Consider the following 219,466-nt stretch of genomic DNA (forward strand, 5'->3'; position numbering starts at 1 on the left):
CCGCCTTCCCGCCTTCCCCCCTTTCCGCCTTTCCGCCTTCCGCCTTCCGCCTTTCCGCCTTCCGCCTTCCGCCCCCGCTTCCACCCCGCCCACGCCCCGCCGCAGCGCACCATCGAAATGCCGCGTCCGCGCCTTGACTTTCGCCCGCCCGAATACGATCATTCGCTCACACAACGAGCAAATGATCGTATTCGACAGGAAAGACTGGCACGAACAGGAGACACCGGATGAGCGAATCGCCCTCCGCCCACGCGCCCGTGCTGCTGCACATCGGCGCAGGCTCGTTCCACCGCGCGCACCAGGCGTGGTATCTGCACCGCGTGAACGCGGCCGTGCCGGCCGACGAACGCTGGTCGCTGACCGTCGGCAACATCCGCGACGACATGCGCGCGACGATGGACGCGCTCGCCGCGCAGCACGGCGCCTACACGCTCGAGACCGTCACGCCGCAGGGCGAGCGCGCGTACGAGACGGTCCGCGCGATCTCGCGCGTGCTGCCGTGGTCGATCGATCTCGCCGCGCTGATCGACGCCGGCGCCGACCCGGCATGCCGGATCGTGTCGTTCACCGTCACCGAAGGCGGCTACTACCTCGACGAACACAACCGGCTCGACCTCGCGAACGCCGATCTCGCGGCCGACCTGCAAGGCGCGCGCACGACGCTGTACGGCGCGCTCGCGGCGCTGCTCGCCGAACGCGCGAAACGCGGCGCGGGCCCGCTCACGCTGCAGAGCTGCGACAACCTGCGCAACAACGGCGCGCGCTTTCGCGCGGGCATGCGCGAATTCCTCGAGCGGCGCGGCGAGACCGATCTGCTCGCGTGGTTCGATGCGCACGTCGCGACGCCGAGCGCGATGGTCGACCGCATCACGCCGCGCCCGACCGCCGACGTGCGCGAACGGGTGCGCGCGGCAACCGGCGTCGACGACGCGTGTCCGGTGATGGGCGAGTCGTTCATCCAGTGGGTGATCGAGGACCGCTTCGCGGCGGGCCGGCCGCGCTGGGAGCTGGCCGGCGCGGAACTCGTCGACGACGTGCATCCGTACGAGGAAGCGAAGATCCGCATCCTCAACGCGACGCACAGCTGCATCGCGTGGGCCGGCACGCTCGCGGGCCACACGTACATCCATGAAGGCACGCACGACGCGGCGATCCGCCGCTTCGCGCACGACTACGTGACGCAGGACGTGATCCCGTGTCTCAGCCCGAGCCCGCTCGATCTCGGGCGCTACCGCGACGTCGTGCTCGAACGGTTCGGCAATCCGTACGTGCTGGACACGAACCAGCGCGTCGCGGCCGACGGCTTCTCGAAGATCCCCGGCTTCATCGCGCCGACGCTCGCCGAATCGCTCGCACGCGGCGCGGCGCCGGTCGCCACCGCCGTGCTGCCGGCGCTGTTCCTGCGCTTTCTCGAACGCTGGGCGCGCGGCTTGCTGCCGTATGCGTACCAGGACGGCGTGATGGACGACGGCGCCGCGCGGGCGATCGTCGAGGCCGACGACCCGGTCGTCGCGTTGTGCGCGAGCCGCGCGCTGTGGGGCTCGCTCGCCGGCAACGCGGCGTTGTTCGACGCGCTGCGCGCCGGGCTCGCACGCGTCGACGCGTGGCTCGCGCAGCGCTGACGCGCGGCGGCCCGCGGCCTCGCAGCCGGCCGCCCGCGAGCGGCCGCGCATCCGGGCGAACCTGCGTTGGCAGGCGCGCGTGCGTGCGGCTAAAGTAGCGGCTCCTCACTGACGGAACGGATCGCTCATGTATCTCGGCATCGACCTCGGCACCTCGGAAGTGAAGGTGCTGCTGCTTGCTCCGGACGGCACCGTGGTCGGCACCGCCGGCACGCCGTTCAGCGTGTCGCGGCCGCACCCGCGCTGGGCGGAACAGCATCCGGACGACTGGTGGCAAGGCACGCTCGCCGCGCTCGCGGCGCTGCGCGAACGGCATCCGCAGGCCTTCGCGCAGGTGCGCGGAATCGGCCTGTCGGGCCAGATGCACGGCGCGGTGCTGCTCGGCCGCGACGACCGCGTGCTGCGCCCCGCGATCCTGTGGAACGACATGCGCAGCGCCGACGAATGTGCGCTGCTCACCGAACGCGCGCCCGATCTCCACGCGCTGGCCGGCAACCTCGCGATGCCCGGCTTCACCGCGCCGAAACTGCTGTGGGTCGCGAAGCACGAGCCCGACGTGTTCGCCGCAACGGCCTGCGTGCTGATGCCGAAGGACTACCTGCGCTTCCGGCTCACCGGCGCGAAGGTGTCCGATCCGTCCGACGCGGCCGGCACGTTGTGGCTCGACGTCGCGCGCCGCGACTGGTCCGATGCGCTGCTCGCCGCGTGCGACATGACGCGCGCCCAGATGCCGCGCATCGTCGAAGGCAATGCGCCGTCCGGCACGCTGCGCGCCGACGTCGCGCGCGAACTCGGGCTGTCGGAGGCCGTCGTGGTGGCGGGCGGCGGCGGCGACAACGCGACGAGCGCGCTCGGCATCGGCGCGATCCACGCGGGCGACGGCTTCGTGTCGCTCGGCACGTCGGGCGTGCTGAGCGTGGTCGGCGACCGCTTCATGCCGAATCCGGCGTCGGCCGTGCACGCGTTCTGCCATGCGATTCCCGATCGCTGGCAACTGATGAGCGTCGTGCTGTCGGCCGCGAGCTGCCTGCGCTGGGTCTGCAAGCTGACCGGCACCGACGAGCCGGCGCTGCTCGCCGAAATCGCGGCGCTCGACGCGGACGCGCTCGCGACGGCGCCGCTGTTCCTACCCTACCTGTCCGGCGAACGCACGCCGCACAACGATCCGTATGCGCAGGGCGTGTTCTTCGGGATGACGCATGCGACCGAGCGCGCGCATCTCGGCTACGCGGTGCTCGAAGGCGTGACGCTCGGCCTCGCGGACGGCCTCGACGCGCTGCACGCGGCCGGCGTCGAAACCGACCGGCTGTCGCTGATCGGCGGCGGCGCGCGCAGCGCGTTCTGGGCGCAGCTGATCGCCGACGCGCTGGACGTGCGCACCTGCCAGCACGGCGGCGGCGAAACGGGTGCGGCACTCGGCGCCGCGCGGCTGGGCTGGCTCGCCGTCGGCGGCGATCCGCAAGTCGTGCTGACGAAGCCGCCGGTGCGCGCCGAATACGTACCCGACGCCGCGCGTCATGCGCTGCTGCGCGAGCGCCTCGACGCGTTCCGCGCGCTGTATCGCCACGTGCGCCCGCTTTACGAACCGTCGCGCGCGCGGCTCGCGTAAGCGGCGACGCAGGGGGCCGTCGGCCGCGCGCCCCGCATGCGTTACAGTGGATGCCGTTGCGCCGCCCGACGGCCGGTCCGCGGGCGGCCCCCCAGATCCGAACCGAACCGCTATCGTGTCCAAGTCCTCAGAAAAACTCGATCTCGCCACGCGTGCCGCGTGGCTCTACTACGTCGCGGGCGACACGCAGAACGAAATCGCCGAGAAGCTGCAGGTGTCGCGCCCGGTCGCGCAGCGCCTCGTCGCGTTCGCGGTCGAGAAGAACCTGATCCGCGTGCGCGTCGATCACCAGCTCGCCGACTGCCTCGAGCTCGGCGCGCAGCTGTCGAAACGCTACGGGCTCACGATGTGCGAAGTCGTGCCCGTCGATGCCGATGCGCCCGAAGCGATCGACCGCAAGCTCGCGGTCGCCGGCGCGCAGGTGATGGAGCGCTACCTGAACGAGACGCGCCCGATGGTGATCGCCGTCAGCAGCGGCCGGACGCTGAAGGCGGCGGTCGCGCAGATCGCGCAGATCGAGCGGCCGCAGCACCGGCTCGTGTCGATGGTCGGCGCGATCGCGGCCGACGGCTCGTCGAACCGCTACGACGTCGCGCAGTACATCTCCGAGAAGACCGGCGGCAAGCACTTCCTGCTGCCCGCGCCGCTGTTCGCCGACAGCGACGCCGAGCGCGCGCAATGGTGCAATCACCGGCTGTACCGGATCGTCGACGCGCTGTCGGCGCAGGCCGACGTCGCGTTCGTCGGGATCGGCAACATCGGCCCGCACTGCCCGCTCTACGAGGACGGCTTCATCACCGAACAGGAACGCGACGAGATGACCGCGCTCGGCGCGGTGGCCGAACTGCTCGGTGTGCCGATCGATGCGCAGGGCCGGCTCGTCGACGTGTCGACGAGCGCGCGCGTGACGAGCGTCGCGCTCGACGCGCCGCCGAAGCGCCCGACGATCGCGTTCGCGGGCGGCCCGAAGAAGCGCGACGCGGTGATCGCCGCGCTGCGCGGCGGCTGGCTGTCGGGGCTCGTCACCGACGAGACCTGCGCGCGCGCGGCGCTCGACGCGAAGGCGGCCTGACGCCGCCGTACGCTCACGCGGCCGCGCGCGGCGCCGGAAACGCATGCCGGCGCGCGCGCCATGCGCCGAGCCACGCCGCCGCCAGCAGCGCGACCAGCACCCACGGAATCGCGCCCGCGCCCGTCGCGCCGAGCAGCATCCCGCCCGCGATGCCGCCGCCCGCGATCGCGAGGTTCCACACCGTCACGAGCATCGACTGCGCGACGTCGGCCGCATCGCCCGCCGCGTTCGCGGTGGCCGTCTGGAACAGCGTCGGCGCGCCGCCGAACGCGAGCCCCCACAGCGCGACACCCGCATAAACGATCGTCATCCCGGACCCGGCACCGAGCATCGCCGCCGCAAGCGCGAACAGCGCGATGCTCGCGAGCGTCAGCCGCCGCTGCGCGGCGCCGATCCATGCGCCCGTCAGCGCGATGCCGACCAGCGACGCGATACCGAACACGAACAGCACCGCATCGACCTGCGCGCCCATTCGCACGCCGGCAAGGAACGGCGCGACGTACGTGTACAGCATGTTGTGCGCGAGCACATAGGCGAACATCACGACCAGCACCGGCCGCACGCCGGGCAGTGCGATCACGCCGAGCACCGGCTCGCGGACGCCGGCGGGCTGCCCCGGATAGTCGGGCACGCGCATCCGGATCCAGCCGATCAGCGCGAGCGCCGCGACCGTGATGCCCGCGAACGCGATGCGCCAGCCGAACATCGCGCCGAGCGCGGTGCCGGCCGGGATGCCGATCGACATTGCGACCGGCGCGCCGAGCATCGCGACCGCGATCGCCCGGCCGCGCAGCGATGCGTCGACCATCCGGCTCGCATAGCCGGCCAAGAGCGCCCACAACAGCCCGGCCGACATGCCCGCGACGAAGCGCGCGGCGAGCGTGAGCGCGTAATACGGCGACGCGGCCGTCAACGCATTCGACACGACGAACCCGGCAAGCGCCGCGAGCAGCAGCCGGCGCCTGCGCATCGCGCGCGTCGCGGCGACGAGCGGGATCGCCGCGACGATCGAGCCGAGCGCGTAGACGGTCACGAGCTGGCCGATCAGCGCCTCGGTCACGCGCAGGTCGATGCTCATCAACGGGAGCAAGCCGGCCGGCAACGCTTCGGTGAGGATCGTGATGAACCCGGCGGTGGCGAGCGCCAGCAGGTTCGCGACCGGCAGGCGTTCGCGCACCGGTGCGGACAGACCGGACGCAGGGTCGGCGACGCGGTCGGAAGCACGGTCGGAAGCGCGGTCGGGTACGGATACGCACTCGCTCATGCCGCGCTCCGGTCGTCGACGCCATACACCGCGTCGCGCACGTCGGTGACGACACGCCCGTGCATCCCTTCGTACAACGTATTGGTCAGCGCGACGACCGTCAGCCCGGCCGCGCGGTCGACGAACCACGCATGCCCGTACGCACCGCCCCAGCGCCACGTGCCGACCGACTCCGGCGACTGCGCGGCCGCCGGATCGCGCAGCACCGAAAAACCGAGCCCGAAACCGAATCCCGGCGCGTCCGGCAGGTCGTGCGCGCCCGGCTGCACGCGCGCCATCTCGTCGATCCAGCGGCGCGCGAGCCAGCCGTCGCGGCCGGTGCGCAACGCATCGAGCAGCGTCATGCAGTCGCGCGCGGTGCCCACCATACCCGCGCCGCCCGACGGCCACGCGGCCGCGTCGAACGCGCGCACCGGCGCGAAGCGGATGCCGACCGTGCCGTCGTACACCGGCGCGAGATCGTCGTCGGCCATCCGGCGCGGCGCGCCCGGCGTGCTGACGTACGGCGTCGCGAAGCGCGCGGCGTCGTGAGAGAAGAACGCGGTGTCGGTCATCCCGAGCGGCGTCGTGACGAGCGCGGCCACGGCTTCGGCGAGCGGCCGGCCGTCGACCGCCTCGATCAGCGCGCCGACCACGTCGGTCGCGAGCGAGTAGTCCCACGACGTGCCGGGCGCGAACCGCAGCGGCACGCCGGCGATGCGCCGCACGTTCTCCGCGAGCGACAGGTCCGCGCGGTCCATCCCGTCGGACACGCCGGCACGCGCATACGGGCCGTCGGCGTCGGCTTCGAGGAAGCGGTAGCCGAGCCCGGCCGTATGCGAAAGCAGATGACGCAACGTGATGTCGGCCGGCGTGCCGTCGGGCAGCGTCGGCCGGAACGCGGGCAACCAGCGCGCGACCGGCTCGTCGAGCCCGATGCGCCCCGCCGCGACCAGCCGCATCGCGGCGGCCGTCACGATCGGCTTCGATACCGACGCGAGCCGGAACAGCGCGTCCTCGCGCATCGGCGTGCCGGCCTCGCGATCGGCCAGACCGGCCGCGCGCGCATAGCGAAGCTGGCCGTGGCGGGCGACCAGCACGACCGCGCCGACCACGCGCGCATCGGCCAGCGCGCGATCGAGCGCGGCGTCGAGGCGCTCGGGCAGCGCGGCGTCGGCGTCCGGTTCGGCGCGGTGGGCGGTGACAGGCAGGGATGACATGGCGTGACCTCGAACAGTGAAGGAACGCCCATCGTAGGGAGCCGGCGCGCGAAGAAAAACCGGGTTAGAGTTCCGGACACTCCGGACATCGATGTCCGCAATCGGGAACCAGCATGGAAAATCTTGGCGGCTTCGTCGTGTTCGTCCAGGTCGCGGAAACGCGCAGTTTCGTCGCGGCCGGCCGCGCGCTCGGGCTGTCGGCGTCGGCGATCGGCAAGCGCATCGCGCGGCTCGAGGCACGGCTGAACGTAAGGCTCTTTCACCGCAGCACGCGCAGCATCACGCTGACTGCGGAAGGCACGCGCTTCCTGGAACGGTGCCGGCGCGTGATCGCCGAGATCGACGCGGCCGAGCAGGAACTGACGCACAGCGCCGAGGCGCCGCGCGGGCGCCTGCGCGTGAGCCTGCCGACGATCGGCACGCTGCTGCTGCCGCTGCTCGCCGATTTCATGGCCGCGTATCCGGAGATCGAACTCGACATCGATTTCAGCGACCGCCTCGTCGACGTCGTCGAGGAAGGCTTCGACGCGGTGCTGCGCACCGGCCAGCCGACGGATTCGCGGCTGTCGTCGCGGCTGCTGCGCCATTTCCGCCAGCACCTCGTCGCGGCGCCCGACTATCTCGCGCGGCACGGCACGCCGCGCACGCCGGCCGATCTCGCGCAGCATCGCTGCCTGCACTACCGCTTCCCGAGCAGCGGCAAGCTCGAGACCTGGCCGCTGCGCGTGCCGCACGCGAGTACGCCGCCCGAGGTGCCGGTCGCGATGGTCAGCAACAGCGCGGAAGCGCGCCTGTGCTTCACGCTGCGCGGGCTCGGCATCGCGTGCCTGCCCGAGTTTTTCGTGCGCGACGCACTCGACGACGGCACGCTGCGCGCGGTGCTCGACGAACACGTCGCGAGCTGCACGCCGATCTACGTCCTGTGGCCGTCAGGCCGCCATCCGACGCCGAAACTGCGCGCCTTCGTCGATTACATGGCCGAGCATCTGCGGCTCTGACCGGCGCGCGCCCTCACGCCGCCTTCGCGTGCGCGCTCAAGCGCCGGAACGCCTGGCCGTGCTCGTCGAACAGGTGGCAGTGCTCGGCCTGCGCATGCACGTGCAGCGCCTCGCCGGTGCGGTACGTATCGAGCGGCGGAATCCGCGCGATCAGCCCGTCCGGCGCGACGGCCGACTCCGCATACAGGTACGCGGCATCGCCGAGCGATTCGACGGCCATCGTCCGCGCGGCCACGCCGGTCTCCGCCTGCCCCACCATCAGATGCTCGGGCCGCACGCCGACGGTCACCGCCGCGCCGCGCAGCAGCCCGGCCGCCTCGACCGCGACGCGCTGCGTCTCGCCGCTGCCGAAACGCACCAGCACGCCGGCCGCGTCGACCGACTCGACGGTGCCTTTCAGGAAGTTCATCTTCGGCGAGCCGATGAAGCCCGCGACGAACTGGTTGGCCGGCGCGTGGTACAGCGCGTTCGGCGTGCCAACCTGCTGCACCGCGCCGCCCGACAGCACGACGATCTTGTCGGCGAGCGTCATCGCCTCGACCTGGTCGTGCGTCACGTAGATCATCGTGGTCTTCAGCTCGTCGTGCAGCCGCGCGAATTCCAGCCGCATCTTCACGCGCAGCGCCGCATCGAGGTTCGACAACGGCTCGTCGAACAGGAACACCTTCGGCTTGCGCGTGATCGCGCGGCCGATCGCGACGCGCTGCCGCTGGCCGCCCGACAGCTGCTTCGGCTTGCGGTCGAGCAGGTGGTCGATGTGCAGGATCTTCGCGGCCTGCTTCACCGCCTGGTCGATCTCGGGCTTCTTCGCGCCGGCGAGCTTCAGGCCGAACGCCATGTTGTCGTACAGCGTCATGTGCGGGTACAGCGCATACGACTGGAACACCATCGCGATGCCGCGCTTCGCGCTCGGCACGTCGTTGACCTTCGCGCCGTCGATCAGCAGTTCGCCGCTCGAGATGTCCTCGAGCCCGGCGATCATCCGCATCAGCGTGGATTTGCCGCAGCCGCTCGGCCCGACGAACACGACGAATTCGCCGTCGGCGATGTCGAGGTTCACGTTGCGCAGCACTTCGGTGTCGTCGTAGCGCTTCGCGATGTTGCGCAGGAGCACGCTTGCCATGGTCTGTCTCCGTTCGTTCGTGATGCGCCGCGTTGAAAGCGGCGCGCATTCGTTCCTGGTTGCTAGCCCGGCAGCACCGCGCCGGTCGCCTGCCAGCGCGCGACGTAGCCGGGCAGCTCGTGCATGTCGTCGAATACGTGACGCGCGCCGATCCCGCGCAGCGCGTCGATCTGCGCGGCCGACGCATGCCCGCCGCCGACGAAGCCGAGCACGGTCATGCCGGCCGCGGCGGCCGCGGTGATGCCGGTCACGCTGTCCTCGACGACGAGGCATTGCGCGGGCACCGCGCCGAGCGCACGCGCGGCCGCGAGATACACGTCGGGCGCCGGCTTCGGCCTCGCCACGGCGTCCGCGCAGAACAGCCGGTCGCCGAAGAAGCGCGCGAGGCCGGTGCGCGCGAGCGCCGCCTCGACGTACGCGCGGTAGCTGTTGCTCGCGCACGCGGTCGTCAGGTTGAGCGCCGCGAGGGCCTTGTCGATGCCGTCGACCATCGGCGCGTTGACGGCCGCCGCCTCGACCGCGCGGCGGATCGCGTCGACGTCGCCGGCCGACAGCGTGCGGCCGACGGCCTCGCCCGCGCCGGCCAGCACGCGCTCGATGCGCAGCCCGAGCAGCGGCATCACCGCCGGCCGCGCGTCGACACCCGGCCAGCGCGCATCGAGCTCGCGCACGATCACGTCGGCGGCGACGGCCTCGCTGTCGATCAGCACGCCGTCGCAGTCGCAGATCAGCACGTTCATCCCGTGACCGAACGCGCCTTCGCCGGTAGCACCTTCGCCGGTAGCCCTCATTTGACCGCCCCGAACGTGAGCCCGCGCACGAGCTGCTTCTGCGACAGCCAGCCGACGATCAGGATCGGCGCGACCGCGAGCAGGGAAGCCGCGGACAGCTTCGCCCAGAACAGCCCCTCGGGGCTCGAGTACGACGCGATGAACACGGTCAGCGGCGCGGCGTTCGAGCTCGACAGGTTGATGCTCCAGAACGCCTCGTTCCACGACAGGATCACGAGCAGCAGCGCGGTGGACGCGAGCCCCGGCAGCGCCATCGGCATCAGCAGGTAGACGATCTCCTGCCACGTCGACGCGCCGTCGATGCGCCCCGCTTCGAGGATGTCCTTCGGGATCTCGTTGAAGTACGTGAAGGTCATCCACACCGCGATCGGCAGGTTGATCAGCGTGTACACGATCACGAGGCCCGACACGGTATCGAGCAGCCCCGCGTTCTTCCACAGCAGGTAGATCGGCACGAGCACGCCGACCGACGGCATCATCTTGGTCGACAGCATCCACAGCAGCACCTTCTGCGTGCGGTGGTTCGGGAAGAACGCCATCGCGTAGGCCGCCGGCACCGCGAGCAGCAGCGAGATCGCCGTGACGCCCGCCGAGATCAGCACCGAGTTCCACGCGAACGCGAAGTAGTTGCTGCGCGCGAACACCTCGCGGAAGCTGTCGAGCGTCGGCATGAAGAACAGCGTCGACGCGTACGCCTGCTGCTCGGTCTTGAACGCGGTGATCGCCATCCAGAAGATCGGGAAGAACAGCAGCAGCGCGAGCAGCCATGCGAATGCGCCGGGCAGCGCGCGCCGCACGAGGTCGAATGCAGCCGGCGCGCGCCGGCCTTCCAAAGTCAGGTCGCTCATTTCTCGTACTCTCCCTTCAGGTTGCGCGCGAGCATCCGCACCAGGAAGAACGACACGACGTTCGCGACCACGACGGCGATGATCCCGCCCGCGGATGCGAGGCCGACGTCGAACTGCTGCAGGCCGAGCGCATAGATCAGGTACGACAGGTTGGTCGTCGCATCGCCGGGGCCGCCGCCCGTCGTCGTGTAGATCTCCGCGAAGATCGACAGCAGGAAGATCGTCTCCATCATCACGACCACGGCGATCGCGCGCTTCAGGTGCGGTAGCGTGATGTAGAAGAACATCGCGATCGGGCCCGCGCCGTCGATGCGCGCGGCTTCCTTCTGCTCCTGGTCGAGCGACTGGATCGCGGTGAACAGGATCAGGAATGCGAACGGCAGCCACTGCCACGCGACGATGATGATCACGGCGGTGAGCGGGTAATCGGCGAACCAGTCGACCGGCGTCATCCCGAGCGCGCGCATCGCGTTCGCGACGAGCCCGTACACCGGATGCAGGATCATGTTCTTCCAGATCAGCGCGGCGACCGTCGGCATCACGAAGAACGGCGCGATCGCGAGCAGGCGGGCCACGCCCTGCCCGTAGAACTTGCGGTCGAACAGCACGGCCATCAGCACGCCGCCGACCACGGTGATCGCGAGCACCGCGCCGATCAGCACGAGCGTGTGCCAGATCGCGGGCAGGAACGACGGATCGGTCGCGAGGAAGCGGTAGTTGTCGAGCCCGGCGAAGCCCTTCACGTCCGGGTTCAGCAGGTTGTAGCGCGAGAACGAATACCAGATCGTCATCGCGAGCGGGATCGACATCCACAGCAGCAGCACCGCGACGGACGGCGACACGAGCCAGCTGGCGCCGCCGCGCGCCCGGCGCGGCGCGCCCGGCGGCGACGACGCGTCGCCGACCGGCGACGCATGGCTCAGGGGAAGACGCAAATGACGCATGATCGGAGTCCCTCCGGTTGAGACGCGGGCACGAACGGCCGGCCCGCCTTTCTGCATCGGCGACGCGCACCGTGCGCGGCAGCGCGCACGGTGCCAGCCGCGTTACTTCTTGTAGCCGGCCTGCCGGACCGCACGGTCGGCCGCCGCCTGCCCGGCGGCGAGCGCCTGGTCGACCGTCATCTGCCCGGCCACCGCACCCGCGATCGCCTGCCCGACCACCGTGCCGAACGACTGGAATTCAGGAATCCCGACGTACTGCACGCCCGTGTACGGCACCTTCTTCAGCGACGGATCGTTCGGGTCGGCCGTCTCGATCGCCTTCAGCACGAAATCCGAGAACGGCGCGGCGGCCTTGTACTCGGCGCGCTGGTAGGTCGACGTGCGGGTGCCCGGCGGCACCGACGCCCAGCCTTCGTCCTTGCCGACCATCTCGATGTACTGCTTCGACGTCGCCCACGCGATGAACTTGCGCGCGGCGTCCTGTTGCTTCGACGTCTTCGGCACGGCCAGCGCCCACGCCCACAGCCAGTGCGAGCCCTTCGGCGTGGCGGCGACCGGCGCGGCGGCGAAGCCGATCTTGTCGGCGACCTGCGACTGCTGTTTGTTATAGAGCATCCCGGCCGCGACCGTCGCGTCGATCCACATCGCGCACTTGCCCGACGCGGTCAGGGTCAGGTTTTCGTTGAAGCCGTTCGAGCTCGCCCCCGGCGGGCCGTCTTTCTTCAGCAGGTTCACGTAGAAGCCGATCGCCTTCTTCCATTCCGGCGACGTGAGCTGCGCGTTCCAGTTCTCGTCGAACCAGCGCCCGCCGAACGTGTTCACGACCGTCGACACGAACGCCATGTTCTCGCCCCAGCCGGCCTTGCCGCGCAGGCAGATCCCGTAGGTTCCCTTCGCCTTGTCGGTGAGCTTGTCCGCGAACTCGGCGATCTGGTCGTAGGTCGGCTGGTCGGGCATCTTGAGCCCCTTCGCCGCGAACAGGTCCTTGCGGTAGAACGTCATCGAGCTCTCGACGTAGAACGGCAGCGCATACAGCTGGCCGTTGTACGACAGGCTGTCGCGCGCGGTCTTCACGATGTCGTTCAGGTCGTAGTCGGCGGGCAGCCCCGTGATCGGCGCGAGCCAGCCGCGCTTGCCCCACTGCGGCGTCTCGTAGGTGCCGATCGCCATCACGTCGAACTGGCCGCTGCCGGTCGTGATGTCGGTGGTCGCGCGCTGGCGCAGCACGTTCTCCTCGAGGATCACCCAGTTCAGCTTGATGTCAGGGTTCGCCTTCTCGAACGCCGGCGACAGCTTCTTCAACTCGATCATGTCCGGGTTGTTCAGCGTCGCGATCGTCAGCGTGCCGGCGGACGCCGCGCACGCGGCCGTCGCGAGCGCGGCTCCGGCGAAGCAGCGTGCGGCGGCATCGAGCATCTTTCGTTGCATGGCATGTCTCCTGTGATTGTTCGAACTGTCGTCGGTGTTGCGTATTGCGTATTGCGTGTGTCGCGTTGCTGCACTTCCTTCGCGGCCCGTCACGCCGGCCGCTGCATCCCGCACGCGCGCGCATAGTGCGCGATCACGTCGCGTATCCGGTGGCGCACCCATGCGCGCGGCTCCTTCGCGAGGCCGCCCGCGCGGCACGCCGCGTACACGTCCGGCAGCCACTGCGCGACGAGCGTTTCGGGCACCGGCTGCCGCGCGAGGTTGTCGAACAACTGCTCGACCGCCGCCGCGACGGCCGGCTGCAGCCAGTAGTAGCGGATCCGGTCGCTGTAGCTGAACTGGCGCGCGAGCCGCTGCTCGGTTTCGTCGCCGCGGTAGTACGGCGCCCAGTGCTCGGGCTGCGCGCGCATCGCGGCGTCGACCACGTCGCGCAGCTGCGAGCGCTGCGCGCGGTCGCCGATCAGCGCGTCCTCGATGAAGGTGAGCGCGAACAGCGCCTCGCGCAGCGCGAAGGTCAGCGCGGGGCCGACCTTCAGCACCGCGAAGTGGTCGCGCACGAGCGCGGCGAGCGCGCCTTCGGTCTGGTAGTCGGTCGAATGCGCTTCGAACACGAGGCGCGGCGTGCGCAGGATGCTTGCACCGAGCGATGCGGCCTTCGCGCTGTCGTAGTCGAGCACGTGGCGATCGTCGAAATCGACGCCCGGCTGCGCGACGATCGCGACCACGCGCGTCCATGCGTCGTCGAGCCCGGCCGCCGCGAATGCGCTGCGATGCGCGTCGAGCGTCGCGGCGATGCTGTCGCTGCGCGTGACCGCGATCCGCGCGATCGCATCGCCGGCTGCGTCGCCGGCCACCTCGCCGCCCGGCGTCGGCACCTCGGTGCCGATCACGTAGACGGGCGCGACGCCGGCGCGCGCCGCCGCGTCTTCGGCCGCGCGGCACAGCCCGGCCGCGCGCGCGGCGATCGTCCGGTCGTCGAGCCGCGCCGGATCGTCCGCGCACGCCATGCTCGCATCGAGGTGGATCTTCTCGAACCCGGCTTCGACATACGCGGCGACCATCGCCGCCGCTTCGCGCATCGCGTCGGCCGCGCGGCGGTGCCGCCATGGGTTCGGTCCCAGATGGTCGCCGCCGAGCACCAGCGCCGACGGCGCGAGCCCGCAGCGCTGCGCGATCGCATCGACGTCGCGCCGGAAATCGGCGGGCGTCATGCCCGTATAGCCGCCGAGATGGTTCACCTGGTTGCAGGTCGCCTCGATCAGGAGCGGCGAGCCGTCCGCGCGCGCGGCCTCGCACGCGGCCTCCAGCACGAGCCGGTGCGCGCTGCAGACCGAATAGATGCCGCGCTGCGCCTGCGCGCGGTTCGCGTCGAAGATCATCCGCAGCACGGCGCCGGCGTGCGCGCTGCGCGGGCGTTCGGCAGTGGACGTCAGGCCGGGCATGCGACACCTCGTTCGGTCAGGAAGCGGTCGATCTCGGCCGCGCTGCTGTTGCCCTCCATCGGGCCGCGCCGCGTGACCGCGATCGCGCCGGCCGCGTTCGCGCGGCGCAATGCGAGCTCGATCGGCAGGCCGGCGACGAGACTCGCGACCAGCGTGCCGCCGAAGCAGTCGCCGGCGCCGGTCGGATCGCGTTCGTCGACGGGATAAGCCGGCGCGTCGACGCGGCTCGCACGGTCGAACGCGACGCTGCCGGCCGCGCCGCGCTTGAGCACGACGCGTTCGAGCAGCGGATGCGTCGCGAGCAGCCCGGCGATCGCGCGCTCGGCCGGCTGCGGCCCGCAGAAGAACGGCAGGTCGGCCTCGCTCGGCAGGAACAGGTGACACGCGGCGAGCAGCGTGTCGAGCGCCGCGCGCATCGGGCGGAAGCTCAGCATCTCGGGCCGCACGTTCGGGTCGAACGACACCTTCGCGCCGGCGCGCGCCGCCTCGATCACGCCGCGCTGGACCGCCGCGATCGCCGATTCGCTCGTCAGCGACGAGCCCATCACGTGGAAGTAGCGGCAGCCGTCGAACATCGATGTATCGACATCGGATGCGTCGACGCACGCGGCTGCGCTGGTCGACAGGCTGAACACGAAGCTGCGCGAACCGTCGTCGCGATACGCGACGAACGCGGTGCCGGTCGGACGTGCGACGCGGCGGATGCGCGCGACGTCGACGCCATCGCGCTCGAGCCGCGCGACGATCGCGTCGCCGAACGCGTCGCGGCCGACGCAGCCCGCATACGCGACGCGCACGCCGAGCCGCGCGGCCTGGTCGGCGAAGATCGCCGGCGCGCCGCTCGGGTACGGGCCCGCGAACAGGCCCGGCATGTCGAAGCCCTGGCCGCGCTCGGCGGCGACGAATTCGGCCAGCAGTTCGCCGGCGACCACGATCTCCGCCATCATGCGTGTCCTCGTGCGGCGGCGGCCGCGCGCGGCACGAACGCCAGGGGTAAGCGTGCGAGCGGCGCCACTTCAGCTCATCCAGTTGCCGCCGTCGACGTTCAGCGTCTGGGCGGTGATGTAGTCGGCGTCGGCCGACGCGAGGAACAGCGCGGCGCCCGTCAGGTCGCCCGGCACGCCCATCCGCCCGAGCGGCACGGCAACGCCGACGAGCCGCTTCTTCTCGCCGAGCGGCCGGTTCTCGTAGCGCGCGAACAGCGCATCGACCTGCTCCCACATCGGCGTGTCGACCACGCCCGGCGCGATGCCGTTAACGTTGATCCGGTGCGGCGCGAGCGCGAGCGCGGCCGACTGCGTATAGCTGATCACCGCGGCCTTGGTCGCGCAGTAGTGCGAAACGAGTGCCTCGCCGCGACGCCCCGCCTGCGACGACATGTTGACGATCTTGCCGCCGCGGCCCTGCTCGACCATCCGCTGCGCGACCGCCTGCATCAGGAAGAACAGCCCTTTCACGTTGACCGCGAACAGCCGGTCGAACACGTCCCAGGATTCGTCGAGGAGCGGGCGCATGTCGAACAGCGCCGCGTTGTTGAACAGGATGTCGACGCCGCCGAAGCGCTCGACCGCGGTCGCGAGGATGCGCGCGATGTCGTCACGGCGCGTGACGTCCGCGGTGACGGCCACCGCCCGGCCGGGATTGTCCTCGATCAGCCGCGCGAGCGAGCCGCTCGGCGGCTTCACGTCGACCAGCACGCAGCGCGCGCCCTCGTCCAGATAGCGTTGCGCGACCGCTTCGCCGATGCCGCTTGCCGCGCCCGTCAGGATCGCGACCTTGTCTGCCAGTCTCACTGGTTGTCTCCGGTTCGTTCTGCTGCACGAAGGCCGCGAGGTGAGCGAACGCTCGCGAGCCGATCAATTGCTCTGTTGTTGATCGAATGATCGGATACGCGATTCATGCTGTCAAGGCGACGCGGCGGCTTTCGATGATGCGCTGCGGCACGGCCGCGCCGTGCGCCGGCCGGCGACCCGCGCCCGGCAAGGCGCGGCGGGCTGGGTGCGGCGCGGCTGAAATGGCGATGAAGGGGACGGAGCGCGTGCATCGGCAGGAATTCGGGCTGCACGGCATGGAGATACGTTATATCATCGCGATACTTCGTTTCATTGCCTGCTTCACGCCATGGCCACCTCATCGCCCATCGACGCCCGGCTGTCCCGGGCCGACGCATTCGCCGCCGAGCACGGGCTCGCGTGGACGCCGCTGCGCCGCCAGGTCTACGAACGCGTGCTGGCCGCGCAGCGCCCGATCGGCGCGTACGACCTGCTCGCCGAGCTCGAGCCGCAACGCGGCCGCGTGCCGCCCACGACCGTCTATCGCGCGCTGGATTTCCTCGTCGAGCACGGCTTCATCCATCGGATCGAATCGAAGAACGCATTCTTCGCGTGCTGCGAGATCGGCGTGCCGCACGAAGGCCAGTTCCTGATCTGCGATTCGTGCGGCGAGACCGTCGAGATCCCGGGCAGCGACCTCGCGAAACAGTTGTCCGCGAGCGAGCCCGCGCACGGGTTCGAAGTCCACCACCAGGTCGTCGAGCTGAACGGCCTGTGCGGGCACTGCAAGGGCAAGCCCGCGCAACGCTGACACCGCACCGCGCGGCGCACCCGCCGCCCCTTCCAACGAGGAGTTTCATGTCCATTGCCCTGAAGCGCGCGCCGCGGCGCGCCTTGCCGCTTGCCCGCCTGCTGGCCGCTGCTGCTGCCGCGCTGTCGATCGCGGCGCCCGCGTTCGCGCAGGCCGCGACCGTCAACGTGGTCGCCGCCGAGAATTTCTATGGCGACGTCGCGTCGCAAATCGGCGGCCGCCATGTCGCGGTAACCAGCATCCTCAGCAGTCCCGACCAGGATCCGCACCTGTTCGAAGCGAGCCCGAAGACCGCGCGCGCGCTGCAGCACGCGCAGGTCGTGATCTACAACGGGGCGAACTACGATCCGTGGATGGCCAAGCTGCTGTCCGCATCAAAGCAGGCGAAGCGCGCGACGATCGTCGTCGCGGATCTCGTCGGCAAGAAGGCCGGCGACAACCCGCACCTGTGGTACGACCCGGCGACCATGCCGGCCGCGGCGCGCGCGATCGCGGCCGAGCTCGGCCGGGCCGACCCGGCGAACAAGGCCGACTACGACGCGAACCTGCAGAAGTTCGTCGCGTCGCTGAAGCCGATCGACGACAAGGTCGCCGCGCTGCGCGCGCAGTACAAGGGCGTGCCGGTGACGGCCACCGAGCCGGTGTTCGGCTACATGTCGGATGCGATCGGCCTCGACATGCGCAACCAGCGCTTCCAGCTCGCGACGATGAACGACACCGAAGCCAGCGCGCAGGACGTCGCCGCGTTCGAGAACGACCTGCGCAAGAAGCAGGTGCGCGTGCTGATCTACAACAGCCAGGCCGAAGCGCCGATGACCAAGCGCCTGCTGAAGGTCGCGCGCGACGGCGGCGTGCCGAGCGTCAGCGTCACCGAGACGCAGCCGGCCGGCAAGACCTTCCAGCAATGGATGGCCGGCCAGCTCGACGCGCTCGCGGCCGCGCTTTCCGCCGGCAAGAAATGAATCACGCTACGACATGACCGCCACTCCCCACGCACTCGCACTCGATCGCGTCACGCTCGAACTGGGCGGACGCACGATCCTGCGCGACGTCAGCTTCTCGATCGAACCCGGCGAATTCGTCGGCGTGCTCGGGCCGAACGGCGCGGGCAAGACGACGCTGATGCGCGCGGTGCTCGGCCTCGTGCCCGTCACGGGCGGCACGCTGTCGGTCGGCGGCGTGCCGGTCGTGCGCGGCAACGCGTCGATCGGCTACATGCCGCAGATCCGGAGCGGCCTCGCGAATCGCCGGATGCGCGGCTACGACTTCGTCGCGATGGCCGCCGACGGCCACCGCTGGGGGCTGCCGCATACGAACGCCGCGACGCGGCGCGACGTCGACCGCGTGCTCGACCTCGTCGGCGGCCCGACGCTCGCGCGCCGGCCGCTGTCGGAACTGTCGGGCGGCGAGCGGCAGCGCCTGCTGCTCGCGCAGTGCCTGCTCGGCAGCCCGAAGCTGCTGCTGCTCGACGAGCCGCTGATCAGCCTCGATCCGAACCACCAGCGCGGCGTCGTCGAACTCGTGCGCAACGTCCAGCGCGAGCTCGGCATCACCGTGCTGTTTTCCGCGCACGAACTGAATCCGCTGCTGAACGCGCTCGACCGCGTGCTGTATCTCGGCAACGGCGTCGCGGCGCTCGGCACCGTCGACGAGGTGATCACGAAACCCGTGCTGTCGCGCCTGTACGGCTCGCCGATCGACGTGATGCGCGTGAACGGCAGGATCTTCGTGATGTCGGGCGACGTCGAAATCGAGAAGCACGATCACGAACACGAGGACGACGACGGCCACTCGCACGGCGGCGGCGGTCACGATCACGGTCACCACCACCACGGACACGCTCATCCCGGGCATTCGCACGATGTTTGAATACGACTTCATGATCAACGCGTTCGCCGCGTCGGGGATCGTCGCGGTGCTCGCGGGCATCGTCGGCTACTTCCTGGTGCTGCGCGGACAAACCTTCGCCGGCCACGCGCTGTCGCACGTCGGCTTCACCGGCGCGACCGGCGCGGTGCTGCTCGGCATCTCGCCGATCTGGGGGATGGTCGGCTTCACGCTCGCGGCCGGGATCGGGATGGGCGCGCTCGGCGAACGGCTCGCGGGCCGCGACGTCGCGATCGGCGTAATCCTGTCGGGCGCGCTCGGCTTCGGGCTGCTGTTCCTGCATTTCTACACGTCGTTCGCGACGCAGGTCACCGCGCTGCTGTTCGGCAACGTGCTCGCGGTCAGCCACGATACGCTCGCGGTGCTGGCCGGCATCGGCGCGGTGAGCCTCGTCGCGCTCGCGCTGATCGCGCGGCCGCTGCTGTTCGCGTCGCTGCAGCCCGAGCTGGCCGAAGCCAAGGGCGTGTCGCTGCGCACGGTGTCGATGCTGTTCCTCGCGGTGTGCGCGCTCGCGGTGGCCGCGGCGACGCAGATCGTCGGCGTGCTGCTCGTGTTCACGCTGCTGGTCGGGCCGGCCGCGGCCGCGCAGAACGTGTCGACGCGGCTGTCGACCGGCGTGCTGCTCGCCGCGCTGTTCGCGCTGTTCGAAGCGTGGGCCGGGATCGCGCTTGCGTATCACACGGACTGGCCGACGAGTTTCTGGATCACCGCGCTGTCCGCGCTCGTGTATGGGGCGAGCCTGTTGCGGCGACGCACATGACGTTCAGCGGGCGCTCGACAAGCCGCGCAACGGCGTGTGTCGGCGCGCCCGCTATTTTCGTACCGGTCAGATAGTGCATACCGCATTGAGCATGTCAGTATTTTCAGCCTCCACTCAGGCTGAGCCATACCTGCCATGCTCAAATGCACATTCGAACTGAACGATCAGGACATGAGTCGTCTGCCGCGCGAAAGCCGGTTCCGATCCCCGGCTCCTCCGTGCGTGCGTACGGCACGATTACAGTCAAATGAAGCGAGTCGCGTACCGAGCCGCGGTGACCGCTTGGGTACTCGTGGCATCCGTGTCGCTTGCACGGCTGTGCCTCACTCACGAGTCGTTCGCACTGCCGATATCCGAGCGCGCGTGGGCTTGGCTCGTCACGCATGTTCCCGGGTTCTGGGACGGCGAGTCGGGCGATGATCTCGTCGTCGTCGTGCATTTGCTGATAGCGCTTGCGGTCGTGATACCGGTGACCTGGCTCGCCTTGTGCATGCTGCGAAGGTGGAAGCGCCGCGCCACTCGCTGATGCCGGATGGCGCGGCCGGTTTATCGCACTAACGTGCCAGCACCCGCGCATGATGCGCGACGTGATCGGCGATGAACGTCGAGATGAAGTAATAACCGTGGTCGTAGCCCGCATGTCGGCGCAGCGTCAGCGGCTGGCCGGCCTTCGCGCACGCCGCTTCGAACACGTCGGGGTTCAGCTGGTTCGCGAGGAACTGGTCGGCGAGGCCCTGGTCGACGAGGATGCCGTCCGCGAACTTCGGCGCATCCGCGCGCGCGACGAGCTCGCTTGCGTCGTGCTGTTTCCACGCTTCGCGGTCAGCACCCAGATAACCCGAGAACGCCTTCTCGCCCCACGGGCAGCGCGTCGGCGCGGCGATCGGCGCGAACGCCGACACCGACCGGTACAGGTCGGGGTGACGCAGCGCGAGCGTCAGCGCGCCGTGCCCGCCCATCGAGTGGCCGAAGATCCCGAGCCGCGCGCCGTCGATCGGCAGCTCGGCCGCGACGAGTTCGCGCAGCTCGCCCGTCACGTACGACTCCATCCGGTAATGCGTCGACCACGGCGCTTGCGTCGCGTCGACATAGAAGCCCGCACCAACGCCGAAATCCCACGCCTCGGACTCGCCCGCCACACCCGCGCCGCGCGGGCTCGTGTCGGGCATCACGAGCGCGAGGCCGTGTTGCGCCGCGTACTGCTGCGCGCCGCCCTTGATCGCGAACGTCTCCTCGGTGCACGTGAGCCCCGCGAGATAGAACAGCGCCGGCACGCGGCCGTGCGCCGCCTGCGGCGGCAGGTACACCGAGAACTTCATCGGCAGGCCGATCGCCTTCGAATCGTGGCGATAGAAGCGTTGCTCGCCACCGTGGCAAGCATGCGAAGAAACGAGTTCGAGCATGGGGTTCCCTTCCGTTCAATACAGCACGATCGGGCGAATCGATTCGCCCTTCTTCATCGGGTCGACGCCGTCGTCGAGCATCTCGCGCGGCAGCGCGTGCGTGATCAGGTCGAGCCGTGCCGCGCGACACGGGTAAACCGTATCGCGCCCGGCATGATCCCCGATCCCGCCGCCCATCGCGCGCGGGAAACGGTCGCCGGCTTGCCGCGAGGCGTCACCGCTGTCGCAACAGGACAATCCGGGACAAGTGCCCGAGTTTAAACGCCGCTCGTGAACCACGCATCCGTTCGCGCATACAGATCGATGAAACGCGCATGGCGGGCGGCCAGCGCGCGATCGTCGCGCGGCGCGGCGACGGGCGACGCAGCCGGCGCCAGTGTGCGCAGCGCGTCGTCGCGCCAGTGTCCGATCGCGACGCCGGCGAGCAGCGCGGCACCGCGCGTCGCGGCGTTCGGGCAATCGACCGCGTCCAGCGACGCGCCGAGCGCATCCGCGAGCAACTGGCGCCAGCGCGGATCGACCGAGCCGCCGCCGGCGAGGCGCAGCGTCGTCACCGGATCGGCCGAGTTCGCAGCGCGGATCGCATCGAGCCCCGCGCGCAGCGCGAACGCGACACCTTCGAAGGCGGCGCGCATCATCGCGCCGCGCGTGTCGCCGAGCCCGAGCCCGAGCCAGCCGCCGCGCGCATCGGGATTCATCCACGGCGAGCGCTCGCCCGTCAGGTACGGCAGGAAGCAGAGCCGCTCGGACGCCGGCTGCGCGAACGCGTCGTCGTACGCATCCGCCCAGCCCGGATAGCCGAGCCAGCCGCGCACGGCTTCGAGCGCGAGCCCGACGTTCTGCATCGCGGCCATCGTGTAATAACCGTCGCCGGCTGCCGCGCGATAGCGGTGCAGCCCGCGCCGCGCGCGCGGCAGCGCATCCGCGAGCACGACGATCTGGCCGCCGCTGCCGGTGGTCAGCAGCGCGTCGCCGGCCGCGACGAGCCCGCTGCCGAGCGCCGCGCACGCGGTATCGGCCGCCCCCGTCGCCAGCGGCACGCCGGCCGGCAGCCCGAGTGCCGCCGCGGCCTTCGCACCGAGCACGCCGCAGCGCGCGCCCGACGCCCGCACCGGCGCGAACCGGTCGAGCGGCAGGCCCAGCGACTCGATCAGCGTCGTATCCCATGCGCCGTCCGGTGTCGCGAGCGCGGTCGCGCACGCATCGCTCGGATCGGCCGCGACCTCGCCGCCCAGCGCGACGCGCAGCCAGTCCTTCGGCTGCACGGCCCAGCGTGCGGCCCGCAGCGCCTGCGGTTCGTGTGCGGCCAGCCAGCGCAACAGCGGGCCCGCCATGCCGGGCGCGACGGGATTCGGTTGGACGGGCAAGCCGGCGCCCGGCCAATCCGCCGCGTCCGCTTCGCGCACCGCGCGCGTATCGGGCCACAACAGCGCGGGCCGCACCGGCTGTCCGGCCGCGTCGATCAGCACGACGCCATGCATCTGGCCGGAGAAGCCGATCGCGGCGACCTGCGCGCGCTCGCCGACCGGCAGCCGCGCGGCAGCGCGCACGAGCGCCTGCCACCACACGTCGGGCGCGATTTCGGCCCAGCCGGGCTGCGGCGCCGACAACGCATAGGGTTCGCTCGCCACCGCGCGCTCGACGCCATCGGCATCGAGCGTGACGAGTTTGACGGAGCCGGTGCCGAGGTCGATTCCGAGCAGGCGCATGACGGAGTGGCGTAGTCGAGTGAACGGATCTCGATGATAGCGGGATCGCGGCATACGCCCCGATTCTTGCGGCGCTTTCGGCCGCGCGGCGACGCGAAAACACGGCCGCGCACGACCGGCCTCGCCGGGCTGCACCTTGCCCGCCAAAACAGCCGCTCGCGGGTTAACCCGGCGCGATTTCTCGCCGGTCGTTTTTGCCACTATGCCGCGTTCGCGATACACACCATAAAGCAGCCGATATTTGACATGGGGGTCCGCACTATTTTGAAGGGCTATAAAACCGGGGAACCTCACTCCAGCGGCAGTTTCCCGATGATCGACACCCTGTTTCATGCCGACCAGGCATATCGAACCAGCAAAGAACGGAATAGAACCCAGCGCTCTTGTTGCGATGTGGCATTCCGCATAACTTCGTACCACCCCGAAAACAAGATCATGGAGTGAGACAGATGCAATCGAACACGGTCCATCCGTGCGATGAGGTGCTGCCGACCGGCAAGCTTGTAACGCTTGGTCTCCAGCACGTCCTCGTCATGTACGCCGGCGCCGTCGCCGTGCCGCTTATCGTCGGCGGCGCGCTGAAGCTGCCGAAAGACCAGATCGCGTTCCTGATCAGCGCCGATCTGTTTTCGTGCGGCATCGCCACGCTGATCCAGACGCTCGGCCTGTGGATCTTCGGAATCCGCCTGCCCGTCATCATGGGCTGCACGTTCGCGGCCGTCGGCCCGATGATCGCGATCGGCACCAACCCCGGCCTCGGCATTCTCGACATCTTCGGCTCGACCATCGCGGCCGGCATCATCGGCATCGTGCTCGCGCCGATGATCGGCAAGCTGTTGCGGTTCTTCCCGCCGGTCGTGGTCGGCACGGTGATCGCGGTGATCGGGCTGTCGCTGATGGAAGTCGGGATCAACTGGGCAGCCGGCGGCGTCGGCAACCCCGAATACGGCAGCCCCGTCTACCTCGGCCTGTCGCTGCTCGTGCTCACGCTGATCCTGCTGATCAACAAGTACGGCCGCGGCTTCCTCGCGAACATCTCGGTGCTGCTCGGCATCGTCGCCGGCTTCGTGATCGCGTTCGCGATCGGCCGCGTGAATACCGACGGCGTCGCGCACGCACCGTGGGTCGGCTTCGTGATGCCGTTCCACTTCGGCCTGCCGCACTTCGACCCGCTGTCGATCGCGACGATGGTCACGGTGATGTTCGTCACGTTCATCGAATCGACCGGCATGTTCCTCGCGGTCGGCGACATGGTCGATCGTCCGGTCAACCAGGAGCGCCTCGTACGCGGCCTGCGCGTCGACGGCCTCGGCACGCTGATCGGCGGCATCTTCAACTCGTTCCCGCATACGTCGTTCTCGCAGAACGTCGGCCTGATCGGCGTGACGGGCGTGAAGAGCCGGTTCGTCTGCGCGACGGGCGGCGTGATCCTGGTGCTGCTCGGCCTGTTCCCGAAAATGGCGCAGGTCGTCGCGTCGGTGCCGCCGTTCGTGCTCGGCGGCGCGGGCATCGTGATGTTCGGGATGGTGGCCGCGAACGGCATCAAGGTGCTGTCGAAGGTCGACTTCGTGAACAACTCGCACAACCTGTTCATCGTCGCCGTGAGCGTCGGCATGGGCCTCGTGCCGGTCGTGTCGCCGCACTTCTTCTCGAAGCTGCCGCCCGCGCTCGCCCCGATCCTGCACAGCGGCATCCTGCTCGCGTCGGCCACCGCCGTGATCCTGAACGTCGTGTTCAACGGCGTGAAGGGCGAGAAGGACGCGCGTTGCGAGATCCGCCGCGCAGGACACGACTTCGACGGACGCCCGGCCGACGTGCATCACTGATCGGTCCGACCCGGACGCGCCGAAGGACGGCGCGATACGGTAAAGGAAAAACGCCACGGCTTGCCGTGGCGTTTTGCTTCGCGGCGGCCGGCCGGGCGATGGTCGTGGTGACGCCGGCGATCGCCGCGATGACGATCCGCCGTCGCGGCAAACCGACCGCATAAAAAAAACGCCACGGACCTTCGTCCGTGGCGTTGTCGCATCCCGGGGACCGCGACTTCGGCGAACCGGCGCGGTCGCCCGCCCCTGCCCGCCGTCGTGCTTACCCGTTCGTCGCTGCCGCCGACGCGGCGGCCGGAGCAGCCGCCTTGTCGTAGTCGACCGTCTCGTCCGGTGCGCGCGGCGTCTCGCCCGCGCGCTGGATCCAGCCGCCGCCCAGTGCGCGGTACAGCGTGACGAGGTTCGTCCAGCGTGCCAGGCGCGCGCTGATCAGCGACTGCTGCGCCGAGTACAGGTCGGTCTGCGCGGTCAGCACCGACAGGTAGCTGTCGACACCGTTCTTGTAGCGCAGGTCCGACAGCTCGAAGCGACGCTGCTGCGCGTGCTCGTTGCGCTCGAGCGCGGCGATCTGCTGGTCGTACGTGCCGCGTGCTGCCAGCCCGTCCGACACTTCGCGGAACGCCGACTGGATCGCCTTCTCGTAGTTGGCGATCTCGATGCGCTTCTGCACGTTCGCGAGGTTCAGGTTCGCGATGTTCTGCCCGCCTTCGAAGATCGGCATCGTGATCTGCGGCGCGAACGACCATGCCGCGGTGCCGGCCTTGAACAGGCCGCCCAGCGTCGGGCTGCCGGTGCCGAACGCGCCCGTCAGCGAGATGCGCGGGAAGAACGCCGCACGCGCCGCGCCGATGTTCGCGTTCGCGGCCAGCAGCGTCTGCTCGGCCTGCATCACGTCCGGACGACGCGTCAGCAGGTCGGACGGCAGACCGGCCGGCACGTCCGTCAGCAGGTTCTGCGCGTCGAGCGGCATGCCCGCCGGCAGATCGTCCGGCAGCGGCTCGCCGATCAGCACCACCAGCGCGTTCAGTGCCTGCGCACGCGCGCGCGCCTGCGCCTGCTGGTTCGCGAGCGCCGTCTCGACGACCGTCTGCGCCTGACGCAGCTCGAGCTCGGAGCCCGTGCCGTTGTCGAACTGCAGCTTGGTCAGGTCGTAGGATGCCTGGGCCGACTTCAGCGTGTTTTCCGTGACCTGCAGCAGGTCGTCGGTCGACAGCAGCGTCAGGTACTGATCCGCCACCTGCGACACCAGCGAGATCTCGGCGGCCTGCCGTGCGTACGACGTCGACAGGTACTGCGCGAGCGCCTGGTCCTTCAGGCTCTGCACGCGACCGAACAGGTCGAGTTCCCACGACGCGGAAACGCCGACGTTGTAGGCCCGCGAGATATACGGCGCACCCGTCTGCGACAGGCCCTGCGGTACGCGCTGGATGCTGCCCGTGCCCGTACCGTCGAGCGTCGGGAACAGGCCCGCGCGCGTGATCTGGTACTGCGCGCGCGCCGCCTCGATGTTCAGCACCGACACGCGCAGGTCGCGGTTGTTCTTCAGCGCGATCTCGATCAGCCGCTGCAGGCGCGGATCGACGAAGAATTCGCGCCAGCCGATGGCGGTCGCCGCCTGGCCGTTCGCGCTGCGCGCGCCGGCAGCGCCCGGCTGCGTCGCATAGACGCCGCCGGCCGGGTACGCCTGCGCGACGGGCGCGTCGGGCCGCGTGTAGTGCGGCGCCATCGTGCAGCCCGTGGCCAGCAGCGCGACCGCGATTGCAGTCAAAGCGTGTTTTTGCATCATCACTGTCCCTTGTTGCCTTCGTCGCCGTTGCCCGGCTTCTCTTCGTGGTGCGAGTGCTCCTGAGCCAGACGCAGCGCCTGGTCGACGTCTTCCTTCTCGCCGCTGAAGATCGCGCGGATCTTCACGAAGAACATCGGGATCATGAAGATCGCGAGGAACGTCGCCGTGATCATCCCGCCGATCACGCCGGTGCCGATCGCGTGCTGGCTCGCCGAACCCGCGCCGTTGCTGATCGCGAGCGGCATCACGCCGAGAATGAACGCGAGCGACGTCATCAGGATCGGACGCAGCCGCAGGCGCGCCGCTTCCAGCGCGGCCTCGATCGGCCCCATCTTCTCCGTCATCTGCAGTTCGCGCGCGAACTCGACGATCAGGATCGCGTTCTTCGCGGACAAGCCCACCGTGGTCAGCAGGCCGACCTGGAAGAACACGTCGTTCTCGAGGCCGCGCATCGTCGCCGCGAGCAGTGCGCCGACCACGCCGAGCGGCACCACCATGATCACCGAGAACGGGATCGACCAGCTTTCATACAGTGCCGCGAGACACAGGAACACGACGAGGATCGAGATCGCGTACAGGATCGGCGCCTGCGAGCCGGACTGGATTTCCTGGAACGACAGGCCGGTCCACGAATAGCCGATACCGACCGGCAGCTTCTTCGCGAGCCCTTCCATCGCGGTCATCGCCTGACCGGTCGACTTGCCCGGTGCGGCCTGACCCTGGATTTCCATCGCCGACACGCCGTTGTAACGCTCGAGCTTCGGCGAACCGTACGTCCAGTGACCGGTCGCGAACGCGCTGAACGGCACCATCCCGCCCGACCCGTTGCGCACGTACCAGATGTTCATGTCCTCCGGCGTCATCCGGAACGGCGCATCCGACTGCACGTACACCTTCTTGATCCGGCCGTCGGTGTCGAGGAAGTTGTTCACGTACTTCGACGCCCACGCGATCGAGAACGTCTGGTCGATCGCATCCGCCGTCACGCCGAGCGCATTCGCCTTCTCGCGATCGATGTCGACCTTGTACTGCGGCGTGTCGTTCAGCCCGTTCGGACGCACGCCCTGCAGCGTCGGATCCTTCGAGGCCATCCCGAGCAGCTGGTTGCGCGCGGCCATCAGCGCGTCGTGGCCGAGACCGGCGTTGTCCGTCAGCTCGAAGTCGAAGCCGGCGGCGGTGCCGAGTTCCGGAATCGACGGCGGGTTGAACGGGATCACGATCGCGTCCTTGTAGCCCGAATAGCGCCCGAACATCCGGCCGATCAGCGCCTGGACCTTCTGGTTCGCGTGCTGGCGCTGCGAGTAGTCCTTCAGGCGCACGAACACGAGGCCCGAGTTCTGGCCGCGGCCGGCGAAGCTGAAGCCGTTGACCGTGAACGCCGATTCGACGATTTCCTTCTCGTCCTTCAGCAGGTAGTCGGAAATGTTCGCGAGCGTCTTCGCGGTCGTTTCCTGCGTCGAACCCGACGGCGTCTGCACGATCACGAACATCAGGCCCTGGTCTTCATCGGGCAGGAACGACTTCGGCAGGCGCACGAACAGCAGGCCGACCGCGACGATCACGACCAGGTAGATGATGAGCCAGCGGCCCGAGCGCTTGATCACGTGGTGCACGCCGACGTGGTACTTGTCGCGGCTGTTGTTGAACGTGCGGTTGAACCAGCCGAAGAAGCCCTTCTTCTCTTCGTGATGGCCCTGCGGGATCGGCTTGAGGATCGTCGCGCACAGGGCCGGCGTCAGAATCAACGCGACCAGCACCGACAGCACCATCGCCGACACGATCGTCAGCGAGAACTGACGATAGATCGCGCCGACCGACCCGCCGGAGAACGCGACCGGCACGAACACCGCCGACAGCACGAGCGCCACGCCGACGAGTGCGCCGGTGATCTGGCCCATCGCCTTGCGGGTCGCCTCCTTCGGCGACAGCCCCTCTTCCGCCATCACGCGCTCGACGTTCTCGACCACCACGATCGCATCGTCCACCAGCAGGCCGATCGCGAGCACGAGGCCGAACATCGACAGCGTGTTGATCGAGAAGCCCACCAGCGACATGATCGCGAACGTGCCGAGCAGCACGACCGGCACCGCGATCGTCGGGATGATCGTCGCCCGCAGGTTCTGCAGGAACAGATACATCACGAGGAACACGAGCACGATACCTTCGAGCAGCGTCTTGACCACTTCCTCGATCGACAGCTTCACGAACGGCGTCGTGTCGTACGGATACTTCACGACGAGGCCGTGCGGGAAGAATGGTGCGAGCTCGTCGATCTTCGCGCGCACGGCCTTCGCGGTCGCGAGCGCGTTCGCGTTGGTCGCGAGCTGGATACCGAGTGCCGCGGTCGGCTGACCGTTGTACTTCGTGTCGAAGTTGTAGTTTTCGCCGCCGAGGCCGATCTGCGCGACGTCCTTCAGGCGCACCTGCGAGCCGTCCTGGTTGACCTTCAGCAGGATGTTGCCGAACTGCTCGGGCGTCTGCAGCAGCGTCGATTCGGTGATCGTCGCCTGCAGCACGGTGCCCGGCTTGGCCGGCGTGCCGCCGATCTGGCCGCCCGCGATCTGCACGTTCTGCGCGGTGATCGCGCTCGTCACGTCGACCGGCGTGAGGCCGTAGTTCGTCAGGCGGGTCGGGTCGAGCCAGATCCGCATCGCGTACTGCGAGCCGAACAGCGTGACGGTACCGACGCCGTTCAACCGGCTGATCGGATCCTTCACGTGCGACGCCACGAAGTTCGCGAGGTCGTACTTGTTCATGCTGCCGTCTTCGGAGTTGAAGGCGAGCACCAGCAGGAAGCTGCTGCTCGACTTCGTGACCGACAGACCGAGCTGCTGCACGACCTGCGGCAGAACCGGCGTCGCGAGCGACAGCTTGTTCTGCACCTGAACCTGCGCGATGTCGGCGTTGGTGCCCGGCGCGAACGTCAGCGTGATCGTGGCGTTGCCCGAGTCGTCACTCGTCGACGACATGTACAGGAAGTTGTCGAGACCGCTCATCTGCTGCTCGATCACCTGCGTCACCGTGTCTTCCACCGTCTTCGCGGAAGCGCCCGGGTAGTTCGCGGTGATCTGGATCGATGGCGGCGCGATCGTCGGATACTGCGCGATCGGCAGCGTGAAGATCGCCGCAACCCCGGCCAGCATCAGGATGATGGCGATCACCCACGCGAAGATCGGGCGATCGATAAAAAACTTTGCCATGAAACAGGCTCCCTGTTATTGCGCGCTCGAAGCAGCGGCGGCGCTCGCCGGCGCTGCGCCCGATGCGGCGGCGCCGGACGCGGCGGCGGCGCCGGAACCGGCGGCAGCCGGCGCGGCGGTGGCAGCGGCGACACCCGATGCGGCACCGGCCGCCGGTGCGAGTTGTGCCTCCACCGACTTCACGGTCGCGCCCGGACGCACCTTCTCGCCCCCCTGCACGATCACGTGGTCGCCCGCCTGCAGACCGCCTTCGACGATCCAGTCCTGGCCGCGCATGCCCGCCGTCTTCAGCGGACGCGGCTCGACCTTGTTGCTCGCGTTCACCACCATCGCGATCGCCTGGCCCTTCTGGTCATGCGTGACGCCGATCTGCGGCACCAGGAACGCGTTCTCGTTCACGCCTTCCTCGATCCGTGCGCGAACGAACATCCCCGGCAGCAGCACGCGGCCCGGGTTCGGGAAGACCGCGCGAATCGTCACCGAGCCGGTGGCCTGGTCGACCGTCACGTCGGAGAACTGCAGCTTGCCGGCTTCGGAGTACGTCTTGCCGTCTTCCAGGATCAGCGACACCTTCGCCGCGCCCGGGCCGCTCGTCTTCAGGCGGCCGCTCTGCACGTCCTGGCGCAGCTTCAGCCCGTCGAGGCTCGACTGCGTCAGGTCGACATAGACCGGATCGAGCTGCTGCACCGTCGACATCAGCGTCGCCTGGCTCGCCTGCACGTACGCGCCCGGCGTCACCTGCGAAATGCCGACGCGGCCGGTGATCGGCGAGACCACGTCCGTGTAGCCGAGATTGATCTGCGCGGTGTCGACCGCCGCCTTGCCGGCCGCGACGTCCGCCGCGGCCTGGCCTTGGGTGGCCACCGCGTTGTCGTATTCCTGCTTGCTGACCGCGTTCGCGGCCACCAGCACCTTGTAGCGCGCGACCAGCGCGTTCTGCGTGACGAGGTTCGCCTGCGCCTTCGCGAGCGTCGCCTTCGCGCTGTTCAATGCAGCGAGGTACGGCGCCGGATCGATCTTGTACAGACGCTGGCCGGCCTTGACGTCGGTGCCCTCGGTGAATTCACGGCGCAGCACGATGCCGTCGACCCGCGCGCGGACCTGCGCAACGAGGAATGCGCTGGTACGGCCCGGCAGTTCGCTATAGACCGGCACGGCTTGCGGCTGGACGGTGACGACGCCGACTTCCGGCGTTTGCGGCGGCGGTGCCGATTCTTTTTTTCCGCATGCAGCCAGGAAAACCGCGGCTGCCGCGACAGTGATCAAGCGGTATGGAACCCGTTCGACGCGCATGGAGCGACCTCTGTGTGTAACCAATGGAATGAGTGCGGCGCACGGACGGAGCGCCACACGGATGCGCCTCGCGGCGCAGATCGAACACCTGAATTACTGGACTACTGGATACAGCAGGTCGGCACGAGACCTCCATGCCGACGAGATGCCGCGAACTGCGGACTGGTACTTTGGCGGGAATCAGCAGAGTGGGATATTAACTGATTGCCACTTTGGTCATTCGATCGTAGGGTGGTATTGTATATACATTCACGAATGTATGTAAAAAGCCCGCTCGTCCGTCTCCCACCGCCAAGTCTTACGAATTATTACGAGTCGCAAGCATAGCCCGTCCGCACAGCCGCGACGAGGGTTACGGACCCTATATTCACCTACGATCGATCCATTCAGGCCTGCACATGGTCAGACGCACCAAGGAGGAGGCGCTCGAGACGCGCAACCGCATTCTCGACGCCGCCGAACACGTGTTCTTCGAGAAGGGCGTGTCGCACACGTCGCTCGCGGACATCGCCAAGCACGCCGGCGTGACGCGCGGCGCGATCTACTGGCATTTCGCGAACAAGAGCGAGCTGTTCGACGCGATGTTCGACCGCGTGTTCCTGCCGATCGACGAACTCAAGCGGATGCCGCTCGACGCGCCCGGCGGCAATCCGCTGGAGAAGATCCGCAAGATCCTGATCTGGTGCCTGCTCGGCGTGCAGCGCGACTCGCAGTTGCGGCGCGTGTTCAGCATCCTGTTCATGAAGTGCGAGTACGTCGCGGACATGGAACCGCTGCTGCAGCGCAACCGCGCGGGGATGAGCGAGGCGCTGCACGCGATCGATGCCGATCTCGCGGGCGCCGTGCGGCTCAAGCTGCTGCCCGAGCGGCTCGACACGTGGCGCGCGACGCTGATGCTGCACACGCTCGTCAGCGGTTTCGTGCGCGACATGCTGATGCTGCCCGACGAGATCGACGCCGAGCAGCATGCTGAACAGCTCGTCGACGGCTGCTTCGACATGATGCGTTACAGCCCGGCGATGCTGAAGACGGGCGACTGACCGGCTCAGGCCGCCTTCGCGCGTTGCGTGCGGGCCCGCCGGTTCGACGCGGCCACCGAATCGCGCGTCGGCATCGCCGCGCCGCCGAGTCCCGCGATCCACGCGTCGGTCGACATCACGGCCGCGAAATTCGACTGGAACACCACCGTGTACGCGCGGTGAATCTCTTCGGCGCTCGCCGCGCCCGCTTCGTTCTCGTACGGCAACGCGCCGGTCGCGTCCGCCAGGTATTCGACGGCGAGCCCCGCGTGGGCCGCGTGATAGACCGTCGACGCATTGCAGTTGTGCGTCATGTAGCCGGCGACCGCGAGCGTATCGATGCCGTGCGCGTCGAGCCACGCGGCGAGATCGGTGCCGGCGAACGAACTGGCCTGCGCCTTCACGATCAGGTGTGCATACGGCCGGTCGGCGACGACCGGATGCAGCGCGACACCGTCGGTGCCCGGTGCGAAGATCGGCGCGCCCGCCGGCGCGACGTGCTGGACGACGATCACCGGCACGCCGGCCGCGTGCGCGGCGTCGATCGCGCGGCCGATGTTCGCCAGCGACACGTCGACGGGCGGATATTCGATAGGCAGGTTGCCCGTCACGTATTCGTTCTGGACATCGATCACGATCAGGGCACGGCGGGAAGCGGAAGACGATACGGCGTTCGACATGGCAGGCTCCGGGTTCGGCCGCGCCGCCCCGCTCCGGAACGGGGCGGACAGCAGCGCGATGCGATGCATTGTCGGATTGCGTCGCGTCGGCGGCCAGTGGCCCGATAGCCATTCTTCGATAGAATCGGGCCATCGCCACTCCGGAGCCCGTCATGCGCGCCGCTGCGTCGTCCGTTGCCCCCGCCCCGACCGTCGTCGCCGTGATCGCATACGACGGCATCAGCCCGTTCCACCTGTCGGTGCCGTCCGTCGTGTTCGGCAAGGAGCGCGATGCGGCCGCGATGCCCGCGTTCGAGTTCCGCGTGTGCTCGGCCGAGCGCGGCCCGCTGTCGACGACGGGCGGCTTCACGATCACCGCGCCGTACGGGCTCGACGCGCTCGACGACGCGGACATCGTCATCGTGCCGGCATGGCGCGATCCCGACGAAGCGCCGCCGGACGCGCTGGTCGACGCGGTACGCGCGGCCGCCGCGCGCGGCGCGCAGGTGGTCGGCCTGTGCCTCGGCGCGTACGTGCTCGCCGCGGCCGGGCTGCTCGACGGGCGCCCGGCCACGACGCACTGGGCGTGGGCCGACGACTTCGCGCAGCGCTTTCCGCGCGTGAAGCTCGACCCCGACGTGCTGTACGTCGACGACGGCAACCTGATGACGTCGGCCGGCACGGCCGCGGGGCTCGACTGCTGCCTGCACGTCGTGCGGCGGCGCTTCGGCTCGGACGCCGCGAACCGGATCGCGCGGCGTCTCGTGATCCCGCCGCACCGCCAGGGCGGCCAGGCGCAATACGTGCCGCAGCCGGTCGCCGCGCATCCGCGCGACGCGCGCCTCGCGGGCCTGCTCGACTGGGTGCGCGCGCATCTCGACGTCGCGCACAGTGTGGATTCGCTCGCCGAACGCGTGCTGATGAGCCGGCGCACCTTCACGCGCCACTTCCGCCAGGCAACGGGTACGACCGTCACCGCGTGGCTGCAGGCCGAGCGGCTCACGCGCGCGCAGCATCTGCTGGAAACCACCGGACAATCGATCGACGCGATCGCGCAAGCGGCCGGCTACGGCTCGAGCGTGTCGCTGCGCCAGCATTTCGCGGGCGCGCTCGGCACGTCGCCGTCGGCATATCGGCGGGAATTTCGCGGCGCCGGGCCCGACGCCCGACGCTAGCGGCGGCCGCGCCGCCGGCGACCGGCCGGCGAACGGCCGGACAATGAGGCAACGCGGCGGTGCGCGCAGGCGCTCAGGCGCCGTTGATCCAGCGCGCCGCGTACAGCAGCAGCGCCACGAACACGACGATCGCTGCCCACGCCCAGACGGGCAGCGGGCCCGATTCGCGATGATGCACGGCGCTCGCGGCGCGGCCGCCGAGCGCGCCGCCAAGGTGCGGCGGCAGCGGACGCTTCGCCGCGGCCATCAGCGACGCCGGCCGCAGGAACACATGCTGGCGACGCTGCGGGCTCGAGCGCGCGCGGTTCGGCACGAGACCGTGCTTCGCCTGCACGACCGCGCAGAATTCGCGGAAGAAATCGTCCGTCCACTCGTGCAGCGCGTTCTCGATCTGCCGCGCCGGCAGCTCGGCGAGCGGCCCGCTCGCCGTCGCCCACACCACGTATTCGATGCACGTCGCGGCCGCGTCGTCATCGTCCGGCCGCAGCACGAGCTCGACCTGCCCGCGCAGCGCGCCGAGGCCGTCGGCCCGCGCCTTGAAGTTGAGCACGCGGCGCGGCTGCCCTTCCGCGTCGCCCTGCTCGCTCGCCGAATGCGCACGCACGTCGTAGCGCGCGCGCAGCGGGCCGAGCGGCACCGTGATGGTCAGCGCGAACTCGCCGCGCGCGAGCTTCACGAACGATTCGCAATGATCGAAGCTCGCCCGCAGCAGCGCGAGATCCTCGAGCGCCGCCCGCACGACGGCCGGCGCGAGCGGTACGCGTAACGTGTCGTTCAGTTCCATGATGCCTCCCCGATGAACACGCGCCGCATCAGGACGTCTCGACGAGACTGTCGACCCGTGCGACGTCGAAGGCGACGTAGTGCGCAAGCGCAGACACGGTCGACCCCGGTTCCTCGTAACTCCATGCGGCGCTCTCGATCACGCCGTCTTCGGTCTGCAGGTCGAAATACACGGCCCGGCCCCTCAGCGGACAGTCCGTCGTGACGCTCGACTTCACGAGCCGGTGCATGTTCACGTCGCCACGCGGCAGGTAATGGATATCCGGCAGGCCCGTTTCGCGCACGGTCAGCGCGCCGTGCGAATCGGCATACGTGATGCCGCGATGGATCACGCGCACGCGATGGCGGTTCGGCACGATTTCGAGGCGAGGGTCGGCAGCATCGGACATCGTTTCTCCTCCGGGCGGCGGTCCCGGCGCGCAAGCCGGGGGCAGGAAACGAAAAAGCCACGGCACAAGTGCCGTGGCTTTCATTATGGGCGAAACTGGGCCCGATTGCGCGGCCCGGCCGGGCCTGTGCGCGACGCGCTACTGCGCACTCCACTGGAACGCGACCTTCGCGCCGCCCTTCGCGCCGACCGTGACCGCGCGCGATTCGTCGCTGCCCTGGTACGACGCGTGCACGGTGTAGCGCCCCGGCGGCAGCTTCACGAGCATGTAGGGCCCGCGCGCGTCCGTCGCCAGCAGCTCGGTGCCCTTGCCGTCGACGATCCGCACATGGACGTCGGCCAGGTATTCGCCGCCCTTGCCGGTGAACCGCAGCGCCAGCGGCCACGCCGCCTCGTTGCTCTCGAATGCCGTCGATTGATCCTTGCCGATGCCGCCCGACACGTAGCTGACATCGCCCTGCTGGCTCGCCGCGGGCAAGCCGTCCGATTGCGCGTACGCGCCGGGCGCGGCGGCGGCGAAGCCGGCGGCCAGCGCCGCCGCGACGGCAAATCGGGACACGTTGCGTAGATATTGCATGGCTCCCTCCTTTCGGGTCGGAACACAGCACCACGGGCCGAACGCCGGCGACGCCCGTCGGGGCCGGCCAGGCCGGCCCGCAACGGCCGCCGGTCAGCTCAGGTCGACCGGCACGAAGATCTGTGCATTATCCCGCTGGATCAGGAGAGCAAGACTGTTGCCTGCTCCCTTGACCGCGTCGCGCAACTGCTCGGGACTGGTAACCGGGCGGCCGTTGACCGCGAGGATCACGTCGCCGGGCTGGATGCCCGCGCTGGCTGCCGGGCCGCCGGCCTGCTGCACGATCAGGCCGTGCGACAGGTTGGCGGCGCTGCGCTCCTGCGGCGTGAGCGGCCGCACCGCGACGCCGAGGCGCCCCTGCTCGACGGGGCCGCCGTCGTTCGATGCCAGCTTTGCGTCGGTCATCGCGCCGAGCGTCACGCTGATCGACTTCGTCGACTTGTCGCGCCACACCTGCAGGTCGGCCTTCGAGCCCGGCTTCAGGTTCGCGATCTGCGCGGGCAGCGACGTGGAGTCGGCCACCGGCGAACCGTTGACCGCGAGGATCACGTCGCCCGGCTGCAGGCCGGCCTTCGCGGCCGGGCCATTCGGGTCGACCGAGCTGACGAGCGCGCCGTCCGGCTTCTGCAGCCCGAACGAGCTCGCGAGCGTCTGGTTCAGCCCCTGCACGGCGACGCCGAGGCGGCCGCGGCTCACGTGGCCGGTCTTCACGAGCTCGTCCTTGACCTTGATCGCCTCGTTGATCGGGATCGCGAACGACAGGCCCTGGAAGCCGCCCGTCTGCGAGTAGATCATCGAGTTGATGCCGATCACCTCGCCCTGCAGGTTGAACAGCGGGCCGCCCGAGTTGCCGGGGTTCACCGGCACGTCGGTCTGGATGAACGGCGTGTAGTTCTCGTCGGGCAGCGCACGCGATTTCGCGCTGATGATGCCGGACGTGACCGTGTTGTCGAAGCCGTACGGCGAACCGATCGCGACGACCCACTGGCCGACCTTGCTCTGTGCCGGGTCGCCGATCTTCACGGTCGGCAGGCCGCTCGCGTCGATCTTCAGCACCGCCACGTCGGACTGCTTGTCGGCGCCGACGACCTTCGCCTTGTACTCGCGCTTGTCGGTCAGCTTGACCGTGACGACGTTCGCGCCGTCGATCACGTGCGCATTGGTGAGGATGTACCCGTCCGAGCTGACGATGAATCCCGACCCGAGGCTCGCGCTCGGCTGGTCGTCCGGCTGCGTGTCGCCGCCCATGCCCGGCACCTGGCCGTAGAAGTGCTTGAAGAACTGGTAGAACGGATCGCTCGGATCCATCGGCAGCTGCGGCTGCGGCACGCGCCGCGACACCTGCTTCACGACGTGCTTCGCGCTGATGTTCACGACCGCCGGGCCGTAGGTTTCGACCAGCCCGGAGAAATCGGGAATGCCGGTCTTCGCCGCGGCCTCGGCCGGCATCAGCGCGGCGGCCTGCGCGGGCGTGATGATCTGCGGATCGGCGCGGCGGGTGCCCGCGACATAGCCGGCGGACAGGGCGGCCGCCACGGCGACCGCGACGGCGCCGCGCGCAAGGAATCGGGTGTTCATCGTAGGACCTCCTCGTTGTTAGGACGCAGCGTAACGACGCTGACTTAAAGGAGGCTTAATCGACCTTGAGCGGGGCTTAGGCCGCCGCTACCGCGCGGCGCCCGCGCGGTGTGCCGTTCGTCATACGGATTCGGACGCCTGCGGCGCCGGCTGCGGCAGCTCGGCATCGCGGAACACGACACTCACGAGCAGGCCGCCCGCGGCCGCGTCGCCGAGCGTCACGGTCGCGCCCTGCTGCGCCGCCACGCGCTTGACGATCGCGAGCCCCAGCCCGCTGCCCGACACGTCGGCCCGCGCCCGCGCGGAGCTGTCGCGGTAGAAGCGGTCGAACACGCGCTCGCGCTCTTCGGCCGGGATGCCGGGGCCGCTGTCGCCGATCTGCACGCACGCGCGGCCTGCCGCGTCGCGCGTCAGCGACACGTCGATGCGGCCGCCGTCCGGCGTGTACTTCACCGCGTTGTCGAGCAGGTTGCCGAACATCACGCGCAGCGCGCCGACGTCCGCGACGACGGTCGCCGCGCGCGTCTCCTCGAAGCCGAGATCGATGCTGTGCCGTTGCGCGAGCGGTGCATGCGCGGCCACGCATTCGACCAGCAGCGCCTGCAGGTCGACCGGCTCGCGCATCGTCGCGCCGTCCGGTTCGGCGCGCGCGAGCGCGAGCAATTGCTCGGCGAGGCGCGTCGCGCGCGTGACGCCGTCCTGCAGATCGGCGAGCGCCTCGCGGCGCGACGTGTCGTCCTTCGCGCGCGCGACGAGCTGCGCCTGGATCTGCACGGCCGCGAGCGGCGTGCGCAGTTCGTGCGCGGCGTCGGCGACGAAGGCCTTCTGCGTGTCGAGCGCGGCCGCGAGCCGCGCGAGCAGCCCGTTCAGCGCGCGCACGAGCGGCTGCACCTCGAGCGGCAGGCGCGCATCGGGCAACGGATCGAGCGCTTCCGGCCGGCGCGCCTCGACCGCGCGCGTGAGGCGCTCGAGCGGCGCGAGTCCTTGCCCGACGATCATCCAGACCGCCGCGCCAAGAAACGGCAGCAGCACGATCAGCGGCCACAGCGTGCGCAGCGCGACGTTCGCCGCGAGCCGGTTGCGCACCGACAGCGGCTGCGCCAGCTGCACGACGTTGTCGCCGACGATCGCGCCGTACACGCGCCATTCGCCGCGATCGGTGCGCTCGGTCGAGAAGCCGAGTTCCGCGCGCGGCGCGATCGGCGCGCGCGGATGCGAGAAGTACATCAGCACGCCGTTGCGGTTCCAGATCTGGATCACGATGCCTTCGTCGCCGTTGGTGCGCGAACCGAACACCTGCGAAAACGGCTCGGACGGCAGCGCCGCGGCGATTTCCTGCAGCTGGTAGTCGAACAGCTCGTTCGCTTCGGCGAGCGCCTGCCGGTAGATCAGCCAGCCCGCGGCGCCCACGCCCGCGACGACGATCGCGAGCAGCCAGATCAATAGTTGATGACGAATCGACCGCACGCGTCAGCTTTCCTTGACGACCATGTAGCCGAGCCCGCGCACGTTGCGGATCAGGTCCGAGCCGAGCTTCTTGCGCAGCGCGTGGATGTAGACCTCGACCGTGTTGCTGCCGATCTCCTCGCCCCAGCCGTACATCTTTTCCTCGAGCTGGCTTTTCGACAGCACCGCGCCGGGCCGCGCGAGCAGCGCCTCGAGCAGCGCGAACTCGCGCGCGGACAGCGCGACGGGCGCGCCGTCGAGCGTCACCTGGTGCGACGCGGGATCGAGCGTCAGCGCGCCGTGGCGGATCAGCGACTCGCTGCGCCCCGCCTGGCGGCGGATCAGCGCGCGCATCCGCGCGCCCAGTTCGTCGAGGTCGAACGGCTTGACGAGGTAGTCGTCGGCGCCCGCGTCGAGCCCCTTCACGCGATCGGCCACCGCATCGCGCGCGGTGACGATCAGCACCGGCAGCGACTGCCCGCGCGCACGCAGCGTGCGCAGCACGTCGATGCCGTCGCGCTTCGGCAGGCCGAGGTCGAGCAGCAGCAGGTCGTACGTCTCGCCGCCGAGCGCCGTGAGCGCGGCGTCGCCGTCCTGCACCCAGTCGACCGCGAAGCCGTCGGCGCGCAACGCCTTGCGTACGCCCTCGGCGATCATTCGATCGTCTTCAACAAGCAGAATCCGCATCGGAACCGGAACCCATCTGACGAGTAAGACATGGCGACCATTGTAGCGCCGCGAATCGCGTGCGCCCCCTGCAATGCAACAGAAAGGCGGATTGCAAGGGGCACGTGCGCACTTGTCTCTACAATGTGCGCTCCGGCGCCGCGCGCGCCCTGCCCGAGCCCGATGCTTTTCCCGTATTCGCCCATGCCGATTTCCGATTTTTCCGCCCGGTTCGCCCCCCGCGCCCGCCCCTTCCTGCGGGCGGCCGCCGTCGTCGCCACCTGCACGGCCCTTGCGTTCGCCCCGTCCGCGCAGGCCCGCAAGAAGTCCCACAAGGATGCGCGCAAGACCGCCGTGGTGTCGCCCGCCGCGCGGGCGGCCGGCCTGCCGGCGTCCGTGCTCGTGGCACTGCAGCGCGCGAAGGTGCCGGCCTCGGCGATGAGCGTCGTCGTCGAGCGCGTCGGCGATCCCGAGCCGCTGATCGCGTGGAACGCAAGCCGGCCGATGCTGCCGGCGTCGACGATGAAGCTCGTCACGACCTTCTCGGGCCTGTCGATCCTCGGCCCCGACTTCCGCTGGCGCACCACCGCGTACGCGGACGGCCCGGTCGATCCGGACGGCACGCTGCAGGGCAACCTCTACATCAAGGGCACCGGCGATCCGAAGCTCGTACCGGAGGAACTGATCGACCTCGTCGACAAGATCCGCAAGGCGGGCATCAAGCGCGTGGCCGGCGGCCTCGTGCTCGACAAGAGCTATTTCGCCGCGTCGACGCGCGACCTGCCGTCGTTCGACGATGACGTGAGTGCGCCGTACAACGTCGGCCCCGATCCGCTGCTGTATGCGTTCAAGGCCGTGTCGTTCACGGTGACGCCGGGCGACGACGGCAAGATCGCCGTCGACGTGCTGCCGCCGCTCGCGAACCTGTCGATCGACAACCAGCTGGTCGAAGGCACCGGGTCGTGCGGCGCGGCGGCCGCGGCCGCGCGTCCGACGTTGTCGGCCGGCGGCGACATCATGACCGCCTCGTTCGCCGGCGACTATCCGCTGCGCTGCGGCGCGCACACCACGAACCTCGCGATCCTCGATCACACGACGTTCTTCGCACGCGGCTTCCTCGCGCTGTGGCAGCAGGACGGCGGCACGATCGCGGGCCCCGTCAGCGAAGGCAAGGTGCCGACCACCGCACGGCCGCTCGCGGTCCATCACAGCCCCGTGCTCGGGGGCATCGTCTACGACATCAACAAGTTCAGCAACAACGTGATGGCGCGCAACCTGTTCCTGACGATCGGCGCGGTCGCCGGCAAGCCGCCCGCGACGCCCGAGCAGTCGAGCCGCGCGATTCGCGCGTTCCTGCAGAAGAGCGGGATCGCGATGCCCGATCTCGACCTCGAGAACGGCTCGGGCCTGTCGCGCGAAGAACACGTGAGCGCGCAGTCGCTCGCCGCGCTGCTGCAGGCCGCGAACGCGAGCCCCGTCGCGCAGGCGTTCATCGATTCGCTGCCGATCGCCGGCATCGACGGCACGATGAAGAACCGTCTCACCAACGCGGGCGTGCTCGGCAACGCGCACATCAAGACCGGCACGCTGCGCGACGTGCGCGCGATCGCGGGCTACGTCGCGGGCGCCGACGGGCAGAGCTACGTCGTCGTCAGCTTCATCAACGACGATCGCGCCGAAGGCGCACGTGCGGCGCACGACACGCTGCTCGAATGGATCTACGCGGGCGCGCACTGACGACGCACGCGCCGCGACGCGGCGCACGCATGCCGCGCTGCCGGCTCGAGTCGGTCGCGGGCGGCGCCACCTGTCGGGGCGTCCCGCCTCCGGGCGTTCTCCCCGTGCAGTTTGAAACGGTCCCGGCCGCCGGCGCGCAGCGCAGCGCCCGCCAGCCGTGTCCATGAAACGGGGCCGCACCGTGCGGCCCCGTTCCGCATGGCTTCCGTTGAGACCCCGTCCTCAAGAAAACGCCGGGCCGCCCCAGGTTTTCCGCCCCGCAGGAAGTCCCCTCGGCGGCCCGGCGCGAAGCGACCGGTTTGAGCCGCTCAGAGGGAACCCTCTACGCTGCCCCCTCGCCTAGCGCGTGCCGATTGCGTAGGCTGTTGGCCTGACCGATATCTACAACGGGCCATACGCCCGGCCTCACGGCTTGCAGGGGAAAGGAGGAGACACGTCCATGCGATTCGACGTCGAATTGCTTCTGCTCGCGCTGGCGCCCGTCTTCCTGCTCTGCATCGCGTGGGAGGCCTGGCACCTCGCCCGCACGCGCGCGCAGGATCATCTCTATGCGTGGCGCGACACGCTGTGCAATGCGGCGCTCGCGCTGATGCACCAGGCCGCCGACAAGCTCGCGTGGCTGTTCGTGATCCCCGTTTATGCGTACTGCTACGCACATTACCGGCTGTTCACGTGGCACGACGGCTGGCTGTCGTTCGCCGTGCTGTTCGTCGGCCAGGATCTCCTCTACTACGGGTTCCATCGCGCGAGCCATCGCGTGCGCTGGCTGTGGGCCGCGCACGTCGTGCACCACTCGTCCGAGCGGATGAATTTCTCGACCGCGTTCCGGCAGAGCCTGATGTATCCCGTCGCGGGCATGTGGGCGTTCTGGCTGCCGCTCGCGTTCCTCGGCTTTCCGCCGCAGCAGATCGTCGGCGTCGTGCTGATCAACCTCGCGTTCCAGTTCTTCGTGCACACGCAGGCGATCGGCAAGCTCGGCTGGCTCGAATACGTGCTCAATACGCCGTCGATCCATCGCGCGCACCATGCACGCAACCCGCGCTACATCGACCGCAATTACGCAGGTGTGCTCGTGATCTGGGATCGCCTGTTCGGCAGCTACGTCGAGGAGTCGCCCGACGATCCGCCGCAATTCGGAATCGTCGAGCCGCTCGGCTCGAACAACCCGCTCGTCGCGACGTTTCACGAGTGGGTGTCGATGGCGGCCGACGCGTTGCGCGTTCATGGATGGCGCAACAAGCTGCGCGCGATTTTCGGCCCGCCCGAATGGGCGAGCGCTTATCATGCGCAGATCGCCGAGGCCGCAAACCACGATCCGCGCACCACGCCGCTCGCGGCCGTGCGCGACCAATAAACCGCTTCAGCCAACGGCCGCCGCGCAGCCAGTACCTGAGGAGACGCGCGGCAGATGAGAAATACATCGGGCCATATCTACGAGGAGATCGAACGATGCAGTCACAACGACAATTCCCGTCGCGCAACCGCCAACGCCTGCTGCGCACCGCGCAAGTCGCGATCGCGGGCGCCGCGCTCGCCTTGCTCGCCGCGTGCGGCGGCGGTGACGACAACAACAGCAGCAGCGCGTCGAACACACCGCCGTCCGGCGTGAAGATGCAGATCGTGTCGTTCGGCGACAGCCTGTCGGACGCCGGCACCTACTCGCAGATCAAGCTCGGCTTCGGCGGCGGCCGCTTCACGACCAACCCGGGGCAGGTCTGGCCGCAGCTCGTCGCAACCTACTACGGCGACACGCTGCAGCCCGCCAACCAGGGCGGCTTCGGCATCCCGCTGCAGGCGACGGGCGGCCTCGGCTACGCGCAGGGCGGCTCGCGCGTCACGTTGCAGCCCGGTATCGGCCACGCGGACGCGAGCGTGCCGAACGCCGACTACGCGCAGGCGACCACGATGCCGATCGCCGACCAGCTCAAGCAGTACCTGTCGCAGCACGGCAGCTTCAACGCGGGCCAGATCGTGCTGCTCAACGGCGGCGCAAACGACATCTTCTATCAGGCGCAGGTCGCGCAGGCGCAAGGCAACACGCCGGCCGCGCAGCTCGCGGCGGCGCAGGCGATCGGGCTCGCCGCGCAGCAGTACGCGGGCATCGTCCAGCAGATCGTCGCGGCAGGCGGCACGCACGTATTCGTGTCGAACATGCCGGACATCGGCGGCACGCCAATGGCAGTGGCAAGCGGCACGCAAGCGGCGTTCACGCAGCTGTCCGGGCTGTTCAATCAGACGCTCGTCGCAACGCTGCAGGCGCTCAAGGTCGACACGACCAAGTACGTGTTGCTCGACATTTTCACGTGGCAGGACGGCATCACGGCCAATTTCCAGGCGAACGGCTTCACGGTGTCGAACACGGGCACCGCGTGCAACCTGCAGGCGATGGTCAACGCGGCGAAGGCATTCGGCGCGCCGATGCCGTCCGCCTTCGGCTCGTCGCTGTTCTGCTCGCCGCAGACCTACACGACCGCGAACGCGGACCAGACCTACATGTTCGCCGACACGGTCCACCCGTCGACGCACATGGGTCAGCTGATCGCCCAGTTCGTCGAGAAGCAGATCGCGGCGACGGGCGTCGGCAAGTAAGCACCGCGTCCGGTCCGCGCAACTGCTGCGGACCGGACGGCGCATGCTTCGCGCCTGCGAACGCGAACACAAGTGAAAACGCCCGCCGGGTTCACCGGTCGGGCGTTTGTTTTTCCGATCCCGACGTGCTGCACGATGCATGCTCGTCGGCGCGCGACCTACGGCGCCGGCACGTGCCTCGCTGCCGCGCTCACCCCTGCGCTTCGAATGCGGCCGCCGCACGACCGAGGCGATCGTTGACCGCGATCCACTCGACGGTCTCGGGCAGCTTCTCGATGAGAATGCGGGCGACCTGCGCACGATCGAGCGCGCGCAGCATCCCGTACAGATCGCGCGCATATGCCTGCGGATCTTCCGGCGCCGCGACGAAATGCACGCCGTCGGCCTGCGCCCAGCGTCCCGCGCGCGACGCGCGTGCGACGAGCGCGACGCGTTCGCCGTCGGTCTGCGCGGCCGCGAGCAGCGGCTCGAGCGCATCGAACGGCAGCAGCGCGAGCGGCGTGCGCGGCGCGTAATGCGCCTTCAGCGTGCCGGACGCACGCGGCGCGGTCGCATCGCTGCCGTCGGGCAGGCGCGGCGCGCGGCCGAGCACGTCGGCGATCTGCTGCGGCGTCACGTGGCCCGGGCGCAGCAGCGCCGGAAAGCCGCGCGACAGGTCGAGGATCGTCGATTCGATGCCGACTTCCGACGGACCGCCGTCGAGCACGTGCACGGTGTCGCCGAATTCTTCGCGCACATGTTGAGCGGTGGTCGGGCTCACGTGGCCGAAGCGGTTCGCGGACGGCGCGGCGACGCCGCCGTGGCCGCCGCGCCGCGCGCTGAACGCGGCCAGCAGCGCCTGCGCGACCGGATGCGACGGACAGCGCAGGCCGACCGAATCCTGGCCGCCGCTCACGGCATCCGGAATGCGCGCATGACGCTTCAGGATCAGCGTCAGCGGGCCCGGCCAGAATGCATCGATCAGCGCCTGCGCATCGGCCGGCAGGTCGTCGGCCCAGTAGCCCGGGTCGCCGCCGGGCGGCAGATGCACGATCACCGGATGGTTCGCCGGCCGCCCTTTCGCCGCGTAGATGCGCGCGACGGCCTCGGGATTCGCCGCGTCGCCGCCGAGCCCGTACACGGTTTCGGTTGGGAATGCGACGAGTTGCCCCGCGTCGAGCAGCGCGGCAGCCGCGTCGATCTGCGCGGGCGTCACGGTGTTCGGGAGATCGATGGACATCGGCCGGTGCCTCAGTCGAGCGGCACGCGCAGCAGCTGCGCGCACGCGGTGGCCGCGGCAACCGCGTCGTCGCGCGTCTCGGCCGTGAAGTTCACGTGACCCATCTTGCGGCCGACGCGCGCTTCTTCCTTGCCGTACAGGTGCAGGTGCGCGGCCGGCATCGCGGCGACCGTGTCCCACGGCGGCGTGACGGACTCGGCCGCACCGTTCGGGAACCACACGTCGCCGAGGATGTTCAGCATCGCGGCCGGCGAATGCTGGCGCGGGTTGCCGAGCGGCATGCGCGTCATCGCGCGCACCTGCTGCTCGAACTGGCTCGTTGCGCACGCATCGACCGTGTAGTGGCCGGAGTTGTGCGGGCGCGGCGCCATTTCGTTCGCGACGAACGAGCCGTCTTCCAGCACGAAGAATTCGACGCACAGCACGCCGACGTAGCCGAGCGTATCGGCGATCCGCACGGCTGCCTGCTGCGCCTCCTCGACGCGCGCGGCATCGGCGGCCGGCGCCGGCACGACCGTCAGCGCGAGGATGCCGTTGTGATGCACGTTCTGCGCGAGCGGGAACGCGGCCGAGCGGCCGTCCGCGCCGCGCGCGATCAGCGCGGACACTTCGTATTTCAGCGGCAGACGCTTCTCGAGCACGCACGGCACGCCGCCGAGCGACGCATGCGCGTCGCGCGCTTCCCGCGCGGTGCTCACGCGCACCTGGCCCTTGCCGTCGTAGCCGAGGCGCGCCGTCTTCAGGATGCCCGGCAGCACCGCGTCGAGCGCGGCATCGTCGAGCGCGGCGAGTGCCGCCGCCGATTCGATCACGACGTGCGGCGCGACCGGCACGCCCGACGCCTCGATGAAACGCTTCTCCGCGATCCGGTCCTGTGCGACCGCGACGCAGCGGCCGGCCGGCGCGACGAACGTCGTGCGCGCGAGGAAATCGAGGCTTGCGGCCGGCACGTTCTCGAATTCGGTCGACACGGCATCGCACAGTTCGGCGAGTTCGGCGAGCGCGGCTTCGTCGTCGTAGGCCGCGCGCAGATGACGGTCGGCGACCGCGCCGGCGGGGCTCGTCGGATCGGGATCGAGCACGGCGACGCGATAGCCCATCGACTGGGCGGCAAAGCAGAACATGCGGCCGAGCTGGCCGCCGCCGACCATGCCCAGCCACGCGCCGGGCAGGATCGGGGAAACGGAATCAGGAGTTGCGGTCATGTCAGTGGTCGGTCGCGGCGAGCAACGCCCGCCGCAGTGGGGAAGATCAGGCGGCCGCTGGCATGGCAGTGCGGCCGCCGGTGCGCCGTCACGCGAGCGGCGGCAGCACCATCGCGTGCGCGGCTTCGTTCTGGCGCACGCGGAACGCGGCGAGCCGGTTCGCGTAGTCGACCGAGTTACCGGACAGGATCGACACCGCGAACAGCGCGGCATTCGCGGCGCCGGCCTCGCCGATCGCGAACGTCGCGACCGGCACGCCCTTCGGCATCTGCACGATCGAGTGCAGCGAATCGACGCCCTTCAGGTACTTGCTCGCGACCGGCACGCCGAGCACCGGCACCGTGGTCTTCGCGGCCAGCATGCCGGGCAGGTGCGCGGCGCCGCCGGCGCCCGCGATGATCGCGCGCAGCCCGCGCTCGCGCGCCTTCTCCGCATAGTCGAACATCTCGTCGGGCATCCGGTGCGCGGACACGACCTTCGCTTCGTACGGCACGCCGAATTCCTGCAGGATCGCGACCGCGTTCTTCATCACGTCCCAGTCGGAACTCGAACCCATCAGCACGCCGACGAGCGGCGCGCTGTGCGTGTGGGCAGTCTGGACTTCACTCATTTCGTGCGTTCCTTCCTTCAGGCGAGCGGCTGGCCGGTGATGCGCTCGAGCGCTTCCTGGTACTTCGCGGCCGTCTTCTCGACGACGTCGGCCGGCAGCGCCGGTGCCGGCGCGGTCTTGCCCCACGGCTGCGCCTCGAGCCAGTCGCGCACGAACTGCTTGTCGAACGACGGCGGGTTGGTGCCGACCTGGTACTGGTCGGCCGGCCAGAAGCGCGACGAATCGGCGGTCAGCACTTCGTCCATCAGGTACAGCTTGCCGTGGTTGTCGAGGCCGAATTCGAACTTCGTGTCGGCGATGATGATGCCGCGCGTCGCCGCGTAGTCGGCCGCTTCCTTGTACAGGCGGATCGAGATGTCGCGGATCGTCGCGGCCAGCTCGGTGCCGATGCGGCGCTCGGTTTCCTCGAACGTGATGTTCTCGTCGTGCTCGCCGAGCTCGGCCTTCGCGGCCGGCGTGAAGATCGGCTCGGGCAGCTTCTGCGCGTTCTGCAGGCCTTCCGGCAGCTTGACGCCGCACACGGCACCCGACGCCTGGTATTCCTTCCAGCCGCTGCCGGCCAGGTAGCCGCGCACGACCGCCTCGATCATGATCGGCTCGAGGCGCTTGACGACCACGGCGCGGCCCTTGACCTGCTCGACCTCGTCGGCCGCAACGACCGCTTCCGGCGCGTCGCCCGTCAGGTGGTTCGGCACGATGTGCGCGAGCTTGTCGAACCAGAAGTTCGCCATCTGGTTCAGCACGCGGCCCTTGTTCGGAATCGGCTCGCCCATGATCACGTCGAATGCCGACAGGCGATCGGTCGTGACGATCAGGAGCTTGTCGTTGCCGACCGCGTAGTTGTCGCGGACCTTGCCGCGACCGAGGAGCGGCAGCGAGCGGAGCGTGGATTCGTAAAGGGTAGACATCGTCTTTTCGCAGATAAGGAGCCAAACAAAAAGGGAAACGCCGTTCCCCGCGGCAGGCGGGAACGGCGGTCTTGCAATGCGTCGGCGAACCGCCGGGAGATCACGCCCGTCGGTTGCCGGCCGGCCCTTGTTCGGCCGGACGGAACGGCTGCCGGAGCCGGATCCGATCCGGCCCCAAGGCAGTCAGCCCCGGCCCGGCGCGAAACCGGGCGGGGCAATCGTACTACAGTCTCAGCGCACGACCTGCGCGAGCGCGCCGGACTTGTACTGTTCGGCGATCTTGTCGAGCGACACCGGCTTGATCTTCGCGGCCTGGCCTTCGCAGCCGAACGCGAGGTAGCGGTCGACGCAGACTTGCTTCGCCGCTTCGCGCGCGGGCTTCAGGTAGTCGCGCGGATCGAACTTGCCCGGGTTCTCGAACAGGTAGCGGCGGATCGCGCCGGTGATCGCGAGACGCAGGTCGGTGTCGATGTTGATCTTGCGCACGCCGTGCTTGATGCCTTCCTGGATTTCCTCGACCGGCACGCCGTAGGTTTCCTTCATGTCGCCGCCGAATTCGCGGATCTCGGCCAGCAGTTCCTGCGGCACCGACGACGAACCGTGCATCACGAGGTGCGTGTTCGGGATGCGTGCGTGGATTTCCTTGATGCGCTGGATCGACAGGATGTCGCCCGTCGGCTTCTTCGAGAACTTGTACGCGCCGTGCGAGGTACCGATCGCGATCGCGAGCGCGTCGCACTGCGTGAGCTTCACGAAGTCGGCGGCCTGCTCCGGATCGGTCAGCAGCTGCTCGCGGGTCATCGTGCCTTCCGCGCCGTGGCCGTCTTCCTTGTCGCCCTTCATCGTCTCGAGCGAGCCGAGCACGCCGAGTTCGGCTTCGACCGTCACGCCGATCGAGTGCGCCATCTCGACGACCTTGCGCGACACGTCGACGTTGTATTCGTACGAGGCGACCGTCTTGCCGTCGGCTTCGAGCGAACCGTCCATCATCACGCTGGTGAAACCGCTGCGGATCGCGGCCGTACAGACGGCCGGCGACTGGCCGTGATCCTGGTGCATCACGACCGGGATGTGCGGATACGACTCGACCGCCGCTTCGATCAGGTGGCGCAGGAACGGCTCGCCCGCGTACTTACGCGCACCGGCCGATGCCTGCATGATCACGGGCGCGCCGACCTGGTCCGCTGCCGCCATGATCGCCTGGACCTGCTCCAGGTTGTTCACGTTGAAGGCCGGCAGGCCGTAACCGTGCTCTGCCGCGTGGTCCAGCAATTGACGCATTGATACGAGAGGCATTGTGGAACTCCTTGGAATGAAAACCGGTGCGCCCTGACGCCGGCGCGGCGCTCGCTCCCCGTCGAATCCGGGGCGGCACGGCGCGGCTGAGCGTCGAATAGCCGCATTTTATCGCGAAGCGCCTCCGATTCCGACCGCCCGGTGGCGCGTACTCGCATTTTGTTACCTTCGCACGGCACAATGCGGCCAAAAAACAGAAAAAAAGCCGCGCGGGGCATCGAACCCCGCGCGGCTTTCGTCGAATAAACGGTGCCCGATCAGTTCGGGCGGCCGTCGGACCGGTCGACGGACCGGCCCGGTGCACGCCGGCGCTCAATAATGTTCGCCGACCCGCACGATCTTCAGCGTGTTGGTGCCGCCCGCCTGCCCCATCGGCTCGCCGACGGTCAGCACGACCATGTCGCCGTGCTGTACGTAGCCCTGCTTGACGACGATCTCGAGCGCCGCCTGCAGCGCCGAGTCGCGGTCGCTGTTGAAGTCGACGTGCAGCGGCGTCACGTTGCGGTACAGCGCCATCGTGCGCTCGCTGCCGACGCGCGGCGTCAGCGCGAAGATCGGCACGTGCGTGTAGTGACGCGACATCCACAGCGCGGTCGCGCCCGATTCGGTCAGCGCGACGATCGCCTTCGCACCCAGGTGATAGGCGGTAAACAACGCGCCCATCGCGATCGACTGGTCGATCCGCGTGAACGTGCGGTCGAGGAAATCCTTGTCGAGTTCGACGTGTTCCGACTTTTCCGCCTCGACGCACACGGCCGCCATCGTCTCGATCGTGACGACCGGGTACTTGCCGGCGGCCGTCTCGGCCGACAGCATCACCGCGTCGGTGCCGTCGAGCACCGCGTTCGCGACGTCCGACACTTCCGCGCGGGTCGGCACGGGCGCGTGGATCATCGATTCCATCATCTGCGTCGCGGTGATCACGAGCTTGTTCGACTCGCGCGCCATCCGGATCATGCGCTTCTGCAACGCCGGCACGGCCGCGTTGCCGACTTCCACCGCGAGGTCGCCGCGCGCGACCATGATGCCGTCGGACGCGTCGAGGATGCTCTGCAGCGCCGGAATCGCCTCCGCGCGCTCGATCTTCGCGATCATCTTCGGCTTGATGCCGTACGGCGCGCCCGCGATGTTCGCGAGCTGGCGCGCCATTTCCATGTCGGTCGCGTTCTTCGGGAACGACACCGCGACGAGATCCGCGCCGAGCGACATCGCCGTGCGGATGTCCTCCATGTCCTTCGCGGTCAGCGCGGGCGCCGACAGGCCGCCGCCCTGGCGGTTGATCCCCTTGTTGTTCGACAGCTCGCCGCCCACCTTGACGATCGTGTGGATCTCGTCGCCGAGCACGCGCTCGACGGTCAGCACGATCAGGCCGTCGTTCAGCAGCAGCAGGTCGCCCGGCTTCAGGTCGCGCGGCAGCTCCTTGTAGTCGAGGCCGACCCGCTCGTCGTTGCCGAGCTCGCAGCCCGCGTCGAGGATGAAGGCCTGGCCCGGCACGAGCGTCGTCTTGCCGTTCTCGAACTTGCCGACGCGGATCTTCGGGCCCTGGAGGTCGGCCATGATCGCGATCTCGCGGCCGACCCTGCGGGCGGCCTCGCGCACCATCTCGGCGCGCTGGCGGTGATCGTCGGCCGTGCCGTGCGAAAAATTGAGCCGCACGACGTCGAGGCCCGCCTGCATCATCTGCAGCAGAATCTCCGGCGAACTGGAAGCCGGGCCGATCGTGGCGACTATCTTGGTGGCGCGCTGCATGAAACTCCTCATCTGGATCAAGGTGGATGCGCTGGGTGAAACGCTGCGAGAGCCGGAATCGGCGAGCCCAGCGGCGGCCGTTCCGGGGGGCGTGCCGGTGCTTGCGCCCGGCATCGCTTTGTTCTGAATCTCGTGGTGCTGCATGGCCGCGTCGCCGGCGGCCGCCGGTGCGCGCGGGGTTGAGTTCGCCCGCGCGGGCGCGCGTTTGCGCTTGCCCGCGCCGGCCGGCTGCTCCGCTTTCGCGGAGCGCGCGGCCTTCGTCACCCCTGCGCGCGCCACCACGCTCAGGCCGCCCGCGTTTCGAGCACTTCCACCGCCGGCAGCTTCTTCCCCTCGAGGAACTCGAGGAAGGCGCCGCCGCCCGTCGAGATGTAGCTGACCTGGTCGTGGATGCCGTACTTCGCGATGGCCGCGAGCGTGTCGCCGCCGCCCGCGATCGAGAACGCGGACGATTTGGCGATCGCTTCGGCGAGCGTCTTGGTGCCATTGCCGAACTGGTCGAACTCGAACACGCCGACCGGGCCGTTCCACACGATCGTGCCGGCCTTCTCGAGCTGGCTGGCGAGCGCGCGGGCCGTATCCGGGCCGATGTCGAGGATCATGTCGTCCGCTTCGATGTCGGCGACCTGCTTCACCGTGGCTGCTGCCGTCGGCGAGAATTCCTTGGCGGTGACGACGTCGCTCGGGATCGGCACCGACGCGCCGCGCTCGCGCGCCTCGTCGATGATCGCCTTCGCCTCGGCGACGAGGTCGGCTTCCGCGAGCGACTTGCCGATCGACAGGCCGGCCGCGAGCATGAACGTGTTCGCGATGCCGCCGCCGACGATCAGCTGGTCGACCTTGCCGGCCAGCGACTTGAGAATGGTCAGCTTGGTCGACACCTTGGAACCGGCGACGATCGCGACCAGCGGACGCGCCGGATTGCCGAGCGCCTTGCCGAGCGCGTCGAGTTCGGCGGCCAGCAGCGGGCCCGCGCACGCGACGGGCGCGTACTTCGCGATCCCGTGGGTGGTCGCTTCCGCGCGGTGCGCGGTGCCGAACGCGTCGTTCACGTACACGTCGCAGAGCTTCGCCATCTTCTGGGCGAGCTCGTCCGAATTCTTCTTCTCGCCCTTGTTCACGCGGCAGTTCTCGAGCAGCACGACCTGGCCCGGCGCGACGTTCACGCCGTTCTCGACCCAGTTCGAGACGAGCGGCACGTCGCGGCCGAGCAGTTCGGCGAGTCGCTTCGCGACCGGCGCGAGCGAGTCTTCTGGCTTGAATTCGCCTTCGGTCGGACGACCGAGGTGCGACGTGACCATCACGGCCGCGCCGGCGTCGAGCGCGGCCTGGATGGCCGGCACGGACGCGCGCACGCGCGTGTCTTCGGTGATGTTGCCTTGATCGTCCTGCGGGACGTTCAGGTCGGCGCGGATGAACACCCGCTTGCCGGCGAGCTGGCCGGCGGCGATCAGGTCGGTAAGACGCTTGACTTGGCTCATGTTGAACAGATTGAAGTAGTGGATGGGGAAAGGGGGTTCACGCTGGACGTGCGCGGGCTGCCGCGAAAGGGCGCCGGATGCGGCCGTGGCTGGCGGTTCGCATGACGCGCACGGGTAAAAAATCTCGAACGGGCATTCTAGCCGATCCATCCGGCAGACTGACCCGTGCGGCGGCGAATTCCGCCTATTTGGGATCGCGCGTGGCCATCGACCCCTTGCCGCAATGCAGCAATGCGCGTGCGCCCGTGGCCGGCGCCCGGCCGGCCGGCGCGGCGATTCGTCAGAAGATCAGGCGCAGTACGGTGAAGACGAGCATCCCGACGATGATCGTACCGAGCATGCTGCGCCGCCACAAGAACCAGCCGAGGCCGGCGAGCGCCGCGTAGAACGGATGATTGGACAGCGCGAACGACAGCCCGGCCGGCGTTTCGAGCACGTCGGGCAGCACGACTGCGACGAGCGCGGCGGCCGGCGCGTAGCGCAGCGCGCGCTGGGCGCGCTCGGGCAGCACGGTGCGTTCGCCGCCGAGCAGGAACAGCGCGCGCGTGACGGCCGTGACGATCGTCATCCCGACGATGACGATCCAGATCTCGGTCGCGCTCATTCGATCTCCTTCTCGTGCACGGTTTCGGTCCGGATGCGCCGCCAGTCGGCCCGTTCGACGAAGAAATCGGCCATGCTGCCCGCCGCGAGCGCGGCCAGCACCGCGATCGGCAGCGCGAGCCGGTACGGCAGGTCGAACGCGACGAGCGACACGATGCCGGCGACCGCGACGGCCGCGAGCGTCGAGCGGTTCGCGACCGCCGACACCATGATCGGGATCAGCGCGAGCGTGCCGGCCAGCTCCAGCCCCCAGCTCGCGGGAACGAAGCTCGCGAGCAGGATGCCGGCGAGCGACGACACCTGCCACGACGCCCAGCTCGCGAGCGCCATCCCCCAGAAATACGCCTCCTTGCCCGGCACGTGGCCGTTCGCGAAGCCCTGTTTCTGGAACAGCAGGTAGATCACGTCGCCGTTGAAATAGCCGATCGCGAGGCGCCGCCACAGCGGCAGGTAGGAAAAATGGGGAGCAAGCCCGGCGCTGAAGATCACGAAGCGCAGGTTGACCATCGTGGCCGTGAGCAGGATCGTCCAGATCGGCAGCTTCGCGACGAGGAGCGGCAGCACCGCGAGCTGCGACGAGCCCGCGTAGACGAAGATCGACATCGCGCTCGCCTGCCCGAGCGTCATCACCGACTTGCTCATCGCGACGCCGGTGACGAGCCCCCAGGACAGGATCGCCATCAGGGTCGGGGAATAGTCGCGCGCGCCCTGGATCAGCGCGAAGCGGTCGGTGGCGGACAATCGAGCGAGCATGGGAAAGCGGGCCGCAGCGGGCGGTTCGTCCGGGCTCCGGCGTCTCCCGCCGGCACGGCCCGTCGTCATTGGAATCGGTGCCGGAGGATTATAGCCCCGGCCCTCGGCCGACCGACCGGCTCGACGCCAAATGACGCTAAAATATGCGTCTTTCCGGCTCAACGCTGCACACAACCCGCAGCACCTCACCGCTTCCAGGAGAATCCTATGTCAATGGCCGACCGCGACGGCAAGATCTGGATGGACGGCAAGCTGATCGACTGGCGCGACGCCAAGATCCACGTCCTGACCCATACGCTGCACTACGGCATGGGCGTCTTCGAGGGCGTGCGTGCGTACCAGACGGCAGACGGCAGCACCGCGATCTTCCGCCTGCGCGAGCACACCAAACGTCTGCTGAATTCGGCGAAGATCTTCCAGATGGACGTGCCGTTCGACCGGGAAACGCTCGAAGCCGCGCAGCTCGAAGTCGTGCGCGAGAACAAGCTCGAGTCGTGCTACCTGCGCCCGATCATCTGGGTCGGCTCGGAAAAGCTCGGCGTGTCGGCGAAGGGCAACACGATCCACGTCGCGATCGCCGCCTGGCCGTGGGGCGCGTACCTCGGCGAGGAAGGCCTCGCGAAGGGCATCCGCGTGAAGACGTCGTCGTTCACGCGCCACCACGTGAACGTGTCGATGGTGCGCGCGAAGGCGTCGGGCTGGTATGTGAACTCGATCCTCGCGAACCAGGAAGCGACCGCCGACGGCTACGACGAAGCGCTGCTGCTCGACGTCGACGGCTACGTGTCGGAAGGCTCCGGCGAGAACTTCTTCCTGGTGAACAACGGCAAGCTGTACACGCCCGACCTGTCGTCGTGCCTCGACGGCATCACGCGCGACACGGTCATCACGCTCGCGAAGGACGCCGGCATCGAGGTGATCGAGAAGCGCATCACGCGCGACGAGGTCTATACGGCCGACGAGGCGTTCTTCACCGGCACGGCCGCCGAAGTCACGCCGATCCGCGAACTCGACAACCGCACGATCGGCAGCGGCGCGCGCGGCCCGGTCACGGAAAAGCTCCAGTCGGCGTTTTTCGATATCGTGTCGGGCAAGAACGCGAAGTACGCGCACTGGCTGACGAAGGTCTGAGCGCGCTGCGCCACCGACCGCCCCACAAAAGAGTGATAAGAGAAAGTCTCATGAGCGAAATCAAGGAAATGCCGCTGGTCGAGCTGACGGCCAAGGATCTCCCCGCCTACTGCCCGAACCCGGCCATGGCGCGCTGGAGCGCGCACCCGCGCGTGTTCATCGACGTGTCGCACGGCGAGGCGCGCTGCCCGTACTGCGGCACGCGCTACAAGCTGCGCGACGGCGAGGTGGTGAAGGGCCACTGAGCCCCGGCCGGCCGGGCCCGCGGGCCCGCCGCACGCAAGGCGGCGCAGCCGGAATCCCGGCGCGCCGCCCTTTTCCTGTTCTGACAACCCGAACGCGGTGCCTGTGCACCGTGCTTCATTACGACATCGGAAGTCGACCTGATGCGTCGAGCGCTGGTTATCGCACCGAACTGGATCGGTGACGCATTGATGGCGCAGCCGCTTTTTGCGCTGCTGAAGAAGCTCCATCCCCGCATCGCGATCGATGCCGTCGCACCCACCTGGGTCGCGCCCGTGCTCGAGCGGATGCCCGAGATCCACGATGTCTACGCGACCGACCTCGCGCACGGCAAGCTGCAGCTGCTGCGCCGCTGGCAGCTCGCGAGCGACCTGCGCGACGTCGGCTACGACGCGGCGTACGTGCTGCCGAATTCGCTGAAGTCCGCGGTGATCCCGTGGCTCGCGAACATCCCGCTGCGGATCGGCTACACGGGCGAGCACCGCTATGGCCTGCTGAACGTGCGGCACGCAAACCCGGACAAGTCGGCCGAACGTCCGCCGATGACGACCCACTACGCGGCGCTCGCGTATGCGCCGGGCGCGAAGCTGCCCGAGTCGATGAAGACGCTGCCCGCGCCGCGCCTCGACGCCGACCTGAACGAGACGGCGCGCGTGTCCGCGCGTTTCAATCTCGATACGCGCAAGCCGCTCGTCGTGTTCTGCCCCGGCGCGGAATACGGCCCGGCCAAGCGCTGGCCGCCCGAGCACTTCGCGACGCTCGCGACGATCGTTCACCAGTCGTTCCCGTACACGCAGATCGTCGCGCTCGGCTCGCAGAAGGACGCCGCCGCCGCGCAGGCGATCGCCGACCACGCGCCGAACGTGCGCAACCTGTGCGGGCAGACGTCGCTGTCCGAGGCATGCGCGCTGATCGCGCGCGCGAACGCGGTCGTGACCAACGATTCGGGGCTGATGCACGTCGCGGCCGCCTTGCGCCGGCCGCTCGTCGCGCTGTACGGATCGACCGATCCGCGCCACACCCCTCCGCTGTCGGACCTGGCGAAGGTACAATGGCTGCATCTCGAATGCAGTCCCTGCTTCGAACGCGAGTGCCCGCTCGGCCATCTGAAGTGCCTGCGCGAACTCGGTCCCGAGCAGGTATTCGGCGATTTGCGCGGCATGCTCGTCGGGCAGCGCTGACCCTGGCCGGCAGCGTCGCACGACGCGCCGGGCAATCCGATTCACCGGTGTACGGCGGCTCCATCCGGGCCGCCGTGCTGAATACGGCGCGCGACGCGCGCGAGAGATAACCCCGATGCCACGTTTTGCCCGCCTTTTCGAAGCCGCTGCCGATACGCTGAACGCCTACTACCAGGCCGTCGCCGATGCCAATCTCGACGCGCTGCTGGGGTTGTGGATCGACGAGGACTTCGCCAGCTGCGTCTGGGCCGACGGCGAGCATCTGCACGGCCTCGACCAGATCCGCAGCGGGCTGGCCAACCGGCTCGCGACGCGCCCGGTGACGATCGAACCGCTCGACATCCGCGTGTACGACAGCCTCGGCACCGTCGTCTACACGATCGCCGAAGCGCATCAGCAGGCCGACCTGACGGCCGATCCCGACATGGTTTTTGCCACGTACGTGATGATTCACGAACGCGGCGAGTGGCGCATCGCGCATATCCACGCGAGCCCGATTCCTGAACAGGCGGCCGGACAATTCGCCGCGAAGATCCGTCACGGGCAGGGTCCGCTGCACTGACGACGTAACGAAGCAACAACGCATTAGCGGGGCGATCATGAGTACGGCTTCTCCGCCCACCTCGCCGCTGACCGGGGCCCCGGCCCCCGACGACGATTCACTGCGCTATCGCGCACCGCGCTGGCTGCCGAACAGCCATGCCCAAACCATCGTGCCCGCGCTGTTCGCACGGCGTCCGGCGGTCGCGTACCGACGCGAGCGATGGGAAACCCCCGACCACGACTTCATCGATCTCGACTGGGTCGCGCATCTCGACAGTGCCGCGCCGCCGCCCGACGCGCCGCTGTTCGTGCTGTTCCACGGCCTCGAAGGCAGTTCCGGCTCGCACTACGCGCTGGCAATGATGGCCGCCGCGCGCGCGAAGGGCTGGCACGCGGTCGTCCCGCACTTTCGCAGCTGCAGCGGCGAGCTCAACCGGCAGCCGCGCTTCTACCATCTCGCCGACAGCGCCGAGGTCGACTGGATCCTGCGCCGGCTCGCCGCGCGGCATCGCGGGCCGATCGTCGCGGCCGGCGTGTCGCTCGGCGGCAACGTGCTGCTGCGCTGGCTCGGCGAGCACCGCAGCGACACGTCGATCGTGCACGCGGCCGCCGCGATCTCGACGCCGATCGACGTGCACGCGGGCGGCCGCGCGCTGTCGCAGGGCTTCGCGATGGTCTATACGCGCAGCTTCCTGAAGACGCTGAAACGCAAGGCGCTCGCGAAGCTCGACCAGTATCCGGGGCTGTTCGATCGCGACGCGATGCTGCGGGCCGTGACGATGCGCGACTTCGACGAAGTCGTGACTGCACCGCTGCACGGCTTCGCCAACGCCGACGACTACTGGACCCAGGCCACGACGCGCCCGCTGCTGCCCGCGATCGACGTGCCCACCTTGATCCTCAACGCCCGCAACGATCCGTTCCTGCCCGAATCCGCGCTGCCGAGCGCCGCCGACGTGTCGCCGGCCGTCGAGCTCGACCAGCCGGCGGACGGCGGCCATGCGGGATTCATGACCGGGCCGTTCCCCGGCCGCCTCGACTGGCTGTCGGCGCGGGTGTTCGGCTATTGCTCGAAATTCGTCGACCATGGATGACATCGTCAGGCAGGCCCTCGCCAAGTGGCCGAACGTACCGCACTGCACCGGCTGGCTGCTGCTCGACCGGCGCGGCGAGTGGCGGCTGCGCGACGACGCCGCGCAGGCCGCCGGCGAGCTCGGCTCGCCAGTCCGGCATGCGGCGCTGAACGCGTTCATCGGGCGCAACTACGAATGCGATGCGCACGGCCAGTGGTTCTTCCAGAACGGGCCGCAACGCGTGTACGTCGAACTCGCCTATACGCCGTGGGTCGTGCGCCTGGCCGAGCGCGACGGGCAGCTCACGCTGGCCGACCAGACCGGCGCGCCGTTCGAGCCGGACGCCGCGTGGCTCGACGATGCGGGCGGCGTGCTGTTTCGCGCGCCCGGCACGCCGCCGCGCATCGCGGCGCTGCACGACCACGACCTCGGCCTGTTCGCCGATCACGCGGACTTCCACGCGACGCCGCCCGTGCTGCGCTGGCGCGACGGGCACACGCTGCCGCTCGGCAGTCTCGCCCGTGCCGACGTGCCGGCGACGTTCGGCTTCGTCGCGAGTCCCGCGCAGCGGGCGCGCCATCCATCGGACGCGTCGGACGATGGTGCCGGCAGTGCCGCAGGCTGACGCGCGCCCACGGCCCTGCCCGCCTGGCGGCGATCATCCGCGGCCGTTCTTCTCGTCCTCGCGCTCTTCCTTGTAGCGCGCCTCGAATTCCAGCAGCCGAGCGCCGATGATCGACTGGTCGTAGAACGACACATCCTTCGCGTCGCGCGCCTCCTTCAGCTGGCGAATCGCCGATGGCCACGCGCCGTCGAGCGCCAGCTTCTCCGCGAGCGCGCGGCGCCGCGCGAGCACGTCGCCACGGCCGTCGCTCGCCTTCGCGAGGTAATCCCACCAGTCCGGCTGCTCGGGGTCCGCCTGAGCCTGGGTGCGCGCGAGCGCCTGCGCGTCGGCGAAGCGGCGCGCGGCGATCAGCGCCTGCAGGTGCGCGACGATCGCCGCATGCGACGCCGGCCAGCGCCGCTGCGCGAGCGCCGCGAGCCGCACCGCGTCGTCGGTCCGTCCCGCGCGGCGGGCGATGTCGGCCGCAAGCACGTCGAGGCTCGGCGAACTCGTCGCCGGATCGTCCGCGCGCCGCTCGCGCGCGTCGAACGCGGCGCGCGCCGACGCGAGCGCCTTGTCGGCCGCATCGTATTGGCCCAGCAGCGTGTTCGCGAGCGCGATCCCGTACGCGTTCGCCGCGACGTTCGGTGCCGTCCGATCGTCGAGCTCGAGCTGCATCCGGCGCGCCTCGGCCGCGATGTCGTTCGGCGCGCGGTTCTGCAGAATGCGCAACCGCGCGCGCACGAAGCCATATTCGGCCGACTGGTGCGGCTGCCGATACGGCGCGCGGCGTGCGCGATCCTCCATGTCGGCGATCCGCTCGCCCGTCAGCGGGTGCGTGCGCGCATAGGCCGGTACGCCCGCGTCGCCCATCGACGTGCGCTCGAGCCGTTCGAAGAAGCCCGGCATCCCGTACGGGTCGTAGCCGGCACCGGCGAGCAGCTGGAACCCGACGCGGTCGGCTTCGCGCTCGGCCGACCGCGAAAAGCGCAGCTGATTGTCGACCGCATAGGCCTGCCCGCCCATCGCGATCGCGCTGCCGAGATCGCCGCTGCGCGCGAGCACGCCTGCCAGCACGCCGAGCAGCATCGTCGCGAGCGCGGTGTAGCCGGTCTTCTCGTTCGCGCCGATCATCCGCGCGATGTGCCGCTGCAGCACGTGGCCCATCTCATGGCCGACCACCGATGCGAGTTCGGATTCCGTCTGCGTCGTGACGACCAGCCCGCTGTTGATGCCGATGAAGCCGCCCGGCATCGAGAACGCGTTGATCTGCGGATCGCGCACCGGGAACAGTTCGAAGTCCGGCATGTAGCCGCCGATGTAGCGCGCCGCCGCCGCGGCCGCGAGCCGCTTCGCGATCGCGTTCAGGTAATCGCGTGCGAGCCAGTCGTCGAGATAGTCCGGATCGCGCCGCACCTCGCGCATCACGCGCTCGCCGAGACGGCGTTCGGCCTGCGGCGTGAGCGAACCGCCGGAACCGTCGCCGAGGTCGGGCAGCTCCAGCGTGCGCAGCGGCGCGCGCAGGCTCGCGCCGGGGGCGGACGCGCCGTCGGCGCCGGCAAACCGGCTTTCCGCGCCGCCGTAGGTGCCGAACACGCCGGTCGCGATGCCCGACGGCAGCGTGGAGATCGACGGCGAGGCGCCGGTCGCCGGCTCGAGCGGCAGCGCGGAGGTGCGCTGTGCATGGCCGCTCGGCGGCAGCACGAGCGCCGCCGACAGCAACACGGCAAGCAACTGTTTGACACGCATGGCAGGATGAAAGCGACGCCGCCCCGCGCGCCGGGCGCGCATTGCGGCGTGTGGTCTGAATATTCGGGTCATTGTACCGGCGACATTGCAACTGTCCCGTGCGGCAAGTGCGCCATCTGCGCGCCCGGTGCCGCGAACGCCACTGCTATGATAGGCGCCCGTTGAAACGTTGGATCGGATCGGGGTGCAGAGAGGGATTCGGCGCCCCGGCCGGTCACGAAGCAGGATCGGGTGACGTGCTCGCGCGCGCACGCCGTTCCACTGGAGCAAGACATGTCAGGACTGACCCATTTCGACGCTGCCGGCCACGCACACATGGTCGACGTCGGCGGCAAGCAGGAAACGCAACGCATCGCGATCGCGCGCGGCACGATCCGGATGCTGCCGGCGACCTTCGCGCTGATCCGCGACGGCAAGGCGAAGAAAGGCGACGTGCTCGGCGTCGCGCGGATCGCCGCGATCCAGGGCGCGAAGCGCACCGCCGACCTCATTCCGCTGTGTCACCCGCTCGCGCTGACGCGCGTGGCCGTCGACTTCGAACTCGACGATGCGCTGCCGGGCGTGCACTGCGTCGCGCAGGTCGAGACGTTCGGGCGGACCGGCGTCGAGATGGAAGCGCTGACGGCCGTGCAGGTCGGGTTGCTCACCGTGTACGACATGTGCAAGGCGGTGGATCGCGGGATGGTGATCACCGAGGTGAGCGTCAGGGAGAAGCGCGGCGGGAAGTCGGGGGACTGGAAGGCGGAGGATGTCGCGGGCTGAGCGGCCCGGGCCTGGTCGATCCGGCCTGAACCACCCACGCCCGACCATTGCCCGACCGGACGACGTGCACGCCCTGCCCCGTCAGGCCGACGCGCCGACCGCATTTGAAATGTCGTTGAAAGGCAAATTCGAGATAGCTGCCGTTTATCTCATACAATTGGCGGATTCCGCACGGGAGAGCGTGCGACCCAGCACAAAAAAAGCGAGCACGGGTGATGAATTCGCAAGCATTGAGAAACGCACTGCTGGCCGGGCCGATCCAGGACGAACGACTCGTCCAGCTAGAGACGCCGCTCGGCCCTGACGTCCTGCTGCCCCATCGCGTCAAGGGACGCTCCCGGCTCGGGCGTCATTTCGAGTTCACCGTCGACGCCGTGTCGGTGTCCGACGACATCGAGCTCAAGAAGCTGATCGCGCAGCCCGTCACGCTGCGGATCCAGCAGGCCGACAAGTCGTACGCGCCGCACCACGGGTATGTGCACGCTGCCCGCCGGCTCGGGTCGGACAGCGGCCTCACGCACTACCAGATCGTCTTCGCGTCGTTCCTGCACTTCCTGAAGTTCCGCCGCGACCAGCGCATCTGGCAGGACAAACCCGCCGACGAGATCATCGCCGACGTCCTGAACCAGCACCCGCAAGCCAGGGGCTGCTTCGACTTCAGGCTCTACCAGCCGCTGCCGTCCCGCTCGTTCTGCATGCAATACGAGGACGACTGGAACTTCGTGCACCGCCTGCTGGAATCGGAAGGCCTGTACGGTTTCTGGGAGCAGGCGCAAGACGGCAAGTCGCACACGCTCGTCGTCGTCGACCGGATCGACGCGCTGCCCGCGCTGTCGCCGCCGACCGTGCGCTTTCATCACGCCGGCGCACGCGACGAGGCCGACACGCTCGTCCAGTTCTCCGGCACGCGCACGCTGCGCAGCGTCGAGCGTACGACGCGCACGTTCGACTACAAGCAGCCGCCCACCGCATCGAATCCGAAGGCGACTCATCTGCCGACGATCGCGAACCAGGGCGACCTGCCGCAGCAGCTCGAAGTCTACGAATACACCGGCGCCTACACGTACCCCGAACAGTCTCGCGGCGACCATCTGTCAAAGCTCTGGATGGAGCAGCAGGAGTCGCTTGCGAAGCGTTTTCACGGCATCGGCGGCGTCCGGCGCATGGACGCGGGACGCACATTCGAGCTCGCCGATCACCCCGAACACGACAAGGACGATGCGGGCCAGCGCCGCTTCGCGGTGATCGAGACGGCCTGGCTGATCGCCAACAACCTGCCGGTCGCCGAACGACAGGCCGGGTTCCCGCACAGCCTGCAGGCCGACATCGGCGAGCTCGTGCGGGCCGGCGGCGCGGACCTGTCGTACGTCCGGCATCCGGACGGCAGCGAGGGTATTTTCCAGGTGAGCATCGAGGCGCAGCGCACGACGGTGCCGTTCCGCAGCCCGTTCGAGCACGCGAAACCGCCGATGCACCTGCAATCCGCGATCGCCGTCGCACCGCAGGGCGAAGAAGTCCACACCGACGCGCTCAACCGGGTCAAAGTCCGATTCCATTGGGACCGCCTGAACGACGGCGACGAGAAGGCGTCGTGCTGGCTGCGTGCCACGGCGTCGGATTCCGGAAACGGCTATGGCGCCGTTCATCCGCATCGCAGTGGCGAGGAAGTGCTGGTCGACTTCCTCGGCGGCGACTGCGATCGTCCGATCATCGTCGGCAAGGTCTACAACGGTGCGACGAGCCCGCAATGGCACAGCAACGGCATCCTGTCAGGTTACCGGTCGAAGGAATATGCGGGTGCCGGCTACAACCAGCTGGTACTCGACGACGCGACGTCGCAGAACCGCGTACACCTGTACAGCAGCCAGGCCAACACGCACCTGCACCTGGGCTACCTGATCGACCACACGGGCAACGATCGCGGCGGCTATCTCGGCAGCGGCTTCGACCTGCGCTCGGATGCATACGGCGCGGTGCGCGCGAGCCGCGGGCTGTACGTCACGACGCACCCGAAGCAGCCGGCAAGCCAGCCGCTCGACGTGAAGGAAACGCAACAGCAGCTCGTCCGCGCGGAGGGCCTGATGGAAACGATGTCGGAGGTCAGCGCGCAGCATCAGGGGGAGTCGCTCGACCCCGGCCACACGGCGCTGAAGCAGTTCAGCGATGCGACGCAAAACAGCGTGAGCGGCAGCACCGCGGGCGGCAGGACCGCCGGCGGCGGCACCGGCACGGCCAACGCGTTCAAGGATCCCGTGATGCTGTTCGGCAGCCCGGCCGGCATCGCGCTGTCGACGCAGCAGTCCGTGCAGTTCGCCGCGGACCGGCACGTCAACCTCGTCAGCGGACAAAGCACGCACGTCGCGGCCGGCAAGTCGCTGATCGCGAGCGTCCTCGACCGGATCAGCCTGTTCGCGCAGAACGCAGGCATGAAGCTGTTCGCCGGCAAGGGCAAGGTGGAAATCCAGGCGCAGGCGGACAACATCGAACTGACCGCGCAGAAGGCGCTGAAACTGGTGGCGGCCACGCAGTCGATCGAAGGCGCGGCAGCGAAGGAAATCCTGCTGACTTCCGGCGGCGCCTACATCCGCATCGCGGACGGCAACATCGAGGTGCACGCGCCCGGCAAGATCGACATCAAGGGTGCGCAGCACCTGTTCAACGGCCCCACGCACCTGTCGCAAACCATGCCGACGCTGCCGAACTCGAGCGGCAACTACGACCAGGCGTTCATCGCGCACTGGGCCGGCACCGACATTCCGGTCGCGAATACGCGATACCAGATGTTCTCGAACGGCACGCTGATCTCGGAAGGCGTCACCAACGCGGCAGGCGAGACCGGGCTCACGCAGAGCCACGTGCCGCACGACGTCGTCGTCAAGTTCTTGGGGAAATCGAATGGCTGACGTGCAACAGAAGGACAACGTGCTGGGTACCGGCGCGGGGATGCTGACGCCGACGGGATACAAGGATCGGCCGAAGGTGGCAATCAATATCTGCGACAAGCATGTGACGCCGGCGGCGGATTCCATCGTTGGTACTTGCCCGTTCTACTACCTGCCGCTTCACGGCGAATACTGGGAAACGGTAGAGAAGGTCAGCGTGTCGAGCGCATGGGAGACCGTGAAGAAATTCGCAACGTCATGGGATCCGTGGAAAGACAAGAAAGTCGTCCATGAACTGCTGCATCGGCGAGAGGAACTGATCAAACCGAAAAGCACCGATTCGGACTGGTCCCGCCACGGTAATTTCATGATGCGCCATATCGGGTGCGGGCATAAGCCGCCCGATTACTATGTGAGTTACGGCTACTACTATTGCTCGGATTACGGCGCCAATCTCTATCCCGCCCTCACGATAAAAGGAAAGAAATGGCTGGATAACGCGCGCTGGTGGCTTCAGAAATACATCGAGATCGGGCTGTATCAGAACATGCAGGGAAACCAGATCGCATTCAATAGCGCGAAACCGGGAAACGGCAAGCTCTCGATGCAGGTGAAGCGATACGAACTGGAACTGGACAAGGGCGGAGATACGTTCAAGACCTTCGCCTTTGTCACTCACCCATTGGCGTATCTGGACGGAGGGCTGGCCGGCCTGCCGGTCTCGGATCTCATCAAGATCGGCAGGCGGCCGAACATCGAGGAATGGGCCGACGGGCGCACGCGCAAACAGGCAATCGACGCGGGCATTCCCGTCGCCAAGGCAAAAGCGCGCGAATGGAGCAAGGACGCGGTCGACAAAGCCCGCGAGTGGGGCTCGGACGCCACCGACAAGGCGCGCGAGTGGGGCTCGGACGCCGCCGACAAGGCACGCGAGTGGGGTTCGGATGCGGCCGACGAAGTTAACCGCGCGCTCGAACGTTTGCTGAAAAAGTGACATGCGAAAACACAAGCGCTGGAAATGGATCGCCGGTGGCCTCGTTGCCCTGGCCATTGCAACATACGGGTACGTGAATATGACGACGGGCTGGGAGACGATTTCGACAAGCTTCATGCGGGACGACGCGCCGTATGGCGGCGGCAACTTCCGCATCAAGGGCAACGACGTGATGAGCGTCAAGCTCGCCAATCCCGAGGTGACGTTCAAGCCGCAGGCCGAATCGAACAAGCCGCAGCGGCCCGAGCCGACCGAAGCATGGATGAACGACACCGGCGAGTTGCTGAACCGCATGACGATCAGCTTCTTCCGCGGCACGATCGACGGCGGGATGAAGCGCCATTTCCAGCAGGTCGGCCAGGAGGCCGCCTGGTGGTACTCGCCGGACTGGACCGTTCAGTTCATCAGCACGTCATGGATGAACTACAAGGCTCCCGAGGCGCACGGCGGCGACGCGCCGCAAACTACCAGGCTGTGGAAATCGAGCAATGGCGGCCAGACATGGTCGCAACTTCAATGGCCCGAAAACCGGAACATCGGCCGCCTGCTCTTTCTCGATCCGCAGCGTGGCTACGCGGCCGGCTGGGGCCCCCGCATATGGCGGACCGCGGACGGCGGAAACACGTGGCAGGCGATCGACGTGCCGGCCGATGCCCAAAGCGGCAGCGACACGCGCCAGGATTTCAATGCAGTCAGCCTCGGCCCGGACGGGGTTCTGCGGATCGCCTACTACGTCGCACAGACTGCCGAAGCACCGGGTCACAGCGTGGTCGATCGGCTCGACTGGGGGCAGCACGCATTCGTGACGGATACCGTGCTGCCAGGCCAGGTCGTCACTGCGCTCGACACCACGCCGCCCACGCCGGGATCAGGATCACGTTATTCGCTGTACACGCTGTCGCATCTCGACAAGCCGCAAAACGGCGAGGGTCCCGACAACGGTCGCCGGACGGGCGCCATTTCCACGTGGACGAACGACCATCCCGAGGCCGTGCAGCAACTGCGCACGTTCGACGAGAAGCTCACGCTCGACAGCATGAGCATCGGTCGCAACGGCCTCCTGCTCGTCTATGCGACCGATCCGAACTCCGGAAACGGCGGCACCGGCGGCGGCGCACCGGTCGACCTGACGTTCAGCAGCACCGACGCCGGCAAATCGTGGAATAAAACGACCGACAAGACCGCACAGGGCGGCTACTTCGACGCGCAGACCAACACGCTGTACTGGCTGCATGCCTATACGCTGAAGAAACGGACCTTCTGAGCGCGCACCGGAAGCCTCGGTGGCCCGCCCTCGCTGCGGCTGCGCGATCGCGAGCCGCAGCGAACTGTCTCGCGTACGACGGCCCTCGCCGCACATGCATCAGCGGCCACGGTGCCTCGCGTCACTCGCCGCGACGCGGCTCGAACACGAACGGTTGCGTGAGCAGGAACGGATTCGCGGTGGCGCCGGTCTGCGCGCAGCTCGCATGCGTCATCGCGTCGACGGCCGCGCGGTCTGCCGCGGCATTGCGGCTGCTCGTCGTCACGGTGACGTTCTGGGCTTCGCCCGAGGTCGTCATCAGCGCACGCACGAGCACGGTGACGGGACGCGTGAGCGGCTTCGCGCCATCCGGGCTGAGGAACAAGGCCGAGGAATGGGACGTCGATGATCCGGTCGGCAAGGCACTCGGAAGACCGCTGGTGAAGTGACATGCGTGACATGCGAAAAAGCAAACGATGGCTTTTGATCGCGGGATGCGTTCTTGTTCTGCCGATCGCTATTTACCGATATACGGGAATGACTTCAGGGTGGGAAACGGTATCGACCGAATTCATGCGCAACGACAAGCCGTACGGCGCAGGCGCATTTCGCGTACAGCGCAACGACTTCATGTCGTTGAAGGTTGCAAGACCGGAACTCACGTTCAAGCCGGAAAGCGAGCAGAAGAACCCGGACGTCGCGGAGTTCGCCGAACCGTGGATGGACGATTCAAACGAGCGGCTGAACCGGTCCACCGTCAGTTTCCTGCGCGGCACGCTGGGCGGTAGCGTCTTGCGCCACTTCCAACAACCGGGCCAGACCGCGTCATGGTGGTACTCGCCCGACTGGCGGGTCCTGTACGTCAGTACCGGCTGGATGGACTACAAGGCACCTCGCCCCGACGACGGCGCGGTCCTTCAGACTACGAGGCTTTGGAAATCGAGCGACGGCGGCCAGCACTGGTCCCAACTCCAATGGCCTGCGGATCACAACATCGGCCGATTGCTGTTCATCGATGCCCAGCGTGGTTACGCGATCGGCTGGGGACCGCGCGTCTGGCGAACGACAGACGGCGGCCAATCGTGGCAGGAAATCAAGGCGCCTCCGGGCGCAATCATCCCAGGCAAGCCGCGCAGATCATTCGATGGAGTCGCCCTCGGCCCGGACGGTACATTGCGCGTCGCCTATCTGGCCAACGAGCCCGGTTATCCGCAACCGACCAGCATCGTCAGCAGGCTCGACTGGGATCAGCCGGACTTCGCCCATGAAGCCGAGCTACCCGGCCACGTCGTCGGCCTCGAAGCACCGCCAGCACCGTATCGAGACTACCCGCTGTATGTGCTGTCACGCGCGGCCAATGCATCCGGCGACAACCGCGATACAGGAGGCATTTCGACCTGGACCAGCGAGCATCCTGATCGCATCCGGCAGTTGCACACGTTCGAGGACCGCTTGACGCTCAACGGGCTGAGTGTCGGGCGCAACGGCGTTCTGCTTGTTCACGCAACCGATCCAAACACCGCAAACGGCGGCGGCTCGCCCATCGACCTGACCATCAGCAGCACCGATGCCGGCAAGACCTGGCAGCAAACCACCGACACGGCCTCGCAGGGCGGCTACTTCGACCCGGAAACGAATACGCTCTATTCGGTGTTCGCCTACACGCTGCGGAAGCGACAATTCTGATCGCCCACTGATGCGCTTGCCGCGGGCCACGTCCGCAGAATCGGACAACGCCCGCGGCATGACCGGCCACGTCGCCCGCCCATCACTCGCCGCGACGCGGCTCGAACACGAACGGTTGCGTGAGCAGGAACGGATTCGCGGTGGCGCCGGTCTGCGCGCAGCTCGCATGCGTCATCGCGTCGACGGCCGCGCGGTCTGCCGCGGCATTGCGGCTGCTCGTGGTCACGGTGACGTTCTGGGCTTCGCCCGAGGTCGTCATCAGCGCGCGCACGAGCACGGTGACGGGACGCGTGAGCGGCTTCGCGCCATCCGGATAGACGGCGCGCGGAATGCGGCAGGTCAGCTTGCTTTCCTGCGACGACGACAGCATCGCGCAGCCGGAAAGCAGCACGGCGACGGCAGGCAGGATCAGGATGGTCGAGCGAAGAGCCATGGTCGAATATCGTTCTTGAGTACTGTTGCGGACGATTGCCGCGCCGGCCGACATCGTCCGGCCGCAGCGCGTGCATCGCCCCGCGCCGCGGCCATCGGACCGGCGCCCCGTTGCGGCCGCACGACCGATGGTTGCCCGGTCGCGATCCTGCTTCGCGGGTTCCCGGAGATCCGGGGGCAGCGTTCGTGCCTGCGGCCCGCTCCGGGCGGCCATGCACGCGAACGCTTTCGCGCATTGTGCACGCGCCGCCTCGCGCGTGGCGGCGATTTGACAATGGTTGACGCGAATCGCGCCATATCCGGCGGGCATCCATTCTTCGCGGGAAGCAATCGCAGCACCGCCCAGGGCCGCCATCGCTCCCCTGCTCCACCGCAATCCGACCGACGCCGGGATTCCCCGCCCGGCGCCGCGCGGCGTCACTCCGAATCGTCGTCCGAGTCGTCGTCGTCCGCGTCGGCGGGGACTTCCCCGTACTTCGCGACCACCGCCGCCTTGAACGCCTTCAGCGCCGGCTGCTGGTCGCACAGCTTGTACAGCAACCCAAGCTGCTGCGGCCAATCCTTCAACTCCTTCGCGAACACGTGCAGGCGCGCGACCGTATCGAGCGCGTCGGCGTCGCGGCCGGCCAGCGCCTGCAGCGCCGCATAGCGGCGCAGCACCGTCTCGCCGGGCAGCAGCGCGATCGCGCGCTCGTGCGCGACGAGCTTGAGCGGCAGGTTGTCCGGCGAAATCGTCAGCAGCGTGGCCGCGCCGTAATCGCCCCACGCGCCGAACAGCCGCGACGGCGCGTCGCGGTACTGCGCGGCCGGTTCGCTGCCGTAGTACAGCACTTCCGCGCGCTGGTAGTCGCGCAGCACGGGCACTGCCGCCAGCACGCCGCCGACCGACAGCACCGCGAACAGCCCGAACGCCACGCGGCCCGGCAGGATACGCAGCGGCTTCACGTCGAGCAGGCCGATCACGAACATCGCCGGCAGCAGGAAGAACATGTATTGCTGCGGATATTCGACGAGCGCATGCATCAGCAGGATGCCGATCAGCGCGAGGCCGAACACACGCGTGCTCGACTGCGGCGCGCGCACCGCGCGCACGAACCACGTCACGAGCGCGACGACGAGCACGCCGAGGCCGACGAGGCCGGACTTCGCGAGCAGGTCGATGAAGATGTCGTGCGAGTTGTTCGCGATCTCGACACCGCCGAGCGTACGCACGAGCGCGAACTGGTGCGACGGGAATTCGCCCCAGCCGACGCCGAGCAACGGATGCTCGCGGAACATCGCAAGCCCGTACTTCCACAGCGCGAGGCGCGGCGCGATCTGCCCCGCGTCGCGCATCCGGTCGGCCGCCGACTCGGCGAGCCCCAGGTGGAAGTGCACGTTGGCCCAGCGCACCGCGACGTTCACCGCGACGAAGATCACCGCGAGCGCGACCGGCATCAGCCATGCGCGGCGATTGCCCGGCGCGCGGCGCGACTCGAGCCATGCCATCCAGAAACCCGCGACGACCAGCACCGCGACCTGCAGCCACGGGCCGCGCGACACCGTCAGCGCGAGCCCGACCGACAGCACGACCGACAGCGCGAACCACGCCCACGCCGCGAGCCGGCGCGTCTGCGCCAGATACAGCGCGCCCGCAAGCGCGAACGCGATGTAGGTCGCCAGGTGGTTCGCCTGCGCCATGTTGCCATACGGACGGCGATCGACCGCGATGTTGTACACCACGACGAACGGCGACACCGCGGACTCGAGATGGAACAACTGCACGATCTGGCTCGCGACCGCGAACACCCCGCCGACGAGCAGCGCGCCGGCCATCATCCGCGCGACGGCTTCGGCGAGCCCCTCGCGCGCGAGCGTGTAGCCGGCCTGCATCGCGACCAGCGCGGCGGCCAGATAGCCGACCGCCAGCCAGTTCATCGACGGCACCTTCAGCGGCATCAGCGCGACCTGCGCGATCAGCACCGCCGCGAACCCGAGCGGCGCGACGAACGCGGCCGGCGCGGCGAACGGCTCGGCCGGGCGGCCCGTGCGCGCGAGCAGGACGACGGAGAGCCCCACCAGCAGATACAGCACCAGCGCGGCAAATTCGGAATAGAAGGTTGGAATCGGATACGTGTGATTCGTGATCGAGTACGGCACGATCAGGGCGACAGCCAGCGCAACGAGCGGCAACGAGCGGGAAAAAGTAGAAGGCATGAGCGAACCGGATGTCAGCAACCGGCGCACTATACAAAACTTTCCCCGCTCTGTGCGGGCCCGTCGCACCGTCACCCGACGCGGCGCGACCGCTGCGACCGGCGCAACCCGCCGGCACGGCGGGCGCCGTGCCGTCCACGCGGCCCCGCACTGGCCGGCATGCCCCCGCCCCTACGCGCGGCATTCCGCCGGCGCATATTTCGCGGGCAACGTCGCGGCCTCCGCCGGTAGCGGGCCCGCTCCCGGCGCCGGGAGCGACGACGCAGCCTTGCCGGCGGCAAAGCACTCCCATGCGATCGCCCCGGCCTGCATCGTGCCCTTTTTCAGCGGTACGCGCGCGGTCGGCGTATCGGCCTTGTCCGGCGCGGACGGCACCAGGACGAGCGTATTCGCGCCGGCCGCGGCGACGCGGGCGGTAAACGCCACCGTGATCTGGCCCGTGTCGCCGTCGATGACGACGGACTCGACGTTGCGGGTGCCGGCCGGCGGGCTGTAGCCGCCGTCGAGGCCCGCGCCGCTCGCGGCATTGTCGGCGACCGCGAGCCGCGCGGACGACGCGAGCGCGAGCCCCTCGCCGACGCGCGAGCGCGCGAGGTAATCCTGGTACGCGGGAATCGCGTAGGCCGCGATCACGCCGACGATCGCGAGCACGATCATCAGCTCGATCAGCGTGAAGCCGGCCGGCCGCCAGCGCGGCGCCGGCCGGCGCGCGCGCCGCAGATCGGCGGCGATGCGACGGAACAGGGAAACGGAAAAGGCTTCGAACATGACTGGCTCCGGAAACGAAAAACGCCTGCCGGATCAGGCAGGCGTTTCGATCGTAGCCAGCGGGCCGCGGCCCCGGCAGTCGGCCGGACGGCCAACATCAATGCGCGCGCGGGACGCCGCGGCGGCGCCGGAGCGCGTAACCCGCGGTGACGACGAACAGCGCGCCGGCGATGCTCGCGCCGTAGATCGCGGCCTGCGTATCGAGTACCGGCCAGCGGTCGCCGACCGGGTCGTGCACCATCAGCCCGCCGGCGATCCAGCCCAGCAGCCCGGCGCCCAGCGCGACGACGACCGGAAAGCGGTCGAGCAGCTTCAGCACGAGCGTGCTGCCCCACACGATGATCGGCACGCTGACGACGAGCCCGAAGATCACCAGCGCCAGCCGGTGCGACGGATCGGCCTGCTCGGCCGCGCCGGCGATCGCGATCACGTTGTCGAGGCTCATCACGGCGTCGGCGATCACGATCGTCTTCACCGCGTCCCACAGCCGGTCGGCCGGCTTCACGTTGTCGTGCGCATCGGCGTCCGGCGCCATCAGCTTGACGCCGATCCACAGCAGCAGCAGGCCGCCGCCGAACTTCAGGAACGGCACGTCGAGCAGCACGACCGCGAATGCGATCAGCGCGACCCGCAGCAGGATCGCGCCGGCCGTGCCCCACACGACGCCGCGCAGCCGCTGGTTGGCGGGCAGGTTGCGGCATGCGAGCGCGATCACGACCGCGTTGTCGCCGCCGAGGAGAATGTCGATGATGACGATCTGAAACACCGCGCCCCAGTGGAGCGACGTCAGGAATTCAAGCATGAGCAGTATCGGGTGATCGGGTGCGGGGCCACGGCTGTCGAACAGGCGGCCCGGGTCAATGCCGGGACATGCATCGCGCAGCCCCGGGGCTTACAAATTCATTGCGCGAGCATAACAAAAAACGCCGGCGAAGCCGGCGTTTTTTGCAGGACAAACCACGCGGAAATTACAGCGCCTTCTTCAGCAGGCGGCCCATTTCCGACGGGTTGCGCGTGACGGTGATGCCGCACGCTTCCATGATTTCCAGCTTCGCTTCGGCCGTATCCGCACCGCCCGAGATCAGCGCGCCGGCGTGGCCCATGCGCTTGCCCGGAGGCGCCGTGACACCCGCGATGAAGCCGACGACCGGCTTCTTCATGTTGTCCTTGATCCACTCGGCGGCATTGGCTTCGTCCGGACCGCCGATTTCGCCGATCATCACGACTGCATCCGTATCCGGATCGTCGTTGAACATCTTCATCACGTCGATGTGCTTCAGACCGTTGATCGGGTCGCCGCCGATACCGACTGCCGACGACTGGCCGAGGCCCAGTGCCGTCAGCTGAGCAACCGCTTCATACGTCAGCGTGCCCGAACGCGACACGACGCCGATGCGGCCCTTGCGGTGGATGTGACCCGGCATGATGCCGATCTTCAGTTCGTCCGGCGTGATCGTGCCCGGGCAGTTCGGCCCGAGCAGCAGCGTCTTGCGGCCTTCGCGACGCATGCGGTCCTTCACTTCGATCATGTCGCGCACGGGGATGCCTTCCGTGATGCAGATCGCGAGATCGAGGTCGGCTTCGACCGCTTCCCAGATCGCAGCGGCAGCACCTGCCGGCGGAACGTAGATGACCGACACGGTCGCGCCGGTTTCGGCCTTCGCTTCCTTGACGCTCGCGTAGATCGGAATGCCTTCGAAATCTTCGCCGGCCTTCTTCGGGTTCACGCCCGCGACGAATGCTTCGCGGCCGTTTGCGTATTCACGGCAGGCGCGCGTGTGGAATTGACCGGTCTTGCCGGTAATGCCCTGCGTGATGACCTTCGTGTCCTTGTTGATCAGAATCGACATGTATTTTGACCTCTGTTCGATTGGCGTCGCGTGCAAACCGCGCCGCCATACCTATTCATTGAGCGCGCTTACTTGCCTGCGGCAGCCGCGACGACCTTCTGCGCAGCCTCTTCCATGCTGTCAGCCGAGATGATCGGCAGGCCCGAATCGGCCAGCATCTTCTTGCCGAGGTCTTCGTTCGTGCCCTTCATGCGCACGACGAGCGGCACGTTCAGGTTCACGGCCTTCGAACCGGCGATCACGCCTTCCGCGATCACGTCGCAGCGCATGATGCCGCCGAAGATGTTCACGAGGATCGCCTTCAGGTCCGGGTTCTTCAGCATCAGCTTGAATGCTTCCGTGACCTTCTCGGTCGTCGCACCGCCGCCGACGTCCAGGAAGTTCGCCGGCTCGCCGCCGAACAGCTTGATCGTGTCCATCGTCGCCATCGCGAGGCCTGCGCCGTTCACGAGACAGCCGATGTTGCCGTCGAGCGAGATGTACGCGAGGTCGAACTTCGACGCTTCGATTTCAGCCGGATCTTCTTCGTCCAGGTCGCGGTACGCGACGATTTCCGGGTGACGGAACAGCGCGTTCGAGTCGAAGTTGAACTTCGCGTCGAGTGCGATGACCTTGCCGTCGCCGGAGACGTTCAGCGGGTTGATTTCAGCCAGCGATGCGTCGGTTTCCCAGAATGCCTTGTACAGGCCTTGCAGGATCGCGCGTGCTTGCGGAATCGAAGCAGCCGGCACGCCGATCTTCGCGGCGAGGTCGTCGGCTTGCGCATCGAGCAGGCCCGTCGACGGCTCGACGATGACCTTGTGGATCAGTTCCGGGTGCTTTTCGGCGACTTCCTCGATGTCCATGCCGCCTTCGCTCGAACCCATCAGCACGATCTTCTGCGAGATGCGGTCGACGACGAGGCTGACATACAGTTCCTGCTTGATGTCGGCGCCTTCTTCGATCATCAGGCGATTGACCTTCTGGCCTTCCGGACCGGTCTGGTGCGTGACGAGCTGCATGCCGAGGATCTGGTTCGCGTATTCGCGGACCTGCTCGATCGACTTCGCCACCTTCACGCCGCCGCCCTTGCCACGGCCACCCGCGTGAATCTGAGCCTTCACGACCCAAACCGGGCCACCGAGCTCTTCTGCCACCTTGACGGCCTCGTCAACCGAGAACGCCGGCTTGCCGCGCGGTACCGCGACTCCGAATTTCCGCAGGATTTCCTTACCCTGGTACTCGTGAATCTTCATGCGTGATTCCCTTCAGTCTGAGAGTTGGATGAAATGTCGCTTAAGACGCTTCTTCGAATGATTTCCGTTCATTCCTTCGTGCTGCCCTCACCGGGCAGATCCGGCCGAAGCGGGCCGTACCACCGCGGGTAGTACTGCCGCACGACCTCGCCGTCGAACCGCAATGCCCGGCAGCGGCCGAGCTGGAAAGGCGGCTCGACGTGCTCGCCGTCATGGTCCGGCCCTTCGCCGCCCTCTTCGCGCACGTTCCACACGTCACCGGCGAACGCCTGGATCGCTGCCGTCGGCAGCACGGCGCACAGTTCGGTCAGATGGGAACAACCCGCGACGCCGGCGAGCAGCCGGTTCGCGTTGCGGCGGAAATTGCGGAAAAGGTTGAGCCCGATGAGGGCCCGATAGGCGGGAGGGGCGGATTGACAGTGACCGGGATAGGGAACCCATTCCGAAGACGCTTCGGCGTCGACGACATTGAGGTCACGATCGATGGTCACGCGCAGCCAGAGTTCGTGGATCGGCAGGCCCTGGGGCCGGATGCCCGACGCAAGCGCGACATCGCGCGGCTTGTGGTCGGTCAGGCAGGCTTCGATGTCCCACAAGCCGTCGTCGCGCTCGTAGGCTTCCGCTCGGATTGCGCGTCGATGTCGCAACTGACGGGGCACGGGCTCGGATAGCGGCATGCTGGAGGTTGAGGCCGAAGAGGAAAACCCGTGGATTTTAGCATATTGGGTATTTGAGGCAGCCGGCCGCGACGGCGGGTATTCCCGCCTGTCCGGAAACGATTGCATTGCAGCAAAATCGCGCGCAGCGCGCGCGACCGAAGCGGTCAGTCGTCGATCGGGAAATCGTCGCCGACCTTCAGCAACTTCACGATGGTCGCGCTCGAAAAGCCGCGCGCGGCAAGGAAGCGCGCCTGCTTCGCGCGCTCGGCGGGCGTTTGCGGCAGTGCACCGAATTTCTTGCGCCAGACGGCCTGCGCGCGGGTCCACTCGGTCTCGCGCAACTGCGCATTCACTTCCTCGACGAGGTTATCGCCGACCGCATGGCGCTTCAGTTCGCTGACGATGCGTGCGACGCCGACGCGCGATGCGCGGCGATGCACGAGGCTCTCGGCAAAGCGTGCATCGGACAGCCAGCCTTCCTGTTCCAGCGCATCGAGCACCGGCTCGACCGATTCGTCCTCGCCGACGTACGGCGCGAGCTTGCGCGCGAGTTCGGCGCGGCTGTATTCGCGCCGTGACAGGTAGCCGAGTGCGCGGCCTTTCAGCGAACGCGGCGGTTTCGACGACTTGCGCCCGGTGGCGCCGGCCTCGTCGCCGGAAGCAGCGCTGCCTGAACCGCCGGTCGCACGGCGTGTGCGACGCGGATGCTGGCTGCTGCGCGTATACACATCTTCCTTGACCGACGCCGCCGCATCGGCTGCACGCTCGCCCGGGAAGCCGACACCGGACACGCGACGGCGCGACCGGTCGTGCGCGTCGAACGATTCGTCGTCGTCGAACGGATCGACCGGTGCGGTGATCTCAAATGAAACGAGGGCATCGTCGGATGCCCTCGTCGCGGTGCGGTGCGCGGACTGACTGCCCGCGCCCCGCCGGTCGGCACCCGAGGATGCGGCTCGCCGGCCGGAGCGGCCCGCCGTGTCGGGCGCGTCGCTCGGGTCCGGTTCGCCAGCGTGACCTCGGCGCCCGACCATCACTCTTCTTCGTCCATCGCCTCGGCTTCGTCGACTACGCCATCGGGCATCGCGGCAACGCCGAGCGACTCGCGAATGCGGTTTTCGATCTCGCGCGCGATTTCCGGATTCTCGCGCAGGAATTCACGCGCGTTGTCCTTGCCCTGGCCGATCTTCTCGCCGTTGTAGCTGTACCAGGCGCCGGCCTTGTCGACAATCTTCGCCTGCACGCCGAGATCGATGATCTCGCCCTGGCGCGAAATGCCTTCGCCGTACAGGATGTCGAAGATCGCTTCGCGGAACGGCGGCGACACCTTGTTCTTGACGACCTTCACGCGGGTTTCGTTGCCGATCACCTCGTCGTTCTTCTTGATCGAGCCGATCCGGCGGATATCCAGACGCACCGACGAGTAGAACTTCAGCGCGTTGCCGCCCGTCGTGGTTTCCGGGTTGCCGAACATCACGCCGATCTTCATCCGGATCTGGTTGATGAAGATCACGAGGCAGTTCGTGCGCTTGATCGTGCCCGTCAGCTTGCGCAGCGCCTGCGACATCAGGCGAGCCTGCAGGCCCGGCAGCGAATCGCCCATCTCGCCTTCGATTTCGGCCTTCGGCACGAGCGCCGCGACCGAGTCGATGACGATCATGTCGATCGAGCCCGAGCGCACCAGCGCGTCGGTGATTTCGAGCGCCTGCTCGCCGGTGTCCGGCTGCGAGATCAGCAGCTCCGGCACGTTCACGCCGAGCTTCGCTGCATATTGGACGTCGAGCGCGTGCTCGGCGTCGATGAACGCTGCGGTGCCGCCCAGCTTCTGCAGCTCGGCGATGACCTGCAGCGTGAGCGTGGTTTTACCCGACGATTCCGGACCGTAGATCTCGACCACCCGGCCGCGCGGCAGACCGCCGACGCCGAGCGCGATATCGAGACCCAGCGAGCCCGTGGAGACGACCTGGATGTCTTCGGCCGCTTCGCCGTCGCCCATCCGCATGATCGACCCTTTGCCGAACTGCTTCTCGATCTGCGCGAGTGCGGCCGCCAGCGCCTTGCTCTTCTCGGCGGTCATCCCGGAGCCCTTCTTGCTATCTTCCATGAATCGTCCTTTGCTATGATGAGCAGCGTCTGTCAGAGGCGCGCCCGCTTTCAAGCGCTGCCCACGAATGCAGACACTGTATAAAAAAACAGTGTTTTATGCAAGCCCGCAATGCAGGCTGCGTTGTACACGGATAACTTCGGAGACAGCCGCGCCGGCGCGCACGCCCCGCCGGCCATCGGTCAGCAACATGCGAATTCTCATCGCCGAAGACGACAGCATACTCGCGGACGGCCTCACCCGGTCACTCCGCCAATCGGGCTATGCGGTCGACCACGTGAAGAACGGTATCGAGGCCGATACCGCGCTGTCGATGCAGTCCTTCGACCTGCTGATCCTCGATCTCGGGCTGCCCAGGATGTCCGGGCTCGACGTGCTGAAGCGCCTGCGCGCGCGCAATTCCAACCTCCCCGTGCTGATCCTGACCGCCGCCGACAGCGTCGACGAGCGCGTGAAGGGGCTCGACCTCGGCGCGGACGACTACATGGCCAAGCCGTTCGCGCTCAACGAGCTCGAGGCGCGCGTGCGCGCGCTGACCCGGCGCGGCGCGGGCGGCGGCCCGACCGTCGTGCGCCACGGCTCGCTCGCGTTCGACCAGGTCGGCCGCATCGCGTATGCGAACGAGCGCGTGCTCGATCTGTCCGCGCGCGAGCTCGGGCTGCTCGAGGTGCTGCTGCAGCGCATCGGCCGGCTCGTGTCGAAGGAGCAGCTCGTCGACCATCTGTGCGAATGGGGCGAGGAAGTCAGCAACAACGCGATCGAAGTGTACGTGCACCGGCTGCGCAAGAAGATCGAGCCGAGCGGCGTGCGGATTTCCACCGTGCGCGGCCTCGGCTACTGCCTCGAGAAAGTCGCGCCCGCGGCGCCAGCCGACCCGGCCGCGCCCCAGCCCGCGGCGGCCGGCACGCCGCTGCGCTGAACCCGGCCGTCGCCGCGATGGCCACGCCGGCCCATTCCCGCCATCCGACCGGCGAGCCATCGTCCGCCGCCGACGCCGTGCGCGACGCGCGCTACGAGAACCCGTTCGCGCCGCCCGACGAAACCGATACGCCCGAGGCCGCGCGCCCGCGCTCCCTGTTCGGCGAAATCCTCGACTGGATGCTCGCGCCGCTCCTGCTGCTGTGGCCGATGAGCATCGCCGTCACCTATCTCGTCGCGAAAACGATCGCGAACGGCCCGTTCGACCGCGCGCTCGAGACCAACGCGTACGTGCTCGCGCGGCAGATCCATCCGGTCAACGGCGTCGCCGAGCTGACGCTGCCGCAGCAGACGCGCGACTTCCTGCGCGCGGACAACGTCGACAGCGTTTACTTCCAGGTGCTCGGCACGCGCGGCGAGCTGGTCGCGGGCGAGGCCGACATGCCGCTGCCGCGCGACGAGGACCGCCCGCCGCCGGGCGTCGTCGTGTTCCGCGACGACCTGCTGCGCGGCAACGACGTGCGCGTCGCGTATACGACCGTCGCGCTGCCGGCGTCGAGCAGCACGCAGCCCGTGCTCGTGCAGGTCGGCGAGACGCTCGACAAGCGCAACGCGCTCGCGAACGACATCATCAAGGGCGTGATCCTGCCGCAGTTCGTGATCCTGCCGCTCGCGATCCTGCTCGTCTGGTTCGGGCTGTCGCGCGGGCTCGCGCCGCTCAACGCGCTGCAGGCGCACATCCGCGCGCGGCGGCCCGACGACCTGTCGCCTGTCGAGGCGCAGCGCGCGCCGCCCGAAATCGAGCCGCTCGTCACGTCGTTCAACGACCTGCTCGCGCGCCTCGAACAGAACATGGCGCTGCAGAAGCGCTTCATCGCCGACGCCGCGCACCAGATGAAGACGCCGCTCGCGGGGCTGCGCACGCAGGCCGAATTCGCGTTGCGCCACCCGGTGCCGCCCGACGTCCAGCGCTCGCTCGAACAGATCGCGACGAGCTCCGAGCAGGCCGCCCGGCTCGTCACGCAGCTGCTCGCGCTCGCGCGCGCCGAGAACCGCGCGAGCGGGCTGACCTTCGAGCCGGTCGAGATCGGGGCGCTCGCGCGCCGCACGGTGCGCGACTGGGTGCAGGCCGCGCTCGCGAAGCGCATGGACCTCGGCTACGAAGGCCCGGAGGACGATACGCCGCTCGACGTCGACGGCAATCCCGTGATGCTGCGCGAGATGCTCGGCAACCTGGTCGACAACGCGATCCGCTACACGCCCGAAGGCGGCCGCATCACGGTGCGCGTGCGGGCCGAGCCCGCGGCGCGGCGCGTGCATCTCGAAGTGGAAGATACGGGCCCCGGCATCCCGGCCGGCGAACGCGAGCGCGTGGTCGAGCGCTTCTACCGGATCCTCGGCCGCGAAGGCGACGGCAGCGGCCTCGGGCTCGCGATCGTGCGCGAGATCGCCGCGCAGCACGGCGGCACGCTGACGCTCGACGATCACGTCTATCAGAGCGCACCGCGCCTCGCTGGCACGCTCGTGCGCGTCAGCCTGCCGTTGTCGGATACCGCCGCGGATCGATCCTGATACGGGCGGATCCGAAGCTCATACCGCCGCATACGCGCCGCGATCGCATCGAAACCGGCGTTTTACCGCCCTGCCGCGACACGATCGGGGCACGAAACGACCGATTCGGCGCGGGTTAACGTGCAGTCGTTTTGCGCCCGCGAGTCAGTGCGCCGTAAGTTTCCGTGCCAATAATCGTCGACAGGCCCGCCCACCCAAGGCGGCCACACATCTATATCAAGGGACTTGGAGACGATTCATGGCAACGTTAGGCGGGCAAATTTCGCACTCGCCGATGACGGGCGAAGAGAAGAAGGTGATCTTCGCGTCGTCGCTCGGCACCGTGTTCGAGTGGTACGACTTTTACCTGGCCGGCTCACTCGCGGCCTACATCAGCAAGAGCTTCTTCTCCGGAGTCAATCCGACCGCGGCATTCATCTTCACGCTGCTCGGCTTCGCGGCCGGGTTCGCCGTGCGTCCGTTCGGCGCGATCGTGTTCGGCCGGCTCGGCGACCTCGTCGGCCGCAAGCACACGTTCCTCGTGACGATCGTGATCATGGGCATCTCGACCTTCGTGGTCGGCTTCCTGCCCGGCTACGCATCCATCGGCATCGCGGCACCCGTGATCTTCATCGCGATGCGGCTGCTGCAGGGCCTCGCGCTCGGCGGCGAATACGGCGGCGCGGCGACCTACGTCGCCGAGCATGCGCCGGCGAACCGCCGCGGCTTCTACACCGCGTGGATCCAGACGACCGCGACGCTCGGCCTGTTCCTGTCGCTGCTCGTGATCCTCGGCGTGCGCACCTTCATCGGCGAGGAAGCGTTCGGCAGCTGGGGCTGGCGCGTGCCGTTCGTCGCATCGATCGCGCTGCTCGCGGTGTCGGTGTGGATCCGGCTGCAGCTGAACGAATCGCCGGTGTTCCTGCGCATCAAGGCGGAAGGCAAGACGTCGAAGGCGCCGCTGACCGAAGCGTTCGGCCAGTGGAAGAACCTGAAGCTCGTGATCCTCGCGCTCGTCGGCCTGACCGCCGGCCAGGCCGTCGTGTGGTACACGGGCCAGTTCTACGCGCTGTTCTTCCTCACGCAGACGCTGAAGGTCGACGGCGCCAGCGCGAACATCCTGATCGCGATCGCCCTCCTGATCGGCACGCCGTTCTTCCTGTTCTTCGGTTCGCTGTCGGACAAGATCGGCCGCAAGCCGATCATCCTCGCGGGCTGCCTGATCGCGGCGCTCACCTACTTCCCGCTGTTCAAGGCGCTCACGCACTACGCGAACCCGCAGCTCGAACTCGCGACGCAGAAGGCCCCGATCACGGTCCTCGCCGATCCGGCCGCCTGCTCGTTCCAGTTCAACCCGGTGGGCACGTCGAAGTTCACGAACTCGTGCGACATCGCGAAGAGCGCGCTCGCGAAGGCCGGCCTGAACTACGAGAACGTCGCGGCACCGGCTGGCACGACCGCGCAGATCAAGGTCGGCGATACGGTGATCCCCGCGTATGACGGCAAGGCGGCCGACGCGAAGGCGCAAGGCACGGCGTTCGACAAGACGCTCGCGTCGACGCTGAAGGCGGCCGGCTACCCGGCGAAGGCCGACCCGGCGCAGCTCAACTGGCCGATGACGATCGTGATCCTGACGATCCTCGTGATCTACGTGACGATGGTCTACGGCCCGATCGCGGCGATGCTGGTCGAGATGTTCCCGACGCGGATCCGCTATACGTCGATGTCGCTGCCGTATCACATCGGCAACGGCTGGTTCGGCGGCTTCCTGCCGGCGACCGCATTCGCGATCGTCGCGGCAAAGGGCAACATCTACTCGGGGCTCTGGTATCCGATCGTGATCGCGCTGGCCACGTTCGTGATCGGTGTGCTGTTCGTCAAGGAGACGAAGGACTCCAATATCTACGCGCAGGATTGAGGTCGGATAGCGGGCGGCCACCGCGCCCGCTACCCTGCCCGAACGGGCCGCCGGCAACTTTTTTCAGGGAAGATGAAAAAAGGTGTTGACAGCCCGGCAGCACATCAGCATAATTCAAGTCTTCGGCGAATTAGCTCAGTCGGTTAGAGCGACGGAATCATAATCCGCAGGTCCGGGGTTCGAGTCCCTGATTCGCCACCAAATGCGAAAAGCCGCTGTTCCGCAAGGATCAGCGGCTTTTTTCATTGCTCCGCGATCCGCGCGCGGCATCCATCGCCCTCCAGCCGACCACGCGGCGCCACGCACGCGACATCCAGCATCCGGTTCGCCCGAGTCGCGCATAGGCACGAGCGACCTCCGTCCTCCTCCTGCCAACCGAAATCCAGCGCCATTCATCACGCCGGGCCCATCCGTTCGGCCTCGCGAATCATCGTCGTCGACTACGTGCGTTACAGTGCGGTTCGAACGCCGAGCACCGACGGGCTCGCGGCCATCCCGATTTGATTCGAACCGAGGCAATCGGATCCGGTCGGCAACACAGATAACAACAATCCCATGACTGAACACAACGAATCGAAGCACGACCAGTCCGTTCGACGTACGCGAAAACCGTGGCTGGTGGCGGGCGTCGCGATCGCGGTCGCCGCATTTTTCGGCGCGCGCTTCATGACGACGCGAGACGATCTGGACAAGCGCACGATCGACGACATCCTGAAAGTCGCGCTCGCGGACAAGAACACCGCGCCAACGGACGCCTGCGTCGGCCTGGCCGGCGCCGAACTACCCGCGGACGTGAACGCGAAGGAATTGCTGAGAGTCGACGGTGTGGTGAGAAAGGACGTGCAGGCGTTGATCAACCGTGGCCTGATTACCGTGAAATTCAACGCGGGCCGGGGCAAGCCGACGATCAGAAATCCGGACTACGAGCCGCATGACACGAATGTCCCGCTGAGCCATATCGAGCTCACGCCGGCCGGCAAGGCGTTCTATCGGTACAGGGAATTCGAGAGCAAGGACGCGTCCGCTCCCGGCGGGAGTGTCCTGTACATGATCAATTTGTTCTGCGCGCACGTGACCTACGGCGGCGTCGAGAAATTCATCGAGCCGATGAAGAATCCGTTCGACGACAATCCGCACCTGGTTTCGTGGGTCAACTTCCTGTGGAAACCGGATCAGCATGCCACGCCGTGGCTGGCAGACCCGGACCTCATGGACTCCCTGTCGTTCTACCCCGAAAAGGATGGCTGGGCGCACAAGGGGATTCTCATCGAACGGGACGACAACGGACACTGGGCGCTCGGCGACAATCCGTACGCGATCCGCTGGTAGACGCGCCATTGCGCGGCACGGCTCACCAGCCTGACGACCGATGAAGACGAGACGAGGCGTTCACGACCTCACTCATCTTCATCGTCAACGCCCGGCAGCGTACCGCCGCCCTAAGCGACCACCGCCCCGCGCTGGGCGTCGGGCACCTCCGCCCGCACCTTCCCCCGCCAGTTCTCCCCACCCTCCAGCGCCGGCGTCGACTCGAACAGCTCCGCGATCCAGTCCGCGAACACGCGAACCTTCTGCGACAGATGCCGGTTGTGCGGATACACGATCGAGATCGGCTTGGGCTTCGGATTGCAATCGGGCAGCACCTCGACCAGCGTGCCGTCGCGCAGGTTCGGCAGCACCATGAACAGCGTCGGCTGGATCATCCCGAACCCTTCGAGCCCGCACGTCACGTACGCATCCGAATCGTTCACGGTGACACTGCCGTTCATCCGCACCTCGACCGGCTTGCCCTCGATCATGAACACCCACGGAATCGCCCGCGCGCCGTGGCTCGCGCGGAAATTCACCGCATGATGGTCGGCCAGGTCGGCGATCTCCTGCGGCTCGCCGTGACGCGCGAGATAGTCGGGCGACGCGCAGGTCACGCGCTTGAGCATGCCGATCCGCCGCGCGACCATCGACGAATCTTCGAGCGGCCCGACCCGGATCATGCAGTCGATGCCCTCCTCGACCGGATCCACGTAGCGGTCCGCCAGGCCGAGGTCGAGCGTGATGTCCGGATAGCGCTGCCGGAAGATCGACAGCGCCGGCAGCACGACGCGCCGCCCGAGCGAACTCGGCATGTGGACGCGCAGCACGCCGCTCGGCTTGCGGTTGCCGGTCTGGAAGCTCGCGTCGGCTTCCGCGATCTCCGAGATGATCTTCATGCAGTGCTCGTAATACGCGGCACCCTCCGGCGTCAGCGACAGCCGGCGCGTCGTCCGGTGCATCAGGCGCACGCCGAGCAGCGCCTCGAGATTCTGGATGATGGTCGTGACCGACGCGCGCGGCATCGCGAGCGTGTCGGCCGCGCGCGTGAAGCTGTTCGCGTCGACCACGCGGGTGAAAACTTCCATTGCCTGGATGCGGTCCATGCTGCGCCCCCTTCGAATCGCCAACGGAACAGAATAGAGCGCGCAACGCGCGCGGCACAAGCCCCCGCCCATTGTTCTCCACGCCCGAACAGTCACGGCGTTTCGGATTGGAAAGTGATCGCGATTCGCGCAGTTCCGAACGTCAACGGCTCCGTCCCCGGTTGCCACGCGCGGCACGCCCGCCGCGCACCGGCACGTTACCGCACGAACCGCTCGCGATAGCCCTGCGGCGACACGCCGAGCACGCGCACGAAACTGCGCCGCAGCGTCTCTTCCGAACCGAAGCCGCACCGCGTGGCGATCCGTTTGACGGGCCACGCGGTTTCGCCGAGCAAGCGCTGCGCGGCCTCGACGCGAATCTGTTCGACCGCGCGCGCGGGCGTGCGGCCGGTGCCCGCGCGGTAGTGCCGCACGAAGCTGCGTTCGCTCATGCTGACGCGCTCGGCGAGCGCCGGCACCGACAGGTCGGCCGTCAGGTGCTCGGCGATCCACGCATGCAGTTCGCCGAAGCGGTCGTCGGTGCGCTGCATCGACAGCATCGCGCTGAACTGCGCCTGCCCGCCCGGCCGCTTCAGGAACACGACGAGTTCGCGCGCGGCATCGAGCGCGATCGCCCGCCCGAGATCCTCCTCGACCAGCGCGAGCGCGAGATCGATGCCGGCCGTCACGCCGGCCGACGTCCACAGCGCGCCTTCGCGGATGAAGATCGGATCGGGCTCGACGCGCACGTTCGGATAGCGCGCGGCGAATTCGTCGCAGCGCGCCCAGTGCGTGACCGCGCGGCGCCCGTCGAGCAGGCCGGCCTCGGCGAGCAGGAACGCGCCGGTGCAGACCGACGCGACACGTCGCGCGCGCTGCGCCTGCTGCCGGACCCAGCGCACCGTGCGCGCATCGCGCGACGCGGCGTGCACGCCCTTGCCGCCGGCCACGATCACCGTGTCGGGCCGCCCGGCCGAGCGCAGCGAATCGGCCATCACGACGAGCCCCGACGACGTCTCGACCGGCCCCGCCTCGGCGGCCACGACGCGCGGCGCATACGGCGCGGGCCGGCCGCGCTCCTGCGCGAGTTCGTTGACGGAGGCGAACACCTGCAGCGGCCCGGTCACGTCGAGCAACTGCGCACGGGGGAACGCGAGGATCAGGATCGAGCGCGGAGCGGCTGGCATGGCGATTGGCTGAAAACGTGGGCGATCTGGCAATTTCGCCAAACACTACGCGCCTAGAATCGATCTGTCCATCGTGCGCCGGCCGCGGCGCCGCCCCTTCCCTTCGGAGTGTTCGCATGACCCTGCATATCGGCTTTCTCGTGTTTCCGGGCGTCCAGCAACTCGATCTCACCGGCCCGCACGACGTGCTCGCATCGCTGCCCGACGCGGCGGTTCATCTGGTCTGGAAATCGCGCGACACCGTCGCGTCGAGCAGCGGCCTCGCGCTCGCGCCGACCTGCACGTTCGACGACTGCCCGCCGCTCGACGTCATCTGCGTGCCCGGCGGAATCGGGATCAACGAACTGCTGCTCGATGCCGAAACGATCGCGTTCGTGCAGCAGCGCGCGGCCGCCGCGCGCTACGTGACGTCGGTCTGCACGGGCGCGCTGCTGCTCGGCGTGGCCGGCCTGCTGCGCGGCCGCCGCGCGACGACGCACTGGGCGTTTCATGCGCTGCTCGCGCCGCTCGGTGCGGTGCCCGTGCACGAACGCGTGGTGCGCGACGGCAACCTGATCACCGGCGGCGGCGTGACGGCCGGCATCGACTTCGCGTTGACGATCGCCGCCGAACTGGTCGGCGACGAAGAGGCGCAGGCGATCCAACTCGCGCTCGAATATGCGCCCGCGCCGCCGTTCGATGCAGGCTCGCCGGATACCGCGCCGGCGTCGGTCCTGAAGCGCGTGACCGAGCGTTCGGCTGCGGGGCTGGAGAAGCGCAAGCAGACGATCGACGCAGCCTTGCGCGCGATGTCGCGCTGATCCCCGGTACACGGAAACCGGCGCACGGCCGTGCAGCCTGCCCGCGCTCCGCAGCCTTCACATTCACGGACCGAACCTACCGATGAACATCATCCGCAGCACCGCGTTCACCGCACAGCGCGCATGGGGCGCGCTGGACATCGCGAACCTGAACGGCATCACGGTCCGCCTGCACTGGACCGATCAGCCGTACCGGTGGCACGTAAACGACGGCGAGGAAGTCTTTGCGGTGCTCGACGGCCGCGTCGAGATGCGTTACCGCGAAGCAGGCATCGAGCACGCGACGGTGCTCGAAACGGGAGACATCTTCCATGCGACGGTCGGCACCGAACATGTCGCGCATCCGCTCGGAGAAGCGCGCATTCTGGTGATCGAGACCGCAGGCAGCGTCTGACGACGGGCGGCGCGCCGCGCGCGTCGCACCGAGTCGACGGGCATCAGCCCGAGATGGTGCCCGTCCCCTGCGACGGGATCAGCTTCGGTTGCGGCGCGCACAGGCACTGGCACAAGTCGTGTTCGAGCGCGACGACCTTGCCCATCACGGTCATCGTCCGCTCGCCGCCATCGGAGACGATCACGCCCTGGGTCTTGCACGCGGCGCAGAACACCGGCGCGCCGAGATAGGCGAGTTCGCGGCCGTCGAACGACGAATTGGCGATCCCGTCGAGCACGACGCCGCCGTGATCGGTCGTGTCGCCCTTCAGAATGAATTTGCGGCTCATGGTTCGGCTCTCCCTCGGAAACGCCGCGCAGCACGGCGTCGGGCCGCGTGCGGGCAGTCGGTATCCGCCCGTCGGTCGCGGGCGTTTCGCGAGGATATCACCGCGCGGCCGTTCGTCGCATGCACCTCGTTCAGCCCGGCGTTCTCGTTGTCGGCGCACACCGACACCGTGTCGTGCGTGCCGAAGCATTTCATGGAAGTCGACTGCTTCGTCGAGGCCGTGCGGCGGCACGATCCCGCGAAGCTGCTGTGGCGATAGCGACGCGTCTGATTCGACTCGGTCTGCATTGATCATATCGATCGTCTTATACGAAAACTTTTCACTTATTTTCGTACATTTACTAAATACAGACCGATAAAATAAGTTTATATCGACTTGAATACGAACACAAATCCGCTGAATTCCAATCCGCCAAACTGCTTATTCTGAAGCCAATTCAGCACCCAATCAACACATCATTTCATAATAATTATTCGTTAAAACAAGCCGCTCAAGTCCAACCATCGAAGAATAAAATTCAATAAACCAATTCCTGTTCTTCGATAAAAAAATGGACGAATTCCTCCCAATGCGGCTATTCATCAAGGTCGCCGAACTTCATAGTTTCGCGCGCGCGGCGACGGAACTGAACATCTCCAACTCGTCGGCCACGCGCCTCGTGATGGGCATCGAGGACCGGCTCGGCGCACGCCTGCTGAACCGCACGACGCGCAGCCTGTCGCTGACCGACGCCGGTCATCTGTACCTCGCCCAGATCCGTCACGTGATCGAGGAAATCGACCGCGTCGAGGAAACGATCGCGTCGATGCACCACGAGCCGATCGGGTCGCTGAAGATCGCCGCGCCGGTGATGTTCGGCATGCACGTGCTCGCCCCTGCGATCGACGCGTTCAAGGCGCAGCATCCGGCCATCGTGCCGGAAGTCACGATGCTGGACCGCCATGTCGACCTCGTATCGGAGGGCTTCGACGTCGGGCTGCTGCTGTCGCAGCACATCGGCAACAACACGCTGGTGAAACGCCCGCTCACGCGCCTGAAGCGGATCGTCTGCGCGGCGCCGTCGTATATCGAACGGCACGGCGCGCCGGCCCATCCTCACGACCTGGCATCCCACGCGTGCCTCGCGTTCCATGCCGACTTCGCGGGCGAGCATCTGACGTTCGACCCGGGTTCCGCGTGTGTGACCGTGCGCCCGAACAAGTCCGCGTCGTCGAACAACATCGGGCTGATCCGCAACTGGGCACTGGCGGGCATGGGCATCGCGGTGCTGCCGGACTTCCTCGCCGCACCGGATCTCGCCGCCGGCCGGCTGCGCGAACTGCTCGCCGACTATCGGCTCGAGGAACTCGAGATGAACATCGTATACCCGAGCCGGCGCCATTTTCCCCGCAAGGCGCGGCTTTTCATCGATCACCTGATCGATCATTTCGCAAGATGAATGAAAGGCCGTAATCGCGCGCCGTTTCCACCGGCGCCGGCGACGCCATACGACCCGCGCCTCGGCGATTCGATGCCTCCCGCGTTCCAGCAGCAGCAACTTGCGCGCGGCTTCGTCATCAGCAAGCAGGCGCGCGATTCGGGCGTGCGACTACCTGACCCACTGCTTCGTCGAGGCCGTGCGGCGGCACGATCCCGCGAAGCTGCCATCGCGATAGCGACCTGCTCAGACGAACAGCGCGACGCACAGCGCGGCGCCGCACAGATACGTGCCGAGCGCGCCGATGAAACGCAGGGGATTCGGCCTGGCCATGGTCGGCCACGCGAGCAATCCGATCACGAGCAGGCAGCGGCACGCGGTTGCCGCGACGATCAACGAGACGATCGCGCGCGATGGGTCGTGTGCGCCGAAATAGAGAAACAGCACCGCGAGAAACGGTGCGTATTCGGCCGTGTTGCCATGCGCGCGCACGATCTTGTGCAATCCGTCGCTCGGATCGGACGCACACCCGGAATTGGTGGTGCGCCGGAAGCGCGTGACGGACACGACCAGGCCGAGCCCGAACAGCATCAACCCAAGGATCGCCGTGCAAACGAGCGCGACGGGATGAATCGACATGGAACCCCCGGGCGAAAACGGACATGCGCCGCATATCCGGCGATCGTACCTCCGGCCCGTGCATCCGGCTATCGCGGAAACGCGTAGCCTCGTCGCGCATCGCGCCATGACGTCCGCAATACGATCGGACCCGATTTGTCGCGATTTCGCGATGCACAAGGCCGGTGCGTAAAAAGATCAACGCGATCGGCACGGCCACCCTCCGTCGCCCTTGAGACTCGCCCGCATGCACGCGGAACGCGCAAACGTTGCTTCACGGCCGGACACGCGCCACCGCACCGCAAGCCGGTTCCCGCATGTCACAGGCATGTGCGTTGCGTCGGCGCATCTCGGTAGTGAACCGCCTTGGCAGCCCGCTGCGGAGGACTACACTAATCCTTAATGGGGTGCGGCCGGAGCCTGCGCCTTCAGGGAGACGCCGCCATGAATCGGCCGCTGAATCGCATCCTGCCGCGCGTGACCGGGAGTGCATCGGTCTGGACGTGGATCAAGTGGTCCTTGCTCGCCGCGCTGGTGATCGCGGTGGCGATCATTGCCCGGCTCGTGATGACCGAGTTCGAGACGTCGCGCCTGCAGGCGCGCTATCTGTCCGAGCTCACCCGCGACATCGGCTACACCGTCGAGGCGGGCGCGAGCGATCACATCCGGTTCCCCGTCAACGGGCCGTACGACCAGCGCCTCGGCTATTCGCTGCTTCCCGCGTTCCAGCAGCATCTGCTCGCGCGCGGCTTCGTCATCGGCAAGCAGGCGCGCGATTCGGAACGGATGCTGTCGCTCGCCGATCGCGGCCTGTTCCTGCCTTATGAAGAGAAAGACCAGGCCGGGCTGATGCTGTTCGACTCGACCGGCTCGCCGCTGTTCGCGACCGTGTTCCCGCAACGCGTGTACGCCGACTTCGACACGGTGCCGCGCGTGGTCGCCGATTCGCTGCTGTTCATCGAGGATCGCTACCTGCTCGACGCGAACCAGCCGAACCGCAACCCGGCGATCGACTGGGGCCGCTTCGGCCGCGCGCTCGCCGACCAGGCGCTGCACGTCGTCAACCGTCATCAGGCACGCCCGGGCGGCAGCACGCTCGCGACGCAGATCGAGAAGTTCCGCCATTCGCCGGACGGCCGCACCGCGACGCCGCCGGAGAAACTGCGGCAGATCGCGTCCGCGTCGGTCCTCGCCTACATGAACGGCCCGCAGACGATGCTCGCGCGCCGCGCGATCGTCGTGCGCTACCTGAACTCGGTTCCGCTCGCCGCGCGGCCGCACGTGGGTGAAATCACCGGCATCGGCGACGGTCTCGCCGCGTGGTACGGCCGCGACTTCAACGACGTGAACCGCATCCTGTCCGCGCCGACGACCGGCGACAACGTCGACGAGCAGGGCAAGACGTTCCGCGAAGTGCTGTCGCTGATGATCGCGCAGCGCGCGCCGTCGTACTTCCTGAATCGCGGCTATCCGGCGCTGCAGAAGCTGACCGACAGCTACCTGCGGCTCCTGTCGAACGGCGGCGTGATCTCGCCCGCGCTGCGCGATGCGGCGCTTGCCGCGCAGATCGAGCGCAGCGCACCGCCGGCCGCCGCGCACGTGCAGTCGTTCGTGTCGCGCAAGGCCGTGTCGTCCGCGCGCGCGTCGCTGCTGTCGGCACTCGGGATCAGCGACCTGTACCAGCTCGACCAGCTCGACCTGGAAGCCACCAGCACGCTCGACAACGGCGTGCAGCAGGCGGTCGCCGAACGGCTCGCGAAGGCGTCGACCCGCGACGGCGCGCAGGCCGCCGGCCTGTACGGCTTCGAGATGCTCGCGCCGAGGGACGACCCGTCGCACCTCACGTACAGCTTCACGCTGTACGAGCATCGCAACGGCGCGAACATGCTGCGCGTGCAGACCGACAGCGTAAACCAGCCGTTCGACGTGAACCGCGGCGCCCGCATCAACCTCGGCTCGACCGCGAAGCTGCGCACGCTGATCACCTACCTGCAGATCGTCTCCGACCTGCATGCGCGCTACGGCAACCTGTCGAACGCGCAACTCGCGAAGGTGAAGCCCGACCCGCTCGAAGGGCTGTCGCACTGGGCGCTCGACTACCTGTCGCACACGCGCGACCGCTCGCTGCAGGCGATGCTCGACGCGTCGGTCGAACGCAAGTACTCGGCGAGCCCCGACGTGTTCTACACGGGCGGCGGCGCGCAGGTGTTCTCGAACTTCGAGAAGTCGGACAACGGCCGCATCCTGACGCTGCATACGGCGTTCGAGCACTCCGTCAACCTCGTGTTCGTGCGGCTGATGCGCGACATCGTCCATTACGAGATGCTGCAAGCGGCCGGCCCGTCGTCGTCGTGGCTCGACGATCCGGCGCAGCGCAAGCATTACCTCGAGCAGTTCGTCGACGGCGAAAGCCAGGTCTACGTGAAGCGCTACTACACGCGCTATGCGGGCAAGGCGCCCGACGATGCGCTCGCGCTGCTGCTGCAGAACGTGCGCAAGTCGCCGCCGAAGATCGCGACGGTGCTGCGCAGCGTCGCGCCGAACGAATCGCTCGCGTGGTTCGATGCGCAGATGCGCGCGCAGCTGAAAGGCACGCCGGCCGCGACGCTGTCGGACGACGATCTCGCCGCGCTCTACGCGAAGTACGCGATCGACCGCTTCAACCTCAACGATCGCGGCTATATCGCGAGCGTCCACCCGCTCGCGCTGTGGACGCTCAACTACCTGCGCGCCCACCCGAACGCGTCGCTCGCCGAGGTCCGGCGCGACAGCCGCGATGCGCGCTTCTACACGTACTCGTGGCTGTACAAGACGCGCTACCACGCGACCCAGGACCGGCGCATCCGCCGCATGGTCGAGCTGCGCGCGTATGCGGAAATCACGAAGGCGTGGCGCGCGCTCGGCTACCCGTTCGAGGAAGTCACGCCGTCGTACGCGGCCGCGATCGGCGCATCGGGCGACCAGCCCGACGCGCTCGCGAAACTGATCGGCCTGATCGCGACCGGCGGCCGGAAGGCGCCGACCGAGACGATCACGCGCCTCGACTTCGCGAAGGGCACGCCGTACGAAACGCGCTTCGTGCGCGCGGCCGCGCAGCCGCAGCCGATGCTGTCGCCGGAGATCGTCAACGTGGCGCGCACGCTGCTGCGCGACGTCGTGCTGAACGGCACGGCGCGGCGCCTGTCGGGCGGCTTCACGCTGCCCGACGGCAAGACGCTGCAGGTCTACGGCAAGACCGGGACGGGCGACCAGCGCTTCAATGTCTACGCGCGCGGCGCGCGGCTGATCGAGTCGCGCAAGGTCAATCGCAGCGGCACGTTCGTGTTCGTGCTCGGCGACCGCTTCTTCGGCGTGCTGACGGCGACCGCGCACGAGCCTTACGCGGCGCGCTACGACTTCACGAGCGCGATGGCCGTGCAGTTGCTGAAGTCGATGGCGCCGGCGCTGGCGCCGCTGATCGAACGCCCGGCCGAGGCCGGCACGCGCACGACGGGCCCCGCGCCGCAGGCGGAAACCCCGGCGCCGCAGGTCGAGCAGGTCGAGCCGTCCTGACGACGGCCCGCTCGCTCATGCCACGACGCGCCGCTCAGTGCGAGCGGCCGTCGTAGTGCGTGACGGGCAGCGCATCGAAATCGACATCCTCGAGGCATCGCACGTTGATCGCGGCCATCGCGGTGCCGTCCGGATGGGTCCCCTCGCCGAACGTGTGGATCCCGCAGCGCTTGCAGAAGCGATGGCGGATCACGTGCTTGTTGAACATGTAGGTGGCGAGTTTGTCGTCGGGCGTGAGCAGTGTCATGTGATCGCGCGGCACGAACCACATCAGCGCGCCCTTGCGCCGGCAGATCGAGCAGTTGCAGGCCATCACGCCCTGCAGGTCGCCTTCCGCCTCGAACTTCACGTCGCCGCAATGACAGCTTCCGTGATAAAGCATGGTCGTCTCCCGGGGCGGCCCGTGCGCGTCGACGGTAATCCGGGCGGACACCGTTGGCCAGGCCGGTCCAAACGCGTACAGTAGCGCTCGCATGCGCCGCACGCAACGTCCGGCGGCGCCCGTCCCGCCCCTCTCCGACCAAGGAAAACCGTCATGCTCGAACTGCGCCCCGGCTGCGAATGCTGCGACAAGGACCTGCCGCCCGATTCGGCGGAGGCGCGCATCTGTACGTTCGAATGCACGTTCTGCGCGACCTGCGCCGACGACGTGCTGAAGGGCCGCTGCCCGAACTGCGGCGGCGACCTGGTCGCGCGCCCGCGGCGGCCGGCGAGCCTGCTCGCGAAGTACCCGCCATCGACGCAACGCATCGTCAAGCCGGGCGGCTGCGCGAACGCCTGACGGCGCCGCACCGCCCGTCCGTTTCCGTCACGACATCTCGATCCGCGCGCGCGTCACCGCGAGCAGCGACGCCATCGCGCGGCGCGCGCCGTCCTCGTCACGCACGCGGATCGCATCGCTGACGGCCACGTGCTCGGCGAGCGATGCGTTGTAGACGTGCGCCCGGCGCGCGTTCAGATGCAGCTGCGCCTCGAGCGTGCGATCGATCAGCGCGCCGAGCGGCACCAGCAGTTCGTTGCCGCCGGCCTCCAGCACGCTCAGGTGAAAACGCAGGTCCGCACGCACCCACTCGTCGACGTTGCGCGCGGCGGCCATCGCGCGCGCCGCGCCATCGATCGCGTCGAACGCTTCGGGCGTATGCGTGCGAGCAGCCAGCGCGGCCGCATGCGGCTCGATCATCTCGCGCATTTCCTGCAGCTTCAGCGCGAACGCGAGCGGCGGCGCGACGCGCGCGTACCAGTCGAGCAGGTCGGCGTCGAGCAGGTTCCATGCGCGGCGCGGCCGCACGCGCGTGCCGACCTTCGGCCGCGATTCGACCAGTCCCTTCGACGTCAGCGTGCGCAGCGCCTCGCGCAGCACCGTGCGGCTCACGCCGAACATCGCCATCAGGTCCGGCTCGCGCGGCAGCAGCGACTCGGGCGGATAGTCGCCACGCAGGATCGCCGTCGCCAGCCGGAAGGCCGTCTGTCCATGCAGGTCGCGTTGAATGATCGTTCTCCGTTGGACGGGCATCCCGCGGCTGCCCACTATCTGCGCAATAGTGCTATTAATACTATTTTTTAACGGGCTACGCTAGGATAACCGTGAAAGCACGCGACCGTGCGCCGCGCCCGAGCGGGCGCGCCGGTCCACCCTGGAGACAAGCGACATGAAAATCACCCGCCTCGAAACCTTCGTCGTCCCGCCGCGCTGGCTGTTCCTCAAGATCGAGACCGACGACGGGATCGTCGGCTGGGGCGAGCCGATCGTCGAGGGCCGCGCGCACACCGTCGAGGCCGCGGTGCAGGAGCTCGCCGACTACCTGGTCGGCCGCGACCCGCTGCTGATCGAGGATCACTGGCAGGTGATGTACCGCGCCGGCTTCTACCGCGGCGGCCCGATCACGATGAGCGCGATCGCGGGCGTCGACCAGGCGTTGTGGGACATCAAGGGCAAGCATCACGGCGTGCCCGTGCATGCACTGCTCGGCGGCCAGGTGCGCGAGCGCATCAAGGTGTATTCGTGGATCGGCGGCGACCGGCCGAGCGACGTCGCGAACAATGCACGCGCAGTGGTCGAGCGCGGCTTCAAGGCGGTGAAGATGAACGGCTCCGAAGAGCTGCAGATCGTCGACACCTACGACAAGGTCGAGCAGGTGATCGCGAACGTCGCGGCGGTGCGCGACGCGGTCGGCCCGCACGTCGGGATCGGCGTCGACTTCCACGGCCGCGTGCACAAGCCGATGGCGAAGGTGCTCGCGAAGGAGCTCGATCCGTACAAGCTGATGTTCATCGAGGAGCCGGTGCTGTCGGAGAACGCCGAGGCGCTGCGCGACATCGTCAACCAGACCAACACGCCGATCGCGCTCGGCGAGCGGCTCTACTCGCGCTGGGACTTCAAGCACATCCTCGCGGGCGGCTATGTCGACATCATCCAGCCCGATGCGTCGCACGCGGGCGGCATCACCGAGTGCCGCAAGATCGCGACGCTCGCGGAAAGCTACGACGTCGCGCTCGCGCTGCACTGCCCGCTCGGCCCGATCGCGCTGGCCGCATGCCTGCAACTCGACGCGGTCAGCTACAACGCGTTCATCCAGGAACAGAGCCTCGGCATCCACTACAACCAGGGCAACGACCTGCTCGACTACCTGCGCAATCCCGAGGTGTTCCGCTACGAGGACGGCTTCGTCGCGATCCCGCAGGGCCCGGGGCTCGGCATCGACGTCAACGAGGAGAAGGTGCGCGAGATGGCGAAGACGGGCCACCGCTGGCGCAATCCGGTGTGGCGCCACGCGGACGGCAGCGTCGCCGAGTGGTGATGCCGTGGTGAGATGAGATGCGTTGCGCGGCGGGCATGCCGCGCATCGGCTTCGAGACGGCCGCCCGACAGGCGGCCGTTCCTGCATCCGCAGCACGCGGCGCGCGGGCACCCGGCCCGGCGCCGCGCCGAGCCGGCCGTCAGCCGAGCGCCGCGAACCCCGGCACGCAGGACGCCAGCACGGCGGCCGCGACGAACACGCCGATCATCGTCAGCGCCTCGAGGTGCAGGATGTTGCGGAACGTGTGCGCATCCTCGGTCGACGCGGTACGGCGCAGGCGCGGCAGCGCGGAGAAGCGGTTCAACCCGCCGAGCACGAGCGCGAGCGCGACGAGCAGCAGCTTGAGCAGCAGCACGCGCCCCCACGTGCTGCCGTCGAGCGGCGCGACCGAGCCGCCGAGCCCGCGCAGTGCATTGAGCACGCCGGTGCCGAGCACGAAGACGACCGCGATCACCGACGTACGCGACAGGTGCTGGCCGATCCGGATCAGCGCGCCGCGCGCGACCGACGAGCCGAGCACCGGCAGCACCGCGAGCCCGCCCGCGAGCACGAGGCCGCCCCACACCGCGGTGGCGAGCAGGTGCAGCGTCTGCACGCCGACCGCCGCGGACAGCAGGCCGGTATCGGCCGCATGGCCGAGCGACGCCTTGCCGCCCGCGACCACGATCACCGCGAGCCACAGCACCGCGTGCGCGAGCGGGCCGTCCGGCTTCGCGAGCGCGACGATCGCGAGCACCACGGCGCCGGCGAACGCGACGCTCCACGCGAAGCCCGCGTGGGTCTGCGCGAGCATGACCGGAATCGCGGCGAACGCACCGCCGAGCCCCGCGCCGCTCATCGCCGCGGCTTCGTACACGAGCCAGCCGAGATCGGCGAGCACGAGCGCGAGCGCCGCCGCGACCAGCGAATGTTGCGCGCGCAGCCATGCGGGATGCGACGGCGCGACGACCGGCCGCGCGCCGTCCTTGCCGAGCCACGCCTTGAGCAGCGCCGAGCCGACCGCCATCGCGAACGTCGCGTCCATCAATGCCGCCAGCGCGACCTGCCCGATCCACAAGCTGTCGATCCTCATCGCGCGCACCCTCCCGGGAACGGCCGGCCGGCGGCGCGGCGGCAAGTGGAACGACAGCGGGAAGACGGCAACGGCACGGTAAGGAACGTCATCGATGAATCCGGAAACGGGAGAAATGACTGGATCTGCGGCGGAGGCGGCGCCGCGCGACCCGCGAGTGTACGGTCTTCGATGGTCAAAGCGCACGCCGGTTCACACGACGCGTGCAGATAGCGCGTCAAATTGTCGCAAGTCGTAAACAGGCAGGAACCGATGACCTTTTGCCAAATAGCCGTCATTACCCATCGATGATAGAATGCCGCGTCGCAGCAGCCCGGCTGCCCTGCCATCCATGCGCCGAGCCGATCGTAGCCCGGACAGGTCCCCGACGAATAAACATGGAGTCTCGTGTGTCTTCAAGACGCCTCTTCCGTCCGTTGCTTGCCGTTCTCCTGATCGGTGGCGCGGGCCTTATGAGCGCTGCCCAAGCGCAGACCAAGCCCACGGAGCAAGCGCACGCCCAGCAGGCGCCGCTCAAGGCACCCGATACGATGGCCGAGCGTGTGCGCGGCTGTACCGCATGTCACGGCGTTCACGGCCAGGGCACGGACAACGACTATTTCCCGCGGCTTGCCGGCAAGCCGGCAGAGTACCTGTACAACCAGCTCGTCAACTTCCGCGATGGCCGGCGCAAGTACCCGCCGATGAACTATCTGCTGACCTACCTGAACGACGATTACCTGAAGGAAATCGCCGAGCACTTCTCGGCCGAGCGTCCGCCGTACCCGACGCCGGCCAAGCCGACGCTGCCGGCTGCCACGCTCGCGCGCGGCAAGCAGCTCGTCACGCAAGGCGATCCGTCGCGCAAGCTGCCGGCCTGCGTGGCCTGCCACGGCGCAGGGCTGACCGGCATGCAGCCGGCGATCCCGGGCCTCGTCGGCCTGCACGCCGATTACCTGAGCGCACAGCTCGGCGCCTGGCGCTCGGGCAACCGCCACGCGAAGGCACCGGATTGCATGCACGACATCGCCGCGAAGCTTTCCGACGAAGACGTGACGGCCGTGACCGCGTGGCTCGCCGCGCAACCGGCGCCCGCCAACCCCGTGCCGGCCCCGGCGCGTTCGATGAAGACTCCGCTCGCCTGCGGCAGCGAACCGCAATAAGGCAAGGGAGACAGACACAATGAAACGCAAGTCCCTGTTTGCACTCTCGGCTGTCGCGATCGTCGCGGCCGCCGCCCTCGTGCCGGTCCTGTGGCCGGGCAACGACACGCTGCACGGCGCTGCCGCCGTCGCGGCCACGCCGGCCGACCAGGCCGCGCTGATCAAGAAGGGCGAATACCTCGCGCGCGTCGGCGACTGTATCGCGTGCCACACCGTGCGCGGCGGCAAGTCGTTCGCGGGCGGCCTGCCGATGGCGACGCCGTTCGGCACGATGTACACGCCGAACATCACGCCGGACGACAAGGACGGCATCGGCAAGTGGACGTCGGACGACTTCTACCGCGCGATGCACACCGGCCGTTCGAAGGACGGCAGCCTGCTCTACCCGGGCTTCCCGTTCGCGAGCTACACGAAGGTCACGCGCGCCGACTCGGACGCGATCTACGCGTACCTGCGTTCGGTCCCGCCGGTCTCGGTGCCGAGCCGTCCGCACGAACTGAAGTTCCCGTTCAACAACCGCAACCTGCTGATCGGCTGGCGCACGCTGTTCTTCAAGGAAGGCGAGTACAAGCCGGATCCGACCAAGTCGGTCGAATGGAACCGCGGCGCGTACCTCGTCGAAGGCCTCGGCCACTGCTCGATGTGCCACACGTCGATCAACATGATGGGCGGCCCGGTGAACTCGGCAGCCTTCGCGGGCGGCCTGATCCCGCTGCAGAACTGGTATGCGCCGTCGCTGACGAACGACAAGGAACTCGGCCTCGGCGACTGGCACGTGCAGGAGCTGTCGGACCTGCTGCAGGCCGGCGTGTCGAACAAGGGCGCGGTGTTCGGCCCGATGGCCGACGTCGTGCACAACAGCCTGCAGTACATGAGCGACGAAGATACGCGCGCGATGTCGACGTACCTGAAGTCGATCCCGCAGAAGGCTGAAGCGCCGAAGAACATGCAGTACGAGCCGTCGAAGCAGTTCGGCAACACGCTGTTCGACCAGGGCAAGAAGATCTATGCGGACAACTGCGCGACCTGCCACGCCGAAACCGGCGCGGGCAAGCCGCCGGCGTATCCGCCGCTCGCGGGCAACCATTCGATCGTGATGGAATCGGCGGTCAACCCGATCCGCATGGTGCTGAATGGCGGCTATCCGCCGAGCACGTTCAAGAATCCGCGTCCGTACGGGATGCCGCCGTTCGCACAGTCGCTGTCGAACCAGGAAGTCGCGGCAGTCGTCACGTATATCCGGATGTCGTGGGGCAACAACGGTACGCCGATCTCGCCGCAACAGGTGAGCGACCTGCGTTCCGCGCCGCTTGACTAACTAGCGCGCGACACAAACGGGGGCGCGGCTGCGGGAAACCGCAGCCGCGCCCCTTTGCTTTTTTGCGACGCCGTTCCCCGCGCTGGCCGCGCGAGGCGTCGCCGATCATAAAACTCAAGAGTGGTATCTATGTCTTTCGAATCTCTCGGCCTGGCCGAACCGCTCGTCAAGGCGGTCAACGAGCTCGGCTACACGTCGCCGACACCCATCCAGCAGCAGGCGATCCCTGCCGTCCTCGGCGGCGGCGACCTGCTCGCCGGCGCGCAGACCGGCACCGGCAAGACCGCCGGCTTCACGCTGCCGATCCTGCAGCGCCTGCACACGTTCTACGCCGAGCATCGCGGCGCGAAGCGCGCGGTGCGTGCGCTGATCCTCACGCCGACGCGCGAACTCGCCGCCCAGGTCGAGGAAAGCGTGCGCGCGTACAGCAAGTACCTGAAGCTGCGCTCGACCGTGATGTTCGGCGGCGTCAGCATCAATCCGCAGATCGATGCGCTCAAGCGCGGCGTCGACATCGTCGTCGCGACGCCGGGGCGCCTGCTCGATCACATGCAGCAGAAGACGATCGACCTGTCGGATCTCGACATCCTCGTGCTCGACGAAGCCGACCGGATGCTCGACATGGGCTTCATCCACGACATCAAGCGCGTGCTCGCGAAGCTGCCGCCGCAGCGCCAGAACCTGCTGTTCTCGGCGACCTTCTCCGACGAGATCAAGTCGCTCGCCGACAACCTGCTCGATTCGCCGGCGCTGATCGAAGTCGCGCGCCGCAACACCACCGCGGAAAGCGTCGCGCAGAAGATCCACCCGGTCGACCGCGATCGCAAGCGCGAGCTGCTCACGCACCTGATCCGCGAGCACAACTGGTTCCAGGTGCTCGTGTTCACGCGCACCAAGCACGGCGCGAACCGGCTCGCCGAGCAGCTGACGAAGGACGGCATCAGCGCGATGGCGATCCACGGCAACAAGAGCCAGTCGGCCCGCACGCGCGCGCTCGCGGAATTCAAGAACAGCACGCTGCAGGTGCTGGTCGCGACCGACATCGCCGCGCGCGGGATCGACATCGACCAGTTGCCGCACGTCGTCAACTTCGACCTGCCGAACGTGCCGGAAGATTACGTGCACCGGATCGGCCGCACGGGCCGTGCCGGCGCGACCGGCGAAGCCGTGTCGCTCGTGTGCGTCGACGAGAAGCAGCTGCTGCGCGACATCGAGCGGCTGATCAAGCGCGAGATTCCGCAGGAAGTGATCGCGGGCTTCGAACCCGATCCGACCGCGAAGCCTGAGCCGATCCAGCAACGCCGCGGCCAGCAGCCGCGTGGCGGTAACGGTGGCGGCGGCGGCAATCGCCAGCCGCGTGCCGGCGGCTCGGGCCAGCCGGCCGCGAAGCGCGACGGCAATGCGCAGCCGAAGGCCGCGAAGGCGGCCAAGCCGCGCGCGGCCGGCGGCGCGAGCGGCAACGCCAGCGGTGGCGGCCGCCCGTCAGGCGGCAACGGCGCGCGCCCCGCGAACGGCAACGCCGCGCACGCGAACCGCAACCGTTCGTCGCGCAGCGGCCAGCGCGGTCACTGAAGCCGCGCGGCCGCGCGCCGCAGGTGCTCGACCTGGCGCTGCCAGCGCGCGAGCACCTCGGCGCGCGCCTCCCCTTCCAGCGCGAACGTGACGCCGGTCGCGAGACGCGCATAGCCGACCCGCTGCGCATCGCCGTGCGCGATCGTCGCAGCGAATCCGGCAAGGCCCCCGAAGTCCCCTTCGAGCGGCTCGATCCTCAGTTGTGCCTGAAAGAATGCGCCGTCCGCGACGAGCGTCAACGCGGCCGCGCGCCGTTGCGTCAGCGCGCGCGCCGCGCGCGATTGCGGCCAGAGCGCGAGCAGCAGCGTATGTGCGTCGCGCGCGTGGAGCTCGCCGACACTGAGCAGCGTCGTGCGCAGCTGGCCGTCGTCGGTCGCGACGATCAGCGATGCGGCGAAGTCGGCATGGCGTTCGAGCGCGGTGCCGTCGAACAGCGCAACGACGGCCGGCGGCCACGCGTCGAACGTCCATTGTTCGAGCGCGTGGCGATGGGAATCGGTCATGATGGCGGCCCCGGTGAAAAGCAGATGATGATCGCGCAGCATACGCGCGCCGGACCGCGCGGTGACGATCAGCGCATGAACACGTGCCGCGTGATCTTCGTCAGCGGATAGTGGACGCTCGGCTGGATCTTCGCGGGCAGGTCGAGCGGCTTGAGCAGCATCTTCACGCACATGTCGGCCGACAGGTTGCGCCGCACGAGCGAGCTGATGCGCGCGGCACGCTCGCGGTTGTATTGACTGTCGCCGACACGATCCGGGTAGCGGACGGCGAACACGTGGCGCAGCGCGATCTCGGAATCCTCGTTCTTGATTTCCATCACGCGGCGCATCAGCGCGCCGAGCACCGCGAGACGGCCGTTGCCTTCGAGCTTGTTGTACTTCTTGAAGAACTTGAAGAAGTGCTTGTAGTGACGCACTTCGTCCGAGCGGATGTTGTCGGTGATTTCCTTCAGCACCGGCTCGTCCGAGCATTCGTTGATCGCGCGATAGAGCGTGGCCGTGCCCGTCTCGACGACGCAGCGTGCGACCATCTCGAGCGCGCGGGTCTTCTCGAACGCGTCGACCGAGCAGGTCTTCGAATACTCGGCGAAGAAATTCGCGAACGCGGTGTCCCAGTCGAACTCCGGCCATACGTGCGCGATATACGCCTTCAGCGCGCGCCCGTGCTGCAGTTCCTCGTGCTCCCACGCGTTGTTGAGCCACGCGGACACTTCCGGATCGTCGTTGAAGAACTCGCTCAGGTTGCTCGTATAGAGATCCGAGCCGCTTTCGATGAACGACGACGCGCACAGCAACAGCAGCAGATCCTCGTTCGCGGCCGCGCGCTGACGATCGATCCGGTTCAGGTCGATGTCCTCGATACGCCACGGCATGACATGCGTCGTTTCAGTAGGCATGGTGGTGCGCTCCCAGTCGTCGCGCGGCCGGCCGGCCCCTCTCTTCGCACAGGCCCGGCGTGCCCGCAGGCGACGTTTTGCTTGCATTTATTAGTGGATTGGTCCGGCCGAACCATGCTGGCATCTTAGCCGGACTTTTATGTTCGTGCTTCAAAGCACTGACCATGCCCGCCGCGCGCAGTTCCGCCGCGCATGGTGCGGTTCGTTAGATGAGTTGTTCGAACCGGTGGCGCGCGTGCGACGGCACGCGCGGCATCCAGGCAAAACGGGCGGCCGTCCGGCCGCCCGTCGGGCACAACACTGGAAGCGTTCCGTCAGAAACCGGCCGCAAGACCGTCGCGACGGCTGTCGCTCGCGGCCACGTAGCCGCGGTCGGGATCGTCGCGATCGAGACGCCATACGAACTGCCCCGAACCGAAATCCATGTAAGGATCGTCGATCGACTTGATCGTATGGCCGCGCGCGGCGAGCCCGTCGACCGTCTCGCGCTTCATCGTCGATTCGACGTCGAGCGTGAAGTCGCGATTGACCTTCCAGCGCGGCGCGTCGCAGGCGGCCTGCGGCTGCTGCCCGTAGCCAAGCATGCGCACGACGGTCTGCAGGTGGCCCTGCGGCTGCATGTCGCCGCCCATCACGCCGAAGCTCATCACGGCCTCGCTGCGGCCGTCGACTTCCTCGGTGACGAACGCGGGGATGATCGTATGGAACGGCCGCTTGCCGCCCGCGACGACGTTCGGCGACGCCGGATCCATCGAGAAGCCGTGCCCGCGGTTCTGCAGGGCAATGCCGGTACCGGGCACGACGAGCCCCGAACCGAAACCCATGTAGTTCGACTGAATGAAGCTCACCATCATCCCGCGTTCGTCCGCCGCGGACAGGTAGATCGTGCCGCCCGAATGCGGGCGGCCGGCAGCGAAGTGCGTCGCGCGCGCGCGATCGATCAGCTTCGCGCGTTCCGCGAGATACGCATCGTCGAGCATCTGCGCGGGCGTCAGGTCCATCGCGCGCGGATCGGCGACGTAGCGATAGACGTCCGCGAACGCGAGCTTCATCGCCTCGATCTGCAGGTGCTGCGAGTCGACCGAATCGACCGGCCATTCGCTCAGGCCCGCCCGCTCGGCGATCCCGAGCGCGATCAGCGCGGCGATGCCCTGCCCGTTCGGCGGGATCTCGTGAATCGTATGACGGCCGAAGCGCTTGCCGATTGGCTCGACCCATTCCGGCCGGTACGCGCGCAGGTCGGCTTCGGTCAGCGCGCCGCCGCCTTCGCGCGCGAACGCCGCGAGCTGCGCGGCGAGCGCGCCTTCGTAGAACGCGCGCGGGCCGTCCTTCGCGAGCGTGCGCAGCGTCTGCGCGTGGCCCGGCAGGCAGATGCGCTCGCCGACGTGCGGCGCGCGCCCGCGCGGCATGAAGGTGTCGGCGAAACCCGGCAGTCCCTGCAGCTCGGGCACCGCGGCCGCCCATTTGTGCGCGACGATCGGCGACACCGCATAGCCGCGCTCGGCGATCTCGATCGCCGGCTCGAGCAGGTCCGCGAACGGCAGCGAGCCGAACTTCGCATGCAGCGCTTCCCAGCCCGCGATCACGCCCGGCACCGTGACGGTGTCCCAGCCGCGCGCCGGCTTGTTCGCGATGCCGTGCGCGTCCTCGCCGTGGCGCTTGCGGAAATAGTCGGGACTCCATGCGGCCGGCGCGACGCCCGACGCATTCAGCCCGGACAGCCGGCCGCCGTCCCACACGAGCGCGAACGCATCGCCGCCGAGCCCGCACGACACGGGCTCGACCACCGTGATCGCGGCCGCGGCGGCCAGCGCCGCATCGACGGCATTGCCGCCCTTCCACAGCATCCGCAGCCCGGCCTGCGCGGCGAGCGGGTGCGACGTCGACACGACGTTGCGTGCGAACACCGGGATGCGGGTCGTCGGATACGGGTTGTGCCAGTTGAAGCCAGTCATCGGTTCCACCTCGTCGAAAGCTGAATGAACGCGCCGGACGCACGACCGGCGTGCGCGGACAGTCCGCCATTGCAGCGCGATCCGCGCGATCGCACAAATTCATTTGTCACATGAATCCATATACTTTCCGCATGAATTCCGGTCGGTGATACGCCGCAGGCCGGCCGAACGCCCTTCCCGCCCTTACAATACCGGCTCCGCCTCACGATCCGACCGCCGAGCCATGACCCGAGATCCCCGCCTCACCCTCAACGCGCGCCAGCAGGAACTGCTCGAATGGGTGCAGCGCGACGGCTTCGTGACCGTCGACGATCTCGCCGCGCACTTCGCGGTCACGCCGCAGACGATCCGCCGCGACGTGAACTGGCTCGCCGACCTGAACCTGCTGCGCCGCTACCACGGCGGCGCGAGCCTGCCGACCAGCTCGGAGAACGTGTCGTACACCGCGCGCCAGCGGATGTTCCATGACGAGAAGCGGCGCATCGCGGCGCTCGCCGCGTCGCACATCCCCGACCAGGCGTCGCTGTTCATCAATCTCGGCACCACGACCGAGGAAGTTGCGCGCGCACTGAATCGTCATCACGGGCTGCACGTGATCACGAACAACCTGAACGTCGCGTCGATGATGAGCGGCTATCCCGACTGCGAGGTGCTGATCACGGGCGGCATCGTGCGGCCGTGGGACAAGGGCATCGTCGGCGAACTCGCGATCGACTTCATCCGCCAGTTCAAGGTCGACTACGCGATCATCGGCACGTCGGCGATCGAGGCCGACGGCACGCTGCGCGACTTCGACACGCGCGAGGTGCGCGTGGCCGAGGCGATCATGCAGCATGCGCGCACGGTCTACCTCGTCGCCGATCATTCGAAGGTCGGCCGTCCGGCGCTGGTGCGCCAGGGCCACCTGAGCCAGGTTCATGCACTCTTCACCGACAAGCCGCTGCCGCCGGAGATGGCCGACGCAGTGGCGAACGCGGGCACCCAGGTGTACGTCGCGGAATGACCGCGCGGAATGACCCGCGCGATGCTGCACCGCACCTGAAACTTCAAGTGAAATCAAGAAGTTGGCGCGCCCGCTGAACCGCTAGCGGTTTGCGTGCCTGTCAAACTGAAAATTAACGGGGCACGATTTGTCGTTGCCCGCGCGCTCGACTAGACTCCAGTTCCCCGGCCCGTTCGCGCGATCCGCCCGTGCCAAGGCGTGTGCGAATCCGAAGGCCGGCGAATACAGCTTTCCCCCCAAGCCATACCCCGCCGGGTATCGCGCAGCGGCGTTTGCGCCGGCTGCGCGGGCAAACCGATTGCCATGGAGAGAACGATGCTGAGTCCGCATGAATTCGCCACGCTACTGCTAGTGAAGGATGCCCCCGATCACGGGGACATGGATCGCGATGAACTCGACGCGCTGCTCGAACAGCAGCTCGTGCGGCTGGAAGGGCTGGGATCGGGACGCAAATACTGCGTGACCGAAACCGGCGACGCCGCGTTGCGATCCATCAAATGCCGCTATTCCTGAAGTCCCGCTGTTCCTGACTTGAGCGCGCCGGCCGGATTTCCGGCCGCGCCGCTTTTCCCGCGCTTTTCTCGCTTTCCCGCCTCCCGCAGCGTTCCGGTGTCAGCCGCCGCGCAGCGTCGGATCGACCGCAGCCCGCCAGCTGACGGCCTGCGCGCGTGCGCCGTTGAAATACGCGACCCATCCGGCGCGCCCCGCCGCGTCGGGCGCCGCATAGTGCGCCGAAAGTTCGTTTACGAACGCGCAATAGTTCGCCTGCGTCAGCCCGCGATACCGTTTCGCCACATACGCGTCGTACAGCGTCGAATAGACCGGCTGCGCGTCCGCGCCCCACTCGCGCGCGGTGCCGCCGCACGACGTCTGCAGATCGACGAACGACGGCGCCCGCCAGTTGCCGGCAAGCGGCGGCGTGCCGGCGCTGCACCCTGCCAGGACGACGGCGCACGCGCCGGCCCACATCCCAATACGCATGATTCACCTCGCGAAGCGGTCGATTGCGCCAGTATCGTCCGGGATCGCGCCACGCGCTACTGGCCCCGCTTTTTCGAACTTTACTTTTTCGATTTCGTTCGTTAAATTTCGAATTCGAACATTTCATGTTCGCCCATTTCCATCAGACGATAAGGACAGCAGGTGACCCAACCGAATCGCTACGATCTGCTCGTCGTCGGCGGCGGCATCAACGGCGCCGGCATCGCGCGCGATGCGGCCGGCCGCGGCCTGTCGGTCATGCTCTGCGAGCAGGACGACCTCGCGTCGCACACGTCGTCGTCCAGCACGAAGCTGATTCACGGCGGCCTGCGCTACCTCGAGTACAACGAATTCGGACTCGTCCGCAAAGCGCTGCAGGAGCGTGAGACGCTGCTGCGCGCGGCGCCGCACATCATGTGGCCGCTGCGCTTCGTGATGCCGCACATGCCGAACCTGCGGCCGGCCTGGCTGATCCGCATCGGCCTGTTCCTCTACGATCACCTCGCGAAGCGCGAACTGCTGCCCGGCTCGCGCGGCATCGACATGCGCCGCCATGCGGCCGGCGCGCCGCTGATCGACTCGATCAAGCGCGGCTTCGTGTATTCGGACGGCTGGGTCGACGACGCGCGCCTCGTCGTGCTGAACGCGCTCGATGCGAAGGAGCGCGGCGCCGAGATCCTCACGCGCACGAAACTCGTGTCGGCGGAACGCCGCGGCGACGAATGGGAAGCGCGGCTGCGGCACGCGGACGGCTCGATCCGCGTCGTGCGTGCGCGCGCGGTCGCGAACGCGGCCGGCCCGTGGGTCGGCGAAGTGCTGCACGGCGCGCTCGGTCGCGGCGCGCAGCACAGCGTGCGGCTCGTGAAGGGCAGCCACATCATCACGCGGCGCCTGTTCGATCACGACCACGCCTACATCTTCCAGAACCCGGACAAGCGGATCATCTTCGCGATTCCGTACGAGCACGACTTCACGCTGATCGGCACGACCGACGTCGAATACACGAACGATCCGGCGAAGGTCGCGATCGATCGCGACGAGACGCAGTATCTGTGCGATTCGATCAACCGCTACTTCAAGCGCAAGATCTCGCCGGCCGACGTGCACTGGACCTATTCGGGCGTGCGCCCGCTGCTGGAAGACGAAAACGCGGCGAACGCGTCGGCTGTCACGCGCGACTATCGCCTCGAGATGGACGACGGCGCCGGCGCGCCGCTGCTGTCGGTGTTCGGCGGCAAGATCACGACGTTCCGCAAGCTCGCGGAGGAAGCCGCCGACCTGCTGTGCCGCGCGCTCGGCCGCGACGCGAAGACCTGGACGGCCGGCGCGCCGCTGCCGGGCGGCGACATCGCGAACGCGAAGTTCGACGTGTTCGCCGACGCATTCGCGAAACGCCATCCGTGGCTGCCCGCCGCGCTTGCCCGCCGCTATGCGCGCGCGTACGGCACGCGCGCGGAATGCGTGGTCGACGGCGCGACGTCGCTCGCCGACCTCGGCGCCGAGATCGCACCGGGCATCCACGACGCCGAACTGCGCTACCTGCGCGACGTCGAATGGGCGACCTGCGCGCAGGACGTGCTGTGGCGCCGCTCGAAGCTCGGCCTGCACGTGGCGCCCGGCACGCTCGACGCGGTGACGGCCGCGGTCGATGCGTGGTTCGCCGCCGCGCACGCGCCGCACGCATGATCCGTTTGCAGTTGCAGTTGCCTGACCGACGTTGATTCACCGACGCGCCGCGTAACATGCGGCGCGCATCACAACTACGCCAATCCACGGATGGAGATGAGAGACATGCAGGACCAGTACATCCTCGCGCTTGACCAGGGCACGACGAGCTCCCGCGCAATGCTGTTCGATCGCCAGGGCAACATCGTTTCGATCGCCCAGAAGGAATTCGAACAGATCTACCCGCAACCCGGCTGGGTCGAGCACGACCCGCAGGAAATCTGGTCGACGCAGGCGGGTGTCGCCGCCGAGGCGGTCACGCGCACCGGCCTGAACGGCACGTCGATCGCCGCGATCGGCATCACCAACCAGCGCGAGACGACGATCGTCTGGGATCGCGAGACGGGCCAGCCCGTCTACAACGCGATCGTATGGCAGGATCGCCGCACCGCCGACTTCTGCGATTCGCTGAAAGCACAGGGCCTCGAGGCGAAGGTGCGCGCGAAGACCGGCCTGCCGATCGACTCGTACTTCTCCGCGACCAAGATCCGCTGGATCCTCGACAACGTGCCGGGCGCGCGCGACAAGGCGCTCCAGGGCAAGCTCGCGTTCGGCACCGTCGACAGCTGGCTCGTGTGGAACTTCACGAAGCACGAGCTGCACGTGACCGACGTGACGAACGCGTCGCGCACGATGCTGTTCAACATCCACACGCGCGAGTGGGACAGCGAGCTGCTCGAACTGCTCGACATCCCACGCAGCATGCTGCCGGAAGTGAAGGCGTCGTCGGAAATCTACGGCCATACGAAAACCACGGTGTTCGCGTCGAAGATCCCGCTCGCGGGGATCGCCGGCGACCAGCACGCGGCGCTGTTCGGCCAGATGTGCACGACGTCGGGCATGGTGAAGAACACCTACGGCACCGGCTGCTTCCTGATGATGAATACCGGCGACAAGCCGATCGAGTCGAAGAACAACCTCGTCACGACGATCGCGTGGCAGATCGGCGACGACGTTCAGTACGCGCTCGAAGGCAGCATCTTCATCGCGGGCGCGGTCGTGCAGTGGCTGCGCGACGGTGTCGGCATCATCAAGACGGCCGCCGAGATCGAGGCGCTCGCCGCGAGCGTGCCGCATACCGACGGCGTCTATCTCGTGCCGGCGTTCGCGGGCCTCGGCGCGCCGCACTGGAACGCACGGGCGCGCGGTTCGGTGTTCGGCGTCACGCGCGGCACGACCTCCGCGCACCTCGCGCGCGCGGCGCTCGACGCGATCGCGTACCAGTCGCTCGACGTGCTGGCCGCGATGGAAGCCGACTCGGGCATCAGCATCGGCGAGCTGCGCGTCGACGGCGGCGCGAGCGCGAACGACCTGCTGATGCAGTTCCAGGCCGACCTGCTCGGCGTCGACGCGGTGCGTCCGCAGATCACCGAGACGACCGCGCTCGGCGCAGCCTACCTCGCGGGCCTCGCGATCGGCTACTGGAAGAACCTCGACGAAGTGCGCAGCCAGTGGCAGCTCGACTGCCGCTTCTCGCCGTCGATGCCGAAGGAGCAGGTCGAGCGCTGCATGGCCGGCTGGCAACGCGCGGTGCGCGCCGCGAAGGCGTGGGCCGACGACGCGCAGTAAGCACCGCGGCAGCAATCACAAGAACTCCGAACGAAATACAACAACACCGGCGGACCGCGCAACGCGCGAGTCCGCCGCGACCTACGAGAGACAAACATGTCACCTTATATTGCAGAATTCATCGGCACCGCCATTCTCGTGCTGCTCGGCAACGGCGCGGTCGCCAACGTGCTGCTGGCGAAGACCAAGGGCAAGGGCGCGGACCTGATCGTGATCGTGATGGGCTGGGCGATGGCCGTGTTCGTCGCCGTCTACGTGACCGCATCGTTCAGCGGCGCGCACCTGAACCCGATCGTCACGATCAGCCTCGCGCTCGCGGGCAAGTTCGCGTGGTCGAAGGTCGGCGGCTACATCCTCGCGCAGATGCTCGGCGGGATGGCGGGCGCCTTGCTCGTGTGGCTCGCGTATCGCCAGCACTTCGCGAAGGAAGTCGATGCGGACCTGAAGCTCGCGGTGTTCTGCACGGCGCCCGCGATCCGCAGCACCACGCACAATGTGCTGACCGAAGCGATCTGCACATTCGTGCTGATCCTCGGCGTGCTCTATCTCGCGTCGCCGCAGGTCGGCCTCGGCGCGCTCGACGCGCTGCCGGTCGGCCTGCTCGTGCTCGGCATCGGCATCTCGCTCGGCGGGCCGACCGGTTATGCGATGAGCCCGGCGCGCGACCTGTCGCCGCGCCTGATGCATGCGCTGCTGCCGATCCCCGGCAAGCGCGACAGCGACTGGCGCTATGCGTGGGTGCCGGTGATCGGCCCGCTGCTCGGCGGCGCCGCGGCGGCCGGCCTGTATCTGCGCCTGCACGCGATGGCCTGAGCGCGGGCTTGTTCATTCGGGCTCGGGTTCGAGCCCGAGTCCGGGCCCGAGTCCGAGTCCGAGTCCGAGCCCGAGTCCGAGCCCGAGCCCGAGTCCGGGCCCGAACCCGAACCCGAGCGCGCGGCAGTCGCTGCCGCGCGCCTCCCCTTCTCCTTCGCCCACCGCCGCTAGCGTTCGCCCGCGGCCGACACCAGCGACTTCAGCTTCACCCCCGCATCCGCGACCGCTTCCGGCGTCGCGCCGATCCCGCGCTCGACCAGCATGCGCGCAACGCGCATCTCCTTCACGAACCCCGACGCACGACCGAAGCCGCTCGCCGCGACGAGCCGTGCGCCGGCATCGAAGTGGAAATGGATTTCCGCATCGTCGCCGAGCACGCGCGCGACCGTGCGCACGCCGAGCGCCGGTTCGCCGGCCACCTGCAGCTGCGCGTCGTATTGATCGGACCAGAACCACGGCATCTCGCGATACGGTTCGTCGGCGCCGAGCATGTTGCGTGCGGCGACGCGCGCCTGCGTTTCCGCGCCGTGCCAGGTTTCCTGACGCACGAGCCGCCCTGACGCCCCGCTCGGGAACACCGCGACATCGCCGGCCGCGTAGATGCCGCGTGCCGAGGTCTCGAGCCGCGCGTTCACGACGATCCCGCGCTCGGTGACGAGCCCCGCGTCGCGCGCCAGTTCGTCGGCCGGTTCGATCCCGATGCCGGCCACCACCGTATCGGCGAGCAGCGTGTCGCCGTCGTCGAGCACGACGGCCAGTGCGCCGCCCTGCGTGCGCTCGATCGCGACGGGCCGTCGGTTCAGGCCGATCGCGACGCCCCGCGCCGCATGCAGCGCATGCACGCGTGCCGCGATCGGCTCCGGCACCGCACGCCCGAGCAGGCGCGGTGCCGCGTCGAGCACGGTCACGCGACAGCCGCGCAACCGCGCCGACGCCGCGACCTCGAGACCAATGAAGCCGCCGCCGATCAGCACGACGCGCGCGTCGGGCACAAGCCGCGCACCGAGCGCCGCCGCGTCGTCGAGCGTGCGCAACGCGAATACGCCGGCGAGCTCCGCACCCGGAATCGCGAGGCGGCGCGCACGGCCGCCGGTCGCGAGCAGCAGCGCTTCGCAAGCGAAGCCGCGGCCATCCGACACATGCACCTCGCGCGCCACCGGATCGATCCGCTCGACCGTCGCGACGATCGGCTCGATGCCGTCCGCGCGCCACGCATCCGGATCGCGCAGCCCGCATTGCGCGGCGCTGCGCTCGCCGGTCAGCACGCCCTTCGACAGCGGCGGCCGCTCGTACGGCAAGTGCGCCTCCGCGCCGATCAGCACGATGCGCCCGCGCCAGCCGCCCTCGCGCAACACCTGCGCCGCCCGGCCGCCCGCATGGCCCGCGCCGACGATCGCCATCACCCGGTCGTTCGCCATCGCGTCACACCTCGATCAGGATGCGGCCGTTCTCGATCTTCGCGCGGTAGGTGCGCAGCTTCTCGCAGGCGGGCGCCGACAGTGCCCGGCCGTCGCGCACGTCGAAGCGTCCGTTGTGCTTCGGGCATTCGATCACGTGATCGATCACGAGCCCGTCCGCGAGATGCACGTGCTCGTGCGTGCACAGCCCGTCGCTCGCATACACGTTCCCGTCGATCCGGTAGATCGCGTATGTGCGGCCGTCGTGGTCGAAGCGCGCGACGTCTTCGTCGTCGATGTCGTCGAGGGCGCCGGTGTCGATCCATTGCGTCATGTTGCGTGTCTCCTTCGTTGGAATGTTCGATGCGCGGTCATGCGCGCGCCGCGTCGGGCACCGGCCGCACGACGTAATGCGACGGGTCGCGCGTCTGCCGGACGAGCGCCGGCACGATCTCCGCATACGCGGCCAGCGTGCTGCGGTAAGGCGGCGGCATGTCAGCCTTCACGGCTTCATGCAGTTTCGGCAGCGCGTGGAACGGCACCATCGGGAACATGTGGTGTTCGACGTGATAGTTCATGTTCCAGTACAGGAAGCGGAATACCGGATTCATCCTCACGGTCCGGCAGTTGCGCCGGTGATCGAGCACGTTCTCCGGCAGGCCCGCGTGCTGCGTGAGGCCGAAGTACAGGTACAGCCACGCGCCGTAGAGGCTCGGCAAGCCGATGTAGAGCAGCGGCAGGATCGTGTGCCAATACAACGCCGCACCGATCACGCACGCATAAACGGTCAGATGAATCCGCGCCTCGCGCACGGCCTTTCGCCACTCCGATTCGGGCACGTAGGTGCGCTCCTCGGCGTCGAGCCGGCCGGCGAGCGCGAGCACGATCATCTTGCGCAGCTCGCTCGCCACGTGCTTGAGCGCGACCACGTTCAGCGCAAGCCCGAGCCAGTCGGTCGGCTTCGGCGCGGCGATTTCCGGATCGCGCCCGACGACCAGCGTGTCGGTGTGATGGCGCGCGTGGCTCCAGCGCCAGACCGTCGCGCGGCGGAACACCTGGAACGACGCGACCTGGTACAGCACGTCGTTCATCCAGCGCGTGCGGAACGCGGTGCCGTGTCCGCACTCGTGCCAGCGCGAATCGGCCGGGCTGCAGTAGAGCGTGCCGTACACGAAGAACGCGAGGATCGCCCACCCGGAGTGCGCACGCCAGGCGAGCCACGCGAGCACGCCGCTCGCGACGATCGCCGCGTACCAGATCAGCGTGTCGCGGATCGCGCGCGCATCGTCGCGCTGCATCAGCTGCTTCATCAGCGGCCGCGGCACCGGGCACCGGTACCACGCGGCATTGACGAGGCCCGCGGCACGCGCACGCTCGCCGGCACCGCCGATCATTCGGTAATCCTGACGGCGTGCCGCCGCGTTGCGGTCGTGCGCCTGATCGTTCGTGTGGGCCACGCGTGTCTCCTGATTGTTCGTTTGCGGGAAGCGCGGCGCGCGCTTCGCATGCATTCAAAATTAGGCGACGGCCATGCCCCGCTCAATCGAAACGTTGACGAAATTTCGCCATCGCTTTAGCGTTCCGGACAGCGCCACACCCCGCTGGCGACGACAGACGAACACGGAGACGACCATGGCCGACCCGACCGGTCCGCGCTGGCGCAAGCGCACCGCGCGCTTCGACGAGATCGCGGCGCTCGCCGGGGTCAGCACGACCACCGTCGACCGCGTGCTGAACGAGCGCGGCAGCGTGTCCGCGCAGGCACGCGAGCGCGTGGTCGCGGCCGCGCGCCAGCTCGGCGTGCCGCGCCAGTTGCCCGACACGCGGCACGGGCTGCTTCACGTCGACGTGCTGCTGCCCGACACCGATGCCCCGTTCTTCCGGCGGCTGCAGCAGGCGGTGCAACGCTCGCTGCAGATGCTCGACCGGCGCGTGGTCGTGCACCGGACCATCCTGCCCGCCGCGGACGACGAGCGCGCGGCCGCGCTGATCGAACGGCCCGCGTACCGGCGCGCGGCGCTGATCGTCACCGCGCGCGACACGCCGCGCGTGCGCGACGCCCTGGCCGGCGCGATCGCGCGCGGCGAGACCGTCGTCACGATGGTCACCGACATCGGCGGCGTCGGCCGCGTGCACTACGCGGGCATCGACAACTACCGCGCCGGACGCACGGCCGGCTACTACATCGGCCGCCTCGCCGCGCGCCCCGGCCGCGTGCTGCTGCTCGCCGGACGGATGGGCTACCGCGCGCACGCCGACCGGATGGCCGGCTGCATCGACCAGTTGCGGGAAGCCTTTCCCGACCTCCGCTGCGACGACGCGCCGATCGAAACGCTCGACCAGGACGACCGCTGCTACCGCGCGGTGACGAACGCGCTGCACGCGCACGACGACATCGTCGGGATCTACAACAGCGGCGCGGGCTCGGCCGGCATCGAGGCCGCGCTGCGCAAGGCGGGTGCGGCCGGGCGCGTCGTCTGGATCGGCCACGAGATGATCGACCTGCACCGCACCTACATCGAGGCCGGTTCGATGGACATCGCGATCGACCAGGATCCTGACGGCCAGGCGATTTCCGCGCTGCAGCACGTGCTGCACGCGTGCGGGATCGTCGAACAGCCGCCGCCGGGCGACCCGGTCGAATTCCGCGTGTTCTGCTCGGCCAACGTGCGCACCAGCGCGTACCTGCCGGCCTGACGCCCGCCGCGCATCGCGCGGACGCGCGCCGCAAAAAAATCGACCGCCGCATGGGCGATTTTTCGTCAACGTTTGTCATGCAGCCCGCTCGGCACGTCCGTACATTTGGCAGCCATCCAGAACCGGAACGGACGGAGACAATGGCTGAAGCGATACTCATCGGCGTGAACCTCGACGGCGTGCTCGAACACGACGGCCTGCCGCTGCCCACGCCTGCCGAGCGGTTCCAGATGATCGCGAACGCCGGCGTGTTCGACTACGTCGAGAAGAACCCGGTGCACGGCGAGGACCTGTCGCCGTACTTCGCGCTCGTCGACCGGCATGCGCTGCCGATCCGCGTGATCGGCGGCATCTGGTGCGCCGGCCGCGACGAAGCGCACGTCGCCGAGATCGTCGATGCCGGCGCGCGGTTCGGCAGCACGGTACTCAATTGCCAGTTGTACGCGCACCATGCGGACGGCCATCCGCTGTCGGACCGCGAAGTCGCCGACTTCTACCTGCGCGCATACGAACGCGGCGAGCCGGTTGGCTGCCTGCCGAGCCTCGAAGTGCACGTCGACATGTGGAGCGAGGATTTCCCGCGGATCGCACGCGTCGCGCAATGCGTCGAGCAAACAGGCGTGCCGTTCCGGATCACGCTCGACCATTCGCACCTGCTGTTCAAGCTCGGCAATCGCCCCGAACTCGATGCATCGGGCCTGCGCGAGCCGGTCGAGCGCGTGCGACAGCTGCTCGCCCCGGACTCGCCGTCGGCCGTCTACGCCGACTGGATCGCACGCGGCTGGGTCCGCCACGCGCATGCGCGCAGCGTGATTCCGAACAATCCGGAGAACCGCTGGATGCGCCGCGCGGATGGACGGCCCGGCCGCGGGATCCAGTACCCGTTCGTCGAACCGGCGCCGGGCGCGTATCACGGCGAATGGCGCGCCGCACCGCTCGACACGTGGAAGACGGCGCTGCGGCGCCTGCTGGAGTGGCAGGTGCATACGCGGCCGACACCGCTCGAGCAGATCAGCTGCGAGTTCATCCCGTTTCCGGACTACGGCGGCGGCGCCCGCTATTCGATCTTCGACAACAACGTCGCGTGCGCGCAATGGCTGCGCGCCACGTGGCACGCGCTCGCCGCGGAACCGGCGGATGTGCCGGCCGGCACCGGCGCACGCAGCTTCACCTGATTCGCCCCGCCCCATTCGACACCTGAGGACCGAACGATGACGCAACCCGCCTTTCACTTTTCGCTGAACCGGATGAGCGCGCCGCGCCTGCCGCTCGACCGCTATGTCGCGCTGTGCCGGCGGCTCGGCATCGACTCGATCGAGATCCGCAACGATCTCGACGGCGTCGAGATCACCGACGGCACGCCGGCTTCGGCCGTGCGCGCGACGGCCGAAGCCGGCGGCGTGACGATCCTGACGATCAACGCGCTGCAGCGCTTCGACCAATGGAACGCCGAGCGCGCGGACGAAGCGACCGTGCTCGCCGACTACGCCGCGCAATGCGGCGCACGCGCGCTGGTGCTGTGCCCGACCAACAATCGCGGCGACACGCGCGAGCCCGCCGCGCGGCACGCCGATCTCGTGAAGGCGCTCAAGGCGCTCGAGCCGATCCTCGACGCGCGCGGCCTGCTCGGCTTCATCGAGCCGCTCGGCTTCGAGGAATGCGCGCTGCGCCGCAAGTCGGACGCGGTGAAGGGCATCTACGCCGCGGCCGGCGAGCGGGTATTCCGGCTCGTGCACGACACGTTCCACCATCATCTGTCGGGCGAGGACATCTTCTTCCCGAACCTGACAGGCCTCGTGCACATCTCGGGCGTCGAAGAAGGCGACCTGCCGGTCGACCGGATGCGCGACGGCCATCGCGTGCTGGTCGGCGGCGCCGACCGGCTCGGCAATGTCCGGCAGCTGCGCGAGCTGCTCGCGCGCGGCTACCGCGGCGCATTCTCGTTCGAGCCGTTCGCGAACGAAATCGCGGAAGCGGGTGACATCGAAGAGCGGCTGCGCGCCAGCATCGACTACATCCGCGGCGAGCTGGCGGCTCGCTGAGCGTCGCAGCGGCGCACGCCGCCGCGGCAATCGCCGCGCTGCGCGTCGCGTCGCGCATCCTGCCGCGCACGAAACGGCATGCGATGCGGTACACGACGTGACGTACGCGCGAGACACGCGCGACACGACGCAGGCAAGCAGGCAATCCACAACAAAACGACGACAGGTCTGGAGACGACATGAAACGAGTTTCGCCAACGGCACTCATCTGCTCAGGATTCCTCTGTTATTCGAGCGCTTTCGCGCAAACATCGGTCACGCTATACGGCGTCGCCGACGCCGGCCTCGACTACGTGAGCCAGGTGCAGGCCGGCAACGGCACCACCGCGTCGCGGCTGCGCACGCAAAGCAGCGACTGGGGCGCGAGCCGGTTCGGGCTGCTCGGCCAGGAAGACATCGGCGGCGGCTATCGCGTGATCTTCAATCTCGAATCGGGCATCAACCTGATGTCGGGCACCGCGGGCGACGGCAACGGCAGCCTGTTCAGCCGCAAGGCGCTCGTCGGCGTGCGCCACGACCGGCTCGGCACGCTGACGTTCGGCCGCAACCTGTTCATCGCGAACGACCAGTGGGACATGGATCCGCTGCTGCAGCAAGCCTATTCCGCGACCGCGCTGGTGCGCAGCCGCAACGTGCCGATCACCAGCAACAACGTCGAATACCGGTCACCGTCGTGGAACGGCTTCAGCGTGCACGCGCAGTACGCGCTCGGCAACCAGGCAGGCGGCTTCAATCTCGGCGCGGCGCACGAGTACGGCCGCAGCGACGGCATTCAGCTCACGTACCGCAACGACTTCGTGATGCTGCGCGCGATGTACGACGAGCTGCGCGACGCGAACGGCCGGATGAGCAACGTGTTCACGAGCTCGCGCGAGGTCTTCGCCGGTGCGAACCTCTATTGGCGCGCGCTGACGTTGCAGGCCGCGTACACGCACCTGAACGCGCCCGACACGCCTGCCGGCCTCGCGCGCAATGCCGATCACTACTGGATCGGCGCGCAGTATCGCGTGACGCCCGCGCTGTCGCTGGGCGGCGCCGCGTACTACGTGCACGTCGGATCGGGGGCCGGCGACGCGACGCACGATCCGTCCGGCCACGCGTCGATGTTCGCGCTCGGCGGCGCCTACAGCCTGTCGAAGCGCACGCTGCTCTACGCGACCGTCGCGCACGCGCGCAACGCGAGCGGCTCGAATTTCTCGGTCGCGAACAACAACCCCGGCACGGACAACGACAACCTCGCGAATCCGCTGCCGGGCCGTTCGCAGACCGGCGTGAACATCGGCATCAATCACTCGTTCTGACGAGCGCGACGGTGCGCGGCCGACGTGAGCCACGCAGCGTCCCACACAACGGAATCACCAGGAGAAAGGAGCACACCATGATCGAATTCGCGTTGTTCGGTGCGGGAAGAATCGGGAAGATCCACGCGGCGAATCTGGCGCGCCACCCGGGCGCGAAACTCAAGTACGTGATCGACCACCATGCGCCATCGGCCGAAGCACTCGCGCAGGCGCACGGCGCGCAGGTCGCCGACCTCGAACGCGCGCTCGGCGACCCGTCCGTGCAGGCCGTCGTGATCGCATCGAGCACCGATACGCACGCGGACCTGATCGTCGCGGCGGCGAACGCGGGCAAGGCCGTGTTCTGCGAGAAGCCGGTCGACCTGAGCGTCGCACGCTCGCGCGAATGCGCGGAGCTCGTGCGCCGCCGCGGCGTCACCTGCATGATCGGCTTCCAGCGCCGCTTCGATCCGACCTTCGCCGCGCTGAAGGCGCGCGTCGAGCGCGGCGAGATCGGCACCCCGGAAATGCTGGTCGTCACGAGCCGCGACCCCGGCGCGCCGCCCGTCGAGTACCTCCGCAGCTCGGGCGGCATCTTCAAGGACATGCTGATCCACGACTTCGACGTGTTCCGCTGGATCCTCGGCGACGAAGCGCAGACGCTGCACGCGACCGGCAGTTGCCTGACCGACCCGGCCGTGCGCGAGGCCGGCGACATCGATTCGACCGCCGTGACGATCCGCACGCGGCGCGGCCTGCTGTGCCAGATCAACACGTCGCGCCGCGCGGCTTACGGCTACGACCAGCGCTTCGAGCTGCTCGGCAGCAACGGGATGCTGCAGGCCGGCAACGTACGGCCGACCGAAGTGACCGCATGGTCGGCGAACGGCATCGCCACCGACGTGCCGGAGCCGTTCTTCCTCGAGCGCTATCGGCACGCGTACGCGGCCGAGATCGCGCACTTCGTCGACGCGCTGCGCGACGGCACGCCGGTCAGGACGACGATCGACGACGGGCTCGCCGCGCTCGAGCTGGCGGAAGCCGCGATGACGTCGTGGCAGACGGGGCGCGTGGTCGAGGTGTGACGCACGCGACGGCGGCGGGCGGCAGCACGCCGCCGCCGCGCGGCGGGTGCCGGGCCGGATCCGCTACGCCGGATCGGCCCGGCCGCAGCGGCGGCGACAGCGCGCCGAACGGCGCACGGCGCAGCCGTGAAAGCACGTATCATGGCGGCATGATCGGCGTCGCCGACACCCCGCTTCTTCACCACCATGCTCGATCACCTTATCTGCGACTGCGACGGCGTGCTCGTCGACAGCGAAGTCATTGCCGACCGCGTGCTGCTCGAAACGCTGTCCGCCACCTTCCCGCACCTCGATTTCGAAGCCGCCGCGAAGTCCGCGTTCGGCCAGCAGACGTCGCGCTTTCTCGCGGGGCTCGAAGCGCATTTCGGCATCCGGATGCCGGACAACTTCATCGAGACCGTCGAGCGCAACATCGAAACCGGTCTCGCGCAATCGCTCGCGCCGATCACCGGCGTGCGCGACGCGTTGTTGAAGGTCGGCCTGCCGGCCGCGGTGGTGTCGAACAGCCGGCTCGTGCGCGTGCGCAGCTCGCTGAAGCGCGCGTCGCTCACCGAAATCTTCGGCGAGCGCGTGTTCAGCTCCGAGCAGGTCGCGCGGCCGAAGCCCTACCCCGACGTGTACCTGCATGCGGCGCGCACGCTCGGCGTCGCGCCGGCGCGCTGCATCGTCGTCGAGGACAGCGTGTCGGGCCTGAACGCCGCGCGCGCGGCGGGCATGAAGACGATCGCGTTCGTCGGCGCGAGCCACATCCCCGACAACTACGCGGACGCGCTGCGCGCGATGGGCATCACGCGGATCATGCGCAGGATGGATGAACTGCCGGCGCTCGTCGCGGCCGGCCTGCGCGGCGAATTCGGCGACGTGCAGTCCTGACGGACGGCCGCGCCGAAGCGACATCACCGGCGTGCGGCTCGCTGCGCACGCCGTACCGCGGGCGCCACGGTGCGCCCGCCACGCCGGCCGTCAGGCCGGCTCGCAGCAACGCTCGCGCGCGGCCGCCAGCGCTTCGCGGAATTCGACGAGCTCCGCGATCGTCAGCATCGGCAGCCCGTGCTGCTGCGCGAAACGCTCGACGTCGTCGCCGCGCGTCATCGTGCCGTCGGGATTCATCAGCTCGCACAGCACGCCCGCCGGCTTCAGCCCCGCGAGGATCGACAGGTCGACCGTGCCTTCGGTGTGGCCGCGGCGCGCCAGCACGCCACCCGGTTGCGCGCGCAACGGAAACACGTGGCCGGGGCGCACGATGTCGTACGGCTTCGCATCGTCGGCGATCGCCGCGCGGATCGTCGTCACGCGGTCGCCCGCGGACACGCCGGTATGCACGCCTTCGCGCGCCTCGATCGACACGGTGAACGCGGTGCCGTTGCGGCTCTCGTTGGTCTGCACCATCGGCGGCAGTTCGAGCGCGCGGACCTTGTCGTCGGTCAGGCACAGGCACACGATGCCGCTGCACTCGCGGATCAGGAGCGCCATCGTCTCGGGCGTGATGCGTTCGGCGGCGACGATCAGGTCGGCCTCGTTTTCACGGTCGTGATCGTCCTGCAACACGACCGCGCGGCCCGCGCGCAACGCGTCGAGCGCGGCGGCGATGCGCGGCGGCACCGGTTCGGAATCCAGCAACGGGAGATCGGCAAAGGCGTCGGCGGGTGCCGACGAAACGGACTTGAAGGACATGTGAAACGCTCCTCGCGATTACGATTTGGGCGAAAAACGTTTCAGGGCATTGCAAACAGACAGAACGACAACCCGCTTCGCACGGACGGCAAAGCGGCCCTGACGGACATGACTATCTGCACATCTTCTCTCATCCGGACTATGACCGTCGGCTCTGGCATTCGACCAGATCTGCTGACCCCGCGCGGATGCGCGGGCGCTCGCGGGCTCGCCGGCTTTCGCCAGCCTACCGCCGGTGGGGAATTTCGCCCCGCCCTGAAGACGCACTGATTACCGGCCCGGGGGTCTCCCCGTGGAACGGCCGGCCAAGCATACATCAGCTGCGCGCACCGCGCAGCGAACCACAGCCAAAACCTTACTGACGACCTCGTCTAACGGCATCGTCCGAATGGCCGACACCGGGCGTGCGCGCCCGTCCCGATGGAACCGGCGCCGGCCCGGCGACCCGCCCGCGCGCTCAGCCGGCCGCGTGCGCGGCGTCGGGCACGAGCCAGCGCGGCGGCACCTCGGGGCTCACCGTCACGCGGAACGCGCGCGCCTCGCTGTCGCCGGGATTGCGCAGGCTGTACGGCTGGTCGGCGTCGAACACGATCGCGTCGCCGGTCGCAAGCAACTGGCGGCGATCGTGCACGCTGACTTCGAGCGTGCCCTCGCTGACGACCAGGTTGACCGTCGTGCCGGGCGCGCGGCGCGTGCCGGGCTCCGTGTGCAGCGGCGCGATCCGCAGCTCGTGGAACTCGGCCGCGGCCGGTTCGCCTTCCGGATACAGCGCGCGCGCCGAGAAGCGTCCGTTCGAGCTGACGACGCGCGCCGCGCGCTCGGCCGCCAGATGTTCGAAGCCGTTCACCGCGTGGCGGCGCAGGAATGCGGCGACCGAAACCTTGAGCGCCGCGGCGATCTTGCAGAGCACCTTGATCGACGGCACGCTGCGCGCGGATTCGATCTGCGCGAGCATCGCGCGCGACACGCCGGACAGCCGCGCGAGCGCATCGAGCGACAGCTGCCGCTCGGCGCGCAGGCGCGCGAGGTTCACGCCGACGACCTGCTCGAGGACGTCGAGCGACGCGGACGTCCGCGCGTCGACGGCATTGCCGGATTCGAAGGAAGACACGTCGCGCACCAGCGCAAGGGGTGAAGACATAGCATGGCCTCCGGGCCGCCGCGCGGCCCTGCGAATGGGGTAAGCCTGAATCGGAATCGGGTTGCGCCACGAACGGCGCGTATCGAGACGCTATCACCCGGCCCCAACCGGGCAAACGAAGTTATCTTCACACCGTTATCAGCATCGCGGAGGAATGCGTTTCTCGCGAACCTTTTCCTGTCGCCATAGCGCCGGCACACCGCCGCCCGATGCACCGTCAATGCGCGGCCGGTGCAGCACCGCGCGCCGGCGCGCGCGCATCGAGCCGCATCGCGAGCCACGTGACGACAAGCGCCGCGAACGTCACCGCGACGGCGACCCACGGCAGCGCGTCGAGCGCGAAGCCGTGCCCCAGCGCGAGGCCGCCGAGCCACGCGCCGGCCGCATTGCCGACGTTGAACGCGCCGATGTTCAGCGTCGACGCGAGATGCGGCGCGCTCGCGGCCTTCTCGACGACGCGCGCCTGCAGCGGCGGCACCGTCGCGAACGCGGCGATCCCCCACACGAACACGGTCACCGCGGCCGCGACCGGCAGGTGGCTCGTCTTCGCGAACACGGCCATCACGGCCATCAGCGCGACCAGGATCGCGATCAGCGACGGCATCAGCGCGCGATCGGCGAGCTTGCCGCCGAGCGTGTTGCCGACCGTCAGCCCCGCGCCGAACAGCACGAGGATCAACGCGACCGCGCGCGGCGAATAACCGGTGACGGTTTCGAGGATCGGCGCGATATACGTGAACACGACGAACACGCCGCCGAAGCCGAGCACGGTCATCAGCAGCGCGAGCCAGACCTGCGGCTCCTTCAGCACGCGCACTTCGTGGCCGAGGCCGACGGGCCCGCTGTCGTGGCGGTTCGGCACCAGCAGCGCGACGCCGCCGAGCGACAGCACGCCGAGCGCGGCGACGATCCAGAACGACGCGCGCCAGCCGAGCAGCTGGCCGACGAACGTGCCGAACGGCACGCCGAGCACGTTCGACAGCGTGAGGCCCGTGAACATCAGCGCGATCGCGCTCGCGCGCTTGTCGGCCGGCACGAGCGACGCGGCGACCACCGCGCCGATCCCGAAGAACGAGCCATGTGCGAACGACGTGACGACACGCGCGACCATCAGCATCGCGTAGCCGGACGCGGTCGCGCACAGCACGTTGCCGACGATGAAGATCGCCATCAGCAGCTGCAGCGCGGCCTTGCGCGGCATGCGGCTCGTCAGCACCGCGAGCAGCGGCGCGCCGATTGCGACGCCGAGCGCGTAGCCGGTGACCAGCAGGCCGGCCGACGGCAATGACACGGCGAGGTCGTGCGCGACTTCGGGCAACAGGCCCATGATGATGAATTCGGTGGTGCCGATGGCGAAGGCGCTGATCGCGAGCGCCAGGAGCGGAATGGGCATGACGTTCTCCGAAAGGCGGCGGACGCGGCGCCCGGTCGGTGCCGCACCGCACAAAAGGCGGGATGTGCGCGCATTGTCCCGAATACGCCTATCTTTGATAATTGGCGTGGCATTTGAACCATTTTCAAAAATTTCTGGAAAATCCGATGGATCGACTGGGCGACATCCGGCTGTTCGTCGAGGCGGCGGAACTCGGCAGCCTGTCCGCGGCCGGACGCAAGCTGAACCTCACGCCGGCCGCCGCGAGCGCACGTCTCGCAAAGCTCGAGGCGAAGGTCGCGACGCGCCTGTTCGAGCGCTCCACGCGGCAACTGCGGCTCACCGACGAAGGCCGGCTCTACCTGAACTGCTGCCGGCAGGCGCTGCAGGCGCTCGACGACGCGCACGCGCTGCTGCAGGAAGGCCGCAACGTGGTGGCCGGCAAGGTGCGGCTGTCGTCGACGTCCGATTTCGGCCGCAACCAGCTGCTCGACTGGCTCGACGAATTCACCACGCTGCATCCGGGCGTCACGTTCTCGCTGACGGCGTCCGATTCGGCGTCGAACCTGTGGCAGGACGAGATCGACCTCGCGATCCGCTTCGCCGCCCCGCCCGACGGCGCGCTGATCGCGCGCCGGCTCGCCGCGAACCGGCGCGTGCTGTGCGCCGCGCCGTCGTTCGTCGAGCGCCACGGCGTGCCGGCCGACCCGCACGATCTGGCCCGCTTTCCCTGCAACGTGATCACGATCGCGTCGGGCCCGATGAACACGTGGCGCTTCACGCGCGGCGACGAGGTGCAGACCCACACGGTGCCGGTGTCGACCGCGTTCGAGACCAACGATGGCGGCTTGACCCGCGAATGGACGCTGCGCGGCCACGGCATCGCGCTGAAGTCGCTGTGGGACATTGCCGACGACGTGCGCGCCGGCCGGCTGCGTGTGCTGCTGCCCGACTGGCGCCATCAGGACGCGCCGCTGCACGCGATCTATCACAGCAAGCGCTACATGGCGCCGCGCGTGCGCGTGCTGCTCGACTTCCTCGCCGAACGCTTCGCGCGCGAGGAAGCGGCGCTCGACGACCTGCTGAATGCGTGCCGCTGACGGCTGCCGCGCCGTCATATCAGGGTCGGAATGCAACGAAAGGCGTCGCGCGGCCGCAACCCGCCGCCCGCCCGGTACAGCGCGTAAAGCTATAATGGAAAGCTTTCCCGACGGCTTTTCATGCGTTCACGCGTTGCGCGAGAGGCTCGCTCGACGCGCGCTGCGCGCCCCGGTCCGCCACGCGGCACCGGCACGCGCCGCTGCATCGGCAGCAGCCGTCCCGATTCACCCTTGACGACGCCCCCAGGTCAACCACTGCGAACGGCGAATCCCCATGACCAAGAAAGTTTACGTAAAGACCTTCGGCTGCCAGATGAACGAGTACGACTCGGACAAGATGGTGGACGTGCTCAATGCGGCCGAAGGCCTCGAAAAGACCGATACCCCGGAAGACGCGGACATCATCCTGTTCAACACGTGCTCGGTGCGTGAGAAGGCGCAGGAAAAGGTGTTCTCCGATCTCGGCCGCGTGCGCGAGCTGAAGGAAGCGAAGCCGGGCCTGCTGATCGGCGTCGGCGGCTGCGTCGCCAGCCAGGAAGGCGCGTCGATCGTGTCGCGCGCGCCGTACGTCGACCTCGTGTTCGGCCCGCAAACCCTGCACCGCCTGCCGCAGATGATCGACGCGCGCCGTGCGAGCGGCCGCGCGCAGGTCGACATCACGTTCCCCGAGATCGAGAAGTTCGACCACCTGCCGCCCGCGCGCGTCGAGGGGCCGAGCGCGTTCGTGTCGATCATGGAAGGCTGCTCGAAGTACTGCAGCTACTGCGTCGTGCCGTACACGCGCGGCGATGAAGTGTCGCGCCCGCTCGACGACGTGCTGACCGAAGTGGCCGGCCTCGCCGACCAGGGCGTGCGCGAAGTCACGCTGCTCGGCCAGAACGTGAACGCCTACCGCGGCGCGCTGGCGGCCGGCTCGTCCGAGATCGCCGATTTCGCGACGCTGATCGAATACGTCGCCGACATCCCCGGCATCGAGCGGATCCGCTACACGACGTCGCATCCGAAGGAATTCACGCAGCGCCTGATCGATACTTACGCGAAGGTGCCGAAGCTCGTGAGCCACCTGCACCTGCCGGTCCAGCACGGCTCCGACCGCATCCTGATGGCGATGAAGCGCGGCTACACGGTGCTCGAATACAAGTCGGTGATCCGCAAGCTGCGCGCGATCCGCCCGGACCTGTCGCTGTCGACCGACATGATCGTCGGCTTCCCCGGCGAGACCGAAGAGGATTTCGACAAGATGATGGCGCTCGTGCACGAGATGAGCTACGACACCAGCTTCTCGTTCATCTACAGCCCGCGCCCCGGCACGCCGGCCGCGAACCTGCACGACGATACGCCGCGCGAGGTCAAGCTCAAACGCCTGCAACATCTGCAGGCGACCATCGAGGAAAACGTCGCGCGCATCAGCCAGTCGATGGTCGGGAAGGTCGAGCGGATCCTCGTCGAGGGCCCGTCGCGCAAGGACCCGAACGAACTGTCGGGCCGCACCGAGAACAACCGGGTCGTGAATTTCCCGGCGCCGCTCGCGTCGCACCCGCGCCTGATCGGCCAGATGATCGACGTGAAGATCAACCATGCGTACCCGCACTCGCTGCGCGGCGAGCTGCTGCTCGTGAGCGACGACGCGAGCGCGGCCACCCACTGACCGACTGACGTTCCACAGGAGCCCGACGCTACTTTGAAGACCGTCCAAGCACTGGAATTCACCGCGCCGCGCGACGACAACGCGCGCCTCGCCAACCTCTGCGGCCCGCTCGACGAGAACCTGCGGCAGATCGAACAGGCGCTCGACGTCACGCTCGCGCGGCGCGGCCACCGGATCACGATCCGCGGCCGCGGCGCGAAGCTCGCGCTCGCGGCGCTCGAGAACTTCTACAACCGCGCGCGCGATCCGCTGTCGGTCGACGATATCCAGCTCGCGCTGGTCGAAGTGCGCCACACGTCCGGCAACGGCCGCCAGGACACGCTCGACGTGCGCTTTCGCGGCGATCCGGACCATCCGTTCGACGAGCCCGTCGTGCAGCTCGACGATGAAATGCCGGACGAAGAACCCGCGCCGAAGCTCTACACGCGGCGCGCCGACCTGCGCGGCCGCACGCCCGCGCAGCGCGAATACCTGAAGCAGATCCTGCAGCACGACGTGACGTTCGGCATCGGGCCGGCCGGCACCGGCAAGACCTACCTCGCGGTCGCGTGCGCGGTCGACGCGCTCGAGCGCGACCAGGTCAAGCGGATCGTGCTGACGCGCCCGGCCGTCGAGGCCGGCGAGCGGCTCGGCTTCCTGCCGGGCGATCTCGCGCAGAAGGTCGACCCGTACCTGCGGCCGCTGTACGACGCGCTGTACGACCTGCTCGGCTTCGACAAGACCGCGAAGATGTTCGAGCGCCAGATGATCGAGATCGCGCCGCTCGCGTACATGCGCGGCCGCACGCTGAACCACGCGTTCATCATCCTCGACGAGGCGCAGAACACGACGCCCGAGCAGATGAAGATGTTCCTCACGCGGATCGGTTTCGGCTCGAAGGCCGTCGTCACCGGCGACACGAGCCAGGTCGACCTGCCGCGCGGGCACAAGAGCGGCCTCGTCGAGGCGCAGCAGGTGCTCGGCGGCGTGCGCGGCATCGCGCTCACGCGCTTCACGAGCGCCGACGTCGTGCGGCATCCGCTCGTCGCGCGCATCGTCGAGGCGTACGACGACTTCCACGCGCAGCACAAGGACGCGTAGGCAGCCGGCGGCGCCCGTGCGGTGCCTGCGCGCCGCACCGGCCAATGGCTCAAGCCCGGCCCGCCCGACGGCGCGCCGGGCATTTTTTCGCCCGCACGCGGCCGGTTCGAATTCGGGAGCGATCGGCCGTTTGGTGTATCCTCAACGCGTTCCAATCGCCGCACCCGTCATGAAATCTTCCCGTTCTCGCAAGTCCGGGCGCGACCAGTCCGCCGCGCCCGATTCCCCCCGTCTTTCGCTGTTCGATGCGAAGGGCAAGGCCCGGACCGTCAACGCGCAAGGGCTTCGAATCGACTTCCCGGACGGCCGCAGCCTGATGTTCGACCTGTCGGGCAGCTCGGGCGAGGCGGCCGTCGCGATCGTCGCGCAGCACAACGATCCGGCGATGCGCGCGAAGCTCGCGCTGCAGCCCGAGCACTACGACAGCGTGACGCTGCACGTCGGTGCCGAACCCGCGCCGCGCGACGAGGAAATCGCGGAAATGGCGGACGAGCTGCGCGAGCTGGAGCTCGACCTGTCCGTGCAGTACGGTGACGAGATCACCGCCGACATCCGCAAGACGCTGCCGAAGCGCAAGCTGATCGCCGAATGGCTCGAGCCGGCGCTGTTCGCGAGCGCTCAGCTCACCGTGCGCTTCGTCGGCAACGAAGAAGGCCAAACGCTGAACGCCGGCTACCGCCACAAGGACTACCCGACCAACGTGCTGACCTTCGCGTACGATCCGGCGCCCGACGGCACCGTGATCGGCGACCTCGTGCTGTGCTGCCCGGTCGTCGAGAAGGAAGCGCACGAACAGGGCAAGCCGCTCATCGCTCACTACGCGCACCTGCTGGTGCACGGCGCGCTGCACGCGCAGGGCTACGATCACGAGACGAGCGACGAGGACGCCGCCGAAATGGAAGCGCTCGAAGTCGACATCCTCGCGAAGCTGGGCTTCCCGAACCCGTACCAGTAAAAGCCGTGCGCACCATGCAACACGCCGCGATGCTGCCGCCCGCCTACCCGCCGTCGATCGGCGAGGGACGGCTGCTGACGGAAGACGAGCTCGCGGCGTCGCTCGCGCACACGATGCGCGACTGGGACGGCCGGCAGGATCTCTGGCTGTTCGGCTATGGCTCGCTGATCTGGAACCCCGGGCTGCCGACCGTCGCCGCCGTGCGCGGCAAGGTGCACGGCTACCATCGCGGGCTCTACCTGTGGTCGCGCGTGAACCGCGGCACGCCCGAACGTCCGGGCCTCGTGCTCGCGCTCGATCGCGGCGGCTCGTGCTCGGGCATCGCGTTCCGGCTCGCGGGCCCGACCGCGCAGCCGCATCTCGAGACGTTGTGGAAACGCGAGATGCCGATGGGGTCGTACCGGCCCGCATGGCTGCCGTGCTCGCTCGAGACCGGCGAACGCGTGAACGCGCTCGCATTCGTGATGCGCCGCGACGTGCCCACCTACACCGGCAAGCTGACCGACCCGGTCGTGAAGGAAGTATTCAGCAGCGCGGCCGGCCGCTACGGCACGACGCTCGACTACGTGAGCCGCACCGTGGACGCGCTGCGCGCGAGCGGCATCCCCGACCGCGCGCTGGAAGGGCTGCTCGCGCGATGCCGGTGATGCCCGACCGGCCGGCTTGCGCGACACCGGCCGCCGCCCCCGTGCATTCGAAGGAGAATCCGCGCCGATGAACCCGTCACGCAGATCGCGCGTCATGCTGGCCGCGCTGCTCGTCGCCACGGGCGTCGCGCTGTCTGGCTGCGGCATGTTCGGTTGCGGCGGCGCCGCGACCAACGGCGCGGCCGCCGGCGGCTGTTCCGCCGGCATGCGCTTCTGAGGGTCCGAGCGCCCGCCCGGCCCGCCCTGCCCGCGACGAAATGCCGACGCCGACCGGCCGGCCGGTCGCCTCCGCTTTTTTTGCCGCCGTGCCCCGCCGCCCCTTTCTGAGATAGGATGGATACACAGGACGGCGTCGCGCCCGGCGCGGCCGTTCCCGAGCGGGGCTCGCGCGCGCCGCCTGCCCCTGGCCGGACGGCCGGTGTGACACGGCCGCGCCATGCCCTTGGTGTATCCTTGCCTACTCCGTGACCGCGCGCCCCGGCATGACCCGGGCGCACCACCATGAACGATTCGTATCCCAGTCGTAAGCTCACCGACAAACCGCAAGAAAAGCGCTCGCTGCTCGAGCGCCTGACCGACTTCATCTCGCCCGAGCCGGAATCCCGGTCCGAGCTGCTGGAAATCCTCCAGGACGCCCACGAACGCAACCTGATCGACGCCGATTCGCTGTCGATGATCGAAGGCGTGTTCCAGGTGTCCGACCTGTGCGCCCGCGACATCATGGTGCCGCGCGCGCAGATGGACGCGATCAACATCGCCGACAAGCCTGAAGACTTCATCCCGTTCGTCCTCGAGAAGGCGCACTCGCGCTACCCCGTGTACGAGGAGAACCGCGACAACGTGATCGGCGTGCTGCTCGCGAAGGACCTGCTGCGCTTCTACGCCGAAGAGGAATTCGACGTGCGCGGGATGCTGCGCCCCGCCGTGTTCATTCCCGAATCGAAGCGCCTGAACGTGCTGCTGCACGACTTCCGCGTGAACCGCAACCACCTCGCGATCGTCGTCGACGAATACGGCGGCGTCGCGGGCCTGATCACGATCGAGGACGTGCTCGAACAGATCGTCGGCGACATCGAGGACGAATACGACTTCGACGAGGAAGCCGGCAACATCATCTCGGGGCCGGACGGCCGCTTCCGCGTGCGCGCGCTCACCGAGATCGAACAGTTCAACGAGGCGTTCGGCACCGACTTCCCCGACGACGAGGTCGACACGATCGGCGGGCTGATCACCCATCATTTCGGCCGCGTGCCGCACCGCGGCGAGAAGCTGCAGCTCGGCAACCTCGTGTTCGAGATCCAGCGCGGCGATGCGCGCCAGGTCCACGTGCTGCTGGTGCGCCGCAACCCCCTCGCGAGCCGCCGCGCCGAAACCTCGCACGAGGACTGACCGTCTCGCGCCGGTCGCGTCTCCTTCAACCGCTCGCCCTCTTTCGCTTCACATGGACGATCCGATCCCGTCCCGCCCGGCTGGCGGTCTTCTCGCGCCGGCGCCCGGCCGCACGCTGCCGCGCTGGCACTATCCGGCCGCGCTGCTCGCCGGCGCGGCCAATACGCTCAGCTTCGCACCGACCCCGCACGGCGGCTGGCTGCAGCTCGTCGTATTCGTCTGGTTTTTCGCGCAGCTGACGCGCACGTCGAGCTGGCGCGGCGCCGCGCTCACCGGCGGCGCGTTCGGCTTCGGCAACTTCATCAGCGGCGTCTGGTGGCTCTACATCAGCATGCACGTGTACGGCGAGATGGCCGCACCGCTCGCGGGCGGCGCGCTGGTGCTGTTCTCGCTCTACCTGTCGCTGTACCCGGCGTTCTCGGCGGGGCTCTGGTCGTTCTGCGCGGGTCATGCATGGCATCGCCGCGAACCCGATCCGCGGCCGTTCTCGCCGACCTGGCACGGCGCGTTTGCGTTCGCGAGCGCCTGGGCGCTCGGCGAATGGCTGCGCGGCACCGTATTCACCGGCTTCCCGTGGCTCGCGAGCGGCTATCCGCAGGTCGACGGCCCGTTCGCGGGCTTCGCGCCGGTCGTCGGCGTGTACGGCATCGCCTGGGTGCTCGCGCTGTTCGCCGCGCTGGTCGTGCAGGCGCTCGTCGCCGCGCGCCGGGCGCCCGCATCCGAACGCGGCGCCGCCGGCAACGCGCGCGTGCGCATCGCCGCGCCGGCCGGCATCGCCGTCGCGCTCGTCGCGGCCGGCATCGCGCTGTCGCAGGCCGCGTGGACCGTGCCCGCGAACGCGCCGCTCACGGTGCGGCTGCTGCAGGGCAACGTGAAGCAGGACATCAAGTTCGAGCAGGAAGGCATCGACGCGGCGATCAAGATGTACACGCAGATGATCGTCGAGAAACCGGCCGACCTGATCGTCACGCCGGAGACCGCGATCGCGGTGATGATCCAGGAGCTGCCCGAACCGTTCGCCGTCGCGATCCGCAAGTTCAGCGACACGACCGGCTCGGCCGTGCTGTTCGGCGCGGTCGGCGCATCGGTCACGCCGGACGGCCATTACGTCGACTACACGAACAGCCTGTACGGCGTGACGCCGCACTCGCGCGACATCTATCACTACGACAAGCACCATCTCGTGCCCTTCGGCGAGTTCATCCCGTGGGGCTTCCGGTGGTTCGTCGACCTGATGAAGATGCCGCTCGGCGACTTCGCGCGCGGCGCGCCGGTGCAGAAGCCGTTCCTCGTGCACAACCAGCCGGTGATGGCCGACATCTGCTACGAGGACTTGTTCGGCGAGGAAATCGCCGCGACGATCCGCGACAATCCGCAGCCGCCCGGCGTGCTCGTCAACGTGACGAACCTCGCGTGGTTCGGCGACACGATCGCGCTCGACCAGCACCTGCAGATCGCGCGGATGCGCGCGCTCGAAACGGGCCGGCCGATGCTGCGCTCGACCAATACCGGGATGACCGCCGCGATCGACGCGCGCGGCCGCGTGCTCGGCCAGCTCAAGCCGTTTACGATCGGCTCGCTCGACGTGCGGATCGAAGGCACGAGCGGCTTCACGCCGTACGTGACGAGCGGCAACAACATCGTGCTCGCGGTGTCGCTGGTGCTGCTCGCGTTCGGCTTCACGTTCGGGCCGGGCCTGCGCCGCCGCAACGGCGCGAAGGCCGGCGGCGACCGGAACGCCTGACGCATCGGGCGGCCGGCGCGCGCGGCGCGGCGGCCGCCGATGCGGCATGCGGACCGCCCCGCCCGCCGACGTTCGGCGCACGAGGCTGCGTCCGCACGACACCCCGGCAAGCCGAGTGCGGGAAGCAACGACGCGCGACATCGCGCCGGCCAGCCGTTCAGGCCGGCCGCTGCGCGTCCGCGGCCAGGCCGCGCAGATCCCGCCCGAGCGCTTCCATCACCGGCGCCCATGCGCCGAACGTCGGCTGCCGGTACAGCGTCGCGGTCGGATACCACGGGCTGTCGGTGCGCTCGAGCAGCCAGGGCCAGTGCGGATTCACGTCGAGCAGCACCCAGGTGCGTGCGCCGAGCGCGCCCGACAGGTGCGCGACCGACGTGCACACCGTGATCACCAGATCCAGCGCGCCGATGAACGCGGCCGTATCGTCGAAACTCTCGAGTTCGCCGGTGAAGTCCTCGATCGCGAAACCGGCCGCGCGCGCCGCGGCGACATCCGCGTCCGCGCCCGGCTGCAGCGAGTAAAACGCGACGCCGTCGACATCGCGCAACGCATCGGCATAGCGCTCGAGCCCGACGCGCCGCAACGGATTGCGCTGGTGCCCCGCGCTGCCCGTCCACACGAGCCCGACCTTCAGCCGGCCGTCACCCGCGAGCCGCGCTCGCCATGCGTCGCGCGCGCGCGGATCGGCATGCAGGTACGGCACCGCCGCGCCGAGCGTCGACGTCTCCATCCCGAGCATCAACGGCAGGCCGATCAGCGGCACTTCGTAGTCGAATGCCGGCAGCGCGTCGACGCCGCCGCCCGCGCTGAACGCATCCGCGTGTGCGCCGAGGCTGCGCCGCATCAGCGTGCCCACCTGCGGAAACGTGTTCCACGCGAGCCGGCCGCCCTCGCGGTGCACGCGCTCGGCGAGCGGCGCGACGAAGCGCGCGAACTGCAGCACGTCGCCGAGCCCCTGCTCGCCCCAGACGAGCAGCGTCTTGCCCGCGAGCGGCTCGCCGTGCCAGCGCGGGCCGGGCAGCACCGGCCGGCGGCCGCGCAGCTCGCCGGCGCCGTCCCAGCGCGCCTCGTGGCCGCGCCAGCCGGCCGCATAATTGCCGCGCACGAGCTGGATGATCGCGAGGTTGAAGCGGAACGACGCGTCGTCGGGCGCCAGCTCGCACGCGCGCGCCGCATGGCGCTCGGCGTCGTCCCAGCGCTGCGCCTCCTTCATCGCCATCGCGATGTTGTTCTGCGCGAGCGCGTTGTCGGGCGCGATCTCCGCGAGCCGCGCCGCGCACGCGAGCGCGCCGTCGAGGTCCTGTGTCGCGAGCCGCGCGACGACCAGGTTGATCCACGCCTGCACGTCGTGCGGGTCGGCCGCCACGGCCGCGTCGAGCAGCGCGATTTCTTCGTGGCGGTCGCCGCCCGACAGCCGCAGCGCGATCGCCAGGTTGTTGCGCAGCGACGGCCAGCCCGGATCGAGCGCATAGGCGGCGCGGTACGACGCGACGGCGTCGGCGTGACGGCCGAGCATCTGCAGCGCATAGCCATGATTGAAACTCGCGCCGGCGCCCGGATGCACGCGCAGCGCGCATTCGGCCAGCGCGAGCGCGTCGGCGCCACGCTGCCGTGCGACGAGCGCCGCGGTAAGCTGCGCGAGCGCGGCCATGTCGACGGCGTGCAGATGGCCGGCGGCGGCGAGCCAGAGCGCATGCGCGTCGCGCTCGCCGCGCGCGTGCGCGTCGGCGGCCTGCCCGAGCAGCGCAAGCAGCGGCGGCATCAGTGGAATGAGGAGGTCGTTCGAATCGTCCATGCGGTACGGAGTGGGCAATCGGTCGCGCGGCAGGCGTCGCGCGCGCCGCAATACGCGCATCTTAACGCCCGCGCAAAGCGGCGCGGCAGGCGGAGCGAGCAGCGCATCGCGACACCGCACGCGAGCGCACCGCGCGCATCGACGACCCGCGCACAGGCCGCGCACGGCTCGCCCGGAACACCGCCGACGCCCCCTTCGTCCGCGTTCCGGCCGCATCCGGCCGCCGATCCGGTAAAATTGCACGTTTCAGCACACTAACAAGCCGCGCCGCCGCGCGAGCCGACCCTCCGGGCCCCGCCCGGAGCGCCGCCCGCAACGGAGCGCCAGCGCCACGAAGGCTCTTCATGCTTACGTTTCAGCAAATCATCCTGACGCTGCAGTCCTACTGGGACAAGCAGGGTTGCGCCCTGCTCCAGCCCATCGACATGGAAGTCGGCGCGGGCACGTCGCACGTCCACACGTTCCTGCGCGCGGTCGGCCCCGAGCCGTGGCGCGCCGCCTACGTGCAGCCGTCGCGCCGCCCGAAGGACGGCCGCTACGGCGAGAACCCGAACCGCCTGCAGCATTACTACCAGTACCAGGTCGTGCTCAAGCCGGCGCCGGAAAACATCCTCGACCTGTATCTCGGTTCGCTGGAAGCGCTCGGCTTCGACCTGAAGCAGAACGACGTGCGCTTCGTGGAAGACGACTGGGAGAACCCGACGCTCGGCGCGTGGGGCCTCGGCTGGGAAGTGTGGCTGAACGGCATGGAAGTCACGCAGTTCACGTATTTCCAGGAAGTCGGCGGCCTCGAATGCAAGCCGGTGCTCGGCGAGATCACGTACGGCCTCGAGCGCCTCGCGATGTACCTGCAGAAGGTCGAGAACGTGTACGACCTCGTGTGGACCGAGTGGGAAGAGCAAGGCCCGAACGGCCCCGAGCTGCGCCGCCTGTCGTACGGCGACGTCTACCACCAGAACGAGGTCGAGCAGTCGACCTACAACTTCGAGCACGCGAACGTCGACCTGCTGTTCACGTTCTTCAACAGCTACGAAGCGGAAGCAAAGAAGATGATCGACGCGCAGCTCGCGCTGCCCGCGTACGAGCTCGTGCTGAAGGCCGGCCACACGTTCAACCTGCTCGACGCGCGCGGCGCGATCTCGGTCACGGAACGCGCGGCGTACATCGGCCGCATCCGCGCGCTGTCGCGTCTCGTCGCGCAGGCTTACTACGACTCGCGCGAGAAGCTCGGCTTCCCGATGCTCGGCAACCCGCCGGGCGTGCCGGGCCTCACCACCGACGCCCAGGACGCCGCCCAGCCGGCATGGGCGCCGCCGCTCAAGGTCGAACGCAAGATCGATCAGGACTGACGAGACGAGATTCAATCCACACATGACGCACAATCATCCCGCCCCCCTGCTCGTCGAACTGCTGACCGAAGAGCTGCCGCCGAAGGCCCTCGCGCGCCTCGGCGACGCATTCGCCGAAGGCCTCGCGCAACGCCTCGCGGCGCGCGACCTGATCGAAGGCGAACTCGTATTCGAACGCTACGCCACGCCGCGCCGCCTCGCGGTCGTCGTGCAGAACGTGCGCGCCGTCGCGCCTGAAAAGCAGGTCCGCGAAAAGGTCCTGCCGGTGTCCGTCGCGCTCGACGCCGAAGGCCGGCCGACCGCCCCGCTCGCGAAGAAGCTCGCGGCGCTCGGCCATCCGAACCTGTCGATCGCCGATCTCGAGCGCGCGCAGGACGGCAAGGCCGAAGCGTTCTTCGTCAACTACTCGGCGGCCGGCGCGACGCTCGCCGACGGGCTGCAGGCCGCGCTCGACGAAGCGCTCGCGAAGCTGCCGATCCCAAAGTTCATGACCTATCAGCGCCCGGACGGCTCCGACGTGAAGTTCGTGCGTCCGGTGCACCGCCTGACCGTGCTGCACGACGACCGCATCGTGCCCGTCACCGCGTTCGGCGTCGATGCCGGCGACACCACGCTCGGCCACCGCTTCCTGTCCGACGGCCTCGTCGCGATCCAGCATGCGCGCGCGTATGCCGACACGCTGCGCGACAAGGGTCGCGTGATCGCGCACTTCGCCGATCGCCGCGAAACGATCCGCACGCAGCTGAACGAACACGCGAACGGCGACACGGTCGTGATGCCCGAGTCGCTGCTCGACGAAGTGACGTCGCTGGTCGAATGGCCGGTCGTCTATCCGTGCCGCTTCGAGGACGAATTCCTGCAGGTTCCGCAGGAATGCCTGATCCTCACGATGCAGACGAACCAGAAGTACTTCGCGCTCACCGACGTCGCCGGCAAGCTGCGCTCGCGCTTCCTGATCGTGTCGAACATCGAGACGAAGACGCCGGGCGAGATCATCGAAGGCAACGAGCGCGTCGTGCGCCCGCGCCTCGCCGACGCGAAGTTCTTCTTCGAGCAGGACAAGAAGAAGCCGCTGGCCGAGCGCGTGCCGCTGCTCGCGAACGTCGTCTATCACAACAAGCTCGGCTCGGCGCTCGCACGCGTCGAGCGCCTCGAGGCGCTCGCCGGCGAGATCGCGCCCGCGATCGGTGCCGACGCCGCGCACGCGAAGCGCGCCGCGCGCCTCGCGAAGGCCGACCTGCTGACCGACATGGTCGGCGAGTTCCCGGAACTGCAGGGCACGATGGGCACGTACTACGCGCGCCACGACGGTGAGCCCGACGACGTCGCGCTCGCCTGCGCCGAGCATTACCAGCCGCGCTTCTCCGGCGACGCGCTGCCGACCACGCCGGTGTCGACCGCCGTCGCGCTGGCCGACAAGCTCGAGACGATCGTCGGCATCTGGGGCATCGGCCTCGCGCCGACCGGCGAGAAGGATCCGTTCGCGCTGCGCCGTCACGCGCTCGGCGTGCTGCGCCTGCTGCTCGAGAAACAGCTGCCGCTCGATCTCGTGTCGCTGCTGCGCACGGCCCATGCGCGCTTCGAAGGCGTGCCGGGCGTCGCCGAATCGACCGACGCGATCTTCGCGTTCTTCATCGACCGCCTGCGCGGCCTGTTGCGCGAGCGCGGCTACTCGGCCGGCGAAGTCGACGCGGTGCTGAGCCTGAACCCGACGCGCGTCGACGATCTCGTCGCGCGCCTCGACGCGGTGCGCGAATTCACGCGCCTCGCGGAAGCCGAAGCGCTCGCGGCCGCGAACAAGCGGATCTCGAACATCCTGAAGAAGTCGGACGGCGGCGCGAACGGCACGGTGCAGCCGACGCTGCTCGTCGAGGCCGCCGAGAAGGCGCTGCACGAGCAGCTCGCGGCCGTGACGCCGCACGTGCAGTCGCAGCTCGAGGCGCGTGCGTACACGGGCGCGCTGTCGGCGCTCGCCGCGCTGCGCGCGCCGGTCGACACGTTCTTCAACGACGTGATGGTCAACGCCGAGGATCCCGCGCTGCGCGCGAACCGTCTCGCGCTGCTGTCGGCGCTGCATCAGCAGATGAACTGCGTCGCCGACATCTCGAAGCTCGCCGCGTAAAGGCCGAACGATGCCGACCAGCCCCAACCGCAAGCTCGTCGTCCTCGACCGGGACGGCGTGATCAACGTCGATTCGGACGCGTTCATCAAGACGCCCGACGAGTGGATCGCGCTGCCCGGCAGCCTCGAGGCGATCGCACGACTCAACCACGCCGGCTATCGCGTGGTCGTCGCGACCAACCAGTCCGGCATCGGTCGCGGGCTGTTCGACATGGCCACGCTCAACGCGATGCATCTGAAGATGCATCGCGCGGCGGCCGCGGTCGGCGCGCGCATCGACGCGGTGTTCTTCTGCCCGCATACGTCGGAAGACCACTGCGACTGCCGCAAGCCGAAACCCGGCATGATGCAGATGATCGCCGAGCGCTTCGAGATCGATCCCGGTCACACGCCGGCCGTCGGCGATTCGCTGCGCGACCTGCAGGCTGGCGTCGCGGTCGGCTTCCGACCGCACCTCGTGCTGACCGGCAAGGGCAAGAAGACGCTCGCCGCGGGCAACCTGCCGGACGGCACGCAGGTCCATGACGACCTGCGCGCGTTCGCACTCGACTTCCTTTCACACGAACACGAGTGATGCGGCCGCCGCGCGCATCCTCCCTACTGTCAGACCCACGCCGATGCGCTTCGTCCGCTCCCTGCTGCTGCTGATCTACTTCGTCCTGTACACGGTGCCGTACGCCACCGCGTGCTTCATCGCCTTTCCGTTCATGCGCCCCGACGCGCGCTACTGGATGGCGGCCGGCTGGTGCAAGTCCACGCTGTGGGTCGTGCGCTGGCTGAACGGCATCCGCTACCGGATCGAAGGCTACGAGAACCTGCCCGACGGCCCGGCCGTGCTGCTGTCGAAGCACCAGTCCGCGTGGGAGACGCTCGCGTTTCCGGCGCTGATGCCGAAGCCGCTCTGCTACGTGTTCAAGCGCGAGCTGCTGTACGTGCCGTTCTTCGGCTGGGCGCTCGGGCTGCTGCACATGGTCAACATCAACCGCAAGGAAGGCAAGAATGCCTTCGTGTCGGTGATCCGCCAGGGCAAGAAGCGCCTGTCGGAAGGCGCGTGGATGATCATGTTCCCGGAAGGCACGCGCACGCCGGTCGGCAAGCAGGGCAAGTACAAGACGGGCGGCGCGCGCTTCGCGATCGAAACCGGCGCGCCGGTCGTGCCGATCGCGCACAATGCAGGTCGGGTGTGGCCGCGCAACTCGTTCACGAAGTTCCCGGGCGTCGTCACCGTGTCGATCGGCAAGCCGATTCCGGTCGAAGGCAAGACGCCCGACGTATTGAACTCGCAGGTCGAAGCATGGATCGAAGCGGAAATGCGCCGCATCGATCCCGATGCGTATCGCCAGCCGGGCAATGCCGGCACGCGCGATGCCGCACGCGTCTGAATCACCCGGATTGCAGCCGTTGCGCACGACAAAACGAAGCGAACTGATGAAAAAGCGTCCGCGGCCACGGCCTGCCATCGTGGCACTCGATCATCGCCAGATGGACCTGCCGCTCTTCGACGGGCCGGCAGCATCGCCGGCACCGTCGGCGCCCGCCGCGCTGCCGTCGCCGCCTGAAGCGGCTGCGGCTCCCGCGGTGCCCACGGCGCCGCTCGATCCGGGTCCCGCACCCGATCGCTCCCGCATCCGCACGTTCGCACTCGACAGCCGCGTGCTCGAATATCGGTTGAAGCGCTCCGCGCGCCGCACGATCGGCTTCACGATCGACGGCAGCGGGCTGTCGATCACCGCGCCGCGCTGGGTCACGCTCGCCGACATCGAAGCGGCGATCGCCGAGAAGCAGCGCTGGATCTTCGCGAAGCTCGCGGAGTGGAAGACCCGCACCGAGCAGCGCGCGCTGCCGCAGATCGACTGGCGCGACGGCGCGCAACTCCCTTATCTCGGCAAGACGATCACGGTCGCGCTCGGCGCGGGCGCCGTCGCATTCGACGCCGATGCGCAACGGCTGTCGCTGCCGCTGCCCGTGCAAGCCGACATGCAGCAGATCAAGGATCGCGTGCAGGGCTGGCTGCAGGGCGAAGCGAAGCGGATCTTCGGCGAACGCCTGGCGGTCTACGCGGAACGGCTCGGCGTCACGTATTCGATGTATGCGCTGTCGTCGGCGGCGACGCGCTGGGGCAGCTGCTCGAGCGACGGCAAGATCCGGCTGAACTGGCGGCTGATCCACTTCCCGATGTCGATCGTCGACTACGTCGTCGCGCACGAGCTGTCGCACCTGCGCGAGATGAACCACAGTCCGGCCTTCTGGCAGACCGTCGAATCGATCTTCCCGGAATTCCGCGAAGCGCGGCACACGCTCAAGCATCACCCGCCCGAGCTGCTGCCGGCGCTTTGACGCGATCGGCCGCACCAAAATACAAACGGGCGATGCGGATTCCTCCACATCGCCCGTTTTTCCTGCCCGCGACGCACATCGTGCGCCGCGCGCCCGGCGCTCAGTGCGCCTTCTTCTGAATGAACTCGATCTTGTAGCCGTCCGGATCCTCGACGAACGCGATCACGGTCGTGCCGTGCTTCATCGGGCCGGCTTCGCGGGTCACCTTGCCGCCTTGCGCCTTGATCTTGTCGCAGGCCGCGTAGGCATCGTCGACTTCCACCGCCAGATGGCCGAAGCCGTTGCCGAGATCGTAGGACGGCGTATCCCAGTTGTGGGTCAGCTCGAGCACGGTGCCCGCGCTTTCCGCTTCGTAGCCGACGAACGCGAGCGTGAACTTGCCTTCCGGATAATCCTCGCGACGCAGCAGCTTCATGCCGAGCAATTCGGTGTAGAACTTGATCGAGCGGTCGAGATCGCCGACTCGCAGCATCGTATGCAGCAAACGCATGTGTTGTACTCCTGTGGGGACTTTCCAGAAGCGGAAATTCTACCGGAGTCGGGTCAATCCCGCCGCCGGCGCCCCGTGCGCCACCGGCCGATACCAGGCATCCGCACGGCGAGCGCGAAGCCCGTGCGGCGGTGGAGATCACCGCGCCCGACGGCCCCGGCAAGTCCATCGATCGGGTAACATCCTCCCACTTCGCACCAAAAACGGGCATGCCGCCCGCAGCCAGAACGCGACCACCGCCTCATTCCAGCCACACAGCCTGCCGTGAGAAATCGCCGATTCGAGCGCGCCGGACGCGCCGTCCGTCCGCCGCTGCCCATGTCTTTGCCCAGGTCTCTCCCCATGCCCCAGCCCGCTTCCCGCCGCATCGGCGAGGTGCGCCGATGACCACGCTCGCCGGCACGCCCGTGCGCCGCGCGCTCGACACGCGTGCCGTCGGCGTGATGCTGCTGCTGTGCGCGATCTGGGGCTTCCAGCAGGTCGCGATCAAGAGCACCAACGCGGCGATCCCGCCGATGTTCCAGGCCGGGCTGCGCTCGGTGATCGCCGCGCTCCTGCTGTGGGGCTGGGCACGCTCGCGCGGCACGCCGCTGTTCCGCGCGGACGGCACGCTCGGCGCGGGCATCGCGGCCGGTGCGCTGTTCGCCGGCGAGTTCATCTGCGTGTTCTTCGGGCTCACGCTGACGAGCGCGTCGCACATGGCGATCTTCCTGTACACGGCACCGTGCTTCACGGCGCTCGGCCTGCACCTGTTCGCGCCGGGCGAACGGCTGCAGCGCGTCCAGTGGGCCGGCGTCGGCCTCGCGTTCGCCGGCATCGCGCTCGCGTTCGCGGACGGCTTCCTGACGCCGCGCGCGCCCGGCGCATCGGTGCTGGCCGGGCTCGCCGGCGACGCGCTCGGGATCCTCGGCGGCGCGATGTGGGCCGCGACGACGGTCGTCGTGCGCTCGACGTCGCTCGCGCGCGCCAGCGCGAGCAAGACGCTGTTCTACCAGCTCGCGGTGTCGGCCGTCGTGCTGGTCGCGCTCGCCGCGCTGCTCGGCCAGACGTCGTTCGCGCGGGTCACGCCGATCGCGCTCGCGAGCCTCGCGTACCAGTCGGTGATCGTCGCGTTCGTCAGCTACCTGTCGTGGTTCTGGCTGCTGACGCGCTACAGCGCGTCGCGGCTGTCGGTATTCACGTTCCTGTCGCCGCTGTTCGGCGTCGCGTTCGGCGTGCTGCTGCTCGGCGAATCGGTCGGCTGGCGCTTCATGTCCGCCGCCGCGCTGGTGCTGACGGGAATCGCGCTCGTCAACGCGCCGCCGCGCCGGCGCGCGTAGCGCGATGCGGACGCGGTCCGGCAGCGACGAAAGCGACGCGGAAAAAAAAGCTGCCCGCTCAGGGCAGCCTCGTCGATCGCGCTCGGGCAGGCGCCAGGTGCGACGCCCGCATGCCGCTACTCCGCGGCCTTGCGCACCGCTGCCAGCGCCTGCGCGACGCCGACATATTCGGCCACGCTGACATCCTCCGCGCGTCGCGCGAGATCGAAGCCGAGCCCGTCGAAATCGATCGTCTCGCGGTAGTCGCCGAGCGTATTGCGCAGCATCTTGCGGCGCTGCGAGAACGCGGCGGTGACGACTTCGCCGAGCAGCGCGGGATCGACGTCCGGCAGTTCGTGCGGCTCGTACGGAATCATCCGGACGATCGCCGAATCGACCTTCGGCGGCGGCTGGAACGATTCCGGCGGCACGTCGAGCATCTTCTCCATCACATAGCGGTACTGCAGCATCACCGACAGTCGCGAGAACGCCTTCGTGCCCGGCTCCGCGACCATCCGTTCGACCACTTCGTTCTGCAGCATGAAATGCTGGTCGATGACCGCGTCGGCGAACGTCATCAGGTGAAACAGCAGCGGACTGGAAATGTTGTACGGCAGGTTGCCGACGATCCGCAGCGACGGCTTGTCGCCGGGTGCCGCGAGCGAGCGGAAGTCGAACGCGAGCGCGTCGCCCGCGTGCAGCTCCAGCAGCGCGCCGAAGCGCTGCTGCAGGCGCCCGATCAGGTCGCGGTCGAGCTCGACCGCATGCAGCGGCGACTCGGGCGTCGCGAGACGCGCGATCAGCGGCTCGGTCAGCGCGCCGAGGCCGGGGCCGATCTCGACCATCCGCTGGCCGCGCGCGGGGCCGATCGTCGCGACGATCGAGTCGATCACGCCGTGATCGACGAGGAAGTTCTGCCCGAAGCGCTTGCGCGCGAAGTGGCCTTGGTGCTGTCTGCTGTTCGACATCGACTGAGAAAAACGAAAAATACGACGAATGAGGTCAGGCTCGTGCGTGTCAGGCCGCGCGGCGATGGCGCGCCATCGTGACGGCCGTGTCGAGCGCGGCGACCATGCTGCCCGGATCCGCGCGGCCCGTGCCGGCCAGATCCAGCGCCGTGCCGTGATCGACCGACGTGCGGATGATCGGCAGCCCGAGCGTGACGTTGATGCCCTCGCCGAAGGTCGCATACTTCAGCACGGGCAAGCCCTGATCGTGGAACATCGCGAGCACGCAATCGGCATCCTCGAGATGGCGCGGCTGGAACAGCGTGTCGGCCGGATACGGGCCGCGCGCGTCGATGCCCTGCGCTTGCGCGCGTGCGAGCGCCGGCGAGATCACGTCGATCTCCTCGCGCCCGAGATAGCCGTTCTCGCCCGCGTGCGGGTTCAGCCCCGTCACGAGGATGCGCGGCGCCGCGAGACCGAAGTCGCGCCGCAGGTCGCGGTCGACGATCGCCAGCGTCTCGACGAGCCCGTCGATCGTCAGCGCGGCCGACACGTCCTTCAGCGGCAGGTGCGTGGTCGCGAGCGCGACGCGCAGCGGCCGCTCGCCCGTGCCTGCCAGCATCATCACGACGCGCGGCGTGTGCGTGCGTTCCGCAAGGTATTCGGTATGGCCGGTAAACGGCACGCCGGCATCGTTGATCGTGCTCTTCTGCAGCGGTGCGGTGACGATCGCGTCGAACCGGCCCGCCACCGCGCCGTCGATCGCGGCATCGAGCAGCCCGAGCACGTAGCGGCCGTTGGCCGCGTCGAGCTTGCCCGCCTGCGCGGACACGGCGAGCGGATGATGCTCGACCGACACCGGCCCGCCGCCGGCGAGCACCGCCCGGTCGGCACCGACGGCCGCCGCGCGTGCGTCGAGCAGCGCGGCGTCACCGAGCACGGTGAAATGCGCACCGGGCCAGCGCCGCGCGGCATCCTGCAACGCCTGCACGGTCAGCTCCGGGCCGACACCCGCAGGTTCACCGGTCGTGATCGCGATCTGCAGCGCGGATGCCGTCATGCGAAGCTCGCTCAGTTCGCCGGGCCGACGCCGCCGATCTTGTACTGCACGTACGACGAATCGCGCAGTTCACGCAGCCAGTCGGCGTACGCCTGCTCGGCCTTGCGCTGGCCGATCGCCTGGCGCGCGATATCCATCTGCTGCTGCACCGAGCCTTCCGCCTCGCGGCGCTCGACCACCTGGATCAGGTGGTAGCCGTACTCGGTACGAATCGGCTGGCTGATCTGGCCGTCCGGCAGGTTGTTCATCGCGCGCTCGAATTCCGGCACGGTCTCGCCCGGGCTGATCCAGCCGAGATCGCCGCCCTGCGACGCCGAACCGTCCTGCGAGTAGGTGCGCGCGAACTTCGCGAAATCGCCACCGGCTTCGACCTGCTTGCGGATGTCCTGCAGCTGCTGGCGCGCCTGGCCTTCCGACTTGCCTTCGCCGACGCGCAGCAGGATGTGGCGCACGTGCGTCTGGACGATCTTCGGTGCCGCGGCGGTCGCGCCCTGGCTCTGGCGGCGGTCGACGAGACGCACGATCTCGAAGCCGTCCGGCACGCGGATCAGCGTCGGGTTGACCTGGCCGGGGCGGAGCTTCGACGCGGCTTCGACGACGTCGGCCGGCAGCGCGGCCGGCGCCTTGAAGCCGAGGTCGCCGCCCTTCTTCGCGTCGTTCGCTTCCGAGTTGTTCTTCGCGAGCTTCTCGAAATCGGCGCCCGACGTGGCCTGCTGCAGCAGCGCGTCGGCCTTCTTCTGCGCGGCTTCGATGTCGGCTTGCGGCGCGTTGGTCGGCGCCTTGATGAAGATGTGCTGGAAGCGCAGGTCCTGCTGCTGCGATGCGTTCGGCCCGCGCTGGCTCGCGATGTAGTTCGCGACTTCGGCATCCGACACGGTGATCTTGCCGTCGACCTCGCGCTCGCGCAGCTTCGACAGCATCAGCTCGGTGCGGGCGTCGCTCGTGAACACGCTCCAGGGCACGCCTTGCGCGACGATGCGCGCGCGATACTGGTCGAGCGTCATCCCGTTCGCCTGCGCGAGGCGCTGCAGCGTGGACTGCACGGTGGCATCGTCGATGCGGATCCCGTCGTCCTTGGCCTTCTGCACCTGGATGCGTTCGAGCACCATCTGGTTCAGCACCTGCGCGCGCAGCTGGTCGGCCGGCGGCACGGGCGCGTTCTGCTGCTGCAGCCGGCGCGAGATCAGGCCGACGCGCTGGTCGAGTTCGCGACCCGTGATCACGTCGTTGTTGACGACCGCGACGACTTCGTCGGCAAGCTGCGCGCCATGCGAACCAAGCGCCTGCGCCGCGGCCGGCGCAGCGGCGAGCAGCGCGGCGGCGGCGGCGAGGCTGGACACGACTGCCGCGAAACGAAGGGTTTTCTTCATTGCCACTGATACTCCATTGAAATCGTGCTGACCGGTGCAGACAAGCCGGCGTTACTCGTAGTTGCTGAAGCGGGACATCGGCGGCGGCGCGGACGGCAGCGGCGTATAGCCCGGCACCCCGGCGCGGAATGCGGCCACGAGACCGTTGTCGACGCTCGACAGCCCCTTCAACGTCAGCTGCATCATGAAGCGCGTCGACGAATTCTGCTGCCCCGACGTGTTCACGCCGTTCGCGTACCGCTGGACCCCGACCCCGAGCGCCCAGCAATCCGCGTCGTATTGTAAGCCGAGCAGACCATCGACGACCCGGTCGGCGGCCAGGTCGTAGTTGAAGCGGCCGATCGCATACAGGCGGCGCGTGAGCGGCCATTGCGCGGACACCAGGAACTGGTTGATCGGCTGGTTGTCGAGCGTCGTGTTCGCACGCGTATAGCGGTAGCCGACGTTGATCACGCGGCGCTCGCCCGGACTGAAACCGAACCCGATGCTCGACTTCACGAGCTGGTTGTTGTTCTGGTTGTACTGGAACGCCGTCTCCGACATGAAGCCGGAGCCTAGTTTCAGCGCGGCGCCGACGATCAGGTCGGAGTGGCGCGCCAGCACGGCGCTCTGGCCGGAATTCAGCGTGACGCGCTGGTCGGCGAAATAGTACTGCTGCGCGACCACGAAGCGCGCGCGTTCGTCGCCGGTGCGCGGATCGATGAAGCGCGACGTCAGGCCGGCCGTGATCCGGTTCGCATCGGCGATCCGGTCGTTGCCGACGAACGTGTTCGGCTGGTAGATCTCCGCGAGGCCGAAGTCCGATTCCGCGGTGTCGAACAGCGGCGCGTTCGACTGGTCGCGATACGGCGTGTACACGTAGTACAGGCGCGGCTCGAGGGTCTGGATGAAGTCCTGGCCGAACAGGCGCACCGAGCGGTCGAAGATCAGGCCCGAGTCGAAGCTCACGGTCGGGATCGACTCGGTGAAGTGCTTCGGGCTGTTCGGCGTCTTCGACGACAGGTGGTTCAGGTCGTACGACGCGAAGTGGTACTGGACCTTCGGCACGGCGAAGTAGCCGGGGCCGTACACACCGTACGCGATATACGGGTTGAAGACGATCCGGTCGCCTTCGGTCATGTCGGCGGTCGTGATGCGGAACCGCGAATAGTCGGCTTCCGCGCCGAAGTCGAAGCCGCCGACGTTGTACTTCGTGTACTTCACGTTCAACTGCGGCTCGCGGCTGTACGGCGCGATCGACGGCGGCAGCGTCTGCCAGTGCTGGTAGCGCGCGAGCACCGACCACGGGCCGTTGTTGTACGTGAGGCCGGCTTCCTGCTGGTACAGCGTCTGCGTCCCGTTGATGAACTGGTTCATCGACCCAAGGTCTTCGGGATACGTGTTGTCCGAGACCTTGTTGTAGTAGACGTAGCCGCCGAAACCGCCGCCGAAGTTCTGCTGGTGCTGCCAGTAGATCGCGTAGCGGTTGCGGTGCGCGAGCCGGTCGTCCGGCAGGTAATTGGCCGTAAACGTGCCCGAATACGACGGCGACAGGTAGCGGAACGTCGCTTCGGTCTGCACGCCGCGCCGCGAGATGATGCGCGGCGTGATCGTCAGGTCGCGGTTCGGCGCGATGTTGAAGTAGTACGGCAGCGACAGCTCGAACCCGTTGTTCGAGTTCATCGAGAACGTCGGCGGCAAGAGGCCGCTGCGCCGCTCGCCCGACAGCGGGAACGTCATCCACGGGCTCGCGAAGATCGGCACGCCCTGGAAGAACAGCACGCCGTTGCGCGCGGTGCCTTCGTCGGCGCCGGTATCGAAGTCGAAGCGGCTGCCCTTGATGTACCACGCGGGGTTCGTCGCGCACTGGCACGCGGTGTAGGTGCCGTTGACGAACACCGAGCGCTCGCTGTCGAGCAGGTCGACGCGCTCCGCGCTGCCGGAGCCGCCCGTCACGTTGAAGTGGTACTTCGGCGCCGTCATGAAGCCCTGGTTCGCCTCGACCTTCAGATGCGCCTCGGGGCCCGCGAACGACGTGCCGCCGTTGACCACCTTGACCTGGCCGTACGCGTCGGCCATGTCGGTATCCTGATCGTAGTGGAGCGCGTCGGCCTTCACGACCGCGTCGCCGCGGCGCAGCTCGGCCGAGCCCTTCGCGGCGAGGTCCTGATCGGCCGTGCCGCTCGTATGATCGGCAATCACGAAGGTGGCCGGCTTCGCGCCGTCCTTCAGCGGATGATCCTCGAGCTGCGGGGCGAGACGCAGGTCCCACGGCGAGTCGAGCGGCTGCGGCTGCGCGGCCGCGCCCGACAGCTGCGCGTGCGACACGGCCGGCACGAGGCCGGGCACGGCCAGGAGCGCGAGCGCGAGCCGCCGTTTGCGCGGCGCCCCGTCACCGGGGAAGACATTCGGGAATAGCGGTTTGGGCGGCATCTATCGTTTGGCGAATCGCCCCTTGTCAACCGCAGCTGCACGGCACATTCGCGCGCGGCGGGCCGCACCGTCGCACCGCGACTGCGGCTGAGCGCAAACCGGGGAGGCGATCGGGCGGACGGCGCGACAGGCGGCGGGCCTGCACGGCGGAAGCTGACGCGGGGCGCGTCAAAAAAGTCGTGGGGTATTATATGGCAAGACGTTCCCCCCTCCGCCGAGTTTCATGACGCCCCCATCCGCCGCATCCCAGCCCGACGCCCGCCTCGAAGCCCTGACCGCGTGGCTGCGCCCGCTCGCCGAGCGCTTCGCCCTCGACCTGACGACCGTCGCGCCCGCGTCGTCGGACGCCAGTTTCCGCCGCTATTTCCGTGTCGCGTCGGCCACGAGCCCCGGCGGCTCGCTGGTCGCGGTCGACGCGCCGCCGCCCGAGAAGTGCCGCGAATTCGTCCAGGTCGCGCAGCTGCTCGCCGCGGCCGGCGACCACGTGCCGGACGTGCTGGCCCACGATTTCGACGCCGGCTTCATGCTCGTGACCGACCTCGGCCGCACGTCGTACATCTCGGTGCTCGATCCGGCCGACCCGGTCGCCGCCCGCCCGCTGATGCGCGATGCGCTCGACGCGCTGATCCGCTTCCAGCTCAGCTCGAAGCCGGACGTGCTGCCGCCGTTCGACGAGGCGTTCCTGCGCCGCGAGATGGAGCTGCTGCCCGAGTGGTTCGTCGGCCGCCATCTCGGCAAGCCGGTCACCGATGCGATGCGCGGCACGCTCGACCGTACCTTCGCGCTGCTGGTCGCGAGCGCCCATGCGCAGCCGCAGGGCTTCATGCTGCGCGATTTCATGCCGCGCAACCTGATGGTGTGCGAGCCGAACCCGGGCGTGCTCGACTTCCAGGACGCCGTATATGGGCCGCTGACGTACGACGTCGTGTCGCTGTTGCGCGACGCGTTCATCAGCTGGGACGAGGAGTTCGAGCTCGACTGCTTCGCGTACTACTGGGAAAAGGCGAAGAAGGCCGGCCTGCCGGTCGATCCGGACTTCGGCGAGTTCTACCGCCAGCTCGAATGGATGGGGCTGCAGCGCCACATCAAGATCCTGGGGCTGTTCGCGCGCATCAACTACCGCGACGGCAAGCCGCACTACCTGAACGACCTGCCGCGCTTCCTGAATTACGCGCGCAAGGTCGCGCTGCGCTACCGCCCGCTCGTGCCGTTCGCGAAGCTGCTCGACGAACTCGAGGGCAAGGGCGCGGCCGACGTCGGCTATACGTTCTGACCGCCCTCACCGTCCTTCCCCTCAGCCGAACATGAGCACTACCCTGACCACGGCGATGATCTTCGCCGCCGGCCGCGGCGACCGGATGCGCCCGCTGACCGATACCCGCCCGAAACCGCTGCTCGAAGCCGGCGGCAAGCCGCTGATCGTCTGGCAGATCGAGGCGCTCGCGCGTGCGGGCATCGAGACGATCGTGATCAACCACGCGTGGCTCGGCGAACAGCTCGAGGCGTCGCTCGGCGACGGTTCGCGCTGGGGCGTGCGGCTCGCGTATTCGGCCGAAGGCGACGCGCTGGAAACCGCCGGCGGGATCGCGCAGGCGCTGCCGCTCATCGAGCGCGACGGCCGGCCGACGGTGTTCGCGGCGGTCGCGGGCGACGTGTACTGCGCGTTCGACTACCGGACGCTCGCCCCGCGCGCCGCGCAGATGGCCGCGCTCCACGCGCCCGCGATGCATCTCGTGATGGTGCCGAACCCGCCGTTCCATCCGGACGGCGATTTCGTGCTCCGCGACGACGGCCGGCTGGCGCTCGCCGGCGCGCCGCGCGTCACGTTCGGCAGCATCGGCGTGTACGACACGCGGATGTTCCGCGACATCGTGCCCGGCACGCACCGGCCGCTCACGCCCTACTTCAAGGCGACCATCGAGGCCGGCCGCGCGAGCGGCGAATTGTATGAAGGAATCTGGGAGAACGTCGGCACGCCCGCCCAGCTCGGCGAACTCGACGCGCGGCTGCGCGCCGCCGCGGGCTGATCGTTTCGCGGCTGACCGCGCCCGGGCCACCCGGCGCGGCAGCCACGCTCACGCGGCCTCGGCTGCTTCCCCGCCCGCCGCCGCGCGCTGCTGCTGCAGCGCCCACATCTGCGCATACAACCCATCCGCGCGCACGAGTTCGTCGTGCGTGCCGCGCTCGACGATCCGCCCGTGATCCATCACGAGAATCTGCTGCGCGTGCACGACCGTCGACAGCCGGTGCGCGATCACGAGCGTCGTGCGATGCCGCGCGATCTGGTCGAGCTCGTGCTGGATCGCGCGCTCCGAGCGCGAATCGAGCGCCGACGTCGCCTCGTCGAACAGCAGCACCGGCGGATCCTTCAGCAGCGTGCGCGCGATCGCGACGCGCTGCTTCTCGCCGCCCGACAGTTTCAGCCCGCGCTCGCCGACCGGCGTGTCATAGCCCTTCGGCAAGGTCTCGATGAAGTCGTGGATGTGCGCGGCGCGCGCGGCCGCGATCACTTCGTCGCGGCTCGCGGTCGGCCGGCCGTACGCGATGTTGTAGTAGATCGAGTCGTTGAACAGCACGGTGTCCTGCGGCACGATCCCGATCGACGCGCGCAGCGAGTCCTGCGTGACGTCGCGAATGTCCTGGCCGTCGATCCGGATCGCGCCGCCCGCCTGCCGGTCGAGATCGTAGAAGCGGAACAGCAGGCGCGACAGCGTCGACTTGCCGGACCCGCTGTGGCCGACCACCGCGGTCGTCGTGCCCGCGTCGATCGTAAATGTCACGTCGTGCAGGATCTGCCGCGACGCTTCGTACGAGAAGTTCACGTGCTCGAAGCGTACCTGCGCGCCGGCCACCGCAAGCGGCCGCGCGTCGGGCGCATCCGCGACTTCCTTCGCGGCCGACAGCAACCCGAACATCCGGTCCATGTCGGTGAGGCTCTGCTTCAGCTCGCGATACACGACGCCGAGAAAATTCAGCGGAATGTAGAGCTGCAGCATGAACGTGTTGATCAGCACGAGATCGCCGAGCGTCAGCTTGCCGGCCAGCACGCCCTGCGTCGCGCGCCACAGGATGAACACGAGCCCCGTGCCGATGATCGCCTGCTGGCCGAAGTTCAGCACCGACAACGAGTTCTGCGAACGGATCGCGGCCTTGCGGTAACGCTTCAGGTTCTCGTCGTAGCGCTGCGCCTCCCACTCCTCGTTGCCGAAGTACTTCACCGTCTCGTAGTTGATCAGCGAATCGATCGCCCGCGAGTTCGCGCGCGAATCGAGCTCGTTCATCGTGCGGCGAAAGTGCGTGCGCCAGTTGGTGACCTTCACGGTGAACACGATGTACGTGACCAGCGCCGCGAACGTCACGTACGCGTAGTACGCCTCGTACTTGACCACGAAGAAGCCGAGCACGAGCCCGACCTCGACGAGCGTCGGCAGGATGCTGTACAGCGAATAGGAAATCAGTTGCTGGATGCCGCGCGTGCCGCGCTCGATGTCGCGCGACATACCGCCCGTCTGGCGTTCGAGATGGAAGCGCAGCGACAGCCCGTGCAGATGCCGGAACACCTGCAGCGCGAGCTGGCGCACCGCGCTCTCGGTGACCTTCGAGAACAGGATCTCGCGCAGCTCGGTGAACAGCGACGTCGACAGCCGCACGAGCGCATAGGCGATGACCAGCAAACCGACGCCGCCCGCGAGCACGATGCCGGCCGACTGCTCCGCGCGGCCGAGTGCGGTGAGCTGCTGCACGGCGGACAGGTGATCGACGATGCGCTTCATCACGACCGGCACGCCGAGGTTCGCGACCTTCGCGCCGATCAGGCAGCCGAGCGCGAGCGCGACGCGCCATTTGTAGGTGGCCAGGTACGGCAGCAGCGACCGGATGGTCTGCCAGTCGTTGCGGGGCCCGGTCGGAGCCGGCGCGGGCTCGCCGGAAGCGGAATATCGGCGCATGGGGATCAGGATCGGCGGCGGTGCCGCACGCGTGCCGCGGCGGCCGACTCGCCCGCTTTCTCGTACAATTTGCGAACGTTGTATTGTCGCAGAAGCCGCTACGCGCCGCTGCCGGCGCCCTCGCCGGCCGACCTGCGCGCGGCGGCGCATTTATTACAGGATGAAAGCCCCCGTCATGACCGATTCGACCCTCGAACTCCCGCAAAAGCAGCCCGCGCTGCGCGTCGTCCCGCAACCGCACGACGCGAACGTCCACGGCGACGTGTTCGGCGGCTGGATCATGTCGCAGGTCGACATCGCCGGCTCGATCCCCGCGAGCCAGCGCGCGAACGGCCGCGTCGCGACGGTCGCGGTCAATTCGTTCGTGTTCAAGCAGCCGGTGTTCGTCGGCGACCTGCTGAGCTTCTACGCGACCATCATGCGCACCGGCAACACGTCGATCACGGTCGACGTCGAGGTGTACGCGCAGCGCATGCGCCTGATGGGCGAAATCGTGAAGGTCACCGAAGCGACGCTCACCTACGTCGCGACCGGCCCCGACCGCAAGCCGCGCCAGCTGCCGCCGCTGTAACGACGCATGCGCGCCGCGGGCGGCGCCGCATGCGGCCCGTCAGTGCGTGGCCGTCAGCCCGAACTCCCGCATCGCGGGCACGAAGTCGTGATTGAGCTTCGGCTTGCGCGACAGCTTCACCAGCACGTAGCGCTGGAACGGCGCGAGCCGCTGCCACTGCGCGAGCGCGGGTGCCGGCAGCCCGGCCAGCGCGCTCTGCTGCACGAGCGCGTCCGGCACCGTGTCGGTCGCGCGCCAGCTCGGCTGCTCGTCCGGCTGAAACCACGAAGGTTCGAGGTCGGCATGCGTGCGCAGCATTTCGAACAGCGCGTGATCGAAATTGGGCTCGATCGCGGTGTCGTCGTCGGCCGGAAAGCGCGCGAGCAGCTTGCGGTCCTCGAGCGGCAGCAGTTGCCACTGCTCCAGCGAAATCCGCAGACCGAAACGGTCGAGATTGAAACGCACGATCATCGGGATGTACGTGAGGTTTTCCGACGAATCGTGTTCGAAATTGAATAGCAGCGGAGCGTCGCTGAGTCCCATGGTCGTTACCTGAGTGGCGGATGCCGGCGCGGCCGGCCTGCCTGAGGTATTTTAGAACCTCTGCGCGCGAGCGGCGGACCCGATCGCCGCCGCCCCTGCCTCGAATCAACGGGAGTGCTCGTGAATCCGACCGAAACAGAAGAGCCGCGCGGCGCGATCGAGCTGTCCGTGCGCCGCACGCGCGGCGGCGCCGTCGAAACCGCGCACGACTACGTCGGCCAGGAATGGCCGGTCGCGCTGGTCTTCAACGGCATCTCGCACGCGGTGATGATGTGCACGCCGCGCGACCTCGAGGCGTTCGCGGTCGGCTTCGCGATCTCGGAAGGGATCGTCGAGCGCGGCAGCGACATCAAGGACATCGACGTGATCCTGCACGCCGACGCGCCGCTGCCGCACGCGGAGGTGCATCTGGAAGTCGTCCAGCAGGCGTTCGCCGCGCTGAAGGACCGGCGCCGCGCGCTCGCGGGACGTACCGGCTGCGGCGTGTGCGGCATCGAAAGCATCGACCTGCTCGACCTCGCGCCCGAACGCGTACCCGACACCGGTTTTCTCGCGCGCCTCGCGCCCGACGCGCTCGCGCGCGCGGCCCACGGGCTGCCGGCGCACCAGGCGCTCACGCAGCTCACCGGCGGCCTGCACGCGGCCGCGTGGTGCGACGCAACAGGCGCGATCCGGATGGCGTTCGAGGACGTCGGCCGCCACAACGCGCTCGACAAGCTGATCGGCGCGCTCGTGCTGGCGCGCGCCGACGCGACCGACGGCTTCGTGTTCCTGTCGAGCCGCGCGAGCTACGAGCTCGTGCGCAAGTCGGCGCGGGTCGGCATTCCGATGGTCGCGACGATCTCCGCGCCGTCGTCGCTCGCGATCGAGATCGCGAAGGCGGCCGGCCTGCGGCTCGTCAGCTTCTGCCGCGAAACCGGCCACGTCGATTACGGCACCGCCTGAGCGGTCGCGGCGGGCGCGTTGCCCGCGGCTTCGGGAACCGCCCCTTGCCGCGCGCCCGCCGCGGCCGGCGCGCGCACCTCGGGTGCCGCCTCGCTCGTCACGTTTCCGCGATAGTCCGTCCAGAGCTTGCGGTCGGTGTCATAGAGCTTGCAGCGGCGGGCCGTGTCGAAGTACCAGCGCCAGCCGAAGCGCTGCACGACGATCCGCCCGGGCAGCATGTCCTCCAGCTTCGCCTGCGCCGGCTTGAGCCGGTACAGCGGCACGCTCATGTCGACGTGATGCGCCGTGTGCTCCATGATGTGGTGCAGCAGGCCGCCGATACCGAACGGAAACGTCAGGTGCAGCGTGGTCGACACGAACGGTGCGGCATTCGACCATTCGGCGCGGTTCGCGTGCCATGCGATGCGCGGGTCGGTATGGTGCACATAGACGACGAAGCCGATCATCGAGCACCAGAACAGGAACGGCACGAGCACGCCGGTCGCGAGCAGCAGCGCGACGGATTGCTGCGTCTCGATCGCCACCCCGACGACGGCGGCGATCCACACGGCCGCGAAGCCCGTCACCAGCAGGCAGTCGCGCCGGAACACCGGCCGCGACGCGCCGATATAGCCCCGGGTCGGGAAATACATCCGCAGCCACCAGATCTCGACGAGATAGTAGAGGCCCGGCGCCCACCCGCTCCGGTAGACGCGATCCAGCCACCGCCGCGCCGGCGACAGCGCGGCGAATTCCGCCGGCGTATGCGGCGCCCACACGAAATCGAAGCCCTTCAGGTTCGTATAGCCGTGATGCACGACGTTGTGCCCGACTTCCCACAGGCTGTAAGGCGTCAGCGACGGCAGGAAGGCGATGCGGCCGAGCCAGCGGTTCAGCCGGCGGTCGGGCGTCAGGCTCTGATGGCACGCGTCGTGCCCGATGATGAACAGTCGCCCGGTGATGAACCCGGCGGCCATCCCGCAGGCGATCTTGCCGACCGTCGACGGAATCAGCAGCGCGCCGGCGAACGCCGCGAACAGCAACAGGTAGTCGAGCACGAGCAGCAGGATCGGGCGCACGATCTCGCGCGTGGCGAACGGCACGAGCCATGCGCGGATGACCTTGCGGTGCGGGATCGGCTCGTCGGCGCGAACCGGTGTCTGGGAATCGTTGTTGACCATGATGCAGAAAGGCATGCGATTTGCACACCCGAAAGAAAAGGAGCCGTGCGGCACGCACGGCGCAGCGGGACGGGACGGACCGCGCCCCGGGCCGGTTATCGCGACATCATGTTCATGCTGACGTTGTGCATCACCCACAGCGTCCCGACGATCAGGATCAGCGCGGTCAGCACCGTATAGCTGAATGCCATCACGTTCCAGCGCTGGCTGGACGACGCGTTCATGTGCAGGAAGTACACGAGATGCACGACGATCTGCACGAATGCGAGCCCCGCGAGCGCGATGATCGCCGCCTTCGGCGCCAGCATGCCGCCCATCACGAGGCCGAACGATGCGGCCGTCAGCAGCACCGACAGCACGAAACCGACGAGGTAGCCGCCGGCCGTGCCGTGCGCTTCATCGTGGTGGATGAGTTCCGAATGGGCCATTTAGAGCACGCTCGCGAGATAGACGAAGGAGAACACGCAGATCCAGACGATGTCGAGGAAGTGCCAGAAGAGGCTCAGGCAGGTGAGGCGCCGGAAGTCGCGCTCCGTCATGCCGGGGCCGCGGGCGATCTGCACGACGAGCACGACCATCCACAACAGGCCGACCGCCACGTGCAGCCCGTGCGTGCCGACGAGCGCGAAGAACGCCGACAGGAATGCGCTGCGCTGCGGACCCGCACCCTCCGCGATCAGGTGCGAGAACTCCCGCAGCTCCATCGCGAGAAACGCGGCGCCCAGCACGAACGTCACCGCGAGCCACACGAACACCGTGCCGCGCCGGCGGCGCTGCGCGCCGAGCATCGCGAACCCGTACGTGATGCTCGACAGCAGCAGCGCCGCCGTCTCGAGCGCGACACCCGGAATGTCGAACAGGTCCTTCGCGGTCGGACCGCCGGCGAACTGGTTGCCGAGCACCGCGAACGTCGCGAACAGCGACGCGAAGATCACGCAGTCGGTCATCAGGTACAGCCAGAAGCCGAACACCGAATGCGACGGCGGATGGTGGTGCGCGCCCGGATGACGGGCGGCACCCGCGAGAGATTGATACGACATCAGTTCGCCTCCAGTTCGACTTCCGGCGCCGGCGTGCCGATCCGCACACCCGCGCGTTGTTCCTCGATCTTGCGGACGGTATCCGCCGGAATGTAATAGCCGTCGTTGTCCTGTGCGCTGTACAGCACCACCGTCGCGACGATGCCGACGAGCGCGGCGATCGCGAGCCACCAGATGTGCCAGACGAGCGCGAAGCCGAGCAGCAGGCTGAAGATGCCGACGAAGAAGCCCGCGCTCGTGTTCGACGGCATGTGGATGTCTTCGTACCTGACGTTCTTGCCGAGGCCGAGCCCGAGGCCCTTCGCCTTGCGATAAGCGAGCTCGTCGAGTTCGTGCACGTTCGGGAGTACCGCGAAGTTGTAGACGGCGGGCGGCGACGACGTCGCCCACTCGAGCGTGCGGCCGTTCCACGGGTCGCCCGTCGCGTCGCGATACTGCGGCTGGTTGCGATTGCGCCAGCCGACCCACACCGATGCGACCTGGCACAGCACGCCGATCGCGATCAGCGCGACGCCGCACGCGGCGGCGACCAGCCACGGGTGCCAAGCCGGGTTGTCGTAGTGGTTCAGGCGGCGCGTCATGCCCATGAAGCCGAGCACGTACAGCGGCACGAACGACGCGTAGAAGCCGAGGAACCAGCACCAGAACGCGCGCTTGCCGAACTTCTCGTCGAGCCGGAAGCCGAACACCTTCGGGAACCAGTAGTGAACGCCCGCGAAGTAGCCGAACACGACGCCGCCGATGATCGCGTTGTGGAAATGCGCGATCAGGAACAGGCTGTTGTGCAGCACGAAATCCGCGCCCGGAATCGCCATCATCACGCCGGTCATCCCGCCGAGCGTGAACGTGACCATGAAACCGATCGTCCACAGCACCGGCGCCGTGAATTCGATGCGGCCGCGATACATCGTGAACAGCCAGTTGAAGATCTTCACGCCGGTCGGGATCGCGATGACCATCGTCATGATCCCGAAAAACGCGTTGACGTCGGCCCCCGAGCCCATCGTGAAGAAGTGATGCAGCCACACGAGGAACGCGAGCACCATGATCACGCACGATGCATAGACCATCGTCCGGTAGCCGAACAGCGGCTTCTTCGCGAACGTCGCGATGACTTCCGAATAGATGCCGAACGCGGGCAGCACGAGGATGTATACCTCCGGATGCCCCCACGCCCAGATCAGGTTCAGGTACAGCATCGCGTTGCCGCCGGCTTCGTTGGTGAAGAAATGCATGTCGAGATAGCGATCGAGGCCGAGCAGCGCGAGCGCGACGGTCAGGATCGGGAACGTCGCCATGATCAGCACGTTCGAGCAGAGCGCGGTCCACGTGAACACCGGCATCTTCATCAGCGTCATGCCCGGCGCGCGCATCTTGATGATCGTCACGAAGAAGTTGATCGACGTGATCAGCGTCCCGACGCCCGAGATCTGCAACGCCCACAGGTAGTAGTCGACCCCGACGCCCGGGCTGAACTGCAGCTCCGACAGCGGCGGATACGCGAGCCAGCCCGTCTGCGCGAATTCGCCGATCACGAGCGAAACGTTCATCAGGATCGCGGCGACCGCCGTCATCCAGAAGGAGAGCGAATTCAGGAACGGGAACGCGACGTCGCGCGCGCCGATCTGCAGCGGCACGATCAGGTTGAAGAACGCGACCAGCAGCGCCATCGCCATGAAGAAGATCATGATCACGCCGTGCGCGGTGAAGACCTGGTCGTAGTGATGCGGCGGCAGGTAGCCAGGGCCGTTGTACGCGAGCGCGAGCTGCAGGCGCATCATCACGGCGTCCGCGAAGCCGCGCAGCAGCATCAGCACCGCGACGACCAGGTACATCACGCCGATCTTCTTGTGATCGACGGACGTCAGCCATTCGCTCCACAGCCATTTCCACCTGCCCGCGACCGTCAGCGCGGCGACGATGCCCAGCACGACGAGCCCCATGAAGGCGCTCGCCCCCATGATGATGGGCTGATCGAACGGGATCGCCGAAAGAGTCAGTTTTCCGAACATGCGTTACCCCTTCGTCGTGCAGGCGGCGTCCTTCGGGTCGAGGACGTGGCCGTTGTTGTATTTCGCGATGATGTTGTGGAACAGCTTCGGGTCGACCGACGAGAAATAGCGCACGGGCGCCTTCTCGCCCGGCTGCGCGACCGTGCCGTACACCGTCGCGTCGAGCCGGTCGGGCGAGGCCTTCACCTTCCGCACCCACGCGTCGAACTGCTCGCGCGGCTCGGCGAGCGTGCGGAACTTCATGTCGGAGAAGCCGCGGCCGCTGTAGTTGGCGGACACGCCTGCGTAGTCGCCCGCCTCGTCGGCGATCAGGTGCAGGCGCGTCTGCATGCCGGCCATCGCGTAGACCTGGCTGCCAAGCTGCGGGATGAAGAACGAGTTCATCACCGAGTCGGACGTGATGCGGAAATTCACCGGCGTGCCGACCGGAATCGCGAGCTGGTTCACCGACGCGATGCCGAGTTCCGGATAGATGAACAGCCACTTCCAGTCGAGCGCGACGACCTCGACATTGATCGGCTTGACCGACGATTCGAGCGGCTTGTACGGGTCGAGCTCGTGCGTCGTCCGCCACGTGAGCACGCCGAGGAACAGGATGATCAGCGTCGGCACCGTCCAGATCACGACCTCGATCGCGGTCGAATGCGACCAGTTCGGCGCGTAGGCGGCGTTGCGGTTCGATGCGCGGTAGCGCCATGCGAACCACAGCGTGAGCAGGATCACCGGAATGACGACGATCAGCATCGCCCACGTCGCTGTCGCGATCAGCGATTTTTCCGCGACGCCCACCGCGCCCTTCGGATCGAGCACGTGAAGGTCGCTGCATCCGGCGAGTCCAGCCAGCAGCCCGATGACGGGTGCCGCACGCGCCCCGCCGGTGATTCGTCCGATCATTGTTCGTTCGCCTGATTGTCGTTGAGAAGAACCGCTGGCCGCACGCCGCCATCGCGCGACGCATCCGGCCGCGGCGACCTGTGCGCGAACTGTACGGAAAATTGCCGCAGTGCAACTTGACGGGGGACAAGGTTTGCCGAGGTGAGGCGGAACTGCCCCGAGGAGGTGGGCGCTGGGGCTAGGCTAGGCTGAGGCTGGGTTGAGGCTGAGGCTGAGGCTGAGGCTGAGGCTGAGGCTGAGGCTGAGGCTGAGGCTGAGGCCGGGGCCGGGGCTGGGGCTGGGGCTGGGGCTGACGATGGCCTGCGGCAAAACGACCACCGAGCCTTCGCTCAGGCGCGGCGGATAGCAGGCACTAACGGTTCGGAGAGCGGAACGGCGCTGCGCCGCAACATGAGAGGCGCCGGCGAGAATTGCAAGGCTGTCTCGGCGGCGGAACGGCGGCGTAGGCGGGGAACGCGGAATGCCACGCGAACACATGGCAATTCAGGATCGAGTCGACCTGCCGGTTGATGCGTCGGCCACGAGGACCAAACGCACGCCGAGCGACGAGCGACGAGCGACGAGCGCCACGCGGCGCGCGGGCGCAAGCGTTGCCGCCCCGGCCGACGAAGGAATTCGGCGCGACGAAGCGCCTGCGCCCCGTATCAGTCGAACTGACGGAAATCCGGCTTGCGCTTCTCGAAGAACGCCGTCATCGCCTCGCGCGCTTCGGGCGCGCGCAGCATCGCGGAGAAATGGCCGGCTTCCTCGCTCATCCGCGCGGCCACGGCCACCCCGCCCGTCTCCTTCAGCAGCGCCTTCGTCACGCGCAGCGACGACGCCGGCAGCGCCGCGAGCTTCGCGGCCTGCTTCGCCGCGAATGCGTCGAGCTCGGCGGCCGGCAGCACGCGATTGACGATGCCGATGCGATGCGCTTCCAGCGCGTCGAACGCTTCGCCGAGCAGCAGCTTTTCAGCAGCGACCTGATGGCCGGCCAGCCGCGGCAGCAGCACGCTCGATGCGGCTTCCGGGCACAGCCCGAGCTGCGCGAACGGCAGCGAGAACGTCGCGGTGTCGGCCGCGTAGACGAGATCGCAGTGCAGCAGCATCGTCACGCCGACGCCGACCGCGACGCCCGGCACCGCGGCCACGATCGGCTTGGTCGCGCCGCTGATCCGCGCGAGGAACTGGAACACCGACGCGTTCTCGTCCTTCGGCGGCGCCTTCAGGAAATCCTCGAGATCGTTCCCCGCGCTGAAGTTGCCGTCGCTGCCGCGCAGCAGGATCACGCGGACCGCCTTGTCTTCCTGCGCGTCGGCGAGCGCATCGGCCATCGTCTGGTACATCGCCGCCGTCAGCGCGTTCTTCTTCGCCGGGCGCGCGATCGTGATCGTCAGCACGCCGTCGGCGCGTTCCACTTGAATTTCGGCCACAACCGTCTCCTTTGACTTTCCTCTTCCGGAATGAAAAACGGTGCGCAAGCTCGTGGCTCGCGCACCGTGTTCGCTACTGTCCCGCTCCGCTTACAGGCGTTCGATGATGCCCGCCGCACCCATGCCGGTGCCGACGCACATCGTGACCATCCCGTACTTCAGGTTGCGGCGGCGCAGGCCGTGCACGACGGTCGCCGCGCGGATCGCGCCGGTCGCGCCGAGCGGGTGGCCGAGCGCGATCGCGCCGCCGACCGGGTTGACCTTCGACGGGTCGAGGCCGAGATCGCGGATCACCGCCAGCGACTGCGCAGCGAATGCCTCGTTCAGCTCGATCCAGTCGAGATCGTCCTGCTTCAGGCCGGCAGCCTTCAGCGCGGCCGGAATCGCTTCCTTCGGCCCGATGCCCATGATTTCCGGCGGCACGCCGCGCACCGCGAAGCTCACGAAGCGCGCGAGCGGCGTCAGGTTGAATTCCTTCAGCACCTTCTCCGACACGACGAGCAGCGCGCCCGCGCCGTCCGACGTCTGCGAGCTGTTGCCGGCCGTGACCGAGCCCTTGTTCGCGAACACCGTGCGCAGCTTCGCGAGGCCTTCGAGCGTCGTATCCGCGCGCGGACCTTCATCGAGCCTGATCTCGCGCGTCTTCACGTCGATTTCACCGGTCGCGAGGTTCGGGAAACGCTCGGTGATCGTGTACGCGGCGATTTCGTCGCCGAACTCGCCGGCCTGCTGCGCGGCGAGCGCCTTGCGGTGCGATTCGACCGAGAACGCGTCCTGGTCTTCGCGGCTCACCTTCCACTGCTCGGCGACGCGCTCGGCGGTCAGGCCCATCCCGTACGCAATGCCGAAGTCTTCGCTGCGATCGAAGATGTGCGGCGACATCGACGGCTTGTTACCCATCATCGGCACCATGCTCATCGATTCGCAGCCGCCCGCGAAGATCGCGTCAGATTCGCCGACGCGGATGCGGTCCGCCGCCATCGCCAGCGCCGTGATGCCCGACGCGCAGAAGCGGTTGACCGTCACGCCGCCGACCGTCTGCGGCAGGCCGGCGAGCAGCGCGCCCATGCGGGCGACGTTCAGGCCCTGCTCGGCTTCCGGGATCGCGCAGCCGATGATCGCGTCCTCGATCACTTTCGTGTCGAGGCCGGGCACCTGCGCGACCGCCGACTTGATCGCGTGGACCAGCAGCTCGTCGGGGCGCGTGTTCTTGAAGACACCGCGCGGGGCCTTGCCGATCGGGGTGCGGCTGGCGGCGACGATGTATGCATCTTGCAGTTGTTTGCTCATTTCAGACTCCTTGTCGTCTGCTCGCTCAGTTACGCACCGGCTTGCCGGTCTGCAACATGCCCATGATCCGTTCCTGCGTCTTCTGCGTGCCGAGCAGCTCGACGAACGCGCGGCGCTCGAGCGCGAGCAGCCACTCTTCGTCGACGAGGCTGCCGGCTTCGACGTCGCCGCCGCACACGGCTTCGGCGATGCGGCTCGCGATCAGGTAGTCGTGGTCGCTGATGAAGCGGCCGTCACGCATGTTGACGAGCGATGCCTTGATCGTCGCGATCGCCGAGCGGCCTGCGACCGGCACGTCCTTCGCGCGCAGCGGTGCGCGGTAGCCGACGGCGGCCAGCGCACGGGCTTCCTTCTTCGCGGTGTCGAGCAGCTCGAACACGTTGAAGACGATCGTGTCGGACGGCTTCAGGTAGCCCATCGCACGCGCATCGTGCGCCGACGACGACACCTTCGCCATCGCCGCGTTCTCGAACGACTTCGTGACGAACTTCAGGATGTCGGTGGTCGCGTTCGCGGCCGTGGCCGCATCCGCCGCGCGCAGCGCCGCTTCCTTCAGGCCGCCGCCCGCCGGCACGAGGCCGACGCCCACTTCGACGAGACCGATGTAGCTCTCGACGTGCACGACGCGCTTCGCGCTGTGCAGCATCAGCTCGCAGCCGCCGCCGAGCGCGATGCCCGATACGGCCGCGACGACCGGCACGTTCGCGTACTTCACGCGCAGCATGCCTTCCTGGAACTTCTTCACGAACGGCTCGATACCCTTCGCGCCGCCCATCATGAACGCGGGCATCGCCTCTTCGAGGTTCGCGCCGGCCGAGAACGGGCCGCCCGGCGTGCCGAGCTTCAGCGACGTCGGCTGCCAGATCACCACGCCCTTGTAATCCTTCTCCGCGAGTTCGATCGCCTGCACGAGGCCGTCGATCACGCTCGGTCCGATCGTGTTCATCTTCGACTTGAACGACACGATCACGACGTCGTCCTCGCCTGCGCGATCATCGACCCACGCGCGCACCGCGTCGGTTTCGAACAGCGTCTTGCCGTACGTCTTCGGATCGGCGCCGGCTTCGCCGACGAGCGGCGCGCGGAACACCTGCTTGCCGTACACGGCCAGGTCCGAGCGCGGCACGAAGCGCTTCGACGCCGGCGCCCACGAGCCTTCGGCCGTGTGCACGCCGCCCTTCTCTGCAACCGCGCCTTCGAGCACCCACGACGGCAGCGGCACGTTCGCGAGCGCCTTGCCGGCCGCGATGTCTTCCTGCACCCACTCGGCGACCTGCTTCCAACCGGCGGCCTGCCAGCCTTCGAACGGGCCTTCGTTCCAGCCGAAGCCCCAGCGGATCGCGAGGTCGACGTCGCGCGCGTTGTCGGCGATCGACTCGAGATGCACGCCGATGTAGTGGAACACGTCGCGGAAGATCGACCACAGGAACTGCGCGTGCGGATGATCCGTTTCACGCAGCAGCTTCAGGCGCTCGGCCGGCGGGCGCTTCAGGATGCGGCCGACGGTTTCGTCCGCCTTCGCGCCCGAATCCACGTAGGTGCCCGTCTTCGCGTCGAGCACCTTGATCGCCTTGCCTTCCTTCTTGTAGAAACCGCTGCCCGTCTTCTGGCCGAGCGCGCCCTGCTTCACCAGTTCGGCGAGCACGGCAGGCGTCTGGTAGACCGGGAAGAACGGATCGTCGGCGAGGTTGTCCTGCATCGTCTTGATCACGTGCGCCATCGTGTCGAGGCCGACCACGTCCGCGGTGCGGAACGTCGCCGACTTCGCGCGGCCGAGGCGGCTGCCCGTCAGGTCGTCGACTTCGTCGAAGCGCAGGCCGAACTTCGCGGCCTCGGTGATCACCGCGAGGATCGAGAAGATGCCGACGCGGTTCGCGATGAAGTTCGGCGTGTCCTTCGCGCGCACGACGCCCTTGCCGACGATGCTCGTCAGGAAGGTTTCGAGCTGGTCGAGGATCTCCGGACGCGTATGCGCGGTCGGGATCAGCTCGACGAGGTGCATGTAGCGCGGCGGGTTGAAGAAGTGCACGCCGCAGAAGCGCGCCTTCAGCTCGTCCGAGAATCCTTCGGACAGCTTCGTGATCGACAGGCCCGACGTGTTGGTCGCGAAAATCGCGTTCGGTGCGATGTGCGGCGCGACCTTCTTGTACAGGTCGTGCTTCCAGTCCATCCGCTCGGCGATCGCCTCGATCACGACGTCGCACTCGGCGAGCTTCGCGATGTCGTCCTCGTAGTTCGCGGCTTCGAGGTATTTCGCGTCGTCCTTCACGCCGAACGGCGCGGGCGACAGCTTCTTCAGGTTCTCGATCGCCTTCAGCGCGATCGCGTTTTTCGGGCCTTCCTTGGCCGGCAGGTCGAACAGCAGCACCGGCACGCGCGCGTTGACGAGGTGCGCGGCGATCTGCGCGCCCATCACGCCGGCGCCCAGCACGGCGACCTTGCGAATCAGGAAATTGCTCACGGGATGTCTCCGGATAGTGTCGTGCAGCGCGGGTTGGGAGGGCTGCACGGCGAAGTGAGTACCAGGAACCGTTGCGTTCGGGCGGCGCGCGGCGCGCACCGCCCGGACTCGCGTCAGAACAGCGATTCGTCGACTTCCATCAGCGTCTTCGAACCGGCGCGCGCGGCGCGGATCGTCGCGGCCGTTTCGGGCAGCAGACGCGCGAAATAGAAGCGGGCCGTCGCGAGCTTCGACTTGTAGAACGGGTCGCCCGACGCTTCCTTGTCGAGCGCGAGACGCGCCATGCGTGCCCAGAAGTACGAGAACACCAGGTGGCCGACGGTGCGCAGGTACGGCACGGCGGCGGCGCCGACTTCGTCCGGGTTCTGCATCGCCTTCATGCCGATTTCCATCGTCAGCTTCTGCACCTTGTCGCCGATGTCGGCGAGCGGGTTGATGAACTCGGCCATCTCCGGCTTCACGCCTTCGGCTTCCGCGAATTCGGTAACGAGCTTGCCGAACTTCTTCAGCTTCGCGCCCATGTCGCCGAGCACCTTGCGGCCCAGCAGGTCGAGCGACTGGATCGAGTTCGTGCCTTCGTAGATCATGTTGATCCGCGCGTCGCGCACGTACTGCTCCATGCCCCACTCGGAGATGAAGCCGTGGCCGCCGTAGATCTGCATCGCGTGGTTGGTCGACTCGAATGCGTTGTCGGTCAGGAACGCCTTGATGATCGGCGTGAGCAGCGCGACGAGGTCGGCCGCTTCCTTGCGCACCGCTTCGTCACCGTGCGACAGCTCCTTGTCGATCTGCAGCGCGGACCAGTACGTGAACGCGCGCGCGCCTTCCGCGTAGGCCTTCTGCGTGAGCAGCATGCGGCGCACGTCCGGGTGCACGATGATCGGATCGGCCGGCTTGTCCGGTGCCTTCGGGCCCGTCAGCGAGCGCATCTGCAGGCGTTCCTTCGCGTACGTCAGCGAGTTCTGGTACGCGACTTCCGTGAGGCCCAGGCCCTGCATGCCGACGCCCAGGCGCGCGGCGTTCATCATCACGAACATCGCGTTCAAGCCCTTGTTCGGCTCGCCGACCATCCAGCCCTTCGCGTTGTCGAGGTTCATCACGCACGTCGAGTTGCCGTGGATGCCCATCTTGTGTTCGATCGAGCCGCACTTGATGCCGTTGCGCTCGCCCGGCTCGCCCGCGGCGTCCGGAATGAACTTCGGCACGATGAACAGCGAGATCCCCTTCGTGCCTTGCGGCGCGTCCGGCAGGCGCGCGAGCACGAGGTGGACGATGTTCTTCGACATGTCGTGCTCGCCGCTCGAGATGAAGATCTTCGTGCCGCTGATCGAGTACGAGCCGTCGCCGTCCGGTTCGGCCTTGGTGCGCAGGATGCCGAGGTCGGTGCCGCAGTGCGGCTCGGTCAGGCACATCGTGCCCGTCCATTCGCCCGACACGAGCTTCGGCAGATACTGTTTCTGGAGTTCCGGCGCGCCGTGCGCGTGCAGGCATTCGTACGCGCCGTGCGACAGGCCCGGATACATCGTCCATGCCTGGTTCGCCGAGTTCAGCATTTCATAGAGCGCGTTGTTCACGAACGCGGGCAGGCCCTGGCCGCCGTAGTCCGGATCGCAGCCGAGCGCCGGCCAGCCGGCCTCGACGTATTGCCGGTACGCTTCCTTGAAGCCGGTCGGCGTCTTCACGACGCCGTCGCCTTCATACGTGCAGCCTTCGCGGTCGCCGACCTGGTTCAGCGGGAACAGTACCTCGGAGCAGAACTTGCCCGCCTCCTCGAGGACCTGGTTGATCGTGTCGGCGTCGAGGTCCGCATGCCGCGGCATTTGCTTGACCTCGGCCTCGACATTCAGAAGCTCGTGCAACACGAATTGCATGTCGCGCAGCGGCGCGGCGTACTGTCCCATGACTCTCTCCAAAGGTGGGCAAACGGCTCGAGCTCCTGGCGGGCGGATCACGCGCCGCTAACGGCTCTCGCTCTGATACGAAACGATCGTCTTTTCCAGCGCGGCCCACGTGAGACGCACGGCATCCGGCGAATGCAGGAAGCGTGCGTCGTGATGCAGGCCGAGCGTGAAGCTGTACAGCTCGAAGAGCATCAGGTCCGGATCGGTATCCGCACGCAGATGGCCTTCTTCCTTCGCCTGCGAAATGGCACGCAGCATCGCGGCACGCCAGGCCGTCACGCTCGCGATCAACTGCTCGCGCACGGGGCTGTCAGGCCGGTCGTCGTACTCGACCGCACCGCTGATGTAGATGCATCCGGTCGTCACCTCCTGGATGCGCTTCTCCGTCCAGCGGGCCAGCATCGCCCGAAGGCGCGGCAAGCCTCGCGGCTCGCGCAGGCTCGGAAAGAACACCTCGTTCTCGAAACGATGGTGATACTCGCGGACGACCTCGACCTGCAGGTCCTCGCGCGATCCGAAGTGCGCGAACACACCGCTCTTGCTCATCTGCATGCGCTCGGCCAGCAGGCCGATCGTCAGCCCCTCCAGCCCGTCACGGCTGGCGAGGTCCAAAGCAGCTTCGAGTATCGCGGCACGCGTCTGTTCGCCTTTTCGCATAGCTATTTCTGTAACCGTTCGGGGGTTCGAATAAAATCGAACGGCCGTACTATTATTGAGTGCGGCCGCTCGCGAAAACAAGGAAATTATTAGAAACCGGTGTCTAACCGAGCCGCTATTTTGCGCGATTCCGGCGGGACCGGAGCGGCTTTTCCGCACGAACGTGCGGACAGATTGATGAAGCGGATGCTGAATCCGTGTCAGTCGTAACCGCCGACCGTCAGCGCCTTCATCACGAGGCGGTACGTGTTGTACGCGAGCCAGCTCAGCATACGCTCGATGCGCGGCCGTGCGGCGTACCGGGCGGCGTCGATTTCGCGGCCTTCGGAGAAGGCGGCCGCGATCGCGTCGCGCAGCTGGTTCGTGACCGCATCGTAGCGCACCAGCACGACGTTCGCCTCATTGTTCAGCATCAGGCTCAGCGCATCCAGGTTCGACGAGCCGACGGTCGCCCAGTTGTCGTCGATCACGGCCACCTTGCCGTGCAGCATCGTCTTGTCGTATTCCGCCACGCGCACGCCCGCGCGCAGCAGCGCGTGATACAGGAACGGCACGGCCGTATCGAGCGCCGCGAATTCCTTGCGGCCGATCAGGATCCGCACGTCGACGCCGCGGCGTGCTGCGCCCGTCAGCGCGCGGCGCAGCTTGCGGCCCGGCATGAAGTACGGATTCGCGAGCAGGATCCGCTGGCGCGCCTGGCCGATCGCGGCGAGATAGGCCTTCTCGATCGCGCGGCGGTTCACGACGTTGTCGCGCGCGACGAACGCGACGCTCGGCTCGGTCACGACCCGCAGCGCACCGGCCTTGATCCAGCGGTGGCTGCGCAGCCAGCGCCGGAACATGTCCGGAAACGCCTCGCCGCCGTGCAGCCCGGCCGCGTACTGCGCGTACGGCTTGTGGCCGAACTGGATCCGGTGCCACTGCAGCTCGAACGCGGCGCGCACGTCCGACACCGCCGGCCCCGCCATCTCGACCGCGAAATCCCAGCGCGGAAACGGCAGCGTCGCGCTGCCCTGCGTGTAGTCGTCGACGATGTTGATGCCGCCGCAGAACGCGACCGCATGATCGATCACCGCGAGCTTGCGGTGCGTGCGCGAGAAGCCGAAGCGGCCGAACAGGTAGCGGTTGTAGATGCAGTGCTCGACGCCGGCCTCGGCCCACGTGTCGAACAGCGGCAGGCGCGCAGTGCCGATGCCGTCGGTGATCACGCGCACGCGCACGCCGCGCTGCGCCGCGCGGATCAGCGCATCCGACACCGGGCGGCCTGCCGCGTCGTCGCAGAAGATATAGGTTTCGAGCATCACCTGCTCGCGCGCCGCATCGATCCGTTCGATCAGCGCGAGGAAGAATTCGTTGCCGGTCTCGCAGAGCCGTACCGTGTTGCCGGCCGTGAACGCGAGCCGCGACGCGGAGCCGCGCTCCTGCAGGAACATCTGCCGCAATTGCGCGAAGCGCTTGCGGGTTTCCGCATTCATGCGGACGAGCCGTGCGGTGCCCGCGCGAGCGACACGCGCACGGGCAATTGCAGGATCGCCTCGGCATTCGACGGCGAGAAGCAGCGCGCGGCCGCTTCGCGGAACGGCAGCCACGCGTAGTCGACGTGCTCGCGCGGCGACAGCGTCACGTCGACGCGATGCGGCACGCACAGGCCGAACCAGTGCTCGACGTTGCGCGTGACGCCCGGCGCGTAGCGATGCAGGTATTGCGGATAGATCGCGTATTCGATCCGGTGGTGCCAGTCGACCAGCGCGGTGGCCGGCACGTCGTGCGACCCGACCGCGATGCCGGTTTCCTCGGCGACTTCGCGCGCGGCCGTGAGCGCGAGCGGCTCGTCGGGCGCGTCCTTCGACCCGGTCACCGATTGCCAGAAATCGGGCTGGTCGGCACGCTTGATCACCAGCACGTCAAGTTCGGGCGTGTAGATCACGACGAGAACGGATTCGGGGATTTTCGGCGGCTTCGTCATCTTGGTTTCATGCGGCACAGGGCCGTGCGTCGGGCCTGTGCCCGAACGTGCGGCAAGTGCTGCGACTGTACCGCAAAAAACGAAAAAGGCGCACCAGGCGCCTTCTTCGTTGGGCGTCGTGCGCGCGTCGCCGCGCACACGATCGTTGACAAGCGTTACGCCTTCGGCTGTTCCGGCTGACGCAGACGGATGTGCAGCTCGCGCAGCTGACGCTCGTCGACCGGGCTCGGCGCCTGCGTGAGCAGATCCTGCGCACGCTGCGTCTTCGGGAACGCGATCACGTCGCGGATCGAGTCGGCACCGGCCATCATCGTGACGATGCGGTCGAGACCGAACGCGATACCGCCGTGCGGCGGCGCGCCGTACTGCAGCGCGTCGAGCAGGAAGCCGAACTTCAGTTGCGCTTCTTCCGCGCCGATCTTCAGCGCGCGGAACACCTTGCTCTGCACTTCCTCGCGGTGGATACGCACCGAGCCGCCGCCGATTTCCCAGCCGTTCAGCACCATGTCGTAGGCCTTCGCGAGGCAACGGCCCGGATCGGTCTCGAGGTACTCGAGGTGTTCGTCCTTCGGGCTGGTGAACGGGTGGTGTGCCGCGACGTAGCGCGCGTCTTCGTCGTCGTATTCGAACATCGGGAAGTCGACGACCCACAGCGGCTTCCAGCCGGCCTGGACGAGGCCGTTCGCCTTGCCGAATTCCGAATGGCCGATCTTCAGGCGCAGCGCGCCGAGGCTGTCGTTGACGACCTTCGCGCGGTCGGCCGCGAAGAAGATGATGTCGCCGTCTTCAGCGCCGGTGCGCTCGAGGATCGCCGCGATCGAGGCGTCGTGCAGGTTCTTGACGATCGGGCTTTGCAGGCCGTCGCGGCCCTTCGCCTTCTCGTTGACCTTGATCCATGCGAGGCCCTTCGCGCCGTAGATGCGCACGAATTCCGTGTAGCCGTCGATGTCGCCGCGCGACAGCTCGCCGCCCTTCGGCACGCGCAGCGCCGCGACACGGCCGTCCTTCGCGTTGGCCGGCGTGCTGAACACCTTGAAGTCGACGTCCTTCATCGCGTCGGTCAGCTCGGTGAACTCGAGCTGCACGCGCAGGTCCGGCTTGTCCGAACCGAAACGCGCCATCGCTTCCGAGTACGGCATCACCGGGAATTTCGCGTCGAGTTCGACGTCGATCGTCGTCTTGAAGATGTGACGGATCATGTCTTCGAACAGGTCACGGATTTCCTGCTCGCCGAGGAACGACGTCTCGCAGTCGATCTGCGTGAATTCCGGCTGACGATCGGCGCGGAGGTCCTCGTCGCGGAAGCACTTGGTGATCTGGTAGTAACGATCGAAGTTCGCGACCATCAGCAGCTGCTTGAACAGCTGCGGCGACTGCGGCAGCGCGAAGAACTGGCCCGCGTTCACGCGCGACGGCACGAGGTAGTCGCGCGCGCCTTCCGGCGTGCTTTTCGTCAGCATCGGCGTTTCGATGTCGATGAAGCCCTGCTCGTCGAGGTACTTGCGCGCCTCGATCGCGACACGGTAGCGCAGGCGCAGGTTGTGCTGCATCTGCGGACGGCGCAGGTCGAGCACGCGGTGCGTGAGGCGCGTCGTTTCCGACAGGTTGTCGTCGTCGAGCTGGAACGGCGGCGTGACCGATGCGTTCAGCACGATCAGCTCATGGCACAGCACTTCGATCTTGCCGCTCTTCAGGCCGGCGTTGACCGTGCCTTCCGGACGGTTGCGCACGAGACCCTTGATCTGCACGCAGAACTCGTTGCGCACGCCTTCGGCGGTCGCGAACATTTCCGCGCGATCGGGGTCGCACACCACCTGCACGAGGCCTTCACGATCGCGCAGGTCGATGAAGATCACACCGCCGTGATCGCGGCGGCGCTGCACCCAGCCGCACAGCGACACGGTTTGGCCCAGCAGGTGTTCGGTCACGAGACCGCAGTATTCAGTACGCATCGACATGATGTTTGCTTTCGTTCGGTTTGATCAACGGGTGCCGCAACGCGCGGCCCGGGCGATGATTCTTTACTTACAGCGGCGGCTCGACGGGACGGCGGGCGGGCGCCGGAGCCGGCGCCGAAGGCGCCACGACGCCCATCGAGACGATGTACTTGAGCGCGGCATCGACCGACATGTCGAGTTCGATGACTTCGCTCTTCGGCAGCATCAGGAAGAAGCCCGACGTCGGGTTCGGCGTCGTGGGCACGTACACGCTCACGTACTCTTCCGTCAGATGGTTGACCACGTCGCCGCCGGGCGCGCCGGTCAGAAACGCGATCGTATACGAGCCGCGGCGCGGGTATTCGATCAGGAGCGCCTTGCGGAATGCGTTGCCGCTGCTCGACAGCAGCGTGTCCGACACCTGCTTGACGCTCGTGTAGATCGGCCCGACGACCGGGATGTGACGCACGACCGCGTTCCACCACGTGACGAGCTTCTGGCCGATGAAGTTCTGCGTGGCCAGCCCGACGACGAAGATGAACGCGAGCGTCAGCACCGCGCCGATCCCCGGCAGATGGAAGCCGAGCATCCGCTCCGGCTGCCACGATTCGGGCAGGAGCAGCAGCGTCTGATCCATCGTACCGATGATGAGGCCGAGCACCCACAGCGTGATCGCGAGCGGGACGAGAACCAGCAGGCCGGTCAGAAACACCGTTTTCAGGGTCGTCTTTTTCATCATCTGCCGTCAATGAACCGCGCCGGAAGCGCGGATTGGTCGCGACCCGGCCGGGCCGCGACGGTCAACTGCCGGCGGCGGGCGCTGCAGCCGGGGCCGGCGCGGCGCTCGTCGTCGTACTTTCGGAACCCGACGCAGCGGGCGCGGCTGCCGCCGGCGCCGCGGCGGCCGGTGCTGCCGTGCTCGTGTCGCCTGACGCCGTCGCCGGCGCGCTGGTGCCGCCCGAGCCACCGCGGAAATCGGTGACATACCAGCCGGAGCCCTTCAGCTGGAAGCCGGCGGCGGTGACCTGCTTGCGAAAAGCATCCTTCCCGCATTCGGGGCACTGCGACAGCGGCGCGTCGCTCATCTTCTGGAGCACGTCCTTCGCGAAACCGCACGCTTCGCATCGATAGGCGTAGATCGGCATGATATTTTTCCCGCAGAAACTGGAAACGGCTTGCAAAACCTTGAATTATATCCGAAACCCCGGCGCACTCCGGCAACGGCCGCGACGCGCGGGCTTCAGCGACGGCGCCATGTGAGCCAGCGCTCGCATCCGTCGAACACGGCCAGCGAATCGGTCACCGGCAGATCCTCGATCAGCTCGAAGTGCCGCGCGAGCAGCGCATCGAGTTCGGCGCGCTCGACGCCGAACGGCGGCCCCTTCGGTTTCTTCGTCACGAAGAAATACCCGGCCAGCAGCGCACCTGCGCGCAGCAGTTCGGCCATCCGCGTCGCGTAACGGGCGCGCAGGCTCGGCGGCAGCGCGCACAGGAACGCGCGCTCGTACACCCACTGCACGTCGAACGGCGGCCGGTACGTGAAGAAATCGGCCTGCTCGACGACGTCCGCGTGCGCGCCGAGCTGCGCCTTCGCAGCCGCCACCGCCTGCGCGGCGAAATCGATCGCGCGCACGGGCCAGCCGGCCTGCGCGAGCCAGCCGGCCTCCTGCGCACTGCCGCAGCCGGGGATCAGCACCGCGCACGGCTCGTGCCGCTGCGCAAACGCGCGAAACCCGTCCGGGACGCCGCCGAATTCCCACGGCGTCACGCCGCGTGCGAAACGCTCGTCCCAGAACGCGGCATTGCCGGGGTCGCGTGTCGCGAAATCGGCGGCGCTCGGCGCGGACGGTTGTTTCGGTTCGGACATCGCTCCGGCCCCTTCGGTCACGCGCCGTACGCGAGCGCGAGCAGCACGCGCGCGACGAGCGCCCCGACGCCGACGGCAAGACCGAAGATCAGCAAGGCCTGCATCAGCCGGTTGGTCCGTTTCTGCTCGACGAGGATCTGGCGCATCAGGTCCTCGCTCGCCGCGCGCGGCGCATCGTGGCGCGCCGCCATCGCGTGGTGGATCAGCCGCGGCAGTTGCGGCAGCGTCTTGCTCCACTGCGGCGCCTCGACCTTGAAGCGCTCGTACCAGCCGCGCAGGCCGATCTGCTCGGTCATCCAGCGCTCGAGATACGGCTTCGCGGTCTTCCACAGGTCGAGTTCGGGATCGAGCGAACGGCCGAGCCCTTCGACGTTCAGCATCGTCTTCTGCAGCAGCACGAGCTGCGGCTGGATCTCGACGTTGAAGCGGCGCGACGTCGAGAACAGGCGCATCAGCACCTGACCGAGCGAGATGTCCTTCAGCGCGCGGTCGAAATACGGCTCGCACACCGCGCGGATCGCGCTTTCGAGCTCCTCGACGCGCGTCTCCGGCGGCACCCAGCCCGATTCGAGGTGCAGCGTCGCGACGCGGTGGTAATCGCGCTTGAAGAACGCGAGGAAGTTCTGCGCGAGGTAGTTCTTGTCGAAATCGGACAACGCGCCGACGATCCCGAAATCGAGCGCGATATAGCGGCCGAACGTGTTCGGATCGAGGCTCACCTGGATGTTGCCCGGGTGCATGTCGGCGTGAAAGAAACCGTCGCGGAACACCTGCGTGAAGAAGATCTCGACGCCTTCGCGCGCGAGCTTCTTGATGTCGACGCCGGCCGCGCGCAGCGTCTCGACCTGGCTGATCGGCACGCCGGTCATGCGCTCCATCACGAGCACCTGCGATGTCGAGAAATCCCAGAACATCTCGGGCACGAGCAGCAGGTCGAGGCCCGCGAAGTTGCGGCGCAACTGGCTGCCGTTCGCGGCCTCGCGCATCAGGTCGAGCTCGTCGTGCAGGTACTTGTCGAATTCGGCGACGACTTCGCGCGGCTTCAGGCGCCGGCCGTCGGCCCACATGCGCTCCGTCCACGTCGCGATGTCGCGCATCAGCGCGAGGTCGGAATCGATCACCGGCAGCATGTTCGGGCGCAGCACCTTGACGGCGACGGCCTTGCCCGCGTGCACGCCCTGCTTCAGCTTCGCGAAGTGCACCTGCGCGATCGACGCGCTCGCGACCGGCTCGCGCTCGAATTCGTCGAACAGCTCGTCGACGGGCGCGCCGAGCGACTTCTCGATGATCGCGATCGCCACCGCGGAATCGAACGGCGGCACCTGGTCCTGCAGCTTCGCGAGTTCGTTCGCGAAATCGACCGACAGCAGGTCGCGGCGCGTCGACAGCACCTGGCCGAACTTCACGAAGATCGGGCCGAGGCTTTCGAGCGCGTGACGCAGCCGTACGGCGGGCGGATCGGAAAAGCGGCGGCCGATCGTCGTGATCCGCAGCAGCAGCTTCACGCGCCGGTCGTCGATCCGGGACAGCATCACTTCGTCGAGGCCAAAGCGGATGACGGTGTAGACAATCTTGATGAAACGGAAAATGCGCATGCCCTGCGGCCCTCAGTGCGCGCCGCGCGGGCCGGAGCCCGTGCGCGCGCCGATTTTTTGTTCGAGTCGCTCGACCCGCTTTTCGACCCGCGCGAGCGCATCGCGCGCCCGCGCCAGTTCGGCGTCGAAGCCGCCGAGTACCGTGCGCCGGACGACTTGCGGGTTCTCGTCGAGCAAGTACTCGGCGACGGAATCGAGCACGTTGCGGCCGGTGCGGCGCGCGCGCGCGCCGGCGTCGCGCACGACCGTCGCGATCCGGTACGCCGCCGCGTCGCCGACCAGCTTCGCGAGATCTTCCTCAGGTTCCCAGCGCAGGTGCTCGGCCAGCTTCGCGATCTGGGTCGCGAACTCGGCGTCGCCCTCGATCTTCACGTGCTTCATCACGGCCGCCTGGCCGCCCTGCAGGAATGCGGCGACCGTGTCGCCCGCGAGCGCGATCGACACGTCGACGTGTTGCGCATCGTGCGCTTCCACCGCGGACAGGTAGCCGTCGGGCTGCACGAGCAGCGTGAGCGTGACGGGAGGCACGTCGAGCCGGGCGGTCTTGCCCGCGTAGGGAATCAGGCGATCGCGCGCCCACGATTCGCGCGCGAGCAGGTGATTGACAGCAGCAGCAAAAGGCTTGGCGGCAAAGGTCATCGGGCTGGGAAAGAAAAAACCCGCGCAGGCCGGGCGCCCACGCGGGTTTCTATTGTAACGTCGGATCGTCGGCAGCCCGCGGCCAACCGCACACCCGGGCGGCAAGCGGTCACAGTGCGGCGGCCGTCGCCCGGGCAGCCGGCAAGCCGGCCGCCGGTCACGCTCAGTGCGTGTTGATCTGCTGGATACCCGCGAGCAGCCAGCCCTGGCCGCCCGACTTCGACAGGTTCCACACCTCGTCGAACGGCGCCGCCGACGCATTCGCCGATTCGCGGATCAGCCCGTGGAAGCGCACGCTCGCCGACTGCTCGATGCCGCGATCCTCGATCGCGACCAGTTCCGCGTCGAGCTGCACGACATCGGTCTGGTTCGCCTCGTTGCCGCGCGAATCGAGGTCGATCTTGATCTCGGCGAACATTTCCGGCGTCGTGAACTCGCGGATGTCGGCCAGGTTGCCCTGGTCCCACGCCGCCTGCAGGCGCACGAAGTAGACCTTCGCGCTGCGCAGGAACGCTTCGGTGTCGAAGCCGGCCGGCACCTGCAGCGGTGCGGCCGCCATCGCGCCCGCAGCGCCCGCGGCCGCTGCGCCGCCGCCGAACACGCCCTGCGCTTCGTTCGCGTAGCTGCTGCCGCTGCCGGCATAGTTGCTGCCGGTGCCGCCCTGCGGGAACGACGGGCTCTGCGAGTAGCCGCCCGACGACGAGGCCGAGCCGCCCACCGAGTACGCCGGTTCCTGCGGACGGCGACGGTTCATGAACTTGCGGATCAGCCAGATGCCGACCATCGCCAGCAGCGCGATCACGATGACGTTCGCCATCATGCTCGCGAACGCGCCGCCGAGGCCGAAGTGCGACAGCAGCGCCGCGATGCCGAGGCCGGCCGCGAGGCCGGCGATCGGCCCGAGCCAGCGCGAGCGGTTCGGCTGCGCGGCCGGTGCCGGTGCGGCCGGATTCGCGCGCTGCGCCTGCGCCGGCGCGGCCTGCTGCATTGGCTGCTGCGCGGGCGGCGTGGCCTGGCGCTGCGTGACGGTGGAACTCTGGCGGCCGATGCTGCGCCCGCCGCCCATGCGCCTGGCTTCGGCGTCGAGCGATGCGAACGTGCCGGCCGTGAGCAGGCCGACCATCAGCAGCGTGCCGACCCGTCGAGCCCACGGCTTCGACGGCTTGCTACGGTTGAACAACGAACGCGAGTCGGACATCAGCTTCTCCAGATGTAAGGCGAATGTATGGAAAGAACCCCTTAGTACTTGGTTCCTAGGTGTAAAGCTACCACGCCACCTGACAAATTGTAATATTTGACGGCGTCGAGGCCCGCTTGTTCCATCATCGTCTTCAGCGTGTCCTGATCGGGGTGCATCCGGATAGATTCAGCAAGATACCGATAACTTTCAGCATCTTTCGCGAACTTGTCGCCAAGCCACGGTAATACTTTGAAAGAATACAGATCGTACGCTTTTTTCAGCGGATCCCAGACTTTCGAGAATTCCAGCACCATCACGCGGCCGCCGGGCTTCGCGACGCGGCGCATCTCGGCGAGCGCCGCATCCTTGTGCGTCATGTTGCGCAGCCCGAACGCGACCGTGACCACATCGAAGTAGTTGTCCGGAAAGGGGATTTTCTCGGCGTCGCACAGCAGCGACGGCGTCACGATGCCCTTGTCGAGCAGCCGGTCGCGTCCCACACGCAGCATCGATTCGTTGATGTCGGTGTGCCAGACCTCGCCGGTCGGCCCGGCCGCCTTCGCGAACGCCTTGGTCAGGTCGCCGGTGCCGGCCGCGATGTCGAGCACCTTGAAGCCGGGGCGCACGTTCGCCTGCGCGATCGTGAACGCCTTCCACGCGCGGTGCATGCCGGCCGACATCAGGTCGTTCATCAGATCGTAGTTGCTCGCGACCGAATGGAACACGCCCGCCACTTTCTTCGCTTTTTCGGTTTCTTCGACGCTTTCGAAGCCGAAGTGGGTTTTGCTCATCGCGTTGATCCTCAGTAAATGGCAAGACGGCGCCGAGCGGGCGCCGTCGATTTCAGTGGCAGTGGCCGTGCGGCGCGGGGGCCGCCGGCATCGGCGCGTCGCGCTCGACGCCCGCCGCCTGCAGTTTGTCGAAATAGTCGCGCCACAGCGCGTCCTGCTGCGTCGCCAGTTCGTACAGCAGATCCCACGAGTAGATGCCGGTCGAATGACCGTCGGAGAACGTCGGCTGCAGCGCGTAGTTGCCCACGCCCTCGAGCGCGGTGATCGTCACCTCGCGCTTGCCGGTCTGCAGCGTCTCCTGGCCCGGCCCGTGGCCGCGCACCTCGGCCGACGGCGAATAGACGCGCATCAGCTCGAACGGAATCCGGTAATTTTCGCCGTTCGGGTACTGCAATTCGAGCACGCGCGACACCGCGTGCACGACGACGCCGGACGGAATCGGCGTCGTGGAAGTCAAACCGCTCATGGCTGCCTCGAATCGGTCATGCGTTGAATTTCCTCGCGCACCGCATTGTGCAGCAGCGAGGCCTGCGCCGCGCGCGTGCGCAGCAGCGCCTCGGACACGCTGCGCTGGCGCGGCGCCCAGACGGGCTGCGGAAAATGCGCGTCGTTGGAGAAGCGCGGGATCACGTGCCAGTGCACGTGCGGCACCATGTTGCCGAGGCTCGCGAGATTCACCTTGTTCGGCTGCATCACGCGGCGCACGGCGCGCTCCACCGCGTACACCACGCGCATCAGATGTGCCCGCTCGGGCTCGCCGAGATCGGAAAACTCGGCCACGTGCGTGCCCCAGATCACCCGGCAGAAGCCCGGGTAATCGTGCTCGCCCGTCGCGAGCACGACGCGCAGCGCATCGTCCTGCCAGAGCACCTCGCCGCCGTCTTCACGGCAAAACACGCATTCCATCGTCGCTCCCATGTGGACGGGCGCCGGCGCATCTGCGCCGGCGCCCGCTCATTCCTGGCCCGCCCGGGCGGTCGTCATGCCCGCATTAGACCAGCACGCGCTCGATCCCGCCATTGTTCGCATGTGCGACATAGTCGGCCATCCAGTTCTCGCCGAGCACCTGGCGCGCGATCTCGACCACGATGTAGTCGGCCTCGAGGTTCGCATCCTCGTTGTAGCGCGACAGGCCCTGCAGGCACGACGGGCAGCTCGTCAGGATCTTCACGTCCGGGCCGTTCGCGCTCGCGGCGGCCGGCGCCGGCGCGTTGCCGGCCACGACCGGGATGCTGCGCAGCTTCGCGGCGCCCTTGCGGATTTCCTCTTCCTTGCGGAAGCGGACCTGCGTGGAGATGTCCGGACGCGTGACCGCCAGCGTGCCCGATTCACCGCAGCAGCGCTCGTTCTTCTCGATCTTGTAGCCGTCCTTCTCCGCCCCCATCAGCTCGTTGACGAGCTTCACCGGGTCCATCGTCTTGATCGGCGTGTGGCACGGGTCGTGATACATGTAGCGCGTGCCCGTCACGCCGTCGAGCTTCATCCCCTTCTCGAGCAGGAACTCGTGGATGTCGATGATCCGGCAGCCCGGGAAGATCTTGTCGAATTCGTAGCCTGCGAGCTGGTCGTAGCAGGTGCCGCACGACACGACCACCGTCTTGATGTCGAGGTAGTTCAGCGTGTTCGCGACCCGGTGGAACAGCACGCGGTTGTCGGTGACGATCTTCTCGGCCTTGTCGTACTGGCCCGAGCCGCGCTGCGGATAGCCGCAGCACAGGTAGCCCGGCGGCAGCACGGTCTGCACGCCCGCTTCCCACAGCATCGCCTGCGTCGCGAGGCCGACCTGCGAGAACAGGCGCTCGGAGCCGCAGCCGGGGAAGTAGAACACCGCTTCCGAATCGACGGTCGTCGACTTCGGGTTGCGGATGATCGGCACGATCTTGTTGTCCTCGATGTCGAGCAGCGCACGCGCCGTCTTCTTCGGCAGGTTGCCCGGCATCTTCTTGTTGACGAAGTGGATCACCTGCTCAACCACGGGCGGCTTGCCGACCGTCGCCGGCGGGTGCTGCGTCTGCTTCGTCACGACCTTCTTCAGCATGTCGTTCGCGAAGCGCTGCACCTTGTAGCCGACGCCCATCATCACGCTGCGCGCGGCGTTGATCGTCTGCGGATTGGTCGCGTTCAGGAAGAACATGCCCGCCGCATTGCCGGCGTTGAACTTCTTCTTGCCCATCTTGCGCAACAGGTTGCGCATGTTCATCGTGACGTCGCCGAAGTCGATCTTCACCGGGCACGGCGTCGCGCACTTGTGGCACACCGTGCAGTGGTCGGCCACGTCGTTGAACTCGTCCCAGTGCTTGATCGACACGCCGCGGCGCGTCTGCTCTTCGTACAGGAACGCCTCGACCAGCAGCGAGGTCGCGAGGATCTTGTTGCGCGGGCTGTACAGCAGGTTCGCGCGCGGCACGTGGGTCGCGCACACCGGCTTGCACTTGCCGCAGCGCAGGCAGTCCTTCACCGAATCGGCGATCGCGCCGATGTCGGACTGCTGCATGATCAGCGACTCGTAGCCCATCAGCCCGAAGCTGGGCGTGTACGCGTTGCGCAGGTCGGCGCCGTCGAGCAGCTTGCCCTTGTTGAAGCGGCCGTTCGGGTCGACGCGCTGCTTGTACGCGCGGAATTCGGCGATCTCGTCGTCGGTCAGGAACTCGAGCTTCGTGATGCCGATCCCGTGTTCCCCGGAGATCACGCCGTCGAGCGAACGTGCGAGCGTCATGATGCGCGCGACCGCCGCGTGCGCGTCCTGCAGCATCTCGTAGTTGTCGGAGTTGACCGGGATGTTGGTGTGGACGTTGCCGTCGCCCGCGTGCATGTGCAGCGCGACGAACACGCGACCGCGCAGCACCTGCTTGTGGATCGCCTGCGCTTCGTCGAGGATCTGCTTGAACGCGCCGCCGTTGAAGATCGCGCGCAGTTCCGCGCGAATCTCCTGCTTCCACGAGATGCGCACCGTGCGGTCCTGCGTGACGTGGAACACGGTCGCGCCCGACTGCTCGTCCGCGCGATCGGCGAACTTCTCGGCAAGCGCCTCGTAGCCGAGCTGCACGAGGTAGTGCTGCGCCTCGCGCAGCGGCTGGTCGAGCCGGTCGCGCACGAATTCCCAGCGCGCACGCACGCGCTTGAGCAGCTCCAGCGCCTGCTGCACGCGATCCTCGAGCAGCTCGGCGCTCGGGATCTCGTTCGCGTCGTCGGTCTTGCCGAGCGGCAGGTTGCCGGCGCGGAAGAACGCCTCCAGCGCGTCGACCAGCTGCAGCTTGTTCTTCAGCGACAGCTCGATGTTGATCCGCTCGATGCCGTCGGTGTACTCGCCCATCCGGTTCAGCGGGATCACGACGTCTTCGTTGATCTTGAACGCGTTGGTGTGCTTCGCGATCGCGGCCGTGCGGCTGCGGTCGAGCCAGAAGCGCTTGCGCGCCTCCGCGCTGATCGCGACGAAGCCTTCGCCGCTCTTGCCGTTCGCCATCCGGATCACTTCGGACGTCGCGTGCGCGACCGCGTCGGCGTCATCGCCGACGATGTCGCCGATCAGCACCATCTTGGGGAATGCGTTGCGCTTGCTCTTGGTCGCGTAGCCGACCGCGCGCAGGTAGCGCTCGTCGAGGTGCTCGAGGCCCGCGAGAATCGCGCCGCCCTGCTTCGACGTCTCGAACAGGTAGTCCTTGATCTCGACGATGCTCGGGATCGCCTCGCGCGCCTGGCCGAAGAATTCGAGACAGACGGTGCGCGTGTGCGCGGGCATCTTGTGCAGCACCCAGCGCGCGGACGTGATCAGCCCGTCGCAGCCTTCCTTCTGCACGCCCGGCAGGCCGGCGAGGAACTTGTCGGTCACGTCCTTGCCGAGGCCTTCCTTGCGGAACCGGCGGCCTTCGATCTCGAGCATCTCGGTCTTCAGCAGCTTCTCGCCCGGCGCATACGCGCCGTCGAACCACTTCAGCTCGAAACGCGCGACCGCGATGTCGTGGATCTTGCCCTGGTTGTGCTCGTGGCGCGTGACTTCGAGCCAGTTGCCGTCCGGGTCGACCATCCGCCACCAGGCCAGGTTGTCGAGCGCGGTGCCCCACAGCACAGCCTTCTTGCCGCCGGCGTTCATCGCGACGTTGCCGCCGATGCACGATGCGTCGAGCGAGGTCGGGTCGACCGCGAACACGTAGCCGGCCGCTTCGGCCGCTTCCGTCACGCGGCGCGTGACGACGCCCGCGCCGGAGAAGATCGTCGGCACCTTGTGCGCGACGCCCGGCAGTTCGGTGAGTTCGACCGCGCCGAGCTGTTCGAGCTTCTCGGTGTTGATCACCGCGGAGAACGGCGTGAGCGGCACCGCGCCGCCCGTGTAGCCGGTGCCGCCGCCACGCGGGATCACGGTCAGGCCAAGCTCGAAGCAGGCCTTGATCAGGCCCGCGATCTCGGCTTCGGTATCGGGGGTCAGCACGACGAACGGGTATTCGACGCGCCAGTCGGTCGCGTCGGTCACGTGCGACACGCGCGACAGCCCGTCGAAACGGATGTTGTCCTTCTGCGTGCAGCGGCCGAGCGCCTTGGTCGCGCGGCGGCGCAGGTCGGCCATCTTGTCGAATTCGTCGGCGAACTCGTCGACCGCGCGCTGCGCGGCGGCCTCGAGCATCTCGACGCGCTCGGCGCGTTCGCGGCCCGCGTCGTCGTGGTGCGCGCTCAGATCGGCGCGGCGGCGCTTGCCGATCTCGGTCAGGCGGTGGTTCAGCGCCTCGATCAGCAGCGCGCGGCGCTTCGGGTTGTCGAGCAGGTCGTCCTGCAGGTACGGGTTGCGGCGCACGACCCAGATATCGCCGAGCACCTCATACAGCATCCGTGCCGAGCGGCCCGTGCGGCGTTCGGCGCGCAGTTCGTCGAGCACCGACCACGCCTCCGCGCCGAGCAGGCGGATCACGATCTCGCGGTCGGAGAAGGACGTGTAGTTGTAGGGGATCTCGCGCAGGCGGGGCGCGGGGTCAGCGGCGACGGCGGCGGCCGCGCCATGCGGATCGAAAACTTGTGGTGCGTTCATGTTCGGACGACTCGGAGGGCCGATACACCGTGCAGGGGCGTCGGCAAGCGCGTGGGCGCAATCTTGGGGAAATCTGTTCTGTTGCCAGGCGTGCGACTAACTCGCATGGGGCCGGAACGGGACTGAACTCACCGTTCCCGACGGGTGGGGCCTGGCGGCACTCGGAGCCATCAGCACGATCGCGCGCGGCGCGCATGCCGCTCCGCCGCGGGGCTGGCTGCGCGCGGCGTCGGCTTCAACGGGGCGATCCGAGGGTGCCTCTGCATCTTCCGATCCTTGATTCAAAACGGAATTCTAACCCATGATCGGGCCACGCGTGACACGCCGGACAGGTCGTGGGGCTATCGCCGCAAGCCGCGCCGGGCCTGGTTCGGCGCGTTTTCGCGCCGGCATTCGCCGTCCGTCCGGTCGGTAACCATGCGGTTAAACCGGTAAAAAGGAACGCCTCATGGGGCCAACACGCCCGCCGGCGCGGTTCCGCGACCGTGCGTCCGGCATGCCGCTTGCGTGCGGACGGACCCTTGGCGCTATCATTGATCCTTTACCGTCTGCTTCCGCACTGCACGCGAGCGCCCATGGCATCCCACGATTACCTGAAGAAAATCCTCACCGCGCGCGTCTACGACGTCGCGCTCGAGACGGAACTCGAACCTGCCCGCAACCTGTCGGCCCGGCTGCACAACCCCGTTTACCTGAAGCGCGAGGACAACCAGCCGGTGTTCTCGTTCAAGCTGCGCGGCGCGTACAACAAGATGGCGCACATTCCGGCCGACGCGCTCGCGCGCGGCGTGATCACGGCATCGGCCGGCAATCATGCGCAGGGTGTCGCGTTCTCGGCGGCCCGGATGGGCGTGAAGGCCGTGATCGTCGTGCCGGTCACGACGCCGCAGGTGAAAGTCGATGCGGTGCGCGCGCACGGCGGCCCGAGCGTCGAGGTGATCCAGGCGGGCGAGTCGTACAGCGATGCATACGCGCACGCGGTCAAGGTTCAGGCGGAGCGCGACCTCACGTTCGTCCACCCGTTCGACGATCCGTACGTGATCGCCGGCCAGGGCACGATCGCGATGGAAATCCTGCGTCAGCACCAGGGGCCGATTCACGCGATCTTCGTGCCGATCGGCGGCGGCGGGCTCGCGTCCGGCGTGGCAGCCTATGTCAAGGCGGTGCGTCCGGAGATCAAGGTGTTCGGCGTGCAGGCCGAGGATTCGTGCGCGATGGCGCAATCGCTGCAGAAGGGCGAGCGCGTCGAACTGAGCGAGGTCGGCCTGTTCGCGGACGGCACGGCGGTAAAGCTCGTCGGCGAGGAAACCTTCCGGCTGTGCCGCGAATTCCTCGACGGCGTGCTGACGGTCGACACCGACGCGCTGTGCGCGGCGATCAAGGACGTATTCCAGGATACGCGCAGCGTGCTCGAACCGTCCGGCGCGCTCGCGGTCGCGGGCGCGAAACAGTATGCGGAACGCGAAGGCATCGAGAACCAGACGCTCGTCGCGGTCACGTCCGGCGCGAACATGAACTTCGACCGGATGCGCTTCGTCGCCGAACGCGCGGAAGTCGGCGAGGCGCGCGAAGCCGTGTTCGCCGTCACGATCCCCGAGGAGCGCGGCAGCTTCAAGCGCTTCTGCTCGCTCGTCGGCGATCGCAACGTGACAGAGTTCAACTACCGGATCGCCGATGCGCAGTCCGCGCACATCTTCGTCGGCGTGCAGATCAAGCGGCGCGGCGAGTCGGAGGAGATCGCCGCGAACTTCGAGTCGCACGGCTTCAAGACCGTCGACCTCACGCACGACGAGCTGTCGAAGGAACATATCCGCTACATGGTGGGCGGCCGCTCGCCGCTCGCACTCGAAGAGCGCCTGTTCCGCTTCGAATTCCCGGAACGGCCGGGCGCGCTGATGAAGTTCCTGTCGTCGATGGCGCCGGACTGGAACATCAGCCTGTTCCACTACCGCAACCAGGGCGCGGACTACAGCTCGATCCTCGTCGGGCTGCAGGTGCCGCAGGCCGATCGCGCCGAGTTCGAACGCTTCCTCGCGGCCCTCGGCTATCCGTATGTCGAGGAGAGCGCCAATCCGGCGTACCGCCTCTTCCTGTCGTAAAGGCTTCGTGCAATGAATCCCGAACATTCCCCGCTCGGCAAGGCGACCGTCTACGCAGCGCAGTACGACGCGTCGCTGCTGTTCCCGATCCCGCGCGCCGGGGCGCGCGAGCAGCTCGGCATCACGTCCGCGCTGCCGTTCTTCGGCACCGATATCTGGAACGCGTACGAACTGTCGTGGCTCAACGCACGCGGCAAGCCGCAGCTCGCGGTCGCGACGTTCTACGTGCCGGCCGAATCGCCGAACATCGTCGAATCGAAGTCGTTCAAGCTGTATCTCGGCTCGTTCGCGCAATCGAAGTTCGACTCGCTCGACGCGGTGCGCGACGTGCTGAAGCGCGACGTGTCGGCCGCGTGCGGCGCGAGCGTGTCGGTGCAGCTGGTGTCGCCGCACGATTTCGGCAAGCTCGAGATGGAAGAGCTCGACGGGCTGTCGCTCGATCGGCTCGACCTCGATACCGACGTGTACGAACCCGATCCGTCGCTGCTGTCGGCCGCCGACGCCGCGGACGAAGCGCCGGTCGAGGAAACGCTCGTGTCCGACCTGCTGCGCTCGAACTGCCCGGTCACCGGCCAGCCCGACTGGGGCAGCGTGCAGATTCACTACGTCGGGCCGCAGATCGATCACGCAGGGCTGCTGCGCTACATCATCTCGTTCCGCAATCACACGGGCTTTCACGAGCAGTGCGTCGAGCGGATCTTCCTCGACATCCTGCATGCGTGCAAACCGGTGAAGCTCGCGGTGTATGCGCGCTATACGCGGCGCGGCGGGCTCGACATCAATCCGTTCCGCACGAATTACAACCAGCCGATGCCGGACAACGCGCGGACGGCGCGGCAGTGAATCGGTGAATGAGTGGCGTCGGCGGGCATTCGCGGCCCGCCAACATCGGCTGCTTGCGGGACAAGCGCCTCTCTAGTTCGGTGCGAACACGTCGGCTCGGCACTTCGGACAATACAGGTAGATGGTTCGACCGTCGGGCATGGAAATGAAGCCGCGCCTTGCCTGGTCTATCTGCCATTTCGCCGTGCCGCCCTCCGCGAGACGTGCGTTGCCTTCGGCATGGCAATTCGCGGCGTCCAGATCATGGCCGTACGTCCGTTCCGTTACACGGCGCGCACGCTTGAAAAACGCGCTGACATCCGCCGGCTGAAGCACGAACGTACGACACATGTCTGCCGTTTCGTCCCCGCTGATGTCGGCCGACCACGCGCCGTTCCTCACGATTTCGACCGACCCTGGCCCGACGATGGGTACTGCCGCGCGGGGCGCCCCCTTATCGGACAGCGTGCCCGCAAACGCACCGTGACTCAGCAACGGCGCCCACATCAGAATTGCGATCCGAATCACCATTGCACCCTCGCCGCCTCCCACAACACGATCCTGATCCCCGCTTTGAAATCCGGTCCGACACGCGTGGAGACCCGCCCTTTCACTGCATTGCGGCCAATCGCGCAGCGTTCCATTTTCTTTCTACGGCTGCACGATGCAGCATCGCGAGCGTAATCGATTCCCGCTTGAAGTCGTGAGGCTTTCGTCGCACCCACCGCTGGAATAGCGAATAGAGCAACCCCTCGCCTTCCATCAAAAAATACCGGTGGAAATCGAAATCGCCGGTGTCGACTGCAAATCGCTCAAAAAAATGCCCCATGAAGTCGTTGGCTTCGTCACCGGTCTGCCCAAGGTCTTCCCAGAGCCGAGTGCCGGCGGAGAGCGGCTTCGATGGACCGAGCCCGACTTCTGACCTGACAAAGGCTTCGATCTCGTCCCAACGCACGTTTTCCATCAGAACACCTTATCCTCAGGTTTGACGAGGCTGTTGTACCTTGAGACCGTGCCATGAACGATCCCGAACACGTCGCGCGCCAGCAGCGCCCAACCCACGCCCGGAACGGCGCGCCCGACGAATACGCTGAGCTTCCGGGTCAGGATGATCCGAAATGACTTGATGCTTTGAAGCGTGACGGTTGGCAAAACCTTCCTGTTCAGCTGGTAGCGAAAAATCGAACGCGCCATCACGGATGCGACGGACGTTCCTTTCGTCGCACCGCCGAATTTTTGCCGCGTCGGCAAAACGGGCCAGCCAGCTAGAATCAGGACCACTGCTTCGACATCGTCGATCCCGACCCGTGCGCACGTCTCTTCCACGGCAACGAAAAAGAAGAGCTCGGCGGGCGTGAGATCCGAATGAACGCCATAGCGGTATGTAGTGCTCGTCATGATTCGATTTCACGAAATCGTTGATTGGAATGACGAACATACCCAGCGATCCACCCAATTTGCTCTATCGAGATTCATCGACGCCGCTGGCGTATTGCGCGTCCATTACCGGAGCCGCCCGCCAGACGCGGCATATCGAGTCACGCTCGAGTCACAAGGATTTCATTCAGAGTGTAAAAATTCGGCGCTACTCAGGTCACTCATGATTGCGTTCCCCACCGAATTATTGCGCTTGCCAGAAGACAAGTGCTCCCGATACCAACCGCCCGCGACACTTCCATTCCGCCAAAACGCAACGAGGCCGGCGCATGTTACTGCGCCGGCCCTGTGACACGACAATTCGCCCGCCCGCGTTACTTCGCCGGCGCCTTGTAAGCGATGCAATCGACCTCGACCTTGCAATCGATGACCATGCTCGACTGAACGCACGCGCGTGCCGGCGGATGCTCGCCGAAGTACGACACGAACACCTTGTTGAACGACGCGAAATCGCGTGCATCGTCGAGCCACACGCCGCAGCGCACGACGTGTTCCAGGCCGTAGCCGGCTTCCTTCAGGATCGCGATCACGTTCTCGATCGTCTGCTTCGACTGCGTGACGATCCCGCCTTCGACGACCTCGCCGTTCACCATCGGCGTCTGGCCCGACACGTATAGCCAGCCGTCGGCCTCGACCGCGCGTGCAAACGGCATCACCTGGCCGCCGGTACCCTTCGCTTCGCCTACGCCATATCGCTTCATCGTTTCACTCCTGGTTGGTCGGCCGGAGCCGGCGCATCGGCGCCTGCTCCCGCCCCATGCAACACACGGTTGCGGATGCGCGCGCCGGCATGGCGCACGCGGCAAATCGGATCAGGACCGCGTTCAGAACGCGGCGTCGGCACTCGCCGGCGCGCGCTCGCCGCGCGCGACGAAACCGCCGGCGCGCTCGCCGGTCGGCTGGCCGTTCTCATAGGTCAGCACGCCGTTCACCCACACTGCGTCGATCCCGTGCGCAGGCTGCTGCGGCTTTTCGAACGTCGCGGCGTCGATCACGCGCGCCGGATCGAACAGCACGAGATCCGCGTGGTAGCCGACGTGCACTTCGCCGCGCCGCGCGATCCCGTAGCGGCGCGCGGACAGCGACGTCATCTTGCGGATCGCCTCCTCGAGCGGCAACAGGTTCGTGTCGCGCACGTAATGGCCGAGCACGCGCGGGAACGCGCCCCACAGCCGCGGATGCGGCAGCGGATCGTTCGGCAGGCCGTCCGAGCCGACCATCGTCGCCGGATGCGACAGGATGCGGCGCACGTCGTCCTCGGACATGTTGTGGTACACGGCGCCGGCCGGGCGGATCCGCTGCGCGGCTTCCTGCTCGGTCACGCCCCAGTCGGCCGCGATCGCCTTCAGCAGCTTGCCGGCGACTTCCGGATGCGGCTCCGACCACGTGATCGTGATGTCGATGTCACCCGTCACCTGCTTCAGGTCGAGCGTCGACGAGCTGCGGCTGTACGGATAGCAGTCGCAGCCGACCGGCTGGTAGCGGCGCGCGCCTTCGAGCGACGCGAGCACCTCGGTGCTGCGCCCCCAGTTCGACGGGCCCGCGCACTTCAGGTGCGAGATCACGACCGGCACCTGCGCGTGGCAGCCGACGCGGTAGGCCTCGTCCATCGCGTCGAGGATCGCGTCGAACTCGGTGCGCATGTGCGTCGTGTAGAGCGCGCCCGCGTTCGCGAGCGGCTCGGCGAGCGCCATCACTTCCTCGGCCGGCGCCGCGAACGCGGAGCCGTACGCAAGGCCCGACGACAGCCCGAGCGCGCCGTTCGCGAGCGCCTCCTCGAGCTGCGTGCGCATCCCGGCGATTTCGCCGTCGGTCGCCGCGCGGTCGAGGCGGTCCATCTGGTTGTTGCGCAGCGCGGTGTGCCCGACGAGCGCCGCGACGTTGACGGCCGGACGCGCGTCGTTGACGGCCGCGACGTAGGCAGCGAAGGTCGGATAGCGGAACGCGTCGCGATCGCCGAGCAGGTTCATCGGGTCGGGCGGATCGCCCGCGAGCGTCACCGGCGACGCGCTGATCCCGCAGTTGCCGACGATCACGGTCGTCACGCCCTGCGAGATCTTCGGCAGCATCTGCGGCGCGCGGATCACGTGCGTGTCGTCGTGCGTGTGCACGTCGACGAAGCCGGGCGCGAGCGCGCGGCCGTTCGCATCGACGACGGTCTCGGCAAGCCAGTTCGACAGGTTGCCGATCGCCGCGATCACGCCGTTGCGGATCGCGACGTCGCGCGTGACGGGCGGTGCGCCGGTGCCGTCGTACAGCTGCGCGCCGACGATCAGCGTATCGGCGGCTTCGGGATGCGAATGCATGGTCAGTCTCCTACCGGTTGACGGTCTCCGCCGCCGCGATGCGCATCGAGCGCATGCTTGATGCGGCGCAGCGATTCTCGGCCCGCATCGCCGAGCCGCAGCGCGACTCCGGTGACGAGCACGTCGATCGCCATCATCATCGCGTAGCGCGATGTCGAAGGCTTGTAGATGAAATCGGTTTCGAACGCGACGACCGGGATCAGGTGGTCGGCGAGCTTGGCGAGCGGCGACGCCGGCGCGGTGATCGCGATCAGCTTCGCGCCGTAGCGCTTCGCGAGGCGGCAACTCTCGAGCAGCTCGGGCACGCGCCCGCTCACCGACAGCGCGACGACCACGGTGTCGCGCGACAGCGTCGCGGATACCATCCGCTGCAGCAGGCTGTCCTGGTAGCTCGCGACCGGCCGGCCGAAGCGCACGAGCCGGAAGCGCAGTTCGTCGGCGAGCGCGGTCGAGCCGCCGCCCTGCCCGTACACGTAGACCATCTTCGCGCCGGCGAGAAGATCGGCCGCGGCGTCGAACGACGTGTTGCGCAGCAACTGGTGGTTGTGCGCGAGCGCCACGCGGATCTCGTCGTAGACGACCGATGCCGGGCTCGTGTCCTGTTCCGCAGGCTCGCCGGACGGCACGAGAAAGCGCTGGCCGACGGCCGCCGCCTGCGCGACGAGCACCTTCAGTTCGCGCACGTCGCGGCAGCCGACGGCCTTCGCGAACCGCGTGACCGTCGCGACGCTGACTTCCGCGTCGCGCGCGAGCGCGCCGATGCTCGCGTGCGCGGCACGCGCGAGATCGGCGAGGATGAAGGCCGCGACCTTGCGTTCGGCCTCGCGCAGCTCGGGCGCGCATTCGGCGATCCGCGCGACGATATCGAGGACCGGCTGGGCAACCGGTTGCTCGGCGGTGAACGGAACGGACGGAGTGGCGGACGAATTCATCTGCTGAAAAGGGTGTGGCGCTTTATGTTACTAAATAACATCACCGCGCCGATGCTACTTTCTGTACCATCTGCATGTCAACTTCAGTGCAATGCATAGTGATGATGGAGCGGGATGACATGAAAGTTACAAACTATCAGGAACCGACAATCAATCCGTTGGGCAAGGGCCTCGGCAACCTGCCGAGCGCGAGCGTGCCGCTCGACGACGCAGGCCGCCTCGAGTGGAACCTGCTCGCGGAAGACGTCAGCCTGCCGGCAGCGGTGCTGTACGAGGATCGCATCGAACACAATCTGAACTGGATGCAGGCGTTCGTCCAGCAGTACGGCGCGCAGTTCGCGCCGCACGGCAAGACGACGATGGCGCCGCAACTGTTCCGCCGCCAGCTCGCCGCCGGCGCGTGGGGCATCACGCTCGCGACCGCGCACCAGACGCAGGCCGCGTATCACGGCGGCGTGCGGCGCGTGCTGCTCGCGAACCAGCTGGTCGGCCGCCAGAACATGACGATCATCGCGGGGCTGCTGTCCGATCCCGACTTCGAATTCTTCTGCCTCGTCGATTCGGCCGACAGCGTCGACCAGCTCGGCCGCTTCTTCGGCGACGCGAAGAAAACGCTGAACGTGCTGATCGAACTCGGCGTGCCGGGCGGCCGCGCGGGCGTGCGCGACGCCGCGCAGCGCACCGCCGTGCTCGACGCGATCGCGCGCTATCCGGACACGCTGAAGCTGGCCGGCATCGAACTCTACGAAGGCGTGCTGAAGGAGGAAGGCGAGATCCGCGCGTTCCTGCAGGACGCGGTCGCGTTCACGCGCGAGCTGGCCGAAGCCGGCCGCTTCGCGCGCACGCCGGCGATCCTGTCGGGTGCCGGCTCGGCGTGGTACGACGTGGTCGCGGAGGAATTCGCGAAGGCGTCCGATGACGGTTTCGCGGAAGTCGTGCTACGTCCGGGCTGCTACCTGACGCACGACGTCGGCATCTACAAGAAGGCGCAGACCGACGTGTTCGCGCGCAACCCGATCGCCCGCAGGATGGGCGAAGGGCTGCTGCCGGCGCTGCAGCTGTGGGCGTACGTGCAATCGGTGCCGGAAGCCGACCGCGCGATCATCGCGCTCGGCAAGCGCGACGCGGCGTTCGACGCGGGCCTGCCCGAGCCGGCGCGCCACTTCCGCCCGGGTCGCGACAGCGCGCCGCGCGACGTCGCCGCGAGCGAAGGCTGGGCCGTCACCGGGATGATGGACCAGCACGCGTACCTGCAGATCCCGCCGGGCGCGGACGTGAAGGTCGGCGACATGGTCGCGTTCGATATCTCGCATCCGTGCCTGACGTTCGACAAGTGGCGCCAGCTGCTCGTGCTCGATCCGCAGTTCCGCGTGACGGAAGTCGTCGAAACCTTCTTCTGACGCCTGGCGCGCCATCGCGCCGCCTCGCCGCCCCACCGCCCCACCGCCGCGCGGGGCGGCTGTCACGCGCGCTTCAATCTGCCGGAGTACACTGCGCTTTCGTCCTCGGGGCTGCTTCGCCGCCGCAGCGCATGCCTGCCGCGTCCGGCGCGAACGGCCCCTCAACGCTGTTCAATGGAGAAAGCCATGGCCGCGAAGAAGATCCTGTTCCTGACCGGTGATTTCGCCGAAGACTACGAAACGATGGTGCCGTTCCAGGCGCTGCAGGCCGTCGGCCATCACGTCGATGCGGTCTGCCCGGGCAAGCGCGCGGGCGACAAGGTCAAGACCGCGATCCACGATTTCGAGGGCGACCAGACCTACACCGAGAAGCCCGGCCACAACTTCACGCTGAACGCGACGTTCGACGACGTCGATGCGGCGGGCTACGACGCGCTCGCGATCGCGGGCGGCCGCGCGCCGGAATACCTGCGTCTCGACGCGAAGGTGATCGCGCTGGTGCGCGCGTTCGCCGAAGCCGGCAAGCCGATCGCCGCGATCTGCCATGCGGCGCAGCTGCTCGCGGCCGCCGACGTGATCCGCGGCAAGCGCATCTCGGCCTACCCGGCCTGCGCGCCCGAAGTGAAGCTCGCGGGCGGCGAGTACGCGGACATCCCGGTGGACGCAGCCGTGACCGACGCGCCGTTCGTCACCGCGCCCGCGTGGCCCGCGCATCCAGCCTGGCTCGCGCAGTTCCTCGCGCTGCTCGGCACGCGCATCGAGCTGTGAACGAGGTGGAATGAATTGAAGTGAAACGCCGGCCGGCGGCGGGTTCGCGCGACCCATATGCCGCGCCGGTCACGAGCGGCCGGGGCGTGCGCCCCTTCGGGCCGCTCCGCGCCCCGCCCTTCAGCGCGATGCCGGCGTCGAGCCGACATCCGCAATCCGCGACTCCAGCATCGCCAGCGCGCCCGACAGGGCGGTCAGCACGTCGTCCGGCAGTTGCGCCATCGTCTGGTCGAGGAACGCCTTGCGGCGCGGCAGGCACGCGTCGAACGCGGCGCGGCCCTCGGCGGTCAGCGTGACGTTGGTCACGCGGTTGTCGCGCGCATCGGACGCGCGCTCGATCCAGCCGAGCGCGTCGAGCGACTTCAACTGGCGCGTGAGCGCGCCCGGATCGATGCGCAGCACCTCGACGAGCTTCTTCTGCGACGAATGCCCGCCCATCGTGTGCAGCGCGACCATGATGCGCCAGCGCGGCATCGGCTGCCCGACGTGCGTTTCGAACGCGGTCATGAACGCGCGATACGTGCGTCCGAATTGCTGCAAGATCGCGACGCGGTCCTGTTCTTCCATGCGCTGATGCCTACTCGTTCAATCGGTGAATCGTTCAGTCGGCCGCGACATGCGGCTCGATCTTGTGCCGCAGCGCGATCGGCGGCACGCGGCGGGACTGCCACACCGACACCACGGCGACGACGGCCGCCATCGCGACACCCAGGTGAATCGCGCCGACCAGCGATTCGCGGGCCGTTTCCAGCAGCAGCGCGCCATTATGCCCGGCGCGGGTCAGCTCCGCGACCAGACCGCCTTGCGCGGCGCGGTCGATCAGGATCTGCGGATCGGCGAGCTGCGCGTGCCACTGCAGCGCGTGCTCGCCCGACAGCGCGTCGCGCACGCCGCTCGAATACATCTGGTTGACCAGCGTGCCCGTGAGCGCGGTGCCGATCATCCCGCCGACCATCCGCAGCGACTGCAGCAGCGCGGTCGCGATGCCGAGGTGCTCGCGGCCGGCCGTCTGCTGCGCGAACACGGTGAGGTTCGGCAGCACGAAGCCGAGGCCGATGCCGCCCGCGACCATCAGCGCCATCAGCATCCAGGTCGGCGTCGTGTGCGTCGACACGACGATGCCCACGCATGCGATCGCGAACAGCACGAAACCGACGTGCAGCATCGCGTTCGGATTGCGGATGCGCGTGACCACGCGTCCGTTCATGATGCTGCCGATCGTGATGAACACGACGAGCGGCGTGATCACGAGCCCCGCCGCCTTCGGCGACATCCCGAAGCCACCCTGGAACAGCAGCGGCGCGTAGAACAAGAGCGAGAACATCGAGAAGCCGGCGAGGATCGCGAGCACGAACAGCGCCGACAGCGCGCGGTTGCCGAACATGTCGAACGGCAGAATCGGCTGCGCGCAGCGCTTTTCCCAATGCCACAAGCCGATGCCGGCGCCGACCGAGACGACCAGCAGCAGCGAAGCCCAGCTCATCACGCCGTACTTCGGCAGCCATTCGACGAACAGCTGCAGCGCACCGAGCGACAGCGCGATCAGCAGCGCGCCGGGCCAGTCGAGCCGCATCTTGCGGTCGTGCTCGACGTGCCTCAGGTGCGGCAGGTAGCGCCACACGAAGAACAGCGACAGCAGGCCGACCGGCAGGTTGACGTAGAACACCGAGCGCCAGCCGAACGACTGGGTCAGGATCCCGCCGAGCGACGGTCCGACCGCGTTCGCGATGCCGAATGCGGAGCTCATCAGCACCTGCCAGCGCAACCGCACGACGGAATCGGGGAACAAATCGGGAATGCACGCGAACGCGGTACCGACCAGCATCCCGCCGCCGATCCCCTGCAGGCCGCGCGCGAGCACCAGGAACAGCATGTCGTTGGCCATCCCGCACAGCACCGACGCGCCGGTGAACACGACGATCGACGCGATCACGAACGGCTTGCGGCCGTAGTAGTCGCCGAGGCGGCCGAAGATCGGCACGGTGATCACGGAACTGAGCAGGTACGAGGTCGCGACCCACGCGTACAGGTCGAAGCCCCTCAACTCGGCGACGATGGTCGGCAACGCGGTGCCGACGACCGTCTGGTCGAGCGCGACGAGCATGGTGACGAACGAGATCCCGATCATCGCCAGCAGCGACTCGCGGAACGGCAGGACTTGCCCGCTCGAATGGTGGGCGGCAGTATGGACGGCCATTTTTTGTTGATGCAACTTTTGACGAGTCAAACAATCTCAAAATTCTAGCACGGCGGAGTAATCTAGGCCGGCGAAGGTGCGGGGCCCGTTCCCCACCATCAAGGAGAAAGATGGAACCGATTTCAATCACGCCTGCCGCGACGCTGTCGCAGGAAGACCAGGACGCGCTGCGACGCGCGAAACAGGTGCTGGAAAGCCCGTCGCTGACGATGAAGCTGACGGGCGTGCTGGGCGCGCCGGTCGAGAAGATGATCGCGCGGCTGCCGGACTTCGCGACCGGCAAGATCAACGACGCGACGCAGCTTGCGTTGCGCAAGTGCCTGAACATCGCGCTGCGCACGCTCGGCAAGCCGCAGACGCCCGATGCCGAGCCAGACAAGCCGAGCAACCTGCTGCACAAGCTCGCGGTCGCGACGACCGGCGCGGCGGGCGGCGCGTTCGGCTTCCTCGCGCTGCCGGTCGAGCTGCCGGTCACGACCACGCTGATCTTCCGCTCGGTATGCGACATCGCGCGCAGCGAGGGCGAGGACCTGGGCTCGGTGGACACGCAACTGCAGTGCCTGGCCGTGCTCGGCATGGGCGGCAACCCGGACAAGCGGGAAGAGGACGCCGATCTCGGCTATTTCGTGCTGCGCGGCGCGCTCGCGCAGGCGATTTCGAAAGCGTCGTCGGACATCACGACGAAAGGGATCGCCGCGCACAGCTCGGCGGCGGTGTTCAAGCTCGTGCAGACGGTCGCATCACGCTTCTCGGTGCAGGTCACCGAGCAGATGGCCGCGAAGTCGATCCCGGCGATTGGCGCGGTGCTCGGTGCGACCGTCAACACGCTGTTCATCGACCACTTCCAGCAGATGGCGCACGGCCACTTCACCGTGCGCCGGCTCGAGCGCAAGTACGGCTCGGTGGCCGTGCAGGCCGCGTATCAGGCGATCGACGGCTCGCCCGCGCGCTGAACCGCCCGCTCGACTGCGACGCGGCGCAGGAATGCGGCCGCCCGGTCGAGCGCGTCGCGCGACTCCGGCACCATCGGCGTGTACAGCTGCCACACGTGCGGCATGTCGGGCCACACCTCGATCTCCACCGGCACGCCGGCCGCTTTCGCGCTGTCGGCGACGCGGCGCGCGTCGTCGAGCAGCACCTCGGTGCTGCCGGCCTGGATGAAGAGCGGCGGCAGCCCGGTCAAGTCCGCATAGAGCGGCGACGCGTACGGATGCGTCGCCGATTCGTCGCCCAGATACAGCTGCGCCGCCTTCGGCAGCGCCGCGGCCGCGAACATCGGGTCGAGACCGTCGTTGCTGCGCATCGTCGCGCCGGTGCCGGCCAGGTCGGTCCAGGGCGAGAACAGGATCGCGCCGGCCGGCAAAGGTTCGCCGCGATCGCGCAGCGCGACGAGCGTCGCGAGCGCGAGGCCGCCGCCCGCGGAATCGCCGCCGAACACGACCGACTCGGGCGGCGTGCCGAGCGCGAGCAATTGCCGGTACGCGGCCAGCGCGTCGTCGAGCGCGGCCGGGAAGCGGTTCTCGGGTGCGAGGCGGTAATCGAGCGAGAACGAGCGCACGCCCGCGCGCTTGGTGAGGCCGAACACGAGCGGCCGATGGGTTTTCGCCGAACAGAAGTAGTAGCCGCCGCCGTGGAAGTACAGCAGCGTGCGGCCGGGCCCGCGCGCGCCGAGCGCATCGGTGCGTTCGAGCCATTCGCCGCGCAGCGGCGCGTCGCCGGGACGGTAGCATTCGCGCAGCCGGTAGCCCGACGGCGCGCGACGCGGCACGACCATTCTCAGGTCGGTGAAGCGCCGCGCGCGGGCGGGATCGAGCACCGGGCGCGTGGTCTCGGGACGAAACTGCCGGCGCAGCAGCCAGCACGCGAACTTGCTTTGCCAACTCATCGAACCTACTCCGTCATCGCAGTGTCACGATGGTACGTGCGATCGTTGCCGCGCCGCTCGACGGGAGCCTCTACATCAACCGCCGGGGCCGGTTTGCCGGCCTCGGTTCGCCGGCCTCAGTTCGCCGGCATCATCTGGCCGCGGATCTCGCCGGCCGGATGCTCCTTCGTGTGCACGTTGAAGTACCACTTGCCGCTCATCAGGTCGGTCACCTGCGCGTCGGTGAGCGCCTTCGATCCCTTGATCGGGCTCGCGAGCTCGTCCTTCGGGATCGGCACCTGCACGCCGGCGTTCTGGCCGACCGGCGCGGGCCCGTGGAAGTGCGCGGCGGTCGCCGGCCCCGTGAGGTGTTCGTAAGTCACCGTCCACTGCAGCAGGTGGCTGGCCGTGTCGTAGGTCGCATCGACGGCGCCGGCGCCCTTGGTCGCGGTCGGCGGCACTTCGCTCGACGGCTGCAGGTTGGCGGACAGGCGCACCGTTTCGGCAGCGGCGCTGCCGGCGGCCAGCACGCCCGCGAGCAACGCCACCTGGAGCAAACGCAGCTTCGGCATGAATTCTCCTTGTACGACGTGGTACGCCACCCGGCCGGGGGACGCTCCATGATGGTAGTCGATCGCCGCCGATCCGGCACCCCGTGCGTCGCGCGCCAGCCTGACGGAACCTGGAAGAGACCTTTGCAGCGGGCGCCCTGAATCCGCGCGCGGCCTTTCGCTACACTTCGTCTCACAGTTGCTTGTTTCCTTCGTCCGAAGGAGTCTGCGAGTATTCACGCGGCCATCCGGCCGCGTTTTTTTTTGCCCGTGCCGCACGGCATGCGGGCATCGTCCGGCACATTCCGCTGCGCTCACCATCAAGCCTCGCGAATCGATTTCGCCGCGGCGGTCGAGCCCGGCACCGCGCCGGCACCGCGCCTCACGCGCGATAGCCGGGATCGATGCGATCGACGATGCGCTGCAACGCATCGAACGCGTCCTGCCCCGCGCCGTGCCTCGGATCGAAATTCAGCGAATCGCGCACGCAGCCCTCGAGCACCGGCGACGCGATCGGCAGTGCGTCGCCAATCGCATGGGTCGCGACCTGCACCTCGCACGCGCGATTGAGCAGCCACATCAACGAGAAAGTCTGCGCGAGCGTCGCGCCGATCGTCACGGGCCCGTGGTTGCGCAGCAGCAGCACGGGCCGCCCGCCGGCGCTCTCGACGATGCGCCGCCCTTCCTCGAGATGTACGGTGATGCCCTCGAAATCGTGATACGCGATCTTCCCGTACAGCTGCGCCGAATAGAAGTTCGAGAACGACAGCCCGTCGCGCGAGCAGCACACGGCCATCGTCGGCGTCGTATGCACGTGCATCACGCAGTGCGCGTCGGGCAGCGCCGCATGGATCGCGCTGTGGAAGGTGAAGCCGGCCGGGTTGATCGGCCAGTCGGAATGGCCGATCACGTTGCCGTCGAGGTCGATCTTCACGAGGTTCGACGCGCACACCTCGCGGTAATGGAGCCCGAACGGATTGATCAGGAAATGACCGTCCTCGCCCGGCACGCGCAGCGAGATATGGTTGTAGATCAGCTCGGTCCAGCCGAGATGGTCGAAGATCCGATAGGCGGCCGCGAGCTGCACGCGCGCCTGCCATTCGGCTTCGGAAAAACGGGCGGGACGCGTGAACGGCTGGTTGGGTACACGTTGCATGGGGCACTCCGGTTGCGGGCTTGCGCGGCCGCGCGGGCGGCTGCGCGCATCGTCCCTCGTCTCCTGGCGGCGCACGCGGCATGCTTGGCGCCCATGGCGCGTGCGGCGCGTCGTTCGGTACCGCTCCCGCCCGCATTGCGCGAGCCGTCCGGCGGCACCCTTCACGATACGCATATCGTTGCGCGCACAACCATATCACCTTTCCCCGCGCACCGGTATCGCGGGTTTGGCCCGAGCCGTTCCGGCCCTTACAACTGGTCGTCGACCGGCAGCAGCATGAAAAGGCCGGTCATCACGTTGCGCATCAGCCCGGCATGCGGATCGACGTGATAGAGGGTCGACTGGCCGCCGTCGACGCCCGTCCATTCGAGTGCCGGCGGCCCGCCGTCCATTTGCTTCACGAGCGTGACGCGATAGCTTTCATCAGGCTGGGTCACCCGTGCGAAGATCTCCGCGGCCTGCTGCGCGAGCACCGGGCTGTGGATCACGAGCGCGAGCTCGGTGTTCAGGTGCGCCGAGCGCGGGTCGAGATTCAGCGAGCCGATTACCAGGATGTGCCGGTCGATCACGTACGCCTTCGCATGCAGGCTCGCACGCGAGCGCGAGCCGAACAGCCGTGCGGACTGCTGGCCCGGCTGTGCCTTGAACTCGTACAGCTCGACGCCGCGCTCGAGCAACGGCACACGGTACGGCGCGTAGCCGGCCTGCACCGCGACCGCGTCGGTCGCCGCGAGCGAATTCGTCACGATCGCGACGCGCACGCCGCGCCCGACCGTGTCGCCGAGGATCTTCACGCCGGCATCGTGCGGCACGAAGTACGGCGAAAACGCGAGGAATTCCTTCTGCGCGCCGCGCATCAGTTCGACGAGGCGCTGCATCGGCGGGCTCACGTATGCGTCGGTCGGCTGCGCGACCTTGGTCGGCGCATCGACCTTGAATTCGGCCGGCGCCCACACGAGCGCGAGCTGGTCGCGCGCGATCTGCTGCGCGAGCGGTGTCGCGTTCAGCGGCTTCGCGTTGTACGGGTCGGCATTCTTGCGCCAGTGGTCGCGCAGCTCGTCGCGCATCGCGTCGAGATCCTTCGGAGCGAACGTCTGATGATTCAGCACGCGCAACGGATAGCTGCTCTCGCTCGCCCAGTAGCCGTCGAAGCTCTTCGAGACATCGTTCGTCACGGGGCCCGCGGCGAGCACGTCGAGATCGCGAAACTGCAACGTCGGGCTCGCACTGAAGTATTCGTCGCCGAGATTGCGGCCGCCGACGATCGCGAGTTGGTTGTCCGCGATCATCGCCTTGTTGTGCATCCGCCGCGTGAAGCTGTCGATCCGCGTGAAGTAGTTGGCCGTGCGCTCGACCATCCCGTATTGCGACGCGCCGAACGGGTTGAACACGCGAATCTCGATGTTCGGGTGCGTGTTCAGCGCGGCCATGACGCGATCGATGTCGCGGAAGTTCAGGTCGTCGACCAGCATCCGCACGCGCACGCCGCGATCGGCCGCATACAGCGCCGCGCCCAGCAGCAGCTTGCCGGTCGTGTCCTCGGTCGCGATGTAGTACTGCATGTCGAGCGTCTTCGTCGCCGCGCGCGCGAGCGCGATGCGCATCTGCAGCGCGGTCGCGCCGTCGGGCAGCAGCCGGAAGCCCGACTGCCCCGGATGCGCGGCTTCCGGCGCGGCCAGCGCAGCGCGCAGCGGCGTCGCGGTATCGGTCGGCAACGCGTGCGAGACGGGGCGATCGAGCGTGGTGGCGGGCGGATGCGTCGCGCAGGCGGTGGCCAGCGACAGCAGCGCACACACGGCGAGTGCGCAGGCCGGGCGGCCGACGGCGCGCCACGACAGCGCGGCCGACGCGCACCGGATCAAGGACGTGAGCACGGAAACTCCCTCGACAGGCGGATCAACGGGTCCGCAATCGCCGCGGCGCGCGGCTGACGGGCGGGTTCAATCGATTCTAGGGGGCGCCTGATGAACCGGTCAATCGCGCGCCCGGCGCATGCGGCGCCGAGCCGCCACGCACGCCGCGCGCGGCCGCGGCCTTGCGCTGCCCTGAACCGCGGCCGGCGGGCGTCCTCGGGTTCGGCCGCCAGGCGGACCCGCCGCGCCCATGGTCCAACCAATCTCACGGCGCGTCGTCGCTTCGCTCGAAGTGGCTGCGCACGTAGTCGATATGGGTCTGCATCGCCGTGCGCGCCTCCTCGGGCCGGTGCGCGCAGATCGCGTCGCAGACCACCCGGTGCTGCTGCAGGAGCAACTCCGATGCCTGCTCGTCGTGCGTCGTCATCCCCGCGACGTTGATCGAGATGTGCTCGCGCAGCATTCCGATCACGCTCGTGTGCAGGTGCAGGAACATCGTGTTGTGCGACGCGAGCGCGATCGCCTCGTGCAGCTTCGCGTCGGCCGACGCCTCGACGGCCGCGTCGTCGTTCGCGTGCGCGGTCTCGAGTTCGCGCAGCAGCGCGCGGATCCGGCGCCGGTCGTGCGCGTCGGCGCGCAGCGCGGCGAAATACGCGGTCGCGCCTTCGAGCACGCGGCGGAATTCGAGTATGTCGTCGCGCAGCGCCGGATGGTCGGCAACCAGTTGGCCCCACGGCGACGCGATGCCCGCGCGCAACTGGTCCGTCACGTAGACGCCCGCGCCGCGCCGGCTCTGCAGCAGCCCGCGCGCGACGAGCCGCTGGGTCGCCTCGCGCACCGTATTGCGCGCGACGCCGTACTGTTGCGCAAGCACGCGCTCGGCCGGCAGCCGCGCGCCGGCCGGCCACGTGCCGTCGAGCAGCGCCGTCTCGATCTTGCGCATCACCACTTCGGTCCGGCCCCGTGCCGTCATCGCCGCCATCGCCGTCTCCCCATCCTGAATACCCGTCGCGCCGATTGGCCCAACCAATTTGAGCTGCGGCGCCGTCGCGGGAATTATGCAGCGAAATCGTCGTCCCGCATTCGCATGCCGGGCCGGCAACCCTGGAGCGAGACATGAACGAAAGGCACTATCCCGCCGCCGCCCCCGCGCACGTCTATCTGTTCGCGACCTGCCTGGTCGACCTGTTCGTCCCCGAAGCCGGGCTCGACGCGGTCCGCCTGCTGGAACGCGAAGGCCTGACCGTCCACTATCCGCGCGGCCAGAGCTGCTGCGGGCAGCCGGCCTACAGCAGCGGCAATCCCGACGAAGCGCGCCGCGTCGCGGCCGCGCAGCTCGACCTGTTCGCCGAGCCGTGGCCCGTGATAGTGCCGTCCGGCTCGTGCGCGGGCATGATCCGGCACCATTGGCCCGCTCTGTTCGCCGACGATCCCGTGCACGGCCCGAAGGCTCGCGCGATCGCGGAGCGCACCTACGAACTCGCCGAATTCCTCGTCCATGTGCTCGACGTGCGGCTCGACGCCGTCGTCGCCAGCGCCGGCCCGGACGAGCGCGTCGTGCTGCACACGTCGTGCGCGGCCCGCCGCGAGATGGGCACGCGCGTGCACGGCGTCGCGCTCGTCGACGCGCTGCCGGGCGTCACCCGCATCGAACATGAACGCGAATCGGAATGCTGCGGCTTCGGCGGCACGTTCTCGCTGAAGCATCCCGACATCTCCGGCGCGATGGTGCGCGACAAGGTCGCATCGGCCTGCGCGACGGGCTGCGACCGGCTCGTGTCGGCGGACTGCGGCTGCCTGCTGAACATCGGCCACGCTGCGGCCAAGGCCGGCGCCGCCCTGCCCGTCGAGCATCTCGCGAGCTTCCTGTGGCGCCGCACGGCCGGCGCCGCGTCGCTGCGCGGAGACGCGCAATGAGCGCGCGCGACGCCATCCTCGCGCGCCTGCGCGCCGCCGCCCCCGGCGTCGCCGTGAACGCCGCGCCCGCGCTCGATGCGCGCATCGACACGCATTACGCGGCGCGGCGCGCGGCAGTCGCCCCCGATCCTCGCGCGCTCGCGCAGACGATGCAGGGCGCGCTCACCGCGTCGCACGCCGAAGTCTGGTGCGCCGCCGCCGACGCGTGGCCCGCACAGCTGGCCGCGCGCCTGGCCGAGGCCGGCGTGCGCCGCCTGCTGCTCGACCCGGCCCGCCCCGAATCCGCGGCCCTCGCGCGTGCGCTGCCCGACGCGGTCGCGCCGGTGCCGTTCGACCGGCCGATCGACGCATGGAAAGCCGAGCTGTTCGACACGATCGACGCGGGCTTCACGGTCGCGCGCTCGGGCATCGCGGCGACCGGCACGGTCGTGCTCGCGCCCGATGCCGGCACGCCGCGCACGGTGTCGCTGGTGCCGCCGCTGCACGTCGCGCTCGTGCATGCGAACACGCTGCACGCGGACCTCCACGCGGCCGTGCACGCGGAGCGCTGGCACGCCGGCATGCCGACCAACGTCGTGCTGGTGTCGGGCCCGTCGAAGACCTCCGACATCCAGCAGACCCTCGCGTATGGCGCACACGGCCCGCGCAACCTCTGGGTCGTGATCGTCACCGAACCGACCGCAACCGCCTGCCAGGACCTGCCGCGATGAGCAACCAACCGCTGCAATTCGTCGCCCCCGGCGACTTCAAGGCCCGCGCACGCGCCGCGCTCGGCGATCCCGCGCTGCGCCGCAGCTTCCGCGGCGCGATGGACTTCCTGCAAGGCAAGCGCGCGACCCAGTTCCCCGACGACACCGAGCTGCAGCAGCTGCGCGATCTCGGCGAAGCGGTGCGCCAGCACGCGCTCGCGCAACTGCCCGCGCTGCTCGAGCGGCTGGAGGCGAAGCTCACCGCGGCCGGCGTGCACGTGCACTGGGCCGAGACGGCCGCCGACGCGAACGCGATCGTGCTCGGCATCGCGCAGGCGAAGAAGGCGCGCCGCGTGATCAAGGGCAAGTCGATGGCGAGCGAGGAAATCGAGCTGAACCATTACCTCGCGGAGCACGGCGTCGACTGCATCGAGTCCGACATGGGCGAGTTCATCGTGCAGCTCGCGGGCGAAAAGCCGTCGCACATCGTGATGCCGGCGATCCACAAGACGCGCGGCGACATCGCCGAGCTGTTCGAGGAACACATCCCGGGCACGCGTTACACGGAGGACGTCGACGAGCTGATCCAGACCGGCCGGCGCGCGCTGCGCCGCGCGTTCGCGGAAGCCGACATCGGCCTGTCCGGCGTGAACTTCGCGGCGGCCGACACGGGCACGCTGTGGCTCGTCGAGAACGAGGGCAACGGCCGGCTGTCGACCACCGTGCCCGACACGCACGTCGCGATCATGGGGATCGAGAAGGTCGTCGAGAAACTCGAGCACATCGTGCCGCTGTCGAGCCTGCTCACGCGCTCGGCCACCGGCCAGGCGATCACGACCTACTTCAACCTGATCTCGGGCCCGCGCCGCGACGGTGAACGCGACGGCCCGCGCGAGCTGCATCTCGTGCTGCTCGACAACGGCCGCACGCAGGCCTACGCCGACGAGCAGCTGCGCGCGACGCTGCAATGCATCCGCTGCGGCGCGTGCATGAACCACTGCCCCGTCTATACGCGGATCGGCGGCCACGCATACGGGACGACCTACCCGGGCCCGATCGGCAAGATCATCTCGCCGCACCTGCTCGGCCTCGACGCGACGGCCGACCTGCCGACCGCATCGACGCTGTGCGGCGCGTGCGGCGAGGTGTGCCCGGTCCGGATTCCGATCCCGCAGCTGCTGGTGCGGCTGCGCACCGAGGCGAACCGCAAGCCCGACGAGGCCGTCGCGCATCCGCTGCGCGGCCAGGGCGCGAACTACAACCGCGCGGAAGACCTCGTGTGGCGCTTCTGGTCCGGCGCGTTCGCGCATCCGCGCGCGTATCGCGCGTTCCGCTGGAGCGCGACGCGGCTGCGCGCGCTGACGCCCGCGAAGCAGATGGGCTGGACCCGGCATCGCACGCCGCTCGAGCCGGCGCCGCGCAGCCTGTCCGACCTGCTGCGCGCACGCGGCCAGCCCGAATAGACCACCCCGCTTTCGAACCCGTACCGATAGAAATCCATGGAGGAGACAACCATGCAGGTTTGGCATCAGATCTACACCCCGCTCGGCAGCCTCGGGCTGTCGGCGTTCGTCGCCGCGATCCCGATCATCTTCTTTTTCGTCGCGCTCGCCGCACTGCGGATGAAGGGGCACGTCGCCGCCGCGATCACGCTGCTGCTGGCGCTCGGCGTCGCGATCCTCGCGTACGGCATGCCCGTGCCGCAGGCGCTCGCCGCAGCCGGCTTCGGCTTCGCGTACGGCCTGTGGCCGATTGCGTGGATCATCGTCGCGGCGGTGTTCCTGTACAAGATCGTCGTGAAGACCGGCCAGTTCGAGATCATCCGCGCGTCGGTGCTGTCGATCACCGACGACCAGCGGCTGCAGATGCTGCTGATCGGCTTCTCGTTCGGCGCGTTCCTCGAAGGCGCCGCCGGCTTCGGCGCGCCCGTCGCGATCACGGCCGCGCTGCTCGTCGGCCTCGGCTTCAAGCCGCTGCACGCGGCAGGATTGTGTCTGATTGCAAACACCGCGCCGGTCGCGTTCGGCGCGATGGGCATCCCGATCATCGTCGCCGGACAGGTGACCGGCATCGACGCGTTCCACATCGGCGCGATGGCCGGCCGCCAGCTGCCGCTGCTGTCGCTCGCGGTGCCGTTCTGGCTCGTGTTCATGATGGACGGGCTGCGCGGCGTACGGCAGACCTGGCCGGCCGCGCTCGTCGCCGGCGGCAGCTTCGCGGTCACGCAGTACTTCACGTCGAACCATATCGGGCCCGAGCTGCCGGACATCACGTCGTCGCTCGTCAGCCTCGTCTCGCTCGCCGCGTTCCTGAAGGTCTGGCAACCGAGCAGCGCGAAGCAGACGGCCGGCGGCCTCGTCGCGTCCGGCGGCGGCGCGGCGCTCGCGGGGTTCGGTGCGGGCGGCAACGGTGCGGGCGCGAGCCGCCAGGCGTCGCCGTACACGCTCGCGCAGACCGTGCGCGCGTGGTCGCCGTTCCTGATCCTGACGGCCGTCGTCACCGTGTGGAGCATCGCGCCGTTCAAGGCGCTGTTCGCCGCACACGGCGCGCTCGCGTCGACCGTCCTGAAATTTCACGTGGCCGGCCTCGACCAGCTCGTCGTGAAGACCGCGCCGATCGCCGCGACGCCGAAAGCGCTCGACGCGGTGCTGAAGCTCGACCTCGTGTCGGCGGTGGGCAGCGCGATCCTCGTGACCGCGCTGATCTCGATGGCGCTGCTGCGGATGAAACCGCGCGATGCGCTCGTCACGTTCGGCGAAACGCTGAAGGAGCTCACGCGCCCGATCCTGTCGATCGGCCTCGTGCTCGCGTTCGCGTTCGTCGCGAACTACTCGGGGATGTCGTCGACGCTCGCGCTGATGCTCGCCGCGACCGGCGCCGCGTTCCCGTTCTTCTCGCCGTTCCTCGGCTGGCTCGGCGTGTTCCTGACCGGCTCGGACACGTCGTCGAACGCGCTGTTCTGCTCGCTGCAGCAAGCGACCGCGCACCAGCTCGGCGTGCCCGAGACGCTCGCGGTCGCCGCGAACACGACGGGCGGCGTGACCGCGAAGATGATCTCGCCGCAGTCGATCGCGGTGGCATGCGCGGCAACGGGGCTGGTCGGCAAGGAATCGGAGCTGTTCCGCTTCACGGTGCGCCACAGCCTGCTGTTCGCGGTGATCGTCGGCCTGATCACGCTCGTGCAGGCGTACGTGCTGCCGGGGATGGTGCCGTAAGCACGCGGCGCGGCCGCTTTCCGGCGGTTTTCCGGCCGCTTTCCGGCCGCTTTCCGGCCGTTTTCCGTTTCCCCGGAAAACAAAAACCCCACGCCCGCAAGAGCGTGGGGTTTCGTTCATCCCGGGCGCCGGACGGGGCCGGCGCCATCAGGCGGCGCTCAGCTGCCCTTCGCGATGCGATCCTGGATGTGCTGCGCCCGGCTCGACGACGACGGGTGCGAGCTCATCATCGAGCTCTTGCCGCCATCGAGCTGCGCGAGCTTCTGGAACGCGGTGACGAGACCCTTCTGGTTCATGTTCTTCTGCTTCATCAGGTCGAACGAGTAGTCGTCGGCCGCGCTTTCCTGCGTCTGCGAGAACTGCGCGTTGATGAACTTCTCGGTGATGTCGCCGAGCTGCGAGCTCGTCAGGGCCGCGACGCCCGGCGATGCCGCGCCGGCCGCGGTGCGTGCCGCGCTGACCGCGTAGGCGGTCTGCATCGCCTTCTTCGAGTGACCCAGCGCGACGTGGCCCATTTCATGGCCGATCACGCCGCGCAGCTCGTCGTCGTTCATCATGTCCATCAGGCCGCTGTACACGCGCACGCAGCCGTTGCCCATCGCCCACGCGTTGACGTCCTTGGTCATGTAGACCTTGTAGTTGATCTTCTGGCCGTTCAGCGTCATGTCGCCGAAGCCCTTCATCACCTTCGTCAGGCGCTTCGCGTACGCGCTGTTCGGCGCGGCGATCTTCGATTCGGCGTCGCTCGCCTTGCACGAGTCGTTCGACAGTGCCGCGATGTCGCTGTCCGACAGCGTCGCCGCCTTGAACAGGTTGGTCCCCGCCGACGTCAGGCTGTTCGCGTCGAGATTCTGCACGCCACCGCATGCGCTCAACAGGAAAACCATGCCGCACGCGGCCGCCGCTTTCTTGATATGCATCCCGTATCCCTCGGTAGTTGTATTTGGGAGCGGCGATTTTGCATAATCCGGCAGAAAATTACCAGATGTTTACATCAAGTGACAGCTTGATTACTGACAAATACGGAATGAACGGCGCGATTGCTCAGCCGATTGATGACAATCGGGCCGTCAATCGCCGCGGCCGGACGACCGGCCGAACGCGGAACGCGACCGGCGCGTCAGCCGCCGCGCGACCAGCATCGGCAGCCGCACCACGAAACCGGCGAACAGCCGCAGGTGCATCCATGCGAGCAGCGCGTTGTCGCGGCCGTAGTGGAAATGCGACACGCCGCCCTCGTGCGCGCCGAAATAGCGTACCGGCGCTTCGATGCGGATCGGCCGCACCCCGGCCCAGCACAGCCGCACGGCGGCTTCCGGATCGAAGTCGAAGCCGCGCATCCACGGCTGGCGATGCATGATCGCGGCGAGCGGCGCGACCGGGTACACGCGAAAGCCGTACAGCGAATCGCCGATCCCGGCCCACAGCGTCTCGAGGTCGGCCCATCCGTTCGACAGCCGCCGGCCCTGCACGCGCAGCTGCGGCGCGCTCGCGTCGAACTTCGGCAGGCCCAGCACCATCGCGTCCGGCGCCGCCTGCGACGCGGCCATGAATTCGGGAATCAGGTCGGCCGGATGCTGGCCGTCGGAATCCATCGTCAGCACGTGCGTGAAGCCGCTCGCGACCGCCGCGTCGAGCCCGGCCAGCACCGCGGCGCCCTTGCCGCGGTTCGCCGGCAGCACGATCACGCGCAGCCCGGGGTCGCGCTCGGCCATCGCCTGCAGGCGCTCGGCGCTGCCGTCGGTGCTGCCGTCGACGACGACCCACACCGGATTCCACTGCGCGCGGGCGTTGCGCACGGTCGTGTCGACCTTGACGCCCGGGTTGTAGCTCGGAATCAGTACGAGATGGGTGGACGAGGCGTGCAGCGTGGACATGGGAACGGCCGATTGCGAAGACGAGGATCCTGACAAAAGTTTATGACCTGCAGGCGACGGCCGACAGGCTTCGTCGACGCCGCCCGCGTGCGGCGACGGTTCGCGCAGCGACAGGCCCGCGCGCGTCACGACAGGTGCTCCAGCGGATGGCCGGCGCTCGCCTCGATCTCGACCAGCAGATCGTCGCGGCACACGTCCGCGTGGACGAACAGCGGCCGCACGCCGGGGCCGGCCGCATCGCGCAACGCGCGTTCGATCGCGGCGAGCGCCGCGGCATCGCCGGCGTCGCGCACGTAGACGCGGTAGTTCAGGTCGGCGAGCGCGAACGGGCCGTGCCCCTGCCGCGCGGCCTGCTCGAGCACGGCGGCCAGGTTCGCGATCGTCTCGCGCGTTTGCGCGACGACGTCACCGTGATGCACGGTGCGATGCCCGACGATGCTCGCGGTGCCCGACACGAACAGCAGCGGCGCGGCAGCGGCGCCGGGCCATGCGGCTGCGCGCGCGAACGTCGGCGCACGCGGGCCGTACTCCGCCGGGTAGTGATACGCGCTGACCTGGCGCGGGTTCTCGACCGGATCGGCCGGCGCACGGCTCGCGATGAAATGGATCGCGAGCGGCGCGGCCGGCGGCGTGTCACCCGCGACCGGCACGCCCGATCCGAGCGCGCAGGCGGCCGGCACACCGTCCGTCAGCGCGCGGCGGCACGCGTCGAACGCGCGCTGCCTGCCGATATTGAACTGACGATAGCGTTCGATCCCGAACTGCTGCGCGTTGATCGCCGGCACGGTGTTCCAGATCCGCAGCGGATGCGGGATGCCGAGCGTATCGAGCACGTCGAACAGCGCGCGGTACGCGTCGTAGGTCGCGCGCTCGAGCGGCGTGCCGCCGTCGCGATCCGCATCGGCCGATTCCTGAGCTTCATGCGCTTCCAGCGCTTCCTGCACGACGATGCTGCCGAACACGAGCCCCGCCGTCGGGCTGTAGCGGTACTGCAACGCACCAAGTCGCTCGCTGCGCAGGTCGGGCGCGTCGCACTGCCAGATTTCGCAGACCGCACCGGCGCGTGCGTGGCTGCCGGCATCGAGCAGCGCCATCTGCACCGGTGCGAGCGGCAGGTCGGGCGCGGCGGCGGCGAGCATGCGCGCCATCGCATCGGCCGGCGCCCCGGCCGCGCCGATGCAGACCGCGCCCAGCGCACCGGGAAACACGCGGTCGAATGCGTCGCCCCGCTGCTGCGCATCGTGCAGCAGCGCAGCCATCCGTGCCTGATCGATCTGGACGAGCCGCAACGCACGATTGCCGCCGTTCGCGGTGGACGCGGCCGCCACGGGTCCGCGTGCGACCGCGCGCGTGGCGGACGACGGGGAACACGCTCGCCGTTCGGCGTCGACTGGATGCACTGACACTTCGATTTCCTCACTATGCGGCGCGGGCTCGCGGCATCGTGGCCACGCGCCGCGTTGCGCGCCGTTGCTACGCGTCAAGCCGACGCCGCGCGCGTCGTCATGCGAGGCCGCCGTTGACGGACAGCACTTGCCCCGTCACATAGGCAGCCGCATCGGATACCAGATACGCGACCATCGCCGCGACTTCGTCGGGCCGGCCGGCGCGCTGCGCGGGCACGAGCTGCTTGATCCGTTCGGCGGGAAACGCATGTTCCGCCATCGGCGACTCGATGATGCCGGGCGCGACCGCGTTCACGGTAATGCCGCGCGACGCGAGCTCCAGCGACAGCGACTTCGTCGCGCCGATCAGCCCCGCCTTCGCGGCCGCGTAGTTGACCTGTCCGCGGTTGCCGGTCACGCCGGCGACCGACGCGATGTTGACGATCCGGCCGCGCCGCGTGCGGATCATCGGCAGCAGGAGCGGCTGCGTCACGTTGAAAAAACCGTTGAGCGTCACGTCGATCACGCTGTGCCATTGCCGGCGCGACATGCCGGCCATCGGCGCGTCGTCGTGAATGCCCGCGTTGTTGACGAGGATCTGCACCGGCGCGTCGTCGACGAACGGGGCGAGCGCGGCGAGCGTCGCATCCGCGTCGGTCACGTCGAATGCGATCGCATGCGCAGTGCCGCCGGCCGCGACGATCTGCTGCGCGACGGCTTGCGCCTGCGCGAGATTCCGGCTCGCGTGTACCCAGACTTCGTGGCCGGCCTGCGCGAGCATCGTGCAGATCGCCTGCCCGAGTGCGCCGCTGCCGCCCGTTACGAGCGCCCGCATCGAATTGCTCCGTTCATCGCGTTCCTCCTCGATCGACGCGGCGGCGGTGCATCCAGCCACCGCCGCCGCGTGCCGTCACCCTCTGCGTGCCGCGTCGCGCCCGCGCGCGCCGCCGTCACTTCGTACGATGCGCGGCGACGTACGCGGCAAGCGCGCCGAGCGTCGCGAAGATCTTCTGGTTGTCCGGATTGTCCGAGCGCAGCTCGAAGCCGTACTTCTTCGAGATCAGCAGCGCGATTTCCAGGATGTCGATGGAGTCGAGCCCGAAGCCCTCGCCGTACAGCGGGGTCCCGGCCGTCACCGTTTCGAGCGGGACGTCTTCGAGATTCAGTTCGCCGATGATCAGCGTGGCGAGCTCTTGTTCCAGTGCGTTCATCATGCTTGCGGGCAGGCGGCCCATGGCAGCGGGAGGCGCCCGGAAAACGGCAGCCGTCGTGCACGCCCGGCGCGGTGCGAGGCGCGCGAATCTCCGTCCCTCCGGCGTCTGCCGGCTTCCCCGCCTGCGTTATTGGGGATCGTTTGTAAAAGTTACGCGGATTCTAGACGATGGGTATCGGCACGTATACGGGGAATGGTTACAGACTGAAGAGCCCCGCCGCGGCCGGTTTCGGGACCCGATCGCAGCAGACGCTTGAGCCGCTTCGGATGGAAATGGATCGCCGCCGCAAAAGCTTCAGTGCGCTGCCATACATTCGGTTACAAAACCCGGCTGCACCCGCCTCGAACCGCCGCGCCGGGGCCCTAAAATGTGCGTGCACGACAGCCGGCCCGGACTAGCGTCCCGGCCGCCATTCATATGATGTTTGACGGCCCGACGCACGCGTCCGGCCCCGATCCGCCCGACGTTTCCAGCAACCATGCCGCGCCCGTCCGCTCCCCTCGCCCCGGTTTGTCCGCCCGCTTGTCCACCCGTTTGCCGCCGTGCCGCGGCAGCCGGCGGCAACGCGCACCCGCGCCGCGCGCCCGGAGCGCCGCGATGAGCACGCCGCTCGGCATCGTACGCGGCGCCGGCGCGGTCGCTGCGGTGGCGGCGTACCAGATCGGCGCGCACTACGCGGCCGCGACGCCCGGTGCGCACGGCTTCGGCCTCGCGATGGCGCTCGTGCCGCCGCTGCTGCTCGCGCTCGGCGCGGCGCTACGCTCGCCGCGGCGCGCCTGGCTCGTGCCGGCGTGGCTGCTCGCCGCCGTCGCGCTGTGGGCCGTGCGCATCCCGCTCGCGCGCCATTTCGAATGGGGCCTGTATCTGGAGCACGCGAGCTTCAACGTCGCGATGGCGCTGCTGTTCGGCCGCACCCTCGCGGCCGGCCAGGTGCCGCTGTGCACGCGCTTCGCGACGCTGATCCACGGCACGATCACGCCGGCCGTCGCGCGCTACACGCGGCACATCACGCTCGCATGGACGCTGTTCTTCGTCGCGATCGCCGCCGTGTCGACGCTGCTGTTCGCGACCGCGCCGATCGTCGCGTGGTCGACATTCGCGAACTACCTGTCGCTGCCGTTCGTCGCCGTGATGTTCGCCGCCGAGCATGCGTGCCGGCGCTTCGCGCTGCCGCACGACGCGCGGCCGCGGATGGTCGACGCGGTGCGCGCGTACCGCGCGTCAACGCAGCCGTCACGATGAATTCATGGCCGGCGCGGCGCCGCATCGCGGCCGCGCCGGTGACCGCCTTCCGCTTTGACCGATTTATGCCGACTCACCCGCTGGTATTCCATTCCTCGCCGGACCAGACGATCGCCTGGCGCGACGGCACGCCCGTCGCCGTCCGCACGTTCGTCGCCGACGTCGCGCGCGTGGCCGCCGCGCTGCCCGCCGGCGGCCACGTGTTCAACGTGTGCCGCGACCGCTACCGCTTCGCGGTCAGCCTGTGCGCGGCGCTCGTCACCGGCAGGATCAGCCTGCTGCCGTCGACGCACACGCCGGAGATGGTGCGCCAGCTCGCGTCGTTCGCGCCGGACGCGTTCTGCCTGCACGACGCGCCGGACTGCACGATCGACCTGCCGCGCTTCGCGTATCCGGACGCCGCGCCCGGCGAACTCCCCGACGACGCACCGTGCGTGGTGCCGCAGATCGACGCGTCGCGGATCATGGCGTACGTGTTCACGTCCGGCTCGACCGGCGCGCCGGTGCCGCACCGCAAGACCTGGGGCTTCCTGGTCGGCTGCGTGCGCGCGGCGGCCGAGCGCCTCGGCCTGCTCGACGGCCGCGCGGCCACGCTGATCGGCACCGTGCCCGCGCAGCACATGTACGGCTTCGAATCGACGGTGCTGCTCGCGCTGATCGGCGGCCTCGCGTTCAGCAACCGCCAGCCGTTCTACCCGGTCGACATTCGCGACGAACTCGCCGCGATCCCGCAGCCGCGCGTGCTCGTCACGTCGCCGATCCACCTGCGCGCGCTGCTGTCGGCCGGCCATGCGCTGCCGCCGGCCGCGCTCGTGCTGTCGGCCACCGCGCCGCTGTCGGAAAAACTCGCGTGCGAAGCCGAAGCCGCGCTCGAGGCGCCGCTCGTCGAGATCTACGGCAGCACCGAAACCGGCCAGATCGCGACGCGCCGCACGTCGCAGGGCGCCGCGTGGCAACCGTTCCCGGACATCCGGCTCGACGCGCGCGCGGCGCACGACGCGGCGGACCACGATGCCGCCGGCGACGACAGCGGCCCGACCGTGTGGGTGTCGGGCGGACACGTCGAAACCCCGGTGCCGATGGGCGACGCGCTCGAGCTGCTCGGCGACGGCCGGTTCCTGCTGCACGGCCGCAAGGCGGACCTCGTCAACATCGCCGGCAAGCGCACGTCGCTCGCGTATCTGAACCATCAGCTGAACGCGATTGCCGACGTCGTCGACGGCGTGTTCTTCATGCCGGACGACACCGCGCCGGCCGACGCCGATGCGACCCGCGAACCGGTCACGCGCCTCGTCGCGCTCGTGGTCGCGCCGACGCTCGCCGCGGCCGACCTGCAGCGCGCGCTGCGCGAACGGATCGATCCGGCGTTCATGCCGCGCCCGCTCGTGTTCGTCGACGCATTGCCGCGCAACGAAACGGGCAAGCTGCCGCGCGACGTGCTCGCCGCGCTCGTCGCACGGCACACGCGCGCCGCCGGGGCCGACGTGCGCGAGCGCGCCGCGACGGACGCGCCCGACGCGCCGCTGGCGTTCACGATTCCCGCCGATCATCCGGCGCTGCCCGGCCATTTCCCCGGTCATCCGATCGTGCCGGGCGTCGTGCTGCTCGATCACGCGATCGCCGCACTCGGCGCATCGCTGAATCGCCCGCTCGATACGTGGCGGCTGGCTTCCGCGAAATTCCTGAGCCCGGTCGCGCCGGGCGAGGCGCTCGATCTCGCGTTCGATGCAGCGGCCGGCGGCGCGATCCGCTTCACGCTGCGCGCGGGTGCGCGCGACGTCGCGACCGGCGTGCTGTCCGCGCCGCCGGCCGCGCAGGACGGCGCGCAGCCATGAAGCGCACCGCATGGGCCGAGCGCCAGGAACGCAGCAACGCCGGGTTGCTGCGCGTGATGACCTGGATCTCGCTGCGTTTCGGCCGGCGGCCGTCGCGCATCGTGCTGCATGCCGTCGCGACTTATTTCGTGCTGTTTTCGCCGGTCGCGTGCGCCGCGTCGCGCGACTACCTGCGCCGCGTGCTCGGCCGTCCCGCGCGCTGGCGCGACGTGTACCGGCATGTGTTCACGTTCGCGGCGACGATCCACGACCGCATCTACCTGATGAACGGCCGCTTCGACCTGTTCGACATCCGGCTGCACGGCGAAACGCGGGTCGACGCCGCGCTCGCGGGCGGGCGCGGCGCATTCCTGATGGGCGCGCATCTCGGCAGCTTCGAAGTCGTGCGCGCGATCGGCCGCACGCGCCCGGACCTGCGCGTCGTCGTCACGATGTTCGAAGAGAACGCGCGCAAGATCAACGCGACGCTCGCCGCCGTCAACCCGGCCGCGAAGCCGGAAGTGATTCCGCTCGGGCAGGTCGACTCGATGCTGAAGGTGCGCGAACGCCTCGACGCGAACTGCATGGTCGGGATGCTCGCCGACCGCACGCTGCTCGACGACGCGACCGCGTCGCTGCGGTGGCTGCCGCTGCTCGGCGCGCCCGCGGCATTCCCGCTCGGGCCGCTGTACATGGCCGCGATGCTGCGGCGTCCGGTGCTGTTCATGACGGGCCTCTATCGCGACGGCAACCGCTACGATGTGCACTTCGAGACGCTCGCCGATTTTTCCGACGTGCGCCGCGACACGCGCGCGGCGGCCGTCGACGCGGCGCTCGCGCGCTACGTCGCGCTGCTCGACCAGTACTGTCGCGCGGCGCCGTACAACTGGTTCAACTATTTCGATTTCTGGCAGACCGGCACGGCCGCCGCGCGCCGCGACGCGGCGCACGCGTGCGCCGGCCTGTCCGCCACGAAGGATTCCGACGCATGACCGCCGTTCGCCGCTTTCTGCCGACGTTGTTGCCGATGTCGCTGCCGATGCTCCCGCTGCCGCACCCGCGCGCGCTGCGCCGCGCCGCACGCACGTTCGCCGTCACGGCCGCCGTCGCGCTCGCCCTGCCCGCGCACGCGGCCGACACCGGTTCGGCATGGACCCTCGACCGGCTGATGTCGACGCTCGCGCAGCACAAGTCGGGGCGCGCGACGTTCACCGAGACGAAGACGCTGTCGATCACCACGCAGCCGCTCGAATCGTCGGGCGAGCTCGTGTTCGTCGCACCCGACCATCTCGAGAAGCACACGCTGAACCCGAAGCCCGAACATCTCGTGGTCGACGGCGACATGCTCACCGTCGAGCGCAACAACCGCAAGTACACGCTCGCGCTCGCGCGCTATCCGGAGCTCGGCGCGTTCATCGACAGCATCCGCGCGACGCTCGCCGGCAACCGCTATGCGCTCGAGCAGGTCTACAAGGTCGCGCTCGCCGGTCGCGGCGACGACTGGACGCTGACGCTCACGCCGCTCGACTCGCGGATGCTGAAGGTCGTCAGCACGATCACGCTCGAAGGCTCGCGCGACGTGTTGCGCAGCGTCGCGATCCGGCAGGCCGACGGCGACCGTTCGACGATGCGCCTGCAACCCGTCCCGGCGAACTGATGGACGATCGCACCCGGCCGCCCGCCCCCGTCACGCACCGCCTGCCCGCATGGCGGCAACGCGCGGTGCTTGTGTGGCTGCTCGCGCTCGTCGCATGCGGAATCGCGATCGCCCGCGCGAACTTCACGGCCGACCTGTCCGCGTTCCTGCCGCGCGCACCGAGCGCGGGGCAGCGCGTGCTCGTCGATCAACTGCGCGACGGCATCGTGTCGCGGCTGATCCTCGTCGCGATCGACGGCGGCGATGCGGCCACGCGTGCCGCGCTGTCGCGGCGCGTCGCCGGCACGCTGCGCGCCGACCGGCAATTCTCCTCGATCAACAACGGCGAAGCCGGCGACGACACACACGACCGGCAGTTCGTGTTCGACCATCGCTACCTGCTGAGCCCGGCCGTCGCGCCGCAGCGCTTCAGCGCGGACGGCCTGCACCAGGCGCTCGGCGACAGCCTCGACCTGCTGAGTTCGTCGGCGGGGCTCGTCGCGAAGGCGCTGCTGCCGCGCGACCCGACCGGCGAAGTGACGGCGCTCGTCGATCAGCTCGACAGCGGCGCGCAGCCCGCCAGCCGCGACGGTGTATGGGCGTCGCGCGACGGCACGCGCGCGGTGCTCGTCGTGCAGACGGCCGCGCCCGGCTCCGACACCGATGCGCAGGCACGCGCGATCGACGCGGTGCGCCGCGCGTTCTCCGCCGCGACGCAGGCGCTGCCGAACCCGGCCGCGTACACGCTCGCGATGACCGGCCCAGGCGTGTTCTCGGTCGACACGCGCGACACGATCCGGCACGACGTCGAGCGGCTGTCGACGGCGAGCGTCGTGCTGATCGTCGCGCTGCTGCTGACGCTGTACCGCTCGCCGCGCACGCTCGCGCTGGGGCTGCTGCCGGTGCTGACGGGTATCGCCGCCGGCATCGCGGCGGTCGGCATCGCGTTCGGCACGGTCCACGGGCTGACGCTCGGCTTCGGCACGACGCTGATCGGCGAAGCCGTCGACTATTCGATCTACCTGTTCGTGCAATCGGCGCAGGCCGGCTCGCGCGGCACCACACGGCCCGCCGACGCGACGCGGGCATGGATCGCCGCTTATTGGCCGACGATCCGGCTCGGCGTGCTGACGTCCGTGTGCGGCTTCGCGTCGATGCTGTTCTCCGGTTTTCCGGGCCTCGTGCAGCTCGGGCTGTACTCGATCGCCGGGCTGACGGCCGCCGCGCTCGTCACGCGCTTCGTGCTGCCGCACCTGCGCGGCGAGCACGTCGCGATTCGCGACGTGTCGCGCGTCGGCGCGGTGCTCGCGCGGGCGGCCGCTGCCGCGCCGCGGCTGCGCTGGCCGCTCGCCGCGCTCGTGCTCGCCGCGTGCGCGACGCTCGTGCTGCATCGCGACGGCCTGTGGAGCCGCGAACTCGCGGCACTGAGCCCCGTGCCCGCTCGCGCGCAGGCACTCGACGCACGCCTGCGCGCCGATCTCGGCGCGCCGGACGTGCGCTATCTCGTCGTGATTTCCGCGCCGACCGAACAGGCCGCGCTCGAACGCGCGGAACAGGTCGCCGCGCAATTGCAGCCGCTCGTCGAGCGCGGCGCGCTCGCAGGCCTCGAAAGTCCCGCGCGCTACCTGCCGAGCGACGCCGCGCAGCGCGCGCGCCAGGCGAGCCTGCCGGACGCGGACACGCTTGCCGCACGCATGCGCGCGGCCGTCGCGAACCAGCCGATCCCGGTCAAGCCCGAGCTGTTCGCACCGTTCATCGCCGATGTCGAGGCCGCACGCCACGCGCCGCTGCTCACGCGCGCGGACCTGCGCGGCACGTCGATGGCGCTCGCCGTCGACGCGCTGCTGACCGAGCGCGCGGGCCGCTGGCGCGCGATGCTGCCGCTGCGCGCGCCGGACGTCGCACGCACCGGTCCGGCGGCTCCGGCGCTCGATGCCGCGCCGATTCGCGCGGCCGTCGCGCGCGCCGGCGTGCCCGACGCGCTGTTCGTCGACATGAAGGCCGAGGCCGACCGCCTGTACGTGAACTACGTGCACGAGGACATCCGGCTGTCGCTCGCGGGTTTCGCGGCGATCGCCGTGCTGCTGCTGATCGCGCTGCGCTCGCCGCGCCGCGTCGTACGCGCGCTCGCGCCGCTGGTCGCGGCCGTGCTGGTGGTGACGGCCGGCTTCGCGCTCGCCGGCGTGCCGCTGACGATCCTGCACCTCGTCGGGATGCTGCTGATCGTCGCGGTCGGCTCGAACTATGCGCTGTTCTTCTGCAAGCGCGACGACGCGCAACCGGTCACGCCGCACACGCTCGTGTCGCTGCTGATCGCGAACCTCGCGACGGTCGCCGGCTTCGGCCTGCTCGCGCTGTCGCGGGTGCCGCTGCTCGAAACCTTCGGGCTGACCGTCGGCCCCGGTGCGATGCTCGCGCTCGCGTTCGCCGCGATTCTCGCGCCGCGCGCGGCGGCGGCGGCCGCGGGCAGCCCTGATCGTGAGCCGACAGGAGGTCGCGCATGAACGCGCCGTCGTCCGTTCCGCCTCGCCAGCCCGGCGATGCGCGCCGCTGGAAACCGACGCCGCTGATCGCGGGCACGGCCGCGCTGCACGCGGGTGCGCTCGCGGCCGTCGTCGCGCAACCGGCCGCATGGCCGTGGGCCGCCGGTGGCGTGGTCGCGTCGCATCTCGCGCTGACCGCCGCCGGCCTGTGGCCGCGCAGCGCGCTGCTCGGGCCGAACTGGACGCGCCTGCCGGCCGGCGCCGGCCGCCGGATCGCGCTGACGATCGACGACGGCCCGGACCCCGACGTCACGCCGCGCGTGCTCGACCTGCTCGATCGCCACGACGCGCGCGCGACGTTCTTCTGCATCGGCGATCTCGCGCGCCGCCATCCGCAGTGGATCGAAGCGATCGTCGCGCGCGGCCACGCGGTCGAGAACCACAGCCAGCGGCACCGGCATACGTTCTCGCTGTCGGGGCCCGCCGCGCTGCGCCGTGAAATCGCGGCCGCGCAGCAAACGCTGACCGAGATCGCCGGCACGCGCCCGCGCTTCTTCCGCGCGCCGGCCGGCCTGCGCAATCCGTTTCTCGAGCCGGTGCTGTGCGAGTTCGGCCTGCAGCTCGCCAGCTGGACGCGCCGCGGCTTCGACACCCGCGCGCGCGATGCGGATACCGTCACGCACCGCCTGTTGAACGGCCTGGCTGCGCGCGACATCCTGCTCGTGCACGACGGCCACGCGGCGCGCGACGCGCGTGGCGAACCGGTCGTGCTCGACGTGCTGCCCGCGCTGCTGCACGCGGCCGCCGATGCGCAGTTGCACTGGACCACGCTGCGCGCCGCGCTCGCGCCCGAACCGTCCGATCCGCCCGCCGGGCCGGGCACGCCGGCCTCCCCGTTTGATAAAATCTGACCACGCCCGGCGCGCCCGCCAGCCCCGCTGCGGCGCCCGTTCCGGCCACCGGATACGACCCTCGTGAAACCTCTCCTGCTCTCGCACTTCACCGCCACCAGCTGCATCGGCCGCGGCCTCGACGCGACCGTCGACGCGCTGCGCCACGCGCGCGGCGGGCTCACGCCGTGCGACTTCGAACGCGCCGATCTCGACACCTGGATCGGCGCCGTGGACGGCGTCGATGCGCAGCCCGTGCGCGCGGATCTCGCCGACTTCGACTGCCGCAACAACCGCCTCGCGCAACTCGGCCTCGTCCAGGACGACTTCGACGCGCGCGTCGCGGCGGCGGTGTCGCGCCACGGCGCCGCGCGCGTCGGCGTGTTCGTCGGCACGAGCACGTCCGGCATCCTCGAGACCGAGCGCGCGTACGAGCAGCGCGATCCGGCCAGCGGAGCCCTGCCCGCCGGATTCCGCTACGCGCACACGCACAACCCGTATTCGCCGGCTGCGTTCGTGCGCGCGTATTTCGCGCTGCGCGGGCCGGCGATGGCGATCTCGTCGGCGTGCTCGTCCGGCGCGAAGGTGTTCGGCTCCGCGCGCCGGATGATCGAAGCGGGGCTGATCGATGCGGCCGTCGTCGGCGGCGTCGATTCGCTGTGCCTGACGACGCTGTACGGCTTCAATTCGCTCGAACTGCTGTCGCGCCGGCCGTGCCGCCCGTTCGACGTCGCGCGCGACGGCATCTCGATCGGCGAAGCGGCGGCGTTCGCGCTGCTCGAACGCGTGCCCGACGCGCCCGCCGCGCTCGACGGCGACGCGATCCTGCTGCTCGGCATCGGCGAATCGAGCGATGCGCATCACATGTCGTCGCCGCATCCGGAAGGGCTCGGTGCGCGCATCGCGATCGAACAGGCGCTCGCGTCGGCCGGCCTGGCTGCAACCGACATCGACTACGTGAACCTGCACGGCACCGCGACGCCCAGCAACGATGCCGCCGAAAGCCGCGCGGTGGGCGCGCTGCTCGCGCGCACGCCGTGCAGCTCGACGAAGGGCGCGACCGGTCACACGCTCGGGGCGGCCGGCGCCCTCGAAGCGGTCGTCGCCGCGCTCGCGCTGCGCGAACAGTTCGTGCCGGCCGGCGTCAACACGACGCAACCCGACCCGGCACTGGCCGCCGACTACGTGCTCGCGAGCCGCGATGCGCGCGTGCGCGCGGTCCTGTCGAATTCGTTCGGCTTCGGCGGCACGAACTGCAGCCTGATCCTCGGCCGCGCCGGGCATGCGAGCCGCCGGGAGCCGACATGACCGTCACCGCCTTCATCGAAAGCGTCGGCCTCGTCGGGCCGGGACTGAACGACTGGCCGCACGCGGCCGACGTGCTCGCGGGCCGGGCGGCCTATGCGCGCGCGCGCACCGTGCTGCCGCCGCCTGCCGGCCTGCCGCCGGCGGAACGCCGCCGCACCGGCCCCGTCGTGCGCGTCGCGCTCGCGGTCGGCCTCGAAGCGGCGGCCGCGAGCGGGCGCGATGCGGCCACGCTCGCGACCGTGTTCAGCGCGTCCGGCGGCGACGGCCAGAACTGCCACGCGATCTGCGAGACCCTCGCCGGCGACGATCGCCACCTGTCGCCCACGCGCTTTCACAACTCGGTGCACAACGCGCCGGCCGGCTACTGGAGCATCGCGACGCGCGCGATGGCGACGTCGAACGTGCTGTGCGCGCACGACGGCAGCTTCGCCGCGGGCCTGCTCGAAAGCGTGTGCCAGGTCATGGTCGATCGCGTGCCGAGCCTGCTGATCGCCTACGACACCGACTATCCGGAGCCGTTGCACACCGTGCGGCCGATCGTCGACGCATTCGGCGTCGCGCTCGTGCTCGCGCCCGACGCGAGCGAACGCACGCTCGCGCGCATCGACGTGCAGCTCACCGACGCGCCGGCGACGACGCTCGCGAACCCCGAACTCGACGCGCTGCGCACCGGCAATCCGGCCGCGCGCGCGCTGCCGCTGCTCGACGCGCTCGCGGCGCGGCGCACGGCAAGCGTCGTGCTCGACTATCTGGAAGATACGCGCGTGCAGGTCGATATCGCACTGCCGAATGCCGCGGCGGGGCACGCGCGATGACGACGCCCGTTTCGACGCCGATGCCTGCGCCGGCGCCAGCCACGCTCGATCGCGCATGGATCGCCGCGCACATTCCGCACGACGGCGCGATGTGCTTGCTCGATCGGGTCGAAGCGTGGGACGCCGCGCGCATCCGCTGCAGCGCGACGAGCCACCGCGACCCGCACAACCCGCTGCGCTCGCGCGGCCGGCTCGCGTCGGTCTGCGGGATCGAATATGCGGCGCAGGCGATGGCCGTGCACGGCGCGCTGCTCGGTGCGCAGCAGGCGCAGGCGGAACCCGCGCGGCCGCGCGCCGGCTATCTTGCGAGCGTGCGCAACGTCGACGCGTTCGTCGACCGGCTCGACACGTTCGAGCTGCCGCTGATCGTCGACGCCGAACGCATCGGCGGCGACGAGCGCTCCGTGCTGTACGGCTTCACGCTGCGCTGCGGCGAGCGCGTGTTGCTCGGCGGCCGCGCCGCGGTGATGCTCGATGCATCGGCAGCCGGCATACGCGTTGCGCCGCCCGCGGGCCGCGCGGACCCTCGATGAACCAGCCCCAAGGAAACCAGGCCGTGAAAGCACGTCAGTTCATTTGCACCGTGTTCGTTCTCGCGCTGATCAGCCCGATCGCGCACGCGGACATGTCGGAAGTGAAGCAGGACATCAAGCGCGATTCGAAGGAAGCCGCGCACAAGACCGGCGAGGCCGCGCGCAGTTTTGGCCACGCGACCGCGAGCGCCGCGAAGACGGTCGGCCACGGCATCGCGCACGCGTCGCGCGAAGGCTGGGACGCCACCAAGCGCACGACGAAGCGGATCTTCCACAAGAACGATTCAGGCGAAGGCGCGCGAAAGAGCGATTGAGTGCGAACGTCCCGCGCACCGCATACGGATGCGCGGGACGCGGCACGACGCGCGAACGCGGCGGTGCCGCACCGCCGCCGTCAGCGCGCGTCGCCGCGCGTGCGACGCGCCGGCCCGCGCGCGAAGCACTTGCCGTACGCGACCAGCCAGCAATCGCGATGATCGAAGTTGCGCAGCAGCCGCGCGCGGCGCCGCTCGAGCCAGTGAAGCGCGATCGCCATCGTCAGCGCGACGGCCAGTGCCGAGCCGCCGATCGCGAGTCCCATCCAGGTGTCACCCATGCCTCCTCCGGAATGCGAGGCCGGTGCGGCGTGCGTGCCGTGACGCGGTAGCCGGCACGCGGGCGCACCCGGCCCGCCGCATGCGCGGCGAACCTGCGTCCGTGTTCCGTCACCGCGCGCGTGCGCGCCGCCCCGGCGCTGGATACAGCGGGAGCACGGCCCGGACGCGCGCGCGAACGCCGCCCGGGCCGCCGCGCGTCAATGCATGTGCTGGCCGCCGTTGATCGCGATGTTGGAGCCCGTCACGAAACCGGCCTCTTCCGAGCACAGATAGGCGACCAGCGCCGCGACTTCCTCGGGTTTCCCGAGCCGTCCCGCCGGAATCTGCGGAAGGATCTTGGTATCGAGGATGTCCTGCGGGATCGCCGTCACCATCTTCGTCGCGAGGTAGCCCGGCGACACCGTGTTCACCGTCACGCCCTTGCGCGCGGTCTCGAGCGCGAGCGATTTCGTGAAACCGTGCATGCCGGCCTTCGCGGCCGCGTAGTTGGTCTGGCCGACCGAGCCCTTCGAGCCGTTGACCGACGCGATGTTGACGATGCGTCCCCAGCCGCGCTCGACCATGCCGTCGCAGACCGGCTTCGTCATGTTGAACACGGAATCGAGGTTGGTGCGGATCACCGCATCCCAGTTGACCTTGTCGAGCTTGCGCAGCGTCATGTCGCGCGTGATGCCCGCGTTGTTCACCAGGATGTCGACCGGGCCGACGTCCCGGACGATTTTCTCGACGCATTGCTGGCACGAATCGTAATCGGCCACGTCCACCGGATACGCGTGGAATTCGCGACCGGCCGCGTGCATCTCGGTCAGCCAGCGATCGGCGCCGGTGTTGTTCGGCGAATACGTGACGACGACCTGGTAGCCCGCATCGTTCAACCGGATGCTGATCGCTTCGCCAAGACCGCCCATCCCACCCGTCACAACTGCAATTCGCTTAGTCATCCTATGAGTTACCGACAAGAAAAGTAGTCAAAGGTGCGGGGCGACGGCATGGCACATGCTGCCGCCCCGCCGCTGCGATGCGCTGGCGCCCGCAGGGCGGACGTGGCGCGCACCGGAACATCACGCTTGTTATTGGCAGCTTGTTGCGCGCGAAGTTTGCTGCATCTGTGTGCGGCGCTGGCCGGCGCCGCACGCGTGCACTATCGTCAGACCGTGTTCAACCGCGCTCGACCGCGAGCGCGACGCCCATCCCGCCGCCGATGCACAGCGACGCCAGCCCGCGCTTCGCATCGCGCTTGGCCATC

Annotated in this window: 200 protein-coding genes, 1 tRNA gene, 1 pseudogene and 1 riboswitch; of the genes and pseudogenes, 91 read left to right on the forward strand and 111 right to left on the reverse strand. The window is 68.4% G+C overall.

The genetic code is table 11. From position 1 onward, the window contains the following. Positions 1-227: 227 nt before the first annotated feature. The 3 genes from dalD to NQV17_RS21285 all read left to right on the forward strand — a co-directional run bounded on the left by dalD (position 228) and on the right by NQV17_RS21285 (position 4,303). Positions 228-1,622 carry a D-arabinitol 4-dehydrogenase gene (gene dalD / locus NQV17_RS21275; protein WP_257773769.1) on the forward strand — a complete coding sequence of 465 codons (1,395 nt, stop codon included), beginning with the start codon at positions 228-230 and terminating at the stop codon, positions 1,620-1,622. 127 nt (positions 1,623-1,749) lie between these two features. Further along, positions 1,750-3,231, forward strand: a complete 1,482-nt coding sequence (gene xylB / locus NQV17_RS21280; protein WP_044844465.1) for a xylulokinase — start codon at positions 1,750-1,752, stop codon at positions 3,229-3,231. 115 nt (positions 3,232-3,346) lie between these two features. Further along, positions 3,347-4,303: a sugar-binding transcriptional regulator gene (locus NQV17_RS21285; protein WP_257773770.1), complete on the forward strand. Its 957-nt coding sequence runs from the start codon at positions 3,347-3,349 to the stop codon at positions 4,301-4,303. Positions 4,304-4,316: 13 nt separating this feature from the next. Here NQV17_RS21285 and NQV17_RS21290 read toward each other — a convergent pair whose 3' ends face one another. Both NQV17_RS21290 and NQV17_RS21295 read right to left on the reverse strand, forming a co-directional pair. Further along, positions 4,317-5,567 (reverse strand): MFS transporter, encoded by a 1,251-nt coding sequence (locus NQV17_RS21290; RefSeq protein WP_257773771.1) that lies wholly within the window; start codon positions 5,565-5,567, stop codon positions 4,317-4,319. Then, complete coding sequence (locus NQV17_RS21295) at positions 5,564-6,766, reverse strand: serine hydrolase (RefSeq protein ID WP_257773772.1); 1,203 nt, start codon at positions 6,764-6,766, stop codon at positions 5,564-5,566. Before NQV17_RS21295 ends, NQV17_RS21290 begins: the two co-directional genes overlap by 4 nt. 113 nt (positions 6,767-6,879) lie before the next feature. Here NQV17_RS21295 and NQV17_RS21300 point away from each other — a divergent pair, with 113 nt between their 5' ends. Further along, positions 6,880-7,764, forward strand: coding sequence for a LysR family transcriptional regulator (locus NQV17_RS21300; protein WP_257773773.1), 885 nt, complete (start codon positions 6,880-6,882; stop codon positions 7,762-7,764). Positions 7,765-7,777: 13 nt separating this feature from the next. Here the strand turns inward: NQV17_RS21300 and NQV17_RS21305 are convergent, their stop codons facing one another. From NQV17_RS21305 to NQV17_RS21340, 8 genes are all read right to left on the reverse strand, one after another. Further along, positions 7,778-8,887, reverse strand: a complete 1,110-nt coding sequence (locus NQV17_RS21305) for an ABC transporter ATP-binding protein (protein ID WP_257773774.1) — start codon at positions 8,885-8,887, stop codon at positions 7,778-7,780. Between the two features lie 62 nt (positions 8,888-8,949). Then, the gene (locus NQV17_RS21310) at positions 8,950-9,678 is read right to left on the reverse strand and encodes an HAD family phosphatase (protein WP_257773775.1); all 729 of its coding nucleotides are present in this window, start codon (positions 9,676-9,678) and stop codon (positions 8,950-8,952) included. After that, positions 9,675-10,526, reverse strand: a complete 852-nt coding sequence (locus tag NQV17_RS21315; RefSeq protein ID WP_257773776.1) for a carbohydrate ABC transporter permease — start codon at positions 10,524-10,526, stop codon at positions 9,675-9,677. The genes NQV17_RS21310 and NQV17_RS21315 overlap by 4 nt, the downstream gene beginning before the upstream one ends. Further along, positions 10,523-11,470: a carbohydrate ABC transporter permease gene (locus NQV17_RS21320; protein WP_257773777.1), complete on the reverse strand. Its 948-nt coding sequence runs from the start codon at positions 11,468-11,470 to the stop codon at positions 10,523-10,525. Before NQV17_RS21320 ends, NQV17_RS21315 begins: the two co-directional genes overlap by 4 nt. Before the next feature lie 102 nt (positions 11,471-11,572). Then, the gene (locus NQV17_RS21325; RefSeq protein WP_257773778.1) at positions 11,573-12,898 is read right to left on the reverse strand and encodes a sugar ABC transporter substrate-binding protein; all 1,326 of its coding nucleotides are present in this window, start codon (positions 12,896-12,898) and stop codon (positions 11,573-11,575) included. An 89-nt stretch (positions 12,899-12,987) separates the two neighbouring features. Beyond that, entirely contained in the window at positions 12,988-14,340 is a 1,353-nt protein-coding gene (locus tag NQV17_RS21330; RefSeq protein ID WP_257773779.1) for a D-tagatose-bisphosphate aldolase, class II, non-catalytic subunit, read from the reverse strand. Then, positions 14,328-15,284 (reverse strand): sugar kinase, encoded by a 957-nt coding sequence (locus NQV17_RS21335; RefSeq protein WP_257773903.1) that lies wholly within the window; start codon positions 15,282-15,284, stop codon positions 14,328-14,330. The genes NQV17_RS21330 and NQV17_RS21335 overlap by 13 nt, the downstream gene beginning before the upstream one ends. A 72-nt stretch (positions 15,285-15,356) precedes the next feature. After that, positions 15,357-16,133: an L-iditol 2-dehydrogenase gene (locus NQV17_RS21340; protein WP_257773780.1), complete on the reverse strand. Its 777-nt coding sequence runs from the start codon at positions 16,131-16,133 to the stop codon at positions 15,357-15,359. A gap of 328 nt (positions 16,134-16,461) precedes the next feature. On the opposite strand from NQV17_RS21340, the gene NQV17_RS21345 reads away from it, so the two are divergent. From NQV17_RS21345 to NQV17_RS21365, 5 genes are all read left to right on the forward strand, one after another. Then, the gene (locus NQV17_RS21345; protein ID WP_014896195.1) at positions 16,462-16,923 is read left to right on the forward strand and encodes a Fur family transcriptional regulator; all 462 of its coding nucleotides are present in this window, start codon (positions 16,462-16,464) and stop codon (positions 16,921-16,923) included. A 47-nt stretch (positions 16,924-16,970) separates the two neighbouring features. Then, positions 16,971-17,885: a metal ABC transporter solute-binding protein, Zn/Mn family gene (locus NQV17_RS21350; protein WP_124666041.1), complete on the forward strand. Its 915-nt coding sequence runs from the start codon at positions 16,971-16,973 to the stop codon at positions 17,883-17,885. Positions 17,886-17,898: 13 nt separating this feature from the next. Then, positions 17,899-18,792 (forward strand): ABC transporter ATP-binding protein, encoded by an 894-nt coding sequence (locus NQV17_RS21355; protein WP_044844478.1) that lies wholly within the window; start codon positions 17,899-17,901, stop codon positions 18,790-18,792. Continuing rightward, a complete protein-coding gene (locus tag NQV17_RS21360) occupies positions 18,785-19,570 on the forward strand; it encodes a metal ABC transporter permease (protein WP_044844479.1) in 786 nt (261 codons plus the stop codon). The genes NQV17_RS21355 and NQV17_RS21360 overlap by 8 nt, the downstream gene beginning before the upstream one ends. 247 nt (positions 19,571-19,817) lie before the next feature. Continuing rightward, positions 19,818-20,096 (forward strand): hypothetical protein, encoded by a 279-nt coding sequence (locus NQV17_RS21365; RefSeq protein ID WP_257773781.1) that lies wholly within the window; start codon positions 19,818-19,820, stop codon positions 20,094-20,096. A 28-nt stretch (positions 20,097-20,124) separates the two neighbouring features. Here the strand turns inward: NQV17_RS21365 and fghA are convergent, their stop codons facing one another. From fghA to NQV17_RS21380, 3 genes are all read right to left on the reverse strand, one after another. After that, positions 20,125-20,973 (reverse strand): S-formylglutathione hydrolase, encoded by an 849-nt coding sequence (gene fghA / locus NQV17_RS21370; protein WP_257773782.1) that lies wholly within the window; start codon positions 20,971-20,973, stop codon positions 20,125-20,127. Between the two features lie 15 nt (positions 20,974-20,988). Continuing rightward, positions 20,989-21,150 (reverse strand): hypothetical protein, encoded by a 162-nt coding sequence (locus NQV17_RS21375; RefSeq protein WP_257773783.1) that lies wholly within the window; start codon positions 21,148-21,150, stop codon positions 20,989-20,991. Positions 21,151-21,230: 80 nt separating this feature from the next. Next, positions 21,231-22,682 (reverse strand): xylulokinase, encoded by a 1,452-nt coding sequence (locus NQV17_RS21380; RefSeq protein WP_257773784.1) that lies wholly within the window; start codon positions 22,680-22,682, stop codon positions 21,231-21,233. Positions 22,683-23,131: 449 nt separating this feature from the next. Here NQV17_RS21380 and NQV17_RS21385 point away from each other — a divergent pair, with 449 nt between their 5' ends. Further along, positions 23,132-24,508 (forward strand): nucleobase:cation symporter-2 family protein, encoded by a 1,377-nt coding sequence (locus NQV17_RS21385; protein ID WP_257773785.1) that lies wholly within the window; start codon positions 23,132-23,134, stop codon positions 24,506-24,508. Positions 24,509-24,770: 262 nt separating this feature from the next. Here NQV17_RS21385 and NQV17_RS21390 read toward each other — a convergent pair whose 3' ends face one another. The 3 genes from NQV17_RS21390 to NQV17_RS21400 are packed head-to-tail and all read right to left on the reverse strand — an operon-like array spanning position 24,771 to position 30,787. Further along, positions 24,771-26,294: an efflux transporter outer membrane subunit gene (locus NQV17_RS21390; protein WP_257773786.1), complete on the reverse strand. Its 1,524-nt coding sequence runs from the start codon at positions 26,292-26,294 to the stop codon at positions 24,771-24,773. Next, positions 26,294-29,494: an efflux RND transporter permease BpeB gene (bpeB, locus tag NQV17_RS21395; protein ID WP_044844486.1), complete on the reverse strand. Its 3,201-nt coding sequence runs from the start codon at positions 29,492-29,494 to the stop codon at positions 26,294-26,296. Before bpeB ends, NQV17_RS21390 begins: the two co-directional genes overlap by 1 nt. Before the next feature lie 15 nt (positions 29,495-29,509). Then, entirely contained in the window at positions 29,510-30,787 is a 1,278-nt protein-coding gene (locus tag NQV17_RS21400) for an efflux RND transporter periplasmic adaptor subunit (RefSeq protein ID WP_257773787.1), read from the reverse strand. Positions 30,788-31,185: 398 nt separating this feature from the next. Between NQV17_RS21400 and NQV17_RS21405 the strand changes: the two genes are divergently transcribed. Further along, positions 31,186-31,827, forward strand: a complete 642-nt coding sequence (locus NQV17_RS21405) for a TetR family transcriptional regulator (RefSeq protein ID WP_257773788.1) — start codon at positions 31,186-31,188, stop codon at positions 31,825-31,827. Positions 31,828-31,832: 5 nt separating this feature from the next. Here the strand turns inward: NQV17_RS21405 and NQV17_RS21410 are convergent, their stop codons facing one another. Then, the gene (locus NQV17_RS21410; RefSeq protein ID WP_257773789.1) at positions 31,833-32,486 is read right to left on the reverse strand and encodes a cysteine hydrolase family protein; all 654 of its coding nucleotides are present in this window, start codon (positions 32,484-32,486) and stop codon (positions 31,833-31,835) included. 152 nt (positions 32,487-32,638) lie between these two features. On the opposite strand from NQV17_RS21410, the gene NQV17_RS21415 reads away from it, so the two are divergent. Then, positions 32,639-33,640, forward strand: a complete 1,002-nt coding sequence (locus tag NQV17_RS21415; RefSeq protein WP_257773790.1) for a helix-turn-helix domain-containing protein — start codon at positions 32,639-32,641, stop codon at positions 33,638-33,640. 73 nt (positions 33,641-33,713) lie between these two features. Here the strand turns inward: NQV17_RS21415 and NQV17_RS21420 are convergent, their stop codons facing one another. The 6 genes from NQV17_RS21420 to NQV17_RS21445 form a co-directional block, all read right to left on the reverse strand. Beyond that, positions 33,714-34,424, reverse strand: coding sequence for a CoxG family protein (locus NQV17_RS21420; RefSeq protein WP_257773791.1), 711 nt, complete (start codon positions 34,422-34,424; stop codon positions 33,714-33,716). A 28-nt stretch (positions 34,425-34,452) separates the two neighbouring features. Beyond that, positions 34,453-34,812: a DUF427 domain-containing protein gene (locus NQV17_RS21425; RefSeq protein WP_257773792.1), complete on the reverse strand. Its 360-nt coding sequence runs from the start codon at positions 34,810-34,812 to the stop codon at positions 34,453-34,455. A 138-nt stretch (positions 34,813-34,950) separates the two neighbouring features. Then, on the reverse strand, positions 34,951-35,388 hold the full coding sequence (locus NQV17_RS21430; RefSeq protein WP_124570685.1) for a carboxypeptidase-like regulatory domain-containing protein: 438 nt from the start codon (positions 35,386-35,388) through the stop codon (positions 34,951-34,953). A 93-nt stretch (positions 35,389-35,481) separates the two neighbouring features. Continuing rightward, positions 35,482-36,966: a DegQ family serine endoprotease gene (locus NQV17_RS21435; protein ID WP_044844493.1), complete on the reverse strand. Its 1,485-nt coding sequence runs from the start codon at positions 36,964-36,966 to the stop codon at positions 35,482-35,484. 120 nt (positions 36,967-37,086) lie between these two features. Continuing rightward, a complete protein-coding gene (locus NQV17_RS21440) occupies positions 37,087-38,433 on the reverse strand; it encodes an ATP-binding protein (protein ID WP_124570686.1) in 1,347 nt (448 codons plus the stop codon). Between the two features lie 3 nt (positions 38,434-38,436). Next, complete coding sequence (locus tag NQV17_RS21445) at positions 38,437-39,099, reverse strand: response regulator (protein WP_044844495.1); 663 nt, start codon at positions 39,097-39,099, stop codon at positions 38,437-38,439. Positions 39,100-39,282: 183 nt separating this feature from the next. On the opposite strand from NQV17_RS21445, the gene dacB reads away from it, so the two are divergent. The 3 genes from dacB to NQV17_RS21460 all read left to right on the forward strand — a co-directional run bounded on the left by dacB (position 39,283) and on the right by NQV17_RS21460 (position 43,404). Further along, positions 39,283-40,815 carry a D-alanyl-D-alanine carboxypeptidase/D-alanyl-D-alanine-endopeptidase gene (gene dacB / locus NQV17_RS21450; RefSeq protein ID WP_257773793.1) on the forward strand — a complete coding sequence of 511 codons (1,533 nt, stop codon included), beginning with the start codon at positions 39,283-39,285 and terminating at the stop codon, positions 40,813-40,815. A 439-nt stretch (positions 40,816-41,254) separates the two neighbouring features. Further along, on the forward strand, positions 41,255-42,169 hold the full coding sequence (locus NQV17_RS21455; RefSeq protein WP_257773794.1) for a sterol desaturase family protein: 915 nt from the start codon (positions 41,255-41,257) through the stop codon (positions 42,167-42,169). 95 nt (positions 42,170-42,264) lie between these two features. Next, positions 42,265-43,404 carry an SGNH/GDSL hydrolase family protein gene (locus NQV17_RS21460; RefSeq protein WP_257773795.1) on the forward strand — a complete coding sequence of 380 codons (1,140 nt, stop codon included), beginning with the start codon at positions 42,265-42,267 and terminating at the stop codon, positions 43,402-43,404. A 190-nt stretch (positions 43,405-43,594) separates the two neighbouring features. Here NQV17_RS21460 and NQV17_RS21465 read toward each other — a convergent pair whose 3' ends face one another. The 6 genes from NQV17_RS21465 to pyk all read right to left on the reverse strand — a co-directional run bounded on the left by NQV17_RS21465 (position 43,595) and on the right by pyk (position 50,391). Continuing rightward, positions 43,595-44,623: an L-threonylcarbamoyladenylate synthase gene (locus tag NQV17_RS21465; RefSeq protein WP_257773796.1), complete on the reverse strand. Its 1,029-nt coding sequence runs from the start codon at positions 44,621-44,623 to the stop codon at positions 43,595-43,597. A gap of 11 nt (positions 44,624-44,634) precedes the next feature. After that, entirely contained in the window at positions 44,635-45,828 is a 1,194-nt protein-coding gene (locus NQV17_RS21470; RefSeq protein ID WP_257773797.1) for a 5-(carboxyamino)imidazole ribonucleotide synthase, read from the reverse strand. An 88-nt stretch (positions 45,829-45,916) separates the two neighbouring features. Then, positions 45,917-46,438 carry a 5-(carboxyamino)imidazole ribonucleotide mutase gene (gene purE / locus NQV17_RS21475; RefSeq protein WP_044844501.1) on the reverse strand — a complete coding sequence of 174 codons (522 nt, stop codon included), beginning with the start codon at positions 46,436-46,438 and terminating at the stop codon, positions 45,917-45,919. A 17-nt stretch (positions 46,439-46,455) separates the two neighbouring features. Further along, positions 46,456-47,346 (reverse strand): phosphoribosylaminoimidazolesuccinocarboxamide synthase, encoded by an 891-nt coding sequence (locus NQV17_RS21480; protein ID WP_044844502.1) that lies wholly within the window; start codon positions 47,344-47,346, stop codon positions 46,456-46,458. A 231-nt stretch (positions 47,347-47,577) separates the two neighbouring features. Further along, positions 47,578-48,642 (reverse strand): class II fructose-bisphosphate aldolase, encoded by a 1,065-nt coding sequence (fba, locus tag NQV17_RS21485; RefSeq protein WP_044844503.1) that lies wholly within the window; start codon positions 48,640-48,642, stop codon positions 47,578-47,580. 312 nt (positions 48,643-48,954) lie between these two features. Next, complete coding sequence (gene pyk, locus NQV17_RS21490; RefSeq protein ID WP_044844504.1) at positions 48,955-50,391, reverse strand: pyruvate kinase; 1,437 nt, start codon at positions 50,389-50,391, stop codon at positions 48,955-48,957. On the opposite strand from pyk, the gene NQV17_RS21495 reads away from it, so the two are divergent. Continuing rightward, entirely contained in the window at positions 50,390-50,518 is a 129-nt protein-coding gene (locus NQV17_RS21495; protein ID WP_257773798.1) for a hypothetical protein, read from the forward strand. The two genes, pyk and NQV17_RS21495, sit on opposite strands and share 2 nt — an antisense overlap. Before the next feature lie 157 nt (positions 50,519-50,675). Here NQV17_RS21495 and NQV17_RS21500 read toward each other — a convergent pair whose 3' ends face one another. From NQV17_RS21500 to NQV17_RS21510, 3 genes are all read right to left on the reverse strand, one after another. Beyond that, on the reverse strand, positions 50,676-51,872 hold the full coding sequence (locus NQV17_RS21500) for a phosphoglycerate kinase (protein ID WP_124521091.1): 1,197 nt from the start codon (positions 51,870-51,872) through the stop codon (positions 50,676-50,678). Positions 51,873-52,152: 280 nt separating this feature from the next. Continuing rightward, a complete protein-coding gene (locus NQV17_RS21505; protein ID WP_124833665.1) occupies positions 52,153-52,476 on the reverse strand; it encodes an AzlD domain-containing protein in 324 nt (107 codons plus the stop codon). Next, on the reverse strand, positions 52,473-53,228 hold the full coding sequence (locus NQV17_RS21510; RefSeq protein ID WP_257773799.1) for an AzlC family ABC transporter permease: 756 nt from the start codon (positions 53,226-53,228) through the stop codon (positions 52,473-52,475). The genes NQV17_RS21505 and NQV17_RS21510 overlap by 4 nt, the downstream gene beginning before the upstream one ends. 207 nt (positions 53,229-53,435) lie before the next feature. Between NQV17_RS21510 and NQV17_RS21515 the strand changes: the two genes are divergently transcribed. From NQV17_RS21515 to NQV17_RS21540, 6 genes are all read left to right on the forward strand, one after another. Further along, the gene (locus NQV17_RS21515) at positions 53,436-54,359 is read left to right on the forward strand and encodes a branched-chain amino acid transaminase (RefSeq protein WP_072442746.1); all 924 of its coding nucleotides are present in this window, start codon (positions 53,436-53,438) and stop codon (positions 54,357-54,359) included. A 50-nt stretch (positions 54,360-54,409) separates the two neighbouring features. Beyond that, positions 54,410-54,604 (forward strand): zinc-finger domain-containing protein, encoded by a 195-nt coding sequence (locus tag NQV17_RS21520; RefSeq protein WP_006749970.1) that lies wholly within the window; start codon positions 54,410-54,412, stop codon positions 54,602-54,604. A gap of 141 nt (positions 54,605-54,745) precedes the next feature. Beyond that, complete coding sequence (gene waaF / locus NQV17_RS21525; protein WP_257773800.1) at positions 54,746-55,783, forward strand: lipopolysaccharide heptosyltransferase II; 1,038 nt, start codon at positions 54,746-54,748, stop codon at positions 55,781-55,783. Between the two features lie 115 nt (positions 55,784-55,898). After that, positions 55,899-56,345 (forward strand): nuclear transport factor 2 family protein, encoded by a 447-nt coding sequence (locus tag NQV17_RS21530; RefSeq protein ID WP_096507184.1) that lies wholly within the window; start codon positions 55,899-55,901, stop codon positions 56,343-56,345. 37 nt (positions 56,346-56,382) lie between these two features. Continuing rightward, complete coding sequence (locus NQV17_RS21535) at positions 56,383-57,420, forward strand: hydrolase (RefSeq protein WP_257773801.1); 1,038 nt, start codon at positions 56,383-56,385, stop codon at positions 57,418-57,420. Next, a complete protein-coding gene (locus tag NQV17_RS21540) occupies positions 57,413-58,024 on the forward strand; it encodes a DUF2946 family protein (RefSeq protein ID WP_257773802.1) in 612 nt (203 codons plus the stop codon). The genes NQV17_RS21535 and NQV17_RS21540 overlap by 8 nt, the downstream gene beginning before the upstream one ends. Positions 58,025-58,057: 33 nt before the next feature. Here NQV17_RS21540 and NQV17_RS21545 read toward each other — a convergent pair whose 3' ends face one another. After that, positions 58,058-59,752, reverse strand: coding sequence for a M48 family metalloprotease (locus NQV17_RS21545; protein ID WP_257773803.1), 1,695 nt, complete (start codon positions 59,750-59,752; stop codon positions 58,058-58,060). A 273-nt stretch (positions 59,753-60,025) separates the two neighbouring features. On the opposite strand from NQV17_RS21545, the gene moaC reads away from it, so the two are divergent. The 4 genes from moaC (at position 60,026) to NQV17_RS21565 (ending at position 65,654) form a co-directional block, all read left to right on the forward strand. Beyond that, positions 60,026-60,514 carry a cyclic pyranopterin monophosphate synthase MoaC gene (moaC, locus tag NQV17_RS21550; RefSeq protein WP_044844513.1) on the forward strand — a complete coding sequence of 163 codons (489 nt, stop codon included), beginning with the start codon at positions 60,026-60,028 and terminating at the stop codon, positions 60,512-60,514. Between the two features lie 215 nt (positions 60,515-60,729). Further along, positions 60,730-63,417, forward strand: coding sequence for a type VI secretion system Vgr family protein (locus NQV17_RS21555; protein ID WP_257773804.1), 2,688 nt, complete (start codon positions 60,730-60,732; stop codon positions 63,415-63,417). Then, the gene (locus tag NQV17_RS21560; RefSeq protein ID WP_044844515.1) at positions 63,410-64,390 is read left to right on the forward strand and encodes a hypothetical protein; all 981 of its coding nucleotides are present in this window, start codon (positions 63,410-63,412) and stop codon (positions 64,388-64,390) included. The genes NQV17_RS21555 and NQV17_RS21560 overlap by 8 nt, the downstream gene beginning before the upstream one ends. 79 nt (positions 64,391-64,469) lie before the next feature. Then, on the forward strand, positions 64,470-65,654 hold the full coding sequence (locus NQV17_RS21565) for a glycosyl hydrolase (RefSeq protein WP_257773904.1): 1,185 nt from the start codon (positions 64,470-64,472) through the stop codon (positions 65,652-65,654). A 121-nt stretch (positions 65,655-65,775) separates the two neighbouring features. On the opposite strand, the gene NQV17_RS21570 is transcribed toward NQV17_RS21565, so the two are convergent. Beyond that, a complete protein-coding gene (locus NQV17_RS21570) occupies positions 65,776-66,111 on the reverse strand; it encodes a TonB family protein (protein ID WP_374692734.1) in 336 nt (111 codons plus the stop codon). Between the two features lie 59 nt (positions 66,112-66,170). Here NQV17_RS21570 and NQV17_RS21575 point away from each other — a divergent pair, with 59 nt between their 5' ends. Then, positions 66,171-67,319, forward strand: coding sequence for a glycosyl hydrolase (locus NQV17_RS21575; protein ID WP_257773905.1), 1,149 nt, complete (start codon positions 66,171-66,173; stop codon positions 67,317-67,319). A gap of 82 nt (positions 67,320-67,401) precedes the next feature. Here the strand turns inward: NQV17_RS21575 and NQV17_RS21580 are convergent, their stop codons facing one another. The 9 genes from NQV17_RS21580 to recA all read right to left on the reverse strand — a co-directional run bounded on the left by NQV17_RS21580 (position 67,402) and on the right by recA (position 76,563). Beyond that, positions 67,402-68,106, reverse strand: coding sequence for a TonB family protein (locus tag NQV17_RS21580; RefSeq protein ID WP_257773805.1), 705 nt, complete (start codon positions 68,104-68,106; stop codon positions 67,402-67,404). 62 nt (positions 68,107-68,168) lie between these two features. Next, a complete protein-coding gene (locus NQV17_RS21585) occupies positions 68,169-69,947 on the reverse strand; it encodes a Wzy polymerase domain-containing protein (RefSeq protein ID WP_257773806.1) in 1,779 nt (592 codons plus the stop codon). Positions 69,948-70,118: 171 nt separating this feature from the next. Beyond that, a complete protein-coding gene (locus NQV17_RS21590; protein ID WP_257773807.1) occupies positions 70,119-70,715 on the reverse strand; it encodes a pilin in 597 nt (198 codons plus the stop codon). Positions 70,716-70,812: 97 nt separating this feature from the next. Then, complete coding sequence (locus NQV17_RS21595; protein WP_044844520.1) at positions 70,813-71,517, reverse strand: TerC family protein; 705 nt, start codon at positions 71,515-71,517, stop codon at positions 70,813-70,815. A gap of 166 nt (positions 71,518-71,683) precedes the next feature. Continuing rightward, positions 71,684-72,565: a succinate--CoA ligase subunit alpha gene (gene sucD, locus NQV17_RS21600; protein ID WP_006477916.1), complete on the reverse strand. Its 882-nt coding sequence runs from the start codon at positions 72,563-72,565 to the stop codon at positions 71,684-71,686. Positions 72,566-72,633: 68 nt separating this feature from the next. Then, positions 72,634-73,800: an ADP-forming succinate--CoA ligase subunit beta gene (gene sucC, locus NQV17_RS21605; RefSeq protein ID WP_006755512.1), complete on the reverse strand. Its 1,167-nt coding sequence runs from the start codon at positions 73,798-73,800 to the stop codon at positions 72,634-72,636. Between the two features lie 68 nt (positions 73,801-73,868). Beyond that, complete coding sequence (locus NQV17_RS21610; RefSeq protein WP_044844521.1) at positions 73,869-74,477, reverse strand: DUF2889 domain-containing protein; 609 nt, start codon at positions 74,475-74,477, stop codon at positions 73,869-73,871. A 146-nt stretch (positions 74,478-74,623) separates the two neighbouring features. Continuing rightward, positions 74,624-75,493, reverse strand: coding sequence for a recombination regulator RecX (gene recX, locus NQV17_RS21615; RefSeq protein WP_257773809.1), 870 nt, complete (start codon positions 75,491-75,493; stop codon positions 74,624-74,626). Further along, positions 75,493-76,563, reverse strand: a complete 1,071-nt coding sequence (gene recA, locus NQV17_RS21620; protein ID WP_044844523.1) for a recombinase RecA — start codon at positions 76,561-76,563, stop codon at positions 75,493-75,495. Before recA ends, recX begins: the two co-directional genes overlap by 1 nt. A gap of 190 nt (positions 76,564-76,753) precedes the next feature. Between recA and NQV17_RS21625 the strand changes: the two genes are divergently transcribed. From NQV17_RS21625 to NQV17_RS21645, 5 genes are all read left to right on the forward strand, one after another. Next, complete coding sequence (locus tag NQV17_RS21625) at positions 76,754-77,482, forward strand: response regulator transcription factor (RefSeq protein WP_257773810.1); 729 nt, start codon at positions 76,754-76,756, stop codon at positions 77,480-77,482. A 17-nt stretch (positions 77,483-77,499) separates the two neighbouring features. Further along, a complete protein-coding gene (locus NQV17_RS21630) occupies positions 77,500-79,053 on the forward strand; it encodes a sensor histidine kinase (RefSeq protein ID WP_257773811.1) in 1,554 nt (517 codons plus the stop codon). A 238-nt stretch (positions 79,054-79,291) separates the two neighbouring features. Beyond that, on the forward strand, positions 79,292-80,950 hold the full coding sequence (locus tag NQV17_RS21635) for an MFS transporter (protein WP_257773812.1): 1,659 nt from the start codon (positions 79,292-79,294) through the stop codon (positions 80,948-80,950). A gap of 124 nt (positions 80,951-81,074) precedes the next feature. Then, positions 81,075-81,151 (forward strand) — tRNA-Met (locus NQV17_RS21640). A gap of 417 nt (positions 81,152-81,568) precedes the next feature. Next, positions 81,569-82,279 (forward strand): hypothetical protein, encoded by a 711-nt coding sequence (locus NQV17_RS21645; RefSeq protein WP_124522792.1) that lies wholly within the window; start codon positions 81,569-81,571, stop codon positions 82,277-82,279. Between the two features lie 110 nt (positions 82,280-82,389). Here NQV17_RS21645 and NQV17_RS21650 read toward each other — a convergent pair whose 3' ends face one another. Both NQV17_RS21650 and NQV17_RS21655 read right to left on the reverse strand, forming a co-directional pair. Further along, positions 82,390-83,364, reverse strand: coding sequence for a LysR family transcriptional regulator (locus NQV17_RS21650; protein WP_257773813.1), 975 nt, complete (start codon positions 83,362-83,364; stop codon positions 82,390-82,392). A gap of 197 nt (positions 83,365-83,561) precedes the next feature. After that, a complete protein-coding gene (locus tag NQV17_RS21655; RefSeq protein WP_257773814.1) occupies positions 83,562-84,530 on the reverse strand; it encodes a GlxA family transcriptional regulator in 969 nt (322 codons plus the stop codon). A 116-nt stretch (positions 84,531-84,646) separates the two neighbouring features. Between NQV17_RS21655 and NQV17_RS21660 the strand changes: the two genes are divergently transcribed. Further along, positions 84,647-85,330, forward strand: coding sequence for a DJ-1/PfpI family protein (locus NQV17_RS21660; protein ID WP_257773815.1), 684 nt, complete (start codon positions 84,647-84,649; stop codon positions 85,328-85,330). A gap of 82 nt (positions 85,331-85,412) precedes the next feature. Further along, positions 85,413-85,724, forward strand: a complete 312-nt coding sequence (locus NQV17_RS21665) for a cupin (RefSeq protein WP_257773816.1) — start codon at positions 85,413-85,415, stop codon at positions 85,722-85,724. Positions 85,725-85,767: 43 nt separating this feature from the next. Here the strand turns inward: NQV17_RS21665 and NQV17_RS21670 are convergent, their stop codons facing one another. After that, positions 85,768-86,052 (reverse strand): PAAR domain-containing protein, encoded by a 285-nt coding sequence (locus NQV17_RS21670; RefSeq protein WP_044844531.1) that lies wholly within the window; start codon positions 86,050-86,052, stop codon positions 85,768-85,770. 550 nt (positions 86,053-86,602) lie between these two features. On the opposite strand from NQV17_RS21670, the gene NQV17_RS21675 reads away from it, so the two are divergent. After that, positions 86,603-87,490 carry a LysR family transcriptional regulator gene (locus tag NQV17_RS21675; RefSeq protein ID WP_257773817.1) on the forward strand — a complete coding sequence of 296 codons (888 nt, stop codon included), beginning with the start codon at positions 86,603-86,605 and terminating at the stop codon, positions 87,488-87,490. A 225-nt stretch (positions 87,491-87,715) separates the two neighbouring features. Here NQV17_RS21675 and NQV17_RS21680 read toward each other — a convergent pair whose 3' ends face one another. Next, entirely contained in the window at positions 87,716-88,108 is a 393-nt protein-coding gene (locus NQV17_RS21680; RefSeq protein WP_257773818.1) for an MAPEG family protein, read from the reverse strand. A gap of 423 nt (positions 88,109-88,531) precedes the next feature. Here NQV17_RS21680 and NQV17_RS21685 point away from each other — a divergent pair, with 423 nt between their 5' ends. Next, positions 88,532-91,639: a transglycosylase domain-containing protein gene (locus NQV17_RS21685; protein WP_257773819.1), complete on the forward strand. Its 3,108-nt coding sequence runs from the start codon at positions 88,532-88,534 to the stop codon at positions 91,637-91,639. 34 nt (positions 91,640-91,673) lie between these two features. Here NQV17_RS21685 and NQV17_RS21690 read toward each other — a convergent pair whose 3' ends face one another. Further along, a complete protein-coding gene (locus NQV17_RS21690) occupies positions 91,674-92,021 on the reverse strand; it encodes a GFA family protein (protein ID WP_257773820.1) in 348 nt (115 codons plus the stop codon). 153 nt (positions 92,022-92,174) lie between these two features. On the opposite strand from NQV17_RS21690, the gene NQV17_RS21695 reads away from it, so the two are divergent. After that, complete coding sequence (locus tag NQV17_RS21695; RefSeq protein WP_044844539.1) at positions 92,175-92,420, forward strand: DUF1272 domain-containing protein; 246 nt, start codon at positions 92,175-92,177, stop codon at positions 92,418-92,420. 27 nt (positions 92,421-92,447) lie between these two features. On the opposite strand, the gene NQV17_RS21700 is transcribed toward NQV17_RS21695, so the two are convergent. After that, the gene (locus NQV17_RS21700) at positions 92,448-93,152 is read right to left on the reverse strand and encodes a FadR/GntR family transcriptional regulator (RefSeq protein WP_257773821.1); all 705 of its coding nucleotides are present in this window, start codon (positions 93,150-93,152) and stop codon (positions 92,448-92,450) included. Positions 93,153-93,288: 136 nt separating this feature from the next. Here NQV17_RS21700 and dgoD point away from each other — a divergent pair, with 136 nt between their 5' ends. After that, the gene (gene dgoD, locus NQV17_RS21705; RefSeq protein WP_257773822.1) at positions 93,289-94,437 is read left to right on the forward strand and encodes a galactonate dehydratase; all 1,149 of its coding nucleotides are present in this window, start codon (positions 93,289-93,291) and stop codon (positions 94,435-94,437) included. 139 nt (positions 94,438-94,576) lie between these two features. On the opposite strand, the gene NQV17_RS21710 is transcribed toward dgoD, so the two are convergent. After that, positions 94,577-95,509 carry a CopD family protein gene (locus NQV17_RS21710; protein ID WP_257773823.1) on the reverse strand — a complete coding sequence of 311 codons (933 nt, stop codon included), beginning with the start codon at positions 95,507-95,509 and terminating at the stop codon, positions 94,577-94,579. 377 nt (positions 95,510-95,886) lie between these two features. Here NQV17_RS21710 and NQV17_RS21715 point away from each other — a divergent pair, with 377 nt between their 5' ends. The 3 genes from NQV17_RS21715 to NQV17_RS21725 all read left to right on the forward strand — a co-directional run bounded on the left by NQV17_RS21715 (position 95,887) and on the right by NQV17_RS21725 (position 99,541). Then, the gene (locus tag NQV17_RS21715; protein ID WP_044844542.1) at positions 95,887-96,651 is read left to right on the forward strand and encodes a c-type cytochrome; all 765 of its coding nucleotides are present in this window, start codon (positions 95,887-95,889) and stop codon (positions 96,649-96,651) included. A 19-nt stretch (positions 96,652-96,670) separates the two neighbouring features. Further along, positions 96,671-97,969, forward strand: a complete 1,299-nt coding sequence (locus NQV17_RS21720) for a cytochrome c (RefSeq protein WP_044844543.1) — start codon at positions 96,671-96,673, stop codon at positions 97,967-97,969. A 129-nt stretch (positions 97,970-98,098) separates the two neighbouring features. Beyond that, positions 98,099-99,541, forward strand: a complete 1,443-nt coding sequence (locus NQV17_RS21725) for a DEAD/DEAH box helicase (protein WP_257773824.1) — start codon at positions 98,099-98,101, stop codon at positions 99,539-99,541. Here the strand turns inward: NQV17_RS21725 and NQV17_RS21730 are convergent. The 3 genes from NQV17_RS21730 to NQV17_RS21740 form a co-directional block, all read right to left on the reverse strand. Beyond that, entirely contained in the window at positions 99,535-100,044 is a 510-nt protein-coding gene (locus tag NQV17_RS21730) for a hypothetical protein (RefSeq protein WP_257773825.1), read from the reverse strand. The genes NQV17_RS21725 and NQV17_RS21730 overlap by 7 nt on opposite strands. Positions 100,045-100,112: 68 nt before the next feature. Then, positions 100,113-100,940: a ferritin-like domain-containing protein gene (locus tag NQV17_RS21735; RefSeq protein WP_044846781.1), complete on the reverse strand. Its 828-nt coding sequence runs from the start codon at positions 100,938-100,940 to the stop codon at positions 100,113-100,115. A 314-nt stretch (positions 100,941-101,254) separates the two neighbouring features. After that, positions 101,255-102,895, reverse strand: a complete 1,641-nt coding sequence (locus NQV17_RS21740; protein WP_257773826.1) for a gamma-glutamyltransferase family protein — start codon at positions 102,893-102,895, stop codon at positions 101,255-101,257. Between the two features lie 223 nt (positions 102,896-103,118). Between NQV17_RS21740 and NQV17_RS21745 the strand changes: the two genes are divergently transcribed. Both NQV17_RS21745 and NQV17_RS21750 read left to right on the forward strand, forming a co-directional pair. Then, positions 103,119-103,898, forward strand: coding sequence for a DeoR/GlpR family DNA-binding transcription regulator (locus NQV17_RS21745; protein WP_044846783.1), 780 nt, complete (start codon positions 103,119-103,121; stop codon positions 103,896-103,898). A gap of 315 nt (positions 103,899-104,213) precedes the next feature. Further along, positions 104,214-104,411: a hypothetical protein gene (locus NQV17_RS21750; protein ID WP_044846784.1), complete on the forward strand. Its 198-nt coding sequence runs from the start codon at positions 104,214-104,216 to the stop codon at positions 104,409-104,411. 99 nt (positions 104,412-104,510) lie between these two features. Here NQV17_RS21750 and NQV17_RS21755 read toward each other — a convergent pair whose 3' ends face one another. Then, complete coding sequence (locus NQV17_RS21755) at positions 104,511-104,879, reverse strand: hypothetical protein (protein ID WP_257773827.1); 369 nt, start codon at positions 104,877-104,879, stop codon at positions 104,511-104,513. Between the two features lie 162 nt (positions 104,880-105,041). Here NQV17_RS21755 and glpD point away from each other — a divergent pair, with 162 nt between their 5' ends. The 3 genes from glpD (at position 105,042) to NQV17_RS21770 (ending at position 108,986) form a co-directional block, all read left to right on the forward strand. Beyond that, positions 105,042-106,565: a glycerol-3-phosphate dehydrogenase gene (glpD, locus tag NQV17_RS21760; RefSeq protein WP_257773828.1), complete on the forward strand. Its 1,524-nt coding sequence runs from the start codon at positions 105,042-105,044 to the stop codon at positions 106,563-106,565. A 105-nt stretch (positions 106,566-106,670) separates the two neighbouring features. Continuing rightward, positions 106,671-108,173: a glycerol kinase GlpK gene (gene glpK, locus NQV17_RS21765; RefSeq protein WP_257773829.1), complete on the forward strand. Its 1,503-nt coding sequence runs from the start codon at positions 106,671-106,673 to the stop codon at positions 108,171-108,173. A gap of 96 nt (positions 108,174-108,269) precedes the next feature. Further along, entirely contained in the window at positions 108,270-108,986 is a 717-nt protein-coding gene (locus NQV17_RS21770; protein ID WP_044846788.1) for an MIP/aquaporin family protein, read from the forward strand. 167 nt (positions 108,987-109,153) lie between these two features. Here the strand turns inward: NQV17_RS21770 and NQV17_RS21775 are convergent, their stop codons facing one another. From NQV17_RS21775 to NQV17_RS21785, 3 genes are read right to left on the reverse strand one after another with little or no spacing between them, the layout of a single operon-like run. Beyond that, complete coding sequence (locus tag NQV17_RS21775; protein WP_257773830.1) at positions 109,154-110,404, reverse strand: NAD(P)/FAD-dependent oxidoreductase; 1,251 nt, start codon at positions 110,402-110,404, stop codon at positions 109,154-109,156. A 4-nt stretch (positions 110,405-110,408) separates the two neighbouring features. Further along, positions 110,409-110,717 (reverse strand): non-heme iron oxygenase ferredoxin subunit, encoded by a 309-nt coding sequence (locus tag NQV17_RS21780; RefSeq protein ID WP_044846790.1) that lies wholly within the window; start codon positions 110,715-110,717, stop codon positions 110,409-110,411. A gap of 37 nt (positions 110,718-110,754) precedes the next feature. Beyond that, the gene (locus NQV17_RS21785) at positions 110,755-111,894 is read right to left on the reverse strand and encodes a fatty acid desaturase family protein (protein WP_257773832.1); all 1,140 of its coding nucleotides are present in this window, start codon (positions 111,892-111,894) and stop codon (positions 110,755-110,757) included. A 121-nt stretch (positions 111,895-112,015) separates the two neighbouring features. Between NQV17_RS21785 and NQV17_RS21790 the strand changes: the two genes are divergently transcribed. The 6 genes from NQV17_RS21790 to NQV17_RS21815 all read left to right on the forward strand — a co-directional run bounded on the left by NQV17_RS21790 (position 112,016) and on the right by NQV17_RS21815 (position 118,360). Beyond that, complete coding sequence (locus tag NQV17_RS21790; protein ID WP_257773833.1) at positions 112,016-113,080, forward strand: LacI family DNA-binding transcriptional regulator; 1,065 nt, start codon at positions 112,016-112,018, stop codon at positions 113,078-113,080. A 140-nt stretch (positions 113,081-113,220) separates the two neighbouring features. Further along, complete coding sequence (locus NQV17_RS21795; RefSeq protein ID WP_257773834.1) at positions 113,221-114,255, forward strand: xylose isomerase; 1,035 nt, start codon at positions 113,221-113,223, stop codon at positions 114,253-114,255. A 36-nt stretch (positions 114,256-114,291) separates the two neighbouring features. Then, complete coding sequence (locus tag NQV17_RS21800; RefSeq protein WP_257773835.1) at positions 114,292-115,122, forward strand: TIM barrel protein; 831 nt, start codon at positions 114,292-114,294, stop codon at positions 115,120-115,122. 179 nt (positions 115,123-115,301) lie between these two features. Continuing rightward, complete coding sequence (locus tag NQV17_RS21805) at positions 115,302-116,423, forward strand: porin (RefSeq protein ID WP_257773836.1); 1,122 nt, start codon at positions 115,302-115,304, stop codon at positions 116,421-116,423. A gap of 77 nt (positions 116,424-116,500) precedes the next feature. Beyond that, positions 116,501-117,487, forward strand: coding sequence for an inositol 2-dehydrogenase (iolG, locus tag NQV17_RS21810; protein WP_257773837.1), 987 nt, complete (start codon positions 116,501-116,503; stop codon positions 117,485-117,487). A gap of 186 nt (positions 117,488-117,673) precedes the next feature. Then, entirely contained in the window at positions 117,674-118,360 is a 687-nt protein-coding gene (locus NQV17_RS21815; RefSeq protein ID WP_124488633.1) for an HAD family phosphatase, read from the forward strand. A 90-nt stretch (positions 118,361-118,450) separates the two neighbouring features. Here NQV17_RS21815 and ribB read toward each other — a convergent pair whose 3' ends face one another. From ribB to NQV17_RS21830, 3 genes are all read right to left on the reverse strand, one after another. Next, complete coding sequence (ribB, locus tag NQV17_RS21820) at positions 118,451-119,161, reverse strand: 3,4-dihydroxy-2-butanone-4-phosphate synthase (RefSeq protein WP_257773838.1); 711 nt, start codon at positions 119,159-119,161, stop codon at positions 118,451-118,453. A 118-nt stretch (positions 119,162-119,279) separates the two neighbouring features. Further along, positions 119,280-119,428, reverse strand: a riboswitch (FMN riboswitch). Positions 119,429-119,618: 190 nt separating this feature from the next. Beyond that, entirely contained in the window at positions 119,619-120,302 is a 684-nt protein-coding gene (locus NQV17_RS21825; protein ID WP_044846799.1) for a helix-turn-helix domain-containing protein, read from the reverse strand. 217 nt (positions 120,303-120,519) lie between these two features. Further along, positions 120,520-121,695, reverse strand: coding sequence for an MFS transporter (locus NQV17_RS21830; RefSeq protein ID WP_257773840.1), 1,176 nt, complete (start codon positions 121,693-121,695; stop codon positions 120,520-120,522). Between the two features lie 146 nt (positions 121,696-121,841). Here NQV17_RS21830 and NQV17_RS21835 point away from each other — a divergent pair, with 146 nt between their 5' ends. From NQV17_RS21835 to lnt, 8 genes are all read left to right on the forward strand, one after another. After that, the gene (locus NQV17_RS21835; protein ID WP_044846801.1) at positions 121,842-122,774 is read left to right on the forward strand and encodes a LysR family transcriptional regulator; all 933 of its coding nucleotides are present in this window, start codon (positions 121,842-121,844) and stop codon (positions 122,772-122,774) included. 274 nt (positions 122,775-123,048) lie between these two features. Beyond that, positions 123,049-124,422: a tRNA (N6-isopentenyl adenosine(37)-C2)-methylthiotransferase MiaB gene (miaB, locus tag NQV17_RS21840; RefSeq protein ID WP_124521061.1), complete on the forward strand. Its 1,374-nt coding sequence runs from the start codon at positions 123,049-123,051 to the stop codon at positions 124,420-124,422. 33 nt (positions 124,423-124,455) lie between these two features. Further along, positions 124,456-125,502 carry a PhoH family protein gene (locus NQV17_RS21845; protein ID WP_044846803.1) on the forward strand — a complete coding sequence of 349 codons (1,047 nt, stop codon included), beginning with the start codon at positions 124,456-124,458 and terminating at the stop codon, positions 125,500-125,502. A 169-nt stretch (positions 125,503-125,671) separates the two neighbouring features. Further along, positions 125,672-126,457, forward strand: coding sequence for an rRNA maturation RNase YbeY (ybeY, locus tag NQV17_RS21850; protein WP_257773841.1), 786 nt, complete (start codon positions 125,672-125,674; stop codon positions 126,455-126,457). Positions 126,458-126,471: 14 nt separating this feature from the next. Continuing rightward, on the forward strand, positions 126,472-127,104 hold the full coding sequence (locus tag NQV17_RS21855) for a gamma-glutamylcyclotransferase (RefSeq protein ID WP_257773842.1): 633 nt from the start codon (positions 126,472-126,474) through the stop codon (positions 127,102-127,104). A 94-nt stretch (positions 127,105-127,198) separates the two neighbouring features. After that, positions 127,199-127,321, forward strand: coding sequence for a hypothetical protein (locus NQV17_RS21860; RefSeq protein WP_257773906.1), 123 nt, complete (start codon positions 127,199-127,201; stop codon positions 127,319-127,321). Positions 127,322-127,605: 284 nt separating this feature from the next. Further along, positions 127,606-128,493 carry an HlyC/CorC family transporter gene (locus NQV17_RS21865; protein ID WP_044846806.1) on the forward strand — a complete coding sequence of 296 codons (888 nt, stop codon included), beginning with the start codon at positions 127,606-127,608 and terminating at the stop codon, positions 128,491-128,493. Positions 128,494-128,545: 52 nt separating this feature from the next. Continuing rightward, complete coding sequence (gene lnt / locus NQV17_RS21870) at positions 128,546-130,237, forward strand: apolipoprotein N-acyltransferase (RefSeq protein WP_257773843.1); 1,692 nt, start codon at positions 128,546-128,548, stop codon at positions 130,235-130,237. Positions 130,238-130,394: 157 nt separating this feature from the next. Here the strand turns inward: lnt and NQV17_RS21875 are convergent, their stop codons facing one another. Beyond that, on the reverse strand, positions 130,395-132,032 hold the full coding sequence (locus NQV17_RS21875; protein WP_257773844.1) for a tetratricopeptide repeat protein: 1,638 nt from the start codon (positions 132,030-132,032) through the stop codon (positions 130,395-130,397). 344 nt (positions 132,033-132,376) lie between these two features. On the opposite strand from NQV17_RS21875, the gene glyQ reads away from it, so the two are divergent. The 5 genes from glyQ to NQV17_RS21900 are packed head-to-tail and all read left to right on the forward strand — an operon-like array spanning position 132,377 to position 137,840. After that, positions 132,377-133,381: a glycine--tRNA ligase subunit alpha gene (gene glyQ, locus NQV17_RS21880; protein WP_006477868.1), complete on the forward strand. Its 1,005-nt coding sequence runs from the start codon at positions 132,377-132,379 to the stop codon at positions 133,379-133,381. A 22-nt stretch (positions 133,382-133,403) separates the two neighbouring features. Beyond that, complete coding sequence (gene glyS, locus NQV17_RS21885) at positions 133,404-135,503, forward strand: glycine--tRNA ligase subunit beta (protein WP_257773845.1); 2,100 nt, start codon at positions 133,404-133,406, stop codon at positions 135,501-135,503. 10 nt (positions 135,504-135,513) lie between these two features. After that, positions 135,514-136,077 carry a D-glycero-beta-D-manno-heptose 1,7-bisphosphate 7-phosphatase gene (gmhB, locus tag NQV17_RS21890; protein WP_124488623.1) on the forward strand — a complete coding sequence of 188 codons (564 nt, stop codon included), beginning with the start codon at positions 135,514-135,516 and terminating at the stop codon, positions 136,075-136,077. A gap of 43 nt (positions 136,078-136,120) precedes the next feature. Further along, a complete protein-coding gene (locus tag NQV17_RS21895; RefSeq protein ID WP_257773846.1) occupies positions 136,121-136,885 on the forward strand; it encodes a 1-acyl-sn-glycerol-3-phosphate acyltransferase in 765 nt (254 codons plus the stop codon). A gap of 46 nt (positions 136,886-136,931) precedes the next feature. Then, a complete protein-coding gene (locus NQV17_RS21900; protein ID WP_257773847.1) occupies positions 136,932-137,840 on the forward strand; it encodes a M48 family metallopeptidase in 909 nt (302 codons plus the stop codon). 100 nt (positions 137,841-137,940) lie between these two features. Here the strand turns inward: NQV17_RS21900 and gloA are convergent, their stop codons facing one another. Beyond that, positions 137,941-138,330, reverse strand: a complete 390-nt coding sequence (gloA, locus tag NQV17_RS21905; RefSeq protein ID WP_044846812.1) for a lactoylglutathione lyase — start codon at positions 138,328-138,330, stop codon at positions 137,941-137,943. 383 nt (positions 138,331-138,713) lie between these two features. Between gloA and NQV17_RS21910 the strand changes: the two genes are divergently transcribed. Further along, a complete protein-coding gene (locus NQV17_RS21910) occupies positions 138,714-139,649 on the forward strand; it encodes a DMT family transporter (RefSeq protein ID WP_257773848.1) in 936 nt (311 codons plus the stop codon). A 116-nt stretch (positions 139,650-139,765) separates the two neighbouring features. On the opposite strand, the gene rsmA is transcribed toward NQV17_RS21910, so the two are convergent. From rsmA to NQV17_RS21930, 4 genes are read right to left on the reverse strand one after another with little or no spacing between them, the layout of a single operon-like run. Next, positions 139,766-140,596 (reverse strand): 16S rRNA (adenine(1518)-N(6)/adenine(1519)-N(6))-dimethyltransferase RsmA, encoded by an 831-nt coding sequence (gene rsmA / locus NQV17_RS21915; RefSeq protein WP_257773849.1) that lies wholly within the window; start codon positions 140,594-140,596, stop codon positions 139,766-139,768. Positions 140,597-140,645: 49 nt separating this feature from the next. Beyond that, on the reverse strand, positions 140,646-141,635 hold the full coding sequence (gene pdxA / locus NQV17_RS21920) for a 4-hydroxythreonine-4-phosphate dehydrogenase PdxA (protein WP_257773850.1): 990 nt from the start codon (positions 141,633-141,635) through the stop codon (positions 140,646-140,648). Between the two features lie 11 nt (positions 141,636-141,646). After that, the gene (locus tag NQV17_RS21925; RefSeq protein WP_257773851.1) at positions 141,647-143,005 is read right to left on the reverse strand and encodes a peptidylprolyl isomerase; all 1,359 of its coding nucleotides are present in this window, start codon (positions 143,003-143,005) and stop codon (positions 141,647-141,649) included. A 51-nt stretch (positions 143,006-143,056) separates the two neighbouring features. Further along, positions 143,057-145,417, reverse strand: a complete 2,361-nt coding sequence (locus NQV17_RS21930) for an LPS-assembly protein LptD (RefSeq protein WP_257773852.1) — start codon at positions 145,415-145,417, stop codon at positions 143,057-143,059. A 223-nt stretch (positions 145,418-145,640) separates the two neighbouring features. On the opposite strand from NQV17_RS21930, the gene NQV17_RS21935 reads away from it, so the two are divergent. Together NQV17_RS21935 and murU are read left to right on the forward strand one after the other, a co-directional pair. Next, positions 145,641-146,690: an aminoglycoside phosphotransferase family protein gene (locus tag NQV17_RS21935; RefSeq protein WP_257773853.1), complete on the forward strand. Its 1,050-nt coding sequence runs from the start codon at positions 145,641-145,643 to the stop codon at positions 146,688-146,690. A 31-nt stretch (positions 146,691-146,721) separates the two neighbouring features. Then, the gene (gene murU, locus NQV17_RS21940; RefSeq protein ID WP_257773854.1) at positions 146,722-147,444 is read left to right on the forward strand and encodes an N-acetylmuramate alpha-1-phosphate uridylyltransferase MurU; all 723 of its coding nucleotides are present in this window, start codon (positions 146,722-146,724) and stop codon (positions 147,442-147,444) included. Between the two features lie 48 nt (positions 147,445-147,492). Here the strand turns inward: murU and NQV17_RS21945 are convergent, their stop codons facing one another. Then, positions 147,493-149,364, reverse strand: coding sequence for an ABC transporter ATP-binding protein/permease (locus tag NQV17_RS21945; RefSeq protein WP_044846820.1), 1,872 nt, complete (start codon positions 149,362-149,364; stop codon positions 147,493-147,495). Between the two features lie 175 nt (positions 149,365-149,539). Here NQV17_RS21945 and NQV17_RS21950 point away from each other — a divergent pair, with 175 nt between their 5' ends. Further along, positions 149,540-149,935, forward strand: a complete 396-nt coding sequence (locus tag NQV17_RS21950) for an acyl-CoA thioesterase (protein ID WP_027789162.1) — start codon at positions 149,540-149,542, stop codon at positions 149,933-149,935. Between the two features lie 39 nt (positions 149,936-149,974). On the opposite strand, the gene NQV17_RS21955 is transcribed toward NQV17_RS21950, so the two are convergent. Beyond that, entirely contained in the window at positions 149,975-150,457 is a 483-nt protein-coding gene (locus NQV17_RS21955; RefSeq protein WP_257773855.1) for a nitrate reductase associated protein, read from the reverse strand. Positions 150,458-150,571: 114 nt separating this feature from the next. On the opposite strand from NQV17_RS21955, the gene fdhD reads away from it, so the two are divergent. Then, positions 150,572-151,402, forward strand: coding sequence for a formate dehydrogenase accessory sulfurtransferase FdhD (fdhD, locus tag NQV17_RS21960; protein WP_135801060.1), 831 nt, complete (start codon positions 150,572-150,574; stop codon positions 151,400-151,402). Here fdhD and NQV17_RS21965 read toward each other — a convergent pair. The 23 genes from NQV17_RS21965 to NQV17_RS22075 all read right to left on the reverse strand — a co-directional run bounded on the left by NQV17_RS21965 (position 151,387) and on the right by NQV17_RS22075 (position 179,221). After that, the gene (locus tag NQV17_RS21965; RefSeq protein WP_044846822.1) at positions 151,387-152,562 is read right to left on the reverse strand and encodes a fatty acid desaturase; all 1,176 of its coding nucleotides are present in this window, start codon (positions 152,560-152,562) and stop codon (positions 151,387-151,389) included. The genes fdhD and NQV17_RS21965 overlap by 16 nt on opposite strands. A 95-nt stretch (positions 152,563-152,657) precedes the next feature. Further along, positions 152,658-152,990, reverse strand: a complete 333-nt coding sequence (gene cyoD, locus NQV17_RS21970) for a cytochrome o ubiquinol oxidase subunit IV (protein ID WP_257773856.1) — start codon at positions 152,988-152,990, stop codon at positions 152,658-152,660. Further along, a complete protein-coding gene (gene cyoC / locus NQV17_RS21975) occupies positions 152,991-153,602 on the reverse strand; it encodes a cytochrome o ubiquinol oxidase subunit III (protein WP_257773857.1) in 612 nt (203 codons plus the stop codon). Beyond that, positions 153,602-155,614, reverse strand: a complete 2,013-nt coding sequence (cyoB, locus tag NQV17_RS21980) for a cytochrome o ubiquinol oxidase subunit I (protein ID WP_257773858.1) — start codon at positions 155,612-155,614, stop codon at positions 153,602-153,604. The genes cyoC and cyoB overlap by 1 nt, the downstream gene beginning before the upstream one ends. Positions 155,615-155,617: 3 nt before the next feature. Further along, positions 155,618-156,508: a ubiquinol oxidase subunit II gene (gene cyoA / locus NQV17_RS21985; RefSeq protein WP_257773859.1), complete on the reverse strand. Its 891-nt coding sequence runs from the start codon at positions 156,506-156,508 to the stop codon at positions 155,618-155,620. A 644-nt stretch (positions 156,509-157,152) separates the two neighbouring features. Then, positions 157,153-157,920: an enoyl-CoA hydratase gene (locus NQV17_RS21990; RefSeq protein ID WP_257773860.1), complete on the reverse strand. Its 768-nt coding sequence runs from the start codon at positions 157,918-157,920 to the stop codon at positions 157,153-157,155. A gap of 90 nt (positions 157,921-158,010) precedes the next feature. After that, complete coding sequence (locus tag NQV17_RS21995) at positions 158,011-159,210, reverse strand: acetyl-CoA C-acyltransferase (protein ID WP_257773861.1); 1,200 nt, start codon at positions 159,208-159,210, stop codon at positions 158,011-158,013. A 25-nt stretch (positions 159,211-159,235) separates the two neighbouring features. Continuing rightward, entirely contained in the window at positions 159,236-161,671 is a 2,436-nt protein-coding gene (locus NQV17_RS22000) for a 3-hydroxyacyl-CoA dehydrogenase/enoyl-CoA hydratase family protein (protein WP_257773862.1), read from the reverse strand. A gap of 113 nt (positions 161,672-161,784) precedes the next feature. After that, positions 161,785-163,572, reverse strand: a complete 1,788-nt coding sequence (locus NQV17_RS22005) for an acyl-CoA dehydrogenase C-terminal domain-containing protein (protein ID WP_257773863.1) — start codon at positions 163,570-163,572, stop codon at positions 161,785-161,787. Positions 163,573-163,629: 57 nt separating this feature from the next. Next, positions 163,630-164,229, reverse strand: coding sequence for a TetR/AcrR family transcriptional regulator (locus NQV17_RS22010; protein WP_006751498.1), 600 nt, complete (start codon positions 164,227-164,229; stop codon positions 163,630-163,632). Positions 164,230-164,429: 200 nt separating this feature from the next. Then, positions 164,430-165,704, reverse strand: a complete 1,275-nt coding sequence (gene clsB / locus NQV17_RS22015) for a cardiolipin synthase ClsB (RefSeq protein ID WP_257773864.1) — start codon at positions 165,702-165,704, stop codon at positions 164,430-164,432. Further along, the gene (gene nudB, locus NQV17_RS22020; protein ID WP_044846843.1) at positions 165,701-166,195 is read right to left on the reverse strand and encodes a dihydroneopterin triphosphate diphosphatase; all 495 of its coding nucleotides are present in this window, start codon (positions 166,193-166,195) and stop codon (positions 165,701-165,703) included. Before nudB ends, clsB begins: the two co-directional genes overlap by 4 nt. Before the next feature lie 155 nt (positions 166,196-166,350). Next, positions 166,351-168,153, reverse strand: coding sequence for an aspartate--tRNA ligase (gene aspS, locus NQV17_RS22025; RefSeq protein ID WP_044846832.1), 1,803 nt, complete (start codon positions 168,151-168,153; stop codon positions 166,351-166,353). A 67-nt stretch (positions 168,154-168,220) separates the two neighbouring features. Beyond that, positions 168,221-168,871: a DUF502 domain-containing protein gene (locus NQV17_RS22030; RefSeq protein WP_027785397.1), complete on the reverse strand. Its 651-nt coding sequence runs from the start codon at positions 168,869-168,871 to the stop codon at positions 168,221-168,223. 61 nt (positions 168,872-168,932) lie between these two features. Beyond that, on the reverse strand, positions 168,933-169,277 hold the full coding sequence (locus NQV17_RS22035; RefSeq protein WP_257773865.1) for an FmdB family zinc ribbon protein: 345 nt from the start codon (positions 169,275-169,277) through the stop codon (positions 168,933-168,935). Between the two features lie 95 nt (positions 169,278-169,372). Beyond that, positions 169,373-169,999, reverse strand: a complete 627-nt coding sequence (locus NQV17_RS22040) for a TPMT family class I SAM-dependent methyltransferase (protein WP_257773866.1) — start codon at positions 169,997-169,999, stop codon at positions 169,373-169,375. Positions 170,000-170,016: 17 nt separating this feature from the next. Further along, positions 170,017-171,594 carry a ubiquinone biosynthesis regulatory protein kinase UbiB gene (gene ubiB, locus NQV17_RS22045; RefSeq protein ID WP_257773867.1) on the reverse strand — a complete coding sequence of 526 codons (1,578 nt, stop codon included), beginning with the start codon at positions 171,592-171,594 and terminating at the stop codon, positions 170,017-170,019. 12 nt (positions 171,595-171,606) lie between these two features. Beyond that, positions 171,607-172,233 (reverse strand): SCP2 domain-containing protein, encoded by a 627-nt coding sequence (locus NQV17_RS22050; protein ID WP_044846836.1) that lies wholly within the window; start codon positions 172,231-172,233, stop codon positions 171,607-171,609. Between the two features lie 163 nt (positions 172,234-172,396). Further along, positions 172,397-173,431 carry a Tim44 domain-containing protein gene (locus tag NQV17_RS22055; RefSeq protein ID WP_257773868.1) on the reverse strand — a complete coding sequence of 345 codons (1,035 nt, stop codon included), beginning with the start codon at positions 173,429-173,431 and terminating at the stop codon, positions 172,397-172,399. 41 nt (positions 173,432-173,472) lie between these two features. Continuing rightward, positions 173,473-174,204: a bifunctional demethylmenaquinone methyltransferase/2-methoxy-6-polyprenyl-1,4-benzoquinol methylase UbiE gene (ubiE, locus tag NQV17_RS22060; protein WP_044846838.1), complete on the reverse strand. Its 732-nt coding sequence runs from the start codon at positions 174,202-174,204 to the stop codon at positions 173,473-173,475. A gap of 52 nt (positions 174,205-174,256) precedes the next feature. Beyond that, complete coding sequence (locus NQV17_RS22065) at positions 174,257-174,670, reverse strand: gamma-butyrobetaine hydroxylase-like domain-containing protein (RefSeq protein ID WP_124488601.1); 414 nt, start codon at positions 174,668-174,670, stop codon at positions 174,257-174,259. Further along, positions 174,667-175,110 carry an HIT family protein gene (locus NQV17_RS22070; protein ID WP_044846840.1) on the reverse strand — a complete coding sequence of 148 codons (444 nt, stop codon included), beginning with the start codon at positions 175,108-175,110 and terminating at the stop codon, positions 174,667-174,669. The genes NQV17_RS22065 and NQV17_RS22070 overlap by 4 nt, the downstream gene beginning before the upstream one ends. Before the next feature lie 85 nt (positions 175,111-175,195). After that, positions 175,196-179,221 (reverse strand): DUF3683 domain-containing protein, encoded by a 4,026-nt coding sequence (locus tag NQV17_RS22075; RefSeq protein WP_257773869.1) that lies wholly within the window; start codon positions 179,219-179,221, stop codon positions 175,196-175,198. Between NQV17_RS22075 and NQV17_RS38085 the strand changes: the two are divergent. From NQV17_RS38085 to queF, 3 genes and pseudogenes are all read left to right on the forward strand, one after another. Continuing rightward, positions 179,207-179,656 (forward strand): annotated as a pseudogene (locus NQV17_RS38085) (hypothetical protein). The gene NQV17_RS22075 and the pseudogene NQV17_RS38085 sit on opposite strands and share 15 nt — an antisense overlap. A 140-nt stretch (positions 179,657-179,796) precedes the next feature. Beyond that, entirely contained in the window at positions 179,797-181,320 is a 1,524-nt protein-coding gene (ilvA, locus tag NQV17_RS22080; protein ID WP_044848605.1) for a threonine ammonia-lyase, biosynthetic, read from the forward strand. Positions 181,321-181,332: 12 nt separating this feature from the next. Further along, entirely contained in the window at positions 181,333-182,163 is an 831-nt protein-coding gene (gene queF, locus NQV17_RS22085) for an NADPH-dependent 7-cyano-7-deazaguanine reductase QueF (RefSeq protein ID WP_257773870.1), read from the forward strand. Positions 182,164-182,235: 72 nt separating this feature from the next. Here queF and NQV17_RS22090 read toward each other — a convergent pair whose 3' ends face one another. From NQV17_RS22090 to NQV17_RS22115, 6 genes are all read right to left on the reverse strand, one after another. Next, positions 182,236-182,673 (reverse strand): hypothetical protein, encoded by a 438-nt coding sequence (locus NQV17_RS22090; protein WP_257773871.1) that lies wholly within the window; start codon positions 182,671-182,673, stop codon positions 182,236-182,238. 79 nt (positions 182,674-182,752) lie between these two features. Continuing rightward, complete coding sequence (locus NQV17_RS22095) at positions 182,753-183,106, reverse strand: DUF1493 family protein (protein ID WP_124488599.1); 354 nt, start codon at positions 183,104-183,106, stop codon at positions 182,753-182,755. Beyond that, positions 183,106-183,540, reverse strand: coding sequence for an STM2901 family protein (locus NQV17_RS22100; protein WP_257773872.1), 435 nt, complete (start codon positions 183,538-183,540; stop codon positions 183,106-183,108). The genes NQV17_RS22095 and NQV17_RS22100 overlap by 1 nt, the downstream gene beginning before the upstream one ends. Before the next feature lie 353 nt (positions 183,541-183,893). Further along, positions 183,894-184,280 (reverse strand): RidA family protein, encoded by a 387-nt coding sequence (locus NQV17_RS22105; RefSeq protein WP_006751946.1) that lies wholly within the window; start codon positions 184,278-184,280, stop codon positions 183,894-183,896. Between the two features lie 123 nt (positions 184,281-184,403). After that, positions 184,404-185,885, reverse strand: coding sequence for an amidohydrolase family protein (locus NQV17_RS22110; RefSeq protein ID WP_257773873.1), 1,482 nt, complete (start codon positions 185,883-185,885; stop codon positions 184,404-184,406). A 2-nt stretch (positions 185,886-185,887) separates the two neighbouring features. Further along, positions 185,888-186,817 (reverse strand): MurR/RpiR family transcriptional regulator, encoded by a 930-nt coding sequence (locus NQV17_RS22115; RefSeq protein WP_257773874.1) that lies wholly within the window; start codon positions 186,815-186,817, stop codon positions 185,888-185,890. 119 nt (positions 186,818-186,936) lie between these two features. Between NQV17_RS22115 and NQV17_RS22120 the strand changes: the two genes are divergently transcribed. Together NQV17_RS22120 and NQV17_RS22125 are read left to right on the forward strand one after the other, a co-directional pair. Next, positions 186,937-188,217 carry an amino acid deaminase gene (locus tag NQV17_RS22120; protein WP_124666078.1) on the forward strand — a complete coding sequence of 427 codons (1,281 nt, stop codon included), beginning with the start codon at positions 186,937-186,939 and terminating at the stop codon, positions 188,215-188,217. 186 nt (positions 188,218-188,403) lie between these two features. Then, positions 188,404-188,985 carry a DJ-1/PfpI family protein gene (locus tag NQV17_RS22125; protein WP_044848600.1) on the forward strand — a complete coding sequence of 194 codons (582 nt, stop codon included), beginning with the start codon at positions 188,404-188,406 and terminating at the stop codon, positions 188,983-188,985. Between the two features lie 120 nt (positions 188,986-189,105). Here the strand turns inward: NQV17_RS22125 and NQV17_RS22130 are convergent, their stop codons facing one another. Then, a complete protein-coding gene (locus NQV17_RS22130; RefSeq protein ID WP_257773875.1) occupies positions 189,106-189,552 on the reverse strand; it encodes a MarR family winged helix-turn-helix transcriptional regulator in 447 nt (148 codons plus the stop codon). A 34-nt stretch (positions 189,553-189,586) separates the two neighbouring features. After that, on the reverse strand, positions 189,587-191,182 hold the full coding sequence (locus NQV17_RS22135; RefSeq protein ID WP_257773876.1) for an MDR family MFS transporter: 1,596 nt from the start codon (positions 191,180-191,182) through the stop codon (positions 189,587-189,589). 110 nt (positions 191,183-191,292) lie between these two features. On the opposite strand from NQV17_RS22135, the gene NQV17_RS22140 reads away from it, so the two are divergent. After that, positions 191,293-192,135, forward strand: coding sequence for an EcsC family protein (locus tag NQV17_RS22140; RefSeq protein ID WP_257773877.1), 843 nt, complete (start codon positions 191,293-191,295; stop codon positions 192,133-192,135). On the opposite strand, the gene NQV17_RS22145 is transcribed toward NQV17_RS22140, so the two are convergent. From NQV17_RS22145 to NQV17_RS22165, 5 genes are all read right to left on the reverse strand, one after another. Next, positions 192,105-193,067, reverse strand: a complete 963-nt coding sequence (locus NQV17_RS22145; RefSeq protein ID WP_257773878.1) for an alpha/beta hydrolase — start codon at positions 193,065-193,067, stop codon at positions 192,105-192,107. The genes NQV17_RS22140 and NQV17_RS22145 overlap by 31 nt on opposite strands. Positions 193,068-193,183: 116 nt before the next feature. Further along, the gene (locus NQV17_RS22150) at positions 193,184-193,618 is read right to left on the reverse strand and encodes a CHRD domain-containing protein (protein WP_257773879.1); all 435 of its coding nucleotides are present in this window, start codon (positions 193,616-193,618) and stop codon (positions 193,184-193,186) included. Between the two features lie 361 nt (positions 193,619-193,979). Further along, positions 193,980-194,753, reverse strand: coding sequence for a class II aldolase/adducin family protein (locus NQV17_RS22155; RefSeq protein ID WP_257773880.1), 774 nt, complete (start codon positions 194,751-194,753; stop codon positions 193,980-193,982). 248 nt (positions 194,754-195,001) lie between these two features. Continuing rightward, on the reverse strand, positions 195,002-196,627 hold the full coding sequence (locus NQV17_RS22160) for a phospholipase D family protein (protein WP_257773881.1): 1,626 nt from the start codon (positions 196,625-196,627) through the stop codon (positions 195,002-195,004). Positions 196,628-196,871: 244 nt separating this feature from the next. Further along, the gene (locus NQV17_RS22165; protein ID WP_257773882.1) at positions 196,872-197,588 is read right to left on the reverse strand and encodes a FadR/GntR family transcriptional regulator; all 717 of its coding nucleotides are present in this window, start codon (positions 197,586-197,588) and stop codon (positions 196,872-196,874) included. A gap of 134 nt (positions 197,589-197,722) precedes the next feature. Here NQV17_RS22165 and NQV17_RS22170 point away from each other — a divergent pair, with 134 nt between their 5' ends. The 4 genes from NQV17_RS22170 to NQV17_RS22185 are packed head-to-tail and all read left to right on the forward strand — an operon-like array spanning position 197,723 to position 202,427. Then, positions 197,723-198,523, forward strand: a complete 801-nt coding sequence (locus NQV17_RS22170; protein WP_257773883.1) for a (Fe-S)-binding protein — start codon at positions 197,723-197,725, stop codon at positions 198,521-198,523. Continuing rightward, positions 198,520-199,233 (forward strand): LUD domain-containing protein, encoded by a 714-nt coding sequence (locus NQV17_RS22175; protein WP_257773884.1) that lies wholly within the window; start codon positions 198,520-198,522, stop codon positions 199,231-199,233. Before NQV17_RS22170 ends, NQV17_RS22175 begins: the two co-directional genes overlap by 4 nt. After that, the gene (locus tag NQV17_RS22180) at positions 199,230-200,675 is read left to right on the forward strand and encodes a LutB/LldF family L-lactate oxidation iron-sulfur protein (protein ID WP_257773885.1); all 1,446 of its coding nucleotides are present in this window, start codon (positions 199,230-199,232) and stop codon (positions 200,673-200,675) included. The genes NQV17_RS22175 and NQV17_RS22180 overlap by 4 nt, the downstream gene beginning before the upstream one ends. A gap of 51 nt (positions 200,676-200,726) precedes the next feature. Further along, positions 200,727-202,427: a lactate permease LctP family transporter gene (locus tag NQV17_RS22185; protein ID WP_257773886.1), complete on the forward strand. Its 1,701-nt coding sequence runs from the start codon at positions 200,727-200,729 to the stop codon at positions 202,425-202,427. Between the two features lie 158 nt (positions 202,428-202,585). On the opposite strand, the gene NQV17_RS22190 is transcribed toward NQV17_RS22185, so the two are convergent. From NQV17_RS22190 to NQV17_RS22210, 5 genes are all read right to left on the reverse strand, one after another. Next, positions 202,586-203,347, reverse strand: a complete 762-nt coding sequence (locus tag NQV17_RS22190; RefSeq protein ID WP_257773887.1) for a M48 family metalloprotease — start codon at positions 203,345-203,347, stop codon at positions 202,586-202,588. A 150-nt stretch (positions 203,348-203,497) separates the two neighbouring features. Beyond that, a complete protein-coding gene (locus tag NQV17_RS22195) occupies positions 203,498-204,304 on the reverse strand; it encodes a glycosyltransferase family 2 protein (RefSeq protein ID WP_257773888.1) in 807 nt (268 codons plus the stop codon). 125 nt (positions 204,305-204,429) lie between these two features. Next, positions 204,430-205,710: an endoribonuclease L-PSP gene (locus NQV17_RS22200; RefSeq protein WP_257773889.1), complete on the reverse strand. Its 1,281-nt coding sequence runs from the start codon at positions 205,708-205,710 to the stop codon at positions 204,430-204,432. A 97-nt stretch (positions 205,711-205,807) separates the two neighbouring features. Next, positions 205,808-206,524, reverse strand: coding sequence for a 3-oxoacyl-ACP reductase FabG (gene fabG, locus NQV17_RS22205; protein ID WP_257773890.1), 717 nt, complete (start codon positions 206,522-206,524; stop codon positions 205,808-205,810). Positions 206,525-206,639: 115 nt separating this feature from the next. Further along, complete coding sequence (locus tag NQV17_RS22210) at positions 206,640-206,924, reverse strand: phosphopantetheine-binding protein (protein WP_014896047.1); 285 nt, start codon at positions 206,922-206,924, stop codon at positions 206,640-206,642. A 576-nt stretch (positions 206,925-207,500) separates the two neighbouring features. Between NQV17_RS22210 and NQV17_RS22215 the strand changes: the two genes are divergently transcribed. The 10 genes from NQV17_RS22215 (at position 207,501) to NQV17_RS22260 (ending at position 217,938) form a co-directional block, all read left to right on the forward strand. Next, positions 207,501-208,145 (forward strand): hypothetical protein, encoded by a 645-nt coding sequence (locus tag NQV17_RS22215; protein ID WP_257773891.1) that lies wholly within the window; start codon positions 207,501-207,503, stop codon positions 208,143-208,145. Between the two features lie 65 nt (positions 208,146-208,210). After that, positions 208,211-209,980, forward strand: coding sequence for an AMP-binding protein (locus tag NQV17_RS22220; RefSeq protein ID WP_257773892.1), 1,770 nt, complete (start codon positions 208,211-208,213; stop codon positions 209,978-209,980). Further along, the gene (locus tag NQV17_RS22225; protein WP_257773893.1) at positions 209,977-210,951 is read left to right on the forward strand and encodes an acyl-CoA synthetase; all 975 of its coding nucleotides are present in this window, start codon (positions 209,977-209,979) and stop codon (positions 210,949-210,951) included. Before NQV17_RS22220 ends, NQV17_RS22225 begins: the two co-directional genes overlap by 4 nt. After that, positions 210,948-211,616, forward strand: coding sequence for an outer membrane lipoprotein carrier protein LolA (locus NQV17_RS22230; protein ID WP_257773894.1), 669 nt, complete (start codon positions 210,948-210,950; stop codon positions 211,614-211,616). The genes NQV17_RS22225 and NQV17_RS22230 overlap by 4 nt, the downstream gene beginning before the upstream one ends. Next, on the forward strand, positions 211,616-214,099 hold the full coding sequence (locus tag NQV17_RS22235) for an MMPL family transporter (RefSeq protein ID WP_257773895.1): 2,484 nt from the start codon (positions 211,616-211,618) through the stop codon (positions 214,097-214,099). The genes NQV17_RS22230 and NQV17_RS22235 overlap by 1 nt, the downstream gene beginning before the upstream one ends. Continuing rightward, the gene (locus NQV17_RS22240) at positions 214,096-214,989 is read left to right on the forward strand and encodes a polysaccharide deacetylase family protein (RefSeq protein WP_257773896.1); all 894 of its coding nucleotides are present in this window, start codon (positions 214,096-214,098) and stop codon (positions 214,987-214,989) included. The genes NQV17_RS22235 and NQV17_RS22240 overlap by 4 nt, the downstream gene beginning before the upstream one ends. Before the next feature lie 63 nt (positions 214,990-215,052). Continuing rightward, on the forward strand, positions 215,053-216,276 hold the full coding sequence (locus NQV17_RS22245; protein ID WP_257773897.1) for a beta-ketoacyl-[acyl-carrier-protein] synthase family protein: 1,224 nt from the start codon (positions 215,053-215,055) through the stop codon (positions 216,274-216,276). Further along, positions 216,273-217,091 carry a beta-ketoacyl synthase chain length factor gene (locus NQV17_RS22250; RefSeq protein ID WP_257773898.1) on the forward strand — a complete coding sequence of 273 codons (819 nt, stop codon included), beginning with the start codon at positions 216,273-216,275 and terminating at the stop codon, positions 217,089-217,091. The genes NQV17_RS22245 and NQV17_RS22250 overlap by 4 nt, the downstream gene beginning before the upstream one ends. Further along, entirely contained in the window at positions 217,088-217,624 is a 537-nt protein-coding gene (locus tag NQV17_RS22255; RefSeq protein WP_257773899.1) for a hotdog family protein, read from the forward strand. The genes NQV17_RS22250 and NQV17_RS22255 overlap by 4 nt, the downstream gene beginning before the upstream one ends. Next, complete coding sequence (locus tag NQV17_RS22260; RefSeq protein WP_257773900.1) at positions 217,621-217,938, forward strand: hypothetical protein; 318 nt, start codon at positions 217,621-217,623, stop codon at positions 217,936-217,938. Before NQV17_RS22255 ends, NQV17_RS22260 begins: the two co-directional genes overlap by 4 nt. Positions 217,939-218,018: 80 nt before the next feature. On the opposite strand, the gene NQV17_RS22265 is transcribed toward NQV17_RS22260, so the two are convergent. Further along, positions 218,019-218,219, reverse strand: coding sequence for a hypothetical protein (locus NQV17_RS22265; RefSeq protein ID WP_257773901.1), 201 nt, complete (start codon positions 218,217-218,219; stop codon positions 218,019-218,021). 198 nt (positions 218,220-218,417) lie between these two features. Then, positions 218,418-219,161: an acetoacetyl-CoA reductase gene (phbB, locus tag NQV17_RS22270; protein WP_044847445.1), complete on the reverse strand. Its 744-nt coding sequence runs from the start codon at positions 219,159-219,161 to the stop codon at positions 218,418-218,420. A 55-nt stretch (positions 219,162-219,216) separates the two neighbouring features. On the opposite strand from phbB, the gene NQV17_RS22275 reads away from it, so the two are divergent. Continuing rightward, on the forward strand, positions 219,217-219,466 hold a 250-nt coding region (locus NQV17_RS22275; RefSeq protein WP_257773902.1), incomplete at its 3' end, for a hypothetical protein.

The sequence above is a fragment of the Burkholderia sp. SCN-KJ genome, assembly GCF_024656005.1.
Classification (GTDB): Bacteria; Pseudomonadota; Gammaproteobacteria; order Burkholderiales; family Burkholderiaceae; genus Burkholderia.

Excerpts from the sequence above, each read along its gene's own strand:
- NQV17_RS21815 (WP_124488633.1), top strand. The coding sequence starts at position 117,674 with ATGCTCGATCACCTTATCTGCGACTGCGACGGCGTGCTCGTCGACAGC.
- NQV17_RS21900 (WP_257773847.1), top strand. The coding sequence starts at position 136,932 with ATGAAAAAGCGTCCGCGGCCACGGCCTGCCATCGTGGCACTCGATCAT.
- NQV17_RS22175 (WP_257773884.1), top strand. The coding sequence starts at position 198,520 with ATGAGCGCGCGCGACGCCATCCTCGCGCGCCTGCGCGCCGCCGCCCCC.
- NQV17_RS21545 (WP_257773803.1), bottom strand. The coding sequence starts at position 59,752 with ATGCGTGTCAAACAGTTGCTTGCCGTGTTGCTGTCGGCGGCGCTCGTG.
- NQV17_RS21805 (WP_257773836.1), top strand. The coding sequence starts at position 115,302 with ATGAAACGAGTTTCGCCAACGGCACTCATCTGCTCAGGATTCCTCTGT.
- NQV17_RS21350 (WP_124666041.1), top strand. The coding sequence starts at position 16,971 with ATGTCCATTGCCCTGAAGCGCGCGCCGCGGCGCGCCTTGCCGCTTGCC.
- NQV17_RS21755 (WP_257773827.1), bottom strand. The coding sequence starts at position 104,879 with ATGCGTATTGGGATGTGGGCCGGCGCGTGCGCCGTCGTCCTGGCAGGG.
- NQV17_RS21290 (WP_257773771.1), bottom strand. The coding sequence starts at position 5,567 with ATGAGCGAGTGCGTATCCGTACCCGACCGCGCTTCCGACCGTGCTTCC.
- NQV17_RS21505 (WP_124833665.1), bottom strand. The coding sequence starts at position 52,476 with ATGAGCGCGACCGAGATCTGGATCGTCATCGTCGGGATGACGATCGTC.
- NQV17_RS22105 (WP_006751946.1), bottom strand. The coding sequence starts at position 184,280 with ATGAAGCGATATGGCGTAGGCGAAGCGAAGGGTACCGGCGGCCAGGTG.
- NQV17_RS21375 (WP_257773783.1), bottom strand. The coding sequence starts at position 21,150 with ATGGGCGGCGGGATCGGGGATCATGCCGGGCGCGATACGGTTTACCCG.
- NQV17_RS21945 (WP_044846820.1), bottom strand. The coding sequence starts at position 149,364 with ATGCGCCGATATTCCGCTTCCGGCGAGCCCGCGCCGGCTCCGACCGGG.
- NQV17_RS21775 (WP_257773830.1), bottom strand. The coding sequence starts at position 110,404 with ATGGCGAACGACCGGGTGATGGCGATCGTCGGCGCGGGCCATGCGGGC.
- NQV17_RS22065 (WP_124488601.1), bottom strand. The coding sequence starts at position 174,670 with ATGAGCGGTTTGACTTCCACGACGCCGATTCCGTCCGGCGTCGTCGTG.
- NQV17_RS21910 (WP_257773848.1), top strand. The coding sequence starts at position 138,714 with ATGACCACGCTCGCCGGCACGCCCGTGCGCCGCGCGCTCGACACGCGT.
- NQV17_RS21560 (WP_044844515.1), top strand. The coding sequence starts at position 63,410 with ATGGCTGACGTGCAACAGAAGGACAACGTGCTGGGTACCGGCGCGGGG.
- NQV17_RS21435 (WP_044844493.1), bottom strand. The coding sequence starts at position 36,966 with ATGAACACCCGATTCCTTGCGCGCGGCGCCGTCGCGGTCGCCGTGGCG.
- NQV17_RS21770 (WP_044846788.1), top strand. The coding sequence starts at position 108,270 with ATGTCACCTTATATTGCAGAATTCATCGGCACCGCCATTCTCGTGCTG.
- queF (WP_257773870.1), top strand. The coding sequence starts at position 181,333 with ATGAATCCCGAACATTCCCCGCTCGGCAAGGCGACCGTCTACGCAGCG.
- NQV17_RS22135 (WP_257773876.1), bottom strand. The coding sequence starts at position 191,182 with ATGGCCGTCCATACTGCCGCCCACCATTCGAGCGGGCAAGTCCTGCCG.
- gloA (WP_044846812.1), bottom strand. The coding sequence starts at position 138,330 with ATGCGTTTGCTGCATACGATGCTGCGAGTCGGCGATCTCGACCGCTCG.
- NQV17_RS22215 (WP_257773891.1), top strand. The coding sequence starts at position 207,501 with ATGAGCACGCCGCTCGGCATCGTACGCGGCGCCGGCGCGGTCGCTGCG.
- NQV17_RS22190 (WP_257773887.1), bottom strand. The coding sequence starts at position 203,347 with ATGCATATCAAGAAAGCGGCGGCCGCGTGCGGCATGGTTTTCCTGTTG.
- NQV17_RS21750 (WP_044846784.1), top strand. The coding sequence starts at position 104,214 with ATGCTGAGTCCGCATGAATTCGCCACGCTACTGCTAGTGAAGGATGCC.
- NQV17_RS21780 (WP_044846790.1), bottom strand. The coding sequence starts at position 110,717 with ATGACGCAATGGATCGACACCGGCGCCCTCGACGACATCGACGACGAA.
- NQV17_RS22070 (WP_044846840.1), bottom strand. The coding sequence starts at position 175,110 with ATGGAATGCGTGTTTTGCCGTGAAGACGGCGGCGAGGTGCTCTGGCAG.
- NQV17_RS21800 (WP_257773835.1), top strand. The coding sequence starts at position 114,292 with ATGACGCAACCCGCCTTTCACTTTTCGCTGAACCGGATGAGCGCGCCG.
- NQV17_RS22240 (WP_257773896.1), top strand. The coding sequence starts at position 214,096 with ATGAACGCGCCGTCGTCCGTTCCGCCTCGCCAGCCCGGCGATGCGCGC.
- recA (WP_044844523.1), bottom strand. The coding sequence starts at position 76,563 with ATGGAAGATAGCAAGAAGGGCTCCGGGATGACCGCCGAGAAGAGCAAG.
- NQV17_RS21325 (WP_257773778.1), bottom strand. The coding sequence starts at position 12,898 with ATGCAACGAAAGATGCTCGATGCCGCCGCACGCTGCTTCGCCGGAGCC.
- NQV17_RS21445 (WP_044844495.1), bottom strand. The coding sequence starts at position 39,099 with ATGCGGATTCTGCTTGTTGAAGACGATCGAATGATCGCCGAGGGCGTA.
- NQV17_RS22055 (WP_257773868.1), bottom strand. The coding sequence starts at position 173,431 with ATGTCCGACTCGCGTTCGTTGTTCAACCGTAGCAAGCCGTCGAAGCCG.
- NQV17_RS21675 (WP_257773817.1), top strand. The coding sequence starts at position 86,603 with ATGGACGAATTCCTCCCAATGCGGCTATTCATCAAGGTCGCCGAACTT.
- NQV17_RS21295 (WP_257773772.1), bottom strand. The coding sequence starts at position 6,766 with ATGTCATCCCTGCCTGTCACCGCCCACCGCGCCGAACCGGACGCCGAC.
- fghA (WP_257773782.1), bottom strand. The coding sequence starts at position 20,973 with ATGCTCGAACTCGTTTCTTCGCATGCTTGCCACGGTGGCGAGCAACGC.
- NQV17_RS21530 (WP_096507184.1), top strand. The coding sequence starts at position 55,899 with ATGCCACGTTTTGCCCGCCTTTTCGAAGCCGCTGCCGATACGCTGAAC.
- NQV17_RS21500 (WP_124521091.1), bottom strand. The coding sequence starts at position 51,872 with ATGAGCCAAGTCAAGCGTCTTACCGACCTGATCGCCGCCGGCCAGCTC.
- recX (WP_257773809.1), bottom strand. The coding sequence starts at position 75,493 with ATGGTCGGGCGCCGAGGTCACGCTGGCGAACCGGACCCGAGCGACGCG.
- phbB (WP_044847445.1), bottom strand. The coding sequence starts at position 219,161 with ATGACTAAGCGAATTGCAGTTGTGACGGGTGGGATGGGCGGTCTTGGC.
- cyoB (WP_257773858.1), bottom strand. The coding sequence starts at position 155,614 with ATGTTCGGAAAACTGACTCTTTCGGCGATCCCGTTCGATCAGCCCATC.
- NQV17_RS21330 (WP_257773779.1), bottom strand. The coding sequence starts at position 14,340 with ATGCCCGGCCTGACGTCCACTGCCGAACGCCCGCGCAGCGCGCACGCC.
- NQV17_RS21655 (WP_257773814.1), bottom strand. The coding sequence starts at position 84,530 with ATGCCAGCCGCTCCGCGCTCGATCCTGATCCTCGCGTTCCCCCGTGCG.
- NQV17_RS21965 (WP_044846822.1), bottom strand. The coding sequence starts at position 152,562 with ATGGTCAACAACGATTCCCAGACACCGGTTCGCGCCGACGAGCCGATC.
- NQV17_RS21690 (WP_257773820.1), bottom strand. The coding sequence starts at position 92,021 with ATGCTTTATCACGGAAGCTGTCATTGCGGCGACGTGAAGTTCGAGGCG.
- NQV17_RS21745 (WP_044846783.1), top strand. The coding sequence starts at position 103,119 with ATGACCCGAGATCCCCGCCTCACCCTCAACGCGCGCCAGCAGGAACTG.
- bpeB (WP_044844486.1), bottom strand. The coding sequence starts at position 29,494 with ATGGCAAAGTTTTTTATCGATCGCCCGATCTTCGCGTGGGTGATCGCC.
- NQV17_RS21795 (WP_257773834.1), top strand. The coding sequence starts at position 113,221 with ATGGCTGAAGCGATACTCATCGGCGTGAACCTCGACGGCGTGCTCGAA.
- NQV17_RS21580 (WP_257773805.1), bottom strand. The coding sequence starts at position 68,106 with ATGGCGGCCCTGGGCGGTGCTGCGATTGCTTCCCGCGAAGAATGGATG.
- NQV17_RS21875 (WP_257773844.1), bottom strand. The coding sequence starts at position 132,032 with ATGGACGATTCGAACGACCTCCTCATTCCACTGATGCCGCCGCTGCTT.
- ubiB (WP_257773867.1), bottom strand. The coding sequence starts at position 171,594 with ATGCGCATTTTCCGTTTCATCAAGATTGTCTACACCGTCATCCGCTTT.
- NQV17_RS21895 (WP_257773846.1), top strand. The coding sequence starts at position 136,121 with ATGCGCTTCGTCCGCTCCCTGCTGCTGCTGATCTACTTCGTCCTGTAC.
- NQV17_RS21995 (WP_257773861.1), bottom strand. The coding sequence starts at position 159,210 with ATGAGCAAACAACTGCAAGATGCATACATCGTCGCCGCCAGCCGCACC.
- NQV17_RS21455 (WP_257773794.1), top strand. The coding sequence starts at position 41,255 with ATGCGATTCGACGTCGAATTGCTTCTGCTCGCGCTGGCGCCCGTCTTC.
- NQV17_RS22155 (WP_257773880.1), bottom strand. The coding sequence starts at position 194,753 with ATGCAACGTGTACCCAACCAGCCGTTCACGCGTCCCGCCCGTTTTTCC.
- NQV17_RS21300 (WP_257773773.1), top strand. The coding sequence starts at position 6,880 with ATGGAAAATCTTGGCGGCTTCGTCGTGTTCGTCCAGGTCGCGGAAACG.
- NQV17_RS21660 (WP_257773815.1), top strand. The coding sequence starts at position 84,647 with ATGACCCTGCATATCGGCTTTCTCGTGTTTCCGGGCGTCCAGCAACTC.
- NQV17_RS21365 (WP_257773781.1), top strand. The coding sequence starts at position 19,818 with ATGAAGCGAGTCGCGTACCGAGCCGCGGTGACCGCTTGGGTACTCGTG.
- NQV17_RS21430 (WP_124570685.1), bottom strand. The coding sequence starts at position 35,388 with ATGCAATATCTACGCAACGTGTCCCGATTTGCCGTCGCGGCGGCGCTG.
- glyS (WP_257773845.1), top strand. The coding sequence starts at position 133,404 with ATGACGCACAATCATCCCGCCCCCCTGCTCGTCGAACTGCTGACCGAA.
- glpK (WP_257773829.1), top strand. The coding sequence starts at position 106,671 with ATGCAGGACCAGTACATCCTCGCGCTTGACCAGGGCACGACGAGCTCC.
- NQV17_RS22005 (WP_257773863.1), bottom strand. The coding sequence starts at position 163,572 with ATGGGACAGTACGCCGCGCCGCTGCGCGACATGCAATTCGTGTTGCAC.
- NQV17_RS21830 (WP_257773840.1), bottom strand. The coding sequence starts at position 121,695 with ATGCCCATTCCGCTCCTGGCGCTCGCGATCAGCGCCTTCGCCATCGGC.
- NQV17_RS21715 (WP_044844542.1), top strand. The coding sequence starts at position 95,887 with ATGGAGTCTCGTGTGTCTTCAAGACGCCTCTTCCGTCCGTTGCTTGCC.
- NQV17_RS21695 (WP_044844539.1), top strand. The coding sequence starts at position 92,175 with ATGCTCGAACTGCGCCCCGGCTGCGAATGCTGCGACAAGGACCTGCCG.
- NQV17_RS22120 (WP_124666078.1), top strand. The coding sequence starts at position 186,937 with ATGAAAGTTACAAACTATCAGGAACCGACAATCAATCCGTTGGGCAAG.
- NQV17_RS21725 (WP_257773824.1), top strand. The coding sequence starts at position 98,099 with ATGTCTTTCGAATCTCTCGGCCTGGCCGAACCGCTCGTCAAGGCGGTC.
- NQV17_RS22130 (WP_257773875.1), bottom strand. The coding sequence starts at position 189,552 with ATGGAAGAACAGGACCGCGTCGCGATCTTGCAGCAATTCGGACGCACG.
- NQV17_RS22050 (WP_044846836.1), bottom strand. The coding sequence starts at position 172,233 with ATGACCTTTGCCGCCAAGCCTTTTGCTGCTGCTGTCAATCACCTGCTC.
- NQV17_RS21825 (WP_044846799.1), bottom strand. The coding sequence starts at position 120,302 with ATGTCTTCACCCCTTGCGCTGGTGCGCGACGTGTCTTCCTTCGAATCC.
- cyoA (WP_257773859.1), bottom strand. The coding sequence starts at position 156,508 with ATGATCGGACGAATCACCGGCGGGGCGCGTGCGGCACCCGTCATCGGG.
- NQV17_RS21565 (WP_257773904.1), top strand. The coding sequence starts at position 64,470 with ATGACGACGGGCTGGGAGACGATTTCGACAAGCTTCATGCGGGACGAC.
- NQV17_RS21630 (WP_257773811.1), top strand. The coding sequence starts at position 77,500 with ATGGCCACGCCGGCCCATTCCCGCCATCCGACCGGCGAGCCATCGTCC.
- NQV17_RS21955 (WP_257773855.1), bottom strand. The coding sequence starts at position 150,457 with ATGGGACTCAGCGACGCTCCGCTGCTATTCAATTTCGAACACGATTCG.
- sucD (WP_006477916.1), bottom strand. The coding sequence starts at position 72,565 with ATGTCGATTCTGATCAACAAGGACACGAAGGTCATCACGCAGGGCATT.
- NQV17_RS22265 (WP_257773901.1), bottom strand. The coding sequence starts at position 218,219 with ATGGGTGACACCTGGATGGGACTCGCGATCGGCGGCTCGGCACTGGCC.
- NQV17_RS21700 (WP_257773821.1), bottom strand. The coding sequence starts at position 93,152 with ATGCCCGTCCAACGGAGAACGATCATTCAACGCGACCTGCATGGACAG.
- NQV17_RS22225 (WP_257773893.1), top strand. The coding sequence starts at position 209,977 with ATGAAGCGCACCGCATGGGCCGAGCGCCAGGAACGCAGCAACGCCGGG.
- moaC (WP_044844513.1), top strand. The coding sequence starts at position 60,026 with ATGTCAGGACTGACCCATTTCGACGCTGCCGGCCACGCACACATGGTC.
- iolG (WP_257773837.1), top strand. The coding sequence starts at position 116,501 with ATGATCGAATTCGCGTTGTTCGGTGCGGGAAGAATCGGGAAGATCCAC.
- cyoC (WP_257773857.1), bottom strand. The coding sequence starts at position 153,602 with ATGTCGTATCAATCTCTCGCGGGTGCCGCCCGTCATCCGGGCGCGCAC.
- NQV17_RS22110 (WP_257773873.1), bottom strand. The coding sequence starts at position 185,885 with ATGCATTCGCATCCCGAAGCCGCCGATACGCTGATCGTCGGCGCGCAG.
- rsmA (WP_257773849.1), bottom strand. The coding sequence starts at position 140,596 with ATGTCGAACAGCAGACAGCACCAAGGCCACTTCGCGCGCAAGCGCTTC.
- NQV17_RS21785 (WP_257773832.1), bottom strand. The coding sequence starts at position 111,894 with ATGCATGCGAAGCGCGCGCCGCGCTTCCCGCAAACGAACAATCAGGAG.
- NQV17_RS21385 (WP_257773785.1), top strand. The coding sequence starts at position 23,132 with ATGCAATCGAACACGGTCCATCCGTGCGATGAGGTGCTGCCGACCGGC.
- NQV17_RS21730 (WP_257773825.1), bottom strand. The coding sequence starts at position 100,044 with ATGACCGATTCCCATCGCCACGCGCTCGAACAATGGACGTTCGACGCG.
- dalD (WP_257773769.1), top strand. The coding sequence starts at position 228 with ATGAGCGAATCGCCCTCCGCCCACGCGCCCGTGCTGCTGCACATCGGC.
- NQV17_RS21495 (WP_257773798.1), top strand. The coding sequence starts at position 50,390 with ATGAAACTCCTCATCTGGATCAAGGTGGATGCGCTGGGTGAAACGCTG.
- NQV17_RS21515 (WP_072442746.1), top strand. The coding sequence starts at position 53,436 with ATGTCAATGGCCGACCGCGACGGCAAGATCTGGATGGACGGCAAGCTG.
- NQV17_RS22195 (WP_257773888.1), bottom strand. The coding sequence starts at position 204,304 with ATGTCCACGCTGCACGCCTCGTCCACCCATCTCGTACTGATTCCGAGC.
- NQV17_RS21670 (WP_044844531.1), bottom strand. The coding sequence starts at position 86,052 with ATGAGCCGCAAATTCATTCTGAAGGGCGACACGACCGATCACGGCGGC.
- NQV17_RS21860 (WP_257773906.1), top strand. The coding sequence starts at position 127,199 with ATGCTGGCCGCGCTGCTCGTCGCCACGGGCGTCGCGCTGTCTGGCTGC.
- NQV17_RS21625 (WP_257773810.1), top strand. The coding sequence starts at position 76,754 with ATGCGAATTCTCATCGCCGAAGACGACAGCATACTCGCGGACGGCCTC.
- sucC (WP_006755512.1), bottom strand. The coding sequence starts at position 73,800 with ATGAAGATTCACGAGTACCAGGGTAAGGAAATCCTGCGGAAATTCGGA.
- NQV17_RS21685 (WP_257773819.1), top strand. The coding sequence starts at position 88,532 with ATGAATCGGCCGCTGAATCGCATCCTGCCGCGCGTGACCGGGAGTGCA.
- pyk (WP_044844504.1), bottom strand. The coding sequence starts at position 50,391 with ATGCAGCGCGCCACCAAGATAGTCGCCACGATCGGCCCGGCTTCCAGT.
- NQV17_RS21355 (WP_044844478.1), top strand. The coding sequence starts at position 17,899 with ATGACCGCCACTCCCCACGCACTCGCACTCGATCGCGTCACGCTCGAA.
- NQV17_RS21335 (WP_257773903.1), bottom strand. The coding sequence starts at position 15,284 with ATGGCGGAGATCGTGGTCGCCGGCGAACTGCTGGCCGAATTCGTCGCC.
- NQV17_RS21635 (WP_257773812.1), top strand. The coding sequence starts at position 79,292 with ATGGCAACGTTAGGCGGGCAAATTTCGCACTCGCCGATGACGGGCGAA.
- xylB (WP_044844465.1), top strand. The coding sequence starts at position 1,750 with ATGTATCTCGGCATCGACCTCGGCACCTCGGAAGTGAAGGTGCTGCTG.
- NQV17_RS21950 (WP_027789162.1), top strand. The coding sequence starts at position 149,540 with ATGACCGATTCGACCCTCGAACTCCCGCAAAAGCAGCCCGCGCTGCGC.
- NQV17_RS21540 (WP_257773802.1), top strand. The coding sequence starts at position 57,413 with ATGGATGACATCGTCAGGCAGGCCCTCGCCAAGTGGCCGAACGTACCG.
- NQV17_RS21865 (WP_044846806.1), top strand. The coding sequence starts at position 127,606 with ATGAACGATTCGTATCCCAGTCGTAAGCTCACCGACAAACCGCAAGAA.
- NQV17_RS21405 (WP_257773788.1), top strand. The coding sequence starts at position 31,186 with ATGGTCAGACGCACCAAGGAGGAGGCGCTCGAGACGCGCAACCGCATT.
- NQV17_RS21400 (WP_257773787.1), bottom strand. The coding sequence starts at position 30,787 with ATGCGCGTCGAACGGGTTCCATACCGCTTGATCACTGTCGCGGCAGCC.
- NQV17_RS21305 (WP_257773774.1), bottom strand. The coding sequence starts at position 8,887 with ATGGCAAGCGTGCTCCTGCGCAACATCGCGAAGCGCTACGACGACACC.
- NQV17_RS21590 (WP_257773807.1), bottom strand. The coding sequence starts at position 70,715 with ATGTTCGAAGCCTTTTCCGTTTCCCTGTTCCGTCGCATCGCCGCCGAT.
- NQV17_RS22100 (WP_257773872.1), bottom strand. The coding sequence starts at position 183,540 with ATGACGAGCACTACATACCGCTATGGCGTTCATTCGGATCTCACGCCC.
- NQV17_RS21735 (WP_044846781.1), bottom strand. The coding sequence starts at position 100,940 with ATGCCTACTGAAACGACGCATGTCATGCCGTGGCGTATCGAGGACATC.
- nudB (WP_044846843.1), bottom strand. The coding sequence starts at position 166,195 with ATGACGAAGCCGCCGAAAATCCCCGAATCCGTTCTCGTCGTGATCTAC.
- NQV17_RS21665 (WP_257773816.1), top strand. The coding sequence starts at position 85,413 with ATGAACATCATCCGCAGCACCGCGTTCACCGCACAGCGCGCATGGGGC.
- NQV17_RS22220 (WP_257773892.1), top strand. The coding sequence starts at position 208,211 with ATGCCGACTCACCCGCTGGTATTCCATTCCTCGCCGGACCAGACGATC.
- NQV17_RS21315 (WP_257773776.1), bottom strand. The coding sequence starts at position 10,526 with ATGAGCGACCTGACTTTGGAAGGCCGGCGCGCGCCGGCTGCATTCGAC.
- NQV17_RS21465 (WP_257773796.1), bottom strand. The coding sequence starts at position 44,623 with ATGTCCATCGATCTCCCGAACACCGTGACGCCCGCGCAGATCGACGCG.
- NQV17_RS21410 (WP_257773789.1), bottom strand. The coding sequence starts at position 32,486 with ATGTCGAACGCCGTATCGTCTTCCGCTTCCCGCCGTGCCCTGATCGTG.
- cyoD (WP_257773856.1), bottom strand. The coding sequence starts at position 152,990 with ATGGCCCATTCGGAACTCATCCACCACGATGAAGCGCACGGCACGGCC.
- NQV17_RS21425 (WP_257773792.1), bottom strand. The coding sequence starts at position 34,812 with ATGTCCGATGCTGCCGACCCTCGCCTCGAAATCGTGCCGAACCGCCAT.
- NQV17_RS21480 (WP_044844502.1), bottom strand. The coding sequence starts at position 47,346 with ATGTCTACCCTTTACGAATCCACGCTCCGCTCGCTGCCGCTCCTCGGT.
- fabG (WP_257773890.1), bottom strand. The coding sequence starts at position 206,524 with ATGCGGGCGCTCGTAACGGGCGGCAGCGGCGCACTCGGGCAGGCGATC.
- clsB (WP_257773864.1), bottom strand. The coding sequence starts at position 165,704 with ATGAATGCGGAAACCCGCAAGCGCTTCGCGCAATTGCGGCAGATGTTC.
- NQV17_RS21595 (WP_044844520.1), bottom strand. The coding sequence starts at position 71,517 with ATGCTTGAATTCCTGACGTCGCTCCACTGGGGCGCGGTGTTTCAGATC.
- NQV17_RS22170 (WP_257773883.1), top strand. The coding sequence starts at position 197,723 with ATGAACGAAAGGCACTATCCCGCCGCCGCCCCCGCGCACGTCTATCTG.
- miaB (WP_124521061.1), top strand. The coding sequence starts at position 123,049 with ATGACCAAGAAAGTTTACGTAAAGACCTTCGGCTGCCAGATGAACGAG.
- NQV17_RS22030 (WP_027785397.1), bottom strand. The coding sequence starts at position 168,871 with ATGATGAAAAAGACGACCCTGAAAACGGTGTTTCTGACCGGCCTGCTG.
- NQV17_RS22125 (WP_044848600.1), top strand. The coding sequence starts at position 188,404 with ATGGCCGCGAAGAAGATCCTGTTCCTGACCGGTGATTTCGCCGAAGAC.
- NQV17_RS21535 (WP_257773801.1), top strand. The coding sequence starts at position 56,383 with ATGAGTACGGCTTCTCCGCCCACCTCGCCGCTGACCGGGGCCCCGGCC.
- dacB (WP_257773793.1), top strand. The coding sequence starts at position 39,283 with ATGCCGATTTCCGATTTTTCCGCCCGGTTCGCCCCCCGCGCCCGCCCC.
- NQV17_RS22145 (WP_257773878.1), bottom strand. The coding sequence starts at position 193,067 with ATGAGTTGGCAAAGCAAGTTCGCGTGCTGGCTGCTGCGCCGGCAGTTT.
- NQV17_RS22040 (WP_257773866.1), bottom strand. The coding sequence starts at position 169,999 with ATGTCCGAACCGAAACAACCGTCCGCGCCGAGCGCCGCCGATTTCGCG.
- fba (WP_044844503.1), bottom strand. The coding sequence starts at position 48,642 with ATGCCTCTCGTATCAATGCGTCAATTGCTGGACCACGCGGCAGAGCAC.
- NQV17_RS21380 (WP_257773784.1), bottom strand. The coding sequence starts at position 22,682 with ATGCGCCTGCTCGGAATCGACCTCGGCACCGGCTCCGTCAAACTCGTC.
- glyQ (WP_006477868.1), top strand. The coding sequence starts at position 132,377 with ATGCTTACGTTTCAGCAAATCATCCTGACGCTGCAGTCCTACTGGGAC.
- NQV17_RS21460 (WP_257773795.1), top strand. The coding sequence starts at position 42,265 with ATGCAGTCACAACGACAATTCCCGTCGCGCAACCGCCAACGCCTGCTG.
- NQV17_RS21610 (WP_044844521.1), bottom strand. The coding sequence starts at position 74,477 with ATGCCGCTATCCGAGCCCGTGCCCCGTCAGTTGCGACATCGACGCGCA.
- NQV17_RS21310 (WP_257773775.1), bottom strand. The coding sequence starts at position 9,678 with ATGAGGGCTACCGGCGAAGGTGCTACCGGCGAAGGCGCGTTCGGTCAC.
- NQV17_RS22090 (WP_257773871.1), bottom strand. The coding sequence starts at position 182,673 with ATGGTGATTCGGATCGCAATTCTGATGTGGGCGCCGTTGCTGAGTCAC.
- NQV17_RS22035 (WP_257773865.1), bottom strand. The coding sequence starts at position 169,277 with ATGCCGATCTACGCCTATCGATGCGAAGCGTGCGGTTTCGCGAAGGAC.
- ubiE (WP_044846838.1), bottom strand. The coding sequence starts at position 174,204 with ATGAGCAAAACCCACTTCGGCTTCGAAAGCGTCGAAGAAACCGAAAAA.
- purE (WP_044844501.1), bottom strand. The coding sequence starts at position 46,438 with ATGAGTGAAGTCCAGACTGCCCACACGCACAGCGCGCCGCTCGTCGGC.
- gmhB (WP_124488623.1), top strand. The coding sequence starts at position 135,514 with ATGCCGACCAGCCCCAACCGCAAGCTCGTCGTCCTCGACCGGGACGGC.
- aspS (WP_044846832.1), bottom strand. The coding sequence starts at position 168,153 with ATGTCGATGCGTACTGAATACTGCGGTCTCGTGACCGAACACCTGCTG.
- NQV17_RS21650 (WP_257773813.1), bottom strand. The coding sequence starts at position 83,364 with ATGGACCGCATCCAGGCAATGGAAGTTTTCACCCGCGTGGTCGACGCG.
- NQV17_RS21930 (WP_257773852.1), bottom strand. The coding sequence starts at position 145,417 with ATGCCGCCCAAACCGCTATTCCCGAATGTCTTCCCCGGTGACGGGGCG.
- NQV17_RS21680 (WP_257773818.1), bottom strand. The coding sequence starts at position 88,108 with ATGTCGATTCATCCCGTCGCGCTCGTTTGCACGGCGATCCTTGGGTTG.
- NQV17_RS21575 (WP_257773905.1), top strand. The coding sequence starts at position 66,171 with ATGACTTCAGGGTGGGAAACGGTATCGACCGAATTCATGCGCAACGAC.
- NQV17_RS22165 (WP_257773882.1), bottom strand. The coding sequence starts at position 197,588 with ATGGCGGCGATGACGGCACGGGGCCGGACCGAAGTGGTGATGCGCAAG.
- NQV17_RS21720 (WP_044844543.1), top strand. The coding sequence starts at position 96,671 with ATGAAACGCAAGTCCCTGTTTGCACTCTCGGCTGTCGCGATCGTCGCG.
- NQV17_RS21835 (WP_044846801.1), top strand. The coding sequence starts at position 121,842 with ATGGATCGACTGGGCGACATCCGGCTGTTCGTCGAGGCGGCGGAACTC.
- NQV17_RS22150 (WP_257773879.1), bottom strand. The coding sequence starts at position 193,618 with ATGCCGAAGCTGCGTTTGCTCCAGGTGGCGTTGCTCGCGGGCGTGCTG.
- NQV17_RS22250 (WP_257773898.1), top strand. The coding sequence starts at position 216,273 with ATGACCGTCACCGCCTTCATCGAAAGCGTCGGCCTCGTCGGGCCGGGA.
- ribB (WP_257773838.1), bottom strand. The coding sequence starts at position 119,161 with ATGTCCTTCAAGTCCGTTTCGTCGGCACCCGCCGACGCCTTTGCCGAT.
- NQV17_RS21510 (WP_257773799.1), bottom strand. The coding sequence starts at position 53,228 with ATGCTCGCTCGATTGTCCGCCACCGACCGCTTCGCGCTGATCCAGGGC.
- NQV17_RS22185 (WP_257773886.1), top strand. The coding sequence starts at position 200,727 with ATGCAGGTTTGGCATCAGATCTACACCCCGCTCGGCAGCCTCGGGCTG.
- ybeY (WP_257773841.1), top strand. The coding sequence starts at position 125,672 with ATGAAATCTTCCCGTTCTCGCAAGTCCGGGCGCGACCAGTCCGCCGCG.
- NQV17_RS21925 (WP_257773851.1), bottom strand. The coding sequence starts at position 143,005 with ATGAAGAAAACCCTTCGTTTCGCGGCAGTCGTGTCCAGCCTCGCCGCC.
- NQV17_RS21710 (WP_257773823.1), bottom strand. The coding sequence starts at position 95,509 with ATGAGGATCGACAGCTTGTGGATCGGGCAGGTCGCGCTGGCGGCATTG.
- murU (WP_257773854.1), top strand. The coding sequence starts at position 146,722 with ATGAGCACTACCCTGACCACGGCGATGATCTTCGCCGCCGGCCGCGGC.
- NQV17_RS22210 (WP_014896047.1), bottom strand. The coding sequence starts at position 206,924 with ATGGGCCGCCTGCCCGCAAGCATGATGAACGCACTGGAACAAGAGCTC.
- NQV17_RS21420 (WP_257773791.1), bottom strand. The coding sequence starts at position 34,424 with ATGGAACTGAACGACACGTTACGCGTACCGCTCGCGCCGGCCGTCGTG.
- NQV17_RS21360 (WP_044844479.1), top strand. The coding sequence starts at position 18,785 with ATGTTTGAATACGACTTCATGATCAACGCGTTCGCCGCGTCGGGGATC.
- waaF (WP_257773800.1), top strand. The coding sequence starts at position 54,746 with ATGCGTCGAGCGCTGGTTATCGCACCGAACTGGATCGGTGACGCATTG.
- NQV17_RS21390 (WP_257773786.1), bottom strand. The coding sequence starts at position 26,294 with ATGATGCAAAAACACGCTTTGACTGCAATCGCGGTCGCGCTGCTGGCC.
- NQV17_RS22255 (WP_257773899.1), top strand. The coding sequence starts at position 217,088 with ATGACGACGCCCGTTTCGACGCCGATGCCTGCGCCGGCGCCAGCCACG.
- NQV17_RS21740 (WP_257773826.1), bottom strand. The coding sequence starts at position 102,895 with ATGACTGGCTTCAACTGGCACAACCCGTATCCGACGACCCGCATCCCG.
- ilvA (WP_044848605.1), top strand. The coding sequence starts at position 179,797 with ATGGCATCCCACGATTACCTGAAGAAAATCCTCACCGCGCGCGTCTAC.
- NQV17_RS22095 (WP_124488599.1), bottom strand. The coding sequence starts at position 183,106 with ATGGAAAACGTGCGTTGGGACGAGATCGAAGCCTTTGTCAGGTCAGAA.
- NQV17_RS21585 (WP_257773806.1), bottom strand. The coding sequence starts at position 69,947 with ATGCCTTCTACTTTTTCCCGCTCGTTGCCGCTCGTTGCGCTGGCTGTC.
- NQV17_RS22075 (WP_257773869.1), bottom strand. The coding sequence starts at position 179,221 with ATGAACGCACCACAAGTTTTCGATCCGCATGGCGCGGCCGCCGCCGTC.
- NQV17_RS22235 (WP_257773895.1), top strand. The coding sequence starts at position 211,616 with ATGGACGATCGCACCCGGCCGCCCGCCCCCGTCACGCACCGCCTGCCC.
- NQV17_RS21415 (WP_257773790.1), top strand. The coding sequence starts at position 32,639 with ATGCGCGCCGCTGCGTCGTCCGTTGCCCCCGCCCCGACCGTCGTCGCC.
- NQV17_RS21935 (WP_257773853.1), top strand. The coding sequence starts at position 145,641 with ATGACGCCCCCATCCGCCGCATCCCAGCCCGACGCCCGCCTCGAAGCC.
- NQV17_RS21855 (WP_257773842.1), top strand. The coding sequence starts at position 126,472 with ATGCAACACGCCGCGATGCTGCCGCCCGCCTACCCGCCGTCGATCGGC.
- NQV17_RS21790 (WP_257773833.1), top strand. The coding sequence starts at position 112,016 with ATGGCCGACCCGACCGGTCCGCGCTGGCGCAAGCGCACCGCGCGCTTC.
- NQV17_RS21320 (WP_257773777.1), bottom strand. The coding sequence starts at position 11,470 with ATGCGTCATTTGCGTCTTCCCCTGAGCCATGCGTCGCCGGTCGGCGAC.
- NQV17_RS22010 (WP_006751498.1), bottom strand. The coding sequence starts at position 164,229 with ATGCGAAAAGGCGAACAGACGCGTGCCGCGATACTCGAAGCTGCTTTG.
- lnt (WP_257773843.1), top strand. The coding sequence starts at position 128,546 with ATGGACGATCCGATCCCGTCCCGCCCGGCTGGCGGTCTTCTCGCGCCG.
- NQV17_RS22140 (WP_257773877.1), top strand. The coding sequence starts at position 191,293 with ATGGAACCGATTTCAATCACGCCTGCCGCGACGCTGTCGCAGGAAGAC.
- NQV17_RS21555 (WP_257773804.1), top strand. The coding sequence starts at position 60,730 with ATGAATTCGCAAGCATTGAGAAACGCACTGCTGGCCGGGCCGATCCAG.
- NQV17_RS22260 (WP_257773900.1), top strand. The coding sequence starts at position 217,621 with ATGAACCAGCCCCAAGGAAACCAGGCCGTGAAAGCACGTCAGTTCATT.
- NQV17_RS22230 (WP_257773894.1), top strand. The coding sequence starts at position 210,948 with ATGACCGCCGTTCGCCGCTTTCTGCCGACGTTGTTGCCGATGTCGCTG.
- pdxA (WP_257773850.1), bottom strand. The coding sequence starts at position 141,635 with ATGACGGCATCCGCGCTGCAGATCGCGATCACGACCGGTGAACCTGCG.
- NQV17_RS21470 (WP_257773797.1), bottom strand. The coding sequence starts at position 45,828 with ATGACCGCAACTCCTGATTCCGTTTCCCCGATCCTGCCCGGCGCGTGG.
- NQV17_RS21345 (WP_014896195.1), top strand. The coding sequence starts at position 16,462 with ATGGCCACCTCATCGCCCATCGACGCCCGGCTGTCCCGGGCCGACGCA.
- NQV17_RS22115 (WP_257773874.1), bottom strand. The coding sequence starts at position 186,817 with ATGAATTCGTCCGCCACTCCGTCCGTTCCGTTCACCGCCGAGCAACCG.
- NQV17_RS22180 (WP_257773885.1), top strand. The coding sequence starts at position 199,230 with ATGAGCAACCAACCGCTGCAATTCGTCGCCCCCGGCGACTTCAAGGCC.
- NQV17_RS21520 (WP_006749970.1), top strand. The coding sequence starts at position 54,410 with ATGAGCGAAATCAAGGAAATGCCGCTGGTCGAGCTGACGGCCAAGGAT.
- dgoD (WP_257773822.1), top strand. The coding sequence starts at position 93,289 with ATGAAAATCACCCGCCTCGAAACCTTCGTCGTCCCGCCGCGCTGGCTG.